Raw genomic sequence first — 230,686 nt, 5'->3', positions numbered from 1 at the left:
GACATGGAGAATTACACCTTCCTCAAAATGTGGGCAGGTCCGCCGAAATACGACGGCACGTATGACGTCGACGATTTTGTCACGGCCCTCGTCCGCACGGAAGGTCCGACCATTTCCCTGAACGGCGCATGGGCGCAAAATATCGGCGCCGAAGAAATGTTCATCGACTTCCTCGGCGATAAAGGCGGCATCCGGCTGAAATACGGCGCGGACTTCACCTTCTACACCACGGAGGACGGCGCATTGATCGAAACCACGCCGAAATTCAATCTCGGCAGCATGTTCCAGAATGAGATCGACGGGTTCATCCGCTGCATTCAAACCGGGGAGAAACAGCCTTCGCATATCGATACGGTCATCCTCTCCTCCCAGATCATCCAGGCGATTTACGACTCGTCCGACCAAGGCGCGGAGGTTTCGCTGCAGCCCGTTGCCCAGAACAGCCTATAACCTATAGTTCGAACGCCAGGGAGGCCCTTTACCATGAAAAAAATCGGATTCATCGACCTGCATTTGGACCAGTTCCACGCGAACAAATATCCCGGGTGGATTGAGCAGGCATCGGAACATGCCATGAAGGTCATGTACGCCTACGGCAAGAGAGACAAAGAGAACGGGCTCACGAACGCCGCCTGGAGCAAGGAGTTTGGAATTGAGCTGCTGCCCACGATCGAAGAGGTGGTGGAGCGCAGCGATTACCTGATCGTGCTGTCCCCGGACAATCCGGAATTCCATGAGGAGCTGTCCCAGCTGCCGCTGCAGTCCGGCAAGCCGACCTATATCGATAAAACGTTCGCGCCTGACCGCGAAACGGCCATCCGCCTGTTCGACCTGGCGGCAAAGCACGGAACGCCGATGTTTTCGACGTCCGCCCTGCGTTTTGCCAGCGAATACCACGAGCTGGACCGAAGCGATATACAAACGATCAGCAGCTGGGGACCGGGCGCCTTCGCCAATTATTCGATCCATCAAATCGAGCCGATCGTCAGCCTGATGGGGACCAGCCCGAAACGGGTGATGTATATCGGAACGCCTGACTCCCCTGCCCTGCTGATCGAATTCGGAGACGGGCGACAAGCCACCGTGAATCATCTTGGGGATAATTGTCCCTTTACCTTGGGGATAAAGAATGGCGACGGGGGCTTCAAGCAAGTCACCGCGAATTCGAATTTCTTTGCCTTGTTCATCGAGAATCTGGTGAATTTCTTCGAAACGGGCGAGCCTGCCGTCAACCCGGCAGAAACGGTCGCCGTCATCACGGTTATCGAGTATGGATTGAAGGCCGCTGACACCCCTTATGTGTGGGTGGATTTGCCTCAATAGCAAAAGGAAGGGTTCGTTACACATAGGAATATATAAAAAGAGCTGCTCCAATAGGCCGTAAGGGCCCGGGGCAGCTCTTTTTCATAAAACCAAGCTTTGAAATCCAGTTCTGAAGAGTTACACTTCTTTCCGCTGAAAATAGACGAAGCCCGCGAGAAAGAACAGTAGAAACCCTCCCACCACGACGGTCATGAGGCTTTCGAACGGCAGGTTGAATGCGCCGAAATCGGCTTGACCTGCCGGCATCATCGCAAGAAACGGCTGCGTCCACGGATAGTAAGGAGCATACGTCTGCGAGTTGGCTACCAGCATGTTCGGTATGGTAAATACGACGTTTAATGCCAGCGGAGCGGCAAAGCTGCTCCAGGCCGTTGAAACCCCAAGCTGCAGCGCGGCAAGCGGCAAGCAGGCAACCCAACCGCCAAGCAGGCAACGCAGCAGCATTTCCCACGGAATCGGAGCATCCACCTTGTGGATCAACCCGGCTCCCAGCACGGCGCCCATGAACAGTAACTGCACGACGGCCAGCAGCATGGCGACCACCGAGAATTTCGCAAAATAGACGGCGCCGCGTGAAACCGGCAGGACGAGCAGCTGCTTCCATCCCCCGCCCGAATGCTCATACCGGCATACCATGGCACTGAATATCCCCGTCAGAATCGGAAGCAGCAGCATGGCATGCAGAATGATCATAATGCTGATCAGATATTCCCATGGCGCCAGCTCCTCAGGCTTTCCGTTTAATATGCCGAGCAGCATGACCAGGACCGCGCACAGGAAGATTTGCGGCCACAGCTTCGATTTCGACAGCTTAAGCCACTCTGCGGATACCGCTCTTAGATAGGATGCCATCTTAGTCCACATCCTTTCGGTTAAAATGAATCAGGCCAGCGCATGCGATCACCGCGCCCAGCAGCAAACCCGCTCCGATGACGCGTGCTTCTCCCGGCCCCATGTAAGCCAGCAGCGGCCATTTTAGCGGCATCCAATCAGGAAACTGCAGGGCGAACATCGACACGACCGAGGCGGTAATCCCGATCCCGACCGCGATCCCCTGGTTCTTAAGCGTCAAAGACATCCACAGTTGAAAGGCCAGCATGGGAAGCGCCGCGAATAACTGCACAAACCCAATGCGCAGCAGATCGACATACGGCATTTGATCTGCCCCCATCCCCAGTACGATGCCGAGGACGGCGGTACTGATCGACAGAAGGAGACAGGATACGCAGAGAATCAGGAAAGCCTGCACGAACTTGGCACTGAATACCGCCGTTCTGGAGATAGGCAATGCCAGCAGCTGCTTCCACGAGCTCAGCTGATGCTCCACGTTGGCCATCAGCGAGCAGACCAGCGTGATCCCGAGGAACAGGGCAATCGGCACAAAGAAGAGCACGTTCTCCAGCAGTCCGCCCCAAGGATCCGCCGCGTAGGATTTCATCAGGTAATCGTATCGAAGTCCGAAGTTCAGCCCTTGCATCGCTGCCAGCCCGACGGGACCGAGCGCAGCGAGAAACCAGATGCCCTTGCCTCGGATTTTCAGCCAATCGGCGGAAAGCGCACGGAACATCATACCCGGCTTCCCTCCCCTACGATCTGCATGAAGATATCCTCCAGCGACCTCCGCTGCTCTTCCACCCGGTATACCGCATGCTGGTTCTCTACCAGGCGCTTCACGAGTTGCGCGATTTTGGCATCCTGCATGCTCTCCAGCTCCAGCATCTGGTTCCGCAGGACGCCTTCGCAGCCTAAGTCTAGGGCTAGTCCAAGCGCTGCCTCAGGCTCGGATACCGATAAGCGGAAACCGCTGGACGCCGTGGATACCAGATTGTCGATCGTATCCTGGAACACCATCCTTCCTTCGCGAATAATGCCGACTTTGTCCGCCATCTGCTCGACCTCGCCCAGCAGGTGACTGGATACCAGCACGGTAATGCCGTATTGGCGCGGCATATTCTTGATCAGCTCCCGGATTTCATGTATCCCGGACGGATCCAGGCCGTTGGTCGGCTCATCCAGAATGAGCAGCTCCGGATTGTTCAGCAGGGCGGCCGCGATGCCAAGACGCTGCTTCATCCCTAGCGAGTATCCCTTGACCGGGCGCTTGGCCTCCTTCGTCAAGGAGACGATCTCCAGCACTTCCGCGATGCGGGATTTCGGGCCGCCGGTAATCCGGCGGATCGCTTCCAGATTCTCTACGGCCGTCAAGTGGCCGTAATAGGATGGGTATTCCACAAGCGATCCGGTCCGGCGCAAAATGTCCATTTTTTCGCTCTTTAAATCCTTGCCGAACAAATGAATCGCGCCACGCGTCGGTTGAATGAGTCCGAGCAGCATGCGAATGGTCGTCGTTTTCCCGGCACCGTTCGGGCCGAGGAAGCCGTAAATGTCGCCGCGGGCGATCTCCAGATTCAAATCCACGACCGCTGCGCGCTTTTTGTATATTTTATATAAGCCTTTTGTTTGAATGACGAGTTCCGTCACGTTCATCACCTCAGGTATACATCCTACATGTCCAAGGTTAAATGCCGGTCGGCCCCAAGTTTAAATTTTCTTTAAAAAAGCTGGATGGCTATCCACCGTTTTAGCAAGTGTCCGAATATGATATAATATCTTTGCCGAAACGCTTATTGCGTCCGTACAGGGGGGCTACCTGACGCTGATGATGGCATGCCGATCACTCTTCTCTCACATGAATCGACTAAGCATTATGATTGGAGTGTGGTTAACGATGAATATGAATGTTCTTGTTCAATTGGATTTCAGAATGGATCTCTCTCTCAGTCTAACAGCTGTAGCCTGCCTTGCTTATGAACCCAGTTCACTGACGAGCTCGTGAATCTCGAGCGAAAAGCAATGGTACGAAGACGCCTGACAGGGCGTCTTTTTCTGTTATTGGCAGCTAAAAAAAGAGGAACCGATAATCGAGCCGGCTCCTCTTTTTATATATTCGACCTAGCCCTCACCATCCGGATAAAATGCTTGATAGCCCGGCGCTTGATTGCTCAACGCTTCCAGATGCGGATCCTCGTTCCCTCATCCGAGCTTTCCACATGGCTTTCCAGCCCCATCTCCCTTGTCAGGTGGTCCACGATGGCCAGGCCGATGCCCGTGCCTTTGTTGCCGGAATCGCTTGCGATCCCCGGCCCATGGTCCGAAATGACAAGGACGCCCTCAAGTCCTTCCCTCTCCTCGGTATGAATGCCGATGTACTGCCCGGATCGGGCGTGGCGAGCGACATTTTGGAACAGATTATCGAGGAGCCTCCGGAACCACAGCACGTCTACGTTCCAGTGGAGCGGCACGTCTCGCACCTGGATGTCAGGCTCGATTCCCGCCTTCTCCCATACCGGATACCAGGCAGCGGCGCTTTCCTTGACGATTCGCAGCACGTCTGCAGATTCCATGTTCAGCTGCACTCTGCCGCTGGTGAGCAAGTTGTAGGACAGCAGGTTGTCGATCAGGCCGCCCAAATCCGCGATTTTCGATTCGATGAGCGACAGCGATTCTTTTCCCTTCGGGCTCAGCGGCTCCCGTTCCATGGAGAAAATATGGCTTCGAATCACCGTCAGCGGGGTTCTGAGATCATGGGACAGATTGGCGATCAGGGATTTGCGCAGCTCTTCTTCCTCGCGCTGGCGGCGCTGTCCCTCTTCCAACTGGATAACCATATCGTTATAACCCTCTTCCAGCTGTCCAATCTCGTCATACTTGGTTAACGTAACCGGCTGCGGTATGCCCGTCGACGCATGGGACGACGTCATGGCCGAACGAAGCCGCAGCAGCCGCTTGCGGATGCGCACGAAGAACAGCCAGGAGACCAGAATGAACAGGCCGGACATCGAAGCCGTGAACAGCCCGTACAGCGCCGTTTCGCTCGCAATGGGCTGCTGGACATTAAGATATTTTCTCGGCAGCTGCATGACCATGAAGCCTTCTCCCGATCCCTCTCCTCCGATAAAAGCCACGGAGGTGAACGGATCGCTATCCAGGGAGTTTTTCATAAATTGCACGGTATAGGGCGCGCTCCATACCTCGGGCAGGTTAGGCTGCACCGGCAGCTGCAGCCTGGTCTTATTGCCGCCATCCACCCAGAACATGGAGATCTCCGGATACTCCTGCCGTATCGAATTCAGCTTCTGCTCAATGGCCTCCGGCGAAGCTCCGCTTAATCCGGCAGCTTCCTCGTGCCACATTCTCTCTAACGCGGCACCGCTGGTATATTTCCCGGCAGGGGCCGGCGGCCGATCCGAGAAAGTATCGTTCACGAACCAGTAAAAAATCGACGCTAACGGAAACATGATCGGCATGAAGATCATAGCCATCAAAATCAGCAGCAAATACCGATTGGTCAGCGAATTGCGGAACCTTCCCTTCTTCCTTTTCCATCTCATGCGCTCACCCGGTAGCCAAGCCCGCGAACGGTCTCAATAATCTCCGGGTTGGCGGGGTCCCGCTCGAGCTTCTCCCGGAGATACCGGATGTGGACCATCAGCGTTTTGTCCCCTTCGATATATGATTCTCCCCAGACCGACTCGTATATTTGCTCCTTGGTCATGACACGCCCCTGGTGCTGGAGCAGATACATAAAGATTTGATGCTGTTTGCCGGTCAGCAGCGTCTCCTCGCCGGTATCCTCGTTCACGATCCGATTCTCGTCTTCATATACCGATAAGTGCTTCACTCGGATGGGCTCCGCGGATTTCACGACAGACCGCCGCAGAAGCACCTCGAGACGGGCAGCCAGCTCGTCCGGATGAAAAGGCTTTGTCAGGTAATCGTCGGCGAACTCAAGCCCCTGCAGCTTATCGTCAATAGAGGTTCGAGCCGACAGCATCAGGATGGGCAGTCCGGGATAGGCCTTTTTGAGACGCTGCCCGACCGTAAAGCCGTCCAGCCCCGGAAGCATGACGTCCAGAACAACGACCGCACACGGAGCTGCTTCCTGTACGGCCTGTTCTCCGCTCAGCAGCCACCGTACCTCGTATCCCTTGTCCCTGAGGAATTCGCTGACCCATCCGCCGATCTCCCGATCATCCTCAATATATAGAATGCATGCGCTCATGGTAAAACTTCCTTTCCGTACGAACCTTCGTATCTCCCCAGAGGAGGCTATTTCATAACCTTTTGTGTCAAATAAAGGCTCTTCTAAGCTTTTATGTATACCGTAATTCATCTTTTGTCATTGTAACATGGGATCCCCGATGTTCATGCATCCGATTTGCTAACCTGCCGTGCTCCCTCACTGGGCCTTCACGAAGCCTGCCTCACCTTCATATCATGCCATCCGTCCTCCGGTCAGACTGCCGCCCAGGCAAGTCTATCCCTCCGACTCTCCGTAATGCAAGCTCAGCAGCCTTGCCTTCTCCCTCAGACTGTCAACGATCTCCGGCGGTTCGATCACCTTCGCCTCCAGCCCCAGACGCAGAAAAACCTGGGTCACATATTCAAGATCATTCCGATCGACGATCGTATCCACGATGCCGCGGTGCTCATCCTGCATGACCACCTCGTTCTCCAGCCAAGGAATGCTTTCGCACTGCCTTGCCCCTTCCCTGGTCAGCTCGGCATATAATCGAACCGGCTCCCGTACGGGATACGCGTCGAGCCATTCCTGCATGCGAATGTCCGGCTCATAGGTGCTGTCAGTCAGAGTCAGGGTTTCCATCCGGTCCATGCGGAATACACGCACTTCTCCCTTCCCGTTCTCCAGCGCAGGCATATACCATAAACCATCCTGGGCATAAACGCCGAGAGGCAGCACTTCCCGGTCGCCGGTACCCGATTTGGATCGATATCTGATCCGTACAGCCCGTCGGTGAAGCGCGGCTTCAATGACGTCTTTCAGGTAAGGGGACCCCGCGGTCCTGCTTGGGCTCCAGAACGTCAGCACCGATTCCAGGCGGTCGATCATCATCTTGGTGTCCTCCGGAAATCCGGCCAGCAGCTTACGGGAGGCGGAGTCGATATTGAGCTCGAACGGTAACGAGGTATAACGCTTCAAGGCCTGAAAGGCAAAAAATATGGCAAACACCTCGTCTTCATCGAACAGGATCGGCGGGAGAACGCGAGTCTTCAAGGTACGGTATCCCCCGTGCCGTCCCTGCTCGGTATATAAGGGTACGCCCATATCGCTGATTTCGGTCAGATACCGGTGAGCCGTGCGAACGGAAACGCCGAACTCATCGGCCACTTCCTGAGCCGTAAAGATCCTCTTGGCATTGACATACATCATGACATCCATGAGCTGCTTGGCTTTTGACATAATGTCCTCCTCACGCGTTATAACTAGACAATAATTGTCATGTTTATAAGATATGCTATTGCCGTGACAAGGTCAAAAACAACACAAGAGAGGAGTTCCCCTGATGAACCAAAGCTTAGAACAGTCCATCAAGGTCACCGGCGCACGAAACAAAAACCTGCGCAACATAAGCCTGACCATTCCCAAAAAACAAATCACGGTGTTCACCGGCGTGTCCGGTTCCGGCAAATCCGCCATGGTCTTCGATACGATTGCGGCAGAATCCCAGCGCCAGCTGAACGAAACCTATTCGAGCTTTATCCGCCATCGGCTTCCTCATTACGGACAGCCTGAAGTCGATTCGGTTGAGAACCTGTCGGTCGCCATTGTGGTCAATCAGAAAAGAATCGGCGGCAACGCCCGTTCAACCGTGGGAACCATCACCGATATCCATTCCCTGCTGCGCTTGTTATTCTCCCGGATCGGCCGGCCCTTCGTCGGATATTCGGACGTGTTTTCCTTTAACAACCCGCAAGGCATGTGCCCTCATTGCGAAGGACTGGGCAAAGTGAACACCTTTCGGATCGAAAGCTTGATCGACAAGGAGAAATCGCTGAATGAGGGACCCATCCGGTTTCCGACATTCCACCCGGGGGAAGTGCGCTGGAAGCGTTATGTGGCCACGGGCCTGTTTGACAACGATAAGAAACTGAAGGATTACAGCGAGGAGGAATGGGACACGCTGCTGTACAAAACCGGCTTTAAACCGCCGAACCCGACCAAGGAATGGCCCCCTACCTCGTATTACGAAGGCATTATCCCGCGAATCGAGCGGACCTTTCTGAGCAAGGATTCGCGGGACTCGAGGGCGTATAGGGAAGCCATCGAGCAGGTGGTGACCGAAACGGCCTGCCCGTTATGCCATGGCGGAAGACTGAATCAGGAGGCGCTCTCCTGCAAAATCAACGGAACCTCCATCGCCGACTGCGCTCGGATGCAGGTCAATGAGCTGATCGTTTTTTTGGAAAGCATCGAGGATCCCGCGGCGGCAACCATCGTGGACACCTGCATAACCCGGCTGCAGCAGCTGCTTCTGGTCGGGATCGGTTACCTTACGATGGACCGGGAAACCGCAACCCTGTCCGGCGGCGAATCCCAGCGCATCAAAATGGTGCGCCAGCTGGGGAGCAGCTTGACGGATCTAACGTATATTTTTGACGAGCCCAGCATCGGCCTCCATCCTCACGATGTGCATAACATGAACCGCCTGCTGCTTCAGCTTCGGGACAAGGGAAATACGGTCATCATCGTGGAGCACGACCTGGACGTCATCCGGATTGCAGACCATATCATAGATATGGGACCGCGAGCCGGACTAGCCGGCGGCACCATCGTATATGAGGGGAATTGGGAGGGTTTGCGGCACGCCGATACCCTGACGGGAAAATGCCTCCGCCAGCGCGCCCGGTTAAAGTCCGAGGTCCGCGAGCCGACCGGATGGCTGCATATTAGGGACGCCACCCTTCACAACCTGAAGCAGGTGTCCGTGAGCATTCCGACCGGGGTGCTGACGGCGGTAACAGGCGTCGCGGGGTCAGGCAAAAGCACGCTCATCAACCAGGTGCTGCCTGGCGTTTATCCGGAGGCCGTCATTATCAATCAGGACATGATTCAGGCGTCCAACCGTTCCAATCTCGCGACGTTTACCGGCATATTTGACGATATCCGCAAGTTATTCGCCGGGGAGAATCGGGTGAGCCCTTCCCTTTTCAGCTTTAATGCCAAGGGAGCCTGTCCGGAATGTAACGGCTCCGGCACGATCACGATGGATTTAGCCTTCATGGACAGCCTGGTTAGCGTTTGCGAGGCTTGCCAGGGTCGCCGCTTTCATGATGACGTCCTGCAATATCACCTTCGAGGCAGCAGCATCAGCGACGTGCTCGCCATGACGGCCGATGAAGCGCTGGATTTTTTCACGGAGCCCGGCATCCTGGCCGCGCTTCTGCGCATTCAGCAGGTCGGACTGGGTTACTTGACGCTCGGTCAGCCCTTAAGCACGCTGTCGGGAGGAGAGCGGCAGCGGGTGAAACTGGCGGCCGAGCTCGATCATTCAGGTGAGATTTACGTGCTCGACGAGCCCTCGACCGGACTCCATCTGTCCGATTGCGAGCGGCTGATGTCCATCATCAACCGGCTTGTCGCACAGGACAGCACGGTCATTGTGATCGAGCATAACCTGGATATCATCAGCCAGGCGGATTGGATTATCGACATGGGACCCGGCGCGGGACAAGACGGCGGGAACATCCTGTTCTGCGGCAAACCGGCCGAGCTGCTGGAGAGCCCGCGTTCCGTGACGGCCAATTATTTGCGGCAGTTTCGTGCTTAGTCCTCAAGTAGCTTTAGGGCTATAGCGGATGTCAAACAAGACCCCGAGCACGCCTCCTTCCAGGGGCTCGGGGTCTTGTTGTGTTTTGCTGTATAAGGCAGGATCGCAGCCTATTCCAAAATAACGGTCGTATACGGCGGCAGCGTTAAACTGCTGCCATCCAATGCCGCGCTGTCGTCGGTGGTTCTCGCCAATGACCGGAAATCCGCAGATCCGTTCTTCGATGCTAGGTCCACGATCTGCTCCGCGCCTGACAGGTTATGAACCACTAAGGCCCCGCTCTCGTTTGTCCGGCGGATATAAGCCATCACTTGCTGGTTCCCTGACGCATAAGATTCAATCGTGCCGCTGTTCAGGGCAGGCATCTCATTCCGCCACCGGATCAGCGTGCGATAGCGGGACAGCAGGGAATTCTCGTCTCCGGTCTGCTGCTCTACGCCTTGCACCTGATCGCCGCGGTTATGCGTAAGCGGCTCCCAGGTCGTCTGTCCCTTATCTCTGCCCGTATTGGACCAGATCATCGGCTCCCGGATTTGCTCGTCCGGCTTCGCTCCCTTCATCCCGATCTCTTCGCCGTAATAGATAAACGGATGGCCCGGCATCGTCAGCAGAATGCCGGCAGCCATCTTGGCGTGGTTTACGTCATCCTTCAGCTGGGACATGACACGGTTCATGTCATGATTCGTCAGGAAGGTAGCATCCGTAAACTTGCCGTCCGATACCTGGCTGAACAAGCCATATGTCCGCTCCAGGGTGAAGGCCAGGTTGTTATCCTTCTCGTTCATGGCGGCACCGAGGATGCTCTCGCCCAAGCCGAAATTGAATCCGGAATCAAATGCATTCTCCAAATACGGCGCGATGACCGCAGCGGAATTATCCCAAATCTCCCCGACGATATAAGCCTCCGGGTTCACTTCATTCATGCCGGCGCGGAATTCCTGCCACCAAGCCGTATTCTTGGCCGTGGTCGCCTCTCCCTTATCGGACATCAGATCCTCGTAAATATGCTTGGCTGCATCGATCCGGAAGCCGTCGACGCCCAGCTCCAGCCAGAACTTCCCGATATCCTTCATCTCCTCGCGGACCTTGGGATTATCGAAGTTCAGATCCGGCATTCCGCCCCAGAACGTGCCCATGTAATGCGCCCCGTTCATCTCATGCCAAGGGGAGCCGCTTCCCGCCGCGCTGGATCCGGAAGGCGTTTTCCCTTGATCCTCGGCCCAGATGTACCAATCCCGGGTGCCCGAGGCCTTGTCTTTCGCAGCCTGCTGAAACCAAGCATGCTCCGTGCTTGTGTGATTGACCACCAGATCCATAATGATCTTGATCCCGCGCTTATCCGCTTCGGCAAGCAGCGTCTTAAAGTCATCCAGCGTCCCGTAATCCGGGTGAATGGAACGGTAGTCGGTCACATCATAGCCGTGATAGCTCGGCGAAGGATGGATCGGCATCAGCCAAATCCCCGTCACGCCAAGATCCTCCGAGGATTCCGGATTTCCGTCATTCAAATAATCCAGCTTCTCAATGACCCCTTGCAAGTCACCGATCCCATCCCCATCGGAATCATAGAATGAACGCACGAAAATTTCATAATAGACGTCGGAAGGCTGCTCATCCACCTCCGTTTTCCCTTCTGGCGCAGGCGCTTTCGTATCCGGCTGTTTCGATTCCGAAGCCGCCGGCGGCTTCGCTTCCTCTTCAGGCGTAACCGCGGTGCCGCTGCAGCCTGCAAGCAGGCTTCCCGTAAGCGCAAAAGCCATAAGCCATATCGGCAGAGCCCTGCGTCTTCCCCATGTATTCCGTATCACGCTGTTTCCCCCTCTTCGCTTACGCAGCTGATATTCATCGAGTCATTCCGCTTATGTACTGTACAGTATTTTCATGTATAATCAGAAAGCGCAAACGTTTGAATTAAAAAGCACCAGAGATTTCCAATAAAACGGTTACATAATAGGGTCTGGCTTTAATTCCATCTTCGCCGGTTGATAACGGCCTGTTTTTGATCCCACTCTATCATAACCCACACTTTCGTTTTGTTAAATCGTTTGCACAATGCCGTTTTAAGTTGTTTTCCGGTTTTTTCGGGCCATAATACCGGCCTTTCTTCCGTTTTCTAATCCTTGCTTCTTTTTTGATGCATTTGTGAAATAATTGCGTTGGACTGACTTGGATACGTATTTACAAGCCTATCGATTAACGTTAATATAGCAGTGTGAAACCGTTTAACATACCGGATCAATATGCCTTTAGATCAATAGGTACCCACGTATACACAGGGCCTGACAGACCCACAATTTAATAAAGAGGAACGGTCGGCGAACAGCGGAAAGTTACTCTTGTGAAATAAGGGAGACTCCAGTAGTCGCTTTCTTATTTTCAAAAAAACGCAAACGGTTCCACTGGAGGTCCTATTATGTCAGTAACGATAAAAGATGTCGCAAAACGAGCGGGCGTATCCCCCTCCACCGTCTCTCGGGTGCTTTCCAATCATCCAAGAATCAGCCGCGAAACCTCGCGCAAGGTGAAAGAGATCATGGAGGAAATGGGCTACCATCCCAATATTATGGCCAAGAGCCTTGTTTCCAAAACGACAGAAAGCATATGCGTCATTCTGCCGAAACCCGCGGAGGAATTGTTCCTCAACTTATTCTTCATGGAGCTGATCCGCGGTATCGTCACCCAAGCGAACCGTTCCGGATACGATGTCGTCCTCAGTTCGGGCGGCAACGAGAAAGAGGAAGTCGAAGCGGTATCCCGCCTTCTTAACGGCCGCCGCGTCGACGGCGCCATCTTGCTTTACTCCAGGCAGGACGACCAGGTCGTTGATTTTCTGAAATCGAACAATTACCCGTTCGTGCTGGTCGGCCGGAGCGAGAAATATCCTGACCTGTTATCGGTCGATACCGATAATGTGCAGGCGGCCTATGATGCAACCAAGCATTTGATCTCGCTTGGGCATCAGCGGATAGGATTTGTCAGCGGGCCGCCAAACCTGATCGTATCCCAGGACCGGATGAAGGGCTACGGAAAGGCACTTGCCGATGCAGGCCTTGAAATGAGAAAAGAATGGATTGTGGAAGGCGAGTTCCTGCAGGAGAGCGGCTATCGCGCCATGTCCTTTTTCATGAACCTGCCCGAGCGACCGACGGCCCTTGTCATTGTCGACGACATTGTCTCTTTCGGCGTGGTTCGCGGACTGCACGAGCTGGGGTATAAAGTTCCCCAGGACGTATCGATCATCAGTTTCAACAACATCTCATTGACCGAACTATCGACACCGCCGCTGAGCAGCGTTGACATCGGCATCTATAACCTGGGTTATACCGCTTCGCAGGCATTGATCCAGACCATTCGCAACGATGACAACACGATCCTGCCGCACCGCTATATCATTCCGCATCGATTGATGATCCGCGAATCCTCGATGTTTTCGCCGCCGAAATCTTGAGTGTCGACGAATATGCGGAGCATAGCAAGAAGTACTTCAAAATAAAGAAGCATCCTGGTGCTTCCTTTATTTTTGCAGCTTGGTTCAAACGTTTGCACTAATTCATTAAGGAGGATGATCATGTCAACCCTATCCGCTTGTTTATTCGATCTAGACGGCGTGCTGGTGGATACCGCCAAGTATCACTACATTGCCTGGAAGCGTCTTGCCGGAGAGCTTGGCTTTGAATTCACGGAGCAGGACAACGAACGCCTGAAGGGTGTTAGCCGCATGGCTTCCCTCGATATTCTGCTTGAGGTTGGCGGAGTATCGCTGGATGAAGACGCGAAGCTGGCGCTGGCTGAGAAGAAGAATGCTTGGTATGTCGAGTATATTTCCAACATGGACGAATCCGAGATTTTGCCTGGAGCCCTTGAATTTATCCAAGCTTTGAAGGACCGCGGCATCAAGGTTGCGCTGGGCTCCGCCAGCAAGAACGCGATGCTGATCCTGAACAATACCGGCCTGACGCCTTACTTCGACGCTATCATCGATGGAACGAAGACCAGCCAAGCGAAGCCGGATCCCGAGGTATTTACGCTGGGAGCTCGCGAGCTTGGCGCCCAGCCTGACGCCTGCGTCGTCTTCGAGGATGCCGAGGCCGGAATCGAAGCCGCCATCCGCGCGGGAATGCGCAGCGTCGGCATCGGTTCGCCCGAAACCTTGGGGCGCGCCAACCTCGTCCTTCCTTCCCTGGAAGAGTTAACGGTGGACCGACTGCTGGAGTTATAAGCGTGTGAGCACATGCGTTTACAGCATTCAGCAGCATCATCCCATATAGATATGCAACCATTTTTCCTAAACCTAAAGGAGCCGATGATTGTGAAACAATATTTAAAACTTGATGAATGGTCAATTATTGAAGAGGGCTTTGATCCTCACACGCATGAAATTTCGGAGAGTATCTTCAGTATCGGTAACGGATTCATGGGCCAACGCGCCAACTTCGAGGAGTCCTACAGCGGTTCCTCCCTGCAGGGCAGTTACATGGCCGGGGTGTATTATCCGGATAAAACCCGCGTAGGCTGGTGGAAGAACGGTTATCCTGAATATTTCGCCAAAGTGCTGAACAGCACCAACTGGATCGGCATCGGCATTGATATCGACGGCACGCCGCTGGATTTGGCCAAATGCACGGTGAAGGATTTTGTGCGCGAGCTGAATATGAAGGAAGGCTTCCTCTCCCGCCGCTTCACCGCTGTCATGGAAGACGGCAAGGAGCTCCAGGTCGAGGCCGTTCGCTTTGTCAGCATTGTACGCCACGAGATCGGTGCCATCCGATATGCCGTAACGCCGCTTAATTTTGCTGGAGAGCTTACGGTCACGCCTTATCTCGATGGCGATGTGAAGAACAAAGACTCCAACTATGACGAGAAGTTCTGGCTGGAGGTATTCAAGGAAGCCGCGCAAGGCTCGGCCGCATTGACCGTAAAAACCAAAAAACTCGATTTCCATGTTACCTCCGTCATGTCTTATCACATCCTTAAGAACGGCGAGAAGCTGGATCTTCAGGCCGAGCTGATCGAAAAAGAGAAATATGCCGCGAACCGCGTAAGCATACCCGTATCCGAAGGCGAAGCCGTCACCATCTATAAATACGTGGCCAACGTCACTTCCCGCAATCATGGATTCGGCGAACTGGTGGAAGCAGCGCGTGCCGTGCTGGAACCGGCGGTGGAGACCGGATTTGAGCAGTTGCTGAAGGAGCAGGCGGATGCCTGGGGCGACAAATGGAAGGAAAGCGATATCGTCATCGAAGGCGATGTGGCGGCCCAGCAAGCGATCCGCTTCAACATTTTCCAGCTGAACCAAACTTACAGCGGCGAAGACGACCGCCTGAACATCGGGCCAAAGGGCTTTACCGGGGAAAAATATGGCGGCAGCACCTACTGGGATACCGAGGCTTATTGCCTGCCGTTCTATCTGAGCACCGCGGATGCCAGCATCTCGCGCAACCTGCTGATCTATCGTTATAAGCACCTGGAAAAAGCGAAGGAAAATGCCAGAAAGCTCGGCTTCACCAAAGGGGCCCTCTATCCTATGGTGACGATGAACGGCGAGGAATGCCATAACGAGTGGGAGATTACGTTTGAAGAAATCCACCGTAACGGCGCGATTGCCTATGCCATCTATAACTATGTCAACTATACCGGCGACTTCTCTTACCTCGGCCAATACGGTCTGGAAGTGCTCGTGGAAATCTCCCGTTTCTGGGAAGAACGCGTGAATTACGTGCCGGCGAAGGACCAGTATATGATGCTCGGCGTTACCGGCCCGAACGAGTACGAGAACAACGTCAACAACAACTGGTATACGAACCGAATTGCCAGCTGGACGATGGAATACACGCTCGACGTGCTCGAGTATTTGAAAGAGAATGAGAATTCCCGCTATGCCGAGCTTACGGCGAAGCTTGCCCTGCAGGATGCAGAAACGGCCAAATGGCAGGATATCATCAGCAAAATGTACTACCCGGTAGACGAGGAACTCGGCGTCTTCCTGCAGCAGGACGGTTTCCTTAACAAGGAGCTGGTTCCGGTGAAGGAATTGGACCCTGCCCACCTGCCGCTGAACCAGAACTGGTCCTGGGACCGCATTCTGCGTTCGGTGTACATTAAGCAGGCCGACGTGCTGCAAGGATTGTTCTTCCTTGGCGACCGGTACGATCTGGCTACGAAAAAACGCAACTTCGACTTCTATGAACCGTTCACGGTACACGAGTCCTCCCTCTCGCCATGCGTACATTCCATTCTCGCTTGCGAGCTCGGGTACCAGGAAAAGGCGTACGAGATGTACCTTCGTACAGCCCGCCTGGACCTGGACAACTACAACAACGATACCGAGGACGGCTGTCATACGACCAGCATGGCGGGAACCTGGATGTCGGTTGTGCATGGCTTCGGCGGCCTGCGCGTGAAGGACGGCGTATTGCATCTGAACCCGTTCATTCCGGGTCATTGGTCCTCCTTCTCCTTCAAGGTGATGTTCCGCGGATCCCGCCTGAAGGTTAACGTCAAGGGCCATGAAACCCTCATCGTAAACGAAACGGATACGCCTGCTGTCCTGAACGTGAACGGCAAGGAATACGCCATCAGCGGATATGGAGAGGTAACGGCTGCAAGATAAAAGGCACCGGAGCTTCAATGCGCCGGCCCATACAAAAACAAGAGCCCTGGAGAATCTTCCAGGGCTCTTGTTTTTACAGAAAACGGGCTCCTCTACTTCATGGCTCATCCTTGAAGAACCCGTCTTCATCCATGTCAGGCATCATCTGCAGGCTCGGCTTCAGCCATAAGCCGGGATCAAACCAATGCCATCGCTTCGCGCTTATCGTGCGGAGGGTATTGCCGATTATGTATGTTATGAATAGATCAGTTGAGTATGAGGATCACGCGGAGGGCGTTCGGCTGGCTTCCCAAACAAATACCCCTGCGAAAGCTCGATCCCGATATCTCGGCAAAAATGAAACTCCTCCCGTCTCTCGATGCCTTCTGCAAGCACCATGGCCCCAAAATCATGAGCCATGTTCGTGATCATTTCGAGCTGCTTCTGCTGGGCGGGATTTCGATCGCAATGGTCGATAAGACTCCGGTCGATCTTCACATAATCCGGCTTAAGCCTAATCATCTGCTCCAATGTGGAATAACCCGCGCCGACGTCATCCATGGCTACCGAGATGCCGTGGCTTCGATATACCTCGAATATCGACTGCAAATGCTTCACATCGTCGATTCTCTCTGTTTCCACCACCTCGAATACAAAATCCCTCGGATCCAGATGGAGCCTGTCGATCGTATTGAAGGTGTGGCTCAGACACATCTGCGCATCATATATCGAGGACGGCAGGAAATTCACGAACCGCTTCACGCCGATCGGAAGCCACTCGGCACTGGTCTCAATCGCACTGGTTCGTGCCGCCTGGTCCAGGAATGAATGCAGACCGGTTTTTCGGGCTGTCTCAAACAGCTCGTACGGCTGGAACCGGAGTCCCCACTCTACCGGTCGAAGGAGAAATTCATAGGCCACGATCTGCTCGGATGGATCCACGATAGGCTGCATGTAGCTCGTAAACTGCTTATGTAAAATGACATTCACCATATCATAATGCTCCATCTGCAGTTCGAACTTCTGCATAGGGATCCACGAATGCCGGATTTGCGGAGCTCCTCCACGGGTAACACAGAAGGACAGCTCTTGACGAATCTTCAGCGGAAGGGGTTGCAGACACTCGATGATGGAGATCAGGTCCGCTCGTACCTTGTAGTTCACAGCACAACCCTCATTGTTCTCTTGTACCGCGTAGCCGTTCACTGCCAGCAATTGAATAAGCTCACCACTTGCAGGCTTCATATGAATGGTCCCCTGGTCCTCAATCGGTTCAAAGGTGCTGCAATTGTCGCAAATCATGTTCGTCCTCCTTGGCAAGCTAGCTCTCACTATGCTTCTTATCGGCATTTTGAATATGATTTCTTTGCATTTTATGGATTTTATATCGAAGTTATGACCTATTTTGCGAGAAATGCGCAAGATTCGTGCAATGATTGCGCTAAATTCTACAATAATCGACTTATATTGCTCTTAACAACACATTGTCGATATCCGAATCTTTTATCTATTCGACTTTTTGATCCAACAGCTGCAGCAGCATCGTTCGTTCCACATCGAAATGCCAGCGGGCGTTTCGCTCTTTCGCCGCATACATCGCTGCATCCGCGCGACCGATCAGCTCCTGGTCGTTCCTGGCATGATCCGGATAGACCGCGATGCCGATGCTCGGCGTGGTTCGGACCTCATGCCCTTCCAGCTCATACGGCTCGCTCAGCATCGTCCAGATCTCTTCCGCCATCCAGATCAGTTCCTGATCCTCGCCGGCCGGATGAATCACTACCGTAAATTCGTCCCCTCCTAAACGGGAAACCAGAACGCCTTGGGATTCAAGGGTTTGAAGACGGGTCGCGACCTTGCGAATCAGCAAATCGCCGGCACGATGGCCGTAGCGGTCATTCACTCGTTTAAAACGGTTCATATCCATATATAGCAGCCCTACGCGGGAACCTGCGCGGTCCGCCTCCTGCAGCGAGCTCGACAGCCTCGCGTTAAAGTAGCGGCGGTTATAGAGTCCCGTAAGATCGTCGCGATGCGCCAAGGTCTCGCTCTGCATCAAGCTTTGATGCAGCCGGTCAAACAAGCGGTCATTCTCGAACTGGATCAGGATCTGCCTGATCAGAATCAGGATGACGCAGAGGGATAAGCCGGTAAAAAGCCCGTTCCATCCTCCAAACCGCTGCACCATAAGGGCAAACATCCCGCCAAGCACGCTGTAGGGAAGCAGGTATCTTACGATCAGATTTCCGAACGAACGGGGCTCCCTCTCATCCAACGATTGATTTCGGGCATCGGGAGCTGACCGCCCTCCTGCCAAACCAATGATGAATACCGAAAACGTATAAAGTGGGTACAGGTATGAACGAACTTCAACACCCTTATAATCGACGAGATACATATGCAGAACATCGGCGGCAATGTACATGCTCCCGCCAAGGCATATCAGGAAGACTGCCCGTTTCCTTAACTGCCCTGTGTTAAAATACAACACCAGGGTGAAGAAAATAAGCACCGTTGCGCACAGCGGATACAGCATGTCCACCCACAGCTTTCCCCACAAGGCTTCATTCGCCAAACCGTTAAGCTCGGGCTTGATGAAATATTCCCAGCCTACCGTCATGACCGTTATGCCAACGATCACGATGTCCAGCATAAACCGAACTCCCCGAAACGAACCTTGCACGTGCCGGAACAAATAAATGAGGGAACCTGCAAACAGGATGATTTCGAATCCCCAGAATAATTGAGTCAATATTGTCCGGGAAGCGCTCTCTTTCCCCAGCCAAAAATAACAAGCATCGATGATTCGAGCCGAGGCATCCGCCATCAGCCCGGCACTTGCGATAAGCCAAAACCTTCGAAGATGCGGCTCGTAATGCCGACTGATCCGTAGTAAATAGACGGAAGCGGCAGCGGAAGCCATAATGACTAGAACACGCTGAGGCAATAAAGCATCAGGCATCCACAGAACGGTCATTATCTGAATGAATGCATATATGATGGCGAGTCGAATCCACAGATGATCTGCTGGAGTTGGACTCATAAGCATTCCTCCTCGGCCAAAAGGCAAGCTTTCTTCAATGCTTGTTTGTTAGGTCTTTTGAATTAATAGTTATAGTTCTCATGATACTTTTTACCCACCTAAAAGTAAAGAAGAGGAAATGAAAGAAAGACCGTCGATTCTACTCTATTAAACCATCGCGTACCCAAAAATTGTCGTCCTCAAGACCCACTTGACGTATAGGAATTATGTGATAATATTTCAGTCATATCTCATATGAATCGGAAAGGGTGTTTGCCTTGTCACAGAAACGATTGGATCATGTCGGCATTGTCGTCCGGGACCTTGAAGCCACGATTGCTTTTTACACAAATGTCGTAGGACTTGAACTGAAGGATCGCCTTACCCATACCAATGGCGTCATCCAGCTGGCATTCCTCGGATTTAACGGCAGCGACGAAACGGAAGTCGAGCTTATTCAGGGTTACAGCGACACGCTTCCCGCAGAAGGCACCGTCCATCATTTTGCCGTCAGCACCGATAATATCGAAGCGGAATATGCGCGCGTTCAGGGACTGGACGTACCTCATCTTGACGAGGAAATCGTAACGCTTCCGAACGGGTACCGCTATTTCTTCGTGCACGGTCCCGAAGGAGAATGGATTGAGTTCTTCCAGCGCTAACCGCTGGCGAACAGGATCCTAGTAATTGCTTTATCCCGTGAATGGTTAACGGGGTTCGTTCTTCCAACTGCACAAGCCATGTCCAATACGAAGACCTGCCTCGTTCGCATCCCCTTCCGAACTAGACAGGTCTTTGCGTTAGGACTATAATAACGGTTGTAACGTCCGAAACTTCATAAATCCCGGGGGAGCTGGAATTTGGCCGGCTGAGAGTGTATCCGATGATACTGACCCTTACACCTGATCTGGGTAATGCCAGCGTAGGAAGTCCATGTTTGCGGCAGCTATGATTTGCCGTGGTATACACTTACGCCGTCATGCGTCCTGATATCATTCGGGGCGCTTTTTTTGTGGAGTTAACGAGGTCGTCATAGAAAGAGAAGAGAATTCAAAGGAGAGAAGACACGATGAAGAAGGGAAAATGGATGGCACTGCTTCTCGCTTGCGCCCTGCTGATGGTTGCGGCGGGATGCGGTACAGGCGGAAAGAACGAAAATACAGGTACCGAAGGCGCAGACGGCCAGGCGGCCGAAAAGCTCCGCGACGTACAGCTGATGCTCGATTGGTCGGCCAACACAAACCACACCGGACTGTATGCGGCCAAGGAGCTCGGGTATTACGAGGAAGAAGGGCTTAACGTCCAGATCGTCCAGCCGGGGGCCGGCGGAACGGATACGCTGGTCGCATCCGGCAAGGTGCCGTTTGGCATCAGCTACCAGGAAGGCGTCACGCTTGCCAGAACCCAAGGCCTGCCGCTCGTCTCCATTGCGGCGATTATTCAGCATAATACATCCGGCTTTGCCGCCCCCAAGGACAAGGGGATCGTCAAGGCTGGCGATTTTGAAGGAAAATCCTACGGCGGCTGGGGCTCGCCTGTTGAGGAAGCCGTCATGAAATCCATCATGGAGATCGACGGTGCCGATGTCAGCAAAGTAAATATGGTTAACATGGGCGATGCCGATTATTTTACGGCCGTCAAACGCGATATTGATTTTGCCTGGATCTTCTATGCCTGGACCGGTATCGAAGCCGAGCTCCGGAACGAGCCGCTTGACATGATCTATGTGAAGGACTACTCCGAGCAGCTTGACTATTACACGCCGGTGATCGTAACGAACGAGAAGCTGATCCAGGAGGACCCGGAGCTTGTCAAAGCATTCATGCGGGCGACCTCAAAAGGATACGACTACGCGATTCAACATCCTGAGGATGCGGCTGCCCTGCTGACGAAGGCCGTTCCCGAGCTGGATGCCGAGCTGGTTCTTGCCAGCCAGAAATGGCTGAGTCCCCGCTATCAGGATGATGCTGCCCGCTGGGGCGAGCAGAAAGCCGAAGTATGGTCGGGGTATGCAGACTGGATGTTTGAACGCAAGCTGCTCGAGAAGGAGCTCGATGCGGACAGCGCCTTCACCAATGAATTTTTACCTGAGAAACCATAGGATGCATTTAATTTGGAAGAGAGACGGCCTGTCCGGCAGGCTGCCTCTCTTCCATTACAATATAGCTTGCATGAAAGGATGAGTTTAGATGGCAAACACCCTCTTGAGCATACAAGTGATACCCAGAACGCCGGATGGAGGCGACAGCATTCCTTATGTGGATGAAGCGATCCGGGTCATACAGGAGTCGGGCGTGAAATACGAGGTCCATGCGCTCGAAACCACCTTGGAAGGAGAGCTTTCCGAGCTGTTGAAGATCGTTGAGCGCATGCATGAGGCGCTGGTGAAAGCGGGAAGTCCCAGCGTCATATCCCAGGTCAAAATCGCGCACCATCCGGGCGGCATCAGCATGGATAAGCTGACTGAGAAATACCGTCCATGAGAAAAGGCTGGTGGAGCTCCGTTTGGCCGCCCGTTGCGGCGGTCCTTTTCTTTTTGACGGTATGGCAGGCCGCGGTATCGGTATTCGATATAGAGCCGTATATTTTGCCGGCGCCGACGGCCATCGGGCATGAAGCCGCCACCGGCGCCTCCGGCCTTTTTCAGCATACGCTAGCCACGCTGCAATTAACCCTGGTCGGATTTATGATCGGTACGGCGATCGGCCTTGTCATCTCGTTGGCCCTGCATCTGGTGCCTTTTCTCAAAACTGCCCTTTATCCGCTTCTTATTCTTAGCCAGAACGTGCCGACGATCGCTCTCGCCCCGCTCCTCATGATTTGGTTCGGCTTCGGCATGCTGCCCAAGGTTATCGTGATTACCCTGGTCTGCTTCTTCCCCGTAGCCGTTGCCGCCCTGGACGGACTGGCGCGTACCGACCGCACCATGATGAATTACATGCAGATGGCGGGAGCCACTTCATGGCAGATCTTCACCAAGCTGGAGCTGCCGCATGCGCTCCCCTCCATCTTCTCCGGGATCCGCATCGCGGCCACCTATTCGGTCATGGGTGCGGTGATCGGGGAATGGATCGGCTCAGACCGGGGCATCGGCTACTATATGATGCTGCAAAAATCCGGCTACCGCACGGACCGGGTGTTTGTTGCCATTCTGATCATCGTCCTGCTCAGCCTGCTGATGGTGCTGCTCATCACCCTGCTGGAGAAGCGCCTGATCCGCTGGAATCGAAAAAGTTAAAACCATGATGAACGGACATTTTCTAACCTATATAAAAGGAGGCTGTTTAGCGATATGACACATCAAGTATCCCTTCCGGATCATGACGGGCAGCGCCATTCATCTATCGCGGTCCCGCCAGCGCCTGCCCTTGAGGCTCGCAGCCTTCATATCACCTTCCGCGAACGGCGCAGCGAAGTGCACGTGCTGGATGGCCTTTCGCTTCAGGTGCAGCCCGGGGAATTCGTCTCCTTGATCGGTCCTTCAGGCAGCGGAAAGAGCACGCTCTTCCATATCATCGGGGGATTAACGGCTCCGGATGAAGGCTCCGTACTCATGGACGGTCAGAATGTGACCGGGGAGAAAGGCCGCATCGCCTATATGCCTCAACAGCCGGCCCTCTTCCCTTGGCGTACGGTGGAGGACAACGTGCTCCTTCCCGAGGAGCTGAGAGGCACCTCGAAAACCGCCGCCAGGGAAAATGCCCGCAGCTGGATGGAACGGGCCGGACTTGCCGGCTTCGAGAAGGCGTACCCGCATACCCTTTCAGGGGGGATGCAGCAGCGGGCCGCTTTTCTGCGCGCGCTGATGAGTCCGCAGGAAGTCATGTGCCTGGACGAACCGTTCAGTGCGCTCGACGCGCTGACACGCAGCGATATGCAGCGCTGGCTGCTCGATATCTGGGAGGATACGCGCCGTTCGGTGCTGATGATTACCCATCATATCGAGGAGGCGCTGCTGCTCTCGGACAGCATCTATATCCTGTCGGCGCGGCCCGGCACGATCCTGAAACGGGTGAAGGTCCCTTTTCCCCGTCCGCGCAGGGAAGACATCCTGAACGACCCGTCCTTTATCGCGCTAAAAACCGAAATCTCCGCCATCATGCGCGAAGAACAGCACAAGCGTTGAGCCGCATAGGCAGGATACAAATGGCTAAGCTCCTGTATCCATCATTCAAAAGCGCTTCTTGTAGGCGTGCAAGCGAGGTGATATAACGATGAAATCATTCACGCAGACGGAAACAAATCTCCCTCTGCTGGACACCCATATTCATCTGGATCGTTATGCCTTCTCCGATCAGCAAACGATCCTTGCGGATATTCGCAAAAGCGAAGTTCAGTCCATCATCTCCGTCTCCATGAACCTGGCTTCCAGCAAGCGAAACCTGGAGCTGGCCAGGGAGTACGGACCGTTGGTGCGGCCGGCTTTTGGTTATCATCCGGAGCAGCCCGTCCCTTCCCCTGCAGAAACCGAAGAGCTGCTGGATTGGATGGTTAAGCATGTCGACGACATGCTTGCCGTCGGTGAGGTCGGCCTGCCCTATTATGCCAGGCTGGAAGCCGAAACGGAGGGCCGGCCGTGGGATAACCGCCCTTATGAATGCCTGCTTGAGCAATTCATAGCATTTGCTGGACGGCATCATAAACCGGTGATACTGCACGCTGTATATGAAGATGCGGATACCGCATGTGATTTGCTCGACAAATATGGCGTCACCCGCGCCCATTTCCATTGGTTCAAGGGCTCTCGTGACACCTTGCGGCGGATGGCGGATAAAGGCTGCTATATCTCCTTCACGCCCGACATTCTTTATGAGGATGAAATTCGCGATATTGCCCGCATGTATCCCGAGCATCTTGTCATGACCGAAACCGACGGCCCTTGGCCGTTCGAAGGCCCGTTCACCGGACAGATGACCCATCCCAAGATGACGGCTTCCGCAGCGGCGGCATGGGCCGAGCTTCGCGGGCTGACCGTTTCCGAGGCTCGCAGGATTTTTTACGAGAATGCGGTTAGACTTTACGATCTATAAAAAAAAGAATTCCCGTTCCATTCAAGCCGGTTGTTTACGCAATCGGTTTGTTTTCTTTAAGGAACCGGTTATATTGGTTAATCAGTTCATCGAGCACGATCGATTGCCTGAGGACTTTAGGATGGTTAAAATCACGATACCGCTGCTTCATTTTATGAAGCTTGTTTCTTTCCTGCTCGATATCAAACCTAATGCCTTCCTTCGTTTTCATGACTTAATGTCCTCCCCTCATGTAATATTTTATGCTTTAATGTAAAATTATAGGATGTTTGATGTTAGACATCAGGGGCCTAAAATCGAAAGGGACAGGTCCCATGAAACAAAAAAACCACAATGCGAGCGCACTCGCATTGTGGTTTGGATTTCGGTTATTTCACAAATTTGTCCTGATACGCCTTCGAGATCTCCTCTGTAATCTCCTTCATCTTCGGATCGCTCTTGATCGTTTCGATCAATTTATCGTACGATTCAACCGGTTCCTTGCCGGTGATGACCATGACCCGCATATCCTCTACTTTCTTGGAAATCTCGGGATAATATTTGTTATAGGCTTCCGAATATAGCTCGCCCGAAGGATTCGGCACCTTAACCGTCTTGCGCTCCGTAACGATCTCTACGTTCCGTTCATACACCTCGTCCGGCATCCCAACCGCATTGATGGCCATATCGTCGCTGACGAGGTGAATCATATTGTTCAGATTTCCATCTCCCGTCTTATCGGTGACGGCCTGCGGCGTTGCGACCTTCTTTCCGTTCTCCAGATTGTAATGGACGCCTTCGATTCCGTAGGTCAGCATCTCGTTTCCTTCTTGGCTGTAGCCATAGTCGAAGAACTCGAGGATCTTCTTGACTTTGGCCTCCGGCACTTTCTTCGGAATGAGGTACACGCCATAGTACGGGGAGCCTGAAGGCGTATACTTCACCCCGTTAGCATTCTCCAAGTAAGCAAGCGGCATCAAATCCGCCTTGGGATCAACGTCCTTCACGGCCTTGCCGGTTACCCAGGCATGGTTCATGGACATGCCGCCAACCCCTGCCTTGGCGCTTCGCATCGTATCCATCACCTGGGAGAACTTCATGATGGCAAAGTCTTTTGGTAACAAGCCCTCGTCATAAGCCTGCTTGATCCACAGCATGGCCTCCCTTGACGCGTCCGACGTAATAATCGGAGACAGGGTATTATCCGGCTGGAGCTTCCAGCCCCCTTGCGTTTCATTAAAGATATTATAAATATACGCGAGCGCGCTCGGATTAGCGGCATACGGGATCTCATCCGCCTGTCCGTTACCATTCGGATCCTGTTCCTTGAAAGCTTTTAACACGTTATGGAACTCATCCAGCGTTTTTGGCGTTTCCAGCTGAAGGGCATCCAGCCAATCCTTGCGGATCATCGGGAACACCCCGCCCCCATAGCTTGGGTAGTAACGCGGAATCACGATGTTCTTGCCATCCACCTTGGTGATTTCCCACATTTCCTTCAACTCTTCGCGATTTAAATTCGGGTAGTCTTTGAGAAAAGGGGTCAGATCCCAGAAGACTCCCTGCTTCAGCATCTTCTGCAGCTGCGGGTTCTGCATCGTTTCCACGAAAGTAACCTCCGGAAGGTCGCCGGACGCAAGCATGACATTGATTTTCTCTTCGGCCGTGGATGGGGACAGCCACGTAATATTCAGCTTGGTATTGGTGCGTTTCTCCAGCTCTTTCCAAAGCGGATTGGTGTTGTCTATGAATTCGGTGGCATAATTCAAGGTCTGTATCGTGATGCTTGTAGGTTCACTGCTGTCTGTCCCGCCCTCGCTGCCGCTCGAGGGACTCCCGCCGGGGCTGCCGCATGCGCTAAGCAAGAGCGAACTTGCTAAGAGCAGCACCCCCGACATTTTCAAAAACGACTTGCTCGGCTTTGCATCCATTTTTTTCATCATTAGACCTCCCTGTTTATGATACCTCTTTCCTGACTGACCATGTTGGAAAAGAAAAACCGTATATCGGATCATTCCTTGACGGAGCCCACCATCGCCCCTTTGGCGAAGTGCTTCTGCAGGAATGGATACACTAACATGATTGGAACGGTAGCAATGACGACCGCTGCCATTTTCAACGTTTCCGTCGGGACGGGACGGTTCACCTGGAAGGCAAATCCCCCGCCGCTTCCCGATCCCATTGTCGTGGGATCCACCAGCATATTTTGGAGCAGCACTTGCAGCGGCCACATCTTCTGGTCATTAATAAACATCAGCGCGTTGAAGTACGTATTCCAATAGCCGACCGCGAAGAACAATCCGAAAGCCACCAGGGCCGGCAGCGACAACGGCAGAATGATTCGCCAGAACACGCCGATATCATTGGAGCCGTCGATCATCGCGGCTTCCTCCAGACTGTCCGGAATGCTGTCGAAGAATCCCTTCATGAGCAGCACATACCACGCGCTCGTCAAGCTCGGCAGGATCAGCGACCAGACGCTGTCGATGAGTCCCACATTTCGGACGACCAGATACAGCGGAACCAGCCCCGGCGTAAAGAGAAAAGTGATTAACACCATAATCATGATTGCCTTGCGAAACCGAAGCCGTTTTCGGGACACCGCGTAAGCCATCCCCCCGGTAACGAGCAGACTGAGCATCGTGCCGACCGTGGCCAGGAACACGCTTATGGAGATCGAGGTGACAAACAACCCGTTGGACAGTAAATGCTTGTAAGCATCCAGCGTCCAATCCCGCGGCCATAATATCAAGCTTCGTTGATAATACTCCACCGGATCGGTAAATGACAGAATAACGGTATAGTAAATCGGAAATATCGTTGCCAAACCGATGATCAGCAGCAGGCCGTTGTTTACGAAGCCGAAGAGCCCGGTTTTCCATCCTTTCTCATGCATGCTTTACTCCTCCTTGTCTTCGCCCGTCCTCTAGTACAGGCTTTCTTGACCGTATCGCCTCGCCAATCGGTTGGCCGAGACCACCAGGATGACGCCGACGATCGATTTGAACAACCCGATGGCCGTACTGTAGCTGAATTCTCCCTGCCTTATCCCCACCCGGTATACATAGGTATCGAACACTTCGGCTACATTGGTGACGGGCGCATTCATCATCAGATAGATCTGTTCGAATCCGGTATCCATGATCGTTCCCAGGCGGAGGATCAACAGAATCAGGATCACGTTGCGCATCGCGGGCAGGGTAATATGCCATATCCGTCTCATACGGCCTGCGCCATCCATGACGGCTGCCTCGTATAATTGCGGATCCACTCCGGCGATGGCCGCGAGGAAGATGATGGTCCCCCATCCGACCTCCTTCCAGATGGATTGTGCCGTCAGCATGCCCCAGAAATAGTTCGGATTGGAGAGAATATCGACCGTTCCCCAATCCATGGTAACGAGCCACTTATTGAACAAGCCCTCCGATTGCGAGAACATGAGGTAGGTCAGCCCATAGATCAATACCCAGGATAAAAAATGGGGAATATACACCAGCGATTGAATGGTACGCTTATAGAAGGAGCTTCGTACTTCATTCAGCATCAAGGCTAGAATGATCGGCGCCGGGAAAAAGAAAATCAAGCTCAGGAAGCTAATCGCCAGCGTATTGCGCAGCAGCATCCAGAAGTCGTCGTTGGAGAAAAACCGGGCGAAATGCTCGAAGCCTACCCAAGGGCTTCCGAACACTCCGAAGTACGGCGAGTACTCCTGGAAAGCAATGACGAGATTCGTAATCGGAATATATTTGAAAATGATAAAGAAGATAAGACCCGGCAAGGCCAGCATGTATAAATACTTGTCGCGAGCTACATCCGACCGGATCCGCCCCCACTTCGTTTTGGATTTCGCGGGAATAGGGGGGCTCCCGCTTCCTTTTGCCGTCTGAACGGTTTCTTGTGCTTTCATCGATACTCCCTCACTTTCAGCCTTGTCGTCTCGTTCAAACCTGCCGTTCGCGGAACGTATCCCTAATGTAAACGGTTGCAGAATTGCCTGCAATTCTACTTTTTTTCCGACGCGGCCCCTTCCCCTCTCCCTTCGATGCACAATACGGAAAAGTGCCTGCCTGCCAAGCGTTTCGGATCATCCATTTCCTCGAATTGCACTTTTTTTCCTTGGTGCCGGAATGCCATGCTCATCGGCATCAATAGGAAAATGTGATCTTTTCAACTAAACCCCTCTTTCGCTATGATAGTATTTAATGATTTTCCCGGCTTTCTTCGATCAGGCCTTGGATTTGTCTATGCCAACAGGGGGTTAGTGTTATGAGGCAACAGAATCCTGAATCCGGTTTCAAAGGTGTTATGTATTGGAGAAGCATCGCGCTCGCCGTGTTGATGACGTGCCTCCCCATCTCGGCCATTACGGCCGTTTACCTATATGTGGGGAACCAGCATATGATCAACCAATATCAGCAGCGGAACGAGGAAGCCCTGGTGGATGCGGCGAGGCAAGTGGACGAGCAGTTCACCCAGCTGGTCCACTACGCGCTCAATATGGTGGTGAAGCCCCATTTCAAGCCTTCCTTGTCCGATATGGACTTTGTGTCGAATATCGAGGAGACGAACGAGCTGTTTAATACGCTGAACCTGGTGGAAAATGCCGATCCCCTTGTGGATCAGGTCTATCTCTACATCAAAAAGCAAAATAAAATCATGGAGCCCGATCTCGGGCTGCGGACCTTGGATCAGGAACAGGATGCGTTAGGCTTCGGCCGGCTCATGGACGGAGATTCGGATATGTTCTGGGTACATGACCTGGAGCGGCCTTTCAATAAGGGGAGATCTTCCCATGCGCTCGTCATGCGGCTTCCCTTCAACGGTCATACGCCCTACGGGGCGATCGTCATCTACATCGATCCGTCGAAGCTGCACGTGATTCGCAACAGCGAGAATCTATCGTTCCTGCTCGACGATCAAGGCCATGTCATCGGGGAATCGGGCATGAGCCGCAGCATGCCGAAGGCGATGAGCGCGATCCAGGAACAGCTGAAGCTTCCGGAGAATGCCAATCGCACGAATCGTCTGCGGATGAAGGTTCCGGTCGATCAGGATGTGTGGCTGGTGAATACCGTTCAATTTGAAAAAATGCAGCGGAATTGGACCTATGTATCCGGCACGCCGCAGTCCACGATCATCGCTCCGACGAAGCCGTATACCCATATCATCCTGATCTGCTTTGCTTTTGCGCTCGCGGCATCCTTGGGCGCAAGCTGGTTTGCCTCCAAGAGGATGTATCGCCCTATTCGAAAAATGCTGCATATGATTGGCGGCGATCAGGCCAAACAGACATCGCGGTACAACGAGCTCGAATATATTGAACACGAGTGGAAGCAGTACCGGTTCTCGCATGACACGCTTCAAAATCAATGGAAGCGATCCTTGCCCGCGATCAGGGAGGCTTATATCAATCAATTCTTGAGCGGGCAAGCCGCCCACCTGACGGAGTCCGAGTACGTGCTTAAGCTGCAAGAGATGGAGCTTGACATCACGAATAAACAGTTCTCGGCGATCGTTCTCCAGCAGCATACCCACGGGGAGGATCGGACGCCGCTAACGGAGAACGATCAGCATCTTCTCACCTATGCCGCTTTAAACGTGATTCAAGAGCTGGCAGAGGACGTTAGCGCCTATATGCACCCCATCAATTTCTTCGACGGCTCCTTTGGCGTCATCCTGATCGTTCCGGCCTCTCCTAAAGCCGACGAACAGACACGCATGATGAGGCTTCTGTGCGATCAGATCCTGCGGGCCCTGCGCGATACGCTGCGGATGTCGGCAACCATCGTGCTGGGGGGGCCAAGCTCGACCTGGACCGATGTTCCCCATATTCTGGAACAGGCCAAGCGGGCGCTGCATTACCGATCCTTCGATGCCGGCAGCCAGCTGCTGGAAGCGGACACGGTGCTGTCCCAGAAAAACGACTGGATCGACTTTCCGCTGGAATTGGAGCAGGATTTCATACACACCCTGAACCTCGGGCTGCAGGGGGACGCGCTTCGATCCCTGAGCCGCTTCGTCACGGCGCTTCAAGCCGGGGGCGGCTCGGAGTGGCATGTCCACCATGGGCTCATGCGTTTAATCACGAGCGTTCACCGCTCCATGCTGCAGGCTGGCTTAAATCCGTACCAGGTGTACAATTTCTCCAACCTGCAGGAGCAGCTGTCCCTGCTTCGCGATCCGAAGGCCTGCGTGGACTGGTTCCAGAAAGAAATCATCGAGCCCTATCTCGATCAGCTGACGAAGAACTTCAACAGCTCCATGAAATCGCTTGTCGAAAACGTACTGGAGCAAATCGAGCAGAACGGGATGCAGGACTTGTCCCTGGATGCCATGGCCATGGAGGCCGGCGTCAGCGTATCCCAGCTGAGCAAAGCGTTTAAACAGATGACGGGCACGAATTATATGGACTACCTGACGACCGTGCGCATGAACCGCTGCAAAGAATTGCTGCTGACCACGGATCTGCGCATTCATGAAATCGCGGAGGCCGCAGGATATCAGCCTCCCTACTTCAATCGCATGTTCAAGAAGCTGGAAGGGATCACCCCAGGTCAATACCGGCAGCAGGGAATCGGCAAATGAATCGGCATGTCATCCTGATCAGTTAATCTCGTATAAAAGGAGCCCTCTGAAAAAGGGGCTGTCCCTTGGTCTGTATTTCATGACCTTTTGGGACAGCCCCGTTTCTGTGTTATGACTTACGTTCAAGCGTCGTACAATACGGCGCGCTTCCCGTGTTGTGACTTACGTTCAGGCGTTGTACATTGGGCCACGCTTTCTGTGTTGTGACTTACGTTCAGGCGTCGCCCTATTACGGCACACTTCCTGTGGTGTGACTTACGTTCAGGCATTGTACATTGCGGCCACGCTTCCCGTTGTGACTTACGCTCAGGCGTTGTACATTGCGGCACGCTTAGCGCCGACCAGCCATACAAGCATGCACCGGGCCACGCACCGTCGGCACAGGGAGCAGTGCGCAGGATGCACAAAATAGCTGCACATTAGCGGACTCAGCGGACCTTATTTTGATCAAAAGCGCCATTTTTCGAATATTGGCGGACATGAGGTCCGCTATTCTCCGAATTAGGCTCTCATTTTTCGGATTATACGCTGCTTAACGGATCATGTGTCCGATAGATTGAGCAAAAACGAGCCCATAGCGAAAATAACGGATCTGAGGTCCGATACTGCCATGCCGGATGTGAGGTCCGATAGATACTGCTGCTGCCGTCCGTAACTCGTTCCGGCTTGCGGCTTCTGAAGCTACGGCAAACTTTCGGAGCACTGCCTCTCCCACTCCTCCGATCCCACGCCCAGCCAGGCTTGGCTTTATCGGCCAAGTGTAGTTCCTATAGCTGGAGCCGTACAAGCATGCCCCGGACCACGCATCGTCGGCACAGGGAACAGTGCGTACGATGCACAAAATAGCTGCACATTAGCGGACTCAGCGGACCTTATTTTGATCAAAAGCGCCATTTCTCGAATGCTGGCGGACATGAGGTCCGTTATTCTCCAAATTAGGCTCTCATTTTTCGGATTATACGCTGCTTAACGGATCATGTGTCCGATAGATTGAGCAAAAACGAGCCCATAGCGAAAATAACGGATCTGAGGTCCGATACTGCCATGCCGGATGTGAGGTCCGATAGATACTGCTGCTGCCGTCCGTAACTCGTTCCGGCTTGCAGCTTCTGAAGCTAAGGCAAACTTTCAGAGCACTGCGTCTCCCACTCCTCCGATCCCACGCCCAGCCAGGCTTGGCTTTCGCCGCCAAGCGTAGTTCCTATAGCCGGAGCCACACAGCATGCACCGGGCCACGCACCGTGCGCACAGGGAGCAGTGCGCGCGCGATGTACAGCGTGGCCCTCCGGAGTTTCGACGAGAGCAGCCGTACCAGCCCTCCCTATTGATTTACGAGAGCCACACCCACTCTCTCTACTCATCTCTAACGCCCCATAAACCCCTTCCCCTTCAGGAAGTCCTTCATGTGCAGCCTGACCGGCTCCGCCAGTCGCTTGGCCATAAGCTCCGACCAGGGAGCGCTGTTCTTGCCATGGGTGCGTTTGGACAAATAATCGGAAGAGATTCGGTCGTAGCTCTTTACTTCTTCCAGGGCCGCCGGATCGTAGCTGTCACGGTGCAGGACAGCCTCCACCGGAAGCCGGGGACGCAGCCCCGGCTCCTGATCCGGGTAGCCGAGGCACATGCCGAATACCGGATAGACCAAATCCGGGAGCTCCAATGCCTCGGAGAACTCCGCAATGGAGTTGCGGACTCCGCCGATATACACAATGCCAAGACCAAGCGATTCCGCCGCGATCGCGGCATTCTGCGCAGCCAAAGCGGCATCCACCGTGGCCACGATGAAATTCTCGGTCGAATCTTCGTACGTCTCTTGATCCGCAACATGCGCCTCTGCGCTTTTTTTCAAACGATACAGGTCTGCGCACCATACCAGAAATACCGGGCATTCCACGATATACGCCTGATTGCCCGCCAAAGCGGCCAACCGCTGCTTCTTCTCTTGCGAGGTAACCGCAATCACGCTGTATGCCTGGACGTTGCTTGAGGTTGATGCCATCTGGCCTGCTGCCACGACAGCCCTTAGCTGTTCCTCGGACACGGGCCGATCCGAATATTTACGTATCGATCGATGGTTCATCAGCAATGAAATCGTGTCATTCATCGGGTATCCACTCCTTAAGCTCTTCAGAATCGCTCCATTTATTATGTAACTTCGGCTTGGGCAGTGCAAGCTTGGTTGCCTGCGACCGCAGCGCAAAAAAGCCGGCATGCTGTCGATCGCCTTCAGCAGCCGGCTCTTATTTCAGCCAAAGTTCGCGGCTAGGGAATATGGCAGGAAATCTGTCGTTAAGACACGATATCGTAGCCCTGCTCTTCAATCGCTTCCTTCAATGCGTCAAGGCTGACTTTGGTTTCGTCGTATTCGACGGCCACCGTATTGGATGCAAGATCGACTTTGCCAGAAGCTCCCGCACTCTTCAGCGCGCCTTCCACCGAGTTCACGCAATGGTTGCAGGACATGCCTTCCACCGTCAATGTCACTTGTTTCATGCTGTCGCCCTCCTATCGTAAAATGTCGTACAGTATCACTTTACTATACCCCCCGTAGGTATGTAAAGTTGGCAAATTTGCTCCTTTCTGCAACAGAAACACGAAAAAAGTAGGAAGATTTATCCTTTTTTTCTGTTATAATGTACATGAAACATAAGATTTATACAGGATGGGACAAGCTTTTTAAGCCCCTCCGAAATTTTTCCATAAATTTTGATTATTGTTGAAGGAATTACCAATTCGCTGTCGAACTATCTTATTACAGAGATAATGAACTATGAAAGTAGGAACTCTATCATGGTATTTGACGGCATTATACTAGGGTTAATTGTCGGACTGATACGCGGCGGTTTCCGTCACGGACTGCAGCAATTCAGCAAGATTCGCCTGAAGGGCGGCCTCATCTTCCCAATTCTCCTGATCGTACAGCTGCTCATATTCCGTTTTCAAGCGAATTCCGACTGGCTGGCATCCGCAAGCAGCTACGTGTTTATGTTCATCTACGTCGCCGGCATGATCTTCCTTTGGATGAACCGGGACCAGAAGGGCTTTGGCAGCATTTTGGCCGGCGTCTTTCTCAATTTCCTCGTCATGGCGGTTAACGGCGGCAGAATGCCCGTATCGATGAGCGCCGCTTCCGTTCTGGATCCTTATTACGTGGACATGCTGAGCAACAGCACCGTCATCACCAAGCATTATCTGATGGACGCCTCTACCCGCCTGCCGTTTCTGGGTGACATTATACCGTTATCCCCGCCGTACCCAAGAACACAGGTGATCAGTATCGGAGATATCATCATGAACGTCGGCATCTTTCTCTACATTTTCAACCTGATGACCGTGGGGAAGAATACCGCCAACGTGCAAGCATTGGGACCGAAATCCGATACCAATGAACGTGTGGAACCACAAAATTGATCATACATCATACCACCTGGAAAGGAGGGAGAACTGTGAAGAAAACTGATAAAATCAAGTATTCCCGCATCGTATTGAATGCCATCATCGTTGCTTCTGTTGTTGTCGCTCTGACTTCCGGTTACAGATTCGGATAATCGACTTCCATAAGAAACAGGCTGGAAAATTCAGCCTGTTTTTTTACATCTTTTTCGTTGTTTTGCATCGCAATATACCTTAAAATGTGGAGAATACACCATTGATTTTATTGAGGAGAAATCATTTATGTCCATATTTAAGCGTCCTAGGTTCTCTCAAGGCTTTGCGGGACAGCTGTATTTTGTTTTTCTTTCTCTTCTGGGCTGTTCCACCTTCCTGCTGGTGCATCAAGGGGAAATCTTTCATTATACTCCTTCCCAGTGGGTATGGGTCTATGCGATGTTAGGCGCCGCCCTCATCTTAAATTACTTCACCTTCCAGCTGCCGCCAGAGGGTAATTTACAGTCCATGGATTCCTCTGTTTACCTGGCGTGCATCTTTATCTATGGAGCACCGTTTGCGCTGTCCGTCATCCTGTTTGTCTCCCTTGCCATGGCGCTTTACGACAGAAAAATCCCCTTCTGGAAGCATTTTGTTAATTTCTCCGTGTATACCGTGATGATTGTCGGGTCCTCCTTCATTTTCAAAATGGCGGGCGGACAAGCAGGCCCTATTCACAATGATCAATTTGGTGCGTATGTTGCAGCGTTGGTTGTTTATTTTGTTATCAACGTATTCCTTGTCGGCTTCTACTATTACCTGTTATACAAGGGATCGTTATATGATATTTTGAAAACCTTCATGAAAGATACACTGCTTGTTTACCTCAGCACGCTCATTCTTTCGCTGGTTCTCTCCATACTCATCGTACATAACGGCGTTTTCGGGCTGACCCTGTTTATAGGTCTCAGCGTGATGCTGTCCTATTCCTTCAAGCAGCTCTTCACGATGTATAAACAGGTACAAGAGAAAGCCATCAAGGATCAACGAACCGGATTATACAACCACAGCTATTTCGAAAATTTGCTGGAAGACGAAATCAAGAAGGCCAAAACCAATGAAACGCCGTTGTCGCTGGCCATGATCGATATCGATGATTTCAAAAAATATAATGATCAATTCGGACACCTAAAAGGCGACATGCTGCTCGGATTTCTCGGCAATTACCTCAAGGTGGAATCCGAAACGGCCGAGGTGGTGGCCTCCCGCTTCGGCGGCGAGGAATTCACGATCCTGATGCCGGGTTATGATGACCATAAGGCACGTTCCTTCATTAACAGGCTCCGCAAAAAGCTGAACGATACCTATTTTGACGGCGTGGAGATTTTTCCGTCCGGCTGTCTCTCCTTCTCTGCCGGCGTTGCCTCGTACCGGATTGATATTCATGACAAGTCGCAGCTTGTCGAGCTTGCCGACCAAGCGCTGTATTATGCCAAGAAGCAGGGCAAAAACAACGTGCATGTATATGGAAGCGGCGCCGAAAAGGAATCCGAGATCGACTTTGCGGAGGACGTCCGAGACATCGAGCAGCAGCTGAAGCTGTTCCTGTATAAAGACGTGGATACGTTCAAGCACTCCAAACGGGTCTTCCGCTACGCCATGGACATCAGCGAAGTGCTTGGGCTTGACAGCGTGGAGCGGCGCAATTTTGTGCTCGGGGCACTCATTCACGATATCGGCAAGCTGGAGATTCCTTGGGGAATCTTGAACAAACGGGACAAGCTGACAGCCGGCGAATGGGAAACCGTCAAACGGCATGTCAGCTGGGGCAAGCGCATCGCGGAAACGAACGAGAAGTTCAAGGAACTGGTTCCTTACATCGAACTGCATCATGAACGGTATGACGGCGGCGGCTATCCTCACGGCTTCAAAGGCAGCCAAATCCCCAAGCTGTGCCGGATGCTGACCATTATCGATTCCTTCGACGCGATGACAACCGAACGCCCTTACCAGAAAACGAAAACCTTCGAGGAAGGGATTGAAGAGCTGCTCCGCTGCTCGGGCACGCAGTTCGATCCGGAGCTCGTTGAGCTGTTTATCCGTTATTTAAGGCTCAAAGCCGAAGCGCAGCAACAGCCTGCAGCCGGCCTGGAGACCTCTTAAAGACCACCTCCCCTCTGCCTTTCTCATCTTTTGGGATGTTTGATACTTCCTCAAATAAGGTATAAAGGTAGTATCACAACGTTAAATGAGGTGAGATCGGTGGCTGATAAGAAAAAGGATCTTCCGCTTCACAATGGTCCCGGCAACATGGATCACCCTGAACAATATCCGACGGAACAAGAAAGCCTGTTCGACAAATTCGAGAGCGAGCAGCATGTGGACCCGATTCCGATGGAAGACGCCAGGCTGGAGCGCCAGGAAGAAAAGCAGCGGGATGGCACGTCGAAGAAGCGTTCATCCAGCGACGATAAGTATCACAGCGGCTTTTAAAAATGGGATTGGCCTTATCACTGCAGCGTAACTTGAACTTATGGGCTCCGTTTTGGCGGAGCCTTTTGATTTCCCCGTTTTTTCTTTAATATAGAAGGGTATGTATTCTGATCTAAACCCTAGAGATTATATAAAGAGTGGAGTGGACCCTTTGTTTTCCATATGGACTTTAAACCGTGTGCAGCGAAGGATGCTGCTGGTACTGATAGCGACGGTTCTGGTGTTGTCATGTCTGCTGGTGCTGACCGGTCTTCATGAACGTTCACCCAGCATAAGCAGCGTGATCGAAGAACGGTATATCCAAAGTGCGGCCATGATCAGCCACCCCGGTGGAGACCTGGAAGAGCATGCCTCCAGCGTCATGCCCGGTGTGCCGCTTATGATTGCCGGACTTTCCGCCATATTCGGAAGCATGGAGGCTGCCCTGATCGGCTATCAGCTGCTCCAATGCTTGTTTCATGCATTTTCCGTCTACTTGGTGTTTGTGCTGTCCCGCTACATGTTCAATACGAGGATCGCTTTTCTCTCTTGCATGATCTATGCGCTATTCTGGCCGGCTTATGGCGCCGTCCGCCTGATCCTGCCGGATACGACCATGCAAACTTTGATGCTTCTTCTTGTCTGCGCCGTCATCGGAGCGCTTGAATTGAAGCAGGCGGGATGGTACGCGGCTGCCGGCGCGCTTACGGCGCTTATGGCCTGCTACAACCTTCAGGCGCTGCTGTATCCTGTATTGTTCATTGCCTTCTGGATCAAATACCGCAGTCCGGTCAAGATCGTAACCGGGGGGATCCTTCTCATTAGCGCGGGATACCTGCTCATCTTGTCTCCATGGTGGCTGAACATCCCTCTGTTCAATAAATTGAGGTATATGTCCGGTCCGTGGAATCTCGCCGCGCTGTGGCTGGAATCCAGATACATCGAGGGCAATCCATTGGTTCATCTGTTCCGAAGCATATTTGCGGGCCGCACCTCCAAATATGCGGCTGCCATCGGAAACGAGGAAGCAAGAAAAATCGTGCAATCCGCATTGGATGCAGTCCGTCTGGTCATGCTGTTTGCCGGGGTCGCCGGCATCATCTGGTCCGTCTGGAAATACCGTCTGAAGCGGCAGCTGCCGGTGCTGCTGACGCTGCTGTATTTCATTGCCGCTGAATGGCTCGTTCCGAGCCTGGACGGCACCGGATTTCCCTATGCGGTCTTCCTGCTGCTCTACGCGGCATTTCTCGCGGACAAAGCGATCATTTACGCGCATAAGACTCGCCTGCTTCGCAAATAAGCATCGCTCCCGAAGCCGGTCCGATCACGGTGGCCGCCTGCGCCTGAAAGCACTTTGATGTTGTGCTTTCAGGCGTTTTTTTCATATTTTTGTAGAACCTTTCAGGTTGGTAAAACGTCTATATTAGTATCGAAGCTTCCATACATTCATGCCAGGAGGAATGACTGCATGAAATTAAACCGTAAATTCATCGCCATCCTTAGCATCGCCATAGCAAGCGTCCTGACGATAAGCACCATCCTGTACTTTACCGATGCTTCCGATCGCTCAGGCGGGAAGCACCGCATGAACGACAGCCTGAACGGTCAGGCGCTGATTCAAGTCGGCGCCACCTACATCACGCGTACACATTTAACCGCCTACAAGGATAACCTCACAAAGAGTGACACCCCCCTACCTGATGACTCCGCGCTCCTTAAAGACATGGCAGCAAAGGAATTGATGCTTCAGCTGGCTGATGAAGAGGGCGTTGCGGCAAGCCTGGAGGATGGGGCTCAGAGGGCAAGGCAGCTTCGGGAAGCGCTCGAGAGCCAGCCGCGACAAGTGCAAGAGCAGCACATGCGCATGCTGGATGCGATGGGCATCAGCGAAGATCAGTACTGGGAAGACTACTCCCCGCCGGAATATCGGGACATGCTATCGATCGAACGATTCATGAATAAACTGACGACGGAAATGAAGACAAACCAGCCTGACGTCATAACCAGCACGAAGCAGCTGAAGGAAGATCTGCTGAAAAAGGCTGTCGATGAGCAGAGAATCGTCGTATTGGATCCGGATATTCAATGGAGATAACGCCACATTGGTATATAATGGAGTAAAAGTCCATATGTGATCATGGGAGGATATTATGAAAAAACGCTTCTCTTCTGTTCCTGCTTTTGCACTCGGCGCGATCGTCGGCGTGGCGCTGACAGCCGGTACGGCCGTTGGTGCCGCCGTTTATCTGAAGGCATTTCCATCCCAATCCAAAATTGTGGTCAACGGATCGGAAGCCCGGCTGTCGGATTCTCCGGTAGTCATACAGAACAAGCTGTATGTCCCCGTGCGGGACTTCTCGGAAGCGCTTGGATATCGGGTCGGCTCTGTCGGTCCCGAGGGAATCGGAATTATTCCCCAATCCTCGAATGGAGAGGCGATCCCGGTCGGCCCGACTGCGCCTTCCGAGTCCGAAGGAGCGCCTGCTCACGAGCGTCATTTGGTGAAAAACCTCGGCAAGCTGATCGAAGTCAACGGCGAATTGAATATGCAAAAGATTTATATCGTTATCGCTGCCGGTGAAGCGAGGCTGTATTCGCAAGATGAAACCACCGGCAACGGGCTGCTGCATTATTTGATTCTAGACGGCGATTCTTCCCTTTACGACCCGTTTGTACAGATGGACGGACAAGCCGGAGAGCTGGATTACAACCTGCCGAATTTCGAAGGTCAGACTCCGCTTCATCTGGCGGTCATCCACAAGAATGACTTCTATATCGACAAGCTGCTGAACCAGCACAAGGCAGATGCCTCCCTTCAAGACGCTTCCGGAAAGACGGCGCTGGACTATGCCGAAAAAGACAGCAAGCAGTATAAATTGCTTACGGCCTACATCAACAATAAGTGATGTCCGAATGCTGCAGAGGCGCGTGAGCCCCACCGTTTACGGCACCCTGCAGCCCTTCATATGCTATCGGAAGCCCGCTCATTTGGCGGGCTTTTGCTTTTGCTTTTGCGATTTACGGGTTAAAGCCCCGTGTCATTTTTTCACAGCCTAGCTGTAACTTTATGCCCTGGTTATACGTGTGTTACATAGAGGGGAGGACATGAAACTGAACAGTCTGGAATCGATTTATCAATTTTACGTGAAAGACGTGTATCGTTACTTGTACTCCCTCTCTTACGATCACCATACGGCCGAAGACCTGGTGCAGGAAACCTTTTACCGGGCTTATTTGTATCTCGAGGATTGGAAGGAAGAACGAATCAAGCCATGGCTGTTTCGGGTTGCCCATAACGCTTACGTGGACTATCAGCGCAAGGCGAGCCGCAGCATCGTCCGGGACGCGGAATTTTTCGATCAGATGGTAGACCGGAATACGCCCGAGAACATCCTGCTCCAGCAAGAAGTCCACAGAGAACTCGGACGGATGCTGGCCGATATTCCGGAGAAGCAGCGGCAAGCGGTGCTCCTGGTCGATTTTCATCAATTCACCTACCAGGAGGCGGCGGATATTATGGGCATCACCTTATCCCATATCAAGATCACGTTATTTCGGGCCAGGCAGCGGCTGCGGGACATGAAACGAAAGGACGGGAATTTATGAGCGAAGAATTCAGGCAGCGGCTGAAGGACTATGCGGAGGGCAAGCTGAGTGACGAGGAAAAAAACGAAATCGAACGGGAAATGGAGAAGCTGGAGGAATACCAGGCTTACGTGAACGAGATCATGGATAACGAGCGTTCGAGCGATGCCGGCACCCCGCATGCCGCTGACGGCCAGACCGGCCTCTCGCCCAAGAAAGAAAAGCGAATCGTTCGCCGGGGCAAATGGCGGGCCCGAATCTCCAATACGTTGACGGTGATATCGGCGTTTCTGGCGATATTCGTCATCAGCTCGATCATTACGGCGCTGTTTTACGGGGTCGGCGATCCCAGCCGCAACGATAAATATCGGGATGCCATCGCTTCCGCCATCTCGATCTCGAAGCCTAATATCGACGTACGTTTAAATAGCCAGGTCAGAGCCTTCTTCCGGCAGGAAGTGTACGGAGATATAGACAAACAGGTAGGGAGCGAACGCGTGACCGTCGGCGAATACACCGTCAACTTCCTGTTCGGGCTGCCGTCCGTCGATGTGGATTGGAATAATGGCAGCTCGGGTTCATCGCAGATTTTCTACCGGCCGGATAGCTCTGCGGAGACTTCTTCCGCGAATCAAGAAGAACCCAACGAACAGTCAAATGAGCAGAACGCTGGCACCTCCTCTGCAAAGAGCGGCGATTGGTCCAGGCTTGAAAAGCTTCCCGAAGGCACCGTGGCCGAGGCTTATGTATCGTTTAACCGTTTCTTCACGACCGACGAGCTGCTGAAACAATTCGAAGACCGGAATGTGGAGGCCGTCTGGTTTGCCGTCGATACCGGGCCGGATGACCGATTTAGCGGCGGAGACGGCGTAATCTCCCATCCTGTCGGCTTTCCTTCTTATCCCGTCTGGCATCATGACGATTTGACAGTGACCTCTTATCAGGAGCAAAAAACGGGATGGTTTAGCAAGACCACCCTCAGCGGCGGACATTACCCTTCTGTAGACACCTACGGGGACGGGGAGCTGCGGAATGAGCACTTCATCAAATCGCTGCGGCTTCTGCAGGAGTATGACCTGATTGCCGAACGGGTGGCTCCCTTCATTGACGTGGACGCTTCTTTAGCTTACGTGGAACAGAACGGCGTTCGCCTCTATGGCGCCGTCATTACCGGCCCTGTCAAAGAGCTGCTGACCTTGCGCGAGGTATCCTGGGTCCACGATCTGCGGGTCGGGGAAGTGCGGCTGTGGAATTGGATCGAGTGATGGTCTTATGGCGAGTGCCATATACTGCAACTGGCTGACGAACATGAAATGAGGCCGCCGGCCCTCTGAGCATGCCCCGGCCACGCTCCGTGCGTCCAGGGATCGATGCGCACGATATGCACAATGACATAGGGCAGCAAAAAATCCCGGACTTCTTCCTTCATGGCAAGTCCGGGATTTTTCGTTAGTCATATAAAAGATTCAGGTCATGAATGATCCCTGCTGCCTGCGCTTGCCTCGTGTGACCATAACTCCATTTGCTGCTCTTCTCCCGCTCTTCCCGGATCCGGCGGTCCCTCTCCATCGCATCAGCAATATAATCGCGCGGCTTCAGCTTGCTGTTGATGTTCAGCAAAATGCCGATCATGATGAGCTGCAACAAAGCAATAACAACCAACATGACATCCCTCCTTCTACATGGATTATGGATACTCTTGAACATTCCTACTTAATATAACACCTTCTCCCTCTATCAAGTTGCGAGTGAAGCTTATGGTCATAACCCTCATGAACGATGATTCATGCCATGAATCATAAGAGCTTCGCCCATGCGCTTACCCATATCCTGCACTTTGCCAGACTTCCGAGAATCCGTTAAACTGGTAAGACGATAAACGAAATACGAAATGATTGGTGAATTTCATGACATCCATACCCTTTTATAAACGCCCGTACGGCGGTGAGCGTCAGGATATTCCGTTTGCGAAGCTGGCTTCCTTTGAGAACAGCCGGGACCTGATCCGCGATGACGCGCCGGATGCGGCTTTTTTTCGCGGCTTGGAATCCCAGGGACTGCTGCTGAACCGCGCCCAGATTCAGGCCGTACGACATACGCAAGGACCGCTGCTTACGCTTGCCGGCGCAGGCTCCGGCAAAACCTCCGTGCTGGTCAGCCGGACAGGCTACCTCATTGCCGCCAAGAGCGTCGACCCGTCTTCCATCCTGCTTGTCACCTTCTCCTCCAAGGCGGCGACCGAGATGAAGGAGCGCATCATGGCGCTTCCCGGCTTGAGATCCAGCGAAACCGCCAAAGTAACGGCCAGAACCTTCCATTCCTTCTTCCTGTACTTGCTGCGAACCCGCGGCTATAAGCAGGAAATCCTGAGCAACGCCAGGCATCAGCAATTTATCATGAAGCGCATCCTGCGGGACATGGGCTTGCAGGATAGCTACGAAGCCGAGACGCTGCTATCGCTGTGGTCCGCCCACCGGATGAGTATGACCGGACTTGACGAGATGCCTGTCAAAACGCCTGCCGAGGTTGAACAGCGGCAGATTTTTGCCCGGTATGAAGCATGGAAGGAAGAGCATGGCCAGATGGATTTCGACGACATTCTGGTCTTGTCCTATCGTCTGCTGTCCCATGATTCCGGACTGCTCGCCTCCCTTCAGAGGCGGTACCGTTATGTCATGGTCGACGAGTTCCAGGATACGGGACTGCTGCCTTATGAGCTGCTCAAAAAAATCGTCGCCCCGCACCGCAATTTAATGGTTGTGGGTGACGATGACCAGACCATATACGGCTTCAACGGGGCGCGCAACGAATTCATCCTGGAATTCGACCAGACGTTTCCCGGGGCCAAGGTCGTGACGCTCGATATCAATTACCGCTCCCTCTCCTCGATCGTCGGGCTGGGGAACGAAATTATCCGCGTCAATGAACGGCGGCGCCCCAAGCAGCTGCGGTCGACCCGCAAGAGCAGCAGCGTGCCGCTCTACCTTCGACCCGGCGATCCCGATCAAGAAGCGGAGCTGCTGCTGACCCATATCACCGAGCAGGTCCGGGAGCACGGGAAGCAGTACCGCGACCATGCTATTCTCTATCGCACCGCAAACAACAGCCGGGCGATCTTCGAGCAGCTCGTGATGCGGGAAATTCCGTTCATTCATTATGAGAACGGGGATCTGTTCTACGAGCAGTGGATCGTCAAGCCGCTCATGGATCATCTGCGGCTGTCGCTGGACCGGCGCAATTTTACGGCGATGGAGGGCATGCTTCATACGCTGTACATCAACCGCGACAAGGGCATGGCTTTCATCCGGCAACAGGATGCTCCGCGGCCCAAGAAAGGGCCTCTATCGCACCTCCTCTCCTTCCCCGGGCTGAAGGATTTTCAGATCGAGAATATAAGGGAACGCTCCAAGCTCATCAAGAGCCTGAAGGCGATGGAGCCCCTTCAGGCCGTGCAGGAAATGAGGCGGCAATTCTACGACAAATTCCTGGAGGCCGACGAGCGGCAGGAGATTACCCTCCATAAGGAATTCATTCAAGAGGGGCTGGATGAACTGGAGGCTTCCGCGAAGCGCTTTGGCGATATCGCTGAATTCGTCGGATTTGTCGACCGGCTGATCATCATCCATAAGGAAATGGCGGCCATGAAAAGGGACGAGCATGCCGATGCCGTCCGCTTAATGACCATCCATAAATCCAAGGGGCTGGAATTTCCCTCCGTGTGCCTGATCGGAGCGAGCGAAGGCATTCTGCCGCATACGTCCGCTCTGGACGCCGAGCGCAGGGACGATCAGCGCCCGCTGTCGGACAAAGAGGATAAGGCCTTGGATGCGCTGGAAGAGGAACGCAGATTGGCTTATGTTGCCATCACCCGAGCACGGGATGAACTGGTGATCAGTTCCCCGGGCTTTTATCGCGGACGGAAAGCGGAGGTTTCCCGCTTCTTCCGGGACGTGTTCCTCACGGATGAACAGAGCAAACAGGGCAACAGCATACCGAACAAAGGCGCAGGGTCAACGGCCCGCGCAGCCTTTACGGCGCAACGTACGATCCGCATAGAAACCTCGGCCAAGCCTTCATCGCCTTCCTCTTCTGCCGGGCGAAGGTTCGGGAGCGCCGCTAACCAGACGAGCCAACGTTTCGCTTCAGTTTCACGGACAGGGTCGAGTCCTACTCCCGAGCCGCAGTCTCCGTCTGCTCCCGCTGCGACGGAGATCGTCGACGTATGGCTGTGCACCAGCCCTAATTGCAAGGGCTGGCAGCGAGTCAACGCACGTATCCCTGCTAACAGGAGGGATCGGGAAAGCAAGGCTTGTCCATTATGCCAGGCACCTATGAAACAGGGTCGTAAAGAAGTTCCTGTGCATCACAGGCGCTAGGGGCAATTCTCAGACTAAAAAACTCGATTTACAAAGCTGTTAGGTGAAACATAGCGGTTTCTGGAATCATGAATACAACGAGTATCGCAGCTTTACCATGCTGTGCGCAGCATGATACCCGCCTGAATGAATTGTCGTGCCGCAAGCGCACGTCGATGTCCCCGAACCCGAAGCCTGTTATCACGGGCCTCGGGTTTTTGGCATCCCAAGACGGCATAACGATAGAAGGCTATACATTACATGACGGATCGGCTCAGCCAGGATCCCGGTTTTATTTCCCCGATGCCGCAAATATATATGGAAGCGTATACAGAATGCGTTACAATGGACATAAGAAATCATCTTATCTCTCATGCTTCGAATACATACCGAGGAGGAATGCCGTCATGATTAAAGGAATTGCCCATCTGGCGTTCGATGTTGCCGATATGGAGAAATCCCTTCATTTTTACTGTAATGTGCTTGGTTTTACCCGTGCTTTTGATATTCCCAATGACCAGGGCGAACCGTGGATCGAGTATATTAAGGTACGTGATGGACAGTTTATCGAGCTGTTTTACGGCGGACAAAACAAACCGGCCCGTGTAGAGCGGCCCGTCGGATTCTCACATCTCTGCCTTGAGGTGGAAGACATCGAGCGCATCGCGGAGCATCTTCGCAAGCAGGGCGTGAAGCTGGACGTCCAGCCGGTTCAAGGAAAAGACTTCAACTGGCAGTGCTGGGCCAGGGACCCGGACGGCAACCGGATCGAATTCATGCAGTTGGATCCGAAATCGCCCCAGATGAACTGTTAGACGCTACCATCGCCAGCCGAATCTCTGTCATGCCTTACCCGAGGCCCCTGTGGAAACAAGCATCCGCTTGATCGCCGTTTCATTATCCTGTGCGCCGTACCACACGAAACATGCAGAGCTGAAAAATATCCGAACCACGCAGCCGCTTCGAAACGAATCTGCCGACAAGGGTCTTGATTGCAACGACATTCCGGCGGCTGTCGCCCGATAATCTCAAGGTCATCCCGTATATAGGGTTGACCTTGTTTTTTCTTGTGCAAAATGTAGAGACAGGCCTTACATTCAACATCTTGCCAACTTCTGTTAATCCGGCTACAATATAACCACCGAATTATTCAAATTTGAATAATATGTACATAGTTGAATAAGGAAAAGGAGTATCCTTAACATGAATGCACAACAAAGCAACATCAAATTGGTCGTGGCTGGTCTGCTGCTCGGCATCTTCATGGCCGCCATCGATAACACGATTGTAGCGACCGCGTTATCGACGATTATCCGCGATCTTCAGGGCTTCGACCAAGTCGTCTGGGTAACCTCGATCTACATGGTTGCCGTTATGGCCGGCACGCCGATATTCGGAAAGCTGTCCGATATGTACGGACGGAAGCGGTTCTTTATATTCGGACTGGTTGTCTTCCTGATTGGTTCCGCCCTCTGCGGGATGGCGAACAATATGACAGAGCTTATTATTTACCGGGCGATTCAAGGAATCGGCGGCGGTGCTCTTATGCCGATTGCGTTTACCATCGTGTTTGACCTGTTCCCGCCGGAGAAGCGCGGTAAAATGACAGGTCTGCTCGGCGCCGTATTCGGCACCTCCAGCATCATGGGACCGCTGCTGGGTGCTTTTATCACCGACAGCATCGGCTGGGAATGGATATTCTATGTCAACGTTCCGATCGGGATCATATCCTTTATCTTCATCATGACTTCCTACAAGGAGTCCCGTTCCCATGCCAAGCAAAAGATTGACTGGACGGGGGCTGCAACGCTTGTAGGCGCGATCATCTGTCTGATGTTCGGTCTGGAGCTGGGCGGGCAAACCTATGCTTGGGATTCTCCGCAAATTCTGGGCTTGTTCGGGGGATTCATTGCTTTGTTTATCGTGTTTCTGTTCGCAGAGACCCGAGCAGCCGAACCCATTATTTCATTCCAAATGTTCCGTAAACGCCTGTTTGCTTCAAGCAATATCGTTGCCTTGTTCTATGGAGCAACGTTTATCGTGGCAACCATCTACATCCCGATCTTTGTGAGCGGAGTGTACGGTGGTTCGGCAACCAATTCGGGCCTCATTCTGATGCCGATGATGCTCGGCAGCGTATTCGGGAGCCAAGGCGGCGGTATGCTGACGACCCGGACTTCGTTTAGAAACATCATGATCCTGTCCGTCTTGTGCTTTATCACAGGCATTTTCTGCCTGAGCACGATAAGCCCGGACACGCCGCGCTACCTGTTAACGCTCTTCATGGTCCTGACCGGCTTTGGCGTCGGGTTCTCGTTCTCCACGCTCAGCATGGCCTCCATCCATAACTTTGATGCCAGACAGCGCGGCGCGGCAACATCGACGAACTCCTTCCTTCGCTCCTTCGGCATGACGGTGGGGATTACAATCTTCGGGATCATCCAGCGCAACGGCCTGAACAACCGGCTCGCGGAAGCCGGAGGAAACGCGCCGGCCGGTGCCGAGTTAAATGCGGACGCCGTCCTTTCACCTGAAGTGATGGGGCAGCTCCCACCGAACGTGCGCGAACAGATCACGGCTTCATTGGCTGATTCCATCGCGAACACGTTCATGTGGGCGCTTGTGCCGGCGGTGCTGGCGCTTGTGTTCGTCCTTATGATGGGCAACGAACGGGTGACCGTTCCCGCCAAGGCTAAGGGAGCCTGACGGCATGTCCATGAAGCTGGCCATCCTAGGCTTGCTGCTGGAAGGAGACCATCATCCGTACGAGATCCGGACCAAGATGAAGGATCGGGGCATGGATCAATATACCAAGCTCCAGATGGGCTCCCTCTATTACGCGGTAGACCGGCTCGCCGAGAAAGGATTCATCGAGGCCGTGGAAACCATCCAAAGCGACAGCCGTCCGGATAAAACCATCTACAGGATCACGGAATCCGGACGCAAGCTTTTTGAACAGCTGCTGCTCAAGAAATTCAGGGACATCGAGCCCGTGCACCACCCGCTGTATATGGCGCTGCCCTTCTCTCGCCACGCAGACCCCGCCGTTCTGGCCCCGATCCTGCAGACCCGGATCCGGGAAGCCGAACACCGGGTGAACCAGGCGTACCAACTATACGTGGAGCACCAGCATATCGTCCCCCGCAGCACGCAGCACCTGATGATCGGGATGTATGAGCACGCCAAGACCGACCTGAACTGGTTAAGAAGGCTGCATGAGGACCTGGTGCAAGGGAAGCTCGGCACGATGGGCGAGCCGTTGTTTCCGGAGGACGACCAGGAAAGACGATAATGCCAAAGGGGCTTTTCACCTGCTATTGAATACGCAAAAAAAAGCGAGCACTTCCCTCACTCAGGGCTGGTGCTCGCTTTTTTATATGAAAACGAAATTTAGAACAGGAACTCATCCGGGTTGGAGCCGAAACGTTTGTTTTGGTTCAAGCCGTCAATAGCAGCCATATCTTCTGCGGAAAGCTCGAAATCGAAGATGCCGGCGTTTTCACGGATCCGATGATCTTTAATCGATTTCGGAATGACGATGACGCCGTTCTGAATGTCCCACCGCAGAATGACTTGCGCCGTGGTTTTTCCGTATTTCTCCGCGATCTGCGCCAGCGCCGGTTGATCGAGGTTGCCCTGCATCAACGGGCTCCAAGCTTCCAGAACGATATGATTCTCGCGTGCATAGCCCAGCAGCTCCTTCTGGGAAAGCAGCGGATGCAATTCCACTTGGTTGACGACAGGTACCACGCCGGTATCCTCAATGATATGCTGCAGGTGGCGGATTTGGAAATTGCTGACGCCGATGGAACGAACGAGGCCTTCTTTTTGCAGATGAATCAATGCCTTCCACGTCTCGAGGTATTTATCTTTACCCGGCCAGTGCACGAGATATAAATCAACGATATCCAGCCCCAGCTTCTTGCGGCTCGTCTCAAAAGCTTGCAGCGTCTTCTCATAACCCTGGTCATCGTTCCATACCTTGGTGGTGATGAACAGCTCGTCCCGCGAAACTCCGGATTCGCGAATGGCTTGCCCTACGCCCTCTTCATTGCCGTAGATGGCAGCGGTATCGATGCTGCGGTACCCTGCAGCGATTGCTGATTTTACGGACTGAATAACCTCTTCGCCTTCTTTGGTCTTCCATACGCCAAGGCCCAGCCACGGCATTTTTACGCCGTCATTCAAAGTAGGTCCATCGGTAAAAGTTTGATTGGCCATTCTGAAATCCCTCCTGTATATGTAATGCAGCGGTTATTGGGCCGCTTTCTCCAGTATATCAAAATCCCAGTATCCCGCTCAACGTTACAGCCCTTGCGAGGGCTGCGGACATTTTTTAACTGCATTTAAACGGGGTTTAAACTTCGTCGGATACAATGGGAACAGATACAGGAAAAACAGGCTTTGCGGCCGTTTATCAGGAGGAATATGACCCCATGGAAAAAGCCATGCTTATCGTTGCCTTAATCGCACTTGCCATCACATTCGTTCTCTTCGTCGGAAATATCGTGAATAACGGACTGTCCGCCGCCTTCAAACTGAACAGCCGCGCCAAGAGGCTTGCCGTCGTACTGATCATCGTCTACGCCGTTTCGATCAGCAGATTCGCGCTTCTCCACCATAGCTGAACCCATCATTCATCGCCAAAAAGGGCCGTCCTATGAGCAGCATGCTGCTGTAGGCTCGGCCCTTTATTAATCGTTACGGCATATGCATGTAACCTATCGTTTTAATCCTTGCGTCTAAAAATACCGAAGGTCAGCAGCCCGCATGCCGCCAGAAACAGATACGGCCCAGCGGCCGCCCCTCTGATCGTCTCTCCAAAAAAATCAATGGTCTTGGACGACACGTACATCATGGTCAGGAAAATAGCGACCAGCGCTAAAGCGTAGGCAATCAGCTTGTTCATCTTCTTCTCGCGAACCACTTTCAAAAACGGATAGATGAAACATACGATGAACAACACGCCGCCCTGCATAAAGCCGTTCTCCGCAGCCACGCCGATATCCAGCCATTTAAAAAAGAAAGAGGCTATCGCCAAACAGGTGGCGATAAAAATAAATTTGCTCCCCAGATCCCACTGTTTAAACCGAAATTTCATCCATGTACACTCCCCTAGTGTCAATCCCCCGGATGCCCAGCACCCTTCGATAAACTTAGGGTCCATTATACCGGATTTTTGCGGCCGGGGATAGATCAACTACAGGTCTGCAGCACTATTCAGCCATACCGTCTTGTTCGCGGCCGGTTGACGTTTCCCCTGCTTCGGCTCCATGTCCGGATATCCGATGTACAGGAAACCCAGCATTTTATCGTCAGGCTTCAATCCGAACGCTTGGTTCATCAACGCGTGGAAACACGGCTCGCCGGTTCTCCACACAGCGCCAAGACCCAGCTCGTGAATTTGCAGCAGCATGTTCTGGATGCCGGCGAATACCGCTCCGTACTCTTCCAGCTCAATCACCTTCGGATCCGTCGACGGCTCAACCGCCACACCGATGACGACCGGAGCGCGGTACGCCTTCGTACGTCCCGATTCGCGCGCTGCGCTCACGGCCTCTTCGCTCGTATCGTCGCCGCCGGCCACCTGAATATCCCCCAGGGCATTGCCGAGCACGTCGCGGCCTTCCCCTTGCATGACAAAGAATTTCCACGGCTCCGTCAGCTTGTGGTTCGGCGCCCAGGTTCCTGCTTCGACGATCTGTTCGATCAACTCCTGCGGTACGGCGTCAGGCTTGACCTTGCCAAGGCTGCGGCGCGTGCGGATAGCTTCACTTACGTTCATATCTGATTTCCTCCCGAGCTATATATAGTTGGTCTTATTTGCATACTCCTAATTGAGAGTCTATCTCAATTATAACAAAAAGAGAAGGGGACACCTATCGAGATTCTCGGGTACGGTTCATGTCATAAATTGACCAGTTGAAGAATAACAAGCTCTTCTCTGTCTCCAAATCCTCGATTACAGCCCAAAATTATTGTAAATCCTCCTCTGTTTTACTAGCATTTGGATCGAAACGTTCACATCCTTCCCCTCTATTTTATCTAGATTTCCATGCCATTATCTGGGATAATGAGATTTAACTCACAAGAAGATTAGGAGGATGATTCATGACTGATAAGCGACTTATAACGCCCGAGGATTTGTACCGGATGCACTGGGTGAATGACCCTGTCGTATCCCCCGCAAGCGGGGCCATAGCCTATGTACATAAGTCCGTCAGCGAAAAGCACGACGGTTACCGTTCCCATATCCGCCTGCTTCCCGCAGGCGGCGATCAGGATATTCCCTTCACTTCCGGCGAAGCCGATGCAGCACCCGCTTGGTCCCCCGACGGGTCTGAGCTTGCCTTCTTGCGCAAAAAGGGCGATAAGCCACAGGTATGGATCATGCCTGCCAACGGAGGGGAAGCCCGCCCCGCTACCGACCTGAAGCACGGCGTCAGCGCATTTAAATGGTCGCCCGACAGCTCGCGTCTGCTGGTTCGGAGCGAAGCCGAAGCGGCTGAATCTACCGAAAGCGAAGAGAAAGACAAGGACGACAAGCACAAGCTGCCGGAAGAAAAAATCATTAACCGCATTAAATATAAAGCCGATGGCCCCGGATTATGGAATGAACGCCGACATCATCTATATATCGTGAATCCGGCTACGGAAGAATGCAAACCAATCACCGAAGGAGATTTTGACGTATATGCCTTTGCCTGGTCACCCGACGGCGGCAGCATCGCTTACAGCAGCACCCTCGCCACGGAGCATTTCACGAACCCGGATCTTCGCTTGACGAACGATGTGTTTGTCATGGACCTGTCCAGCGGATCGGTAACCGAAATCACGGACGGAACCCTCTCGATCGGCTCCATTGCGTTCACCCCGGACGGGCAGCATGTACTCATGCTTGCCAGCGATCTCAGCTGCGGGTTTGCCACGCTGACCAAAATCCACCTGGTTCCGCTCTCGGGCGGAGAAGCCCGCGTCCTCTTCACGGACATGGACGTTCAGCTCGGGCACGCCGCGGTCAGCGACATGAGAGCCGGAGCGGGAACGCCTCCCCTGTTCAGCAAGGACGGCCGATCGGTTTACGTCCAGCTCAGCCAGGATGGGGGCGTCCATATTGGACGTTTTGCCTTGGACGGCTCCTCCTTCGAGCTTGTGGTGGCAGGTGAACGCGAGGTGTACCAATTCGCACTGACACCGGAAGAGAACGTGATATTTGCCGCTGCCGACCCGCTGCAGCCTGGCGATCTGTTCAGCTTCACTACAGGCAGCAACAAGGAACGCCGTCTGACGAACTGCAATGAGGAGCTGTGGAACGAGCTTACGTTAAGCACGCCCGAGTCCTTTACATTCCGTACGTCGGACGGCTGGCCAATCCAGGGCTGGATCATGAAGCCTGCCGGCTTCGCGGAAGGCGCCAAGGTCCCGGCCGTGCTGGAGATTCATGGCGGTCCGCAAGCCATGTACGGACACACGTTTATGCATGAGTTCCAGCTGCTGGCAGCAGCCGGCTATGCCGTTTTCTATACCAACCCGCGGGGCGGCCATGGATACGGTCAAGTCCACGTCAATACCGTCAGAGGCGATTACGGCGGGCGGGATTACCAGGATCTGATGGAAGCCGTGGATTATGTTGTGAATACCTACACTTATATCGACGCTTCCCGTCTCGGCGTGACCGGCGGCAGTTACGGCGGCTTCATGACCAACTGGATCGTCGGTCATACCGACCGGTTCCAGGCTGCGGTAACCCAGCGCTCGATATCGAACTGGATTTCCTTCTACGGCGTCAGCGATATCGGGTATACCTTTACCCAGGATCAAATCTGGGGCAATCCTTGGGACGATCTCGACAAGCTGTGGAAGCACTCCCCGCTCGCTTACGTGAAGAATGTCAGCACACCGCTGCTCATCCTTCACGGCGAACAGGACCTCCGCTGCCCGATCGAGCAAGGGGAGCAGCTGTTTATCGCCTTGAAGCGACTGGGCCGTGAAACTCAGCTGATTCGCTTCCCCGGCGCGGATCATAACCTGTCCCGCAGCGGCCATCCGCATCTGCGGGTCAAACGCTTGAGTCATATCGTCCGCTGGTTCGTGAAGCATATCGAAAGATAACATCAAAGAAAAACCATCCCTGTGCGAGCTGGCGCAATGAACGCTCGACAGGGATGGTTTTTTTGTGTTGGTTCATCAAACAGGACCGTACATCGTCTCTCCTGCTACAACAGTCTCCCGGACCACCATGCCCGATCCGTCCGTATCGCAGTCGAACAGCGTCAGGTTCGCCGGGCTCCCGATCGCAAGCCCGCCCAACTGCGGCATATCCAGCACTATAGCCGGGCGGACCGTGACCGCGCTTACCGCTTCCGCCAGCGTCATATCCGTATAGCGGATCGCATTGGCAATGCCAACCTCCAGCGAAGAAGCCGATCCGGCCAGTATCGCCGGATTTGCTACCGTATGCAGACGCCCGTCCGCCGTCAGCTCGACTTCGCCTCCGATGAGGCTGCTGTACCTTCCGGGAGCCATGCCGCCGAACATGACGGCATCGCTGACAAGCACCGCTTTGTCCCGTTTCGCCCGCAGCATCGCTTTCAGCACAGGGGGCGCCAGATGGTGGCCGTCCGGTATAAAGGTGGCCCATAACCGGTCGTTCGCCAGCTGGTCCCAAATATAGTTGGGGTGGCGCGGCAAAACGGGCTGCGAGCCGTTCCCCAGATGCGTCGAAACCGTTGCCCCTGCCTGCACCGCTCGATCGATCTGCTCGCCGGTTGCCATCGTATGCCCGATCGCGACGATAACACCTGCCTTGACTACCTTCTCTATAAATGGAACCGAGCCTTCGCGCTCCGGCGCGAGGGTCACCATCCGGATAAGCCCGCCAGCCGCATCCTGAAGCCGTTGAAACTCATCCCAATCCGGATTCCGGATATACTCCCTCGGATGCGCCCCGCGACTGCCGTCTTCATCGGAAAGATAGGGGCCTTCCATATGAATGCCGACAATCGAGGCGCCCCCGAACTGCTTGGACCCGGCATACTTGAACAATGCCTGAAATGCTTGACGCATCCGGTCGTAGCTGCCCGTGATGACCGTCGGCAAGTATGCGGCGACCCCGCACCGATGCAGCGCCCTCGTCACGCCTTCAATGTCGCTTTTCGACGTCACGGTTCCATTCAAATCGTATCCGCCGAAGCCGTTGACCTGTACATCGATCCAGCCGCTGCTGATCCAGGGCAGCAACGCCGTCTTATCCCCTTGACCTAACCGTCGTATAGCCGCGATCCGTCCGTCTGACGACTCTACCTCAACCGGCTCGCCGGTGTGCGGGAGCTTTCCACGCCACATCATAGGTGCCCCCCTGCCTAAGCCCATTGATATATCGGCGCTGCCGATGCTTTATCCAGATACAGCATCCAGCTGGGATGCGTCTTCAGGATGGTAGCCGGCACCCGATTATCGACCCCGCCTTGAATCGTATTCTGGATGGCTGCCGCTTTCGCCTGATGAGGCACGACCGATACGATATGGCGGCTCTTCAAAATCTGCTTGACCGTCATCGTAATCGCCTGTTTGGGCACTTCCTCATTCGATGCAAACCAGCCTTCCCTTACCTGCTGGCTCTTGCATGTATCGCTGAGATTCACGATCGTATAAGGCGAATCGTTATCAAAATCGGCCGGCGGATCATTAAAGGCAATATGCGCATTTTCCCCGATCCCGATCAGGGCCAAATCCACGGGCGCTTTGACGATTTCCTCGTTCAGCCGCTTCACCGTTTCCTCGGGATCGCCCTCCCCGTTGATGAGCCAAGCTTGGCCGACGCTCGCATATTTCAGGAAGCGCTCCTTCAAGTACTTGCGAAAGCTCGCCGGATGGGATTCCGGCAGCGCGATATATTCGTCCAAATGAAACATTTCAATTCGTTCCCATTCCAGATTCAGCTTCACGAAGTGCGACAAAAACTCAAACTGCGACGCGCCCGTCGACAGGACGATTCGCGCTTTTCCTTTCTCCGCGATTGTATCGCGGAGAATGACCTCGCAAGCGCGGGCAGCCTCCAAGCCTGCCTGATCCGCATGTTCCAAGATGTTCAACTGCATAATGATAATTCCTCCTTGTTGTACAACATTGTAGAAATGTAAGCCATTAGGCCAGAACGCTGCTATTCATAAATTCCTCCAGCCTCACCATGCGTTTTTCTACGCGGGAACGCTCGGCTGCAAACGCCATCAGATGACTCTGGATCGACGCTTGGGCAGAGGTTGTGCTGTTATGCCGTCCCTTAGATTGAACCGACTTCACAAAATCGGCGATCAAACGCATATCCCCGCCGCCATGGCCTACATGGCCTTCCGGATCGACGAGCTGGATCACTTCCTGCTTGCCGCTGCCGAAACGGCGGATCTCGATCTCATTAGTCTCCATCGTGGCCCGTATTTCGCCTTCGGTGCCCATTAGCTTGATGGTACGGTTGCATTTCTCCGTGAACGCGCTCATCGTGAACACCGCCGTAATGTCATGCTCGAACTCCATGCTGACGACCTGATGATCGACGACGTCGTTATCGCAGTGGTACACGCACCGGCCAAAAGGACCCTCCAGCATCGCTTGGTAACGCGCTTCGTAGCTCGGGTCGTTGCTCGCGGCCTCGCCTTTCCAGCCCGAATTCTCGATCAAATACGTATTCGGCGCATAGTACTGGCATTCGTGCGATACCGGGCATCCATCCAGGCAGCGCTTCGGCGCGCCGGGCGGAGCCGACTCCGGACGGAAATGCGACAGGTGGCCATAGGAGGCCACGCTTAGGCATCGGCCTCCCGCCAGCCATTGCATGATGTCCAAGTCATGGCACGATTTGGCCAAAATCATCGGGCTGGATGACTCGCTGTTATTGAAATATCCCCGCACATACGAGTGGGCCTGGTGCCAATAGCCGACGTTCTCGTTGTGCTGGATCGACATCAGGCGGCCGATTCGTCCTTCATCGAGCAGTCGTTTAAGCTCTTGGAAAAAAGGCGCATACCGGAGAACATGGCAAATCGTTAACGTACGGTCGAAGGCTTCCGCCTGTCGGCCCATATCGATGCATTCCTGCCACTCCGGGGACATCGGCTTTTCCAGCAGTACATGATACCCGGCTGCCAGCGCCTTCATGGTCGGCTCATAGTGGTCACGGTCCCTCGTGCAGATGAAGACCGCATCCGATTGACGGGGGGCGGCAAACAGGTCATCCCAGCTTGCAAAGCATTGATCATCCGCTATCCCGAACTTCGCTTGGCAGCGGCTTCGCCGCACCTCATCCGGATCGGCAACGGCAACAATCTGCATCTCCTCCGGTCGCTGGAGCGCATAACCGCTGTAAATCATGCCGCGAAGGCCGGCTCCGACCAGCGTGACCGTTAGTGGTTTTGGTTTACTCATGTCCTTCCACATCCTTTCCCTCTAGTTGCCCGCGATATTCTACCCGTGGTTCGTTCAGCTCGGAGGGATCAAGCATCCTGAAAATGCCGGGAAACACGACGCTCATCGCTTCCTCCTCCTCGAACTGCCGCGCCCTGACCAGATCGGCTGCGCTGCTCACAGGATGAATGGCCGTAATCGTGCCGATTCTATGGTCAACCTCCGCGGCAAGCTGCACATACAACCCTTCCCGACCCACCGTATAGAACGGGATCGCTCCTGCCTGCCACTCATCAAAGTGGGAGATGGCCTCCATGCACCGGATGACATCGTGCGTGCGCAGCGCAACCAAACTGTCCCCGAGCCAGATCAAATCATCGGCAAGCTTATGCAGCACACCAAAGTAGGAATGCGCTGGTTTCCCGTATATCGGATAAGGCTCATGGGGACCGACGCCGGACGTATTCAGCACCAGTACCGCACGGCCGGATCGGCAGGTTTCCTGAATCCAGGCCCAATGCGCTTTCAGCTGGCGGGTCCCTCCCCGCCAAACGGCAACGGTCAGCGGCCGCCTTCGTTCGGCTGTATCCTCGGCCAGTCGGAATACATAACCGCTGTTCATGATGCCCTCCTGCGACCACCACAAGCGATAATCGGCCTCAAGGCCCTCCACTGCGCCCAGCCCAATGATGCGCGGGTTCAATTCGCAAGGCTTCCGGGAGGCGTAAATCTTCTCCTTCAGCCACCGCCTTGCTTGATCCCGCCTTTGCTGCTTCGGCAGCAGCGAACGGGCTGCTTCCAGCTGGTTGCAGCGATCGGTATTGAAGTCCCGGATCGTCCTTGCGTCGGCCTTATCCCGGTACACCTGACCGCTGGGACTGCACCACAATTGTTCCGGAGGCAGCGCCTCTATCTTCATGGCATCGGTGGGAACAGCCTTTACCTCGAGATGCCGGACGAAAAATGCCGCCGCTGCCGCAGCCATCCGGTCCGTATAGCGGTGCGTCGAGGCGTCGGTCACAAGCTGCAGGTCGCCCGTGTGACCGAGCAGCTCCCAGAAGCGCCTGCAACGATCAACGGTGCGCCGCGTGCCTTCAATCGGGAAAAAATCGTATTCCGCCGCCAACACGATCAGCGGCTTCGGTGCAAAAGCGATGAGCAGATCCTCATGGTCGTAACCCAGCCCTGACAGACCCGGCCATACCTGCTCGGCATCCTGCACGCCGCCGGCATGCATGTACAGCTGCCGGTTCATGATGAAGGTGGCGGGAGCCGCCGCCGCAATGCGTTCATCGCAGACCATCATCATGGCCGTCTGCGTTCCGCCGCCGGAATTTCCCGTTACGCCGATCCGCGACGGATCGACCTCGGGCCGCTCGCACAAGTAGTCGATGGCACGCATGGCATCGTGAACGAAATATCGGGCTACGCTGTCGCCGAGCATATGGCACTGAACGCCGTACTGCTGATGCTCCTTCGTTCCCCATATGACGCTCCCTGCCCGATCCTCGAAATCATGAAGGCTAAGGCGCTCGCCCTGCCCGATCGGATCGATGGCCAGCACGATGATGCCCGCCCGGACGAAGTGCTGGATGACGCGCTGATAATAGGCATCATGCTTCGCCCCCAGCTCGTGCCCGCTCAGAAACAGGACGGCCGCGGAGCGTTCTTCCCGGTGATCGGGCAGATACAGATTCGACGTGACATCATACCCCGGGAGGGACTCGAACATAACCTTCTCTACTTGAAATCCGGTTCCGCGAATGCTTCCCGTTGTGCGTCCGTTAAGTAGGGAATCGGTTCTGCCACCTGACATGTTGCAGGCGCCCCCCGCGGACCAGCGCGAACGTTCCTTAAGCGGAGAGCCGTCAGGCGATGTTTCCTCCCCGAAGGCCGCCCCTTCCTCCCTTTCCGGGTTCGCGAATGCATCGGGAAGACCGCCGATGGACTTCAGGAAGGCTGCCTTTATGTCCTCCTGCCGCTCTCTTGCCGCCTCGGCCGTGACGATGGAATCGCGGATAGCGTCCCCGGCGGCAAATGCGGCATCGGAACGCTCGAACACATGCGCTTTCAACTGATCCCGCGTGTCGTATAACGTGCAGACATACTGCTCCAGTTCCTGAACGCTGTTCATCTCGATGAACTCCCGTTGACGAGCGTCGGCGAAACGTCCGGAAGCTTCATCGCCCGGCCTTCGGCAATGGAGCGATTGGCCGTGGCGCCAATCAGAAGGGATTCGGCACCTACCGAGCTGTCGGCTTGTTGGCCTAGCGGATCTTCGATCCCGCCTTCGAACAGCGCCTTGCGCAGCTTCGCATCCCCACCGCCGTGACCGGCGGCCGATGTATTGACCTCGACCAGCTCCTCCGTGCCATCGGCTCTAAAAATATGAATCCGGCTCGCTTCCCCTTGCTTCATATCCGCGTTGCTGTATACATTCGAGACCTCAATCCGGCCTTTGCTGCCGTTGATCGCGGCGCGCCAACCCTCATACGGGCTATAGGCGACGAGGGAATAGGTCAGCATCGCATCATTGTCGTACCGGACATTGACCGACATCGTGTCATAAATGTCGATCCGGCCGTCAAACAGGCAGCGGTCCCGCAAATAGCCGTCGGCTTCTTCCGCCTGGCGATAGTATTTTTCAAGAAACGGATCCTTTTCGATATCCATATAGAACTCACACTCGTCTTTCCGGTGGCAAGTCAGGCATCGTTCTCCATGGTCCTGCCGATCGTCCCCGTACACCCGTCTCGTCCCAAACGCATGAACTTCCGCGGGACGGCTGTTCATCCACCAGTTCACGATGTCGAAGTGATGCGTGGACTTGTGAACCAGCAGCCCACCGCTGTTCTTCATCTCGGCATGCCATCTGCGGAAATAGTCCGCGCCATGCCGGCGGTCCAGAAACCACTCCAGATCAATATGGTAAACATCTCCGATGACTCCTTGCAGCAGCAGTTCCTTCACGGTCGCAAAATATGGCGCAAACCGAAGGTTGAACGTGACCGTCACCTTCTTGCCGCTCTCCGACTCCGCCTGCAGAATCTCTCGGCACTTGTCTTCGTCAATCGTCATCGGCTTCTCGCTAATGACGTCGCAGCCTGCCCTCAAGGCTTTCACGATATAGGTATGATGCGTGTAATCCGTACTCGCCACGATCACGACATCCGGCTTCGCGGCGGCGATCATTCCGTCAAAATCATCGTAGACGGGGATTCCCCCGCACTCCTCGCTCAGAAAGCGCGCCCGCAACGGATTGGCATCATACACGCCTTCAAAGGCAAGGACGCCTCTCCAGTCGGTAACCATCGGCTTAGCAAACATATACAGCGCTCTCGATCCAGCGCCGACCAGCACGTACTTCTTCATGTCGTAAGTTCCTCCTTCAGCCTTTCATCCCTGTCGAAGCGATGCCTTGAACAAATTGCTTCTGCGCGAACAGATAGACGATGACGACCGGCAGCGTCGTAATAACGGCCCCCGCCATCAGCAGCGCTTGATTGACGTTCTCCGATTTCAGGTAGAGCAAGCCGAGCGGCAATGTGTACAACTCCTTGTCTTGCAGGTAAATCAGCGGGCCCAGCGTGTTGTTCCACGCGCCCATGAAGGTGAATACGCCCAGCGCGGCCAGCGCCGGCTTGCACAGCGGCAGATAAATTTTGAAGAATATGCCCGGCGGGCTGCAGCCGTCGATCGTAGCCGATTCATACAGCTCTTTGGGCAAGGATTTAATGAATTGATGCATCAGGAAAATACCGAATGCCCCGCCCAGAAAGCTGGGCACGATCAAAGGGTAATACGAATTCAACGCCCCGAATTCCTTCCAGATGAAATAGGTCGGGATCATGGTCACTTGCGACGGAATCATCAGGGTAGCCAGCATGATCATATAGATGAGCCCCCGCAGCCGAAAGGTAAACATCGCGAGCCCGAAGGCCACGAAAGCGCTGGAGACCAAGGATCCCACCATCTCGATCGAAACGATGAAAAAGCTGTTCAAGGTATATCGGCCGAAGTCGACTTTATTCCATATCGTCACATAGTTATCCCAATTCAGCGGATTCGGGATGAGCTGCGGCGGCATCTGCGAGATGGCGCCAACCGTCTTCAACGACGTGGACAGCATCCATATGAACGGGAACACCATGAAAACCGCACCGGCAATCAGCAGCAGGTACATCAGCACCTTAAGCAAGGGGTGAGTCGTCTTAGTCATAGTGCACCCACTTTTTCTCGAAATACTTCTGGAACAACGTGAAGCCCAGGATGATGACAAACAGCAGCCAGGCCGTTGCCGATGCCGGTCCCATTTTGAAGAGCAGGAACGCGTCCCGGTACACCAGCAGATTCGGCACCATATTTCTCTCCGGTATGCCCGTGGTGATGGAGCCGAACAGACCGAGGAACACGTCGAATGCCTGGAATGCCGAGATGGTAGACAAAATCATGACGAGATACACCATCGGCGTCACCATCGGGAACACCACCTTCGTCAGCTGCTTCCAGCCATTGGCGCCATCAATCTGCGAGGCTTCCAGCACCTCTTTCGGAACGTTCTGCATGCCGGCCAGAATCATGATCATGGATTGGCCCACGCCCTTCCATACCTGAACGATCGCGATGCTGGAGATGACCATCAGCCAATGGCTGCTGTCAATCCATTTAACGGGGGCAAGGCCGACAGACTCCAGCACCCAGTTAATCACGCCGTATTGATAGTTGAACATCCACACCCAGACCACGCCGCCCGCGATCCACGGAGTCACGACGGGGAGGAAATAGAACAACCGGAACAAGCCCTTGGCCCGGATGGCCTGATTCAGCATGAATGCGATCACGAATGCCATTAACGTCTGAATCGGCACGAAGATGAGCGCAAAGACAAACACGTTCCGAATGGACACCCAGAACTCGTGCTTGTTCAGGACCCGCACCCAGTTGTCCAGCCCGATCCACCGCGGCGGGTTAAACAAATCCCACTCCGTGAAGGAAATATACGTGGAGAATAAGATCGGAAATAAGAGAAAAACCACGACATTGATGACAAACGGCAATGTGAAGATATAACCCCAGTATCCTTGTTTCTGCATGACACACCTGCCTTTCGTTAACGGAGCAAAGGATGCAATCCGACACGTCGCCAAAACTGCATCTCCCTGATCCCATGAAAGTTATTTACCGGAGTCCAGCACATCCTGAACCTTGGCATGAATATCCTTCACGCCGTCTTCCACCGAAACATTGCCCACCATGATTTCATTGACCACCTGCTGCACCAGAATCCGCCATTCGCTCCAGGTAGCATTCTCATCCAGGGTAACGCCGCCTTCGTTAATGCCGTCCGTGAAAGCCGCTTTGTTCAGAGGTTTGGTTGTGCTGTCCTTCAACTGATCCAGCGCCGACTTCTTCACGGGCAGCGTGGATCCCGTCTTGACGATGATATCCTGCACTTCATCGCCGAGGTAATATTTCAGGAACTCCCAGGCGGCATCCTTCGATTCCTGCTTCGCTCTGGAGGAGACCAGCCACGTGTTGGCTACCATCGGAACATAGCGCTTGCCGTCAACCCCTTTCGGAATTTTGACGACATCCCAGTTCGTATCGGCAAAGCTCTCGTTCATATTCACCTGCAGGCTGTATTGAAGGAAATACATCGCGGCCTTGCCGCTCGCGAATACTTCGAGCTCGCCGCCGTTCGCCTTCAAGTAATCGATATCGGCAAAATAGCCTTGATCCAAACCGTCATACAGCTGCTGTAATCCGGCCGCGGTTTTGGGATCGTCAAACCGAGATTTCGTCAGGGTGTCGTCCAAAGCCGAGCCGCCTGCCTGCTTGATCCAAGGAAACCAGCCGTTGGTTATGGAAAAGGAACCGATGAATCCGAATTGGCTGGTTTGGTCTCCTTCCTTGATCGTCAGCTGCTTGGAGGCTTCAATGAGGTCGTCAAAGGTCCAGTCGTCGGTCGGTACCGGCACGCCTGCCTTCTCGAAGACATCCTGGTTGTACGCTAGCGCAATCGGGTTAATGCCGTGGGGGACGCCCCAGATCTTCCCATCCGGCGTTTTGGCGGAGAAGAGTCCGTCGATGTATTCGTCCGCTTTCAGGTCGGATTCAATGTAGGAGGACAAGTCCTCTGCCACGCCTCGTTCCCCGTAGCTAAGTATGGTGGCGTTCTCTTGGAACCAGACGTCCGGCATCGTGTTGCCTGCAATCTGCGTGGCGATCTTGGACGTAAAGTCCCCCCAGGGCGCTTCTTGGATTTCAACGTTGATGTGGGGGTGGGACGCAATAAAACCGTCGATAATTTCTTTACTTGTCACCTCATAGCTGCCAGGGAGCCCAATCTTGAGCGTCACCTTCTCTTTGCTGCCTTCCGCTTCCCCCGGTGAGACCTCCCCATCGGTTGACCCGCCGGATGAGGAGCAAGCGGTGAACATCATCATAAACGCCAGCATCAAAGAGATTACCTTTACCTTTCTTGACATTGAAAACCCTCCTTTTTGAGTTACAAATAGAAATAACGTGTTTTCTGCTCCAGCTCATTCCAAAGGCATTCATTCTATAGTAATCGATTTCTGTAACGAGTATAGCATGGAAGCCCTTTCTTGAATAGAGTTTTCTATGCTCTCATCGATTATTTTTATGCTAGAAGTCTGAATTTGAGCGTTATATAAGGTATTCCGAGGTTTTACAGGAATTGTTTCCCACATGCTGAATCAAGAAACGGATAGGAAAAAAGTTAGTAATCGATATCTTTATTAACAACAAATAAAGCCCGAGCGTTTTTGAAATGCCCGGGCCTTATGCCATCCTTGTATTCACTTGTTCTCCCGAATATCCCGGACCGATTTTCGCTCCAGCAATTTAGGCTGCAGCATGACATCAAACATCGGGCTATCGTCGCCCTTCATCATATCCAGCAGCATTTTGCAGGCCATCTTCCCCATCTCGTAATCGGGCTGCTTAATCGTTGTGAGCGGCGGATGAATCATCTGCCCCACGTCAATGCCGTCAAAGCCCATTACCGAAATCTGCTCCGGCACCTGGATGTCGCGCTGTGACAATTCGTTGATCACCCCAAAGGCCATCATGTCATTGCACGCAAATATCGCCGTCGGCTGCGGCGAATGTTCCAGCAGTCCCTGCGTGAGCTGCTTGCCTGTATCGAATTCGGTTATCGCATTATACACTTCCTCGGTCGGGGACTCGACCACCAGCGGTTTGAGACCTGCGTCCTTCATCGCCGACATATAGCCCTGATGAATGCTTCGGCGGCTTGGGCGATCCAGCTTGGAAGTGACGTAACCGATGCGCGCATGCCCCTTCTCCTGCAGATGCTTGGTAGCGATGTAACCGGCCTTGTGGTAATCGAACTCGATCTGGTTAATGTTGTCCTCATCGATCTTCTGATCGATGGCGATGACGTTCAGGCCAAGGTTCATCAGCTGGGTCAACTGGCTCTTATCCTTGGAGATCGAAGAGATGATCAGGCCTTTGACCTGCTTCTCCATGATCGTCCTTAAATATTCGTCCTCCAGCGCCGGATCTTGCAGGGAATTGCATACGATAACCGTAAAATTATTCTGCCGCGCCACCTCTTCGATCCCGAATATGACGGAAGAATAGAATGGATTCACAATAGAAGGAATGATGATTCCGATCGTATTACTGCTATTCTTCTTCAGCTGTTTGCCAAACATATTTGGAATATAATTGGACTCCTTCGCGATTCGCTGGATACGTTCTTTAAGCTCTTTGCTGACAGGATAACTGCTGTTGCTTAACACGCGCGAAACCGTTGCCGAAGAAACGTTTGCCATCTTCGCTATATCATGTATCGTGGTCGGCTTCTTCATAGGATCCCTCACTTATAGTAATCGTTTACTATTGTAAAGTATACAAATAGCTGACATATAAAGCAATAAACCGATGAAAATATCCATAGCGCTCACGCCCCGTTACATCCGCAGATCCCAATTTCTCGGCTCTAGTCCCATTGCCCGGAACGCTAAGTTCAGCCGCTGGATGCGACGAACGCCAAAATCGATTAGTTCTCCGTGCTCGCAAACAAAAAAAAAGACCGCCGGGTCATCCCCGGCGGCAAATATATTGGTGGAAGGAATTTCATCGTTCAGTTGGAACAAGGAGCAGCTAAAAAATGACTGAGACTGGAATTACACCTCAGGCGTTCCGTAGGTTGCGAACCAACCCTTGATCGTATCGAAATCATCCGTAAAGGACAGGGAGAGCAGCAGCAGTACGCGGGCTTGTTGAGGACTCAAGTTGTCGCCTGAAATGATGCCCTCTCCGCCGCCGTATACGCTTCCGGAGCCTGTACGGGTCGTAGTTACGAAGACCACCCCCTTTTCAATGGCTTCTTTGCGGGCAGCGCTCATCTCTCTCGAGATGCCGCCTGCGCCGGTACCGGAGGTGACGATGCCTTTAGCTCCATCTGCCACAAAGCCTTTGATCGAGCCGCCGCCGGCCTCTTGATAAGAAACCGCAATTTCGACCTTCGCCAGATCCTCTTTCGTGATTTTGCTCAGATCAAACACCGGCTTGCCCTGACCTTCCTCTTTCATTGCACGGAGGGGAGCCCGGTAGATACGGATATTCTCGTCATCGATATATCCGATCGCGCCCAGCATAGGCGTTTCGAACGTGTCGGTGCGGTAGTCATTGGTCTTGGTTACGCCGCGCGCCAGATGAATCGTGTCATTCAGCATCAGCACCGTGCCGAAGGATTCCGTACGGCCGCTTCCGGCAAGCTTGATGGCATTGTACAGATTCGCTTGGGCATCGGAACCGATTACCGTCCAAGGTCTCATGGAACCCGTGATAACGACGGGTTTGTCGCTTTGCACCGTCAGATCGAGGAAGTACGCAATCTCTTCCATCGTATCCGTCCCCGTCGTTACAACGACGCTATCGTACACTTCCAACGCCTTGTCGACGGTCCGGGAAAGATCGTATAAATCGGCCATGGTATAAGCGCTCGACCCGGAGTTGCCGAACTGGAGCGTGCTGATATCCGCAACCTTGTCCGTATTCGGAAGCTCGCCTACCATATCTTCAATCTTCAGCGTACCTGCCCGATAGGATTGAAAGCTGGTTGCATCCGTCGATTGGCCCGCCAAAGTGCCGCCAGTCGCAACCACCAGCACGTTCGGCTTCGCCGATTGTTTAGAGGCCTCCGACAGGGGAGGAACCGTCGTATTCCTACCTGGCGCCGCAGGGGTTTGCACGGGTGAAACCGCACTTACCGTCCCTTTCACTTCCGTGACCGTCGCAGCATGTGCCCCATACGTTCCAACAGGCGATAAAGAAATCACAAAAGCAGTGAATGCAGCGGTACTCCATACTGCTAACGGGCGTTTCAACTTAGGTTTCATCATGGCACTCTCCTCTGATGTTTATGTAATATTACATAACACAAATCTATGTATTCGTTAGAATCATTCTATTTAATGTTATTTAATATAACAAACATTACATCAAGTAGGGAAAGCGATTACAATGATAGTTTATGGATGATAACTCCCCTTTAGTTGCCTTTTTTGATAGATTTAAATAAATAAAATCCAGAAATGAATAGAGCATATCATCAGAAGATAAGATTAATTAATGTTATATAAATTAACATACAAGTCCGTCCACAAACGATTTCTATCCGAGCAATAAACAACAACAAGGGATAGTCCATCACCCTCCGGTCGGACTATCCCTTGTACTTGTTATCATAGCGCCTGCTGGGGATTATCTTGTATAAACGCCTTCTGCTTAATCCGCCTGTCCCGGTTCCTCCACAGCCCCTGCTCCGGTGACACGGTACACCATAATTTCACCATCTACCACGTGATAGATGGAGTAAGATTCCACCACCCTGTTCTCGTTAAAGCTTATCATGAGCTGCGCCTTCATGCTTCTGCTCTCAAGGCCCTGAACATCCACCGAAACGGCGGTTTCGGGGTAATGGTAGCCTTCCTTGCCTGGATGATCATACTGCCACGAAGTGAATCCCCCGCCTTTAGCCGTCGTCTTCGCCTCCCCTAGCTGTTGCCGGACTTCTTCCATCGTCTTGCTTATCAGCGACAGCTCTTTCAGGGAAGAAACAACATCTTCTCCCTGCTCTTTCGAGGTTGGCTTTTCCGCGGAAGAGGCCGGAACAGACGGCGACAGATCGGCTGCCTTCGCTACCGATTGATCTTCTGAAGCCTCGTCACTCTCTCCGGCAGGAGTTGCCTCTTTCTTCTCCTCCGGCTGCGGCTGCTTGGATAATTCAAGCCCTTGCACGGATATGTTCACCGGCTCGTTCTCCACCAGGGGAATTTCGTTGCTGCAGCCTGCGATCACCAGCACGGCCACGACTGCAATCCATATCATTCTAATCTTGTTCATAGCTCACTACTCCTTCGTTGCCTCTCCATTATGATTGGAGGTAATATGGAATTCCTTCATCATGTTATGGAAGCGTGCACCGAAGCCTTCGGAGGCCTCCAGGAAATACTGCTGCTTCACGACAAAGCTGCCGCCCTGCCCGTTATCGAACACATAATACCGTATGACCGGATCATCCCACTCTTTGCCGCCGGTGCCGCCTACCGCACGTACCTCCCAGCCTTGAATCGGTTCATCCACGAGATTCGCCTCGACCTTCGGATAGGTTTGCAGCTCCTTCTGGAGCTGCTCCGCTGCGCTCTTTGGATCAATGCGCTCCTGCGAAATTTCCATGAACACCTCCGGATAGCGGTCATCCGTCGGCTTCTCCTTCAATTCAATGCGATCCACGCCCGATTCATGAACCATCATAAACCGGCTCTCATCAATATAAATCACGTAATCCGCCCCCTCATGCAGCTGATCCACGCTTGTTTCCGGCATGCCCTCCAGCTCCTGTTCAACCGTCTTCTGAGGAGCGAACCATTCCTTCACCTGATCAATGAACGCTTGGACAGGCGCCGTCTGAAAGCTGACGGTCAGCACGATGGCTGCCGCAGCGGCGGTGCCCGCAATCCATCCGGCCGCTCTTCGTCCCGAACGGCGGCGCCCTTTCGATTCCCTTGGCGCGAAGCGGGTCTCCGGCTCCGCCGGCTGCTGGGCTTGCTCGTTATGAATCCGCTCCTTGATCGCCATCCAAATCTCGTCTTTATGTCGCATCGCGTCATCCGTTCCCTTTTTCAGGCCGTCTGCAATCTCTTGATCCCATGGATCACGTCCCATGCTGATTCCCTCCCCTATTCTGCAGCATCCATTCCTTTAATTTCTTTCTCGCTTTGAACAGCCTGGACTTCACCGTGTTGACGTTCAGCTCCATCATGTCCGCGATATCCTTCTCGGCAACATCATTCAAATATTTCAAAATAACGGGAATCCGGTGCGGATCATCCAGCCGCTGCACCAGCTCATATACCTCGCCGTGCCGGTCAAATTCATAGGTGTCGCTCTCGGAGGGAAGATCCCTCTCCTCGGAAATTTCCGAAGGCACCATCCTCGCATGTTTCTTCAAATACCGGTTGCACTCGTTATAGAGAATCCGGTTGAACCACGGCTCAAAGGGTCTGCTCAAATCATAGGACCCCAGGTTGCGGTAAACCCGGATAAACGTTTCCTGCACCACGTCGGCGGCGCTTGCCGAACTTCCGGTGACTGCGGCTGCCGTTCGAATCGCCCGATCCGCATATAACCGATACAGCTGTTCAAACAGTTCATCGCTGTACTCCGTCTTTAATCGTTGTATAAGGTCGTGTACCAAACCGTGCTTGCCTCCTTTCACTTGGCCAATCACTTACAATACCCCGGCATGCAGGCAAAAAGTTTTCGAGTACGTTATTTTTTTATGAAAAAAAGGATACCCCGATGCCGCACGGCCGAAGTATCCTTTTTCTATATTATAACCAATCCTTAAGCTTGCGCCGGGATCGGTTCCATTGGTTGTGCCTGATGGCTCACCGGCTCGACTTGCTCTGCCTTGCGGAGGTGCTTCTGTCCGCGCCAGCGGAAGAAAGACAAAACGCCGCGCAAATACTCGTCGGCGATCATGCAGGAGTAGATGCCGATAAGCCCCCACCCCATATGAATGCCGAGCACATATGAGAGCGCGGTGGCGACAAGCCACATCGAGCCAAGGGAAATGTACATGGTGAACCTGGTATCTCCGACGGCATTGAGCGAGTTGCCGAGCGCCATGTTAAGCATTTTGCCGGGCTGGAGAATCAGGTTCATGCCAAGAAGCGATGCCCCGATCGCAACGATCGTTTTATCGTCCGTAAACAGCCCCAGCAGCTGTTTTCCGAAAACATACAGGAGGAATGCATTGACGACCACGTAAATAGCCCCGATACCCAGTGCGCGGTACGCGCTTCGGTAGGCCTCCCGGATCCGGCCTGCGCCGAACAGATGCGCGATCTGGATCTGGGCCGCCATCGCGATCGACGAGCCTAGCAGGAAGCAGAAGGATTCCAGCGTATTCATATACGTACGGGCTGCCAGCTCGGCGGCACCCAGCGTTGCAATGAAGGAGTAAATGATCAGCTGCGTAAAAACCCAGCAGGACATATTGATGCCGAGCGGCCATCCGATCTTCAGGATTTCGCCGAACAGCGGGCGGTCGAACACCCGGAATTCCCTCCATTTGATTCGGTATTCAAAGGAGCGCAGAAACATGTACAGCAGCAAGAGAACGGCAAGCAACCGGCTGACCACCGTCGAAATCGCAACGCCGGTAAGCCCCCACTGCGGGAAGCCGAAAGCTCCGAATATAAACCCATAGTTCATAATGACGTGGATGATATTCATCCCGATGGCCACGTACATCGGCCCGCGCGTGTTGCCGGTATTGCGGATGACCGTGCTCATCGTAGCCATCATGGCAATCAAGATCATTCCGCCGCCGACAATGGAGATATACGTTCCCGCAAGCGGAAGCAGATGCTCCGGCAACTGCAGCACCGAGGCGATAGCCTCCGGCATTGCAAACAAGATCACGCTGCACGCCAAGCCGATGATGGTGGTGGCGCTTACCGCCATGATGCCGATCGTTCGGGCATCCCCCGTCCGATGCGAGCCGATCTTCTGGGCAATGAGAATGCCGGCACCGCTGGCGACCGTCATGAACAGCGTCGTCATCGCCTGAAACAGCTGATTGGAGAAGCCGACCACGGCTACCGCATCGTCAGAAATCCGGCTGACCATCAATGTATCCACCGCTCCCAGCAGAAACTGCAGGAACAGCTCGATAAATATGGGCCATGCGAGAACCCATAATGTAAATTTGTTTGTGTTTTTATCCAACATTCCAACCTCCACCCATGATGTAAGGGTTAAACACAATTCATGATGAAACGGTCTTTAACCTTTTCAAATTATAGATGGTATACTGGAGTTATAATATCATTTTCCGAACGAAAACTTTCAAAATTCAAACCTCGCGAACCACGAAAGGGCTTTCTTATGACGATCCTGAATTTTACCGTTCCGCCACTGCCGGAATACATCAATAGCGGGCTTACCCGGGCTCCGATTCACAGTGGACACCCCAACCGCAAAAACATCGGCATCTTTGATTTGCTCGTCGTTAGGAAGGGGCAGCTGCATGTCACCGAGAACGGAAATCCTTATGAGATCAAACCCGGCATGTTCCTGATCCTGCGTCCCGATACGCATCATTTCGGTACGAAAGGATGCATCGAGGAGACCGATTATTACTGGCTCCATTTCCAGACCTCCGGGGATTGGCACCCGGATGAGGCCTGCCAAGCGCCTAGAAGAGAGGAAGTTTCGGAGCTGAAGGCGATGACGCCGAACTATTTTTCCGTCAACATTCCTCAGTTCGGCACCCTGCCTCAGCCGGAAAAGGCCTTGGAGCTCCTGGCTACCCTGTCTTCGCTGGTACAGTACGGTCACCAGGCCAAAATCCTGTGGCGGCAGCAGGTGGTGTTCCAAGAGCTCATCGAGCAGCTGGCCGCCGCACTGGATACGCCCCTCTCCTCGCCCTCCTCCGCTTGTGCCGAACGGGCCGCAGCTTATCTGCGGAAGCATTATCGCGAGGAGTTCAAGGTACAGGAGCTCGGCGACCGCATCAACTTCCACCCTGTCTATATCGCACGCTGCATGCAGAAGGAATTCGGCTGCTCGCCGGTTGAATATTTGCAGCGCTATCGGATCGAGCAGGCCAAGATGCTGCTGATGCAGACGGACTTCAGCATCAGCCGGGTCGCGGAGGAGGTCGGTTTCAATCATGCGGCCTACTTCACCTCCTGTTTCACGAAGCAGGAAGGGATCTCGCCGCGCAAATACAGGCAGCGGTTCTTCATGAATTAATTCATTTTTACGCAAAATCCAAGAAAGTGGCTTGCAACCTGCGTGAGAAGCCTATATAATGAGAATTAACCACATGATAATGATTATCATTACCGGACAAGTGAGAATGTGTTGAGAATGTATTTACACTCAGGTTTACACGCTTTTCGCTTGAAGAGTTTATATACAAAGGAGAGCCGATCGACTTATGAAAACGACTTCCCGCCGCTGTTCTCTGCAAATGGATGATTATTTGGACCTGCTGAACCTCGCGATCCAGCTTGGAGACGTGAAGTGGCAAAAAGAAATCACCCGCAAAATGGAAATGACGCTGTCCACATTAGAGACCGCTGCTCAATAAATAACACAGGGATTACATATCCTGCATATAGGAAAGACACCCGATCGCTTATCCCAGGCATCTCCTTGGAAAGCTGATCAGGTGTCTTTTTTCTGTCATCGCTATCGTTTCTTCTCCAGGTTCTGGCATTCTAAATTACTTCTTCGCAAAACCGTCCAAATCATGCTTCAACCGGTTGTTAAGCGCTACCAATTCGTCGTAATCGGAGATGTCCAGTTTGACTTCTCCCCCCTCAACCGAATCCGAAACGTAATACACCTTGTACATCAGGGAAATCAATGCTTCCGAATCCTTCATGATGATCGCATATTTCTGGGCGTCCTCCTCCGAGAACTCCCCGTTCTCCGCATAGCTTTCCCGTATACTGTCGGATAGAGCCAGGAGCTTTCCCGCGATGGGGTTAAGCAGCTGCGAACGGACGGCTTCATCTGCCGTCTTGGAATACGCTTCGATGGCCGCCAGCTTCAGCCGTACTTCCGCAAGGCGCGCTTCATGAAGGGGCATGGACTTCAACTCCAAAATGTCGGTGTAATGGCTCCATATTTGAAATAGAGATGTGCCCAATATGCTTTGCAAGGTCATTTTCGTTCCCTGTTCGATCTTCTTCTGATGTTCAATCAGAAACACGGTGCAGGCCAGCACCAATGCTACCATCCATACCCAGATCCACTTCGCTGAATTCGTCATAACGCACCTCCGACTCTTCTATTTTACCATATTAAGGATAAAATAGAATGGAATATATCATGGTCAGAGCGCAAAATAAACGACCCAGTCGCAGGACTGGATCGTACCGATTCTTTTAGCTGCCTCGATTTTGTCGCCACAAGTGAAAAGGGAATCGGATGTAAAATAACAGTCCCCGGTTCATATAAGAGGGAGAACCCTGCCGCTTGACGGCTAAGGTTCTCCCATCATAGACAATATCATTTTGGCGACTGGTCCTCCCAGCACTATTTTGAAATCATTCCTGCTGCAAGCCTGCATCCGTCTGCACCTTGATCCGGTATTCATGTGGCGAGATGCCTTCCAGCTCTTTGAAGACGCGCGAGAATTGCTTGGTGTTCTCAAACCCGACCGCTTTGCCGATATCGGCAAGCTTCATGTCACCGGCCTGGAGCAGGTCCTTGGCTTTCGTTATTCGCAGCTTTTTGAGATAAACCACGAAATTTTCGCCCGTATGGGCCTTAAACGCTTCGCTGAAATACGAATAATTCAACGATACATAATTGCTGACCATTGCCATGTTCAGCGGCCTGTGATAATTCTCCTCCATGTAGCTGACCGCTGCCTTGATCTCGGAATGCTCGCTGTGGGCGGAACGGATCCCTTTAACGTATTCATTCACGTGCAGCAGCAGATGCTCCAGATTCCTGAAATACGTATGGAAATGCCGGTAATTGTCCATCGTCCCTACCTTGCGGTACAGCTTCAACACTTCCACCATGGAGTCTCCGTACACGCGGAACACTTCGTCCAGCACCCGTTCATTAATCCGTTTGCTGACAAACTCCAAATAATCGATGGCCACATGGGGCATGTCATCGATATGGAAAATGTCCAGCAGCAGCGCCTTGATCTCCCGCTCCCGTTCCGTGCCGAGCATGTTGCCGAGCTTGCGGATATTCTCTTCCGGCACCGGATACGTGTTCAGCTCCCCTTGAATGTCATCATGGCTCATCAGTTTGACGTTGGGGTGAATGAACGTATAACTCAAAGCGGTCAGCGCCTGGTTATAACAGCTCCGAATATCCTCGAACCGGAAGCCTTTCCGGCTAATTCCGACGAAGAGCCCGTCCATCTCCCGCTCGGTAAACTGCCGTGCCAGCTTCTCGAATTGTCCGTCCGGACTGCCGATGAGCACGACCCTCCCCTTACCGTCCAGGAAACACGCATTGATCCGCCCTTCCACCGAAGCCGTCATGTTATCAATCAGCTGCTTCAGCTCATCCTTGTTCATGGAGTTGCCGTCTTCGTATTTGTATTTCATCACCGCTACCCGAAATGGCTTTACGAAGGAATCAAATCCGATTTTTGCCGCGGCAGCCTCCGGCTCCCCATCCACACTTTGGGGCCGCTCCAGGAGTTCCTTCAGCCGATGGGTCTGCAGCTGTTGAAGATATGCGTCACTGGCCGCCATGCGGTCATGCACGTCCGCTTGCCGGATCAAAACTTCTTCTGTCTTTCGGAGGGCAGCGAACAGTTCGTCCCGTCGAATCGGCTTAAGAAGGTACTCTTTCACCTGGTACCGGATCGCCGCCTTCGCATATTCAAAATCGTCATACCCGCTAAGAATCAGAAAGACGGGTTTAACTCCCAGCGGACCCTCCCGTTCGGCCAGCGCCTCGATCAGGCGTATTCCGTCCATGACCGGCATCCGGATGTCCGTAATGACGATATCGGCCGGTTGTTCGTTGTAGGCTTCCAGCGCTTCCTGCCCTTGGGCAGCCAAACGGATCTCGTATTGATCCGGGAACTCCCGTTCAATCATCGTTTTCAGGCCATACCGGATATTCTTCTCATCATCCACGATCATCAGACTTCTCATGTCCACTGCCTCCTCCTGTTAACAGCACTTTAGGGAATGTCATGGTCACCTGCGTAAACTTCCCCTCTTCGCTCTTCACTTCGATTCCATATTCATTCCCATAGAACAACCGGATTCGCTGGTGCACGTTTCGAAGCCCGATTCCACCGGCCTGCACGCCGCCGCGCCCATAATCTCCCGAAGGGAGCTCCTCGTCGTCCGCCGTTCGCAGAATCTCGCCCAGCCTGCCCAGCCGATAAGGCTCGATCCCGATTCCATTGTCCGTGACGTTAATCGTAATCTGGTCCTCTTCCCATGCGATGACATCGATCTTGATCTGCTTCTCCTGATCCGGGAACTCCGGCCAGGCATGCTTGACGGCATTTTCCACGATGGGCTGCAGCGACATTTTCAATACCTCGAGCTCCATGAATTCGGACGGAATGTTGAGTTCAAGCCGGATCGGCTCGTCGAACCGGATATTCATTACATCGATATAGTTGCGGATATGGCGAATCTCATCCCTCAGCTTGACGTACTCTCCCGACCATTTGAAGTTATAACGCATCATTCCGCCTAGGGAGGTCAGCGCGTCCGAAATCGTCCGCTGTCCCTCGATTTCGGCCAGCATTTTAATATTTTCGAGCGTGTTGTACAGGAAATGGGAATCGATCTGGCTGTGCAGCGTGCGCAGCTCCGCCTCCTTGGTCACCGCCTGCTTGCGAACCCCTTGGGCAATCAGTTCATTGATGGTGCGGATCAATTTGTTAAAATGATGCGCCAGTTCGCCCACCTCGCCGCCGCCTCGGATCGCAATGGCCGCGGTAACCTCTCCCTTGCGGACTCTCTTCATCGTCTCCGTTAAACGACGCAGGCTCTTCAGGATAATGGAATTCAAGTAATACGTAATAATCGACAGCAGAATGATCAGCACGACGTTCGCGGCTATAATCTGTCCCTGGGCCTTGGATACGTTATTCAGCGCCCCTTCCAGGGAAACGACATTCAGCACGTGGGCATGAAGCCGCTCCATCGGCGTCGCAATCAGCAGGAACGAGGAACCCTCCAGGCTGAACCTGGCATGCATGGTCTCCTCGGAGTCGCCCGTCTGCAGCTTCAGCTTAGCGAATTGAAGCTCCACCTCGTCCCGGAGTCCCTCGTGACTGGTCATGAACGATTGGCTTCGATCCATGAACAACTTCCCTTCCTGATCCACGATGACCATCTGCGAGCTGTCATCCACGATACCGGCAAAGGTCTTCGGAGCAAAATACTTGAGCAGCATATCCACCTGAATCACGCCGCTGTAATTCCCGTTATGGACTTGGCGGATCAAGGACACCTTCGGCTGCTCTTCGGACACGTCGGCGGCGTAGCGCTGCAGAATATCGGGATCGCGGTGGTTGAATACCCACATCTCCCCGCCGTCCAACTCCTTGACCTTGGGAAACCACGGCTCGCTTGCGATCCGTTTCTCATGGAAAATGATCGGCCACATCTCCGTCACGTTCGAGTTGTTGGTGTATAACCGAAGATGCGTAATATTCGGATTGTTCGTTTGGATCCGTTGTATATCCTTGAAAGGCCCCCATGCCAAATCGATCAGCCATGCCGGCTCGGGCTCTTCATTGATCCGAAGATAATCCTTGATTTTGTCATCCGAAATCGCCAGCTGTGCGGCCATTTCGATCGCCTCGATCTGGTTCAGCATGTTCATCTTCTCGATTTCCAGCAGGAACGAGTTCTGGTTAAGCGCATCGCTGATATAGGTATCCCGAATCTGCTTAAAAAAATAATTCGACACGATAATGCTCGGAATCAGCAAAATCAAAATATAGGCAGCAACCAAACGGCTCTGCATCGACCTGCGGCCAATCCAATAGGTAAACGATTGTATAAGCGATGCCATTCGTTTCATCATGACTGTCACATCCCGTTTCATGAAATAACCGTAACCGAGTCCTGGATGGAAAGGCAGCATCAGCCGATCGGATACCATCCTATATTAGCTCGTGATGCGACAAAAGGCACCCTATTTCGACAAAATCGATCATAGGGTACCTTGCGCCTGCATTCTGTTTTTTTTGCGTTCGAGCGAAAATCCTTATTTCAGGAATTCCTCAAGCTTCTTGACGTTCTCTTCGTATTCTTTCTGTCTGTATTCCTGAACTTTCGCGAATCCGAGCGATTCGCGTTTCGCTTGGTAATCGCTCCAGATTTGATCGAATTCGGCATCCGTTTTGGCAAAGATCAGCTTCGGCAGGATTTTGCCCCATTCGTTCAATACTTTGTCGTTAATGATACCTTCCTCGGAGCTGGCATCCGGATCCAGTTGATCGAATTGCGAGAAGCTCTGGGTCTTGCCGCGAGTCCAGTCTTCCATCTGCTTGAATGGCTCTACGGCCGGAGGCGCCCAAGCCGGCGTGATGTTGGTATCCATCATCATCCAGAAGGTATGGGATGCTCCGTACTTCTTGTCGAATGCGCCGCGGTCGCTGTTCAGCAGCTCTGCAACCTCAGGCAGGAATTGATCTTTACCGTCAATCGTATCCCATGTCACGCCTTTTTCGCCCAAGTAGGTGTCACGCTGGCCTTCTTCGGAGATCAGGTAATCCAGGAAGCGAATGGCACGTGCTTTGTCTTTTACGTTCTTGGAGATCAAGGTTACCGTCCAGCCGGAGATCGAAGGACCCGACAAGGTCGGCTGATCCAGATTGGAGTTAGCCGGTCCGTCCACCGCGATGTACACGGAGTTCGGATCGTTTGCATACAGCGCGTTCTGCTGGTTCGCCATATCGCTGCGTTGGTACAGCATCGCGAAATAGCGGCCCTGTGCGATTTTTTCTTCCATCTGCGGACGCTTATCCACGAAAATATCCTTGGACATCAGACCTTTTTCATTCGCCGTACGGAACGTCTTCAACCATCTTACATATTCCGGATCGGTGCTTCGGTCATACAGCTTTCCGTCTTTATCCTGCGGAATGGCGAGGAAGTTCTGCAGGTAGCCCTCGAGGGAGCTGTTGCCTTTCTCATGGAAATCATGCAATCCAAACGGAATGAGCGGCTGTCCGTTCACGTCCGGGAACATTTTCTTGGCGTCCTCAAGCGCTTTCAGGAAACCTTCCGGCGTGCGCATATCCGGGCTTCCGAGCGCCTCATACATGTCTTTGCGGACCAGGAACGTTTGGTTGGAGGTAATGTTATCGCCAAACTTCTCATAGTCCTTCGGTGAAGAGGAGGCATTCGGATAACCGTAAATGTTGCCGTCATCCTTGGTGTACCACGACACCTTCGCAGGGTCGGTTACTTTATAGAAATACGGATCGTATTGGTCCGCCAGTTCGTTCAGCGGCAGAACGAGGTCGCCTTCGATCATTTTTTTGACAGCGTCTTCATACCATCCCAGCGTAATAAAATCAGGCAGTGTGCCGGAAGCGATCATCGTATTCATCTTCTCGGCTTCGTTCCCGGCCGGTACGATGAAGTTGACGTTAACCCCCGTCTTCTTCGTTACGTATTGCGACGTAATGTCCTCGCCCCATTTGTTCGGGAACCAGGCGAAGTTGATGTACCAATCAAACGTAATCGGGGAGGTATCGACTTCCCATCCCGGCTGGTCCTGAGTCAGTTTTACTTCTTCTGCCGGTTTGTCTTCCTCTTTTTCCGACGCGTTATTGTCACCGCCGCCGGACGAGCATGCTGTTGTAAAGGCCATGACCAGTGCGAACATCAACAACAGAAGGCTCTTTGGCTTAAGCATCTTGCTCATGTGTTTACCCCTTTTCTTATTTAAAAATATGATTATATAGAACTCCCGCCGGATTAGGCAAGAGAAGCTACCTGTAAGATTTCCCCTCCCCCGGGTCTCCCCGGGAGATGGAAAGCAAGGCTAACAACGACTCCTGTGAATCAACCTTTAATGGAGCCGATCATCATCCCTTTGACGAAGTATCGCTGCAGGAACGGATAAACGAATACGATCGGTGCCGTCGTTACGACCATGGTCGCCATTTTGATCGATTGGGAAGTGACCGTCTTGGCCACGCCGCCCGGCACCTGGGCCATCATCTGATTGGAGCTCGATTGAGCGACGACCTTATACAGATACGTCTGGATCGGCTGCAGATCCGTATTGTTGATATAGATGACGCCGGTGAAATAGTCGTTCCACTGATAAACTCCGTGAAACAAGGCGATCGTTGCGATAACCGGCATGGATACCGGCAGCACGACCCGGAGGAAGATCGACCAGTCGTTGGCCCCGTCAATCTTCGCGGCCTCCTCCAGACCGTCCGGAATTTCCCGGAAGAAGGTCATGAAGATGATGAGGTCAAAGAAACTGAACATGGCCGGTATGATGTACACAAGGAAACTGTCTAGCATATTCAGATCCTTGATCAACAGATAGGTTGGAATCAGTCCGCCGCCGAAAAACATCGTTATCGTTCCGAGCAGAATATAGAATTTGCCGCCGATCAGACCCTTCCGCGAAAATGCATAAGCGACCATCGCGGTGAAGAGGACATGGATGAACACGCCGATCACGGTTTTGGCTACAGTGATGCCCATCGCCGTCATGATGCCGGAGCTCTGAAACACCGCGCTGAAATTCTCGAAACTGAACATTCTCGGCCACCAGTAGATCCCTCCGCGCATGGCGTCCTGCCCGTCGTTGAAGGCATTTACCAGGACATACCAGATCGGGTAGATCGTCAGGAAACATACGATCAGCATGCCGAAATTATTGAATATATCAAAGAAGGCTTCGCCTTTGGTTCTGCGTTTAAGCATGGAATATCATTCTCCCTTCTCGTTAGAACAGCGAGGTGTCGTTCAGTTTTTTGGTCACCCTGTTCGCAATCAACAGCAGGATGATCGCAATGACGGACTTGAACAATGCAACGGCTTGCGCGTAGGAATAACGTCCGTTCTGCATCCCGGTGTGGTATACGAAAATATCGATGACGTTGCTCGCGCTTTCGTTCAGCGAGTTCCGGAGCACCAAAATCTGATCGAAGTTGGAGTTCAGCACACCACCGACCGCAAGAATGAAGAGGATGGATATGGTCGACTTGATGCTGGGCAGCGTGATATACCACATTTTTTGAAACCGGCCGGCGCCGTCAATCGTGGAGGCCTCGTACATTTCCGGCGAAATACTGGCAATGGCCGCCAGATAGATGATCGCGGACCAACCGAGCTCCTTCCAAATATCCGAAGTGATAATGATTCCCCAGAAATATTTCGGTTCGGCCAGATACGTGATCGGCTCATCGATAATATGCAGGGCCAGCAGGATATTGTTGATGATCCCGATATCCGCAAGCCAGGTCATCAGAATGCCGCCCAGAATGACCCATGACAAGAAGTGGGGCAGATAGGAGATCGTCTGGATCGTTCGCTTGTAGCGAACGGACCGGATCTCGTTCAGAAAGAGCGCAAAAATGATCGGCAGCGGAAATCCGATGAACAGCTTCAGCAAGCTGATCCCGAGCGTATTTCGCATAACGTTGGTGAAGTCTTCGTCCGAGAAGAACTCCTTGAAGTGTTCCAGCCCGACCCACGGAGCTTCGCCGATGGATTTGACAATATTAAATTCTTTGAATGCAATGATGACACCGTACATGGGAATGTAGTTGAAGATGATCATCCACACAACGCCGAGCAGCGCCATAATTTGAAGATGTCGTTGGCCGTAGAGCTTTCTGAGCCATCTTTTTCTGTCGAGCTTCCTCTTATCCTGCACAGAAGGCTCCATCGAGGGACCGACACCGGTTTCGGAAGCGTCGGCATGAAGTTGATTTTGCATGGTTATGACCTCCAAGTTGATCCTATCATTTTGAAAACCCTTACATTCTCTATATTTCTATTGTAAATCGTACATGGTCTGCATGTAAGGTTTCAGATTTCGTATCAAGGTGCTCATTTTTCGGGTAACCATCAGCAAGAACGAAAATTGCGCCCCCCAAACGAAATATCGTTCCCCTTCCTGACCGGGACAAAAAAAAAGGCATGAACAGCAGCCTCAGTAGCTGCCATTCATGCCTTCCTTCTTGCCGATGATGTTCTGCCCCAAGCCGATTCCCTGATCGCCGCGGCTTTCATCATCCTTGTTACTAACGTATATCAAACGGTTTCCCCGTTATTCCTCTTTGTCTTCCTCGCGCTGTTCCTGTTTGCTTTCGTGTTCCTGCTGGTATTTCTCACGCATTAGCTTCTGCATGATGAATTTTTCCTGATCGTTCAAGCCGCCTTGGTTCTCCTGAATGATCATGTTGTCAATGTTTCGCTTCAGTACCTCGGTTTGCGTGTTCAATACATTTCACTCCTTTGAATTTTGCGTCCCTTATGCTGCGAAATCATTCTGACCCAGAATGTAAGGGTACACGTATTACTAACCATTCTCCTTCCAATGAAACAGAAATAGACGGATTTACCATAAAATCCGAAGGTAGCTTCAAGAAGAATTAGTGTTTGCCCAGCGCTTTCTCTAGGTATTAGCTGCTATTTGCGCTCGATCTGAATCCCCTTAGCAAGAGATTTCTGTTGTTTATTGGTATTAACTAGCTGCGGCAGGCTTCTCGTTTCCTTGACCATAGGGGAATGACACAAATGGCATACCGGTTCCGTGTCGAACGCAAAATCGTCCCGCATCCACCCTTTGCAGTCTTCCTTCGTGCATGCCCACACTTCCGTTATTTCCTCAGGAATACTCTCCATCGAGTTTTTACGCGAATACATGAACGCTCCTCCTTATTCTCGTCTTAGAAAATAGAAACGCCGTATAAAAGAAAACTGCCCTTAATGTCACACATTAAGGGCAGTTTTCAATTGTAATTACAATTTAACAACGTTCTCAGCTTGTGGTCCACGGTTTCCTTCAACGATGTTGAATTCAACGCGTTGGCCTTCGTCAAGCGTTTTGAAGCCGTCGCCTTGGATCGCGCTGAAGTGAACGAATACATCGTTTCCGCCTTCAACTTCGATGAAACCAAAGCCCTTTTCAGCATTAAACCATTTAACAGTTCCTGTTTGCATGGGGGAATCCTCCTTGATATATATTTACATGACCTTTTTTCTTCGCAGACGGAATAAAAAAATTCACATATTGCACAAGGTTACCAGAAATGACAACCCTCTACAATATGTGAATTCAGGTCGATTTCGATATTCATATCTTAACACATTTGAACGACGATAGCAAATACCTAAGCAAAAGATTCTGCGGAAAAATTAAAGTTGTCTTCTTCGGCATCATTCCGATTAAGCACGAGCAGGCATATATAACTCCTGGCATATACCGGGAGTTATATATGGAGCAGGAATTATACGAGTAACACCGTTACTTCCGCAATTCCTCAAGCGTTTCCTTCCACCGTTCCAATGCTTGATCCGGCTCGTGCAGCCGAAACCTGATAGCCGACGTAATATCCGCATACTTCGCGATATCCTCGCGAACGGCGACGACCTCGGCATCGAAACGCTGCCGCGGATGCCGGGCATCGGGCAGATCAGGAAGCGCCTGAAGTCGCAGCCGAACATAATGAGCCGCACCATCATGTATGGCCACCAAGGTTGCCTGTCCGGACCGAAGGAGATTGCCTGTCGTAACCGTTCCCTGCCATAATGCAATCCGAAGCCGGTTCCGGTCCAAGGCCAGAACCTCCCCTACGCTGAGCATGGCCGTATTCGGCCATCCATCTTCCGTTACGCTCAATAGCAGCATCGCTTCGTATTGTTTCGACTCCAGATCGGAGCCGTCCAGCCATTGGCACAATCCTTCTGATATTGCCGCCTGTTCCGTCACAACACCATCTCTCCTTCACCTTATCCATTTAACGCGCTTCGGTAAATTCCAGCCAATCCAGCTCGATGCGTCCCTTATTCACCATGAACACCAGATCCACGGGGCCTTCCTCAATCGGCATCCCCCCAGCCAGCCTATGAACGTGCCACTGTCCTTCGCCCGCGCCCGACAAGGAAATGGCTTCAGGCTCCCGATCCCCGACCTGCAGCATGATATCCACCGCACCCTCCGGAATCAGGGCCCGAACATCCAAATGAAAGATGCCTGCACCAGCGCAAAGCGCATCATAAGCAAGCCAATCGCCCTCCCGGAGCTGCACGCATACCAGGTTATCCTCCGCCCACGGCTTGCCGCCCTCCGGAGCGTAGCTCGGCTTCTCCGACTTGCCCGTCATCATCCGCATCGGAACGCCGTCAGAAATCCGGAAGCCGATATCCTGACTGGCCTTCTTCTCGACATGATACGAAACGCCCTCGCCCCGATACCCGTAAAACTCCGCCGGAATCTGAATGGGCAGCCGGCGCAGCAGCGACCGGGCTACGTTCGGATAGGCATCGCAGGCTTCCAGCGGAAGACGGTCCAGGTATTCGCCAAGAATCGCTTCCGCTTCGGCTGGAGACGGCTTCTCACCGCCTTCCAGGTAACCCGTCAGCTTATCCCACCCTTCCGGCATGCGGATCGAGAACGGCGAATTCCGGGTGTTCATCTTCTTCCAGGTCCAGAAGTTCCAGGATATGTTATGGTCCTCGAACATCCGGAAGGCCCCCGTATACCACTGCGGGTTGTTCTCCCCGCCTTCTCCCATGAAGATCGGCACGTTCCACTCCTCACGCAGATCGATATACTTCTGAATGCTCTCCGTGTCGGGATTGTTCCAATATTTATGGAACTGCAGCATCAGGTTATCATCGAATTTATCGTCAAAAACACTCCAGTCCGTAGACCAGTGCACACCTTCCAGAATGATCATATGACGCTTGTCCACTTCGCGTATGGCCGCGGTGATTTCCTTATACAGCGGCATCACCCGGTCATTGTACTCGCTGAACCAGTCGGGCAGCGGTTCGTTAAGCAGGTCGTAACCGGCAACGATCCACTCGTCTTTATATCGTTCCGCCAGCATACGCCACAGCGCCACGGTCCTCTCCGCGTTCAGCCGATCCGTGAACAGCTCCGGCAAATCCCGCTCGGAATCGTCGATATTGGCGCCGGTTTGTCCGCCGGGCGCGCCGTGCAAATCCAGAATAACATACAGCGAATACGTCCTGCACCAATCGATCACCCGATCGATGAGCCTCAGATGGCCTTCATGATAGGCAAACGGCGGATGCTGCCCTTCCTCCATGATAAACCTGGCATTGATCGGCACCCGGATGGAATTGAAGCCTTCCGCGGCGATCTGCCGGATATCGGCTTCTGCGATATACCGATCATAATAGGTCTCCCAGAACGCGGCCGCCTTCTCCTCGCCGATCAGCTCCCTGATCATGCCTTCGATGCGCCGCGGGCGGTCTCCCTGCTCCGGCATCTTCCACATGTAGCCTTCCGGCAGCAGCCAGCTGCCAAGCCCGACCCCCTGCAGCAGAATTTCCTGCCCGTCCCCGTTCACCACGCGTTTGCCGTCCGCCTTAACGAAACCGCTTACCAAAGGATTTCCGCTATCATTCATATTGGCATTCCCTCGCTTCCATGTCTGTAACGAATGTAATTGACCTGTACCTATCAACGACGACATTCCACCCATTAGGCCAAACATCAAACAAAATATAACATGTCATGCAGGGCAATAAGCCTCAATCCGAAAATCAGGGAATCATCCTGAAATATCGGCCGCCGGCCAACCGAAAAAGGCGCTCTCCTCCTATCGAGGATAACGCCTTTTCCATATTCCGAAATTAGGATGATACCTCCGTCGCTGGCTTCACCGGAACCGAAGGAATGGATGCTTTTCCCTTCGGCAAGCTGCCCGGCAGCTTACCGAAGAAGATCCAGGTCCAGCCTCCCAGGCGGCCAATGCCGTAGACCGCTATATACGAAACCGCCACCGCGCTGACAAGCCCGCCGGCATACCACGCGAGCAGCAGCCAGGAGTTCTCCGTCCGCGGAGGAAAGTCCCGGTAAAAGAGCAGCACCAGCGGATGCACCAGATAAACGCCGAAGGAATACACCCCGAGCCGTCTGAACCCGTCCAACCACCAAGCGCTCTTATTCCCGAACAGCAGCGCGACCTGGAGCATAACCAGGGCGGTGGTTAACGTATGCACATTCCAAAAGGCATCGTAGAGCAGCGGGTGATATTCCGTCCCCAGCAGCCGCTGATTGTATCGAAGGCCGATATGCACCAGCGCGGCGCCCAGCCATACCGCCCAGAGCAAGATCCAGCCCAGCTTGCGCAGCGCCGGTCTTGCTGCCTGCTGCGCTGATGTCAGCCAGTTCTTAACCCGGTCATAATAGATCCCTATCCATGCCCCGAGAAAATAGTACGACAGAAACGACAGCGACCAGCTGTTCCGGTTCGTTACGTCCCACCAGGCATCATTGCCGATGTAGAACAACCACTGCAGCACAATGCCGACCAGCACGCAGACCGCCGCGAAGCCACGGAATCGCTTGAGCAGCATCAATACGAGCGGGAACAGCACGTAGAACTGAATGTTAATGAAAATGAAATACAAGTGCGTGTAGGATTTTCCCGTCGCCAGCTTGGGCCAGAAGCTCTCCAGCATCGCCGCCAGATCGGACTCGCCCCCGCGATGATACCAGGCCACCGTAAAGAACAAAACCGAGAACAGCACATACGGCACCAGGATATACATCAGCCGGTTTTTGAAGAAGCGCCCAAGGTCACGGCCCTTGAACGGGCGGTGATAATAGTTATAGAACAGCACGAAGCTGCTCAGAAATATGAAGGTCGTCGTTCCAACCTTCGAAAATATGTTCAGGAAGTTATACAAGCCAAAAAAATCGTCCCCGCGCATCTGAACTGTGGCGAACGACGTCGCATGCACCATCAGCACGCCCATCATCGCAAAGCCCCGAACCAGGTCGATTTCGGTTAGTTTTGCACGTTTCTCCATGTTGCCTCCTTCATAAGATTACGCCCCCTATTATATCTCACTCCCCACCGCTTGGATACTAAATTTTCCTAAAAGTGGCATGGAACAAGCTCCCTTTGCCATACCAGTGTAAAAAGGGCCTGGCACCCAAACAGGACAATAGCTTACATGCATGCAGGCGTCCAATTCGAAGTGAATAGGAGGGGATTTCTACTGATTGAATTTAGCCGCGTCAACAAATTTTTCGGAACCTTCCATGTTCTGAAAGAAATCGACCTGACCATTTCCCAGGGGGAAGTCGTTGTCATCGTTGGACCTTCCGGCTCCGGCAAAAGCACGCTCCTGCGCTGCATCAATCGGCTTGAAAGCATTACGGATGGCGAGCTCGTCGTGAATGGCGTGAAGCTGCATGACAGAAAGATCGACATCAATACATTCAGGCGGGATATCGGGATGGTCTTCCAGCACTTTAACCTGTATCCGCACAAAAAGGTGATCGACAACATCATTCTGGCGCCCATGAAGGTGCTGGGAATGTCGAAAGCGGAGGCGACGGAAAAAGCGATGACGTACCTGCAGCGGGTCGGGATCGCGGACAAAGCGGACAGCTATCCTTCCCAGCTCTCGGGCGGCCAGCAACAGCGGGTCGCGATTGCCCGCGGATTGACCATGAATCCGAAGATCATGCTGTTTGACGAACCGACGTCCGCGCTTGACCCGGAGATGATCGGCGAGGTGCTCGATGTCATGCGCTCGCTCGCCCACCAAGGCATGACCATGGCCGTCGTTACGCATGAGATGGGCTTCGCACGCGAAGCCGCGGACCGGATCGTCTTTATGGACGAAGGCCGGATCATCGAGGACGCTCCGGCTGCCGAGTTCTTCAATCAGCCGAAGGAAGAAAGAGCGCGGGCGTTTCTGAGCCGCCTGCTGCATCACTAGCCAGTGAAGAAATCGGATACGGAACGTACGGACGAAGATGGAACTTCGCCAATGCTGCTCCTTGGGAGCTTAACGAGTGAAGAGAAAATAACTTTTTTAGGGGGAAGCGAAAGATATGAAGAGAAGATTTACGGGGACCTTCAGGTGGAGCGCGGCCCTGCTGGCGCTAGTCATCATGCTGATCGCATCCGGATGCGGGGGGTCAGGCAGCACGGACACCCTGGAGGCGATCAAAAAACGGGGCAAGCTGGTGGCCGGCGTGAAATATGATACGAAGCTGTTCGGACTGCAGGACCCGGCCACTGGCAATGTGGAGGGTTTCGATATCGACATCGCCAAAGCGCTGGCCAAAAAAATTCTCGGCGACGAGACCAAGGTCGAGCTGAAGGAGGTCACCTCCAAGACCCGGATCGACATGCTGAAGAACGGGGACATCGACATCATTATTGCCACGATGACCATTACGGAGGAACGCAAGGAACAGGTGGATTTCAGCGATGTCTATTTTGAGGCCGGCCAATCCCTGCTCGTGAAGAAGGGCAGCCCGATCACGGGTCTGGAAAGCCTGAACAAGGATACGAAGGTGCTCACGGTAAAAGGCTCCACATCCGCGCAAAATATCCGCGAGAAAGCGCCTGACGCGGTCATTCTCGAATTCGAGAATTATCAGGATGCCTTCACCGCGCTCAAAGCCGGACAGGGGGATGCCCTGACCACCGACAATTCCATCCTGCTCGGCATGCAGCAGCAGGACCCGAGCTTTGAGCTGGTCGGCGGCAACTTTACCGATGAGCCGTACGGCATGGCGATCAAGAAAGGAAACCCGGAATTCGTGAAGACCGTCAACGAGCTGTTGAAGGAGCTGAAGGACAGCGGCGAATACGACAAACTATATGAGCAATGGATGGGCGTAAAGCCGGAATAACCGCCGCAAGACTTGGCCTGGCCGGGCCGAAGGAGGCGTGCCCCCTGACCGGGAGCCATCCCGGTTTACTGCGGGAAAGGCCCGGCCTTCCTTCGACCGGCCGAAACGATCATCATCCCTATTGGAGGTGAAGCCTTGTGACCTTGTGGGATTTCAACATTCTGGTCGAGCATTGGGATCAATTCATGGCCGGCCTGGGCCAGACCATTCTCGCCAGCCTGCTGGGACTGATCGGCAGCTTGGTGCTGGGCACCTTCATCGCCATTATGCGGATTGCTCCATTCCGCGTCTTGAAGGCGATCGGCACCATTTATGTCGAGTTTATCCGCAACATCCCGCTGCTTGTGGTTGTCTTTTTCTTTTTCCTGGGCCTGCCCGCCCTCGGCATACCGGTCGATCCGTTCACCTCGGGCACGCTCGGGCTGATGGTGTATACGGCTGCCTTCATTGCCGAAGCCATTCGGGCAGGCATTCAGGCAGTACCGTCAGGGCAGTCGGAAGCGGCTCGCTCCTCCGGACTGAGTTATATCCAGAATATGCGCTACATCATTCTTCCGCAGGCGGTCAAAATCGTACTGCCGGCCATCGGCAACCAATTGATCAACCTGGTCAAAAACTCCTCGGTCCTGGGCGTTATCGCTGGACTCGACCTGATGTATTATGCCGATCTCATTAACCTGAGCACCTTCAAAGGCATACCCGTCTACACGTTTGTGGCCCTGTTCTACCTGCTCCTGACCGTTCCGCTCAGTCTCGCGGTCCACTATATGGAGCGCCGATTCGCGAGAAGCAATTGATGTTACGTTCGAAGTTTGCCTAATATACAGGAGGTGGCATGAGATGGATTTTATCGGTGCATACTCCTGGCCAAACCTGCGATATCTCCTTCAAGGCTTTTGGATCACGGTGCAGGTTGCCGGCTTATCCATTATATTCAGCTTCATCATCGGAACCGTGCTCGGGACCGTGAGGTATACGAAGACCCCCTTCCTGTCGAGGACCACGGCTTTTTTGGTGGATATTATCCGCAATCTGCCGCTGCTGCTGATCATATTCTTCATCGGCATGGTGCTGCCCCAGACCGGGATACGAATCCCGACCTTCTGGGCGGCTGTTGTCGGACTGAGCATTTTTGAAGGCGCCATGATCGCCGAGATCGTACGCAGCGGCCTCGTATCGGTGGATAAAGGGCAGATCGAAGCGGCCCGGGCCTCGGGCCTCTCTTATATGCAGACACTGCGGCACGTCATTCTTCCGCTGGCGCTGCGCCGGATGTCCCCGCCCATGGTGAGCCAGTTCATCTCGCTCATTAAAGACACATCGCTCGCCGTGATCATTTCGCTGCCTGAGCTGATGCGCAACGTGCAAATCCTTAGCGGTTCCAGCTATTCCTATGTCATCCCGGCCCTTGTCTTTGCATCCTTGCTGTACTTTACGCTGAATTATCTGCTGTCCATCATCGCCAAACGTCTGGAAGCAAGGCAGATATAGCCCCTGCTAAGCGTTCGCAGCTTTCTGCATGGACTGCCACCACCATGTTACAAAGGGCGCCTGCCCGCCATGCGCGTGTACGTCCAATCCTGCTCCGCAGCCATTTATGGCTTGCGGGGTATTTTCCGTTTCTTCAGCAGCCAGCCCCTGCGTTTCCTAAACCAGGCTCTACCCCCCAGCCATTCTTTGGCAAGCGCCTGCAACAATGGCGATACTCCCCTCGTCTAAATACATAATCATCCCGAAAGGAGACGCCGATATGAGAAAAGGCTTTCTCGCCATGATGGCTCTTTCCCTTACGGTTGGACTATGGCTTGGCGCTGATCACTCCACGGCATCCGCCTTGTCATGCGCGGAGCCTCGCAAGGTTACCGAGGAGTTAAAAACCTCGGATGCGGTATTCAGGGGTACGTTAGCCTCGTCCCACCCTAAAGCCGACATATCCAAAAGTAAATATACTTTCCAAGTTTCCGAGTGGTGGAAAGGAGAATCGGCTGCCCCTACCGTCACCCTATATTCCAATGGCTGGGAATCCTTTGAAACAGGCAAGGAATATATCGTGTTCGCCGACAATAGCGGGCAAAAGCTCAAACCCCACCTATGCGGGAATACGGGTCCTTCCTCATCCGTTGACGTAAATTCGCTTGGAGAAGGCATCCAGCCCGAGAAGCCCGCTCCATCAGCCGAAAGCCCAAGGCCGGGCGGCATCCTGGCAGGTTTGATTGAACTCATTCGTTTCCTGCAGGGCAAATATTAATCCTGCCGGCAACCGGCGTTCTGCTTAAGGCCTGCCTGAAAGTACCTGCCCGCTCACGCGAAAAAAATACAACCATTCTCCATGTCATCCGTATACAACGTAAAAGAACTGCGTTTTTAACGACAGGAGGATGAGAAATGATCAAACGATTATTGCTGATTTCACTTGTACTGGGAGTTCTCTCCGGATGTTCCTTGGTGGACAGCGTGAACAATTCCTTGGATTATACGAAGGAAGCAACGACCTTTATCAATGAAGCTTCCCAATTTGCCGAGTCCATCCCGGAGCTCGCCCAGCAGGCAGCCACCAATACGGATGCCAAGGAAACGCTGACCCAGCAGCTCGAAGCGATGAAAACCCGGATCTCGGAGTTTAACGGCATCGAAGCCCCTGCCTTTGCGCAGACGATCCATGAACAGCTGGTCGGATTAAACGACACGCTGCTGACCGACATCAACGGTTATATGGATCAAATCCAGAACGGAGTGACCGACTTCCAGAATTCCAACATCGTTCAAACCGTCAATAAAATCAACGAAACGATGGATATGCTCCAGAATCTCCAGCCATAATCATGCAATCCCTTGCCGACAGCACAGCAGCCCTTCTCTTCAGGAGCAGGGCTGCTGTGCTTGCTTCGTTATGTATGTGTTTCGTTCCTCACTTAAAAAAGGATTCCAGATTGGCGGTAAGCGTCTGCTTTACGACATATCGCGTCCCGTCTTCGCTTGGGGCCATGATCCAGGATGTCCCTTGGTAGCCTGCTTCATCCCGAGGGTCCCAGGCCACAATGAACTGCCAACCGTCGCCGAAGCGTTCATCGTATTCTTGGCTATAACCGTATGCGATATTCTCGCGCGAAACCGATTCGATGGACATATGCTGAACGCTTTCAAAAGATTTCATCCATTCCGTAAATTCCACCATGTCCCGGTCATACTGACCTGAGAAATATCCCTCGCCCCCGCCCGACATCGTGTGAAAGGTTTCTGCATCCTCCGCCTGCGCTGCCTGATACAGCAAGGAAACGGTCTGCATCGGGTTCCATACGGGCTGCTTCGCTTTCGCGGCAAAGAATGCCCTGTCTTCAGCGGTATGCTGGATTTCTACCGCGATAAGCTCTTCCATCGTCGCTTCCCTTCCAAGCTCGTAAGCCCCCGGATAAACCGTGGATTGCTCCACCACTTTAAGCCCATCCGCGAACGCCGTCACAAACCACAGATTCTGATCGCCCTGGCTCAGCTCCTCCAGTACGATCTCGGCCTGGCTCCCGTACGTAAGGGATAACAACCGGCTGCTTACCTCATCCAGCCCTTCTTTATCAAACAGCTTGAAGCGTTCCGCTCTCACTTCACGTTTGCCCGCCTCTTCGAACAGCACCTTCAGCATGGTTGGGGACATTCGGACGCTCGGAATGTCGGCATGACGGAAATACGAAGCGGAATCGTTAGCCTGGAGCGCTTCGTACATGTCGAGAACCGCTTCGACGGGATCGCGATTAGATTCTCCCTCCGGCTGCTCAGCCTCTTGCTTGACCTGGCGATGGCTCGGATCTTCCTGCGGGAATGCCGTACGCAAGCTCTCCTTAGCCGCCGACGGCATTTCCGCTGGTTTCGCGGTTTCCTCTGCACCCGGTGCAGCAGCAGTCGGTGGAGTTATCTGTTCGGCTATCGGCGCCTCCTTCGCGCAAGCTGCCAGCATCATCATGATGACGGCCAAAACCATGAGCTGTCCATTCCGCCGATATGGCCGCTTCCCCCTTTTCATTTCGTTCACCCCCGTTATATAACGAAAAACCGGTATAACGCCGATACCGACCTCTTTATATTCATCATCGTCATTATGGAGAGGAATGTTTATCATGGACATAAAAAAAGCTCCCGCCAGGTTTAAAAACCTGCTTGAGAGCTTCTTCTCCTATCTTGCATCCCTTAAAATCGGTTATAGCTTACAAATTCCAATACCGGCTTGCGGTAGCCGCGGGGACGCGGTTTGCGCGCATCCTCCTTGCCGATCGCGATCAGCATGGCGGGCACATAATCGTCCGGAATATTCAGTTCCTTCTGCAGGGCATCGGGATCAAATCCGATCATCGGGCAGGTATCCCATCCCCTGTCCTTGGCCACCATCATCAATAACATCGCGGATAGGCTGGCATTCCGAATGGCTTCATCCCTCATAAAGGTTTCTCCGCCCGCTTCATAAAAGTTCGTGACCGATTCAACCGTCATGTCATATTCAAGCTTATCGATCACGCCCAAATTCAGAAAACCCTCGTTCATTCTTCCGATATCCTCGTAGGCCCGCTTATTCCCCAGCACCACGAGGACGGCCGACGCGGTGAGTATCTTGTGCTGCTTGTTGGCGGCTTCGTAAACTGTGTGCTTGATATCGGGATCCTTAACCACCACATAGTGCGTGTGCTGTAAATTAAAAGCCGAAGGAGCATATTTAACCTCATTAAAGATATCATTCAAATCCTGATCCGGGATTTCAATCCCTTCCATAAACAGATTAGCCGATCTCCGGCTCTTAATTAATGTTGTCAGATCACTCATATCTGCACGCCCCCGTCATGATTAGTTAAAGATTACCGCATCCAGCGAATATGCGCCTGCACTCGTGAGTGCCAATGCAACGGCCACTGCGATCAACAGCAAATTATACTCGTATCCATTCGCTGTGGACCAATACCCGTTTTGGCCATGCACCTTCACGATGGCGCCCAGCATCGTCAGCGTGATCAGCGCTGCGCCGAGCACCGTGAGAAATCCGGCTGCCAGCAGCAGCCCGCCAACCAGCTCCATTAGACCTGACAACACCGCGATCGCGACGCCGGGTTTTATACCCACCGATTCCATCCAGCCGCCGGTCCCTTTCGGACCGTAACCGCCAAACCATCCAAACAGCTTCTGCGCTCCGTGCGCTATGAACGATAACCCGACCACCAAACGAAGTATCAACAATCCAATATCTATAGCCATTTTGTACGCCTCCATATTCATGTTCATTATTTATAGAAATTCATCGACACGATCCATCGATATCTTAATATAAAGATATATAGGTGTAGAATGATTAACCTGCTTTACTTCGCTAACGTTTATGCACTTTACACTTACTCCTTTCAATTGACTAACTTTTATATAGTCACTTAACTTAATATCAAGATATATGATGCGGGCTCTCCTGTCAACCGTTATTTTTAAAAAATATGCGCTGTGCAAAAACATCCCTGCCATTTTCCCGGCAAGGATGCTTCGTATGGCTATTATCTCACTGTCACAAAGCGGAATGCCTTATAACAGCAAAAGAGAGATCCCCTGCCAAAGAATCTTTGGGGACCCTCCTTTCGTTTCATCAAGTACGGGTGATTTATTCCTTCACCGCGCCGATCGAGATGCCCCTCGTGAAGTATTTCTGGAACATGATGAAGATGATGAGCATCGGTATGGCTGCCACCGTAGCCCCGGCCATTTTGTAGGCAAAGTTCGAATTGAGATCCTGCATCAGGGTGGCCACCCCGACCATCAGCGTCTTCACGGCTGCCGCGATGGAGCCTCATTCATGACGGCGGCCGATTACTCGGCCAGCTTCTTGATTTCACTTTCGGTCAGCGCCTTGTTATACATCCGCACCTCATCCAAACTTCCGTTAAAGTAAGGGTCTGCCGCGAACCGGCTTTTTCCTAAATAAGCCTCCGTGGTCAGCAGCCCGCTTGGGTTCAGCTTCATGTGATCGCCGGAGGAAACCATTTGTCCGTTCACGTATAATTTGCCCGTATCCCCCTGAAGGGTTACAGCGACATGGGTCCACGCATTCACCGGAAGCGGCGCGCTGCCAAGGAGGCTCTGGTCTCCGCCGTTGCCGTGAATCGTAAACTGAAGGACGCCGGCGTGCTGGGATGGCGTAAGGAACATATGCCTGGCGAGCCCGCTGCCGGCATCCAGCACCCGCTGCCACGGTGCTCCTCCCTTCCAATACACCCAGGCCGCAAAGGTAAAGTCCTCTGTATCGGTGACCCGATTCGGCAGTTCAATATAGCCGTCCGAGCCATTAAAATCCATTCCGCCTCCCTGCCGGCTCTTCTCATTCCACCGGACTCCGCCAAGGATCTTTCCATGAAATCCGTTATCCGAGACGTCGAACGCCGTGCCTTCTTTATTCTCGCTGAACGGATAGCCCAGCATAAGCGGCCCTGCGGACTGCTGCAGTACGGTCACGTCAAACGCTTTGGAAGCCTTCGCTTTACCGCTCGTAATCTGAGCGGTCAGCGTAACCTGCGCATCCCCCGCTCCGGCTGCAGGACGATTCAGCTTACCCTCCGCCGATATGACTTCGGGATGAGAGGAGGTCCATCGAATGATTGCACCGCCGGAAGCCTCGGACGGCAAAGCCAGATCGTAGAAAATTTCGCTCACATCCCCGAGGGACAGATCACTTTTCACGGCCTCCACGAGTTCCCGGTCGCTGCGATCAAGCTGACGCGCGCCCCACACCGCGGTACCGTCCGCCGAAAGAGCCGTAAAGGTCATCATCTGCCGCTTCGCTTCGGGGTCCCATTGCGGAGTCATTACGCCTTTATAACGCTTTCCATCCAGCGTAAGCGTCACATCCCGCTTTCCGCTGATCTTCCACGCGCCCTCGGCTGCACCCGTTACTTTGCCGTTCTTATGAAGCTCGATCGGCATCGATTCTTTGATGACGGACGAAATATCTTTCCCGTGTTGAATCAGCTTATAGTCTCCGGCCGCATCTTTCGGCGTGACTTTCTTAGGCTCCCTAGCCTCCTCGCCCGCGTAACGGTATGGAGCCGATACCGGCCAGCCGTCCTGATTCATATACAATTCATGCACACGGATCTCATGCTCTTCCCCCCGCTGCGGGAAGCGGCTGTGAAAGATAAGGAATGTTCGTCCACTCCGCTCATCGTAGTAGACGGAGTTATGGCCAGGGGACACGGCCCCGGTGCCGATCCCCGTTCCCGGATCGCCGACCAGGCGTTTGAACAAGTAGTTCCCCATCAGCTTCACGCCATACGGTTCAATCGAACGGTCGTCAAAAAGCGGAAGGGAAGGATCGGCCTTCACTTCTCTCATGTCGTTGCCCTCCGCATCGTAGAAAGGACCATCCGGATTTTTGGATCGGACCACCCGCATATTGTAGCCGCCAACCGCATCCAATCCCCCGTACGACAGGTACAGGTAGTAATAATCCGTGGCCGGGTTATAAACCATGTAAGGGCCTTCGATCCGGCTGTGATTGCCTCCCAGCAGCTTCTTCCCGTATCCTTGCCCAGGCAGCGGTTTTCCGGTCTTGGGGTCCATCTCCATAATGAAAATGCCGCCGGAATAGGAGCCGTATACCATCCACAGCTTGCCGTTCTTATCGAAGAACACATCCGGATCGACGACATTCGGGTGCTTTGTTGCATCATAGATGGTACCATCCTCACTGATTTCGTCCCACATGCCGGATTTCAGAATGATGCCGGTGTCCTTATACGGGCCTTCGATCTGATCGGCAACGGCGATCCCCATGGCGGATCGCGGAGAATCTCCTTTGCACGCGTTATAGTACATATAGAATTTGCCGTCTGCCAGCTGAATCACGTCGGCCGCCCACAACGTATCGCTTTGCGCCCATTCCAGCGTTTCCTTCAGCTCCTCCGTTACGTTCGGAATCAGCGGATTGCCGGTCGCAACCCCGGACGCGACCATGTCCCAGCTCATCAAGTCCTTCGATTTGGCCGCGGCCAGATGGGAACCGAACACATAGTAGGTATCCCCTGTTTTGATCACGGACGGATCGTGCACGGATGCCTCCCGGAATAACGGTGCCTTCTGTGCATTCTCACCCTTCTTCAGCGGAGCCGCCTCCGCGTATACGTCAGGAACGCCGGCCGCAGGGCCTTGGCCTGCCGTACTTAAGCCTCCAGCCATTAAAATTACGGCAATTCCTGCCGCAGCCGTCTTACGCAGCATGTTTTTCTTCATACGATTCTCCCTTCGCCTCATTTTTTGTAAACCCTTACATAAATAAAAAAACAAGATGCCCATTATGGTGATAGCTCTGGTTGTTTAATTTAGAATAACATAAAACATTTTATATTTTATAAGATATTAACACTGACCCTTATGAAATATCAATGCAATTTTTATTAATTTACTTCGAAAATCAATTAATGGTAGGAAAGACCCAAAAAAACCTGATCCGTAACGGATCAGGTTTCATTTTATATTTGTATAAAGTTAAAGGGCGTTATGCGTTAATATGTCCACCAATTTCCCGACATGACAATCATCGAGAACAGCTTGATGCTCTCCTCATAATATCCCTCTGCAGATGCGTTCGCTGTATAATTCCATACCGAATTCAGCCAGCTCTGGTGACTGGACGAAGTCATCGCGCTTACGCCGAACGGTGCATAGAACGCTCCGCTGTTATAAGTCACCAGCGCGGTCCCGTTCAGATTATACCCTGCCTTGATATTGGCAGGATTGCTGTTTGCAGCCGACTTAATGAACGTGTTCATTTTATTCAATTGATTCAGCGCGCGCGTATCGCCGGTCATCAGATAGTCGGTCGTTATCCGCCATGGAGTCCGTGCCGAGTTGTAGTAATATTTCCCGTCGTTCGCCCCCTCCAGGAATCCCGCTGCCGCTGGCTGATAATTGCCGCTCGACATCACAACGAAATCCGGAAGCAAACCGGTATTGGAGCTATAACCGTTATAGATGGAGTTGATGATCGTATAGGTTTTGTTGATGACGTTATCCCAACGGGCATCGCCGGTAGCCGCACGGAACGCCTTCATATGGTTCAGCATGAAATCCGATGGCCGCGTGGCGGTATTGTAGTTGCCGCTGGTAGCCCAATCGCCCAAACGCAGCGTCCATTGCGACTGATTGACGTCATTGCTCATGATGGCATTGATGATATCCTTCGCGGCCTGCAGGTAATTGATCGATCCGCTGCTTCCCCACTGCTTGTCCGCAAGCAGGAGTGCGTAAGCAATATCCATATCGCCGTCCGTTGCCGAGTTGGCCCCCTCTATATTCTGGAAGCTGCTGTTCTGTTTCCACGCCATCAGATACGGATTGTTATCACTCGGATGCGCCTTGTAATAGCGATATAACCCATCGAAATACGACTGCGCATTGCTGTCGTATCCCGCCATCAGAACGGTGAAAATCATCCCGTAACCATGAGCCTCGGATACCGTCTCGCCCGCGGAATTGTATTTGACGTAATATTGCCCGGTTGCAGCCGGCTTCAGAAAAGACCCTTTCCAGCTGTTCCATTTGCTCTTGACCGCATTATCCATCGCGGTCTGCGTTACGTTGTTCGGTTTAATCGAACCGCTCGTATAGGACGTATGCTGGGGAAAAGGCTTGTTGGCCGCCAGGGACAACCCCGCCGGCAAGATCAGCAGAACTGCGCAGACCAACGCCGCCGACTTACGGATAATCGAATTTCGGAATACTTTCATCAACGTTTCGCTCCTTTGGTTTTCGAATTGGAAAGCCATGACCGCTACAGCCTGGTAAACCGGTTTCGGTATAAACCACCACCCTTCCCATGATCGATGGAAACGAGGAGACTGCCCGTATGTATAAGTACCACGAAGTTTGATGATGTCCGATATGCAACTGCCTTCATATATAATGAGGTAGGATCCATATCTACTACAAGTATAATAGAATTGTATATTATTGTAAATTAATAGTTTGCCGGTCATAATTCGTCTACCAGCATGAATAACCGTCTTTCCGCAAGCAGTATCCCACTGTCCGGAAAGACGGCTATCGTTATTTCGGTTAGCATTCCCTTTATTTCCGGGCAGGACGTCAAACGGCATGAATGGACGGCCATGACCGTTCGATCCCCTGTTCCGTCAATCGCCGCTGAAAAGCCTCCAAGTGGTCAGGGGTATTCCGTACTTCCCGCGGCTTCAGTCCATGCTCTATGCAATAAGCGGCCAAATGGCCGGCTGCCTCGCCGATATTCCATTCCACGGGATGCAATCGATAACACCCGTTCGTGATATGCGTCGTGCCGATATTCTTGCAGGCTGCCAGCACGTTAGCTACCCGTACCGGAATCAGGCTCCCCATCGGAATTTGGAAGGGCAGGCTCGAAATATCGATATACGTCCGCAATCCCGTGCTTGGATGCAGATCGATCCGGTAGCAGCCGATGCCAACGGAATCGTGAAACGTCTCCGCCCGCCCGTCCGGACGGCATTCGGCGGCAATATGCTGCTCCTTCACGGTAAATTCGGCGCGGATCCGGCGGGATTCACGGATATAAGGGGCTTTTGCCAAGCCATCCTTCGTCCCCATCACGTCCGGCCGAAGCCGGAGTCCGGGATATCCCTTTCCGCCATCAGGCCGCGGGGCTTCCGTCTGCATCCAATAGAGCAGGGACAAACTCAGCTGCTTGGATTCCTCCAGATGCCGTTCCCGTTCTTCCGGGCCGACATCAATAATGGAGCCGAGCCAATAATCGTTCTGCGGCCAGTTCACGACCGTAACGCTGCTGTCAAACACCCCGCCTTCGAAATGCTCCCGATTCAGGATCTGCCGGTATTTCCACAGGGAAAACGATCGGCCATCCGGAAATAAGCTGTAGGTGACCGGCTCCAGCGTATGCGGTACTAGCCCCGTCCAGCTCAGCATGGCATCGGGCCAGAAATCCGCCCGGTAGCTCTTCCAGAAATCGTACCGATCCGGCTTCGGGATGGTATGATCCTCGCCCTCCCGGTAATCCATCGCGAAGCACCAAGTGAAAGCCTGCATGTCCGCCCGGTCCGCCGGACCGGATAAAGCATGCGGCTCACCGGTCTCTTCCGCCGACTCGGAACCCGTCACGTATTCGATGCCGGCCAGCGGGAGCAAGTCCCCCTCCTCGGTAGCATCGAGGAAAAATGCGCCGGTCAGCTTGACGATGTCGCCGGATCTGCTGTCCCGCAGCCGGACGGAAGTTACCTGATCCCCGCCGGACTCCGCTTCCATCAGCGTTTGCTCCGTAAGGATCGTTAACCTTCCGCTGTTCACGTAAGGTGCCAGCATCCCCTGCAGCACGGCCAGCGCCGCTCGGGGTTCATGGGCAATGCCGCTGACCAGGGCGCTGCCTGGATTCAGGTAACGCTCTTGCCGCGATTCGGCCCGGAGCGGAAATAACTCCTTATAATAATCGCGGACCCGATTCCGGAATTCACGGTAGCTGGCCGTGCAGCCAAACTGCTCGATCCAGGGATGCTCGTCGGGCGGTACGCCCTGACTTGTAATCTGGCCGCCGAGCCAATCGCTCTCTTCGGTCATAATCACGCGTTTTCCCGCCTTCGCCGCCGCATGCGCAGCGGCACAGCCGCCGAGTCCTCCGCCCAGAATGACGATATCCGCCTCTATATGATTCCCCATCTGCACCGCACCTCGATATCGCTGTATTCTAGTCGGCTTTGGCACCAACCGTCTCATGATCGTATTTAAATATCGTTCCGAGCGTCGTTGACCCGGGGCCGTAACGCTCATAAGCCTTGCCCGCCTCATCTACGGGGACCACATGCGAGATCAGCGGTTTGATCGAGATTCTCCCTTCGGCCAACAAACGAATATATTCCGCAATGTTGCGGCCTTCCGTCCATCGCACAAAGCCGATCGGATAATCCGTATTGTTGAGTTCATAACTTGCGTCGTACCGGCCCGGACCGCCGGCCCGCGATATGAGCACCTGCGCTTCCTTGCCAAACATCCGCTCCCTGGCGTAGGTCATGGATAAATCGCCGACAATGACGATTTTGCCCTTATCCCGAATCCACGTCATCGACGCGTTGATGAGCTCTTCACCGGGACCGCTCGCGCACAGGATGACGCTGTCGGCTCCATGTCCGCCCGTCATCCGCCCAACCTGCTCCTCAAGCTGCTCCTGGTTATCATAAGCATAGGCAATATGCCGTTTCATCCCCTGCACCCGCTCCGGGTTCAGGTCAAATCCTGCAACGGGGCAAGCCGCCGCATGCGCGATCTGGGCAATGATCTGCCCCAGGATGCCAAGCCCGACCACCACGGCCGATTCGCCGAAGCGCAGATCCGCAACCCGCAGGGCATGGATCGCAATCGCTCCCAGCCCCGCAAAAGCGGCCTCCTGCGGATCCACCCCGTCCGGGACGATCGCCGTCAGGTTCGAAGGCACGGTAAGCCACTGGGCATGGCGCACGTAGGGTGCTCCATAGCAGGCCACCCGTTGACCGACGGCAAGCCCCTTCACGCCTTCACCCAAGTCTTCGACGATCCCCACCGCGCTGTAACCCATAATGACTTTTTGATCCGAAGCCCTTCGTATAAAGATCATTTCTGTACCCGGACTGACCGCCGAGTATTCGGTGCGAATCCGCACATGACCTGCCGGCAATTCCGCCGGCCTCTCGATATGATCAACGATCACGTTTCCATGAATCGTGGCAACAGCCTTCATATGGACCCTCCTGCTCCACCTTATTTTCCTGATGCTTTCCGATATTCGCTCGGCGAGACGCCGCTGTATTTCTTAAAGGTCGTCGTAAATGTGGAAGAGTTCGAATACCCTGTTTTCTCTCCGATTTCGGCAATGCTGAGATCCGTGTTCCGCAGATATTCACGCGCATGCGATAATCGGACTTTGTTCAAGTACTCCACGTAATTGACGCCGAATGTTTTCTTGAAATAATTGGAGAAGTATTTCGAGCTGGTGTCCAGCACTTCGGCCATATGGTCCAAATAGAGGTTCTCCATGTAATGCAGTTCGATGTATTGGGAGATGAATGCGGGATTCAGCTTGCTTCGCGGATCGTGGTTCCGCGTATTGGCCACCACGCGCATCACTTCCATCAGCGCCTTCTGAATCTCTTCATAGGTGAAGGCTTGATCGACCTTGCGGATGAAATCACTCTCCAGCCGGAACAGCTCGTTGCGGTCAACGGACGGCGAATCCGCCTGCTTCATGACGAGGAAGAACATGCTCTTCGCAATATGCACCATCTGATGGTGATGGATGCGAAGATCCGCATTCTGCTGGAAAATATCGCTCACGATCTGCAGTCCCTCATCCACCTTGCCGCTTAGCATGCAATTGCTCAGCTTCTCGATCTTCTGAAGCGGATAATAAATATCCGGGACGTACCGAATCTGCTCCGCATCGACCATGTCCGTGTCCGCATTCACATTCCGGTACAACCGCCCATCCTTAATATTCCGGTATGCTTCGGAGCAATTGCTGATTTTGGATTCGTACGTGCGGCTAACGCAGCCCCACACCGTGAACGTATCATGATAATCCTCGTTGCACCGCCTAATATACTCCTCGAATTTCCTGACCAGCTGCTTGCGCTCGGACGGCTGATCCAGACCGATTAACGCTAGGAATTTCAGCTCTTCGACATGATAAACCACCACATGTCCATAGCGCTCCTCCAGGCCGCCCCGGATCTGAGACGTCAGCTCTTCCAGGACAAAATCCGACTTGGCCGCCCCCTTGCCGGCAGGCTGCAAATACACGGCGGCCATCATGAAATGCCGGCACTGGAAGAAATGCGTGTAGTGCTTCTGCATCTGCATTTCCTGCTCGCGCGAATGGTGATGGCCGTCCAGCGTTTGCAGGAACACGCTTCGGCGGATATCCTCATCCACCAGATCCATCTGCTTCTTGAGGGATTCGTTCTCCCGCTGCACCTTGACGATGCCGCTCTGGATTTTTACGAAATCGTTCCCTCGAAGAGAACTGCCCCCGAGCAGCTGGACGATGTTCTTCACCGGCCGGTACAGGTAAATGCTGAGCAGCACCGACAGAATGACGTTTAACACAATCGCGCCGTACATAATCCACGTATTGGCATCGGTGACGGAATCGATATTTTGAAACTTGTACGGCATTTTATTGATATATATAAAACCGTTATAGTCCGATTTGTAAAAATTGTACTCAAAATCGTCGTGCGTGAGGGAGGCTTCCTGCGACGGATTAAAGTACACGTCGTTCAGAATGCCTACCAGATCGAGATCCTTCTCGGTGCTCAAGATGACGTTCCGGTTCGCATCCAGCACGATGAGCGAGGCCCCGGGAATCATGGAATTCAAATCGATCCCCTTAAGCAGCCGGTTCACGTTAATCAGAATCATCAGGTTTTTGTTCGACATTCTGACCTTGTTGCCGTCTACGGCTATCATCAGGTTCCGGCCGTACCCGCTGCTCTGATCCGCATAAACCTCCGCTGGAAAAACCGTAAGCTCGTGCTCCGATCGGGTAAACGTCTTCCAGAACATCGAGTTGAACTTCTGGGATTTGTATCGCCTGTCAAACAATGCGTCCAGATTGCTGGTTCCGCGTGTCGTAATGGCCAAATCGTGATTGTCGAACGAAATGACCACATCTTCCACGATATCCACGTTGGATACGATGCTGGTGACGCTGTCCTGCAGAGAGATGACTTTCTCCATGTCAAGTTTGCCGTTATCCAACTGCATCCGGTCCGAAGGAAGCGCATGAATGTTAAAAATCAAATTGTTAATGGAGGAGAAACTGGTATCAAACGACTGAATAATATTTCTGATCACCATCCGGTTGTTCTCGCTCACCTTGTCGTAAATTCCGGTAATGGAATTCTTGTACACGATGTAATTGAATATGAACATGATGCCGATGACCAGTTGCAGAGCGAAGAAAATCTGGAGCAAGCCTCTGTTGGCGATCAATCGATTCATACGGATTCACCTCTCTTGGATGTCATCCCTTCATATTCAACATGATAGCCCCCGGCACCTTCCCATCACCCCTTTTCGGAACCGAGCATGACCCCTTTGGCAAAATACTTCTGGGCAAACGGATAGATCAGCAGCACCGGAATCATCGACAACACGATCGTTGCGTTCTTCATGGCCTGCGGAGCAAGCGCCGACGCATCCACCAGGCTCGGGTTGCTTCCGTTCTCGCTGAAAATCAGCATATCGCGAAGCACGACCTGAAGCGGGTACATATTCGCGTCGTTCAGGTAAATCAGCGGGATAAAAAAGCTGTTCCAATGGCCCATGAAATAAAACAATCCGATCGAGGCCAGCGCCGGTTTGGACAGCGGAAGCACAATCTGGAACAGGATGCGGTACTCGGAAGCGCCGTCGACGACGGCTGCCTCGCGCAGGGATTCCGACATGTTCTCGTAGAAGCTTTTGAGGATTAACAGCTCGAAGGTCCAGATCGCATTCGGAAGCACGAGTGCCCATACGCTGTCCAGCAGGCCAAGCTCGGATACGATCAGGTAGTTCGGAATGATCCCCGGATTCAGGAACATGGTCATGATGATTGCCAGCAGGAAAAACTTGCGCCCGAAGAAATTTTTGCGAGCGAGCGGATAAGCCGCTACCGCCGTAAGCAGCAGGTTAATGGCCGTACCGAGCGCTGTATAAAAAATCGTATTCAGATAGGCGCGCGGCACCCGGTCGTCGTTCAGCACCTGGGCATAGGCGTCGAGATTAAAACCCTTGGGAAACAAGGTGATATTCCCTTGCACCACTTCGGAGGTCGCGCTGAGGGAAACGGCGGTGATATAGACGACGGGGTACACGGTAATAATGGCAAGGCATGTCAGAATCAGCGTGTTGATAATGCCGAATAACGAGATGTTTCGAAGGCTGAATCGTTTGTTGTTTACCATAGTCCGCTACCTCCCAGTCGCTTGCTGAAGTAGTTGGAGGACAGCAGCAATATCATGGCGACAACGGCTTCGAACAAGCCCACGGCCGCGCCATAGCTATAGTTGCTCTCCAGAAGGCCTTTCCGGTAGACATAAGTCGAGAATACGTCCGCCACCTCGTAAGTCATCGGATTGTAAAGCAGCAATACCTTTTCGTATCCGATCCGAAGCATCGACCCGGTCTTCAAGACAAACATGATAATAATCGTTGGAAGAATGGCGGGAATCGTGATTTTAAAAATCATGTGGCGCCTTTTGGCACCATCCACCTTGGCCGCTTCGTAAAGCGACGGGCTGATCCCTGCAATCGCAGCCATATAGATGATAGCCTCATAACCGACGGTTGCCCAGATATCCGATGAAACATAGATGGTTCTAAACCAGCTCGGCTCAATGAGAAAATACGTCTTCTCGAAACCTAACGCCGCGATCAGCTGGTTAATGATCCCCTGATTGGGCGACAGGAAGTCGATAATCATGCTGCTTATAATGACCACGGACAGGAACGAAGGCAGATAGCTGAGCGTTTGAACCGACTTTTTGAACCATTTCACTCTGACCTCGTTAAGGAGTATCGCCAGAATGATGGGAAAAGGAAAGCCGAAAATCAAATTGTATACGCCAAGAAGGAGCGTATTCTTGAACAACAGCCAGAAATCCGGACTGCCGAAAAATTTCTCGAAATGCTTGAGCCCTACCCATTCGCTCTCCATGATGCCGGTAAATACGCTGTAGTCCTTGAAGGCAATGATCAAGCCGTACAGGGGCCCGTATCGGAAAATAACATAAAACAACAGGCACGGGATAAACAGAATCAACAGCTGTCTGTCCCGCTTCATATGCTGAAAGGCCGAAACCATTCTTCTCCCAAACCCGCCGCGGGGTTTGGCGAGATTTGTCTCTGTCCCTGCACTTGACATGGTGTTCCCTCCTTTAAGATGATGAGCAGCACCCGAGCGTTGTACCCGGATGCCGCCATCACTCCTATTTCTTCTGCGGATTATTTCGTGGCTTCATCCAATCTCTTCTGGGCTGCGTTGAAAATATCGACGATTTGCTTGGCTCCCTGCTTCTCAGCCTGTGCCTGCCATTGCTGCCACTGCGCATCGCCGTAGTTTTTGTTGAGAATGTATTTGGCGTTAAATTCATCCGCCAATTTCTTCAGCGAGGTTTGGATTTCCGCAATCGTTGCGGTTTCGTCATCCGTAAAGTTCACGACCGGATCCAGCGGCTCGAATTTATTGCCGTTCAGGAGCTTATCCTGAGCCTCCTGCTCCTTCTCCGTATAGTTGAAGTACACGCTGCGCTTGTCGGAATTGACATACACTCCTTGCAGCCACAGGCCATAGCGATCCTCCAGCACGCTGATATCCACCAGCGGCACGTCGGTCAGCTCCGGATAGACGGCTTTATCGCCTTCCATCTTGAACGTCTCGCCTTCCACGCCCATCGTCACCAGCGTGGCGCCGGACGGGCTCGTCAGGTAATCGAGCAGCTTCAGGGAAGCTTCCTTGTTGTCATTGTTGGCTACCGCGATGCTGAAGCCGTTCGTAATGCTCTCAATCGTCTTGCCGTTTCCGGTCGGCCCGACCGGATTGCCGTATCGCAGATCATAGTTCGGATTTTGGTCCTTGACCTGGTTGTAGAACAGGTCCAAACGTCCGATCCAGTCATAGGTGACAAAGGATTTATTGCCTGACGTCATTTTCGCCGTCCAGGAATCGTCGGTGTCCGTCATGAATTCCGGATCGAGGAGTCCCTCGTTGTACAGCTTCTTCATGAAATCGAGCATTTCTTTGTGCTCTGGCTGTATGGTAGCGTACTTCCATACCTTGGCCGTCTCGTCGTAATACGTCGGATAGTTGGCTCCGCCGATTCCCCAGCCGAAGGCCCAATCGCGGAAAATGTGCTCTTTCGTTTTGGAGGCGTAAGGATAGGAATCCGGATAGGCTTCCTTCAACTTTTTGAGGGCCTGATAAAATTCGTCGGTATTCGTCCATTCCTTGATGCCCAGCTCATCGAAGATGTCTTTGCGGTACAGGAAGCCGTGGTTCACGTCACGGTTGATGTTTGCAACCGGCCAGGTATAGATGTTGCCGGATTCGTCTCCGTAGGACGGAATGACCCAAGGATTCTCGTCCACATACATTTTTTTGAAGTTCGGCAGCATGTCGAGATATTCGTTAATAGCAACGACCGCTTTCTGTTTGCCGATCTTCTTCAGCTCCGGTGGCGTCAATCCGTGGATGATGTCCGGGAGCTTGCCGGATGCAACGGTTACTTTCAGCTTGTCTTGAAACGTAGCCGAAGAATAAGCTTGGAAATTCACTTTGATTCCGGTTCGCTTCTCGATCTCCTTGGCAAACAAGGAATCATTCAGGTTGGTTTTCTCGCTGACGACCATCCAATTGATCGTTGTCGGTTTATCGACCAGCGGAAGCGCGAGACCGCCAGTATCCCCATATTGATCCGGATCTGCCGGTGCCGTTGGAGGTGCTGTTTCTCCGTCCGTTTCGGGAGCTGCCTCTTTATTTCCTCCGCTGCATGCGGCCAGGATCGAAATGATTAATGTGAACACGAGTGCCATACGAAACCATTTTTTTGTCATTTGCGTTCCTCCTCTAAATCCATCATTTGAATGCGGCTGACTGAATCTGTGCGATCGCTACTCTACCCCCGTCATTTCTTCTCATCTGTGTGTCGGCTTACTCATCCGGTCTGCGCTTCGCATGCTTAATGTTTCCTACCATGCCTCCTTGTTGGCGAAGATCCCGGCCTGTCGCAGGAATATTCTAAAATGATCGGGCATCCGCTGCCGAGTGTCCGGCACGGAATTTTCTACCCATCCACATCATAAAAACGCTTCCAAGATTCGTAAAGAAGCGTATTTCTGCGAGATGGCGTTTTTTCTTCTTCAAGCGGGCGAAATGCCGAAAACCCGCATAGCATCAGGCTTTTTGAGCATGTGGAAAATGCTAAAGCGGTAGAAATAGATAAAAAAATAGAGGGATTTCATCACGAAATCCCTCACGGAAGATGTTAAATTTCTTCTCTTCCCCATCGTATATTCTTGAAGCAGAACGTCATCGGCGATCTATCAAAACGGGTGTGAATTCAATCACTCGTTTCCGTCCTTCTTCGCTTTGGCACCCTGCTCCCGCAATTTTTTGCCTTCCTTGCCGTATAGATCCTTCAGGATTTTCTTGCCGGTCGGCGTCTGCGCAAGTCCGCCCTTCGCTGTTTCCCTGTGCTTGGACGGCATGGCCGTGCCAACCTCCAGCATCACGTCGATCACTTCGTCGGATGGAATGACGCTGCGCACGCCGGCAAGCGCCATATCCGATGCCGCCAGCGCCGTCACCGCGCCGAAGCCGTTGCGCACGATGCAAGGAATCTCGACCAGCCCGCCCACCGGGTCGCAGATAAGTCCCAAGGAATTCTTGAGCGCAAGTCCGACGGCGTGAACGGCCTGCTCCGGCGTGCCGCCCCGCAGCTCCGTCAAAGCGCCTGCCGCCATACCGATAGCTGAGCCGACTTCAGCTTGGCAGCCGCCCTCCGCACCGGAAATAAACGAGTTATTGGCAATGACGTAGCCGATTGCGCCTGCGCTGAACAGCCCCATCACCAAATGCTCGTCTTCCCAGCCGAAGCGTTCCTGCGTGCTGACGAACACCCCGGGAATAATGCCGCATGAGCCCGCCGTCGGCGTCGCTACGATGCGCCCCATGGAGGCATTTACCTCGGACACGGACAGGGCGTAGGCCAGCGCCGTGCAAGCGTCGGTACCAAGCGCGGGCACCCCGCTGCTCATATATTGATGAACGCGCACGGCATCGCCGCCGGTCAGGCCGCTTTTGGAAGGGACGGGTTCATGGATTCCCCGGTGTACCGCTTCCTTCATGATGCCGTAGTAATCGGCCATTTGCTTGAACGTCTCGTCCCGGCTTTTCCCCGTTTCCTTGATCTGTTCATTCAGCATCAGCTGGCCGATCGTCACCTGATCCTCCCGACAGCATGCAATGATCTGCTCCAGCGTAGAAAACTTCATGACTGCGCCTCCTCTACTGTCAAATCCGCGATGACGACGCGATGCACGCTCGGCAGTCCTTCGATATGCTTCATCAATTCGGCCGGAACCGCTTCGTCCGACTCCACCACCGTCATGGCATCGCCGCCCCTTCCCTTGCGGTCCACGTCCATATAGGCAATGTTGACGCCGCCGGCCTCCAGGAGCCGGGTGATATGCGCGACCATGCCCGGCGTATCGTCATGAAAGACCAGCAGCACCGGATAATTCATCGTAAACTTGACGTCGAAACCGTTCACGCGCAGCATTTCCACGCTGCCTCCGCCAATGGAAGCGCCTGCAATGACATCGGTATGATCGCCGCCCATCAGCCTCAGCTCCACGGTATTCGGGTGAAAGGCCACATTCTGTGCCGTCTTGAAGGTAAGTTCAATGCCTGCCGCTTCGGCAAGCTCGATCGAATTCCGGATGCGCATATCGTCCGTGGCAAAATCAAGCAGCCCGCCTACGACAGCCAGATCGGTGCCGTGGCCGCGGTAGGTTTCGGCAAAAGATCCATAGAACACAATTTCCGCCTGATCGGGGAATGCTCCAAATATGCGCCGCGCGGCTCTTCCGATCCGCACGGCCCCAGCGGTATGGGAGCTTGACGGCCCCACCATGCTGGGCCCAATAATAGAAAACACATCTTTAAACCGCATGCGCGATTCCCCACTTTCGACTATTCTGCCCTCATTGTATCAGTCTGCCAGCCAACTTTCCAAGTGCTCCCGAATAAAATCGTCATCGTTTAAATGGGGATAATCCCGGTAGACCCGATCAATCTCTTCCGATTGTCCGGGAGACAGCGTTTCATGCGGATTCAGGCACCATGTGCCTTGCAGCAGTCCCTGTCTGCGGAGCACCTCATGAATGCCCGGGATACAGCCCGCAAACTGATGCGCGGGATCGAAGAAGGCCGCGTTGGAGTCGGTAATCTCGACGTTGCGCGTCAGCCATTCCTTCGCGAACTGCTCCTGCTTGCGCGCCTCTTTGATTTCCTCCAGCAGCTCCACCGCTTTCCTGGTCCAGACCGCCCAGTGACCGAGCAGACCGCCGACGATAGGCTTGGCGACCGGCGTTCCGTCCACCTGGAATCGATAGGTCGTCAGCAAATCGTTGACGATGTTATCGTCATTCCCCGTATAGAGCGCAATATCGTCTCTACGGCTCGAATAACAGACGGCACGAACGACGTCAATCGTCTGGTAGCGGTTGAAGGGGGCCATCTTGATCGCTACGATATTCGGAATTTCTGCGAAGGCACGCCAGAATTCGAAGGAGAAGATGTTGCCGCCAACCGATGGCTGAAGATAGAACCCGATCACCGGCATTCTCTGCGCGATCTCTTCCGTGCGCTTCAGAATATCCTCTTCACTCCAGCCGCTTAACCCGCCCATGCTGAGCAGGACGGCATCATAGCCGAGCCTGCGGGCAATCTCCGTTTCCTCCACGGCTTGCTCCGTGGGGCCGCACACGCCGGCCACCATCAAGAAGGGCCGGTCAAGCTCTGCCCTGCGGACCTCTTCCACCGCGAGCCGCAGCACCGGTTCGTACAAGTCAATGCCTTTATCGCGGATCTCGAATTGGGTAGAGTGAACGCCGACCGCCACACCGCCCGCACCGGATGCGGCGTAATAGCGGGTCAATGCCCGCTGGCGGCGTTCGTCCAGCTTCCGGTTCTCGTCCAAAGCCAGCGGATGCGCCGGTATGACGAGCCCTTCGTGAAGAGCTTTCAGCTTCTCGGGGGCCAACCTCTGCATTGCAGGAATCTGTCCGCTCATTAGAATTTCCCCCTTCTCTCTTGGAAGTGCGTCGGCTTGTTCCAGCTCTCGCCGCCGGATTGCACCCATGCTGCCGTCCAATCCAGCATCTGCAGCAGAGACACCTTCGGATATCCGAAGAGTTGGTGGGATTTCGAGGCGTTGTTCAGGAGTGCGGTCTCGGATTCCGTACCTGTAAAGGTCACTTCCTTGCCCATCCGTGCCGCCAATTCCTGTGCCGCCCAGCGGATCGACATCGTCTCCGGTCCGGTAATGTTGATGATTTCGGGAGGCGAGCTGCAATGCAGGAGCGAACGGAGCGCCATCTCGTTGGCATCCCCTTGCCATATGATATTCGCATGCCCCATCGCCAGGTGAATCGGCCGGTCCTCATGGATCGATCTGGCGAGCTCATGCAGAACGCCATACCGCATATCGATGGCGTAATTCAGACGGTAGATTGCCATCGGCGTACCGTTCTGGTGGGAGAAATATTCAAAGACGCGCTCTCTGCCGAGACAGGATTGCGCATATTCCCCGACCGGCTCCGGCGCAACGGATTCGTTGACTCCACCGCTGCCCACCGGAGAGAACGGATACACATTCCCCGATGAGAACACCACCATGCGGGATTGCTTGAATTTCTCGGCCACCCGGCCCGGCAAATACGAGTTCATCGCCCAAGTAAAATATTCGCGGCCGGTCGTGCCGAATTTGTTGCCGGCCATATAGATCACGTTTGGAGCCTCGGGCAGCTGCTGCAGCTCCCCGTCGTTCAGCAGGTCGCACGATATCGTCTGGATGCCCGCCTCTTCCAGCTCACGCCTGGCCTCCTGGTTCGAGAACCGGGATACGCCGATGATCCGTTTGCCGCCACCGCCTTCGCGCACGGCGTTAGCGGCCAGCCTTGCAAGGCTGGGACCCATTTTTCCGCCGACGCCAAGCACCAGGATATCCCCTTCCAAAGACGCCAAATCGGCAACAAGCTGTGCTGAAGGCTCCGCCAGCTTCGCTTCTAATGCTTCTACGGTTAACATGAACAATCTCCTCCTCCGAATGATGATTCTTCTTCATCATACGGCCCCGTTTGATATAAAGACAAATCTTTAAATCGTCTTTAAATAAACAGCACACAAAAAAACCAGCTAATACTTGTCAAGCATTACAACTTGGTTAAATAATAGAATACTGATATACTTTTCTAAACAGCACAAATAACCTTCATTGGCGTGAAGGTTATGGGAAAATATGGTTTTTAGGCTTTGTAGGGTTCGCTTTTACTTAGGATGGCATAAATGTGATGGAGAAGCTTGTTGGCGCAAGCGATCACGACCACCTTGTAGAGCTTGCCCTCTTTTCTTTTTTTGTCGTAGTAATCACTTATCCTGCGGTTTGCATGTCTGCGAATTCCGCACTGTACGGCAAGATAGAGTGCTCGCCGTAGTCTTTTTGAGCCTCGTTTCGTGATCCGGTTGCTTGTAGCCGTGAATTTTCCTGAGCTGTAGATCCCCGGATCTAATCCTGCGTAGGCTACAAGTTGCTTCGCATCCTTGAACTGACTTGCATCGCCAAGCTCTGCCACGATGGCTGCCGCAAGTTTGTTCCCTACACCCGGGATACTTTTGATCAATTCCACTTCAGGCAACTCCTTAGCCAGTTCTTCCATCTGCTTTTCCAAATAATTTAACTGCTTATCGAATTCCAACAGCAGGGAGACCATGCTAGTCAACGCTATGCTCTGAGATTGACTCCTCTCTTGTGTTTTCCAGCCCAACAAGAGTTCTTTCAACCGTTTTGTTTTCTCCGTAATCCATCCTTTGGAGTGGGATTTACCTACACATTCAAGGATGAGATCACCCACATCTTCGACCTTATTCTCCAAACATCGCTTTAGCACTTTTAATGATGTGGTCGCATACAAATTATGAAATAATCCGATGAAGTCCGGAAACACTTGCTCAAGCAAAGCTCTGCTGTTTAACTTGGCTTGTACGTACATCGCGGTTACAAACTCATGTTGCCTCGTTAAGTGTTGAAGTTCGGTGTAGGTTTCCTCCCACTCTCGATGCGCTTTAACGTCCCCTCGGTAGTACATCTCAGCCAAATGCCATGCATCTGCTGCATCTGTTTTCACCTTGCGAAGTTGCGTGCCTTTCGATCGTTTGGCTTGCAGAGGGTTGACGATGTAATGAGTCCATCCACTGCGTTTAAGATACCCTACCAGACTTCGATGGTAATGTCCGGTCGCCTCAAGGACAACAACGGGCTCGACGCCACTTTTATGTTTGAGTGTTCCTAACAGTTCCCCTAGCTGTTCAAAACCTTCCGGCCCATGATGAAGCTTCTCCATCCTCCCGAAGGGTTTTTCGCGACCGATAAAGGCTTGGATAACGCTAACCCCTTTGGCCACGTCTATTCCTACTACTGGCTGCATAATAACCTCCTTGATTCGATTTACCGGCCTTCCCACATGGTCTCCAACCCCATAGCTTCGCTTGTGATGCGAGGTCTAAAGCCTCTACCAGCTCAAACATAGTCGTTGGACGGTAGTGAGAGAACCGTTTTTTTGACGGGATCTGCGTCCCTAAGCCACCTTCGTTCTCCCGGCTACCACCATCGTATAATGCCTACAAAAATAGGCCAACCAGAAATCTCTGGCTGACCTAATAATACGAAAGCCCCCTGATGTCAGGGAGCAAACGAAACGTTCTGCACGATATATCGAAGCATGAAGAAGGCAGCGATAAAAAGGGAAGCCAGTCCGAGCAGCGTAAAGATGAAGATTTTCTCAAAGCGGGAAAACGGGGCACTCGTTCTCTTCAAGTCCATCACCTCATCCTCCATTATAGGACATAACGAATATTTTATTCCAAAAATGCAAATCGGAAGATTTGCCGCGGCCTTCCCCTCGGCACCTTCTCGAGCCCCGAAATCTCCACCAACCCGTTGTCGGTCCACAGCTGAAGCAGGCGATGCGCGCTGCGGACGGTAATGTCCAGCAGGTGGGCGAGCTCATGGACCTTGTATTCGTATTTACCCGAACGGGCGCGCTGGTTCAGCAGCTTGCTCAAATAGGCGCTCGTCATGCCCGCATCCTCTGCTCGCTTGATCAGCCCTGCATCCGTAAAGGATAGCACCTCCAGCACGGGATCGGCCATTTCCAGCGGCCCTATCAGCGTACCATCCTCACGCACGATAAAACAGGCGTTGCCGCCAACCTCCTTGGACTTCCGCATCGCGATGCGCGCATGGGTTCCGGCCATGCTGGCCGACCGGCCGAATCCCATGCCGATGCTGAGCGAAATGCCGTAGGTTTTGTTCACGTCTTTGGCCAAGGGAATCGTTTTGTAACCTCCGGTTTCCCGTTCGAAGATGCCGCGCGTCGTGAAAAACAGATACTCATCCCCGCCCAGATGGGTCAGATAACCATCCAGGGATTCCACGTAGTCGAGCACCATCCGGTGAATATCCAGCTTCAGCTTCTGCACCTCATGCTCACTGTTCCGTCTCAGCGCCTGCGTGCCGAAATCGTCTATATTTATCATCCCGACCACAATCTGGCCTTCCCAGCTGCGGCGGGATGCCGTGGACAGCAGGGCTCGCTCCAGCGATACCACGATATCCTGATCGGAAGGAAGCAGCCATTCATTGGGTATTCCGAGCCGCGTCAGTTCTTGGGCCACGGATTCCACGCCCGTGAATGCAACAGAGCACCCGCCGGATTCGTATTGATGGCGATGAAACGCGATCAGGCTGCTCTTCGGGGCGTAAGCCGGCCCATCGTAGACGACAGCCTGTACGGCAGGGATGCCCAGATCCTTCATGGTCCGAACCACCATTGTCTCGGTTAAGGTGTCCACCGATATGCCTCCATCCAGTCGTTCCTGCTGCCCGGCATGGAACAGCGCTTTATATAAACCCGCGTCTGTGACGGGAACGTAATGTACAGGGATCTTGACCTGACCGAGCTCCTTCACCTTGCGCTGGGACAACGGATCCGAGAGGAACAACACTTCGACCTCGCTCCCGATCCGCTCCGCCAGTGCAGGGGCTTCGTCTTCATCCTGGAAAACCAGCGGCGCAGGGTCAAAGGAAGGAAAGGTTTCAATAACCTTCATGATCTTGTCAACGATCGTCCGGGTTCCGATAATACCGATACGGATTTGCTGGACAGGGGGGCGGGTCCGCTCCGTCATGATGCCTTCACTCCCATCTTTCCCATTTCCGAGAAGCCGTGCATGAGCAGGCCGGTACGGATACCTAAATCATAACCGCTATCGAAAATTTGGCAAGCGAAACGCGGTCCTCCCTGCATAAACGAATGCACCCTGCGTGCTGCTTGAGAGTTGACTTGGTGTCTCATGCGATAACCATCATGACGCCGCGATCCAGAACAAGCACATACCCATAAGCAAGAAAAAAAAAGAGCCATTACGGCTCTTGAATCGATTTCTTTTCCGGATATATAACGGATTCATGAATCATGCGCATGGTGTGCGCGGCCCGAGGCATCCTTGGATCCTGCCTTTCATACGCCGATTTATTGCTATAAGGCTACCAGCCCAAATCCAGGGTCTCCCCCGTCTCCGCATAGGTCTTCAGAATGCTCATGACCATCCACCAGCTGTCCGCTGCCTTGGCGCGGGACGGATGATCCGGCGTGTATTGATCATTGACGAGCGTTAGCTTGGTACAATTGCCTATCGGCTCAAGGGTGAACGTAATGCGGGACTCCAGCTCCTCATGATTCGCGTAATACGACGGGCCCGGGTGCTCGGACAGGCTCAGTGTCTTCTGCCGCTCATAAGCCAGAACATTCCCATAGACATGAACCGTCTCCTCCCCGTCATTCCCCGGTCCCACATAAGCGTAAGGCTCCCCAACTTGAAAAGAAGATCTCAGTTCACTCCCGAAAAAGGTGGCCCGCGTTCCCTCCGGCGAAGTTAAGACATCCCATACCTTCTCCTGCGAAGCTCCGATATAAAACTCATAATGTAACGGCTCCATTTTAGTTTCCTCCCATCTTGAAATACGAAAAACCAGCTTGTCCTACTGTGATATGATGATGTTATCAAGCAGCCGCGATCCAAGTATTGTAAAAATGCGACAGGCTGCAACCTGCGGAAGCACTTCAAGCTCAAGTCCCGTGGAGGCCAGTGGTCCATCAATCCAGGCCTGCTACGGAGTTATGGGAGGTGTTTATATCCATGATTCAGCATTCTCATCAGCCCAGCCTCGGCATCTTGAACATGAAAAAAGCCGGAGAGAAATTCCAGCTCCTGCGCGTCCCCCGTCGGAGGACCTTTCCCATTTCATCAAGCATTATTGGATCATTCATTGGGATTTAACCGATCACGAATCTCATCTGCAGGATGTTGTTCCTAATCCTTGCGCCAATCTGGTCGTTCAACCCCGTCGGACCGCTTTTTACGGCGTAGCCAGCACGAGGCATTCGCACCATCTGGAGGGCAGGGGGCAAGTATTCGGCGTCAAGTTCAGACCCGGCGGATTCTATCCGTTCATGAACACGTCCATGGACCGCCTGACGGATTCCTCCATAGGAACCATGGAGATTCTCCAAGTTGAGCCCCATAAGCTGGAGCAGGAGCTATTGACCGCAGAGGAGCCGGAGCACAAGGTTAGGTACATGGAGGAGCTTATTCGCCGCATTCTTCCCGAAGAGGATGAACAGATCGAACGGATTCATGCCATGATCGACCAAATTCATCACAACCGGGACATCATTCGGGTCGAGCAGGTTAGCGAATGGTTCCAGATGAGCCCGAGATCACTTCAGCGCCTGTTCAAGCAATACGTTGGAGTAAGCCCTAAATGGGTGATTCGCTTGTACCGGCTGCAGAATGCCGCCGAAATGCTCGAAGGCCCCGATCATCAGGATGTGCTGGAGCTGGCCATGGATATGGGTTATTATGACCAGTCGCATTTTATCCGGGATTTTAAAGCGGTGATCGGTAGGACGCCCGAAGTTTATATGAAGGAACGATAAATCTAAGGGAGGTAACAGCATGTATACGCTCCAGGCGATCGGAACGATCCATAACGAAAGAAAGGCGATTCAGGATGATTACTGGGGGGATGTCATCTCGGAGATCAAGCTTGGCGAAGAATGGAATGAAAGCTCCCTGGATGGGGTTGAAACGTTCAGCCACCTTGAAATCATCTATGTCTTCCATCTCGTCCAGGACGACAGCATCCAATATGCGGCGAGACATCCGCGGAATAATCCGAGCTTTCCCAAGGTCGGTATCTTCGCCCAGCGCGGCAAGAACCGTCCCAACAAGCTGGGAGCCACCATAGTGGAGTTGATAAGCAGAGAGGGCAGGTCCGTTTTCGTTAAAGGGCTGGATGCCGTAGACGGGACTCCCGTCGTTGATATCAAGCCTGTCATGGAAGAATTTTTGCCGAAGACAAAGATCAAGCAGCCCGAATGGGCTGCGGACATCATGTCCCGTTACTGGGAATAATGATGAGAATACTTCATATTACAAAAAAACAGCGCTGCAGCCTGTCCTTCAAGGTTCAAGGACCGGCCTAAGCCAGCGCTGTTTCTGTTGATCCGCAACATGCTGCATAACCTTAATTGTTAATCAGATTAATTAGAGAGGCTCTGGCCCGAGATCGGCAGACGGATCTCGACCGATGTTCCGCGCTCTTCCTCGCTGCGGATGACGATCCGGCCATTGTGGCTCTCCATGATGCGCTGGACGATCATGATGCCCAGCCCATTGCCGTCCGGCTTGGTGGTATGGAAGGGTTCCCCAATCCGCCGAAGCACGTCCTCCGTCATGCCGGAGCCGTTATCGGTAAAGGTCACTCGTTGATATCCATCCTCCACATCCATCTGGATGTGAATGTTTCCGCCATACGGCAGGGCCTCCATCGCATTTTTCAGGATATTGAGAAAAACTTGCTTGATCTGGTTCCGGTCGCACAGAATCGTTGCATTCCGGCCGAAGCATTGAGTCATCTTTATGCCGCCAAGGCTCGCCTGAATGGCGAACAAATGAAGCACTTCCTCCAAAATCTCGCCGCAATTCTCAAGCTTAAACACAGCCGCCTGGGGTTTGCCCAGGATCATGAATTCCCCTACCATCAGATTGGCCCGTTCCAGCTCGGACATGATCAGGTCATAGTGCCGGAGAGCGGCATCCTTATTGGCCAGCTGAAGCATTCCTTTTACCGTCGTGAGGGGATTGCGGACTTCATGGGCGATGCTGACGGCAACCTGGCCGGCAAACACCAGCTTCTCCGTATTCCGCAGCACTTCCTCCGTACGCTTCATCTCCGTAATGTCGCGCAGGGAGCCCACGACCCGCATAAGCTGCCTTTCCCGGTCATACACCGGCTGAACATCCAGGATATAGTGGTGCATGCTTCCGGATATCTCAAGGGACAGCTCTTCTCCGATGCAAATCTCCTGTCCGTGTATCACCCGCTCATAATACTCGCCAATCGGCTCGATGCCGAACACCGGGCGGCCCACGTATTTCGTCCGGTCACGGTCGCCGGCATCCGGGCACAGCAGGCTTAAGCTGGTTTCGTTCATCTGCAGGATCTGGCCCTCCGCATCGGTGATGATCACGCCGTAATGCTTCGTTCCCAGCAGAACTTGGTTAAGGGTTTGCAGCTGCGTGTTCTGTTTGCGGGTCACCATCTCCCGCTCCAGGGAATCGGCCATCGTGCAGAGCAAGGCATATAAATGCGGGTGAACAAACTCCTCGTTCGTCATTAGGGAGATCGTCCCTATGATCGCCTTCCCATCTTCGCCGTGAAAGGGAGCCGAATAACACGCCATGCGGTGAAGAATGTGATGAAAATGATCTTCTCCTATCAACGTAAACGGCCGTTTGTACCGAAGGCACAGATCAATCGAGCTGGGGCCGTCTTCTTGGGAATACCCGCTGCCCTCCATGATGCCCAAATAACGGGCCGTTTCTATGATGGTCGGGTCCCCTTCCATGTCAAGAATGAAGCCCTCGTTATCCGTCATCGTAATCACGACAGGGTTCCCGGAACCGGAGGAAAGGAATTTATTCACGAAGACTTGGATCACTTCGATATATTCGTTATATTTGGCACGCCTTGCAGCCAATGCTTCAGCATTCAATCGATAAGTATGTGTTGGAAGAAGCTCCGGGTTCATCCCCTTGTCTATACACTGCTGCTTTGCTTGTTGAATGATCTCCTGATCGGTTATCACACCAAATCGATTGTTCAAAATCACATACCCCTTTTTTTCATACTGCCACTTTCATGTCACATATGTTTATTCTAACACTTTTATCGGCAAATGGAGCCCAACCGTAAACTTAATCAGCATGCGAATATGCAGCCTTCATCTTATCATGGGGTAGAGCTCCATATCTCCCTCCTTTTTATGTAACTATTTACAGGAAATATCCGTTTAGACTGTAAAGGAGATGAGAATCCATGTTCAAACGTCATGCAACTTATTACGGCTTCGTCCTTGCTCTTCTGATTCTTGTAACAGCCTGTTCGAGCCCCCCGTCCAAAGCGCCGGCTTCGTCGCCCTCCGAACCTGCGAGGAGTGCAGTGACGGACCATGAAAGTCCGGAGGAGCGCGTATTATCATTGTACGAAGGAGAGCACATGAGTGCCGAGGATAAAGCCACGAACATGCTGGCTCACTTGGAGGGCATGGACTGGACGGAATATAACCGCCTGAGCAACGGCAAAGCGCTGGAAACGCTGGAGCTGCTGTATACCCACCGCTCCCTCATCCAACCCGAGCATTATACGAGCCTGTTCCTCGCAACAGCGAATCTCGATGGTGCCTCTGCCGAGCAATATGCCGCCATCGTCGGTGAATTGTTTACGAAAGACAGGGAGGGCGTGGTGCAGGCACTTGCTGATATGGGTGACGAAGCAAGTAGGCAAAGCGTCATCTCAAGCATAGCGTACCATCTCGGTTACCAGGATGTTGCACAAGTGAAACAAGAGGTCCAGCGGTGGCAAACGAACAAGGTGCTAAATGATGCCGAGAAGGACGTCATCGCCTCCCTCATAGCGGCAATCGACAATCCATAAATGCAAACTAAAAGAGCTGACCCCGAATTGATCGGAGTCAGCTCTTTCACTCGTTATCGTTAAAGACATCCTGCATCTTATTGGTTCAACAGGAACTCTTCTCCCGCAATGCCCGGCGAAGTCATGTGGTAAGGATCCAGAATGACCAGAATCTGCTCCTCTGTCAAAAGTCCCTGCTCCAGGATGATCTCCTTGATGCTTTGGCCTGTCTTCTGCGCTTCCTTTACCAGCCTGGAGGCTACGTCATAGCCCAAATGCGGGTTCAATGCCGTAATGATGCCGTAGCTGTTATCTACGAAGTATTTGCAGCGTTCCTTATTGGCTGTAAGATCAACCATCAAATTCTTGTAGAACACGTCCATGCCGTTCTTCAGGATTTTCAGGGAGTGCATCAGGTTGTTAGCGGCGACCGGAACCATGACGTTAAGCTCGAATTGACCGGCTTCGCAAGCCAAACTGATCGTATGGTCATTGCCGATGACCTGGAACGACACCTGGTTCATGACCTCCGCCATCACGGGATTGACCTTGCCCGGCATGATCGACGAGCCCGGCTGTCTCGGAGGCACGTTCAGCTCGTTCAAGCCGGCTCTCGGTCCGGAAGCCATCAGGCGGATATCGTTGCACATTTTCGAGAAGTTCACCGCACACACTTTGAGCGCAGCAGACAATTCCATATAAGCATCCGTGTTCTGGGTGGCATCCACCAAATCCTCGGCTTGCTTCAGGGAGAAGCCTGTCTGCTCAATCAGATGCTGGACGACGCTCTGCATATAGTCCGGCGTTGCATTTAATCCCGTGCCTACAGCCGTCGCGCCCATATTGACAACCAATAACCCTTGCGCTGCCCGCTCGATGCGGTGGATGTCCCTTGTCAGCACGTTGGCATAAGCCCCGAACTCTTGCCCAAGCCGGATCGGTACCGCATCCTGCAGATGCGTGCGTCCCATCTTGATGACATCGTCGAATTCCTTGGCCTTGTCCTGAATGCCGGCGACCAAGGTCCGGAACACCCCAAGGAGATCCTGGGTCAGACGGTACGACGCAATGCGGATCGCCGTCGGAATGGCATCGTTCGTGGATTGCGACATATTGACATGATTATTAGGATTGCAGTAGAAATACTCGGCCTTCTGTTTTCCCAAAATCTCCAGCGCCCGGTTCGCCAATACCTCATTCATGTTCATATTGATCGAAGTGCCCGCCCCGCCCTGAATGGAATCGACAATGAATTCGGAACGGAGATTGCCTGCGATGATCTCGTCTGCCGCCTCTATAATGGCGCTGCCTATCTTTTTCGGCAGCAGGCCAAGTTCCATATTAGCCAGCGCGGCCGCTTTCTTTACTTCTCCGAGAGCAGAAATGAGCTCGGCATGAATGGGCACCCCGCTGATCGGAAAATTCTCTACCGCCCGGACCGTATTGATGCCGTAATAGGCATCTATAGGAAGCTGTTTTTCCCCCAGAAAATCTTTCTCCACTCGATACTGCATATCCATGGACAACATCACCATCGCCTTTTGATTATTTTGTATCTTGCTTGTCACCTGTTATCATCCAGCTTGCCCGGATATATACAGAATTCTGCCTTCTAACTTGAAATCCTCTATAGCTTACGCGTTTTGTTAGGGAATATTGAATAATATGTGTGATTGCGCAAAAAATGAGGCTTTCTCTAAGTATAATTACCCAGAAAAAGCCCCTCTTACCCCAAACGACTTGATTTCCATTGACGTCCGTCACGATGGATGGTTACAGACTCTAAGCCATGGAGGTCTTCCTGTGCACCGGGAAGCCTAACGAAATCACGGCGCCTCCCTCTTGGCGATTCCCCGCTGTGATCAGGCCTCCGCAGCGTTCCACGATGGCCCGGGCAATCGCCAAACCGAGTCCCGTCTCCCCGTTCTTGCCCTTCACAAACCGGTGGAACAGATAAGGCAGCAGCTCCTCGGAGATCCCTTCGCCGTCATCGGATACGGTGAGCACCACCCGACCTTTTTGGAGACCGGCTTGAATGTAAATATGCTTGCTTGCATGCCTCGCTCCATTCGAAACGATGTTCAACAGCGCCTGCAGCAGCTTATCCCGGTCGGCATACACCGTTAACGATTCGTTATCCCCATATGAAAGATGCACGAACAGCCCTTTTTTCACCAGAACCGGATTGATCCTCTCGATCGTTTCCTCTACAAGCTCTTTCATATTGACTTCTGCGGCCTTGAAAATATCATCTTCACTGTCCAGCTTGGCCAGCAGCGTCATCTCGGTCACGATATTTCTCATCCGGCCGCTCTCGCTCATAATGATATCGAGCCCTTTGCGAATATCCTCCCCTTCGAATATGCCGTCCCGGATTCCCTCCGCATATCCGGATATGGACATGAGCGGCGACTTCAGCTCGTGCGAAGCGTTCTGGAAAAATTGCTTCTGCACATGATTGTACCGCTCCAGCTCACCGGCCATTTCGTAGACGGACTCTGCCACGGCGCCGAGCTCCCCGCTTGCCGACACGCGCCGGACTTCGGAGAATTGACGCTCCTTCACCTTCTTCAATTCTTCCCGCAGATGCATGAGCGGCTTAATCAGCCGCTTGGTGATGAATAGACTTAAGATCACCATGACCACGGCCCCTGCGCCGAATACGAGCATCAAACGCCCCAGCAGCGCCTGCTCAATCGCCTTGATTTTGCTCACTGGCGTAATCAGCGTCATCGTTCCTTGGGGAACTGCCGTGACCTCGGTTAGGAATTGTCCGTCCACCGATGAGGAGTTATACGAAGCTATGCTATCGGGTCTTACTGCTGCTATGCCCATGTACTGGGCGGTAGGAACTACAGGAGTCGAGCGGACTATATTCCCTTGGCTGTCCTGAATAATAACGCCGACCTCGGCAACCTGTGCAGAGGCAAACCCGCTAACGGTCAAAGGCTCGCTCTCGATAGGGATGCTCTGTGCAGCCGCGGTTTCCAGCTTTGCCGTCAACGCCGCCCCAATGGACTGCATGTCCTTTCTTTGCGTGCCGATAAAATGGTCCAGCAGCACATAATGAATGACGACGGCCGTCACGGACAGCACGAGTATAAGCGACAAAGCGAAAGCAAGATTGATCTGATGGACCAGCTTCATATCGATGATTCCTCCCCATCCGTTCTCATTCGGTATCCATGTCCCCATATGGCCTCGATCGGCAGCTGCTCCACTTTCTTGCGCAGCCGTTTAATGAGATGGTCAACCGCCCGGTCGCTTCCGAAATAATCGTCACCCCATACGGAGGTCAGCAGTTCGTCCCTGGTAAACGCACGGTTCGGATGCTCGGCAAACACTCTCAGCATCTCGAATTCTTTGTTGGTCATATCCACTTCTTCCCCGTTCCAGAATACGCGCCTCTCCTCCAGCAGTAACTGAAGCCGCCCATTGCTAAGCTCCGGGGAAGCGGCGGCAAGCCGCGGGACATGCTCCGCGTGGTTGAATTTGTACCATCGGCTCAGCTGACGTTTGATTCGGGCAACCAGCTCGCGAGGGCTGAACGGCTTGACCATGTAGTCGTCGCTTCCCAGCTCAAGCCCCAATATTTTATCCACCTCGCTGTCCTTGGCCGAGATCATGATGATCGGGACCTCGGCTTCCGCGCGGATCCGCCGGCACAATTCGAAACCGTCCATGCCGGGCAGCATAATATCGAGCACCCACATATCCGGCGGATTCGTTCTCCACATGTCCCAGCCCTCCTCCGCCGTGCCAAGGCCCACCGTCCGGTAACCCTCCTTGCGCAAATAAGCCTCCACCAAATTTCGTATATGCAAATCGTCATCCACAACGGCGATGAGATAGGTTTGGTTCATATCATTACCTCCGAGCTTCATCTCTTCCCAGTATAGCAATCGGCACAAAGCGAATGGGGAATGCCATTGTTTTTCCACAAATACACCAATGTTCTGCCAATGCTGATTCGTACACTGGGTACTGTAAGACAAACCAACCCCGATAAGGAGTGTTAATACGATGAAACACAAACTATTTGGCAAGCTCGCCCTATCCGCTGCCCTTCTTGGAACAGCAGCTCTTCCCGTCCATGCCTCGGGTGCCGAAACCCCAGCCGATGCACCGAACCAAACAGGTAAAAGCGCGCCCGTTGCCACCACGGCAACCATTTCCGTTATGCCGAATCCGTTGGAGTTGGCTGAACAATACGCGCCGGAAACGGTTCAGGACTGGAAGGATACGCTGGCGAAATACGGCAAGCTTGCCGGAAGCGAGGGAACCTTCTTTTTCTCGGAGGCCGCGGCTGTCGTTGCAGACAACGGCGAGGTAAAGCCGGTCGCGGCAGAAGGCGAATTCGGAATATCCATTGCCGTGAAGGCTGTTCCGGCTGAAACCGTCAAGGGATTCGTGGACAGTGGCGATATCAAGGATATCAAGATTACCAAGATCAAGGAGCTTGCCCCTCTCGAAAGTACCGCCATCAAAGTAGCGGAAGCCGTGAAAACCGATGCAAGCGACGGGAAGCACGACGTGATCCGTTTCGAGACAGCCAGCGTGAAGGCAGTGAAAATCAGCGATGCAGAGAGTTTGGAAGTGAAGATCGACGATGAGGATCTGGCGTTCGTCCATGCAAGAATCGACCTCTTCAAAGCGGTGGATGCCAAGGACGCCGACTCTATTAAAAAAGCGCTGGCGAAACTGCTGGACCAATACAAGGCACAGATTGCCAAGCTGGAAGCTGAAGCGAAGTAACGTCGGTACGAGACCGTACATGACAGCGCGAGCCCAGCGTACTTAACCGAAAAACAAGCCCTGCCGGTGCCGCGGCAGGGCTTGTTTTAGCATAGGCTTACGTTTTTTTGGCCATTGCCTTCATCAGCTTCACGGCCGAGCGCACGCGGGGACGCTTCAGATGCTCCTCCACGTAGCGGTAATCCGTCAGGATCACCTTGGCATCCCGCAAACCGTAAGCAAAATCATCATCAAACAGCAGGCGGTACTCCCATACCCGCTTCTCCCAATTCGGAATATTCGCCAGCATCCATTCATCCTCCGCTCCCGGGTGAACGTACGTTTCGCTGACCCCTTCGGGGAGTCTGTACAGCTTATCGATCAGCGACTGCTTGAAGCTCTCATAGGTCTCTCCCTCGACGACGGGAAACGGATGCGAGAGCAGATAATCCGGGATCGGCACGCCGAAGGTATCGGCCAAGCTGGAGGCAAGCGCCACCGGCCGCTCGATATTCGGCAGCGTGCTGAGCAGCGGATCCTCCGGGTGAATATAGCGAAACAAGCGCGCGGGGAGGCGCCAGCGGGAAGTCTTCCACAGCATCTGCGGAATAAGGCTCCGCCCCGTTTCCATCCCGTAAAGGCTGCCCATGTGGTTATCCACATGGCTGATGCGGATGCCGGCCTTCTTCGCCAGCCGGTATTGCGCCTCCAGCTCTTTTAGCACGGCGCCCGTCTCTGCTCCCCGTTCAAACTCCTGAACCGTCCGGTATTGGTGACCGCTAGCGTCATGCAACGAAGAATGACCGGTCAAGCTCTTCCACCGCAAAGCTTCGAATTCGCTCGTCAAGGTCAGATGCAGCCCTACATTGGGTTGGCGCCGGCGTGCGGCCCAGGAGGCTGCCTCCTCAAAGCCGGGGGCCACGGTCATGATGGTCGCCGATGCTTTATTCTCCTCCAGCAGATGCCGGATCGCCTCATTCATGGCCTTGCTCTGTCCGAAATCGTCACAGTTGATGATCAGTCTTCGCTCCATGGTCATGCTCGCCTCCTATGGATTTTGAGAATTCGATTTTGGTTGCATACGATAGCAAGAAGGAAATGGCCAACAGGCATAAGGGGACGACACTGATTAAGTACCGAAAGGTCGATTCCGGATCGCTTCCCGGGTTGTCACCGCTTTCATATCCGAATATCATGCCTACGACAAAAAACGCCAGCGCGGAGATCAATCCGCTGGAACGCGTAATAAATCCGCTGACCGCCGTATAAATCCCCTCTCTGCGAAGCCCTGTCCGCTCCGCATCCTCATCGATGATGCTGCCGCTAACCATGGCCGGCGTAACCAGAAATCCCGCCAGACCGAACCCTACTCCGATCCCCGCCAAAATGCCGCTGATCAGATCATAGCCAAACCACAGAGGGATGACGGATAACGCATATATCCCCAGCGACAAACGCCATGCCTTCACGCCGTCCATCCGGCGGATCATCCAGTACCACACGAACACCAAGGGGATGACGGATACAAACACGGCTGCCAGCAGAATCGACACTTGATTGTCCGGGATGCGAAGCACGTATTTTGCGTAAAAAGGGATCGTGGAGCTTATCAGTCCATTCACCGTCTGGGCAAAGGAATTGGAGATGTTGAACACCCAGAACTTCTTGTTGCGCAGCGTTTCACGAAATGCGTGGACAAGCTTGAGCGGCTCGCTTGCGCTGTACGACTCTTCCTCGCGGACGCTCATCATGCACAGGAACATGAACACGCCGAACAGCAGCGCGTACAGGATCGCCATGTTCGAAAATCCCATGGCGTCATAGATGATCGGAGTCAGCGCAGTACCGATCAACAATGCCACCACTTGATAGCCCTGCTGGATGGCCGAGGCCTTCGCCCGGATGCGGTCTCCGCGGAAAAGTTCGGGGAACAGCGCCCCATAATTGACCCATAATACGGTTGCCACGGCTTCATACAGGATAAGCGCAACCAAAAACCACATAAACAGCCCGTTCTCAGACAGTCCTTCCGGCGGCGAGAACACGAGCACGAAGGTCAGCATGAAGAGCGGAATCGCCCCGAATACCCACGGCCTGCGTCGTCCCAGCCTGGTTCTGGTGCGATCGGACCAATACCCCATAAGCGGATTGTTTACCGCATCCCAGATCAGAAATACGGTTCTTGCCAGAGATGCCAGCCCTATGCCAAGACCCAAGGTATCGACGTAGAAAAAGATGTAAAAGGAGCTGAACGCCTGACTCGGAACCATCATGGCAAACATGCCCAGCGAAAATGAATACGGCGAATTCACCCAACTGCGCTTCATCCGTTTCCCTCCATCCGTCATTGACGATTTTGTTGTACAGTATTCGGCATGCGAAGGGAATATACCTGCGCAAACGAAGGCTCAGGTAATCTCGTCTATAGAGTGGAGAAAAAGCCATGGTGGAGACTTGGACTTGGAATTGGATGCATATACATATTTTTCATGACAACTGCCCACCCTTTTAATTAAGGACCACAAAATCTTCGGAAAGGGTCTGTGCCATGGAACTCCTAAAGGATCTTCTGCAAGTGCTTGGGAGAATTTATACCATTTACCCGCTGCTCTTGGGCGTTACTCTTTTCATGGGCCGCCGCTCCATCGCCGAGCTTCCCGTTTTCGACTACATCATTATCCTGTCCCTGGGCTCCGTGGTCGGAGCAGATATCGCGGATCCCAAAATCGAACATATCCATACCGCTTTTGCGATCATTGCCATCGGCTTGTTACAGAAGCTTGCCTCGATCCTGCTTGTGAAGAGCCGGCGCATCGGCAAGTGGATTACATTTGAACCGCTGATTGTCGTTAAAGACGGGCAGTTCGTTTATCCGAATATGAAAAAAGCACGTTACTCCATCGATAACATTTTGCAAATGCTGCGCAAGGAACAGATCTTCGATATGGCTGAAGTCGATATGGCCGTGCTGGAGCCGAGCGGTGCCTTATCCATCCTGAAAAAGATGGAGAAGACCGCCGTGACGCTGGAGGACCTGAAGTTAAAGCGGCAGAATGCCGGTCTGTCCTACGCCGTCGTCAAAGAAGGACGCATTCAAACGATTACCCTCCAAAAGTTAAACCTTACCGGAGAATGGCTGGAGACTCAGCTGGGTGAGCGGGGAATCCCCCTTGATCAAGTATTCTTCGCTTCACTCGATGAACAGAAGTATTTAAATATCACCATTTACGATAAGGAAATTCCGCTCCCCCCCTTGTATCATTAAGGATCCCAAAAAAAGCCTGGCGCTGCCGCCAGGCTTCTTCCCGTTTATGACTTATTGAAGAACGATTTTGATGGCATTGCCGATTGGCGGCAGACTCTTGGTTAGTACCGGGCCGTAGTAGCCGATAATTTCCGCATCGTCAGCCAAGTCGCTCGTTTTCAAGGCTTTGCCGTCTTTATTCACGACAACCGTCTCGGGCGTCAGATTTAGGACGACTTCATTGGGGGATTGTTCCGTCAACCCTTTGCCCTTGATCGTTACGCGCAGGTTGCCGCCATCCGCATTGATGTCGGTGATGGCGCCGGCCGTAGCCAGCTGCTCCGTCTCTTCCTTGTCGGACTTCACGCTGATTTCGTAAGCATACGTTTGAGGCGGCAGGCTCATCGTCATCGCCAGGCTGTGCACCGCTTCGATCTTCATGCCTTTTGCAAGATCCTTAAGCTCGATCTTCTTGCCCCCCGCATCGCGGATGACCGTGTTCTCATCCACGTTCAGCACGATTCCTTCGGTACCCGTACCGTTAATATGAACGGCTTTGCGTTCTTCGTTATGGATAACTTCCGTGATGGTTCCGACCACGGATTCCTTCTTAACCTCTTCTTCGGACGTGATGTTTACCTTCGTTCCATCAACCGCGACGTTAACCTGGAGCACTTCGCTGAAGAAGCTCGCAGGAACATACAGCGTGCCTTTTACGTTCACCGGAGCAGCGCCGAGGGACTTATACATTTTGTTAACCGCATACTGGTCTTTGCCCGTTTGCACGAGGGTCCAGATCGGCGATCCCGGTTTGGTCAGCTCCGCAGAGCGGTCCTGTAGATTCCACTCCAGTTCGAATCCGAGCGCCTCGGATACGCTGCGCAGCGGGATCATGACCTGTTTCGCGTCGGCATTCATAAATCCGGCTCCAGTTACTACCTTGCCGTTGACCAGAACTCCGTAATCGATGACCGCCGAGATCACCACCGGCTTCTGATCCTGGCTGTCTCCGGCTTGGGGTGCCGCATAAGCCGCTGCGCCGCCGGAAACGGCCATGGCCGCAACCATCAGCGTCGCTGCTTGCTTCTTCCATTGTTTGTTCATGTTCATCATCCTTTCTAGGTGTCTTAAGTTATCATGTACAACTATACTGACGGGCGTATTTGCCAAATGTTGCATTGATATTGAAAGTCCAAGGGCCGAGCATACATCAAAAAGCCGTTCCGGGCGAGTTTTCCAATCTCCCGAAACGGCTTTTGACCTGCAGCCGAATATATCATTTAGCGTTGTATAAATAGCGGGTCCACGAAGCTTCGGCAATATTCCTCCGCAATCTGTTCCGCGCTGTATCCCATATCGCGCATGTACAGAATAATATCGGCCCGCGGCAGGGATGCCAGCATCACGGAGGTGAACAGAGGATCCAGGGGCATCAGCTCTCCCCGCTCAGCCGCAAGCTCCAGCAGACGCTTGATCTGTAAGCGCAAATACGTGAAGGGCGGGTTCTCGCACATAATGTTCTTGGTGTCCTCCAACCGGTCAGAGGTCAGCATCACCCTGAGCCACTCCAGATCCTCGTTGAAATGCAGAATCACCTTCGTCATCACGGTCCGCAGCTGGTGTGCTACCGTTTCGCCTTCGCTACTGCGAAGATAAACGTCCAGCCCTTCCATAAACCGGTCGATCTTGGCCTCCATCAGCGTGAAGCAAATCTTGCTCTTGCTGGGATACCGGCGGTATAGGGTGCCTTGACCGATCCCCGCCGTTTTGGCCACTTGATGCATGGAGACGTCCTCGACTCCGTATTTGTTAAATAAGGCCTGAGCCGTATCCAAAATCTTTTGACCCAACTCGTCATTCTCTTTCGGCAATGCACGCATCCCTTTCTAATTAAACAAACGGGAACCTTATGCGGCAGACTGTTTTTCTTCAACGGGTGAAGACGTACGTTTAACAAATAAGCCCAGCACGAAAGCGATGATTGCAAGAACAAGTCCGATTACGAAAGCATTATGAAGACCGGCAACCATGCTTTGCACCGGATTGAGATCCCCGGTTGTTTCAACGTAATTTTTAGCACCTGCAGTCATGATGCTGATAAAGAGCGCCATACCGACAGCTCCCGCCACCTGCTGCAGAGTATTCATGATCGCCGTTCCATGCGGATACAGCAAGCGCGGCAGCTGATTCAAAGCCGTGGTTTGGGCCGGCATCATAACCATCGAAATCCCTATCATCATCATAACATGAAGGAAGATGACATAACCACCCGTCCATGAAGCGTCGATGCGCGAGAACAGGAAGATGGCGATGCTCAGCAGCGCCAAGCCGGGAATAATCAGAACGCGCGGTCCCAATTTATCGAACAGCTTCCCTGTAATCGGCGCCATCAATCCGTTGATGATCCCGCCCGGCATCATGACCAGACCCGCCGATAGCGCAGTCAAGCCCAGCGCGTTCTGCAGGAACAGCGGCAGCATGATCATGGTGGAGAACATGCTCATCATAAGTACCAGCATCAGCACGGTCACGAGGGAGAACATCGGAAATTTGAAGGTACGCAGATCCAGCATCGGTTCCTCCATCTTCAGCTGGCGCCATACGAAGAGCAGCAAGCTGATAGCCCCGGCGGTAATGCACCATATGACCTTCGGATCAGACCAGGTGCCTTCGCCGGCACTGCTGAATCCATATACGATTCCCCCGAAACCGATGGTAGACAGAATAATCGAAATGTAATCGACCTTCGGCTTGGTCAGTTCCGATACGTTCTTCAGGAACACCGCGGCAAACACGATGGAGAACGCAGCAAGCGGAATGACCAGGTAGAACAACCAGCGCCAGTTCAGAGCATCCACGATCAAACCGGAAAGCGTCGGTCCGATCGCCGGTGCCGTCATGATGACCAGACCGATCATCCCCATTGCGGCTCCGCGATTCTGAGGCGGATAAATGCTAAGTATGGTGTTCATCAGAACCGGCAGCATAAGCCCCGTTCCGACGGCTTGCAGGATACGGCCTACCAGCAGCACCCCGAATACCGGCGAGAAGCCGCATATAATCGTACCTATCAGGAATAGCGACATAGCGCCAATAAACATCTGTCTTGTCGTGAACCAAAGCTGCAGCAGCGCCGTGACCGGCACCAGAATACCGACAACCAGCATGTAAGATGTGGAAAGCCACTGCACCGTGGACTCCCCAATGCCAAACTGCTCCATCAAGCTTGGGAAAGCGATGTTCAGCAATGTCTCATTCAAGATGGACACGAACGCGCCGATAATCAGTGCGGCAACGATCGGCCCTCTCTTTATTTTGCTTAAATTAATCTTGGCCGAACTTGGCCCCACTCCCATATCCAAGACCTTATCCTCCCTGTCTTTTGTCTATACGGACAATTGTCCGGTAACGCGTTTTTTATTCTAACGGACAATTGTCCGCAGGTCAACTGAAAATTTTCATTAAATTTTCAAATTCGTCCACCCAGATGAAACCCGGATGAAGCCCGCGACGTTTCCCGCTGCCATAAGCACCGAAACAAGCAGGATATCCAACATTTCGGCCATTCATAATAAAAGGATCCGCCCCTAAATCGCGACTAGGGCGGATCCTTCTTCTATGCATATTTCGACTTTAGGTTCGCCTTGCCCCGAAAGACCCTTGGCATTCCCTAAATGCAAGCGTCCTAATAGGTCACTCCGCTGCGCGCAAGTGTCAGACCCTGATAACGCTAAGCATTCAGTGCAATCTTTTCTTTGTACACTTTGGCCCAGCCTTCCAAGTTGTTCGTTACGATCAAGAGTTCAGGATACTGGGCAAGGGATGCCAATACCGCCTCGTCATCCGGCGTCCAGACGATGAGCTGGATCCCCCGCTTGCGCGCTTCCTCCATAAACGAAGGGGTCACGTATACATATTTGACGGACACATAGCGAGCGCCGATCTGTTCCAGATAAGGAAAGACCGATGGCGTCGCCCCATAAATCACAAGCCCCAGCTCGATGTTAGGATCAAGGGAACGGGCACGTTCTATCGAATAATGATCGAAGGAGGTCAGGAATACCTGCTTATCCATGCCCGTATCCTTGATCACGTCAATGACCTTCTGTTCCAGCCCGGGATAGGTGTCCCCCATCTGCTTCAGCTCGATGTCAACGATCATCCGATCCTTGGCAAAAAGCAGCGCTTCCTCCAGCGTGGGGATGACTTCCCCCCGGCCTGCATCCAGCTTGCGTATTTCCTCCAGCGTGAAGGCATTGATCGCTCCGGTTCCGTTGGTCGTCCGGTTAACCGTAGGATCATGAATCACGACAGGCACGCCGTCCTTCGTCAGCTGGACATCCAGCTCCAGGTGCGAGAAACCAAGCTCCAGCGCTTTCCGAAAGCCCAGCATCGTGTTCTCCGGATATTTGAGCGGATACCCTCGATGGGCCAATCCCCGTACTTCCATGTGCCATTCCCTCCATATTTAAGTCGATTGACGGCCTCGATCACACTGCCGCCGCAAGAAGACGGACTTACGCAATCGAAATGGCCGTTTGCAGCTCTATAGGTTTGTTCGCCGCAGGCTTCCCGATCCCTGCTGCGCACAGCAGGAATTAGCTTTATGTCCTTCGCTCGAACAAAGAGACGGTATGGCGGTGTATCCTTGCCCACCGTCTCCACACCGTCCTGAATTCCGCAACATATGACATATGCGCTTATTTAAACGTCGAGTTCGCCATCGCGGCCACGATATGCTTTTGCATCACCGTAAAGACCAGCACGATCGGGATGATCGCCATGACGCTGGACGCCATTATGACGTTGAAGAACATCGCTTCATTCCCGGCGATGGAATCACGCAGCATTGCTATGCCCACCGTAAGCACACGCATGTCGTTGTTGTTGGTCATGATCAGCGGCCAGAAATACGAGTTCCAGGACGAAATGAAGATCAACACGCCCATGGTGACGATCGTCGGCATCGCCATCGGGAACAACAGCTTGTACAGAATGGAGAATCGTCCGGCTCCATCCACGCGCGCCGCTTCCAGCACGTCGTTGTTAATCGATTTGAACGCCTGCCGGAGCAGGAATATCGCATAGGCGGACGCCCCGTGTGGCACGATGAGCGCCCAGAAGGTATTCAGCCAATCGAGCTTGGACATCATGACGTACACGGGAACGAAAATCACCTGTTCCGGCACGATCAACGCGGCAAGCACCAACAGAAACAGCGCGTCCCGTCCCCAGAACTTCCCCTTCGCGAATGCATAAGCGGCCATGAGCGCCACGTTCAGCTGCAGAATTATGGTTCCGACCGCCATGAGCAAGGTATTGCCGAAGAACCGCGCGTAAGGGATAACCCGGAAGGCTTCGGCAAAGTTCTGCCAGGCAAAGGTTTCCGGCCAAAATGTAGGAACGGCCATCCGCATCTCAGACTGCGTCTTGAGCGCGCTGATCAGCAGCCAGTACACCGGAAAGAACATGACAAGGGTCACGATCACGGCTCCGATTACGCGGAGCGTCATTATGGTCTTTCGGTTCTTGGCGGATCCAGCCATATAATTATCCTTCATAGTGCACCTTCTTCCTGCTGACCACCCATTGTACCAATGTTAACAGCAATATGATCACGAACAGAATCATGACAAGCGCCGAGGCTCTTCCTGTTTTGAATTCATCAAAGGCCATCGTATAGATCCAGTACACGATCGCATTCGTTGCCTTGAGCGGACCGCCGCCCGTCATGACGTCGATCGACTGGAACACCTGCATGGAGGAAATAAAGCTGGTGATGACCAGAAACAAGGTCATCGGCGACAATAGCGGCAGCGTAATGTTGCGGAACTGCCGGAACTTGCTGGCTCCATCAATGGAGGCCGCCTCATAATACTCGGCCGGAATTCCGCGCATGCCTGCAATAAAGAGGATCATCGCAAACCCGACGCCCTTCCAGACCGAAACGGCAACCAGCGCCGGCAATGCCGTCGAAGGGTTGGTCAGCCATTCGACCGGCTCCATGCCGAACCAGGAAACAATGGAATTCAATAGCCCGTATTGTCCATTGTAAATCCATGTAAATACCATGGCCGCGACTACCATTGAGATGTAATAGGGCATAAAAACGACGCCGCGCAAGAAACCGAACAACCGTGACGATGACACGTTGAGCAGCAAGGCCAGCAGCAGCCCGATGACCAGCGTGAATACAACGTCCATGACGGTATACAAGAACGTGACCTTTAAGGAGTGATAGAAATCCGAGTTCGACAGCAAGCGCGTATAGTTATCGACGCCCACGAATTTCTTCACGGGACGGGTCATGTTCCAATTCGTGAAGCTGATGTAGATGGAATAACCCAGCGGATAATACAGGAACACGCCCATAAACAGCAAGGCCGGAACTGCGAACGAGAAGTCCTTCCACTTCTCGATCAACGTATGAGACATCCGTTTAGAGACCGAAGCGGTCGCCCGATCGGACGCCGCCTTTGTCATTGCTTTATTGGTCTCCATAGGCATCACTCATAGTCAGCCAGAATATCGTTGATCTTCTTGGCTGCATCCTGCATAAGTGGTATAGGATCTTTTTTGTTCAATACCATCTCCCCGATGACTTCTTTGTAGACTTCGCTGAATTCAGGATAAGCCGGATGCTGCAGACGCGGCGTTACTTCGTCGAAGTGCTCGTATACCGCTCTGTATTGCGGCCATCTTTCGAAATATTGATCGCCTTCTTCTGACTCGATTGCGGATTTTCTTGTCGGCAGGTATCCAACGGATTCAGCCCACTTAATGTTGTGCTCCGCCGAAGTCATGAACTCGATGAATTTCCAAGCCGCCTCTTTCTCCAGATCCTCGGCGCCGTCCATCATGACGATCCCCGCGCCGCCAATATTGGAGGTCCGCACTTTATCGCCAGGGATAAAGGATACGCCAACCTCAAAGTCCGCATTCTCGCGGTACATCTTGAGCAAAGCCGATGAATGCTGCACCATGGCGATTTCGCCGTTCAGGAACATCTGGCGCATATTGTCGGAAGCTCCTTTACCGAAGCCCATATGCATGCTGCCTTCATTTTGCCACTTGTAGAAGTTCTGGAGGTACCGGAGAGAATCCTCGGTCTCGACAGCGGAAGCACTCAGGTCCTCCGTCAGGATTTGTCCGCCGCCGTTAATGTTCCACGGATCGTAGTACCACGTATCCCAGCCTGGAACGGAGAAGGCATAACGGGTCGTTTTGTCGCCTTCTTTTTTCGTTACCTTTGCATTAAAATCATCGATCTCATCCCACTTCTGCGGCGGTTCTACACCCAGCTCGTCCAGCATCGTTTTGTTGTATACAAACACGCTGGTACTGACGATCAGAGGGAATCCATATTGCTTGCCATTGAATGCATATGCATTCAGCATCCCTTTGGCGAAATCGTCCATCTTCACTTCATCGCGCTTAATCCATGGGCCCAAATCAGAGAACACTCCGCTGTCCGCAAAGTTTGGCAAGGACGCAACCTCGACATTCGTAACAGCCGGCACGTCATTCGCAGCCACTGCAGCCGATAATTTTTTGTGAAGATCAGGATAACCGCCTTGGAACACCGGCTCTACCGTAATATGAGGGTACTTCTTCTGGAATTCGGCAATCATGTAGTTCAAGCCTTCAAGCTGTGCATCCGCGTGGGCATGCCAGTATTGGATTTTAACGGGTGTCGTGTCGTTCTTCATATCCATCGAAGCGGCTTCCACGTCATCCAGCGAAACCTCTCCTCCGGCACTTTCACTTCCACCGCCGCCTCCGCAAGCCGTGGTAATCACCATAAATATGGTCAGTAACATTAACAACCATGATTTCTTTTTCATAGATGATCTGTTGTCCCCTTTCGAATCTATTCATCATTCATCATCCAAAATTACCGTCGATCCACTTCACCAAATGCCGGTTGGAACGGCACGCGGATCCCATAGGAATGGGAGAATCCCCATCCAAACAGCCCGCCTATCCCTTAAAAAGCGCACAAAAAATAGAGACGTCAAAAAGAGCGCAACCTAAGAGCCACCACCTCCTATAAAAGCTAAAGTAGCTGCTACTCGGGTTATCTCATCGTCTCCACCCCTAGCAAATATGTAATTGTGGTTAATCCGTCATTGCTACGTAAGACCGTTACGTCCAAAAACGCGTGTCTCCCGTAGATACGAGGTCTGCGCCATTCGCCAGCGCCTCGTCGATTTCTTCTTCGCTTCGTAAAAAACCTCCCACTATGAGCGGACAGTGAATTTCCTTCTTCAGATCGCGGATGACGCGAGGCATAAGTCCCGGCATCAATTCCACTTCATCCGGACGTGCTTGTCCGATCATCTTCACTGCGGTTCCCAAAGCTGTCGTATCGATCGCAAACACGCGCTGTATCGAGCTGATGCCTGCTTGGCGCGAAGCCAATACCGTATTCGTCTTCGTCGTAATGATCCCGTCGATCTTGTACGAATCCGCCAAATACTGCACTGCCGAATTATCCCGGCCGATGCCGCTTACCATTTCCAGATGGACAAACACTTTTTTGCCTGAGGAGTGCAGTCGGTTTACGATATCCCTTAGTTTCATGATGTCGCCTGTCATCAGGTTCACCCGTTCCACCGCGCTGTTCACAGCCGCATCGATCTGTTCCAGCTTGGTAATCGAAGCAATAACGGGAAGACGGCGTCTCCCTTGATCTGTCATAAGTGCGTGTCCTCCTTATTATGAACACCTCTTATGATAGAGTAATAAGATCATGCGAGTATTAACGATATGTAAAATCTGTGTTAACGGCCCGCTTCTAGGCACCTGCATATCATGAATACGCTTTCTATTCAGTTAACAACAGATTCTGCTATATCCCTGGTTTGGTGGATTCCCTCCTAGATTCAGGATCATGCGGTTCTGCGAAGTATTGGATAGCGCTTTCAAAATGGCTTGTCGAGCTATTTAGTATCTATCATAGAGGAATTATTTAGCTAGAGTCTATAGCGAAATTTGTTTTATTTTGTCGAATTAAAAAGAATGTCAGCTCAATGTAATAAATATCATGGCGGGAAGCTCGTTTTTATGATCGTACAGCGATTGAAAGGCCCATGAAGGCAGTTTCAGGACAGCGGGCTGTGCGGAGGCTTGGATGCGGGGTAATCCGGACTCATTGACTCAGCAGGCGCACGAGCTTAATCAATAAGCCGGCCAAGAAAACTTCTTGGCCGGCCCCCCTTGATCCATCCCGTCGAGCACTAGCTATTCGAACAAAGGAACCTTCGGGTCCTTCCCGTTGCAGTGAACCAGCATCGCATGCAGCTGCCCCCTGTGGTGATACAGATGCGTCACGATTTCGAGCAGCCATTCGTACCTGGAATAGGTGACGCCCCAATAAGAGGTCATCTCCTGATGAAGCTCCTCTTCCGTCATTTCTCGGAACGCCTGCTCCAGATATGAATAGTTGCTCAATAACTCCGCCTGTATGTCCTTCAGGTTATTTAACGACACGCCTGCGTAATAGGCGCTCATCTCCTCTTGGGTGGCTCCTCCGGATATATGGAAATCGGCCCGGCAGATGACGGCGATATGCTTGAGCAGCTCTCCGACCGAATGTTTGCCTTCCGTCGGCTTTACGAGCAAATCCCCTTCATCCAGCTTATCGATGATGGCGACAACTGAGACGACACCCACCTCGATCTGATGTAGGGCATATGTACAATAGGAATTCATAGGTTCTCTCCAATCCGGTATGTATACAGTAATCTGTTCAAAATCACCTTATTATTATAGAACATACGTTCCTAATCTTTCAACAAAAAAACAACCTGACCCTTAAGCACTAAGAGTCAGGTTGTTCAAAAGCAAATCTTGTATAAGATCAGCTAACCAGGTCAAATCCGGTTGTATTCTCAAGCACTTCCACATGAAACGCGCTGCCGTCAGCCTTACGCGCAACGCTAACCGACAGGTGCCCGCTTCCGATCGCAATCCGTTCGGCCTTCAGTTCGTTCATCCCTTCCGGAAGGAACGGGGACAACGCGATTTCCTTCTTCGCCGCGTTCGGATACAATCCGAGCATCGCCTGCAGGAAGACGATCGAGGTTCCCGCCGCCCAAGCCTGCGGCGAACAGGTTGTCGGGTACGGAACCGGATGGCCCAGCTTCGCATCATGACCGCAGAACAGCTCAGGCAAACGCTGATATTCAAAATGCGCCGATGCCCGCAGCAGGCCGGAAATCACCTTCCCCGCCTCAGCTTTGAATCCTTGCTTGCCGAGACCCAGCAGGATCATGGCATTGTCATGCGGCCATACGCTTCCATTGTGATAGCTCACCGGATAGTAGCCGGTGGAGCCAGTACTCATCGTGCGGATGCCGTATCCGTTGAACATGTCGCTTCTAAGCATCCGCTCGGCTTGCGCCTTCGAGCGGCTCTCTTCCGGCAATCCGCTCATGAGCAGATGCCCGGGGTTCGAGGTCACGCTGCGTACCTGGCGTTGATCCTTATCAAGCGCAATGGCGTAACACTGCTCATCCTCCATCCAGAAGGCCGCTTCAAAACGGACGCGAAGCTCCTCGGCTTCCGTTTCCAGCTTGCGGGCCAGTTCCGGCTCGCCCAGCTCCGCGAAGACGGGTACCAGCGATTGCTTCGCTTGATACACGTAACCCTGAACCTCCGACAGCGCGATCGGCGATTCCGCATACTCGCCGTTCTCATGGATGATCGAGTTGGCGGAATCCTTCCAGCCCTGGTTCGGGAAGCCTTTCTCGGCTTCCTGCTTGTAGGCCATGAAGCCGGAGCCCGCTTCGAGCGCTGCATCGATATAATCCAGTGCCCGCAGCACGTTCGGTTTGAGCTCCTCCGCCAGGGAGAGATCGCCCGTCCAGCGGTAATACTCGCCGATCAGCGCCAGGAACAGCGGCGTGGAATCGATGGTGCCGTAATACGGCGAGAACGGGGACTGGTTCGTCGTGACCAGCTCTCCATAGCGGATCTCATGCATGATTTTGCCCGGCTGCTCATCCCGCCAAGGGTCCGTCTTCTCGCCTTGATAAGCCGCCAGCGTTCTCAAGGTTCCTTTGGCAAGCTGCGGGTTCGCCGGAAGCATGAACAACGCCGTGATCAAGCTGTCTCTGCCGAACGGAACCGCGAACCATGGCAGTCCGGCTACCGTTGTATCGCCGAAGCCTACATCCGTCGTCAGCATGCGCAGATCCTGCAATCCTCTCTGGTACAAGCCGCTGAACAGCGCGGAATCCGACTGGACCTGCGAGCTGTTCCCGTACCAAGCTTCGTACGAGGCTTCGAGTTTCTTCAGCCCCTCTTCATAAGTCAGCGTCTCTGCTGCGGGTTGCCGCTCCGTCATCGGCGTGACAAAGAACGTAATCACCTTCTGCTCTTTGGCTTTCAGGGACAAGGAGAATGAAACCGTGCCGGTATCATCCGCTTTACCGCCGTCCGCATCCCAGGCAATGCGCGTCTGCCTTCTCAGCTTGTCGGCGCCGACGTAGGCCAGCGTCATCTCTTGATCGCCTGTCCGAATCCCTTCCATTTTGCCGACTTCGCCCGTACGGTATTTACGGACCAGGAACATATCCTGAAAATCCGCATCAAAGGAAACCCCGAACTCGATATTCGAATCGGTCACAAAGTAATTGGTCAGCGTACAGCGCTCGTACAGGACGCCATCATAGATGAAGCGTTCCCGAAGTACTTCGATCGCCCCTTCATCCTTGGCATCCTTCATCAGGCGGAAGGAGGCCACATAGCTTTTATCCCCCGTGGAGGACAGAAGCGAAGGCTTCTCGCCATCGATGAACAGCTCCATGCGGCTCAGAAAACGCGTATCCTTCGTATACAAACCATGGCCCTGATCGTCCCCCTGGACGATATCTCCGTTAAGCCCGGTCAGAAAAAACACGTCTCCTTCTTTGATTACGCGGTAGTCCATGCATAAATCCCCCTTTATTCAACAACCTCAAGTTCAGCCTGCAGTCCTTCCTCCGAATGCGGTCCGACCCAGACATGGAACTTTCCGGGCTCTACCGTAAATTCAAGCCTTTCATCCAGCAGCCCCAATTCTTCACGTCCCAGCATAAAATGCACCTCACGGCTTTCACCAGGCTGCAGCCGCACCTTGGAAAACCCCTTTAGCTCTTTGACCGGCCGGGTCGAGCTTGCCACCAAGTCGCGGATGTAGAGCTGCGCGGTTTCCTCGCCGGCTCTGGATCCCGTATTCGTGATGCTCACGGATACACGCACGGATTCGTCCCGGCCGATCTGATGCCGATCCAGCTGCAGATCCGTATATTCGAACGTTGTATAACTAAGGCCGTACCCGAACGGATACAGCGGAGAATCATCGCAATCGATATAATCTTCGTATAGGTGGGGCCGCCCGGTATTCTTCCGGTTGTAATACATCGGAATTTGGCCCGTCGCGCGCGGAACGGTAACCGGCAGGCGACCGCTCGGATTGTACGCGCCCGTCAGCACGTCTACAAGCGCTAGGCCTGCGGCGGTTCCCAAATGCCAAGCTTCCACCACGGCATCGGCGTGCTCATGCAGCCATGGAGTCGCAAGCGGACGGCCGTTCATCAGCACGGCAATGACCGGCGTGCCGGTCTGCCGCTTCAGCTCCCGTATCAGGCGTTCCTGGCAGGGTGGAAGCGTAATGGACGTCACATTGTAGTGCTCGCCGGTCATCGCTTCGGATTCGCCGACAACGACCACGGCGACATCACACTGCTTGGCAAGCTGAACGGCACGATCGACTCCGCCGTCCAGCTCCTCCAGTATGCCGCTGCCCTGCTCATAGAACACCTCGGCCTTCGGCGCGATTTCCGATTGAAAAGCATCCCGCACCGTGACAACGTCCTCATCCCGGCCTTTCCAAGCCCAGCAGCCCATTGAATTATGGCGATCATCGGCCAGCGGCCCGATCAGGGCCAGCTTCTTGTGCTTGCCGGTATCCAGCGGCAACATCCCGCCGCGATTCTGCAGGAGCACAATCGATTTCCGGGCGCTGTCCCTGGCCTGGGCCAGATGCGCCGCTGGAATGGCTCGCCCTTTCAGCAGATCTCCGGCTTCTTCGCCTTCCTCGCTTACATACGGGTTCTCGAACAACCCGAGGCGGATTTTCACCCTCAAAATGCGAAGCACCGCGTCATCCAACAGCTGAAGCAGCTCGGGGTTATCCTGGACCAGCGCCTCCAGATGATCGAGATAGACGCCGGAATGCATGTCCATGTCGACGCCGGCGTTCAGTCCCTTCCGCGCGGAATCCTTCCGGTCCTCCGCATAGCCATGGTAGACCAGCTCTTCGATCGACTCCCAGTCGCTGACCACCATGCCCTCAAAGCCCCACTCCTGCTTCAATATATCCCGCAGCAGATAGCGGCTTCCGGAAGCGGGAACCCCATTGAGTTCGCTGAAAGCACTCATCACCGACAGAGCGCCTGCCCGAATCCCGTGCTCGAACGGCGGCAGCACGGTTTCCCGCAGCGTCCGCTCCGACATGTCCGTCGTATCATAGTCCCGGCCGCCTTCAATCCAGCCATAACCGGCAAAATGCTTCACGCATGCCGCTACGGTCGGGTTCCCGTCCCCGTTCGGACTTTGAAATCCTCTTACCTTCGCGGCAGCGGCCAGAGAGGACAGATAGGCATCCTCTCCCGTACTCTCCGCGATGCGGCCCCACCGGGGGTCGCGCGTCACGTCCACCATCGGGGCAAAAGTCCAACGGATGCCTTCCGCTGCCGCCTCTTCTGCCGCAATGCGGGCGTTCTTCTCCATCCCTTCGAGATCCCAGCTGGCGGCTTCGCCGAGCGGAATCGGAAAGATGGTGCGAAAACCGTGAATGACGTCATCCCCGATGAGAAGAGGAATCCCCAGCCGCGTTTCCTCCACGGCCAGCCGCTGGAGCTCGTTGATTTTTTTCGGACCATGCACATTCAGCAGCGACCCGATTTTGCCTTCGGCAACCAGCTTCAGCTCCCGCTCCTCGCACCGGCCGTACTGCACCGTTTGACCGATCTTCTCGGCCAAGGTCATCTGCGCGAGAAGGTCCTTCGCACGCTGTTCCACGTTATCCATGTCTAATCCCTCCCGATGCTTCGATATCAGCCTTTGACGCCTGCGTTCGAAATCCCCTCGATATATTGGCGCTGGAACAGGAAGAAGAACAGGATGATCGGCAGCGTGGACAGCACGACCCCTGCCATGATCATCGGCGTATTCTCGAAGAACATATCCTTCACGCTGTTCAGGCCGACCACCAGCACGTACATTTCCGGCGTATTCGCCAGCGTGCTCGGAACGAGGTAACTGTTCCAGGTTCCGGCAAATGCAAGAATCGACATCGTAATCAGCGATGAGCGGGCCAGGGGATATACGATCCGCCAGAAAGCGCCCATCTTCGTCAAGCCATCCATCCGCGCAGCCTCCAAGAACTCGTTCGGAACCGAGATGAAGAACTGGCGGAGCATGAAGATATACAAGCCTTGATAGAGGAAGGGCACCGTCAATCCCCAGAACGTGTTCAGCCATCCGAGCTGCGCCACGTTCACGTATACCGGGATCAGGATCATATGGTACGGCACCATCATGGTGGCCACAACGATCCAATATATCAGTCCTTTACCCTTGAAATTCAGCTTGGCCAGCGCAAAGCCGGCCATCGGGTTAATGATGAGGTTCCCGATGACAACGACGCCGGTCATGATCACGGTGTTCATGAACCATCTCGGCACGTTGTACGCATCGTTCGTGAAGAAGATTTTGAAGTTCTCGAACGTCCAGTTGGCCGGCGACGTCAGCGTATTGACATGGCGCATCGGGATGACGGACGTATAGATGGTATAGAGAAAAGGAAGGGCGAATAAGAGCCCCAGGATGATCGTGCCGATGTACAGAAACGGCCGACCTTTATTCGTTCGGGTCAACATTACTCTCACTCCTTCTCATCCAGGAATTTTTTTTGCAGGTACGTAATCAGCATGATGATCATGAAGAACAGCACCACCGCCGCGCTTCCGTATCCAATGTTCATGTAACGGATCCCGTGCTGGTAGAAATACGTCACCACCGTGCTGGTAGCGCCGGCCGGCGAGCCGAGCGCGCCATAACGGGAAATCGCGGCGATTTGGTCGTAGATCTGGAAGCCGGCGATCGTCGACACCGACACGATGAAGAACGTGATCGGCTTCAGGAACGGCACCGTAATGTAGCGGAATTTGTTCCACTTGGACGCCCCGTCGATCTCGCCCGCTTCATACAGATCCTTCGGAATTTCCTGCAGGCCCGACAAGTACACAATCATGGTGAATCCGGCTTGCTGGAAGATAAACAGAATACATACGAATAAGAGCGCATAGCTGGTATCCGCAAACCAAGTCACGTTCCCGAAGCCCAAAGCTCCGAAAAATTTCGTCAGGAAGGTGCCCTGCTTGAAAAGCATCATGAACACGGTCGTGATCGCGATCTGCGAGGTAATATACGGAATGAAGAACACGGTCCGGAAAATCCCCTTGCCCTTCAGCTTCTGGTTCACCAGGATCGCCAAAAGCAGACCGAGCAGGGTCTGAATCGGAATCGAGATGACGACGATTTCCAGGGAGTGAAGCAGCGCCCGGAAGAATTCTTTATCTTGCAGAATGGTGACATAGTTTTCGAGGCCGATGAATTTGGCCTGGTCCAAGGCAGCGAAGTTCGCATCCTGAAAACTTCTTACGAAAGACTGGATGAATGGATACAGAAACCACCATGCCCACAAAATCAAAAAGGGCAGCGTAAACAACCAGCCCAGCGTCTTATCGGAGTCTGCCAGCGAACGGAACCAGGATGGCCTGATCTTGTTCCCCTTCATATCAGCGTGCTTGCTGCTGTAATCGGACATAAGTTATCCCCCGCTTCCAAACTTAAATTGGTTGGTTCATGAAAAACCCACACAAAGTGGTGTGAACAAAGGCTCCCGCTCCCCTGATAACAAGGAGCGGGAGCGGGTGTTGCCTCTTTCTTATTTGAACTGGCTTTGAATGTCGTCGAGAATTTGCTGAGCCGTTTTACCGGAGCCGCCCAGAATCAGGCCTTCCAATTCTTTCACGAGCTCATCCGTAAAGCGCTTGGTATCCGTTGGATACCCATAGTCCGTGCTGTACTCCAGCGCAGGCTGCAGCGCCTTGAATTCAGGGTTCTTCTCGAAATACTGCTCGGACAGCGAGGATACGGCCGGATTGAAGCCGAGCTCCATGAATGCGGTTTGCGTATCGTCGTTGGTCATGTAATAAGCAGCCTTCAGCGCAGCTTCTTTGTTCTTCGCGTCTTTCAATACCATGTAAGCGTCAGAGCTCATGGTGCTGCCGTTCGTCGTTCCTTTCGGAACCGGAATGGCAACCATTTTCAGGTCCGGATTCGCATCCTTCAGATACCCTTTGTACCAGTAACCGCCTGTACTCATAGCGCCCTGCTCATTGCTGAATACTTCGCCGTCCCAGCCGAAGCCGAGCGATTTCGGCGTGACCGCCAGTCCTTGGTCGTACATATCGATGATCATTTCCAGCGCCTTGACGTTCTCAGGGGAGTTGATGGTCTTACCGTTACCCCAGCCTCCGCCGAAGCTCTTCACGTAGTTCGTGATATGGAAGGCATCCAGGTTCACGATAATGCCCTTCACATCGCCTTTGTTCAGCACTTTGGCCGCTTCGATCACTTCATCCCATGTGGTTGGATACTCGCCGAGGCCGGCATCCTTCCACATTTGCTCATTGATGAAGAACATCGCCGGCATATCGCTGTTCGGTACGCCGTATTGCTTGCCGTCCACGTTCCAAATCTTCTTCGATGTATCCGGGAAACGGTTCATGTCCACGCCCGTCGCTTGAACCAGGTCATCGATTGGCGAGAACAATCCTTTATTGATGTACTCGTAAGCACCTTCGTTGGACATTTTAATGAAGTCAGGCGCTACGCCCGCAGCAATTTCACCCGGAAGCGTGTTCCAGAACTGCTCGCTGCTCGGATATTGCTTAATTTTCAGTTCGATCTCCGGATACTGCTCGGAGATGGTGTCAGCCGCTTTCTGATAAATCTCCAAATCCTGCGCCGTACCCCAGAATCCGAAATTCACCGTTACTTTTTCAGCAGCGTCTCCGGCTCCATTATCTGTATTGTCAGCGCTTTTACTGCCGCCGCAAGCGGTTAAACCCACAACAAGAGCCAGGCACAAAACCAGCATGGCCGAAAACTTCTTGTTCCATTTACCCATGATGCTACCCCCCACGTTTCTTTTGATTTACCTTACATCTTCATGATAAAGAGCCGGGACAACAAAAAAAATTAATCAAATGATGATTAATTTTTTAAAATTGACTATTTTTTTATAAATAGATTGCACTGCACGAGCATTTTTATGAAAAATCACACTTTCTTCTCTAATATCACACTTCATCTTTCCTATATTGTTTAGGAGAAAAGCCTGTGTATTTCTGGAATACAATGGCAAAATGGGCCTGATTATTGAATCCCACCATCTCGGCAACGTCATAAATTTTGTAGCGATAGTCCTTGAGGAGCACCTTCGCCTTCTCGATCCGAAGCTCGTTAATATAATCGAACAGGCCCTGACCGACCTCTTGCTTAAACAATCGGCTGACATAATTCGGACTGACGTGGAACAAATCCCCGAACAATTTCAAGGAAAGGCTCTCCGGGTAGTGCTCCTCCGTATATTCCATAATATTTCGCGTGAGCTGGCTGTAGCCTCTCAGCTCCAGATGGCTGCGATTCTTGAGCCGCTCCTCGAACAAGGCACGGTATGCGGCCGATAGCTGCCCGAATTCATGGATCTCTTCAAAGGCCGATGTTTCTTCTTGAACGTCTCCCCGGCCCGGTACGCCTGTGCCCTCTCCGATCATAAACAGCAGACCTTCGTATACCTTGCGGACATCCTTCTCTTCCATGCATTCTTCTTGCGCCAGAAACTTCTCCCACTGGGACAGCAGCACCAGGAAGCGCTCGTTCGCCTCCTCCCTGAGGGCAGACTTCATCTGGCTTAAATAGGCATCGGCCTGTCTATAGACGTGCTCACCCTTCTGTTTCAGATGCTGATAATAAAAGATCGACGTATCCGGGTGATAAAATTGATGGGACAGCGCTTTGCCCGCCTGCTCGTAGCCCGTCCGAATGCCTTCGAAATCGGCAAACCAGTCGCTGATGCCCAGCACGATGTCGATATTGACAAACCGCTTGAGCGCCGAACTGATCATTTGCACCATTTTATTGACGCGCGTCAATGAGGCCAGCAGGCTTTTCAGCTCGCTGTTGCTGATGAATACGGCACTGCACTGTTCATCCAGCTGAAGATATTCGACTTCCTTCTCCGTGGACAGAATCTCGCTGACGACGTTCTGCACCGTATTCGGCAGGATCGACTCGGTTTCCTTGGCGTACCTTTTGATAACCGTGTGATAATCCTTGATTCTGAAAAGGACGACGTACATATTGCCCTCTTTGAGCTCCGTGTCATGCAGATCATGAACATGGCCACGGAGAGCGTCATATAATATCTGCTCCTTCCGGTTGCCCGCCGTACCCGGCCCGACTTGGGCCGGAATCCCCCGGCTCCCGAACTGCTCCCGGACGCTCTTCAGCATCGCAGTCAGCTCGCGTTCATTCATGTCGGGTTTGTGGAAATAATCAAAAGCCCCCAGCTTCAACGCTTCCTTCACGTAGGCAATATCATCGAAGCTGCTCAACACGACCGTTTGAACCGGGATCTGCCGGTCCTTGATCGTCCGGAGCACCTCGAGCCCGTCCATCTTCGGCATTTTGATATCCAGCAGCACCACGTCCGGCACGGTTTCCGTTATCAGACGCAGCGCTTCTTCGCCGTCCCCCGCTTCACCGACAATGTCCACGCCCTGAGCTTCCCAGTCAATCGCCGATTTGATCCCGATCCGAACGAGCGGCTCGTCATCTACTATAAGTATTCGCACTTGCTATCACCCTGCTTCTTCTGTGATGATCGGAACCCGAAGCCATGCGACCGTTCCGCCCTGTTCTCCCCTTTGGATCCACAGGCCGTACTCGGGCCCGAAATGAAGGGATATCCGGTTCCGTATATTGTTCAGTCCGATCGAGTTGAAGGTATCCTGCGGACCGTCCTGCTCCACCTTCGCCTGTCCGCCCTCCGGAAAACCGCGCCCGTTATCGCATACCTTCATGATCAGCGCCTCCGATTCCTCATAAATCGATATGACAAGGCTGCCCTTGTAATCGATGCCTTCAAAGCCATGGAAAACCGCGTTCTCCACAAGGGGCTGAAGCAGAAACTTCAGGGTCCTATGATTCATTACGGCCGGATCCACCTCGTACGTGACATCAAATTTATTAAAATAGCGGAAATCGAGAATTTTCGTATAGTTCTCCATGAATTCGACTTCCTCGGCAATGGTCACGTAGTCGCCTTCCTTCTTCACCGTAAACTTGATAACCGAAGAGAAAGCCTGCAGCGCTTCTTCAATGCCCGTTGCCCCCTGAATCTTGGCCATCCACTTGATCACGTTCAGCGTGTTGTAGATAAAATGCGGACGAATCTGCGATTGCAGCGCATTCATCTCCAGGTTCCGCTTCTCCTCTTCCTCTACGTAAATCCGCTCGATTAAATCGCGAATTTCGTGCAGCATCTGGTCCACGGTATGACTAATCACGCCGATTTCGCCGTGCTGCTTCGTATCAAAGCTTACGTCAAGCTGACCTTGGGAGACAAGCTTCATTTTGCTGTTCAGCACCGCCAGCGGCTTCATGATCGTGGTGGCAATCCGGGCCGAGATCAGGATGCACAGCACGAGTAACAGGATCAACGCACCGATCAGAATAGCCACCATCAGGTACACGATCGAGAACAGATCCTTCTTCGGAATGACCGTAACCGCCTTCCAATTCGCCATGGAGGAGGAAGAAGAAATCATGTAGGTATCCCGGCTGATCTGCGTGTTGACCTGGCCGTCCGCGTTATATTGAAAATCGCTTCCCAATACCTCGGACGCCGCCAGTCCGATTTCCTCGGGGTGAACGCTGTGCACGATATGATCGGTTTCGTCGATCAAATAAAAATTCGTATTCTCGGAAAATGCCGACTCGCTCCACAGCGTCTTGAGTTTATCCACCGAAATGTTAAACAGGATAAACCCGAGATCCTCCTTCGTGTACGGGTCCAAGATTGCCCTGCCCACCGACACGACCGGAATTCCCTTCGTTGACAGCAGTCGCTCCTGATGAATCCCTATCGGGACAAAGCCGCCATACGCTTCCCTGATCTTCCGGACAAAAGGCTCGCGGGTAAACTGCTCCTTGAAATAAGCGAAGTTCATATATTCCCGGTTGCTTCGGCCGATGATGGACCGGCTGTTCTCGTGGTAGATAACCACGGAGTCAATCAAGTCCGAATACAGCATGATCCCGCTCTGGATCAAGCCGTTCACTTTATCGAAATCCTGCCCCCGCTCCAGCAATGGATACGTCACCTTGCCGTAATCCTTCCGCATAATGGGATACACCGTGGAGTCCTGGATCGGGAACATGGACAGCCGGAGCAGCGGCTGCAGGGAGGTATCGATATTTTTAATGATTTGTTTGTTGTTTTCCACGGCGGCATCAATCATCGTGCTCCGATTATTCTCCACGTAGACCCAGGATACGATCCCGCCGATCAGAAGAAGGGGAACGATGATGAAGGCGGAGAACGCCGCAATCAGTTTCTTCTCCAGGCTTAAGTGAAGCATTTTCTGCTTTAGTTTCTTCATGGGCCGCGTCTCTCTTTTCTCGTTGTTCGATAGGATCGTCCTTTACCGCGCCGTGCCGCTTATCCGGAATTTTCTCGGCGTCATTCCCGTAAAATTCTTGAATAATTGCGTATAATAACTCTGGCTGCAGAACTTGAACGTAAACGCGATTTCGGATATCGACTGGTTCGTATTGGCCAGCAAATGCTTGGATTCCTCAATCTTCCGCCGATTAATAAAGGTGGTTATGGCTTCGCCCGTCTCCCGCTTGAAACGATCGGACAGGTAGCTCGGGTGGACCTTCAAATATTCCGCGACCCTCTGCAGGGTCAGCTCCTCGAAAATATGCTCCCGGATGTAATAGATCGCCAGGTTCACAATGTGAGAGAACGACACGTCTTCCTTCTCGGAGCGGATCATCGACACAAACTGCACCAGCATCTCATATTCAAAATGAACCAGCCGCTCCACATCGCTCATTCGCTCGATCTCGAGGATCAGCGTGTCGCTTAAATGAAAGGCGATCTCGGGATCCACGCCGCCTTTGATGATGGCCCGGGTAAATAAGGTGCAGGAGGCAATCAAGGCATTCTTCTTCGATCGAAGCGGATACGTCGCCAGCACGGCCGCTTCCAGCTCGTTAATTTTGCGCAGCATGTCCATGGCTCTATTCTCATCGCCGAAGCGGATCGCTTCCAGCAGCTCGTGTTCATAGTCGAACGGGGGATGGATAAAATTCTCGCGCAAATAAAACATGCGGGAAGAAAGGTAAAAGGGTTGGTTTCCAGAACGTGAAGGCTCTTTCATTATTTCCCCACCACCTAAAAATATTGATAAAAACCTTGATATTTTAGTATAACATAACTCCGATTGGCTCTAAAATTCAAGAATAACCATGCTAGGAAGGAAGTGTAGACCATGACCTGGAATATATCAAATCCTGATTTGTCGCAGCAAGCCCTGCTGAATATGGAAAGTATTTTTGCACTCGGAAACGGTTACCTGGGTGTGCGCGGCAACTTCGAAGAAGGCTACGGCGAGCGCCTGTCCACCATTCGCGGCACCTACCTGAACGCTTTCCACGACGTGATTGAAATCCCTTACGGCGAGAAGCTCTTCGCCTTTCCCGATACACAGCAAAAGCTCGTTAACAATATTGATGCCCAAACGGTCCTGATCTATTTAGGCGACGAGAAAGAACCCTTCCGCCTGGATCACGGAACGATCACTGCCCATGAACGCCGCTTGCATATGGACAAGGGGTACTCCGAACGAATCGTGCAGTGGAAATCGCCCGAGGGCAAAGAGATCAAGCTGACCTTCCGCCGTCTGGTGTCCTTTGCGCACCGGGAGCTGTTCGCCATCGACGTTCGGATGGAGCCGGTCAATTTCAACGGCCAGATTCGCATCGTTTCCACCGTGAACGGCAAAGTGAAGAACTACACCAATGCCAACGATCCCCGGGTAGGCGCAGGGCATGCGGAACGGATGACCGTCATCGATGCCGGCGTCAAGGGCAGCGATGCCTATGTCGTAGACGAGACGATGGCGTCCAAGCTGCGTGCCGCTTGCGTGACCCGTCATCGCTTGAATGCCGATGCGGACATTCAGCTCGAAGCCGGAACTGGAGAGGTTACCTTCACGGCTGTTCTTCCATTGACCGGACCGATCCACTTTACGAAATACAATCTGTATACCGACAGTCTTCGTCACGGGCAAGACATGCTCGAGCGCGGCATTCAGCTGCAGGAGGAGTTGAAGGATACTTCGTTCGAGGACTTGCTTGCCGAGCAGGGCGAGTATCTGAACGACTACTGGAAATCGGCAGACGTCGTGATTCAGAACGATGACCAGCTCCAGGAAGGCATCCGCTTCAATCTATTCCAGCTGCTGCAATCCGCCGGACGGGACAAGCACAGCAACATTTCCGCCAAAGGACTGAGCGGCGAAGGTTATGAAGGCCATTATTTCTGGGACACGGAGATTTACATGTTCCCGGTATTTCTGATGACGCAGCCGGACATTGCGCGCCAGCTGCTGCTGTATCGTTATTCCACGCTGGAGCAGGCGAGAGACAGAGCGCGGGAAATGGGACACCGGCAAGGGGCGCTGTTCCCGTGGCGCACGATCTCCGGAACGGAATGCTCCTCCTTCTTCCCTTCGGGAACGGCGCAATACCATATCAGCGCAGATATCGCCTACAGCTATATTCAGTATTATCTCGCCGAGCAGGACCGGGATTTCCTCTTGTCCTACGGGGCCGAGGTACTGATCGAAACCGCCCGCCTGTGGGCCGACATCGGCCACTATTATAACGGCGCTTTCCATATCGATGAGGTGACGGGGCCGGATGAGTATACCTGCTGCGTGAACAACAACTATTACACAAACGTCATGGCAAAGCATAACCTGAAATGGGCCGCCAAGAGCTGCGCCATTCTGGAATCCTACGATGCGCAAGGCTTCAAATCCCTGTGCGGCCGGCTTGGCGTAACCGCGGATGAAATTTCCGCTTGGGCGAAAGCGGCGGACGCCATGCTGCTCCCGTATGATGAAGCGCTCGGCATTAACCCGCAGGACGATACGTTCCTCCGCAAAGCGGTATGGGATTTCGAGAACACGCCGGAGGACAAATATCCGCTGCTGCTGAACTATCACCCGCTCACCATTTACCGTTATCAGGTATGCAAACAAGCGGATACGGTGCTCGCCCACTTCCTGCTGGAAGACGAGCAAAGCTTGGAAACGATCCAGCGTTCGTATGATTACTACGAAGGCATCACGACGCATGATTCGTCGCTGTCTTCCTGCATCTTCAGCATCATGGCCTCAAAGATCGGCAATATGGACAAAGCGTATGAGTACTTCATCGAGACGGCACGCCTCGATCTGGACAATACGCACGGCAACACGAAGGACGGCCTGCACATGGCCAACATGGGCGGTACCTGGATGTCGATCGTCTACGGCTTTGCCGGCATGCGCCTGAAGGAAAGCGGACTTTCCCTCTCCCCGGCCATTCCGAAGGACTGGGAGAAGTATGCGTTCCGCTTGAACTTCCGCGGCCGTCTCATCGGCGTAAACATCGAGAAGGACGGCGTGTCCTTGGAGATCGTCGAAGGCGAATCCATCGAGATCAAGCTGTACGACGAGGCCGTAACGCTTGAAGCCGGGAAACCTGTGAAACATGCGCTGCAGAGCAAATAACGCATTTTTCTTGCGATATCCGGAAGGTCCCTGTTTCGGGTTTATACTTTCCGTTTTCTCACAAAGGAGCTATAAGATATGAAAGAAACACGCAAGCTGAAGGCTGTCATCTTTGACTTGGACGGCGTCATTACCGATACCGCGGAGTATCATTATCAGGCATGGAAAGCCACGGCAACCGAGCTGGGCATTCCCTTCACGAGAGAATTCAACGAGAATCTCAAAGGGGTATCCCGAATGGATTCCCTAAAGCTCCTGTTAAGCCAGGCGGAGACGCCTGTAAACTATTCCGATGAAGAGCTGGTACAGCTGGCTGACCGCAAAAACAAGCTGTACGTCGAGCTGATCGAAACGATCACGCCAGCCGACCTGCTGCCGGGAATTACGGAATTTGTAGCAGACATCCGGTCGGCCGGCCTGAAGACCGGCATCGCGTCAGCCAGCAAAAACGCCATCGCCGTGCTTACACGGCTTGGGGTCATGGACCAGTTCGACGTGATTGTCGACGTAACCAAGCTGAAGAACAACAAGCCGGACCCGGAGATCTTCCTCACCGCTGCCGCAGAGCTTGGCGTAGAGCCTGCCGACTGCATCGGCGTGGAGGATGCCGCCTCCGGCGTTGACGCCATCAAGGGCGCCGGCATGTTCGCCGTCGCGATCGGCAACCCCGCGCATTTCCCGCATGCGGATGTCGTGCTGTCCAGCACGTCGGAGCTGAATTTCCGTGAGCTGGCGCAGAAATTCGAAGGCTGATAGAAAAATGTAAGGGTGCTCCTAAAGGAGCGCCCTTTTTCGTATAGCCCTCCCATTTTTTGCAACCACCCGCGATCTTCGTTAGACTGTAATTGGTAGTGAGTACAGTAACTTTCCGGTATGTAAGCATAAGCATCATATCGAGAATACGATAAAGGGGACTTTCCATGGAACAGGCTGTCTTGGATCAAGGGGCCGAACGATTCGGCCGAGGTTCTTATTCGCTGAAGTTACTTGGGGGATTCGATCAGAATGTATTTGAATACAACGGTGAAGACGGACGCCGCTTCATTATGAAATTCTTGGACGCGTCCAAATACCGCAAAGCCTCGATCATTCGCGAGCTGACGTGGATGGCCTATCTCGCCGAGCAGGGTCTGAACATGGCAGTGTCCATTCGATCCGCACAGGATCTTCTTATTGAAGAGGTAACCCACGATTCCAAGCGATACCATGTCATTGCCTTTACGAAGGCTCCCGGCAGCCCGTTAACGGATGTAACATCGGATTTTGCGATAATCAAGCAGTGGGGACGCGGGATGGGCCGTATGCATAAGCTCGGCAAAAAGGACGCCACCGCTTCGTCACTCGTGCACCGAATGGCGTTTCCCCAATGGAATGATCATGTGATTTTTACCGATGCGTTCCCGGAGGCTGCAGGTGAAAGAGTCCATACGCAGTGGAAGCTGTATCTTAAGGAATTGGAGTCCCTCCCGCAGAATGAGGAAGGCTACGGCATCGTCCACAATGACCTCCACCATCACAATTTTCACGTACATAACGGGGAGATTATCTTTTTCGATTTCGGGGATGTCTCGTACCATTGGTTCGCCTACGATATCGCCATCGCCATCTATCATGCGGTTCAGACGGTTTCGGAAAACCGGAAAGCCGAGTTTGTGGCCCGATTCTTCGACTCGTTCTTATCCGGCTATCTTCAAGAGAATACGCTGAGCGAGGAATGGATCCAGCGGATCCCGTTGTTCATCGACTTTCGTAATATCTACTCCTATGTCTACTTCGCCAAATTCGTAAATTGGAATGAGATGGATGAACGCACCCGGAAATATCTGTTAGCGATGAAAGCGGATATTGAGGCAGGCAAATCCGTTGTAAAGCTGTCTATTTAATAAGAGAAGGAAGATTGCTCTGCCATGAAACCTAAATCCAAACATCTCCGCCGGCTCGGGTATTTGGGCCTGGGGCTGCTCCTCTCGGCCATCCTTCTATACCTGCTGTTCCTTCGTCCCACGCCCATCAAGGTGGGTGGATTTACGTCCTCTGCGAATGAAAATACCATGATCTTCGAAGTCATAAATAAGGGATTCGCCGATGTGAAGCTGCTGGACGTGCGGGTGAACGATGGCATGAAGCCCGCCAAGGCCGAGCTGGGCGTCAGTTATTCCCTTCATCTGGTCGGAGGCGAAGGCCTTGATGAAGATCCCGATATCGAATTCGTCGATATTCGGGAGTTGCCGCTAAAGCCCGAGCTCATGCCGGACGAGAAGAGAGCCGCGCTTGATCAAGGTTCGCGGATTCCGCTTAATTACGGCATCCGTCTTTATAACAATCAGCCCATCACGCAGATTGAAGTGAAATATAAGTATGGATGGATCACTTTTACGAGAGAGATGCCGATGGGGCGATTTTTCCGGGATAACGTCTCCACAAAATAAGATTGGAAATATAGGCGATAAAAAACCGGGCTGCTGCAGCCCGGCTCATGCTCAAATTAAAATGACACAACATGATGATTCAAAAAATCCCGCAGCGCAGCTTCCATATCAGCCTCCCCCTCGTCTTCCATCCATGAATCCTGAAGAACAAGATAGCGGCAGGCGCTGCTCTGCAAATAGCTGTAGATGATTTGTGCAGCATCGATATCTTCCCGGGTAACCTCGGCAGCATCGCATTCCATATCCCTCGTGAAATAGCTGAGAATCAAGGCTTTGACCCTCCGCCTCAACGATTCAATGTCCGCTGTTGCAGCCACAGAGCACCTCTCGCTGTGCAGCACTACGTTCCCCTTTATCAAGAATAACTTGATCGTATCTTCGTTTAAATACTCGTAGACAACGATGCTGTGATTCTCTTCGGCGAACTCGATCACATGCCGCTTACTTAAGAGCAGGTTCACCGCCTCCATGCCGTCCCTGTATTTTGCAGCCTGCTCAAAATCGAAACGCTCGGCTGCGCCCAGCATGGTTCGCTCCATTTCATCATATAAACGTCGGTCGTCCCCTTGAAGCAGAGCAATGAATCGATCCATGATTTCATCAAATTGCCGAGCGGTTTCGCCGCCAAGACACTTGCCGAGACAGAGGCCAATCGAATAATTCAAGCAGGGGGTATTTGCCGAAGAAGCGGCAGGTGTATGATTGCAGGCGATTTTACAGCATTCCTTAACCTTCTGCACTGCATGTTCAAGACTATGTCTGCTGGCTGTATAGGGGCCGAAACAACGAGACCGGTCGGGGCCGCCTTCATCCAGTGTATCCGTAAATTCCAGCCATCGCCAATCTCGCTTTTGCCGCAATACGATATAACTATAACCTAGCGGATTTTTCATCTTGCGGTTATACATCGGCTTTATGTCCTGAATGAGCCTGCATTCCAGCATGAACGCCTCAAACTCCGTGTCGGTGACGATATGCTCGAGGTCTTTGACATGCTGAACCAGCCTCTTCACTTTGGGGGAGTGCGATTTATTGTTGTAAAAATACGATTGTACTCTCTTCTTGAGACTTTTGGATTTGCCAACGTAAATGACCGTTCCACGCGAATCTCTCATGAGATATACGCCCGGCGACAGCGGCAGCTCTTGTATTTTTGTTTTCATTATGACTGTCGATCCTCTCAACGAATCTATCAAACACGGCGTTTTCGTTCACTTCCAAGATACCATATGCACACCAAAAAGCACCACATTCACGGGCTGATTCAACTCGATGGACGTGGTGATTTTATTAGCGACTAGGGCTACGGCCTCTATTACCCCCGTCTCACATAGGGTGGATTGATTGTCGTGCTCCCGCATGCGACCGAAGGCCCCATAATAACTGATTCTCGAATATAATTGTTGGAACAGGATCAGGCAAGTAGAAAGTTGAAGGCAGGTTATTCAAGGTGTCTCAAGGTAGTACAAAAAAACAATAAGACGAACTCTGATAAGAAGCAGTCCGTCTTATTGTTAATCAGAATCAATTTAATTTATTGAAGTGTTCTTCACTTATTAGATCGAATAACTGTGGGGCATTGAAGGTAGCTTCATCAAATAGAACATCACTTCCAGAATCGCCACAATATAATTGTACATTCTTTTGTTCATCTAGAAATTCAAGATGGAAGAACGGTAGGATATAGCTTTCAGTTTCACTCATCTCATAATGATTGAAGAAATCCACAACTTCCTTATCAATAGGTACACGTAATTCAAGTAGGCCGTCATCACCAAAAGTCCTTTGAACCGTTTGTTTTTTCAGAAAGGGGGCGTCAGCATCATCTTGTGCCCAACATCTTATCTTAAGATACTTACATTCTTTGCAAAAAAACAAAATAATTTTTTTTACCAGATCTTTTCTTTGTTCTGTTTCAAGTTTGCTACTCAGTATATGTGTGTACAATTCTTTGAACTCACCTCATTTCTGACAACTAACATTCTATTTATCATTATATACTGTCATTCATTTTCAGGAATATCTTCGTTTGGTGGTATCCCTGGAACCGTTTCAGATTCAACCGGAACTCCTGGAGCTTTTTTAGATTCGTCTGGTTCTTGTGCCTTCTCATTAGGAGGAGCAGAAAGTTCATCTGATCCAGTATCGATAGGTGGTTGCTCACTATTTCCTTCCGGTTGATCTCCCGCTGATCTAGCAGCAGCAACCAAAGCTATAGCACTTGCAGGCCATGTAGCCCAAGCGATTACAACTATTGCTACAACTACACCAACAGTTACAGCAACTTCCCAATTTGTTGCTTTATTCAGTTGCGCCTTAACTTCTTCCTGCATAGCTTCTTTGGCTTCAGTTATGGCAAGTAGGGGGTGGCAGTTCGTCTTAGAGGTATTATTTACAGTGTCATGAACATACCAACAAATGCTTCCAGCTAGATTAGTTCTCGCTGAGATATGAAGATTGGCTTTATGTATTGAGTAGTTTCCACGAGAATCTTTTTCCCATACGTGAATGTTTGTATGAAGTATGTTCTGTGTTTCATTCCATGGACCTGCCCATCCATTGTGTAGTTGAATAACATCAATTTTATAATTACCTGGGTAAAATTGGGCGAATAACCCGGCAGATCCACTAGCTCCTACTTTAAGGGGAGCGGATACCAATAAAACTAGTGCTAAGATTGTTGCTAAGACAGCACTTCCCCTCTTAATGAAAAACTTTTTCACCAAAGACATTTGATCACTCCTTATTTTTATTGGATGGTAACAATAACTCATAAAATATGATATATTTTTTCTATAAAAGGGTAATAGTCCCATATAATTAAATATAATGCATATTTTTTGTGAAAGTATTGAATAAAAAGACGAAAAAAATGGCGGATACTGTAGAAAGTAATGAGGAACTGACTCGAAGGTTTACATTAATCTTACGACTTTGGAAAAGTGATCGTCTCTATACGTGAATTGCAATATGAGCGAATTGAATTAACAGAGTATATAAAACATTATCTTGATATTCTATTAGATTATTTATTACAAGAAGACCATCTAAACTCTCGATCAAGACGAACCTAAGCAGCAATCTCTTTTTCGTCTTTCCGAGTAAGCTTAATCCGTCATTAGTTATGTTAAGTCGATCCATTTTCTCTTCAAGTTCAATTACAAATCCCCTCACATCCTCGCTGAAATAAAATAGAGACTATCTATTTTATTTCAGCTTTTTCTAGCGAACCAGAAAGAAGACACAGCCATATTCCTCTAGCTTCGCATTCGATACTGCTGCCGGTATGCCCTCGGAGACAGCTGAACCGTCCGCTTGAACATCTTCCCGAAATGGGAGAAGTTGCTGAAGCCCGATCGCCAGGCGATATCCGTGATGGAATCATCGCTCTCCCGCAGGAGACGCTGCGCTTCCTTGACCCGAAGCAGGTTGAGATAATCGCTGAAGGTAAATCCCGTCGTCTGCTTGAACAGCCGGCTGAGATAGTGCGGGCTGATCCGGAACGCCTCCGCTACCTCGGGCAGCGTTAAGGCCTGCCGGTAGTTGTCGTTAAGATACCGGACGACCGCCTGGGTCTTCGGATGAAGAACCGGCTCCGTATCGGCGGAACGAACCGTGCCCAGATGCCGGCTGCGGTAGGCAAAGAGCAGCAATTCGACCGTTCGGTGCCGAAGCAGCCAGCTGCTTCCCGCTTGAGGATGGATCATCTCATTCACCATGTCGCCGACCATTCGCTCCACCGCTTCACTCGCTGGCGAAGGAAGTCTTAGAATCGGAACATCCCAACCGAACGGCTCCTTCAGCCCCTCGGCCAGTTCAAGCGGTACGGCCAAATCGGCGAACAATTCCGGGCTTAAATAGAGGACAAGGCGATCATGGTCGGGCCGGCCGCTGTCCAGCGTCTTATGAACGGCATTCCGGTCCACGAAGACAAGATCACCGGCCCGAACCCTGTAGGAGCGATCCTTGATGAAGTAGATCCGCTCGCCCGATAACAGGTAGTACAGCTCATAATGATCGTGTAGATGGTCGACCGTCATCGAGAAATAGCCAATGCGGCGATCATACTCCATGTTCAAATATCCGGCGGGATCGTGGTAATCTGCTCGAAACGGCTTGGTCATGCGGCTGCCCCCTTTCCTTGAATTATAGCAAAATATGCGGCATTTGAAAGCGATTACGCATGAAATGCGGCGAAAGCAGTGCTCCCTTGTTATAGGCTAGAGCTATATTCAAGGAGGCGATATAGATGAGTGACAAGAAACGTTATGTATTGGTCGGTACCGGCGGCCGCGCCGAATTTTTTTATGGCGCCCTGGCCCAAAACTTCCGCGACAAATCCGAGCTTGCTGCCTTTTGCGATATCAATCAAACCCGCATGAATTACGCGAATCAGCTGCTGCGGGAAAAATATAAATACGCCGAGGTGCCTACCTACCCGGCGGACCAATTCGACCGGATGATCGAGAACGAGAAGCCTGACTACGTGATCGTGACCAGCATCGACCGGACCCATCACAAGTATATTATCCGCGCGATGGAGCTTGGATGCGATGTCGTGACCGAGAAGCCGATGACGATCGACGAGGAAAAATGCCAGGCCATCCTGGATGCCGCCAAGCGGACCGGACAGAACATCAGGGTCACCTTCAACTACCGTTACGCCCCCCACCATACCAAGGTACGGGAATTGATCATGAACGATACCATCGGCCAGGTGACCTCGGTGCATTTCGAATGGCTGCTGAATACCCGCCACGGCGCGGACTACTTCCGGCGCTGGCACCGGGACAAGCGGAACAGCGGCGGATTGCTCGTTCATAAATCCACCCATCACTTCGACCTGGTCAACTTCTGGATCGGTTCCCATCCTGAAACCGTTTTCGCCTTCGGCGATCTCATGTATTATGGTAGAGAGAATGCCGAAGCGCGGGGCGTTACGCAATTCTATAATCGCGCGACCGGCAACAAGGTTGCGAAAGAGGACCCTTTTGCACTCCATCTGGATTCCGATGCGCATCTCAAAGCCATGTATCTGGATGCCGAACCGGAGGACGGCTACCAGCGGGACCAAAGCGTATTCGGAGACGGCATCAACATTGAAGATACGATGGGCGTCCTCGTGCGATATCAGAACAAGGCCATTTTAACGTATTCGCTGGTCGCCTATCAGCCGTGGGAAGGCTATCGCATCGCCATCAACGGCACCAAAGGCCGGATCGAGATGAACATCGTCGAACAATCCTACGTCAATTCACTGGGCGACAAGAGCCTGGAAGGCGCGTTAATCGGGAAAACGCTGCGGGTGCTTCCGATGTTCGATGCCCCGTACGAGGTTCACGTCGAGGAGCAGCAGGGCGGACATGGCGGAGGCGACCCGGTGCTGCTGAATGATCTGTTCGGGGAACCGGTGGAAGATCCTTATGCCCGCGCGGCCAACCATATCGATGGGGCGAGATCCATACTGACAGGAATTGCAGCCAACCGCGCCATCGCCACCGGCATGCCTGTGCGAATCGGTAATCTGGTTCGTTTCTAAGCCGTACACGGCTGCTCCAAGCATTTTTCCTTCAAAGGCTGCGTATTTGCGCAGCCTTTTTTCACATGTCGCAAACCGCCTAGAAATCCGCTTTTCGCAAAGGAGGAAATTGATGTTCTTCTCATTAAAAAGCCGTTTGATCGCCTTTATCGTCGCACTCTTCGTCCTCTCTTTCGGCACGCTCTCCTTCCTGCTGTTTACGGAATCGCGCACCGTGATCCGCTCCTACATCGAATCATCGGCCCTTGAAAAGATGGAGGAATACGGTTCTTACGTGGATATGGTCCAGATGCAGATTTATGACGTCGCTTCCCTGGTCTTCAACAGTGACACAGCCAAGAACTGGGACAACGCCATCGGCGATCCGCTGCTGCCCGAGGGGGAGAAAATGCTTGCCAATCTTGCGATGAGCCGATTTCTGACCCAAGCGACCAACAGCTACACCAGTATCTCCGATGTATCCATCTACCGGCGCAGCGGGCTTCGGGTCGGCGGCGAGAACCAAGTCGAAAGCGACCCTGCCTTTTTGCGGGAATCGTGGTACAGGAACTTCTTCGCGTCCGGAGACCGCTGGCTGCCAGCGCATACGGACCAGCATGAACGCGTCCGGGATCACGGCAATCCCGTTGTCAGCCTGCTGATGCCCATCGGGACCTTCCATCATGCCACGGCGCAAAACGTGATGAAGGTTAACGTCAGCGAGTCTTATTTTCTGGAGCCGCTCACCCGGATCCACTTGGCCAAGAACAGCACGATTTTTCTGTTGAACGAGCAAGGAAGCCCGATTCTATCCCAGCAGGCGCATGAACTCGGCGCCGGAGCCCTATCGGAAATCGATCGCATTCGAAACGGCCCGCTGAAATCGGGCGTCGTTTATCTGACCAACGATGAGGGGCAGCGGGACATTCTGGTTTACAAGAAGCTGGGGCGCACCGGTTGGATGCTGGCCGGCCTGGCGCCGGAGAAGGAACTGTACTCCTCTCTTCACAAGCTTCAGAGTACCATTCTGGTGGTCACGGTCGTTCTGATCCTGGTCTCCCTGTTTGCAGCCGCATGGCTCTCCTATGGCGTCACCAAGCCTTTAACGCGTCTGGTGCTGGCGATGAGGCAGGTGCAGCGCGGAGCCTTCGACCAGGCCGAGTCCGTTCTGCCTCCTGACAAAAACGTAAAGAGCGAGATCAGTTACGTCATCTCCACCTTCCGCTATATGATCAGCCGCCTGCGGCAGCATATCCAGAACGAATTCGAGCTGAAGCTGCTCCGCCAGCAGGCGGAATATAAAGCGCTGCTCATGCAGATCAATCCCCACTTCATGTTTAACACCCTGGAGCTGGTGAGCAGTCTTGCCATGCAGCGCCGGACGGACGATACCGTGCAGGTGATCGAGGACCTCGGCAAAATGATGCGCTTCTCCATGAATACCAGCGACGACCGGGTCCCCCTAACCGAGGAACTGGCCTATGTCCGCCACTATATCTCCATTCTGCAAACCCGCTTCGGGCCTAAACTCGACATCTCCGTTCACGAGGAAGGCCGGCTGGATTCGCTGGTGATGATCAAGTTCATACTGCAGCCGCTGATCGAGAATGCGGTCAAATACAGCTTTCAGCATCAAACCACGGCACAGGTGGACATCCAAATCAGCAGGCAGGGCAACCGCCTGTTTCTCCGCGTCGCGGATAACGGTCCCGGCATGCCCTCCGAGATTATCCGCAAGCTCCAGGACCCCGCGGCGGCCTCCCAGTTGGAGCCGATCCTCCGAAGCGAGAGCTGGCACATTGGACTCGGCAACGTGATTGCACGCTGCCGCTTGCATTACGGCGACTTATTTGCCGTTCATATTCGGAATGGGAGCGAAGCCGGCACATACATCGAACTGATTCTACCGGTACAGGAGGAATATCATGTACAACGTATTGATCGCAGATGACGAGATCGAGGTTCGCGAAGGGCTGAAGCTGAAAGTCGACTGGGAAAGCATGGGCTTTGCCATTTCGGGGGAGGCCGGGAACGGCCTGGAAGCTGAAGAGCTCTTGAAATCCCATTCGTATGACCTGCTCATTACCGACATGAACATGCCTGTCATGGACGGCGTCCAGCTGCTGGACGTTTGCCGGAGCCACAATCCGACTATCCAGATCATCATCATTACAGGATACGAGGATTTTCAATACGCCAGAGCAGGCGTCCGCAGCCACGCCATGGACTACTTGCTGAAGCCCGTTGCCCGGGACGACCTGAAATCCGCCTTAAGCAAAATCAAACACGAATTGGATAAGAACCGCAAGGTACGGGACGATTCGGAAATGATGCAATGGCGGCTATCCCAATATTACAAAGAAATGAAGGAACGCTTCCTGCTGGATCTCGTGCGCGGCAATCGCCTGCCCCCCGCCTCCCTGCCGGAACGGATTCGACTGTTTCACCTGGAGGATTGGCAGGACGGCCGCGTATGCTTCATCACCGCGGGCATGAGGGAATCCGGCATGCAGAAAGCACCCGAAGGCCGCGCGCCCGAGCAGCTCCGCCTTCCGTTTCAAATGGTCTGCCATGAAATCGCCGAGTCTTATCCGGGCGGCGTTCAAGTGTTTCATGATGCAGCTCATCCCGGTATCATGCATTTCATTGCGCTTGACGGCATTCAGCATGCATTCGCGGATAAACTCGCCGCGCAGGCATCCTCGTATTTAACCGTGGAGGTGCAGGTAGGATTTGGGCTGCCCGTGTCGGGACTTGAGCGCTGGAAAGAGGGTTATATCCACTCCCTGCTGGCCTGGAATCTGGCAGGACGCCAGAACGGACCGGATCAGGCACCCGTAACCGACCAAAGTCCGTTGCTGCCGGACGAAACAAGCCGCGCGCTTCATCGCTGCCTGATCCGGGGCGAATTGGAATCCTTCCGCAGCATCATCCGGAGGGAGCTGGGCGAGGCATTCCGGCTATCGCCTTCCCGCTTGGTACGGAGCCTTTTTCAAATCACGCTGATTATGGAATCCGCCGCTTTCGACAACATACGGCATTCACGGGGAGGGGGGCCTTTATGGATTTCACCCGAATGGGTTTTATGGCTGGAGACCCCGGAGCAGGCGGAACGCCTGCTGATGCAGTGGGCACAGGATTTTGTTGACCACCACCTGGAATCCGGAGACGGAGACGCTACCCTGATTGAATCCGCCAAGCGGTATATCGAGGAAAATTATATGCAGGAATTATCGCTGACCTCGCTGGCCGAGCAGTATAATTACCACCCTACCTACTTCTCGGAAATGTTCAAGGAAGGGGCTGGAGTCTCGTTCATCCAGTACGTTACGGAGGTTCGGATGAAACACGCCGTACGCCTGCTGCAGGAGACCCGATTGACGGTATGGGACATAGCCGAGCTGACGGGTTTCTCTTCACCCGGCTATTTCAGCTCCAAATTCAAAAAGATGTTCAATCAAAGCCCTTCCGAGTTCCGACTGTCGCAATCCGAAAAAATCGAACACGATGATCCGAAGAAAGGAGATTCCGCCCTCTCTCCTCCCCCGGTATGATGTGTTTACCGGGCGCACCGACATACCGATTGTAAGCGCTTCAGGCCGTCAGGTAACCGCCCATGCTCATCCATCCTGAAGGGAGGCACATTATGAGAAAGCTGTCCAAGCCCTTATACGGCCAGCAGAATAAGACAGCCTACTTGTTTCTTCTGCCTTGGCTCATCGGCTTCTTCTGTCTGACGCTGGGGCCGATGATCGCATCGCTGTACTTGTCCATGACCAAATTCAACCTGCTGTCATCGCCGACTTGGACGGGACTCAGCAACTATGTCCAGATTTTTACCGAAGACGATACGTTTCAACGATCCTTGTGGCTAACGTTCTATTATGTGTTCTTGTCCGTGCCGCTGAGACTTGCGTTCGCGCTGCTGATCGCCATGGCCTTGAACAAGGGCATCCGCGGACTCGGGATTTACCGGACCGTGTATTACATCCCCTCTCTATTGGGAGGCAGCGTTGCCATTGCCATCGTCTGGCGCCAAATCTTTGACGGCAGCGGGCTGGTCAATCAGTTCCTCGGCTGGTTCGGCATTACGGGCCCCTCGTGGATCGCCCACCCCGACTATGTGGTGTATACGATTATCACGCTGTCCGTCTGGCAGTTCGGATCGGCCATGGTCATCTTCCTTGCCGGTCTGAAACAGATTCCGACTGATTTATATGAAGCATCCGGCGTAGACGGTGCCGGAAAGATCCGTCAATTCTTCGGCATCACGCTGCCGATGCTGTCACCCGTTATCTTTTTCAATCTGATCATGAGCATGATCAATTCGTTCCAAGCCTTCACGCCGGCCTACGTCATCGGAGACGGGCGGGGAGGACCGCTCGACGCCACGATGTTCTACACCTTGTACCTGTATCTGAAAGGCTTCTCGTTCTTCGATATGGGTTATGCCTCGGCCCTGGCATGGATCATGCTGGTCATCATCGGGGTGTTCACCGGAATTGTTTTTCTTACATCAAAATTCTGGGTCTTCTACGGGGATAACCAGGAAGGGAGGTAATGGATATGCCGCTTAAGCGACAACTGGTTCAAGCCGGGAGGCATGCCGCCATTATCCTCCTCGGCCTGCTCATGCTGTATCCGGTGCTGTGGCTCGTCTTCAGCTCATTTAAACCGAATCATCTCATCTTTACCAACAGCAGCCTCATTCCGACTGCCTTCACGCTGGATCATTACGTGAACGGCTGGAGCGGACTTCAGGGCATTTCCTTCGGCCGATTCTTCGGCAACTCCGTGCTGATCTCGGTCATGAGCGTCTTCGGGAACATCGTCTCTTGTTCCCTTGCAGCCTATGCCTTCTCCAGATTGAAGTTTAAGTTCAAAGGCCTGTGGTTCAGCATCATGCTGGTGACGATTATGTTGCCTTACCACGTGACGCTCGTGCCCCAATACATTCTGTATAACGAACTTCATTGGATCAATACGTATTTTCCGCTCATTCTGCCCAAATGGCTGGCGCATGACTCCTTCTTCATTCTGCTGATGGTTCAGTTCATCCGCGGCATTCCACGGGAGCTGGACGAGAGCGCGACCATTGACGGCTGCGGACAATCGCAGATCTTCTTCCGCATCGTGGTGCCGCTTCTCGTTCCTGCACTGATTACGACGGCCATCTTCACCTTCATCTGGAGCTGGGACGACTTCTTCAGCCAGATGATCTATTTAAGCAAGATTGATTTATTCACCGTACAGCTGGGGATCCGATCCCTGTTCGATCCTTCGGGGCAATCGGATTGGGGGGCGCTGCTCGCCATGTCCACGCTGTCGCTGCTGCCTGTGACAATCATCTTTCTGGTGTTTCAACGGTATTTTCTCGAAGGCATTGCCACGACCGGCCTGAAATAGTCTCAGAAGCTCTGTCGTGCGAAGTCATGCTGCAAATGAACCAATTATGATTAGACTGGGGGATTATCCATGTTGAAGAAATGTTTCGTTGGAATGTTGGCTTCACTCCTGTTATTCGTCACCGCCTGTTCCGGAACGGATCACACGGGAGAAGCCGGGAGTACGAACGCAGGGGCTGAGCCGACCGGCCAGGTCGAGCTGCGTTTGATGTGGTGGGGCGACCAGAAACGGGCCGATATTACGAACGAAGCCCTGAAGGTGTTCCAGAACAAACACCCGAACATCAAAATCGTCGGCGAATTCTCGCCTTCCTCCGGATATTTCGATAAGCTGAACACCCAGCTCGCTTCCGGCACCGCCCCGGATATCTTCTTCCTGGGCGGAAACGTGGTGGACTATGCCAAAAAAGATGTGCTGCTGAACCTGGATCCGTATGTCGGCAGCGAACTGAAGCTGGACGGCATGGATGCCACCATGGTGGAATACGGCCGGCTGGACGGGAAGCTGCAGCATATTTCGGCCGGCGCAAACGCCCGGGGAATCGTCATCAACAAGGCGCTGTTTGAAAAGGCAGGCATTCCTCTGCCGGAGCAGGATTGGGATTGGGAGGAATTTGCCGCCATCAGCAAAGAACTGTCCGACAAGCTCGGCGACGGCGTATACGGCACCTATAATTTCACCGTCGACGGAATGGATATCTTCCTGAAGCAGCGCGGAAAACAGCTGTATGATATGGAGAACGGAAAGCTCGGCTTCGCGAAGGAAGACATTCAGGAATGGTTCGAGTATTGGGAGCAGGCCTCGAAGGCCGGCGGTGTCGTTACGCCTGAACTTCAGGTGTCCAATCCGCACGATGATACCAGCAAATCATTGTTGATTACGGGCAAAGCCGCCATGAGCCTCCTCCCTTCCAATCAGCTGGCTGCGTTCCAGAGCCTGACGGAAGATCCGCTCATTCTCCATCCGGTACCACGAGGTCCGAAGGGTACGGGCGTGGTATTCGAGTCCAGCCAAGGACTATCCGGATATGCCAACACCAAGCATCCGAAGGAAGTCGCTACGCTTATGGACTTCTGGATCAACGATCCCGAAGCGGCCAAAATCCTCGGCAACGACCGCGGCGTGCCGGTAACGGAAGCCAATCGCAACCTGCTCCAGGAGGAAGCGGGTCCTGTGGAGGAGATTGTGTACAATTATACGAGCCTCGTATCGGAAGCCACGAAGACCGAGCCTTTTGACGTGAGTTATAATCCGCCGGGATTCGCCGAGTTCTCCAAGCTGGCCCAGACGACGACCCAGGAGATCGGTTTCGGCCGGAAAAACGTCGAGCAGGCCGTTGCGGACTTCTACAACGGCACCGTGCGCATATTTGAATCGAATCAATAACAAGCTTTCAAGGAGGCGGACATGACAGAAGCTATGCTGGACCGGCTGCGCCGGATTTCGATAAGGGATCAGGTGCAGACGGGTAAACCGGAAGACCGGAAGCTGCTGCAGGAATGGCAGGCCACAGGCGTCCGATTCGCGGCAGCGGGCGGACAGCTGGAAGCAGCTTATTATACCGCACTGGAGAAGCTGCTGGCCTGCATCGTGCCGATGAACGGCAGCGATTCGATTCTGCAAGAAGGAGGAATCTACCTCGGTTGCTGGCTGGAGAGCACCGGCACCATCAACGCGGAACTGATATCGCGACTGATCCCCTCGGTATCGAAAACAACCTACCTGGCGTTTGCGGATCAGCAAAGAGAGGATGGGCTGCTCCCTTATAAACTGACGGAGAACGGACCGTCGTTCCGCCAGATCCAGCTCGTCACGCCGCTGGCACGCTGCGTCTGGAACCACTACGAGCTTCATGGAAGGGATCTCCCCTTCCTGAAGACCATGTACCAAGCCATGTCGCTTTACGACGACTGGATCGCGCGTTACCGCAACAGCCGGGGGACCGGCTGCGTGGAGGCTTTCAGCACCTTTGATACCGGGCATGATCTGTCGCCCAGGTTCTGGCATGTTCCGGATACGCCCTATAGGAATGATGCCGCTGCCTTCCACCCGGACTCCCCGGTGCTGCCCTTCCTGGCACCGGATTTGACCGCCAACATCTACTGCCAGCGCCTGTATTTGGCCCGCATGGCCGAAGAGCTCGGCGAATCCGGAGCCGATTGGAGGGCCAAAGCCGAAGCCAGCCTGGATAACCTCCTCCGCTACTGTTATGACGAGGAGGATCAATTCTTCTACGACCGGGATCGGAACGACGAGCTGGTCAGGGTTCAATCCGACGTGCTGCTGCGCGTGATGGCCTGCGAAGTGGGCGACCGCGGGCTGTTTGACGACATGCTGCGCCGGTATTTGCTGAATACGAGCAAATTCTTCGCCAAATATCCGTTTACGTCCCTGGCGATGGACGATCCGCGGTTCGATCCGTCCTCCTCTTATAACAGCTGGGGCGGTCCGTCCAATTTCTTGAGCTTGATCCGGGCGCCGCACGCCTTTGAACATCACCATCGCTATGTCGAGCTGACCTGGGTACTGCAGCCGATTCTGTCCGCCTTGTCCAAGGCGAAACGCTTCTCGCAAACCTTGAGCCCCTGGACCGGTGAAGAGGGCTTTACCGAGACGTATTCCCCTTCCATTCTGTGTCTGCTGGATTACGTGGAACGGCTCTGCGGCATCATGCCGATCGGATCGGATCGGCTGTGGTTTACGGGACTGCTCCCGGTCGATATGGACCATGGCGAAGAAGTTGCCGGAAACACGGCATATGGCCGAACCGTGAACGGGCTGCACTACGAACTGGTGAATACCCCGGACAACGTGACCGTATTCCGGGAAGGCCGCTTTCATATTCAAGGCCCAGCCGGGATTCGGCTGGTCACGGACCGCAGCGGACAATTGGAGGGCGTGATCGGCATGAGCGTGCGCACCATTGAAGGCGAGCTTCGCTATCAAGGCACGTCCATACCGATCCGGATCAAAGGCAATGAAATGCAGCTGTATTCAGACGGAGATTTGAAGACGGAGAGGGATATCGGCATCATCTATCCTTCCTATCGTTAATTTGAAGGAGGTGAACGCTTACGCATGAAAACTGGAGACATTCAGCTGCGGGACCCCTACGTACTGCCTGATCCGGAACAGCGAATATACTATATGTACGGCAGCACCGACAAAAATATATGGAGAGAAGGAACCGGCTTCGATGTCTATATAAGCCGGGATCTAAGCGATTGGGAAGGCCCTTATACGGTCTTTCGCAAACCGGACGATTTCTTCGCTGACGTGAACTTCTGGGCGCCGGAAGTCTACCCGTACCATGGGCGTTACATCATGTTTGCCACCTTCCGCCGAAAAGATAACGATCGGCTGGGCACCGCGGTCCTGTCGGCAGATGAGCCGACAGGACCTTTCTCCCTCCATAGCGAGGGGCCGGTGACCCCCGCCGACTGGAGTTCCCTGGACGGCACGCTGTATATGGACGAAGCGGATCAGCCGTGGATGGTGTTCTGCCACGAGTGGCAGCAGGTCGGCGACGGTGAGATCTGTGCCATGCGCCTGAGTCCCGATCTCACAGAGGCCGCCTCGGAGCCCGTGACCCTGTTTTGCGCCTCCGAGGCCGATTGGGCCACGCCGTTCCACTCGCCCCGCTTTCCCGGATCGGGCAACTATGTGACGGACGGCCCGTTTCTGTTCCGGACAACGTCGGGAAGTCTGCTCATGGTATGGGCCAGCTTTGTGGATGGCCGATACGCGCTCGGCGTTGCCAAGTCGCCAACCGGCAAGCTATGCGGGCCTTGGCTTCAAGAGCCCGAACCCTTATATTCCAGCGACGGCGGGCACGGCATGGTGTTCCGTACTTGGGAGGGGGAGCTGATGCTGACCGTGCATACCCCGAACCGGACGCCGGATGAACGGCCGATCTTTATCCCCGTCGTGGAGGATGGAGACAGCATCAAATTGGATGGGATGTATCGGGAAACACGAAGGGCCGAGTAAAATCTTTATACGAAAAAAGCCGCTCTCCATGAAGATGGCAGAGCGGCCCTTTTTTATAGGTTTTTGTTTCCCGAAATCATGCTTTACTATCCTGTATACACCAAAGGGAAGCCGTACGCGTACGGCCTCCCTCTACACTCATTTATTACAGCTTCACGATTTTACCGGTCTCTTGGGATTCGAATGCACCCAAGATCACGTTCAAGGAACGAAGTCCTTCCTCACCGGAAATGCTAGGCGGCGTGTTGGTGAGAATGGATTCGACAAAAGCGTCGATGACGCCGCTCGGAACCTGCTTCTCATTAGTTGCCATGGCGCCGACCTTGTAAGTTTCCACCGTACCGTCGGTCAGCTCCACAACCACCTCGTCACCGTTAACGGTACCGATCTTCATGGCACCTTTCTCGCACCACAATACCGTTCCGTTATCGCCGGATCTGTAATGCGTCCAGCTTGCCATCAGCGTGCCCACGGCCCCGCTCTTCATGCGAACGATGCAAGTCGCGTTGTCGTCCACATCAGTTCCTTCTTTATGGACCGTACCGATGAAACCGGCCACTTCCACGATTTCATCGTTCAGTAAATAACGGATAAAGTCGGATTTATGCACGCCGAGATCGCCCATCGCGCCCATAATCGCTTCTTCTTTGCGGAAGAACCAGCTGTCTCGTCCGTCCAGACTCCAGCTCTCCGGACCGCCGTGGCCGAAGGAAGTACGGAAGGTAAGCACCTTTCCGAGTTTGCCGGAATCCAGAATTTCCTTCGCTTTTACGTGCGGAGGCATGAGACGCTGATTGTGGCCGACCATCAGGTACACCCCGTTCTTGCGGGCTGCCTCGATCATTTGCTCTCCCTCTTCAGCCGTTGTTGCCATCGGCTTCTCCACCAGCACATGAAGGCCGGCATTCGCAGCCGCGATGCTCATTGGAGCATGCAGATAGTTCGGCGTACATACGCTAACGGCGTCGAGCTTCTCGTTCTTCAGCAGTTCTTGATAGTCTGTATAGGCTTTACCGCCATACTGGGCTGCCATCTCTTCAGCGCGTTCCTTTACCGGATCGGCAAAAGCAACCAGCTCCACGTTAGCATTGTTCGCATATTCAGGAATATGTCTGCGCTGGGCGATTGCGCCGCAGCCAAACACAGCCACTTTAATTTTACTCATTGAAAGTCTCCTTTGTGCTAATAGATTAAAATTGGTTCAGGTAGTTCTGCTTCAGCCAGTTCATGCTGTTCCCCACGCTTACCAGCGGCGGATTCTGACATACGTCCTGCTCGACGATCAGCCACTCCGTGCCTGCGTCGGATGCAGCCTGAATGACACCTGGCAGGTTAACCGAGCCTTGGCTCAGCTCCAGCGTCTTCATGTTGCCTTCCGCATCCTTGCTGAAGTCTTTCAGGTGAAGCAGCGGAAGACGTCCAGCGTATTTCGGAATGTAGGCAAGCGGATCTTGTCCGGCGAATTGTACCCAGCATACGTCCATCTCCACTTGCACGGCTTCCGGCGTCGTTGCGGAATACATCGCATCAAAGACGAACTGGCCATCGACCTCGGCTTCGAATTCAAATGCATGGTTATGATATCCAAAGATCAATCCCTGCTTGCGAGCTTCAGCCCCTACTTCCTCCAGGAAGGAGAAGAGGTTCTTCCAATCCTCGGCATCTTTACGATCTTCTTCGGCTACATATGGACACATCATATATTTAGCGCCAATGGTTTTCAGGTAATCAATTTCCTTCTGCAGATCTGCACGAAGCAGATGCAGGCCTACGTGACTGCCGATCGCTTTCAGGCCAAGCTCTTGAAGAAGCGTTTTCATTTCCTCGGCTGGAATGTCTCCATACCCTGCGAATTCCACGCCTTCATAACCCAATTCAGCCACTTTGCGGAGCGTACCGCGGAAATCCTGTGCCGTTTCATCGCGCAGCGTATACATTTGCAAACCAATGTTCATTCTTCTCATTATAGCGCACCTCGATTCCAAAAATGAGTTACTGCTCTATCTGCTACTATCATACATGCAAATAGGCTAAAATGAACATAAACAATATTGCTGCAACATGAACTATCTGCTTATATTTTTACTGGGGGTTGTTACCATTATGGAAGCAAGGCTGCTCATTTGCGACTATTCCTATCACTTTCAGCAATTCAGCAACAGCCATCGGGGCGGATTGACAACTTATCTGTTCCGCCTCCAAACCGAAGGCTCCTGCGAAATCTACTGCAACGGCATCGAGCACCACGTGCAGGCAGGCGACCTGCTGCTGCTGAAGCCCGGCGATGAATACGAGCTGCGTGTGAAGGAAGACGGCGAGGATGGCCGCGTGTCCAGCGGGGATTATTTTATATTCTGCGATGGCTCCTGGATTGATGATTGGTGGAATCGGATTTCCCGCCCTGTCGTCAGTCACGTCGGGCTCGACGATTATTTGCTGGGTCTGTGGAGACAGATGCTGCTGGAGAAGCGGCGCGGACTTGAAGGGGAAATCGGGGAGCTGACCGACTACCTGCTGCGCAGTCTCTGCCTCTGCCTGGACCGCGCCATTTCCGAGATCAAGCCGACCGATCGCCTTGCCTTCACCGCCCTGCGGCTGAAGCGATTCGTGGAGGAGCACGCCACCCTAACCTTCAAACTGGAGGAGGCTGCTTCCCATGTCGGGCTCAGCTTATCCCGGGCGGTTAAACTGTTCAAGGAGTATTACGGAAAAACCATGATTCAGTATGCCTTGGAGATCAGGCTGAACGCAGCCGTCGAGCGTATCAAATACAGCACGATGACGCTGGAGGAAATCGCGGAAACCTGCGGCTTCGCAAGCTACTCCTATTTTCACCGAGTATTCCGAGCCAACTATGGCATGTCCCCGGTCAAATTCAGGGAAACGGCAACGGTGCCGGCAAGGCCGGGCCAGGAGAAAAGCCCCCGATGATTTTTTTCTTCTATAATATAAAGAAGCAGCCCATGCTCATCCTTGAAGGCAGGAACTAGGCTGCTTTGCACTTTAGTAACTCGAAATATGCTCCAACTGCTTTTTCCGGCCACATCCATTCATAGCATCGCGGCCCCGGCGGCAGCGAAGACCAGCATGAAATAAACGCAGACCCATACCAGATGATTGCGATTCCACTCCCGCGGCTTGATCTCGACCGCGTACGGGAGCAGCCAGAGGAAGCTGGCGACAAACCATGCAGCGGAGACTATTCCGATAAGCAGCAGTTTCTTTCCTTGCTCGTATTGCAAGACAGGGTCCATCCCGTTAAAACGGATCAGCGAGCCGCTGGTCAAGGTACAGGAATAAGCCAACACCATGAACACGGCCACAATCAAAAGCGTGCCGATAACCTTGAGCCCGTCCGGAGCCAGGAAATTCGGCCGTCTCCCTTTTTTTCCGGAAAAGCCGATCAAAAAGAATACAAATCCGACCAAAATAGCCACACCTGCTCCTGAAGCGACAATGCCTCCGGAAATGGCAGCTGCCAAGGCTAGAATCGAAACCATCATCTCGTCTTTCCCTCTCTTTCGTACCTGCTGAACGGTACTGCGTGTGCTTGAAATTGAAATCGTGCGAAGGAGCACTAAATTTCCATAGGTAACGCACAATGACTGTGCAGATCGTATCGATCTAATTACTCACATCCGTCGTATCATCCATCCGGGCAGCCCGCATCGGTGAGAACACGAACCAAACTCCGACTACAGCCAGTCCGGTGATAACAACGCCTAATGCAGTGCGAAATCCATATACATCAGCGATTAAGCCACCCAGAGGTGCTCCAATAACGATCATACTGCGGTTGATAGACCTCATGGTGGCATTCATACGCCCATGCAAGTGTGCAGGTGTGATCGTCTGCCGGTAACCCATCTCAATCGGACCCTCAATGCCTAATGCAAATCCATAAAACAGTTGCCCAAATCCGATCAAGAGGAAGGTCTGAATCGACAGATTACCGTCGTCAGTGGATGGTGCCAGAACCATGAACAGGACCGCAGGTGCATACAAAAGTCTGGCATACGTGATGCTGCGTCCAATTCCAAATCGCTTGCTGACCCGGGTTGATAACGTCGTGCCTATAACAGCGCCAATCCCGGCTGATGTCATGACCAGTCCCAGGGTTGACGCATTAAACCCTAATTCGGTGAGAGCGTAAGTTACCAGCACCGTACCCAGCATACTGTTAAATAGAAACCACACATGGGTATTGAATGCCAGCGTGCTAAGAAACGGATGCCGGTAAACCCAGCGCAATCCTTCCTTTATCAATTCAACTATGCGTTCATTCGAGGCCTTTTCCTGCATGGGCTGATGTTTAATGAAAGCCATAACCAGCCCTGAAAACAGATACGAAGCTGCGTTAACCAAGATGGCAAACGGAGCGGTAATGACGGAGACTAATAAACCGGCAGCTGCGGGGCCGCTGGTTTCCGCAACGGCTGCGCTTTGCTCCAACCGTGCATAAGCGGGCAATAACAACCTTCTCGGCACGAGTTGGGGCACAATAGATTGAGATGCGGCATCATTGAATAACGACATCGTCCCGAAGAGTATCATGATGATCATCAGAATGCCCACATGGATTCCATCGAACAATGCCAGTAGGCAAATCGCTACGAGCAAGATCCCCCGTCCCAAATCGGTCAGTACCAGGATGTTCCGACGACTGACGCGATCAATAATCACTCCTGCCACCAATCCCAGCAGCACATAGGGCAGCCACCTCGAGGAATGGATCCAGCCCACATCAACGGTACTGCCTTCCAGGTTAACCACCACCAGCACTTGGAGAGCAAGTGTGGTTATATACGTGCCAAAATATGAAATGGTGGAGGCTAACCAAAAAAATACGTAACTCTTATTGTTGGTGAGATTCATCTCTAACCTCCATCTGAGCGCCGTATTTTTCGGGTTAATTGTATATTGGAGTCACCGCTGAATGAAGTCACGAGCGCTATAACTAGTTAGATTGTAGCATATCTGTAACAGATAGAGTCGTACTCATTCCAATCGTTCCACGATAAACCAGGGGCGACTTATCGACAGAATGATATGTATGTTTCTAACGATCTGCTCAAGGAAATTTGAACAGTAATCCAACATGCCCGGTATGCTCTTTATTTTAAAGATTCTATATATCATTACGTCATACCAATGACTGCACGATTTATACAAAAATGGTCTTACCTATAGGTAAGACCATTTTCTAAGACGAAAGTCTACTATTCATGTATGGTTCCAGCACTCATGGACTGCTCATGATGCAGCAGCCACTGCTTTCGTGATAGGCCGCCGCCATATCCGCCGAGTTCACCGCTTGTATTGATCACGCGGTGGCATGGAATGACGATCGCAAGCTGGTTGGCGCCATTCGCTTGGGCAACGGCACGATACGCGGTCGGTCTTTCCATCGCCGCTGCGATTTCGCCATACGAAGTCGTTTGGCCGGGGGGAATCCGCAGCAATCGGTCCCACACTTCTTGTTGAAACGGCGATCCCAGCAAGAACAAGGGCGTCTTGAATTGCGTTAACCTCCCGTCAAAATACGCTGCGAGCTCCTGCTCGATCGAACGGATCGGAGCCGTATGACCCGGAATAATCGCCGACTTGGTTCTCTGCCGGAGCCGTTCAACCTCACGCTCCAGGCCTCGGCGGTCCACGAATTCGAGCAGATACAAAGCCTCCTCGTCCGCGATGGCCATCATCGGCCCGAGACGCGTGTCGATCCATGAAGCTTTTAAGATGTTATGATGCCCCGATCGGCTAGGCGCCGCGCCCATGATGCGGGAAAAAGCATCCCTAAAGCCGCTGCTCGACTCGTAGCCGGTCGACAGCTGGGCATCGATGACGGCATGCCCCTCCCGGATTTGCTTCAAGGCAAGTCCCATCCGCCGCGCCCGTGCGTATTCAACGAAGGTCATCCCGAACCGCTTCTTGAACTGGCGCCTTGCCGTCGAAGCATCAACGGACAGCTTCTGGAAGTCCTGGTTGGTCCACCTTTTCTCCGGATTCTCCTCAACGGCTTCTACGAGCAGCCGGACCAGGTCCGATACCTGATTGGGGTGCGATAACGGACGGCAGCGTTTGCAAGGCCTGAAGGATGCAAGCAGCGCTTCTTGAGCCGTCTCGTAAAATTCGCAGTTTTCCATCTTCGGTTTCCGGGCCGGGCATGTCGGGCGGCAGAACACCCCTGTAGTCTTCACGCCTACATAAAACACGCCTTCGTACTCCGATTTCTTTTCCAGCAGCGCCTGGTAATACTCCTGCTGATTGGCAGCCGATATCACTTGGGTTCCTCCCCGCTTTGATGTACTTTCTAAAGGGCCATACGCTTGTTGGCCTTAATCATCATGCTCTCTTGTTCTCGTGTTTCTATTATATTTCTTTTGCCGGCATGACGTGGCCGAAAAACGTGCACGAATATTTTCGAGAGGAAAAAATGCATGAACCCCGATGACTCTGTTTGACCAATCATACGAAAAGCCCCTTCCGTTGACCGGAAGAGGCTTTTTCTTTCAAGAATATGAATTTCGCTTAAAGTTTAACCTTTGATGGATCCTGCCACCATGCCCTTCATGATCTGCTCCTGCAGGATCAGGTAGGCCACGATCGTCGGAATGACCGCGATCGCCATCGCTCCCATCGTCAGGCTGTAATCCGTGCCGAAGCCGTCCGAGAACAGGGACAAGCTGAGCGGCAGCGTCTTCAATGCCTGCGTATTGATAAATACGAGGGCGAAAGAGAAATCATTCCAGAATCGGAGGAATGCCAGAATCGATATCGTTGCCACAATCGGCGTACAGAGCGGCAGAATCATTCGGCCGAAGATTCCCCACCAGCCGCTGCCGTCGATCATGGCCGCTTCTTCAATCTCTCTTGGAATGGATGACATGTACGCCATCGCCAGAAAGATCGCGATGGGCAGCTCAAACGCCGTATATGGCAGGATGAGTGCGCCGTACGTGTCCAGCAGGCCGATATTTTTCATCATAATGAATAGGGGCACCAGCGTACTGTGGATCGGAATCAGCAGCCCGGTCGTGAACAATACGACCACCAGCTTTTTAAACCGAAACTGGAATCTGGACAGCACATACGCCGCTAGTAAACTAAGCAGGATGGTCAGCACGACGGCCGTAATCGTTACAACCGTTGAATTGATCATCGCTCGGCCCATATTTCCGAGCTCCCATGCCCGGAATAAATTCTCGGTCATCCATTCCTTCGGCAAGCCGTAAGGGTTGTTGAAGAAATCCTGGTTCGATTTAAACGCGCTCGTAAAAAGCCAGTACAAGGGATAGAGCGTAAGAATCGCATACACAATCAGCAGCAATTTTACGAATCCGGTTAACCCCTTCGTGATGACGCGTTTCCCTGAGTTACTTCCGGTCCCGGTCGTCTGTAAATTCACATCGCTCCCTCCTTCATGTTAACTTGACTTTCTGCGCGTTGCGAAATAATTAAGCGCGATAAGAATGGCGCTGACGATCATGATCATCGTGGAAACGGCGGAGCCGTAACCGTAACGGTACACGCTGAACGTGCTGTTGTACATATAGGTAGCAAGCAGCTCGGTCGATTGCGCCGGTCCGCCGCCTGTCATGACGATGACATGGTCAAAAGCTTTCAGGCTTCCCGAGATACAGAGCACAATGGTTACGACCACCGTGCTCCAGACCATCGGCAGCGTGATTTGCATCAGCTTGTTCCAGCCGGTGGAGCCATCGATTTTGGCCGCATCGTGAATCTCTGGCGAAATATTTTGCAGTGCCGCGATAAAGATGACCAGATAAGGGCCGATGTTCGCCCAGTTAATCGGAATCGATATCGCCAGCATGTTGACCTTCGGATCGGACAGCCAAGCACGGGTCCATGACTCCAGGCCGAGCATCTCCAGCACATAGTTGGCAATCCCGAACTGCGGGTGGTAAATGTAACCCCAGATGAGACCGACAACCACCGTGGAGAGAACCATCGGCATGAAGACGGCGGACCGGATGAACCTGGAGAAGAACGAATTCTTGAACAATACGATAGCCAGAATCAACGCGATCGGAACCTGGCCGATAATGGACGATACGACCAGAATCAGGTTGTTTCGAAGCGCCCGCCAGAAGATCGGATCCTTGAACATCTCTCTATAATTGTCAAGGCCGATGAACGTGGCGTCTCCGAACCCTTTCCAACTGAAAAATCCGTAGTATGCTGACCAAAAAACCGGAATGATGACAAATATCAGAAACAACAGAAGCGCAGGAAGAAGAGCTATGGCTATAAATCCTTTGCTTCTCATCGCTGTAGGCATGGCAGCCTCCTCCCTCCTAATCCTTATGCAGCGGTGAATCTATTCTTATGGAGTAGCGGATCGGGCTTGCGCATCCTGCAGCTTCTGGGCCACGCCTTCGACGGCACCGCCCATCATGATTTCCTGCAGGCCGTTGTTGATGACTTCAGCTGCTTCCGCAGACAGATAAGCATCGTATACCGGCGTAATGCCTGTGGATTTCACCAGGTTAAAGGCTTTGTAGTACAGGGAAGTAACTTTCGACTCATCGATTTCGGTATCGTACATGACCATGGAGTTGCTCTCGGCAATCGCTTTTTGCGCTTCCGGACCACTCACGGCATAAATCAGTTCGAGCGCCAATTCTTTCGCTTTCCCTTCCGTTCTGCTGCTAAGGGCCAGACCGCCGCCAGCTCCGCCGGAGATGGTGTTAGCTTCGCCTTTGCCTCCAGGGATCGCAGGCAGAGTCGTCACTTCAATATCCTTCATCTGCTCTTCGGAGGAAGAAGCCGCCAAGTTGGTGAGCGTCCACGCGCCGCTGATCATCATCGCTGCATTGCCTTGGATGAAATACTGCTCGGCTTGCGTGTTGTCGATGCTGTTGGCACCTTCTTGGAATGCTTTGTTGTCGACGAGCTCTTTGAAATAGCCGAGCGCTTCGATAAACTCAGGATCGGTGAATTTCGCGCCATCCTGTGCAGCCGCTTTTTTGAACCATTCGGTGCCGGTCACGCGGTCGGCAATCGATCCGATAATGGTGGATTGCGCGACCCACGGCGCTTTGTTTCCGAGGGCGATCGGCGTTATGCCGTTATCGTTGAACGTTTTAACCGCCGCCATCATTTCTTCCCAAGTCGTCGGAACTTTTACGTTATGTTTGTCAAATAACGCTTTGTTGTAGTAGAGAATCGAAGTTGCGGACATGCCCAGCGGGGCGGAGTAAATCTGACCGTCCTCGAACTCGTATGGATCAAATGCGCCCGGCAGGAATTTGTCCTTCCAATCGGAATGGGCGTCCAGCACTTCCGTGATCGGTTGAAGCAGCTTCGCTTGATGAAGCTCGGCCGACTGACTTCCCGCATAAACGAAGAACACGTCCGGCATTTCATTCGCAGCCGCAACGGTGCTCAGACGCTGACGGTAACCGTCCGGTGGAATCGCTTGCGCGTCGAGCGTAACTTCAGGATGGTCCTGAGCAAATTGATCGATAAAACTTCGGACTGATTTCGCGCGCAGGTCGTCACCGGCAAAGTTATGCCAGATGGTCAGCTTGACCTTTTCTTGGTCGCCTTCGTTTCCTCCGGCCTGCTCTTTGCTTTGCCCGCCTCCGCATGCTGCAAGAACCAGTGTCATCATCAGCAGTACAAGACCTATTTTACGTTTTGGTCTCATGGTCAATCCCCCTTTTAATATACGAAAATGATGAAGCTTCAAGATGATTAGCCCAAGTATAAAAGAGGATGTAACGCTTACATAGGGGATATAATTCAGTCCATAGAGGGACAAAATTCAGGATTCGGGATTTGCCCGATACTCCGAAGGGGTCAATCCGGTCCACTTTTTGAACAGGCGGTTAAAATATTTGATATCCTCGTAGCCGATTTCATTCGCGATTTCACTGATTTTGGCCGGCGTTTCCCGCAGCAGGTGCATCGCTTTCCGAAGCTTCGCCTGGGTTACGAATTCGATGTAATTCTGCCCGGTCTCCTTCTTGAACATTTCGCTGAAATAGTTGGGATTCATATGAACATGCTTGGCCACTTGTTGGAGAGACAAGCTCTGTCCCAGATGCTCATGAATGAAGGAGATCGCTCGCTGGACGGGACTTGTCGTCGACACCATATCACGGTACTCCTTCATGATGAGCCCGAGCGAATCGACCAGCACCTTCTCCGGATTCTTGGTCAACTCGCGGATATCGTACGTCTCTTCCACTTTCACCGGACTGGTATAGCCGATAGACGTCGCAGCCCGTATGAGCCAGCGCTGTGCCGAGACGATCAGGGAATGCAGGTAAGCCTGAACCGAGCCGGGCGTTGCCTGAACCTGGCTTTGGATGCGCCGCAGCAGATCCGCCACCCATGCCTGCAAGTCGGCGGATTCTCCCGAACGCAGCAGGGATGACAGCTTGGTTTCCTCTTCCATCGAACATACCGTGCGGATGCCTGTGCGTCCTTCGATATCTTCATAACGGATATGCCGTTCCGATTGCAGCAGCCACTCGTAGGAGCTGGCCACTACCGCGGTAGCCAGCGCAATGTGCAGCTCCCTGACGCTTGCGACCCGGCGGCCGCTGGCAGCCGTGATGCGGCAGGCATGCGTGGATTCCATCTTATGCAGAGCGGAATCTACCCGCCCCCAGCCATTATTCGGCTCTGCCCGTACCAACAGAAGCAGGGAGCCGTTCCACTCCAGCCACGCGCATTGCAGCACTTCGGCCAGCTCCGTGCCGATTAATCGATGCAGCTCGCTCACGTTCGATTGTTCCGCCTCTTCTGGATGCAGCGGATATACCGACAGCATCCAGATCTGCAGCACCGAGCCGTTCGATTCCAAACATAGCTCCGGGTATCGCTCACACAATTCGGCCTCGGCATGCTCATCCAACGGAGTGCCGGAAGCAAGCAGCCTTCGCAGAAAGCCCCGGTTGACCACCATTTCTTGGGCCTTCCCCTTCGCTTGTGTAAGCCTGCGCTGCAGCAGCCGTTCCCTGGCTTGGACAGCAGCCTCGATAATTTCCCCGGGCCTGCTCGTCTTCAGCAGGTAATCGCTCACGCCTTCCCGCATCGCCTGCTGCGCATACGCGAATTCATCGTATCCCGAGATGACGATGATCTCGATCTCGGGATGCTGCTGCTTGACTTGATGCGCCATATCCAATCCGCTCAGGCCTGTCATGCGTATGTCCGTAAATATGATTTCGGGCATTTCTACGGGAATCCGCTGAAGGGCTTCCTCCGCCGAGGCCGCGGGCGTCAGCACCGTAAAGCCGTTATCCGCCCAATTGATCACGGTACTCAAACCATTTCGAATGATCACTTCATCATCAACGATCATGACCTTCAATGTCGCCATCCCCTTTGCCGGATATTTCCGATTGTTGAATTTCAGGTAAATCAGGTATCGTAAACATCACCCGTGTCCCGGCACCCTCGGTGCTCTCCACACGCAGCCCCGCATCCTTCCCGTAATGAAGGAGCAGCCGCTTATGGACGTTCCGCAGCCCGTAGCTGCCGCGCGGGGTTTGTCCCTTCTCGTACTGCAGCGGATTTTCGACCAGCTGCTCCTGAAGCCATTTCAGGCGCTCCGCCGTCATCCCGATGCCGTCATCCTCCACCACGAAGCGAATCCCTTCGGGTTCGCGGTGTCCGCGAATCGTAATCGTCCCTATCCCGTCACGGCTCAGGATGCCATGCAGCATGGAATTCTCCACCAACGGCTGCAGCAGCAGCTTCAGCATGGCGTGCTGATACAGATCCTCTTCCACATGATCCTTAAACTCGAATTTTTCCGGATAGCGGATGGTTTGAATATTCACGTAATGGCGGACATGCATGATCTCCTGCTGTATCGTGCAGTATTCCTGCCCGTTGTTCAGGCTGAACCTCAGAAAATCGCTGAGCGACCCCACCATCTCGGCAATCTTCACATCCTGGTTCATCAGCGCCAGCCAATGGATCGATGACAGCGTATTGTAGAGGAAATGCGGATTGATCTGCACCTGCAGCGCATGCATATCCGCCTCCTTCTTCAGCGACTCGTTCAGCTTCACTTCATCGGTAAGCTTCACGATCCGGGAGCTGAGCCGGTTATAACTGATAATAAGCTGCCCGACCTCGTCGACCGTCTTGACCGGCAGCGCCGGCAGCGGCTCTTCCGGGCTTGAGCTCTTGAGGAATTTCGTTAAGACGGACAGAGGATTCGTAATCTTCTGGATCAGGAAAAGAACCAGAACAATGGCGAGCAGGATGGCCACCGTGACCGCAACCGCCGTCAATTTGATGAAATACTGGTTCTGGGAGCGGTATTCCTGCGAGGGAATGATGCCGACGAGCTTCCAGTTCACGCTGGACATTTTCTTATAGAGAATGGTCTTCTTGCTGCTTCCCTCGCCATAGTCAATATTGCCGCTGAGCCCCTCGAACTCTCCAATCGCAGGATAATAATCCGCCAGCGTCAAATTGGTCTCCATATCCGGCGGACCGGCGATAATCCGGTTATTCTCGTCAAGAAGAAGGACGAATCCGGTCTTCTCCAGGACGGCCTGCCGGAACTGATTGGCAATGACGCCCTGATCCAGATTGATCTGCAGATTTCCGATCGGCTTGTATTTATCCGTGCTCCGAATCGGCCTGGCCAGCGTGATGACCTTCCTGACGCCTTCAAAGGTCCACTGCCGGTGAACGAAGGACCACCATTTGGGATGGTGTTCGTAATAATCGGGAACCATTTCGGTAATATTCCGGAACTCGGAGCGTACCAAGGATTTATGCGAAATCGCATCTTTGCTGCCGAGCGGTTCAACGATGATGTTGGCGATATAATCTTTGGAAAAGGCCAGGTTCGTCAAAAAATTAATAACCGTCGTCTGCTGAACGTAGTTGCTCTGCTCGGTCTTCAGATAGGCTTGAACACCGGTATGCCCGATGAGAAACAGCGAGATATTCTCCACGTCCTTGACCATCGTATCCAGGTAAGCTTCCAGCTGTCGGAGCGTATTCATCCCCGTAATTTTGGCCTTCTCTTCGGTCAGGCTTTTGGCTATGTTAAAAGAGAAAATGCCCAGAAACAGCAGCGGCACCAGCGTAGCGATAATGATAAGCAACGACAATTTATGCTTTAGCGATTTCCCAAGCCATTGCTGCATATATACACCCCGTTCAAAGTCCCTATGGTATAGGCTTGTTATATTACTTAACATTGAATGCGTTTACTTCAAAATCAATCTCCATTCTTCGCTAAAATGTGTCAGGTTTATTAACTATCTTAGAGGAATCTTAAGACTCAAGTAAATGGTAATAAAGTCCTACAAGAAGGGATAAAATCTTCTTGAGGCAAATGGTGAACGCCCCATTTCGGCGATCGGCTACGGAGATGTAAACGGCGTTGAAATCCATAAAAGCACAGCACAAAAAGGGCGCCGCAGCGCCCATCACATTCGGTATTCACATCATCCGACCGAAACCTTCCGCTTCTAACCCATGTTGATCACATCCTGCCGGAATGCGTTTATGTGTAGTCCTAAAGTTTTATGATAAAAAACCGTTATTGCCCTCGCTCTTCCAAACGACGATATTCCATCTCATCCACCTCAAACCGGTTCAACTCTTCATTAAATCGGTATGTTATTCGGAGATCCCCGGCAAAACCGGCCGGGCTCATGCTTCCTGCCGCTTCCGTAAGAAGCCGTCCTTCCGCCAAACGATGTCTGACAACGGCTCCGAAGCCAAGCTTATCAAATAGATAGCTTTTATCTTTGGAATCGTCCTTGAACTTTTGGACGCTTTCTTTTCCGTTAACCGTAACCTTAACCGTAAAGTAATCCGCATACTTCTGGATGCTGGACTGCACATGGCTCGATACGGCCTGCTCCAGCGATTCGATCGGGATTTCCTCCAGAGACCCGGCGTCCACTACATGCATCTCCCCCACGTATAGACCGGTGCCCGTCCCGTCCACGTAGAACACAACAACATCCGGCTTGCCATCGCCTGTGACATCCTGGTAATGAATGACGGGTTTACGCGTAGCCTCTCCTCCATCCCAGTCCTTAAAGACCCGCTTCCTACCTTCTACCTCGACCACCATGCCCTCATATCTGCCATATTTCGATGCGCTGACCGGATACAGCTTCACATTGCTGTTCTCCTCCGCCGTCAACAGGTCAACCTCCGGCGTATAAATGTAAACCATGCCATCCTTCGTATCCAAGCGGACTTCCGCATTGTACAGCTCCGTCATGAATCGGGCGGGAACCATGACGCGACCATCCATAAGCTGCACGGGAACGGACAGGGCGTAGGTCTTCTCTTTTCCCTCGGCAACGTCGCTTCCCATTTTCAAGGTGACTTGGTCGGTGCCCGTGTTAACGGTTAGCGTCTTACTCTTGTTATTCCAGCGGAGCCCCATAGGCTTCAAGTATTCCTTGACCGTGTTCAGGGGGACCAGCACTGTGCCGTTCACGATGACGGGTTTGACATCCGGCGTCATTACATAATGATTGACGTTTAAAAATTCCAAGTCCTTCTTGTGCGCGGCCTGGGCCTGTACCGCCGTACTTAACAGCATCGCGGCCGCTATAGCGCCGCTTGCAGCCATTTTCGTCCATTTCCGGGTTATCATGTTCGCTAATCTCCTTGGCTTGTAATATTCAGTAATGCATCTATAACTAAGACGCAAGGTGAACGCAATTGGTTCGTGCATATCCATGAAAAATGACGAAAAACGTCTCCATTTCAATTTTTTCGATCATCGTCAGTAAAAATTGCCGCTTTTAAACTTAAATTCATGACCACATTCCAGATGATATGTTAGAATCAGAAATGATTGTTATAATATGGAATGCACTTAACTCAAGGTTAATGGCATTCATTCGGGATACCAACGATAAGTATGTCATGGATCGGGCACGAACTCACCTGTATCCGAGCTCCGAGCTTCAGCGGGGAGTTAAGCCATCGCCTAGTCTTAAGGATACGACAGCTAGAATCTTCGATACGATTCGTAAAACAGTACCTTGAAGGGAGGTGAGCTCCTTGAACCAGGGGATATCCTTTTTCGGCATGTTTTCCATGCTTAGCATTATCGTATACGGGCTATTCGCACTTCTCGGTTTATATGCTTTGTATCTCCTCATCAAATTGATGATCCGGGCCATAACCGCGCTTGAACTCTACATCGACGAGAAACGCAACCGACGGCTGTAAGGCAAACTTCGGATAAACCGAGGTTGAAACCACGGAACATCCTATGGTAAAGTCTAGGCAACCAGAAATGAAAGGGTGAACCCAAAGCCAATGATCTACTAATCCTGTCCCAAGCATTTGGAAAACACTTCGATTTCACGATACGAGGTTTTCGGGATAGGATTCGCGCGGCTTTTTTTATATGTGACGGGTGGATGTTTGAGACTTCTTCATGTAGAGTCCGCATCTTCTTTGTTCGTATTCGCCTCCTATTCCGAAATCTCGGAGTGGGAGGTTTTTTACTATTTTATCAACACCTATTGAGAGACTAGAGATTACCGATGACAGGAATTCATCCAAGCATCCACAGGAGAGCCTTCCCCAATCTGGGAAATCCGAACGCGAGATTTGAACACGCTCAATCAAATGAAGAATTCGCTTTAAGCATCCTAACAACTTCTACAAGGAGGCATGTTTGCATGCAGATCACGGTACAGGAGTACAAGATAGCGAACCGGGAGTCGGGACCTTATGGTATTGCGGCAGGACGAGACGGGGCCATCTGGTTCACGGAGCAAAAAGGAAACCGGATCGGACGAATCACCAAGGGAGGGGATATGCGTACTTTCGATGTCCCGACGCCGGATGCGGGGGTCATGTCCATCCTCTCTGCCCCTAACGGGGACCTCTGGTTCACGGAGTACAAAGCGAACAATATTGGAAGGATGACAACGGAAGGGATATTCACGGAATATGAGCTGCCGGAAGCAGGCTCGTCTCCTTACGGCTTGACGGAAGGCCCGGATGGAGCCATATGGTTCACCCAGCTAATCGGCAATCGGATTGGCCGGATTACGCCGGCAGGCGTTATCACGGAATACGATTTGCCGTGCGCAGGCTCGTACCCTTCCTATATTACGGCCGGTCCGGACGGCGCGCTGTGGTTTACGGAAAACCAAAACAACTGCATCGGCCGGATTACGGTAGACGGGGAGATCACCGAGTACCGGATTCCAACCGAACAATCAGGGCCTGTCGGCATCACGGCAGGTGGCGATGGCGCCCTGTGGTTCGTTCAAATCAACGGCAATCAAATCGGACGGATCACGACGACCGGGGAGATTACGGAATTCAAGCTCCCGACCGGGAATGCCAGACCCCATGCCATCGCGGCGGGAGCTCGCGAAGATTTATGGTTTACGGAGTGGGGAGCCAACCGGATCGGACGAATAACATGTACCGGGGACATTACCGAGTACCCGATCCCCACCCCATCAGCCGAGCCTCACGGCATTGCCGTGGATTCCGGCGGTGAGGTATGGTTCGCCGAGGAATGCGACCAAGTCGGCCGTTTCATCGTTCAATATGAGGATTCCTGATCGAACGCTCTACTCCGAAAAGCCCGTGCAGCCTGCTGCCGGGCTTTTCCAGCGCGAAGCTGCTCCGGCTGGTTTCTTCATCTAGGGGAATGTGATAGATTAAATGGATACTCAGAATTATTTCTCTTAGGAGACCGTCCGATGATGAACCCAAACTTAACTTTAGATGATCTGCAGTGGCAAACGCTCATTCAGCAAACTGCCGGTTATTTCAGCGATTTGACCATTAAACGGGGATTTCAATATTACAAGCAGGGCCGTGTCCACGCCAGCGAAAAGGCGGATGCGTCCGGTGTGATCGAGGCTTCCGTGGATGGAACGGAAACCTACCGCATCAGGCTTCAGCTGCATTCCCTGAGCGACAGCGAATGCAGCTGTCCCGTTAACGAGGGCTGCAAGCATATGGTGGCCGTTCTGCTTGACTATGCCCAGCTTCAGGGCCGATCCATCCATGCTTTGGTTAATGCGCATTCCACTACGTATGCCGCATCTTCTTCGTATGACCGAAGCGAGTCCGGTTTGAGCCAAGGCCATGAACGCCCGCCTGCCGGAGTTTCGAAATGGAGAGTCAAGGCCGACCATTTGCCCGAGCTGCCGATCTCCGCATGGCATGAGCTGTTCGAGGTTTGCACGGCTTCGCTGGGAGCTAATACGCAGAATTCGTTTTACGCCAAAAACGCGCTGGCTTCCCTCCATCACATTAAACCGCCGCTGCCGCTGGATATGGATCCGTTATACGAGCTCCATGCCCATCTCTTCATTCTCGAGAAGCTGGTCAAGCAGCCAGCCAGTGCCTGGAATGCCTCAGGCTCTTACATCGGCTATCATACGCAGGTAGCAGCGGATCATATCCTGGCCAGAATCGAGCGAATCCTTCATGAAGGGCTTGTGGACGGCGAACACGAAGAGGCATTCGGACAGCGGCTGACCGAGACGATCTCGTTTGTCCGGCGGAGCATGCTAAGCGAACCGCGGAACCGTAAATTTTACGCCCAGGTCTATATGCAGCTCTGGATGCACTGGATTCATCCGTTGGCAAAAAAAAACGACGGCTTGATCAAGGAGGAATTGGAGCAGCTGCAGGCAGCCGAATCGGAGCTCGGCAGCAGCCTTTCGCGCGCCTCATGGTATACGGCGCAGAGCTTAATGTCCTTCTATCTCGGGGAAGACGAATCGTCCTGGGACCTGATCAGGGCAGCGGACAAGGTCAGCAGCCTGCCCCCGGCTTCCGTCCTGGGCTTCTTCGACATGCTGCATTCGGGACGAGACTGGGGACGCTTGGCCCGCTGGCTCCCGGAGATCGGCCCGCTGCTTGGCAGTCACCGCAACGAGCATCTCAGCAGCTATCAATTCTACTGGGATGCCGTCATAGAGCACCTGCCCGGGGAAGCGGAACGGATGTGGAGCAGTCTTGCCGACATGCTCCCTTATTCGAAGGACATCTATCAGAATGCCTTGATCACGCACGGCAGATGGCGGGAATGGATCGACTATCAATTAAGCACAGGCCGGGAGCCGCTGGAGCTCCGGGTCAGCGAGCTCGCGCCCATCGAGAAGAATGCGCCCGAGCTGCTGCTGCCTTTTTACCATCAGGCCGTCGAACGATATATCCTTCACAAGAACCGAGCCGGCTACAAAGCAGCCGTCAAGCTGCTCAAACGGCTGGCTAAGTTATATAAAAAGCTCAAACAGCAGGAGCGCTGGGATTCGTTCATTATTTCCTTGTCCGTACGCAACAGCCGGCTTCGCGCATTCCAGGAAGAGCTTCGGAGAGGAAAGCTGATATCATGAGCAGATACACGGAAACCATCACGGTCCATATGGCATTAAGCGAATACGGAGATGCCGTGTTATACGGCTCTACCGTCATGCGGGGTTACGTATCCGGACAATACCTGAAGCACCGTTTATTCGCTTGGCATGAAGCCTCCTTCTACGGAACAGAGCTTACCGTCCAATCCGTTCAGGACATGGAAGTCATCATCTTGCCTTCCGAGCAAGTCATACCGTTCTTCGCGGACGGCCGGCTGCTCGAACACATCGAATGGGTTTGGGACGAGGATTGCCTTCCCTTCATTGAACTTGCGACTTCGCTGGCAGCCTGCATTCAGGATAAGCAGTACGCGCCCAGCTTGAGCGCCTTCAAGAATGGCAAGCTGCAATGGATCTGGGATACGGCGGCTTTCTCAGCCGAAGAGCAGGCCCGCCTCTCCGTCTTGATTGAAGACGAGATATGGAATGAAGGCTTGCGCGCCGCGTTCTCCGCCGCCGTTCAAGAACAGTGGTACGGCAGCGAAGAAGCCGCGGCTGACCTGCGCAGGGAGTATCCCCTGCTATTCTCGCCGAGCCGTACCGCGGCCGAAGGCATGGATGACAAGTCCTGGCTGATTGCCATCGGATGGCGGCCGGATACCGCTCCGTTCCGCCCCCTGCTGCAATTGCTGGAGCCGGACGAAGAAGAAGCCGAGTGGCGTCTTCGGCTCGTATTGCAGGACAAGCTGGACGCGGCGGCGCTTGCAGCCGTTCGTCTGGCCGAAGACGGGCAGGCATACGGATCGTGGCCGGAGACATGGACCGCCCATATCAAGGAGCGGGCCGCCGGCTGGCTCCAAGGTTTGCGGGCAGCCCTGCCGGCCCGGGTGCTTCACGCTCCGGCTGAAGACATGCTCGGCGCCCCGCTGTCCGACGAGGCCGCGTGGCAGTTCCTGACCGTCGACAGCCAGCGGCTGCTCCAGTCCGGCTGGCTGGTGCTGCTTCCGGCTTGGTGGGAAGCCGCCAGCAGGAAGAAGCCCAAGCTGCGGGCGAAGGTCCGCTCCGGCGAAGGCGAGAGCGCGGAACGAAGCAACGGCGGGTCCCTGTTCGGCTTGGATGCGCTGGTCAATTTCGATTGGCGCATCGCCATCGGCGAAGCTACCCTTTCCGAAGCGGAATTCGCCGAGCTTGTTGCCCGGAACGAACGACTGGTGCGGTTCCGGGGCCAGTGGATTCCGCTCGATCCCGCTCTGGTCGCCCAAATCCGCCAGATGATGGCGGGCGTAGACCGTGAGGAAGGCCTGTCGTTTCAGGATATTCTGCACTTGCATCTGCTCGGGAACAGCGATGAGACGGAGCAGGTTCATCAGGATGCGGAAGAAACGCGGGATCCGGAACGGATCAAACTGGAAGTGGAGCTGAACGAGCATCTCGTGAAGCTCATCGGCCAACTCGGCCGGCAAAGCGAATGGCCGAGCCTCCCTGTCCCCGCCGGTCTGAAAGCCGAGCTCCGGTCGTACCAGCATGACGGCTTTGCCTGGCTTGCTTTTTTGCGGCGTTACGGGCTCGGTGCATGCCTTGCCGACGACATGGGCCTTGGCAAAACGGTGCAATTTATCGCCTACCTGCTGCACGTGAAGGAGACGACGATGGAGCGGGAAGAGAGACGCCTCCCTTCCCTGCTGATCTGTCCGACCTCGGTGCTTGGGAATTGGCAGAAGGAGCTTGAACGGTTCGCCCCGTCGCTCCGGGTCATGCTGCACTACGGCGGGAAGCGCAGCAGCAGCGAGGATTTCTATCATGAGGCTTACCAAGCGGACATTATTCTTACTTCCTATGCGACGGCAACGCTCGATCAAGAGATGTTAAGAGACATGAGATGGGAAACGATCGGCATCGACGAGGCCCAGAACATCAAGAATGCCGACACCAAGCAATCCGCCGCCGTGCGAAGCTTCCCGGCAAGGCACCGCGTTGCGCTGACCGGTACACCGATTGAGAACCGGCTGTCCGAGCTGTGGTCCATCTATGACTTCATCAACCCCGGATATCTCGGCAGCCTGCGGGCATTCAATCTCCGGTTCATCCAGGCCATCGAAAAAGACAAGAACGAGCAGCGCACGGCCGATCTTCAGAAGCTGATCAAGCCCTTCATGCTCCGCCGCAAGAAAAAAGATCCGGCGATTCAGCTCGACCTGCCGGACAAGCACGAGATGAAGACCTATATCCATCTCACGGCCGAGCAAGGCGCGCTTTACGATCAGACCGTGAACAGCCTCCTGGAACGCATGCAAAAGCTCGAGGGCATCGAGCGCAAAGGCGCCATTCTGGCAGCTCTGACGCAGTTCAAGCAGCTCTGCGACCATCCGGCTCTGCTGACGAAGGAGCCGCTCCCGGAACTGCCGGGAGGCGGCGGCTTACTTGACACCGAGGCCGTGGTCAACCGGTCGGCCAAGCTGGAGCGGCTGCTGTCCATGGTGAAGGAGCTGCGGGACGAGGGCGAACGCTGCCTGATCTTCACCCAGTATATCGGCATGGGCGAGATGATGCGGCAGGTGCTGCATCAGGAGCTTGGTGAGCCGGTGCTGTACTTGAACGGCAGCACGCCGAAGGGGACGCGCGATCGCATGATCGAGCAGTTCCAATCCCGGACGCTCCCGCCCGAAGAGCAGCCGAACGTCATGATTCTCTCGATCAAGGCCGGCGGCGTCGGCCTGAATCTGACCGCGGCGAATCACGTGTTCCACTTCGACCGCTGGTGGAACCCCGCCGTGGAGAATCAGGCTACCGACCGGGCCTATCGGATGGGGCAGACCAAGGACGTCCAAGTGTACAAGTTCATCTCCATGGGAACGCTCGAAGAGCGGATCGATGAGATGCTGGAGAGCAAGCAGCAGCTGAGCGATCAGGTTATTGCAAGCAGCGAGGGCTGGATTACCGAGCTGTCTACCGATGAGCTGAAGGATCTGTTCACGCTGCGGCGCGATTGGGCATAATCGCTCTGTCAAGGAGTGAGCTATTAGGCGATTGTGAACCATCGGTCCCGTTGGAGCACAGCGCGGAATGCCTGTGGAACTCCTAGATGGCCCAGGTCTCGCTCTTAACGGCGATATCGTTGAATAGCAGAAAGCCCCGTGTGTGGACACGGGGCTTTTGTTATGCGGAGGAGTGGACGGTTGACGAGCTGCGAGAAGATTTACATTGCTACGCGTTTGAAGCTTGTACGACAGGGCGATGTTTTCTATTAACGGACACAGAATACGCTATTAAGCCAAAACCCACTATTCTGAAACACGAACCGGACTGTGAGTCCGTTATTTGCTCCAAAATATGATGGATATGCAGGATATGAGCCCCATAACGGATCTAGTGTCCGATAAAGTTGTAATTAGGGCATAATCTCGCCATATAACGGAACTGGAGTCCGATAGGTCGGAACAACAAGTAGTTAGGCTGCTTTAAGAACAGTAAGTGCCGGCGCGGAGTCTGTATTTACTGGTGCAGCAAGCGCAAAAGGCATGGGATCCATTACTTCTGGCCAATAAGTACCATCAGTATCGCAATCCGTCACATCGAGCACCAAGCGCAAACGGCACGGAGCCCAATTACTTTGGCACAACAAGTGTATCCCGCATCCGTTACCTCTGGCGCAACAAGTGCTCCCCCGCTACCTCCGATCACTCCTCCATCAGCTGCCGCAGCTTCGCTTCCGTAGTCGTGTCGGGAGCTGGCGTATAAATGCTGCATCGCAGGTCATCATTTCCGTACACTTTGAGCGACGTGAGCTCATATACCATTTTCCCGGCCTTCGCATGCCGGAATTCCAGATGCACCTCCGGGGCGTAGCTAACCTGGCTCTGCTCCCACATGCGGTTGAAATCCGGATGCCCGTTCTTCATTTCCTCCAAAAAATGGTCATACCATTCATCCTCGACATATTGACCGTAATAGCTTCGGAACATCGACAGGAAGCCGCTGGCAAACTGCTCCCAGTTCACCGCCAGCCGCTGGAATTCCCTGCGGGTAAAGAGCAGCCGGATCATGTTCCGCTCCTCGGGCGGGATCCGGTCAAAATCTAGAAACACGTACGCAGCCGCGCGGTTCCACCCCACGATATTGCACTTCCGATCGGATATCATGACGGGACAATATTTTAGCTCGGTGATGATTTTTTGCAGGGACGGGCTGATCTGCACCGCTTCGTGTTTGACCGTATACGGCTCCGCCCCGCTCTCCAGCGCAAGGGAGTACAGATATCTGCGCTCGTCCGCGTTCAACTGCAGCGCACTTGCGACGCAGTCCAGCACGGATGACGATACCTGGATGTCACGCCCCTGCTCGAGCCAGGTGTACCAAGTGGTACTGACGCCGGCCAGCTGGGCGACCTCCTCCCTGCGCAAGCCCGGTGTTCTCCTCCGGGTACCGGGCGGCAGCCCGACGGACTCGGGAGAGATTTTGGCACGCTGCCCTTTCAGAAAAGCGGACAACGCTTGCAGCCTAACTTGGGAATTCATCTATCATCCTCCTTCCTTCAACAAGGATAGCAGTATTTATACTAGGATAAACGGTATCTTGTAATAGGATACTACACGTGACATTATAACCTTAAGATTGACAAGTTATAAAGTCGTAAGGAGGCTGTTCATCCATGGAAAGAGTCGTTATCACCGGTATGGGCGTCATATCGCCGCTGGGCCATGATGTGGATACGTTCTGGTCCCGGCTTGTGCGGGGAGAGTCCGGTATTGCACATATAGAACATTTGGACACATCAAGACAAAAGGTACAAATAGCAGGCGCCGTGAAGGAGTTTGACGCAAACGCGCTGTTCGGCGCTAAGGAAGCCCGGCGGTTGGACCGTTTCTGCCAGTTTGCGCTGGCTGCGGCGGATCAAGCGATAAGCCAGTCGGGCCTTGATCTTGATCAGATCGATCATGAGCGCATGGGGGTCTACGTCGGCTCCGGCATCGGCGGCATCCAAACCCTGATGAATCAGAGCGGCACGCTGTCGTCGCGGGGTCCCGAGCGGGTCAGTCCTACCCTGGTTCCCATGATGATTCCCAATATGGCGGCCGCGCTCATCAGCATTAAATACAAGGCGCTGGGCTCCACGCTGGCACCGGTTACGGCATGTTCGATCGGCAATACGGCGATCGGCGAGGCTTTCTTTAACATCCAAGCCGGCCGGTCCGACATCATTATCGCGGGCGGATCCGAAGCCGCATTGACCGACATCTCGCTGGCCAGCTTTGCGAATGCTACCGCCCTGTCCTCCCGCAATGATGAACCGGGCCGCGCCAGCCGCCCATTCGATGCGGACCGCGATGGATTCGTCATGGCGGAAGGGGCCGGTATCCTCGTCCTGGAGTCGCTCTCCCATGCCCTAGGCAGAGGCGCCGTCATACTGGGCGAGGTTATCGGTTACGGTGCCAGCTCGGATGCCTATCATATGGTCGCCACGCCGGAAGACGGCAACGGCGCGGCACGTGCGATGAAGCTGGCGCTGGCCGAAGCGAACCTCTCCCCGGCCGACGTGGATGTCATCAGCGCCCATGCCACCAGCACGGTCATCGGTGACCGTTCGGAGACGGCGGCCATCAAGCAGGTATTTGGCGAGGAGGCGTACCGCATCCCGGTAACAGCCAACAAGTCGATGACCGGACACATGCTGGGCGCATCCGGCGGCGCGGAGGCCATTGCCCTCGTGAAATCCCTGCAAGAAGGCATCATACCGCCGACGATCAATCTCGATCATGCCGATCCAACCTGCGATTTGGACTATGTGCCCAACGAGGCGAGAAGCGCCAAGCTCCGCATCGGCATGTCGAATTCCTTCGGCTTCGGCGGACATAATTCGGCAATTATATTAAAGAGATATGAGAACGAATAACCATGAGTCTACAAGACCCCAGTTAAACTGGGGTCTTTTTCTTGTTGCGATAATGGGAGGATGGGCTGAATAATGGGACAGAAACAGAAACAACGGCTTTTTTAATTTTTTTTTAGCAGAATCAAACTTTTTGGAAGACTAGCACGTCTTGCTTCCGTAAGTCAATTGCAATTGATGGTTACCCGCGCGGGCCCAAAGGAGTGTCATATTTACATGAGAGGCGGCCGGAAGCTTGAGAAGCTTCTTATCCAATGCATAACCGAAAACCAGGACAGCGCCTACCGGCTGGCGTACAGTTACGTCAGAAATAAAGAGGATGCCCTCGATATCGTTCAGGACGCGATCCACAAAGCATTTTTATCCATGGAAAAGCTGAAGCAGACGGGTTCACTAAAAAGCTGGTTTTTCCGAATTATTGTCACAACCTCCCTGGATCTCATTCGAAAACAGAAAAAAGTCCGCGTCATGGACGACGAGAACCTGGAGTTCATATTACCCGGCAGTCATGACCACTATCCGAATCTGGATCTGGCCCAGTCCCTGGAGGATCTGCCTGACAAGTATCGGCTCGTCATTATTCTCCGGTTTTTCGAAGATATGAAGATTGACGAAATTGCCGAGGTGCTCCATGAGAATGTGAGCACGGTGAAAACGAGGCTATACCAAGGACTGCAGAGACTGCGGGTGAACCTAAGCGAGGAAGACCAAGAGGAGGCACAACGATAATGCATGACAAGCTGAATAGGATGAAGGAGCAGTACGAGAGCACTCCTATTCCCGACGAACTAAGCTCGGTGGTTAACAAGACCATCGCAGCCAGACGAACAAAAAATAGAGCGCTGCCCTGGCTCGCCGGCGTGGCTGCTGCATGCGCATTGCTGTTTGCCGGCGTGAACGCAAGTCCCGCATTCGCCAAGGCCATGTCCGATGTGCCCGTTCTGGGCGAGATCGTCAAGGTGATGACCATTCGCGAATATGCCGAGCAGGACGGCAGCACGGAGGTGCATATCGAAACGCCCGGCATTGCCAACCTGGGCAATCCGGAGCTTGAGCAAACGCTGAATAACAAATACCTGGAGGAGAACAAGAAGCTGTATGAGGATTTCAAAGACGAAGTCGCCCAGCTAAATCACGAAGGCGGCGGGCATCTCAGCCTCGATAGCGGTTATGAAGTCGTCACCGACAATGAACAGCTGCTGACGCTTTCCCGCTACGTCGTAGAATCCGCCGGTGGCTCCGCCGAGTCCAGGCAATACGATACGATCGACAAGATCAACCATTTGGTGATCACGCTGCCAAGCCTGTTCAGGGATGATTCCTACATCCAAGTCATCAGCGACAATATCAAGGAGCAAATGCGCAGGCAGATGCAGGATAATCCCGAAATCACCTACTGGGTAGAGCAGCCTGGCGTCGAATCCGATGTGCCGGAGGATCAATTCCAATCGATCGCCAAGGATCACAATTTCTATATTGATAACAATGGCAAACTGGTCATCAGCTTCAACGAATACGACGTGGCTCCCGGCTATATGGGCGTCGTGGAATTTACGATCCCTACGGAGGCCATTGCGGATCAGCTCGTCAGCAACGAATACATTCGATAGATCCGCCGTCCATCACCAACATACGAATGCAGATCGTTCTTCCGATCCCCGTTGCCCCGGATTTTTTGTTGAAACTTTATGAGTTCGTGGGAAACCGGAGGATAAGGAGACCGCTTCACTTCTCCAGAACTTCTGTCTTCTCACTTTAAAGATATCAAACCTAACCCTGGAGGTAATCACGATGAAAACAATCAAGCATACAAGCCCACTGGCCAAAACACTCGCGGCTGCCGGATTAGCGGGCGTCCTGATGATATCCGCTTCGGGGCTGCCGTCCGCTCATGTCCATGCCGAAACCAAAACTGCAGCGAGCACCGATCAGGTGAAGGCTCCGACCGCTGCCCCGCAACGGGTAACGTTCAAAACATTGCAATCTAATGAAAAATGGCTCGAAACGGATATCAAGATTCCTGTATTCCAGGGTCTGGCTGACACCAAGTACCAAGATCAGCTGAATGACATCATCGAATCCCATGCTTCCAAGGATATTGCCAAATGGGAGAAGGAGGCTTCCGAGGCTGCGGCAAATGCGGAACAGAACGGCTATACCATGCGCCCTTATCAGCTGACGATCACCTATGAGCTTACATCGGATGGCACGGACGACAGCCTGATCTCCCTCAAGGTCATCACGGAAGGCATGGGAATGAACAATGGCGATCCCCGCGTGGATACGTATAACTTCATGAACGAAGCCGAAGCCCGGCGCGTGACGCTGGAGGACCTGTTCGGGAAGAATTACAAATCGATCGTAGATACGGCGGTCAAAACCGCGATTGCCGCGGATCAGGACCATTACTTCGCGAACGAAGACGGATTCCAGGGCATTGATGCCGAACAATCCTTCTACGTCGCGGACGGAACAGCCTATATCGTATTCCAAAAATACAGCATCGCCCCAGGAGCCACGGGAACGCCGGAGTTTGCCGTGAAGCTGCCGGGTACAGCACCCGAAGAAAAGCCCGTTTTCGCTGTCTTGAAGCCAGGCGCTTACTACAAGGATAACAACGGCAAGATGATGGTTCCCGCGGCCCGCGTGCTGCGTCAGCTCCACTTCGATGTCAAGTGGAACGGCAAGAGCAAAACTGTGGAAATCTCCAAAGGTGCCATCTGGAGCGCGGTGAAGCTGAACAAGGATGCGTACGCTTTTGGCAAAATGGCTCCGCGCCCGCTAGGCGCGTCTCCTGCAATGAAAGACGGCCATGTTTATGTTCCGCTCGCTTTCCTCACGGACATTCTGCAGCTGCAGGCTCAAAGCCAACATGGCGAGATTACGGTGACAGCAGCACAATAGCTATTTTCCACGCAATCAGATCGTTTCTGCTTTCCATAAAGAGCTGGCAAAGTCGGGACAACGGCACATCAGCATGGCGGCAACAAAAGAGGCCTCTCCAACACGGAGACGGCCTCTTCTTATATCAATGATAGGGAGAATTGCCTTACGCGGCCTTCAGTACCCCGTTTTCTGCAATGTATGGGTCAACAATACCCCTCCGCCAAGGCTTCTCCAGCCCTGCCGCCCCATTCATCGTCCATCAAAAATCGGGCTTGGACATACTCTCCTTCACGCACGAAAGTCAGACGGTAATACACCTCTTCATCCTCGCAAATCTCAAAATACAAGGCATACCGCCCTGCTTGCAGCGGAAGCTCAATGACGGCGTCCGACATGACGGACAACAGCTCCAGCTTGCCGGGATCCAGAACGTCAAACGGTACGACCATTCGGCGCTGCGCGTTCGGGTCTTCCGTGAACGACTCTGTCAAGGCCAGCTTCACCCAAGCGCCGAAGGCATCGTCCGGAATCGGATCAAAGGTCAGATACCCGGGATGAATGACAGCGCCCTGCTTGATATTGATTTCCCCCCACTGGCACAGCTCCTCGTCAAAATCCCGCGAGCGGACTTGAATTTGATGGTGCGAGATGGTGAGATCCACCTCTTGGGTCATTTTTGTATGCTGCATTGTTCCGCACCTCGTTTTAAAAAATTTCTATTTAAGCTGCTCTATATGGATCGTGGCCAGCCTGCGCTCCTTATCCACCTGAACCCGCATGCTGATGCCCAGCTTCTCCTCGAACAATCGGGTGACATTCAGATACTTATCCTCCACCACACCAGACCCTCCTTGGCCGTTGGAGCGCGTCATGCCTGCGGTGATAATCTCCTTCACCATATCCCCGTCCGCTTTGGCTGCCGGGTCGTATGTAAATAGGGGCTCTTTACGGTCATTATAAAAGATGATGTCCTGCCGATATTCCTTTGCGTTCACATATTCTTTCCGGGTCTCGATATAGTCGTTCTCCAGATGGTCATACTGGACCCTCCCCGCCAAGAACGGATTGTCCTCCGAAGCCTCCACCTCGAACTGCCCATACGCCAATTGATACAGCATGTTGAGGTCCGACCCTTCCAGTCTGTAATACAGCGGGCGCAGCTCCCCCTTCTTATCGGTTGCGGCGAAGCCAGCCAGCAGCGGCCAAGCATCCACCTGTTCACCATCCACATCAACGGCGAGCTGGTATTTAGTCAAGACCACTTCATTCTGAAAAAGTCCATACGTGCGCGCAATAAAATAACCGGGTGTCAACAACACGGCCGCCACCAGGAGGATGATTCCCCAGAGGACCCGTCTGTTGTTCATGCTGTCACCTCCCCTCGCCGGTTCTTCATCCGACTCCTAACGTACCGCCTTTAGGCAAGGTTATGGGCATTAGGAGTGGTTCTATGTCTTCTGCTTCAATTAGTAGTCCACTTCTTCAATGTCGGTGCGCAGATTGCGGTTGGACGCCTGAAGCAGCTCCGTGAAGGAAGGCGCGATATAGTACACAAAATCAGGATCATGCACGTACATGATGATCTGCCCGGACGTTCCCGGCTCAGCCGGATCAAAATCCAGCATCAGATACAATGAGCCGCCCGCCATCGTGGCAAACGGATACCATGCCTTGTGGAACAGGTACGGTTTAATTTCCGGATCCAGCCGCTGTACCTCCTCTGGACCGTAGTACGCATCGAGCCGTTCGTCCCGTTCGCAGAAATATGATTTGACTTCCCTCATCTCATCCAGACTCATCAGATAGAACGGGGTGTATTCGCCATCTCCCTCGTTACCGGGATAGAGCACGTGAAATGCGTATCCGCTGCCGTCCTTCTTGCTGTAGAACGAACGGAAATCCTCCGGCAAAGCGATCCCGAACTCCTCTTCAAATTGCTTCAAGCGATCCGAGGGCGCTCCCTCCAATTGTTTATACTCGCCCAGCAGATCCCGAAGATCTTCAGCCACCTTCTCCTCCAGCAGCTGCTCCAGCTCGGTCATCAGACCATCGATGACAGCATTCATATAAGCATCCCCTCCGTTTACAGCATGTCCGCTCATTCCAAGCGGCACGCTTTCCCTTTACTAAAAAGTATATAGAACCCGCCCTAATGAAAACAACATGTCCAGCGGCATGCAAAAAAAGGGACAAAATCCCTGTTGAGATGTCCGATTTTGTTCTTTTATGAAAAAGCCCCGGGTATTTTATCTTCCGGCTGCTGCGCTTGTCATCCATACATAAAAGGCCGATAATGGAAGCAGATTTCGATCACGAAGATCACTTGGCGATGGGGAGGCTATACGATGGAATACGTCTACTTGGGAAGAACCGGACTTGAAGTATCCCGCTTCTGTCTGGGAACCATGACTTACGGAGATTGGGATTTGGATGAGAAGACCTCGCTCGGCATTATCGACAGGGTGCTGGATTCGGGGATTAATTTTATCGATACGGCAGATACCTATGGCAAGGGTACGAGCGAAGAAATTATAGGCAAAGCCCTTCAAGGACGAAGAGAACGGGTGATTGTCGCAACCAAATTCAAGGTACGGACCGCCGACGGACCGAACGGAGAAGGCGCCAGCCGTTACCGCATCATGAGACAGGTCGAGGACAGCCTGAAACGGTTGAATACGGATTACATCGACCTCTACCAAGTGCATAGACCGGATCCTCATACCCCGCTGGACGAGACGCTGCGCGCGCTCGATGATCTGGTTGCCCAAGGTAAGGTACGATATATCGGCTGCTCGAACTTTGAGGCTTGGCGTATCGTCGAATCCCTGTGGACCAGCGAAAAAATGAACCTGGAGCGCTTCGTTACCAATCAGCCTTCATACAGCATCTTCAACCGATATATCGAGCAGGAAATCCTGCCGGCTTCACAGCGCCACGGCCTGGCTACGCTGGCCTACTCCCCGCTGGACGGCGGCTGGCTGTCCGGCAAATACCGTGCCGGGCAGCCGCTGCCGGTTAATTCGCGGGGCGAGCGCATGGACATGGATGCTCCCGGCAACCGTGCCAAGCTGGACAAGGTTGAATGGCTCGCCCGGCGTGCAGCGGACAAAGGGATCACGCTGGGGCAGTTCGCGCTCGCATGGCTGCTGCAGCGCGGCATCATTCCCATCGTCGGCATCCGCAGCGAGCAGCAGCTAGCGGACAACCTGAATGCACTGAACGTGCAGCTGACCGAAGAAGACTTGAAGCTGGTGGACGAGGTGTCCCCAAGCCCATACCGGGACTTCTCCCAGGACGGCAGCTTCTGGTTCAATGAACCGCGTGCTTACCGGTTTAAGTGAGCTTGAACCGGACTCGTAAGGCATTAAGCCATCACCCAACCCAAAAAGCTATGTTCAACGTTGTACGCCCGGCATCGGTTCAATCGATTCCGGGCGTGCATGCTATGTGGCATCCACAAACTCCAGCCTTCCGAAACGCGAGGGCATATGGTAATTGACCTCTCCGGTGGGGCTCCAAGCCTGATATTCCCGGTTTCCTTGGTCGTCTTCGTCAATGCGGTAAAAGTTCACGTTCCAGCTTCGTCCCGCTTCCGGCGGATTCTGAAAGTTCTGCGCCGGAATGCGAAACTCGTAAACCAAATGTCCCTTCCCATCGTTCTCTACCGTGGTCAGAAGGCCGGTAAGGTCCCACTCGACATCGCTGTCCGTGATCGACTTTTGCCCATCGTTACGGATCCGCGCATCAAATACAACATTGTTCGGGCTCACCTCAAGCTCGATATATTCCAAGCCCTCTCCTGCTTCATCCATAAACAGCTCCACGACATCCTGCTCATACAGCGGGTCATCCCGATGCCGATACTCCGAGACGATATGGGAATCCCGGCAAACAAACTGCACGTAGAAGCATTCGGCGCTCCAGCAGGCGCGCACCTCCGTCGCTTCCTTCGCGGCAAGCCCGGTCACGGTGTCGCTCAGGGCCACAGCTTCATAGCGGCTCCAATCGACGCTTCCCCGATTCTCTCCCTGCTGAAGGTATATGGCGGGCTTGCATGGGTAAATAGCGGTATAACGCATGATCATCCCTCCGAAACATTTTCAATTGTAGTCATGATATCCTCTATGATAAGTCATACAGATTCGGTTCGCTATTCCGTGGTAAGAATAAAGAACATGAGGAAATCCCATCTTTTGTTCTATGCTCCCATAGTGAAAAGAAGCGCATGCTGTGCTACAATAATAAAATTGCAAACTCTAGGGAGGGTTATGGATTCGCCATGCTCATAATTGGTATCGCCGGCGGCACCGGATCGGGCAAAACAACGGTTGCCCGCTCTGTCATTGACCGTCTTGGTTCAGATAAAGTCACGTTTATTTCGCAGGATAACTATTACAAGGATCATAAAGAGCTCAGCTTCGAGGAACGCGAAGCGATTAACTATGATCATCCGTTCGCTTTTGACAACGAGCTGCTCGTCGAGCATCTCGGGATTTTAAAAAGCGGACAACCCGCTTTCGCACCGGTATATGATTTTACCGCCCATGCCCGCTTCACGGATCAGACCATCGAGCTGAAGCCGAACAACATCGTCATCATCGAAGGTCTGCATGTGCTGTCCGATGAGAATCTGCGCAAGCTGCTACACATTAAAGTGTTTGTGGATACCGATCCCGATGTGCGCCTGCTTCGCCGGGTCGTACGCGATATTGAGGACCGCGGCCGGACCATCCAGTCGATCCATAATCAATACCTGACAACCGTCAAGCCGATGCATGAGGCGTTCATCGAACCCTCCAAGAAATACGCCGACCTGATCATTCCCGAAGGCGGAGAGAATGAAGTCGGCATTCGCCTGCTTTCCATCTTGACCGAGAAATATTTGACCGGCGACCGCACGCTGTCGGGCGAATCATAAGACAAGCTTGTACGTCGGCCTTTAGGCATGTTGGCAGCATGAAAAAAGCCCGCGGATCTGTAATGACAGGTCAGCGGGCTTCTTGACGTGGTCCGTTCGCTTACGCGCTGGTAAGCCAGCCTGCGCGTATGCTTGCACTCTTCCGCTTCCGAGCGTGCTGCGGTCTGTGCGTTCTTGTTCTCTGGAATAAGCGTTCCCGGTGTTTTTGTTCTCCGGATTGTTGCGTTATCCGCGTTTTCTGCGATTCCTGCGTTCACTGCTTTTCCTGCACTTTCAGCATTTCCAAGTCTCTGCGTCACCGGTCCTCTCAAAATATTCAGCTCCCGGCGCTTCAGCCGTCAAACGTGCGGATCGTAATCCGCAACCACGAGCACGTCCATATGCCTTGAGGATCGCAGCAGGCTCCTGATCCATTTCCGCCTGGAAAATAGCTTCCATCCGGCCATCTGCGGCTGGCCGATAATGATTTGGGTCGCCTTAACCTCGTCTGCTGCCGCGACCAATCGGCCAGGACAGGCGCATGCCGGCCCCCTTCTTACCGGCAGCATTGTGAAGGTGCCCCCAAGACGCTCCGTTAACGTCTGAAGCGCCGTCAGGCGCTGCTCGTCGTCATGAGACAGGCTGTGATGACCTTTCAGAGGGAATGCCACATACCAGGCCGCCTTCAGCCGATGGGCGATCCGGAAGCCGCGGCGAATGAGCCGCTCCGCTTGCGGCCCCCTGGCAACCACGACGTAGATAACCTCCTCGCGCCGCCACGGCCCCCGAAGCGAGCCGCTGCGCTGCCAGGACTCCAGCCTCTCGTCCACATCATCCGCAATTTCCCTTAAGGCAAGCTCTCTTAGGGCGATCAGGTTTCCCGTCTTGAAAAAATGGCTGAGCGCCTGATGAACCTTCTCTTTCGCATAAATGTTCCCGTCCTTCATCCGCTGCCGCAGCGACTCCGGCGTCACGTCGACGAGCTGAACCTCATCGGCCGATAGCAGGATATGATCCGGTATCGTCTCGCGGACTCGAACGCCTGTAATCTGCTCGACGGCATCATTCAAGCTCTCCAGATGCTGCACGTTCACGGTCGTGATGACGGAGATGCCGGCCGACAGAATATCCAGCACATCTTCATACCGTTTCTTGCGCTTGCTTCCGGGCACGTTCGTATGCGCCAGCTCATCCACGAGGACCACGTCCGGCCTCCGGCGAATGATCTCATCGGTATCCATCTCCTCAAGGCGCGATCCGCGGTAATCCACCCTTATTCGCGGGAGGGTCTCCAGATTGCCCACCTGGGACAGCGTATCCTTCCGGCCGTGCGTCTCCAGCAGACCGACGAGAACCGTCAAGCCCTTCTTCAGCAGATCGTTGCCTTCCCGCAGCATCGCATAGGTCTTCCCTACGCCCGGGGCGGCGCCGATATATACCTTGAACCGTCCCCGCTTGACCTGCTCGATCTTCTGATCCAGCTCCTGTTCATTCAAGCGGTGAAACGATTCGGAAGAGAGCCGCTGCGGATGGAGCCGGGCCGGGATGATCCGCTCCCCGTCATGTTCCGCCCGATCCGCAACCATAAAAATATCAATTCCGCGCGTTTTCTTGAGCAGATCCTGAATAATCGACCCCTGCCAAAGCTCTTGCACGCGCGTCTGCTTCGAATGGCCGAGCACAATGCGCGTAACGTGGTGCTCCAGCGCATACTGAACCAGCATGTCAGCGAGCTTCCTCCGGGAACGGAGGGGCAGCTCCTCCATTTTGGCGCCTATCCGCACCGCGAGCTTCATCATGGAGCGCTTGAAGGCGGCCTGTTCTTTGGTAAGCTCTACTCCCGGCTTCACAAACGTGACGGCCAACAGCTCGCCGTTTAATCGCTTCGCGATCTGCTGCCCGCGCCGCATATAGATGGACCCATTCCAATGGTATTGGGTCGACACCAGTATTCGCTCATCGGCTCCCGATGGGCCGATGAGCCCCTGTTCCTTGCGGTACCGCTCCAGTGAATGGCTGACGCCTTCGGCAACGAGGCGGAGCGTCAACTCCCGAAGTACGGCTAGATTGCCCTGTTTCCATATGCTCCCGCCTCCAAGCAGGCCGCCTTGTGCCCGTTCCAGCATCGTTTCGGGCGTTACGTCAATAAGCACCACCTCGTCGGCGCTCTCCAGCGTATCAGCCGGTACGGTATGGCTGGTTTGAATGCCCGTCAGCTTGGAGGCAATGCCCTGCACGTCCTCCAGCTCATACACATTAACCGTCGTGATGACGCTGATTCCCCGGCTTAACAGGAATCGGATGTCACCCAGCCGTGTGGCATGCCGCGCTCCCTTCCGATTGCCATGGGCAAGCCCATCGACAAGCACCACCTCCGGGTTGCGCTGCATCAGCAGATCCAGATCAAGATCTTTCTTCTCCACGCCGTCCTCCATCCAATGAATGCTGGGCACCCGCTCCAGATCCCGGACCTGCTCCACCGTTTCCGGGCGCTGCATCGTGGATACCGCACATATGACGACATCGATGCCTTGCAGCCTCAAGGTCTGCCCTTCGCGAAGCATATGATAGGTTTTTCCCGATCCGCTCACGGCCCCGATATATACCTTGAGCCGTCCTTGATGGAGCTTGGAAATCGACCTTAAGAGCTCCTCCGGCGATTTTCTCCGAAAGGGATCCATGATCAGTTAAGAAGCTCTTGGAGACCCAGATTCAGCTTCAACACATTCACGCGAGGTTCACCGAATACGCCCAAATCCCGTCCCTCCGTATATTCCTTTACCAGCTGATCAAGCTCTGCTTCCGCAATTCCGGTCAGCTTGCTGATCCGCGGAATCTGAATGCTCGCAGCCTGCGGCGAAATGTGAGGATCCAATCCGGAGCCGGAATTCGTTACCAGATCGATCGGCACCTCACTCACCGGAACATCCGGGTTGTTCTTCGCCCATGCTTCAATCGAGGCCTTCGTTCGTTCAACTAAATCCGGATTGGAAGGGGCATAGTTATTGCTGCCTGAGCCGGCCCCGTTGTATTCAATGCTGGACACCCTGCCGTGAAAATATTGCGGCTCCGCAAAGTCCTGGCCGATCAATTCCGATCCGACCACCTTTCCGCCCCGATCCGTGACCAAACTGCCGCCGGCTTGCTTCGGCATGAGCAGCTGCGCCGCTCCCGTCGTGACCAGCGGATAAAGAATTCCGCATAACACGATAAATACAAGACTCGTTCTCAGGGCCATGCCCAGCGAGACACGGGCCGCGCCCACCCCGGCGCGAGGCGCCGGCGATGATTTCTGCAATGGCTTATTCATGGTTCATCGATCCCTTCTTCTATATCTTCCTTAAATAGCAGACCGGGATATCTCGATAGGCCAGCTGCGATGCTTCCGCCTAAATCCAGAGATGCACGATCATATCAATCAGCTTAATCCCGATGAACGGCACGATCACGCCGCCTAATCCGTAGACCAACACATTGCGCTGCAGCAGCTTCGACGAGCTCATCGGCTTATAGGCCACACCCTTCATCGCAAGCGGAATCAGCAGCGGAATGATGATGGCATTAAAGATCAGCGCCGACAGAATCGCCGACATGGGAGAACCCAGTCCCATGACATTGAGAACGTTCATGCTTGGAATAGCAGCCGCGAACATCGCCGGAATGATCGCAAAATATTTGGCGACATCGTTCGCGACGCTGAAGGTGGTCAGCGCGCCGCGCGTCATCAGCAGCTGTTTGCCGATAGAGACCACCTCGATAATCTTCGACGGATCCGAATCCAGATCCACCATATTGGCCGCTTCCTTGGCTGCGGTGGTGCCGCTGTTCATCGCCAGCCCCACATCGGCCTGGGCCAGCGCCGGGGCATCGTTCGTCCCGTCCCCGGTCATCGCCACCAGCTTGCCTTCGGCTTGTTCTCGGCGGATGACGGCAATCTTGTCTTCGGGCTTGCTCTCCGCAATGAAATCATCGACGCCCGCTTCACGGGCAATCGTCGCTGCGGTGAGCGCGTTGTCGCCCGTGCACATGATCGTCTTGATGCCCATCCGGCGCAGCTGGTCAAACCGTTCCTTCATGCCCGGCTTCACGGTATCCTTCAGGTAGATCAAACCATAGATGCGGTTATCCACGGCGACAGCAAGCGGGGTTCCTCCCTCTGTGGCGATGGCGTCGCTATTTGGCGTCAAATCCGAAGGGAGGGGGCCTCCTTGCGACTGCACCCACGCCTTGACGGCATCCACCGCGCCCTTCCGGACTTTCCGGCCATCCCTCAGGTCCATGCCGCTCATCCGAGTTTCCGCCTTAAATTCGATGAATTCCGCCCCATCCGCCATGCTCTCATCCACTGCGAAACCTTCCTTCCTCAGCAGCTCCAACACCGACCGTCCTTCCGGCGTCTCATCCTGCAGCGAGCTCACCGCGGCCCACCGGGACACCGATGCCTGCGACTCGCCGCCGACGGGAATCAATCGGCTGGCCATCCGGTTACCAAACGTAATGGTACCCGTCTTATCCAGAATCATCGTGTTGATGTCACCGGCGGCCTCAACCGCTTTGCCGGACATCGCCAGCACGTTGAACTGCGTTACCCGATCCATGCCGGCAATCCCGATCGCCGACAGCAGCCCCCCGATCGTGGTCGGGATCAGACATACCAGCAGCGAGATCAGCACCGGAACGGTCAACTCGATGCCAAGATACTTCGCGATCGGTGCCAGCGTCACAACCACGATCAGGAAGATCAGCGTTAAGACGATCAACAGCGTATTCAGCGCAATTTCGTTTGGCGTTTTCTGCCGGGAGGCCCCTTCGACCAACGAGATCATCCGGTCGATAAACGATTCCCCCGGATCGCTCGTAATCCGGATGCGGATCGTATCGCTGACAACCCGGGTGCCCCCCGTGACTGAGCTGAAATCTCCTCCGGCTTCTTTAATGACGGGGGCGGACTCCCCGGTAATCGCCGATTCGTCAACGGATGCAAGGCCCGCAATCACTTCCCCGTCCCCGGGAATCATCTCGCCCTGCGCGACAATCACGATATCCCCTTTGCGCAGATCCGTGGACGGCACGGATTGTACCCCGCCGTTCTCCATCACTTTGCGGGCCGTCATTTCCTGCTTCGACTGCTTAAGGGAATCGGCCTGCGCCTTGCCGCGCCCTTCGGCAAGCGCCTCTGCGAAGTTAGCGAACAGCAGCGTAAACAGCAGGATGACGAATACGGTCAGGTTAAATCTGCTACTGCCCTCGGTACCGAAATAGGACGGAAATATCGTCATAAGCAGCACGACCAGAGTCCCGGCTTCCACGACAAACATGACCGGATTTCTCATCATCAGGACGGGATTCAGCTTCGTGAAGCTGTCCTTCAGCGCCTGACGGACCATCTCTTGGGACATCGCTCTTTTTCTCGTATTATTCATGGTAATAGGCCACCTTTTCTATTTAACGAATCGTCAGATGCTCGGCAATCGGTCCCAGCACCAGCACAGGCAGGAAGGTCAAGGCACCGATGATCAGGACCACCGCGATGAGAATGCCGGCAAAGAGCTTATTATCTGTCCGGAACGTCCCGAGCGTCTCGGGAACCCACTGCTTCCGCATTAGCGAGCCGCCAACCGCCAGCAGGGCGATCATCGAAATGTAGCGCCCGATCAGCATGACCAGTCCAGTGCTGATGTTCCAGAACGGCGTGTTATCCGCAAGGCCCTCAAACCCGGAGCCGTTATTGGCCGCGGATGACGTGTATTCGTAAAGCACCTGCGAGATGCCGTGAAAGCCCGAATGGGCAATGCCCGCCTGTCCCGCATCCGTCATGAGCGCGAGCGCCGTAGGAGCAAGGATAATCAATGGGTGTACCAGAATGACAACCGCAACCAGCTTCATTTCCCGGGCCTCGATTTTTCTGCCGAGAAATTCGGGGGTACGGCCAACCATAAGACCGGCCAGGAACACCGCCAGGATCGCGTACATGAGCATATTCATCAGCCCGACGCCTTTTCCGCCAAAAACGGAATTCAGCATCATCAGGGACAGCGGCGTAATCCCGCCGAGCGGCGTGAGCGTATCATGCATGTTGTTGACCGACCCGGTCGTGGCTGCGGTTGTCACCGTCGTAAACAGGGAGGATTGGGCGATCCCGAACCGGAACTCTTTGCCCTCCATGCTGCCTTGCGAGGCGTCGATGCCCAGCTGGTTTAATGCCGGGTTGCCGTTGGTTTCGGCAGCGTAGTTCAGGGACAGGAAGCCGATAAACAAGGTCATCATTACCGAGAAAATAATCCAGCCCTGCTTGCGGCTCTTCCCGAACAAACCAAATGTGTAAGGAAGCGCCGCCCCGAGGCACCACATGGATAGAATCTCGATCACATTGGTCAGCGGGGACGGGTTCTCGAACGGATGCGACGAGTTGGCCCCCATAAACCCGCCCCCATTGGTGCCAAGATGCTTGATCGATTCGAGCGCGGCCACCGGACCCACCGCTATTTGCTGCTCGCTACCTTCCAGCGTCGTGACGCTGAGCGTAGGCTTCAGTGTCTGCGGCACCTGCAGCGCCACCAGCGCCATCGCAATGATGAAGGCAGCCGGAATGAATACCCGGGTATGCGCCTTAACGAAGTCCTCAAAAAAGTTGCCGACGGTCATGCCCTTGCTGGTCACCGCCCGGATAAAAGCAATCGCCACGCACAGCCCGGTCGCCGCGGACGTGAACATCATCATCGTAATGACGGCCATCTGGGCCAGATAAGACAATCCCGACTCGCCGCTGTAATGCTGAAGATTCGTATTGGTCATGAAGCTGATAATGGTGTTGAACGACAAGGTCGGTTCCATATGGCCGATGCCGTTCGGGTTCAGCGGCAGCACCTTCTGCAGCCGCAGAATCAAGTAGCCCGCCGCAACCAGCACGATATTCGTCAACACAAAGCTGACGGCATATCCTTTCCATGTCATCCCCTTGCGTTCTTTTAAGCCGATCAGAGCAAAGATCGGTTTCTCCGCCCAGGAGAACCATCTGTCCGTTCCATTGCTTTCATTGCGAAACACCTGATATAGATAAGTTCCCAGCGGCTTGACCAGCAGCACCAGAACGAGTATAACGATGGCAATTTGTAAAATGCCCATGACGAATGCCTTCCTCCTTCAGCCGATTCCCTAGAATTTTTCAGGGTGAATCAGCGCATAAATCAAATAGAGAAAAATAAAAATCGTGAATATCAACATGATCATCACGGCTGATCAGCCTCCGGTTCCGAAACCACGCGCCCGCACCAGGACATAAACAGCATGAGCAGTCCGTAGGTTCCTCCCAAAATGAGTACCATAACTAAATCCTGCATGAATGTAACCTCCCCTAACTCTTGTGGCGTCAGTCCAAACGCTTAGCTCATAACGGCTGCCATCAGAAAGGACACCTGATGATGATTCGTATGAAGCACCACATCGGCACCCAGCCCTTTGTATATCAAGCGCGGATTGCCGGAATGGGTGATCACATAAATCGACTCCGCGGTCCATGTCCGGCAGATCCGTAAATAGCGGCAGCACAGATTCAAGCTGCTTTCGAACAGAAACACCTTGCTGACGGGAAACTCGGGAATGATCCAGGTCTGCTCGTCTCTTGTATCAATCAAAATGATGGGTTTGCAGCCCAGTTCTCGCAGCCTCAGCTGCTCAGCCCGGTTGTTGGCTATGGCCGCAAACGGAACACGTTTGTGCATCAGCTGGCGGACGAATTCCTCCCCGGCCTTGTTCGGCGCGGATACCAGGATGTATTCCTGTGGTTTCTCCATCTTCGTTTCTCCTCCTAAGGTCAGAAAGAGAAGGCAACAACAAAGAAGCCTGCGGAAAGAGAAGAACTCTTCCCGCAGGCTTCTTAACAGGACACGGTGAAATACACCGTAGCCCAAGTCCACGACAATCGTTGCCTCTCTCGATACGCTTACGAGGTTAGCTGACGGATTCGGGCGTGAGAGTCGCCCTACCCATAGACCGTTATCTTGTCTATAGGATTCACCCCAGAGAGATCAGATTTATCTCCCGACTGGTTCCCCCGTTCCTTTTCCATTCAAGGACTCAGCGAAAATTGAATACGAGTAGCAGTAATTTTATTGCGATTTGACTTGTCGTCCGACTGGGCATAACAGCAGCGACAGGAGGTTTACGCGGTGAGAGTCGCCTCTACCTTCAAATCTCAGCAAGGCCCATGGTACCTTCTCCTAAGATTCGATCCATAATGAACCCGGCGCAGCTCTCACACTGCCTTTAGATCTTTATGGAACGACTGTCCGTAAGCCTTGGTCGTTGATGACCGTCAACTCATAGTTCGTATCATACGACCGGCCCTGCAGGATGTAAATGTGAGCAAAAACACATCTGGCGTTGTGTCGAACAGGAACCAAGCAGTATTTCGTTTTTATCTTCCGAATACTGCTCTATACTATGTATTTCTCTTGTTTTCTCGTATTTATCGCAATCCAACGAGATACCGAGATTTTGCCACGATAATAGATGACAGGATGGTTTGTACGCGTTTTCTTTTGCCGTTTTCATCTATTTTCAGAGTGTACGCGTCACAAACGGTCATTTACTTTTGCGTTCGTCCGGCGTATGATTCAGTGCATCTATTTAAGAAACACATGTTATTCGCTGAGCTCCCGACAGACCGGGAGACGGGGGAACCAAAATCGCCAAATTTTCGATTGGTGAATGGGGTGAATCCGCTGCGCCAAGGATCGAAAGGGCCCAGTGGTAGGGTGCTCTCAGCCCGAATCCGTCAGCTAACCTCGTAGGAGCGTTTTGAGAGAGAATACCGTCCAAGCTTTGGCATAGCGGCCGCCGGAATTGGGCCTCTAACCATAAATAGGCCTGGAGAGCGGGGTATCTCTGCTCACCAGGCCTATTTGCCGTGCATATAACATGTTTATAAAGGAGCGTAGATCATATCATGACGAAACTCATCGAGGCAGCACTTACACCCGTCATCGAAACCGCAGTGCCTGCATTAGGTGAAGAGACTATCCGCCATATGGAGATATTTCGTTTCGACCGGGGTTCGGCTGAACGTTTTATCCCCTGGAGCGATCACAGCAGGAACTGCGGCTTGTTCAAAATCAGCTGTAAAAACGCATCCGGGTATGCCGAATATGCGCTGCCCAGCACGAGAGAGTTTGCGGATCTGGTTCGCTGGGCATCCGTATTCTCAAGGCTGAGAGGCATGCACGTGATGGAAGCCATTCGCTATGTCCAAAAGCAGCAATGGGGATCCGTACGGATGCTGTTGGCGGTATCGGCCCTCGCCGATCTAGAGGCCAATCAGCATCAGCACATTAGCCGGAAGCGGTTAGGCAGTCTGCCGCTGGAGCGTTCCTTCCTGATGGATTGCTCGGAGGCGTATTATCATTTCTAGGGACAGCAGCTACAGAGAGCTACTGTCCCCGTTTCCCTTGGATTGGGCAGTTTTCCCGTTCTCAATTAATACTCCGGTTCCTTCGATGATCCGCTCCAACCCAAAAGCATAAGCATGCTCCGGATTGTATGCATTCTGGTGTGCCTGACCGGCAGCTTCTCCAACGCGGGATGCAACCGGAAACCTCTCCCACTCCACAATTCTTGCCAGAGCCGGCGAATAGCTAAGCCACCATTCATCGTCGTCCATTCCCGTGTTGATTTGCGTAGAGACCATGCTGTTTCTCAATCTGGCGCAGCTCTCCACATGCATAAGTATGAGTGATAAGGTAGAGTCCATCTCGATATCGGTCAAGCCGATACCCTCCATAGCACGTAGCTCCAGCTCGTACTTCAGAATCAAGTTAGGGCCTAGAACCGGTCTCCTGCCGGTTAAATCCACGATCCACGGGTGTCTCATGCAAAGATCCCAATTCGTCTTCGCGATAAAACGGACCGCTTCGCGCCAATCTCCCTTACAGTCCGATAAAATATTCTCTGAGGCGTATAGGTCAGCGTTCGCCGTATCCAGCATCAACTCCAGCAGCTCGGATTTCCCGGGAACATAGGTATACAAGGACATAGCCCCTACGCCTAGCCGCTCTGCCACTTTGCGCATCGACAACTGCTCGATGCCGTCAACATCCGCGATTTCCATCCCTGCCAACACGATTTTCCGAATCGTCAGCCCCGTGCGTCCCGGAACCGACTGAGGGCCCCACAGAAGATTCAAGCCTCGAGCAGGATCATTTCCTCGTTTGTTAACGCTCATATCCGCATTGACTCCTATCCGAAATTAATATATCGACATTTTAACATACAACGCCTTACGTAATGAAACATCCCGAATTTATACATGGGCTTCCAAATCAAGGATTGACAAAGCGCACACACAAATCGTACACTGTACGGTATGATGTACGAGATGGTGTTGGCATGCCAATGATATCTCATCTCTGCCACTCTCACTCGAGTTTCATTGAAGGAGGACTAAGCCATGGTATCAGGTGAGCTTGCGATAGCAGCCCATCATTTAACCAAGCATTACGGAGGCTTGAAGGAAGGACCCGGACTGAACGGACTCACCCTAGGAGTTCCGAAGGGAACGATTTACGGACTACTCGGCCCTAACGGGGCCGGTAAAACGACAGCCGTCAAAGTCTTCACGACGCTGCTCCAGCCCGACAGCGGGAGTGCGGCCGTTGCCGGATTTGATGTAAAAACCCAGGGTCACAGGGTACGTGAAAAGATCGGCTTGGTTGGTCAGTATGCCGCCATCGATGAACTTCTTACGGGAAGGAGGAATCTAGAAATGTTCGGACGTTTAAGCCGATTAACCTCAAGGCAAGCTCGATCGCGCGCAGAAGAATTGTTGAACCAATTTGAGCTTACCGATGCCGGAAATATGCAGGTCGCTAAATACTCCGGCGGCATGCGGCGGCGCCTTGATCTGGCTGCAAGCTTAATCGTGTCGCCGGAGGTTCTTTTTGTCGACGAGCCGACGACTGGCCTCGATCCCCTAGCCAGGCAGGAGGTATGGAAATCCATTCGATCTTTGAGAGATGCGGGGTCCACCGTGCTGCTGACAACCCAATATCTAGAGGAGGCCGATCAACTCGCCGACAGCATATCCATACTTAAATCCGGACGCATCATCGCCGAGGGAACGTCGGATGAACTGAAATCCTCCTTCGGCGGGGATCGGCTGGAAGTCGTCCTATACAATAGCCATGACTTCAACAACGCCATCCCCATGCTCCAGCAGATAGCCGGGCCGTCCATTATGATTGACGAAACCGGGAACCGGTTAAGCGTGCCGGTGACGGACCGCACAGGATCGCTGGTTAGAGCTGCTGCCGCCTTTTCCGATGCCGGAATTGAACCTAAAGATATTGTCCTGCGGAGGCCGACGCTCGATGAAGTATTCATCCACTTTACGGGCAGGCCAGAAGTCTTGCAGACACAGGAGGTGGCAGAATGATTCCCAATCCACAAGATATCGAACCTGCTGCAGTCTCCCACTCACTTGGAACGAGATTCCGTTATACGATCAGTGATGTATGGGTCCTTGCTCAACGCGAACTCTTGCACTGGCGGGGACAACCAGGCGTTATCATCATCAACTGGTTATTTCCCGTTTTGATGGTTCTCATGTTCGGTCTGCTCTTCGGTGGAGCGATCGTCGTCCCTGATGGGGGAGCATATTTTGAATTCCTGATGCCCGGCATGTATGCCATGACGATGCTCTTCGGGGTAGAAAGCACCGTAATGGCGGTCACCTCAGATGCTTCAAAAGGGGTAACAGACCGTTTTCGTTCGATGCCCATGAACGCTTCCGCCGTTGTAATCGGACGTTGTGCTGCTGATATGCTGAACTCTGTTATCGGGCTGGCGGTGCTCATCGCATCCGGTCTCCTGCTGGGCTGGCGTTGGCATGACGGCTTGGGCAATGCCTTATTAGCGGTATTGCTACTACTGCTTCTCCGGTTTGCGTTGCTTTGGGTCGGCATTTACATTGGCCTGATAGCCAAAAGCCCTCACATCGTATCCGCCGTACAATTGTTGGTCTGGCCAGTGGGATTTCTGTCGAACGTCTTCGTTGATCCTTCTACGATGCCGGCTTGGCTAGGGGCAATCGCCGAGTGGAATCCGTTATCGGCAACGTCTTCATCAGCCAGGGAACTGTTCTTAAATCCGGGTTGGCAAGGAAACTCGTGGATGTCAGAGCATTCGGTCATGCTGTCGATCGTATGGCCTATCGCGCTAATTGCGATATTCCTTCCAATGTCGGTTCGACGTTATCGACAGCTCAGCCGTTAATACACGAATGGCAGACTTCAAGGCAGTCTGATGCTGTTTTTTTGAAACCATAAAGAACCCCGTCAAAAAGCCACTTATTTCATCAGGCGGTTTTGACGGGGTTCTTTAATCGGATCGCGCTCACTTGAACATATTCTTAAGCACCATCATCAGGTTGGCCGGCTTCTCCGCCAGCCGCCGGGTGAAATACGGATACCACATCGTTCCGTAGGGCATATAACACCGGATACGGTAGCCGTCCTGCGCAAGCGCTGCTTGATCGTTCATCCGCAGTCCGTACAGCATCTGAAATTCATAGTCCTGTTTGTCGATGCGACTCTGTTCGGCAAATACCTTCACCCAGTCGATGATGTTGTCATCATGCGAGGCAATCGCGACGTAGGAACCTTGGTCGAAATGCATTTTAATCAATTTCTTGTAGTTGTCAATGACCTCCCGCTTCTGCTGAAAGGCGATGGTCCCCGGTTCTTTGTACGCCCCCTTCACCAGCCGCAGATTAACGCCGGCCCTGAGCAGGTTCTTCACGTCCTCCTCCGTACGGAACAAGTAGGCCTGCATCACGGTCCCCACATTCGTCAGCCCCTCCTTATGGAGGCGGAGCGTCATATCGATGGTCGCCTGGGTATACGGCGAATCCTCCATGTCCAGGCGAACGAAGTTCCGGTACTCTTTTGCCTTTCTTACCACTGACCTGATGTTTTCGTAAGCCTTCTCGGGGTCCAGGGCCATGCCCATCTGTGTCGGTTTCAAGGATACGTTCGATTGCACTTCGCGCTTCGCAATCCCTTCCACCAGCTTCAAATATTCCTCTCGGTACCCGGCCGCTTCGTCCAGCGTCGTAATGCCCTCCCCCAAATGATCCAGCGTAACGAGAATGCCCTTCGCGTTCAGCCTCTCGATTTCGTCCAGCGCCTCATCCAAGGTATCGCCGGCAATGAATCGGCCAGCCAATTTCCGGCCGTACTTGATCGACAGCCATTTCACGAGTTTATTGCCGGACACCGTCAGGATCACTTTACGGTACAGCTCGGTTCCGTCCATGCGCGCGCCCCCTTTGCAAGGTAAACCAAAATGCACTCTATCTAACTCATATGCAAAAATCATGACGGCATGCAGGAAGACATACATATTTAAATAGAGGTTTTCACCAGGAGATGCTAACCATGCCACCATGACGATCCGCAGCTGGACCATCGGCCTGAAGCTTCGATTCATATCATGTTAAGGAGGGGCCTCCCATGCGAGCACCTTTTCGGAACGAACCATTTATGGACTTCAACAACGAGTGGAACAACAGGTTATACGATGCGGCGTTATCCGGGGTCGAAGCCGAGCTTGGCCAATCGTACCCCTTGGTTATCGGCGGTGCCAAAATCCATACGGAACGTACCGCAAAATCGGTCAATCCGTCGCGCAAACGCCAGGTTATCGGCGTGGTGTCCCAAGCGGATACCGAGCTTGCCGAGCAAGCCATTCAGACGGCGGCGCGTACCTTCGAGACGTGGAAGCACACCGAGCCGAATGAGCGGGCACGCTACCTGTTCAAGGCCGCGGCGATCATGCGGCGGCGCAAGCTCGAGTTCTCCGCGCTGATGACCCTCGAAGCCGGCAAGACGCGTGCCGAAGCGGACGCGGATACGGCCGAAGCGATTGATTTCATGGAGTTCTATGCCCGCGAAATGCAGCGCCTGAGCGCGCCCCAGCCGCTGACGGTCCACGAGGAGGAAGAGAATCATCTCGATTACATCCCGCTTGGCGTCGGCATCGTCATTCCGCCGTGGAACTTCCCGCTCGCGATTATGGCCGGCATGACCACGGCGGCCATCGTCTCCGGCAACACCGTTGTGCTGAAGCCGGCGAGCACCACCCCGGTCATAGCCGCCAAATTCGTGCAGCTTCTGGAAGAAGTCAGCCTGCCTCCGGGTGTCGTTAACTTCCTGCCTGGTCCGGGTCAGGAAGTGGGCGATTATTTGGTGGATCACCCTTTGACCAGGTTTGTCAGCTTTACGGGATCCCGCGACGTTGGACTGCGAATTCAAGAGCGTGCGGCCAAAACGCAGCCGGGGCAGCGATGGATCAAGCGCGTCATCGCCGAAATGGGCGGGAAAGACGCCATCATCGTGGACAACGAAGCCGATTTGGACCTTGCTGCGGATGCGATTACCGCTTCGGCCTTCGGCTTCTCCGGCCAGAAATGCTCCGCCTGCTCCAGAGCCATCGTGCATGAGGACGTCTATGATACCGTGCTGCAGAAGGTCATCGAGCGCTCCAAGAAGCTGGTGATCGGAAGCCCCTCCCATGCCGAGGCTCAGGTGGGACCCGTCATCGACGATAAGGCGTACCGTAAAATTCTCGACTATATCGAAATCGGTAAAAGCGAGGGCAAGCTGGTACTCGGCGGATTTCCGGGCGATCCGGAGGGGTATTTCATTCAGCCTACGATTTTTGCGGACGTGGACAGCACTGCCCGTATTTCCCAGGAGGAAATCTTCGGCCCAGTGGTGGCCTTCACGAAGGCAGCCTCCTTCGACGAAGCGATTCAATTCGCCAATAATACCGATTATGGGCTGACCGGCGCGGTGATCTCGAACAACCGCGCGCATCTGGAGCAGGCACGGCGCGATTTCCATGTCGGCAACCTGTATTTGAACCGGAAATGCACCGGCGCCTTGGTGGGCACCCACCCGTTCGGCGGCTTCAATATGTCCGGCACGGATTCCAAAGCCGGCGGCCGCGACTACCTGCTCTTGTTCACGCAGCCGAAGGTGGTGTCGGAACGGTTCTGAATACGGCATGCCAAAAAAACCTCTCCATGATCATGGAGAGGTTTTTGATACCTTGTTTTATCGGCATTATGCCCTGGCTTTGCCCTTAATCTCCCGGACTACCTTGCCTTCAAACGATTGGTTCATCCAGTAGGCAAGATGAATGCCTTCCTCGCTGAAGGTGCATTCCGTCGTTAAGTAGAACGGCGTCTCGGTCAGCCTGACGATCAGCTGCAGCGTCCGGTCATCCTTCCAGGTCATGGAGGCAGCATACTCGTTATCCGCCATCATGATCAGCTTCGTGGTTCCCGACTTCCACTCGCTCCGGCCAAGGGCAATCGAGTTGACGCCATGTTCCCCCGTAAGCTCCATCACCCCGCCATCCTCTTCAAACCGGATGGAGAACGAATGAAGCTTCTCCTCGTTCTCTTCGAGATCATAGACGATCCCGGATACGTCCTTCTCAATCGGAGATAACGCCTCCTCGCTTGGCGGATCCAGCTTAAGCGCTTGCAGCGTTCCGGCAAGGGAGGCTTCCGCATCGGCATCGGCCGGCAGCGGATCTGCTCCCATCGCCGGCAGCAGATGCTCCCATACCTCATTCAGCACGGCCTGCATATCTCCAAGGCCGGAAGTAATCGCCAGGACTGCATCCTGCTCCGGGAACACGATGCAGAATTGTCCGAACGCGCCGTCGCCGCGGTATGCTCCATGGCGGCACATCCAGAATTGATAGCCGTATCCTTCGGTCCAGTCCGAAGTGGAATCCGCAGGTCCGTTGGATATCTGCTTGGAGGTCGCTTCTTCAATCCAAGCCTCCGGAATCAAGCGCTGGCCATCCCATTCTCCCTTCTGAAGATAGAGCTGGCCAAACTTGGCGATGTCCTCGGTCTTCAGCTTAAGACCCCAGCCGCCGGTGTTGATTCCCTGCGGGCAGCTTTCCCATGCAGCCCCCTGAATGCCGAGCGGTTCGAACAGACGGGGCTGCAAATAATCCAGCAGCGTAATGCCGGTGACCTTCTGCAGAATGGCCGAGAGCATGTACGTCGCTGCGCTGTTATATACAAAGTGGGTTCCAGGTTCATGCTCGACTGCTTGCTTGAAGAAATCATCCACCCAAGTATCGGACTGGATGGGAGGCTCCTGGGCATGTCCCGTTCCCATAATCAGCAAATCGCGTATCGTCATCGCGGACAGATTCGGGGACGGATCCTTCGGCGTATTTTCGGGGAAAAAGCCGATCACCCGATCCTCCAGCGTAATCCGGCCCTCCTGGACCAGGAGTCCAATCGCGGTGGAGGTAAAGCTCTTGCTTAGCGAGAACAGCATATGCGGTTTGTCCGCGTCGTACGGCTTCCACCAGCCCTCCGCGACGGAATGCCCGTGCCGAACCAGCATGAAGCTGTGGAGCTCAAGCTCCTTCTCCTGAATCGAGCCGATAAAACGTTTGATGGACTGAGATGAGATTCCTTGGTTTTCGGGGGTACTTCTTGGCAATAATCGAACCGTGTTCGTGTTCATCCTATTCCGCCTCTCCCTGTATAACAAGATAAATTCATCATGACCCTTCCATTATACACCAGATATCGGCGCCGCTTCATCATATCGCACGGCACGGAAGCCCCAACGTTGGCTAATCTCGTTCAAGTCCTCCCGAGCAAGGAAAGCGGCCTCCTGATCACGCCCTCGTGCCAGCTCCTCCCCATCCACTTGAGCATTGCCGCACTGCACCATTTCCTCCGAATACAGCGCCGGATGGGACAGGAAGAAGTACTGTTCGTCCGTCAGGCCGCCGAGCACCCTTTCAAACGACTCAGCCCCGTCCGGAACGCCGCCAGGGAAAAAGTTGTAGTAATATCGGTGGTGGTTTATAAGCCCCTTCGCTTCCATCCATCGGTCCAACTCCGCTTGCAGCCCGGGAATGAAGCGCTCGGGCAGCATATGGGAATCCGCGTAAGAAATGTTGAAGCCAGCCGCAGTCAGTTTATCCAGCTGCGCTTCGCACTCCATAAGGATCTCCTGCAGCGAAGGCGGATGATGTTGAAACAAGCTCGGGTCCTGATAGAAGTACCCGGCCCGATCGACAAGCGAAGGAACCTGTTCCTTCGCGGCAACAGGTCCCCAGCGTACGTTATCCCATTCGGCGTTCAGCGTCATATGGAAGCCGAAGCAGATGTCCTTGCGATGCGCCAGCAGCTGCGCGGCCTCGGCAAGATAAGGACCGGGCGCCATAATGGACACATTTTTGATGAATCCGGCCTCAACGGTCTTGGCAATCGCAGCATTGGCGGAACGGCTGGAAGCATAATCATCGGCTCTCGTAATGATCCGCCTCATTTCACAGCACCTGCGGCAATTCCTTTGATAATGTATTTCTGCGCGAAAACGTAGAAAATGACAACCGGGATGATCGTCAGCGTCAGACCGGCCATCGCCTGGTTCCACACGATCGTGAATTCTCCGAAGAAGTAGAAGGTCGAGAGCGGGATTGTCCGCAGCCCTTTGTCCGACAGCGTCAGCGATGGAAGCAGATAGTCGTTCCACAGCGCGATGACGTTCAGGATCGCGATGGTCACGCTGATGTTCTTCAGCAGCGGGAACACGATCCGCCAGAACACGCCCAGCTTGGAGCAGCCATCAAGTGTAGCCGCCTCCTCCAGCGCAACGGGCACGGATTTGATGAACCCGTGGTACAGGAAAACCGCCATACTGGACGTAAAGCCGACGTTCATATAGATCAAGCCCTCATGGGTGTTGAGCATCGGAATGTGCAGATTGGTGCGAATCCAGTCCATCACCTGCATCAGCGGCATCATCAGCGTCTGGAACGGAATCAGCATGGTTGCCACAAACGTGAAGAAAATGACCTTGCTCAGCTTATTGTCCGTCCGTACCAGCATCCATGCCGTCATGGAGGCGAGCACGATGACGATGATCACCGAGATGACGGTGACATACAGCGAGTTACCTAGCGCCGTGAAGAAATTCATCTTCTCCATCGCGGATTTATAATACTCAAAGCTGAAGGAAGAAGGTAGCGCAAGCGCATTCTCATACAGCTCGGCACGATCCTTAAAGGAGTTGATCAGCATGATGAAGACCGGAGACAAGAAGACCAGCGAGGCGAGGAACAGCAGGATATCGAGCAGCCATTTGCCTGATTTCTTCATTACATCTGCACCTCTCTTCTCTTCGTGATGATGACTTGCGTCAACGTGAGTCCGGCCACAATCAGGAAGAAGATAATCGCTTTCGCCTGACCTAATCCATAATTACCGTAAGCGAAAATTTCGTTGAAAATATTCATCGCAAACATCTCCGTCGCATTGCTCGGACCGCCCTTGGTCAACGACAGGTTCACGTCATAAATTTTGAACGCTCCGGACAGCGTCAGGAACAGACAGATTGTGAACGATGGCATTAACAGCGGGAACACGATGCTCTTCAGTCGCTGCCACAGGTTGGCGCCATCGACCTTCGCCGCTTCCATCAGCTCATCCGGAATCCCCTGGATGCCCGCGATGTAGATGATCATCGTATAACCCGCCAGCTGCCAGGTGAATACGGCAACGATGGCGTACAGGGCAAACTGCGGATGCAGCAGCCAGTTAAAGAACACGCTGTCGAGCCCGGTTTTCTCGCCCAGGAAGCTGAAGGCATCCGTAAAAATAAACTGCCAGATGTAACCCAGAATCAGGCCGCCGATCAGGTTCGGCATGAAAAACATCGTCCGCGCTGCATTTCTCGAGCGGAGCTTTGTCGTCACCAGCAGCGCGAAGCCCAGTCCCAGTACATTGACGCATACCAGCGCGAGCAGCGTGAATTGAACCGTATGCCAAGCCGATGACAGGAATCGGTCGTCCTGGAACAGCTGAACGTAATTGTCGAACCCTACGAATACTTTCGGATTCGCCGGAATGCCGTCCCAATTGACGAAAGAGTACACGATCCCGATAATGAACGGGATGATGACCACGGTCGTGAAAATAAACAGAAGCGGCACCGTAAACAGGGCAAACCAGGCTTTATCCTTTCTTTTGCTCATAATCCATACCTTCTTTCCGTTCCGGATGATTCCCGCAAGGCGGCATCAAACCTTGAAGTCGTGTTAGAAAAAAACAAAAGCCTAACGCTCATCATCAGAACGTCTGAGGCTAGGCTTTCGTTTTCATGGAATTGTGATATCAGATGATTGCCTTTCGGCTTCAATTAGATTATTTCGATGCTTTCGCCCATACTTCATCGAGTTTCTGCAGGAACTGCTCGCCTGTCATGCCCGGGTTCATGAAGTACTCCTGCGTAGCCGGAGCCAAATCGTTGGTAATGATACCCGATGGGAAGAAGTTCAGCGCCCAAGTGATCGTCTCGCCCTTCGTGGTTGCTTCGTGCACCGCTTGAGACAACGGATCCAGATCGCCTGCTTCAATGTTCGTTAAAGCCGGAATGAATTTGAAATCGTCCACGATGGCCTTCTTGCCCGTCTCGCTCGTGAAGAGCCAGTTCAGGAAAGCGTTTGCGGCTTTGACTTCCTCAGCGTCCGCTTGATTGTTGACGACCCAATAGCTGGCTACGCCTACGGCGATCTTATCGTTGCCGGCGAGCGGGAACGGCATCATGCCGACTTTGGAGCCGAAATCGCCGAAGTCCGCAAGCATGGAATAACTCCAGTTGCCCTGATGCACCATAGCCGTTTTTTCCGTTGCAAAGTCGCCCATCTGGCTATCGTATTTCACTTCCAGCGGATTCTTGGTGTTGGCCTTGATGACATCCATGAATTTCGCCCATTCCTGGAACTCCTTCGTGTCGGCCATCTTCACTTCGCCCTTGTTCAGCTGGTCGATGAAGGCAAGCGGATCGGATTGAAGCGCAAACGGCGTGTTGATGATGTGCCCGATCAGGAAGTAAGCCTCCTGGGACAGGCTCAAACCGTTCTTGCCGTCAGCCTTCAGCTGCTCCAGCGTCTTGGTGAAGGAATCCAGGTCCTTCATGTTAGCCGGATCCACCAGATCCTTGTTATATACGAGACCGAAGCCTTCTACGCCGTACGGAACGCCGACGGTCTTATCTTCTACCTTCAATTCCATGTCGGGCGCAATGTTCTTCACGTACTCCTCGCCGCTCAAATCGGAAAAATAGGATTTCAGCTTCTCGGACTCGGGTCCAGGAGCTACGCTGAATATCGTCGGTCCCTGGTTGCTGCTGAGCTTCGCCACCAGCTGCTGCGAATATGCGTCGCCCGCGGCACCCCATACTTCAACCTCGTTGCCGGTTTCTTCTTTATAGGTTTTAACCAAGGCTTCAAGAGGTTCCGTAATTTCGACTTTCGATTGGAAAAGGGTAATCTTCTTCAGCTTATCTCCCCCATCTCCTCCGGCTGCTGCTCCAGAATCTTTGTCAGATGTACCGCCGCAGGCCGCGAGTGTCGCAACCAAAGCCGTTGCCGTAAGTATGCTCAATACCTTTTTTACTTTTTTCAAGTGACACGCCTCCCCCTCAAGGACTCTATAAAGTAAAACGTTTACAAACCCATCATAGGGCGGTTTACCTAGAATGTCAATAAAAAATGTACACGTTTTCATAAAAATACTAAGTAAAAAAACTAGTAAAATCTATGATATTTTACTAGTCGCAAAAATAAAGTTTATCTCACCGTTTTTCTCCACTGGATCGTGGCATTCAGTTTAAAGGGCTCCCTGCCCGTCGTGCCCTTGATCATCTCGAGCAGCTCCTTCGCCGCTAAATAACCGCTTTCATAACGCGGGATCGCAATGGTCGTCAAGCCGGCCATCGCCGCCGCGTCCGAATTATCGAAGCCGGTGATCGATATGTCCTCCGGCACCCGTATGCCATTCTCTTCCAAAGCTTTGATCGCGCCCAGAGCCATATTGTCGTTAGCGCAGACCAGTACTTCCGGCAATGCGTTGCTCAGGATCAGGATCTTGGCCGCCTGATATCCGCTTTCCTCGCTGTAATCGCCATGGAAGTAATTCCGCCTGTCAAACGCGATGCCATTCTTCGAAAGCGTATCCATAAATCCGGCGAAGCGTTCCTTATGATCCAGGGTAAACTCCAGTCCGCCAATATATCCAAAGGTTCTGAACTGTTTATCCACCAGCGCCTGAACCATTTCGCACATCACGGGGTAATTGTCCACGATCACGCTTTTGGTATTGGCATACTCGTTATCGATAATCCGATCCATGAGAACGACGGGGAACTGCGGCGTGGCTACCGAGACTAAATATTCGTCTGTCATGTTCCGGTCGAGGCTTATGGTACCGCTTGCAAACTTGCTGCGCATAAAATTGGTGCTGGATTTATTCGTGCAGATGATGAGGTCATATCCATTCTCCGTGAGGCAATGGCTGATCCCCTTGATGATTTTTAAATAATAATCGCGATCAAAGTCGCTGAAAACGAATATAATCGTGTTGCTTTTATCGGATTTGGTTGACTTTTGCGGAAAATAGCCGTGCTCCGAGCATAACCTCAGCACCCGCTCCCTCGTCTCCCGCCCCACGTTCTTGCGCCCGTTCAGCACGTTGGACACCGTAGACACCGAGACCTCCGCGAGCTTTGCAATTTCCTTCAAACCACTCATGAATCCTATCCCCTCTCCAAAGGCGTTAGTAAATTTAATATAACATGGATTTATTTTTAATAAAATTTACTTATTTTGCTGGGACAAGATTTTGCTTGGATTTTCCCCTTGTCATTACTTATCGTGATACCTGCTCAGGCCAGAAAATCTTTGCTTGTCATGGCAAAAAGCAGGCCATGCGAATTCACCGCCGTCCACCGTAGGAAAGAGACTCTCCGTTGGTAACTTGTACCTTTTAGGAAAGGAGAGTTGGTTGTTTTAAGGCGCATTTGAGAGTAATATTCAGGAAACTGAACACAAAAGTATTCAGTTTTGTGTTCGACGTCAACACTTTTGTGGTATTATGATTACAGAGAGTGATTGTGTTATATATACATCGTATATGCACTATAAACAGGTATAACCCAAGGTAATACAAACTATAATAAAAAATAAAGCCTTCACCGCGCCAACGGTGAAGGCTTTAGGAACAAAGGCTGTGGGGAACCCCACGGCGTGCTCAGTTAACTTGATAGCTTAACGAAGAACCCACCGAAGGCCGCTAACCTTTATACGGTGGGTTTTCGCTTGTTTAGCTTTCGACGAATCCAGCGATACAGCTTCCGTACACTGAGCACAATGCTCAGAATGGTCGCAATACCTTTGAGAATATCGAGCAGCTCCACAAGGGCGATCATGGTATCACCCCCTTTACGAGAGGCTACGCCGTGATCGCTCCACCGCACTTTGTCCTTAATAAGAATTATAGCATCATCATATAGGTCTTGTCCTAAGATCTTCCAAATAACCGTTGACAATCCGTGCAAACAGGTGCATCTCAGGGTATTGATTGCTCGGTGGCGTTTTCAACTGCAGCTCCAAGGTCCATTTTGTATTACGGCGCGGCCCGTTTCGCACCAGCGCCTTTCATCATTGTATTGAGCCGTTTGAGAAGACCGAATAATACTTCGACGGGAACGGGAAACAAAGAAACCGTGGCCCTAAAAGGGGCACGGTTTCTTGATGAGCCAAGCACGCTTATCCCGGAATTTGATTTGCCGAAGGCAACAGAAAACCCGACACCTCGGGACCTAGCACTTCCGGCGCCATCACGACGGCAGAATGGTCCTGACCAGGCAGCATTCGGTGCTCGCACTGAGGGAGCAAGTCGACCAATGCGCTCGCGGCCCCATGGAACATAGCTCCGCTGTTCTCGCCCGTCATCACCATGACCGGGACATCGACATCCCAGCGATCCGTCGGCAGCGGTTGGCCGGATTGCGTGCTCCCCATAATCATGCCGTCATAGGCCAATGTATGCGCCATGCCCTCCATGACCTGCCAAGAAGGATCTGCCTTCATGAATTCTACATATTCCGCGGGGATGCCCAGCGCTGCTGTCATGAAATACTCTACGGCTTCGCTGCGCCTGCTCCCGGCCATCAGCGCATTCAAATGCTGCACGTATTCCGCCGGTACGGGTGCGCGGCTGTCGTCAATGATAAACGGCGGCTCGTATAGAAACAGTTTACTAACTTTACTGCCGCCAAGTCTGCTCGCCGCATCCAGTGCCAGAACAGCGCCCGAGGAACTTCCGAATAAATACGCGCTGCCGCCCGCCTCCTGAATAAGGGCATCGATATCTTCGATCTCACGTTCAACGGCATAGGGAGCCGTATCCGTACTGCTGCCCCGTCCCCGCCGGTCATAATTGTACACGGTGAAATGTTCAGACAGAAACCCTCCAAGACGCGTTGTATCGTTGTGATCGGAAGCTGCGGCAGCTACAAGAATGACAGCCGGACCAGTCCCTTTCTTTTCATAAAAAATACGGGTACCGTCATTAGACATAACGTAATTCATGTCATCTCTCCTTTTATTGTCCTTTTATGTAAAAACTTATTTCGTTCTCAAACCGTTCCAGCGTATCCGCATATCCTTCCACCATTCCCATGCCTTCAGCAGCCTCCAGCTGCTCTACGCTCGCAAAATGGGTGACGATGCTTAATCGGGTCCCATCCTTGACTGCTTCGAATGAAACCGAGGTCAACATGTCGCTGCCTGCAACGGGGTTCCAGTCCTGATCGGTAAATGTATCCGTATAAACGAGCTTCGATAACTCCGCCACTTCGGAGTAGGTCGCCTTGCAGAAGGCTTCTTCCCCTTCGCCCGCCGCATCGGGAGCCAGTCTGTAGCGCCATACGCCGCCCGGTCTGACATCCATCTCATATACCGTGGCATTCCAGTTCTTTGGTCCCCACCAGCGTTCGATGTGTTCCGGCTTCGTCCATCCCTGCCAGGACAGCTTCAGAGGTATCGATACGACACGCTCCACGGTCAGCCTCCGCTGCTCCCGGTCTTTCATGATGGTCGATTTCCTGCCCATGTGAATTCCTCCAATCTGTGAAATCGGCTCTGCGTGCAGAGCCGTATCTTCCTGTGGAGCTAGTAAAAGAATGGATTTAACTCTCCTTTCCGTTAAAGTCGCTCATATAGTCCTCGAACTTGTCGAGGCGCTCCTCCCACAATCGGCTGAACGAATCGAGCCAGACGTCCAGCTCCTGGAACGGCTGGGCTTCGAGACTATAAATGCGCTGCTGTGCGTTCTTGCGGACTTTCACGAGCCCGGCCTCGCTCAGTATCCGCAGATGGCGGGATACTTGAGGCTGGCCGATTCCCAAAGTCTCTACGATGTCGCTGACCGATCTCGACCCTTGCTTTAAGAGTTCAACAATGTTGAAGCGGTTCGGCTCCGAGATCGTGAAGAGGGTTAATTGCATAGCTGAAGTATTCATGGCTATAATATACACCAATGCATATATACGTGTCAACGTATATAATATTTTCAACATGCTTTTGACATCAAAAAACAAGACAGCATATCGACTCCTCTCCTCTCTCGCAAGCCGTATGATCTATCCGGATTCCCGACCAGGATGATCATGAACCATTGGCTGGTTAACCCTATCTCCTGTCCCAGCACCGAAAAAGAGGCCCCCGGATAGGAGCCTCTTGCTGTAAATCCTCTTTATATCATGACGCTTCAAAGCTATGAAGCTTTCAGGACATCCTTATGGCTGAATGGACACTTGATGCAGCTGCATGATGCCGTTCGGATGCCGCCAGAAGCCTTCAACCTTGCTGCTGACTCCGTTTAAATACTCCTGATGATGGATATACAGCATCGGCGCTAACTCAACCAGCTTCTCCTGCGCCTGCTTGTAAATGAGCTTGCGTTGTTCCGGATCGTTCTCTTTACGCCCGGCATCCAGCAGTTTATCCAGCTCCGGATCCTTCGTGAAGGTACGGTTGCCCGGCTCCCCTACATTCTTGGAATGGAACAACTCATACATGCCATAATCGGCATCGGCCGTAACCGTGGACCAGCCGAGAACAAACATGTCATGCTTGCCTTCTGCCGTTTGGGCCAAATATGCGCCCCACTCGACCACTTCGATTTTGACTTCGACGTTTAATTCCTTCAGCTTAGATTGTACGTACTCGGCGATCTTAATTCGTTCCGGATTGTCATTGGTCCAGATGGTCGTCGAGAAGCCACCCTCGTATCCGGCCTCTTTCAACAGCTCTTTCGCTTTGTCGATGTTATGTTCGATCGGCTTAACGGCAGCATCATAGCCGTTCACGTCCGGTGCCAGTGGACCGACGGCAGGAATGCCCGTGCCTTCGTAGATGCCCGAAATGATTTCATCCTTATTGATGGCCATCGACAGGGCTTGTCGCACCCGCACATCGTTAAACGGCTCCTTGTTGTTATTAAACCCGATATAAGACAGGCTTAGCGAAGCCTGACGGTTCAGGGACATGCCGTCCGTGCTCTCGATACGGCTGATGCTGCTCGGCGACACCGGGTCGATAATATGCGCATAACCGGTTTCCAGCTCCGCGATCCGCGTTCCCTCTTCGCTCACCACCTTGAACGTGACCCGTTCAACCTTCGCTTTATCTCCCCAATAATCGGCGTTCGCCACCAGCTTCACTTCTTGTCCCGGGTTCCAGCTCTCTAGTTTGAATACACCCGTGCCAACAGGGTTCTGCGCCAGATAAGCACCTGCCTTCTCGCCTGCCTTCAGCTTCTCGTAATCCAGCTTGATGGCTTCCGCACTAACCATGCTGACCGCAGAGTGGGCCAGATGGGCAAGCAGCGGCGAGAAAGCATACTCGGTCACGAGCTGCACCGTATATTCGTCAACGACTTTAACCTCTTTAATCATGCCCACAAGCGAAGCGCGCGGAGAAGCAACCTCCGGATCCTGCATACGGTCGATGTTGGCTTTGACCACCTCTGCATTGAATGGAGAGCCGTCCGTAAACTTCACGCCTTGTCTCAGCTTGAACTCCCAGGTCAATTCATCGATTGCCTTCCAGCTCTCGGCGAGCCCCGGTTGAATGTTCAGATCCTTATCATGAATCACCAACGTGTTATAAATATGCGTTGTCATTACGCTCGTTTGCTGGTCCGTCGACATATGAGGGTCCATGGATGGCGGATCAGAAAGCCAGGCAATCACAAGCTCATTCGCACCGGTGTCGGTTGTTCCTTCGGGAGGATCTTTAGCCCCCGGTTCAGGTGTCGGCGTATTGGTGCCGCTTAGCGGCGTTTCCGGGTTACTGCTCTTGCTTGGACTGCCGCACGCCGACATCAGTACGGTCAGCATGACCAGAATGCAGACAAGCCATTTGAATCTTCTATTACCTGTCATGTGAAACAAACTCCCCCTTCTCAATCAAAATAGGAAAATATTTTATACACAGTTAACATATATTTTACTATTTGATATTTATACCAGAAGAAGCCAGATTTACCTCACGTTTATACGACACCAATTCTGACATCCATACTTGGAGAAAGGATGATTTCACGTGCCTAACATGACCGCTGATGCCAGAACACCAGAATCGCTCCCTAGTGGAACCCGCCTTGCACAATGGAAATCTTTCTACCACCGTCTGAAGAAGAACAAAGCGGCCTTATTCGGGGGCTATTTTCTCCTGCTGATGATCCTTGTCGCGATTTTCGGCCCCCTGCTCACCCAGTATGATCCGACCAAAGTGGATTATTCTACGAAACTGCTGAAGCCGTCCGCCGACCATTGGTTTGGTACGGACCACAACGGTCGGGATATTTTCACGCGGATTATTCATGGCATGCGTCTCACGCTCTCGGTCGGTTTTATCTCGGTGATCATCGGTGCAGCCTTTGGTGTCGTGCTCGGAATCATCTCGGGCTATTACGGAGGTAAATGGGATGCGCTCATTATGAGAATGACCGATGTCATGCTGGCGTTTCCCGGCATTCTGCTGGCATTGGCGGTTGTCAGCGTCCTTGGAAAAAACCTGTTCAACGTGATCATTGCCGTCAGTATTTTTTCGATCCCTACCTTTGCCAGAGTCGTTCGGGGCTCCACGCTGGCCGTCCGCAAGCTCGAATATATTGATGCCATGCGTTCGCTGGGCGCGAGCGACGGGCGAATCATCTTCGGACATATTTTGCCGAATATCACATCCCCTATCATCGTGCAGGCGACGCTGCGGATTGCGGTAGCGATCCTGACCGCCAGCGGCCTGTCCTTCCTCGGTCTTGGCGCGCAGCCGCCCACGCCGGAGTGGGGAGCCATGCTGAATGATGGGCGCAACTATATCATGGACCACCCCCATGTGGCCCTGTTTCCCGGCTTGTCGATCGTGTTCGTTGTCATCGCATTTAATCTGCTGGGTGACGGCTTGCGGGATGTCCTTGACCCGAAAATGAAAAAATAATGAAGGGAGCTGCCGGGCCATGCTCATCTATTCCATTCGAAGGCTGATTCAAACGATACCTGTCGTCATTGGCGTGACCATCGTTGTCTTCCTGCTGATGCACCTCATTCCGGGAGATGCGGCGCAGGTCATTATCGGGGAAGGGGCGCCCAAGGAGCAGGTCGAGAAGATCCGCGAGAACCTGGGACTGAACGATCCGCTCCCGCTTCAGTATTGGAACTACGTCAGCGGCTTGCTTCAGGGGGATTTGGGAGATTCGATCCGCAGCAGCCGCCCCATCGCCGATGAAATATTCAAAAGCCGGTTCTGGATCACCGTTGAGCTTGCCGTGTACTCTACGATCCTGGCCGTATTCCTCGGCATTCTGGCCGGCATCATCTCCGCCGTCAAAAAAAGCTCCCCTGCCGATATAGGCGTCATGTTCATCGCCCTGTTCGGGCTGTCGATGCCAAATTTCTGGCTGGGGCTCATGCTGATCCAATATTTTGCCGTGGACCTAGGCTGGTTCCGTCCATCCGGCTGGGGCACGTGGTCGCAAACGATCCTGCCCGTGATCACGCTCGGGACCGGCGGCGCCGCAATTATTGCCCGAATGACCCGGTCCAGCATGCTGGAGGTCATCGGCCAGGACTACATCCGAACCGCCCAGGCGAAGGGCGTCCGGGAGCGTGTCATCATCTACCGGCATGCCTTGAAAAATGCCATGATTCCCGTCATTACCGTCATCGGCCTGGAATTTGGAGGCCTGCTGGGCGGGGCGGTGCTGACCGAGTCCGTTTTTGCCGTGAACGGCATGGGACGGTACGTCATCGACTCGATCCGGGCGCGGGATTTCCCGGTCGTACAGGCAACCGTGCTGGTGCTCTCGATCATGTTCGTGCTCGTGAACCTGCTCGTGGACATCTCCTACCGGTACTTCAACAAGCGTATTGATTTCGATTGATTGGCGATTTTTCGTCTATCGCGGTTAGAGTGTAGGCGGACACGGCGGGATTCACTATCTGCCGAAAATCGAGCTGCTTTGGGGGGCTCATTGCGGCTTATACCCACTGATTACTGTAATCGAGTCGTTTGGGGCCTATTCGGACATACGATCCGCTATTTGCCGATAATCAACCTATTTTCGAATCCACGCGGACACACGATCCGTTAATGCACCCGAAAACCTGGATTAATGCCGAAATATCTCGCAATAGCGGATCTGGTGTCCTCAACCTGCTGCTAAAAGGCGGAAAATCACGAAATAGCGGAACCAGAGTCCTCAACTACGCTAATGCGGCCAACTTAGCCGTTTTCAGTCCATACACACCCGAGATTTATTGAAGCTACGGGCCATTGCAGCTTAATAATCGATTATTTACTGTAATCGAGCCGCTTAGGGAGCCGATTCGGACACACGATCCGCTATTTGCCGATAATCCACCTATTTTTGAGGCTATCCGGACTCACGATCCGTTAATGTGCCCGAAACCACGGATTAATCCCGGAATATCACGCAATAACGAACCTGGTGTCCGCAACCTGCTGCTAAAAGGCGGAAAATCACGAAATAGCGGAACCAGAGTCCTCAACTACGCCAAGCGGCCAACTGAGCCGTTTTCAGTCCATGCACGCCCGAGATTTACTGAAGCTACGGACCATTGCAGCCTTATAATCGATTATTTACTGTAATCGAGCCGTTTAGAGGCCCGTCCGGACACACGATCCGCTATTTGCCGATAATCCACCTATTTTCGAATCCACGCGGACATTTAAACCACTAATTACTGTAATCTAGCCGTTTAGAGGCAGAGGCCCGTCCGGACACACGATCCGCTATTTGCCGATAATCGACCTATTTTCGAATCCACGCGGACACACGATCCGTTAATGCACCCGAAATCACGGATTAATCCCGGAATATCACGCAATAACGAACCTGGTGTCCTCAACCTGCTGCTAAAAGGCGGAATTTAATGAAATAGCGGAACCACGGTCCTCAACTAAGCTAAAGTGGCCAACTGAACTCATTTTCAGTCCATGCACACAAAAGCGGAAAATTAAAAACAGAAGATCCAAATAGTCCTCACAATCGCAAATACAGTCAGACCAATTGAAAGCGAAGGGAGCTACGACAAGATGGAAGAGCACGCAACAAACCTGCTGACGATCAAGAACCTGCGAACCTCTTTTTTTACCGAACTGGGCGAAGTGAAAGCCGTGGATGATATCAGCCTAACCGTACGCAAGGGGAGGACGCTCGGGATCGTGGGCGAATCAGGTTCAGGAAAAAGCATACTGTCCCTGTCCATCCTGCGGCTGATCTTTGATCCGGGGCGAATCGTTGGAGGCGAAATCCTGTATAACGGCGAGAATCTGCTCCAACAATCGGACCGGCAGATGCGGAAAATCCGGGGCAATCAAATCTCGATGATCTTCCAGGAGCCGATGACTTCGCTCAATCCGGTCTTCACCGTCGGCGACCAGATCGCGGAGGCTTATCAAATCCATGAAAATCTGAGCAAAAAACAAGCCATGGACAAAGCCGTCGAGATGTTGAGGCTGGTCGGCATCCCTTCCCCGGAAAAAAGAGTCCGTCAGTACCCTTTTCAGCTGTCCGGGGGTATGCGCCAACGTGTCATGATCGCCATGGCGCTGGCATGCAATCCGGATCTGCTCATTGCAGACGAGCCGACCACGGCGCTGGATGTGACCATCCAGGCTCAAATTTTGGAGCTGATGAAGGAGCTGCAGCGGAAGCTGCAGATGTCGATTATTTTTATCACCCATGACCTGGGCATCGTCGCGGAAACCTGCGATGACGTGGCGGTCATGTACTGCGGAAAGGTGGTGGAACATTCCGATGTGCGGACCCTGTTCAAGCATCCGAAGCACCCCTACACCATCGGCCTAATGAACTCGCTGCCGCGGCATGATATCGATAAGGAAACGCTGGAGCCGATTAAGGGCTCGGTTCCGAGCCCCTATGATCCGCAGGAAGGCTGCCGCTTCGCCCCCCGCTGCCCCCATGCAGCCAAGCTGTGTTACGACAAACTGCCGGAGCTTCAGGTGCTGGATGATAACCAGCAAGTCAGGTGCTGGAAATACACCGATCAGTGGGAACCGGAAAGCGAGGTGAACGTTCTGTCATGAGCAAAGAGTTGTTAACCGTCAAAAACCTCAAGCAGTATTTTCCGATCAAAGGCGGCATCCTGGGCCGTACCGTCAACGTCGTCAAAGCCGTGGATGACATTTCATTCTCTGTGCACGAGGGGGAAACCGTCAGTATCGTGGGTGAATCCGGCTGCGGTAAATCAACCACGGGCCGGGCTATTCTGAGACTGGACGAACCGACCTCCGGCGAGGTGCTGTTCGAAGGAACCGATCTGCTCACCCTGAACAAAGCGCAGATGACCCGAAGGCGTAAAGACCTGCAGATGATTTTTCAGGACCCCTACGCCTCGCTTAATCCCAGAAAAACAGCCCTCCAAGTACTCGAAGAAGCGATGGACATCCAAAATGTCGTGCCAAAGAAGGACCGTCGGTCCCGTGCCATCGAGCTTTTGGAAACGGTCGGCCTGGCCGCCTATCAAGCCAATCGGTACCCGCATGAATTCAGCGGCGGACAACGGCAGCGAATCGGGATCGCCCGAGCTTTGTCCGTGAATCCCAAGCTGATCATCAGTGATGAAGCGGTCTCCGCGCTCGACGTGTCCATCCAGGCACAGGTACTCAATCTGATGAAATCGCTGCAAACCGAATTCAAGCTGACCTATCTGTTCATCTCTCATGATCTCGGGGTCGTCCGGCATATTTCGGACCGAATTATCGTGATGTATCTGGGGACGATCGTGGAAATCGCGGAAAAACACTCCCTCTTCCGGCGCCCGCAGCATCCCTACACCCGCGCTCTGCTCTCGGCCATCCCCACAATGGATCCCGAGCGCAAGAAGGAACGCATCATTCTCAAGGGAGATGTTCCGTCCCCGATCAACCCGCCTTCTGGCTGCCGGTTTCATACCCGCTGCATGTATGCCACGGATCGCTGCCGATCCGAGGCGCCGATGCTTCGGGAAGTCGAAGAGCACAGAGGCCATCAGGCGGCCTGCCACTATATTGAAGAGATCGCGGCCGGTGCGTTGGAGAAGGTGTAGCTTATACGCCACCGAACGAATGACGACGCTTCTCTATAAACGAGAAAAAGCGAGATCCCAAGATCTCGCTTTTTCTTTTACACAATTTTAGCCTGTTAACCGAAATCGAAGGATGATCTTCAGAGACCTCCACTAAGCCACCTTCATAGGAGCCGCTTCTCCCGCCTCGCTTGGGACCATGTTTTTGCGTCTGTAAATGGAGAGGAGCAGGCCGACTATGGCAAAATCCAGCATGTTGTTGACGCCGCCATACGAGATAAAAGGAAAGTCCAGGCTCACAATGGGTACCACTCCCAGACCCATCAGGATCGGCATGAGCAGGCGCAGTCCCATGACCACGATGACACCGGTCACGATATTTTTCCCGTAGGTATCGTGAAGTACATGGGCTATGCTCCACATTCTGGCGAGGAACAAAAGAACGACCATGCCAACCACGATGCCAAACATCCAGCCGAAGCAATATATCAGATAGGGGTATATGGAGTCGCTATAAACGTACGGGATCCCCGGATTCGGCGCGGCAAATCCTTGACCGAACCAACCGGCGGAAGAAACGGCATCCGCGATGACCCGCATGAAATAACCGCCATCCCCCTCGCGGTCTGCGAGCCCCTCCAATCTCCACATGAGGTATACCCTATTTATAAACAAGATATAGGCTAATCCAATAAACGGCAGCAGCGTTAATACCGCAAATTGTTTAATATTCCTTTTCGTCGTCCAGGTCAGTATCAGGAATCCTAGCAAGTAAATGAACATATACAC

The 230,686-nt window shown here is 53.1% G+C and carries 202 protein-coding genes and 3 riboswitches (2 of these 205 only partly in view); of the genes, 72 read left to right on the top strand and 130 right to left on the bottom strand.

The genetic code is table 11. The features are described 5' to 3' along the window. Positions 1–450, top strand: partial view of a Gfo/Idh/MocA family protein gene (locus M1D70_RS03140; RefSeq protein ID WP_009591335.1) — the 3' end only. It extends 633 nt beyond the left edge of the window; 450 of the gene's 1,083 nt are visible here — the last part of the coding sequence; its start codon lies beyond the left edge, outside the window; the stop codon is at positions 448–450. A 33-nt stretch (positions 451–483) separates the two neighbouring features. Then, positions 484–1,323: a Gfo/Idh/MocA family protein gene (locus M1D70_RS03135; RefSeq protein WP_009591338.1), complete on the top strand. Its 840-nt coding sequence runs from the start codon at positions 484–486 to the stop codon at positions 1,321–1,323. A gap of 117 nt (positions 1,324–1,440) precedes the next feature. On the opposite strand, the gene M1D70_RS03130 is transcribed toward M1D70_RS03135, so the two are convergent. The 6 genes from M1D70_RS03130 to M1D70_RS03105 form a co-directional block, all read right to left on the bottom strand. Further along, on the bottom strand, positions 1,441–2,175 hold the full coding sequence (locus M1D70_RS03130; protein WP_009591339.1) for an ABC transporter permease: 735 nt from the start codon (positions 2,173–2,175) through the stop codon (positions 1,441–1,443). A gap of 1 nt (position 2,176) precedes the next feature. Beyond that, positions 2,177–2,893: an ABC transporter permease gene (locus M1D70_RS03125; RefSeq protein ID WP_012818810.1), complete on the bottom strand. Its 717-nt coding sequence runs from the start codon at positions 2,891–2,893 to the stop codon at positions 2,177–2,179. Further along, entirely contained in the window at positions 2,890–3,810 is a 921-nt protein-coding gene (locus M1D70_RS03120; RefSeq protein ID WP_433942049.1) for an ATP-binding cassette domain-containing protein, read from the bottom strand. The genes M1D70_RS03125 and M1D70_RS03120 overlap by 4 nt, the downstream gene beginning before the upstream one ends. Positions 3,811–4,325: 515 nt before the next feature. Beyond that, positions 4,326–5,714 carry a sensor histidine kinase gene (locus tag M1D70_RS03115; RefSeq protein WP_456289107.1) on the bottom strand — a complete coding sequence of 463 codons (1,389 nt, stop codon included), beginning with the start codon at positions 5,712–5,714 and terminating at the stop codon, positions 4,326–4,328. Then, complete coding sequence (locus M1D70_RS03110) at positions 5,711–6,385, bottom strand: response regulator transcription factor (RefSeq protein ID WP_456289106.1); 675 nt, start codon at positions 6,383–6,385, stop codon at positions 5,711–5,713. The genes M1D70_RS03115 and M1D70_RS03110 overlap by 4 nt, the downstream gene beginning before the upstream one ends. Before the next feature lie 255 nt (positions 6,386–6,640). Further along, on the bottom strand, positions 6,641–7,585 hold the full coding sequence (locus M1D70_RS03105; RefSeq protein ID WP_456289105.1) for a helix-turn-helix transcriptional regulator: 945 nt from the start codon (positions 7,583–7,585) through the stop codon (positions 6,641–6,643). A 103-nt stretch (positions 7,586–7,688) separates the two neighbouring features. Here M1D70_RS03105 and M1D70_RS03100 point away from each other — a divergent pair, with 103 nt between their 5' ends. Beyond that, positions 7,689–9,953: an ATP-binding cassette domain-containing protein gene (locus M1D70_RS03100; RefSeq protein WP_456289104.1), complete on the top strand. Its 2,265-nt coding sequence runs from the start codon at positions 7,689–7,691 to the stop codon at positions 9,951–9,953. A 110-nt stretch (positions 9,954–10,063) separates the two neighbouring features. Here the strand turns inward: M1D70_RS03100 and M1D70_RS03095 are convergent, their stop codons facing one another. After that, positions 10,064–11,761 carry an alpha-amylase family glycosyl hydrolase gene (locus M1D70_RS03095; protein ID WP_009593333.1) on the bottom strand — a complete coding sequence of 566 codons (1,698 nt, stop codon included), beginning with the start codon at positions 11,759–11,761 and terminating at the stop codon, positions 10,064–10,066. Between the two features lie 605 nt (positions 11,762–12,366). Here M1D70_RS03095 and M1D70_RS03090 point away from each other — a divergent pair. The 3 genes from M1D70_RS03090 (at position 12,367) to M1D70_RS03080 (ending at position 16,566) form a co-directional block, all read left to right on the top strand. Continuing rightward, positions 12,367–13,401, top strand: coding sequence for a LacI family DNA-binding transcriptional regulator (locus M1D70_RS03090; RefSeq protein ID WP_009593335.1), 1,035 nt, complete (start codon positions 12,367–12,369; stop codon positions 13,399–13,401). 120 nt (positions 13,402–13,521) lie between these two features. After that, a complete protein-coding gene (pgmB, locus tag M1D70_RS03085) occupies positions 13,522–14,172 on the top strand; it encodes a beta-phosphoglucomutase (protein ID WP_456289103.1) in 651 nt (216 codons plus the stop codon). A gap of 90 nt (positions 14,173–14,262) precedes the next feature. Then, the gene (locus M1D70_RS03080; RefSeq protein ID WP_456289102.1) at positions 14,263–16,566 is read left to right on the top strand and encodes a glycoside hydrolase family 65 protein; all 2,304 of its coding nucleotides are present in this window, start codon (positions 14,263–14,265) and stop codon (positions 16,564–16,566) included. Positions 16,567–16,800: 234 nt separating this feature from the next. Here the strand turns inward: M1D70_RS03080 and M1D70_RS03075 are convergent, their stop codons facing one another. Together M1D70_RS03075 and M1D70_RS03070 are read right to left on the bottom strand one after the other, a co-directional pair. Continuing rightward, the gene (locus M1D70_RS03075) at positions 16,801–17,847 is read right to left on the bottom strand and encodes an EAL domain-containing protein (RefSeq protein ID WP_009594166.1); all 1,047 of its coding nucleotides are present in this window, start codon (positions 17,845–17,847) and stop codon (positions 16,801–16,803) included. A 205-nt stretch (positions 17,848–18,052) separates the two neighbouring features. Then, positions 18,053–19,588: a diguanylate cyclase domain-containing protein gene (locus M1D70_RS03070; RefSeq protein WP_456289101.1), complete on the bottom strand. Its 1,536-nt coding sequence runs from the start codon at positions 19,586–19,588 to the stop codon at positions 18,053–18,055. 257 nt (positions 19,589–19,845) lie between these two features. Between M1D70_RS03070 and M1D70_RS03065 the strand changes: the two genes are divergently transcribed. The 6 genes from M1D70_RS03065 to M1D70_RS03040 all read left to right on the top strand — a co-directional run bounded on the left by M1D70_RS03065 (position 19,846) and on the right by M1D70_RS03040 (position 24,597). Continuing rightward, a complete protein-coding gene (locus M1D70_RS03065; protein ID WP_036673180.1) occupies positions 19,846–20,229 on the top strand; it encodes a VOC family protein in 384 nt (127 codons plus the stop codon). Between the two features lie 174 nt (positions 20,230–20,403). Then, a riboswitch (TPP riboswitch) is annotated at positions 20,404–20,513 on the top strand. Between the two features lie 123 nt (positions 20,514–20,636). Continuing rightward, positions 20,637–21,668 carry an ABC transporter substrate-binding protein gene (locus M1D70_RS03060; protein ID WP_456289100.1) on the top strand — a complete coding sequence of 344 codons (1,032 nt, stop codon included), beginning with the start codon at positions 20,637–20,639 and terminating at the stop codon, positions 21,666–21,668. A gap of 88 nt (positions 21,669–21,756) precedes the next feature. Beyond that, positions 21,757–22,050, top strand: a complete 294-nt coding sequence (locus tag M1D70_RS03055) for an MTH1187 family thiamine-binding protein (RefSeq protein WP_009594139.1) — start codon at positions 21,757–21,759, stop codon at positions 22,048–22,050. After that, complete coding sequence (locus M1D70_RS03050) at positions 22,047–22,805, top strand: ABC transporter permease (RefSeq protein ID WP_009594146.1); 759 nt, start codon at positions 22,047–22,049, stop codon at positions 22,803–22,805. The genes M1D70_RS03055 and M1D70_RS03050 overlap by 4 nt, the downstream gene beginning before the upstream one ends. 54 nt (positions 22,806–22,859) lie before the next feature. After that, positions 22,860–23,693, top strand: coding sequence for an ABC transporter ATP-binding protein (locus M1D70_RS03045; protein ID WP_456289099.1), 834 nt, complete (start codon positions 22,860–22,862; stop codon positions 23,691–23,693). Positions 23,694–23,781: 88 nt separating this feature from the next. Next, on the top strand, positions 23,782–24,597 hold the full coding sequence (locus M1D70_RS03040; RefSeq protein WP_456289098.1) for a TatD family hydrolase: 816 nt from the start codon (positions 23,782–23,784) through the stop codon (positions 24,595–24,597). Between the two features lie 34 nt (positions 24,598–24,631). On the opposite strand, the gene M1D70_RS03035 is transcribed toward M1D70_RS03040, so the two are convergent. The 5 genes from M1D70_RS03035 to M1D70_RS03015 all read right to left on the bottom strand — a co-directional run bounded on the left by M1D70_RS03035 (position 24,632) and on the right by M1D70_RS03015 (position 28,716). Beyond that, a complete protein-coding gene (locus tag M1D70_RS03035; RefSeq protein WP_009594144.1) occupies positions 24,632–24,808 on the bottom strand; it encodes an aspartyl-phosphate phosphatase Spo0E family protein in 177 nt (58 codons plus the stop codon). Positions 24,809–24,965: 157 nt separating this feature from the next. Continuing rightward, positions 24,966–26,516, bottom strand: coding sequence for an extracellular solute-binding protein (locus tag M1D70_RS03030; protein ID WP_456289097.1), 1,551 nt, complete (start codon positions 26,514–26,516; stop codon positions 24,966–24,968). Positions 26,517–26,587: 71 nt separating this feature from the next. Next, entirely contained in the window at positions 26,588–27,472 is an 885-nt protein-coding gene (locus M1D70_RS03025; protein WP_009594160.1) for a carbohydrate ABC transporter permease, read from the bottom strand. A 30-nt stretch (positions 27,473–27,502) separates the two neighbouring features. Beyond that, entirely contained in the window at positions 27,503–28,483 is a 981-nt protein-coding gene (locus M1D70_RS03020) for an ABC transporter permease (RefSeq protein WP_009594169.1), read from the bottom strand. Between the two features lie 95 nt (positions 28,484–28,578). After that, the gene (locus tag M1D70_RS03015; protein ID WP_456289096.1) at positions 28,579–28,716 is read right to left on the bottom strand and encodes a hypothetical protein; all 138 of its coding nucleotides are present in this window, start codon (positions 28,714–28,716) and stop codon (positions 28,579–28,581) included. Positions 28,717–28,842: 126 nt separating this feature from the next. Here M1D70_RS03015 and M1D70_RS03010 point away from each other — a divergent pair, with 126 nt between their 5' ends. Further along, a complete protein-coding gene (locus tag M1D70_RS03010) occupies positions 28,843–31,161 on the top strand; it encodes a helix-turn-helix domain-containing protein (RefSeq protein ID WP_009594172.1) in 2,319 nt (772 codons plus the stop codon). 1,363 nt (positions 31,162–32,524) lie between these two features. On the opposite strand, the gene nfsA is transcribed toward M1D70_RS03010, so the two are convergent. Together nfsA and M1D70_RS03000 are read right to left on the bottom strand one after the other, a co-directional pair. Beyond that, entirely contained in the window at positions 32,525–33,265 is a 741-nt protein-coding gene (nfsA, locus tag M1D70_RS03005) for an oxygen-insensitive NADPH nitroreductase (RefSeq protein WP_456289095.1), read from the bottom strand. Between the two features lie 185 nt (positions 33,266–33,450). Beyond that, a complete protein-coding gene (locus M1D70_RS03000; protein WP_009594149.1) occupies positions 33,451–33,654 on the bottom strand; it encodes a cation transporter in 204 nt (67 codons plus the stop codon). A 297-nt stretch (positions 33,655–33,951) separates the two neighbouring features. Here M1D70_RS03000 and M1D70_RS02995 point away from each other — a divergent pair, with 297 nt between their 5' ends. The 8 genes from M1D70_RS02995 (at position 33,952) to M1D70_RS02960 (ending at position 41,852) form a co-directional block, all read left to right on the top strand. Next, on the top strand, positions 33,952–34,572 hold the full coding sequence (locus M1D70_RS02995; protein ID WP_009594161.1) for a DUF5317 domain-containing protein: 621 nt from the start codon (positions 33,952–33,954) through the stop codon (positions 34,570–34,572). Between the two features lie 264 nt (positions 34,573–34,836). Beyond that, positions 34,837–36,693, top strand: a complete 1,857-nt coding sequence (locus M1D70_RS02990) for a bifunctional diguanylate cyclase/phosphohydrolase (RefSeq protein ID WP_009594141.1) — start codon at positions 34,837–34,839, stop codon at positions 36,691–36,693. Between the two features lie 99 nt (positions 36,694–36,792). Further along, positions 36,793–37,023 (top strand): hypothetical protein, encoded by a 231-nt coding sequence (locus M1D70_RS02985; protein ID WP_009594140.1) that lies wholly within the window; start codon positions 36,793–36,795, stop codon positions 37,021–37,023. 178 nt (positions 37,024–37,201) lie between these two features. Continuing rightward, on the top strand, positions 37,202–38,302 hold the full coding sequence (locus M1D70_RS02980) for an ArnT family glycosyltransferase (protein ID WP_341283222.1): 1,101 nt from the start codon (positions 37,202–37,204) through the stop codon (positions 38,300–38,302). Positions 38,303–38,470: 168 nt separating this feature from the next. Then, entirely contained in the window at positions 38,471–39,097 is a 627-nt protein-coding gene (locus M1D70_RS02975; protein ID WP_456289094.1) for a hypothetical protein, read from the top strand. 55 nt (positions 39,098–39,152) lie between these two features. Continuing rightward, positions 39,153–39,908 carry a stalk domain-containing protein gene (locus M1D70_RS02970; RefSeq protein WP_456289093.1) on the top strand — a complete coding sequence of 252 codons (756 nt, stop codon included), beginning with the start codon at positions 39,153–39,155 and terminating at the stop codon, positions 39,906–39,908. Between the two features lie 199 nt (positions 39,909–40,107). Next, positions 40,108–40,608 (top strand): sigma-70 family RNA polymerase sigma factor, encoded by a 501-nt coding sequence (locus M1D70_RS02965; protein WP_456289092.1) that lies wholly within the window; start codon positions 40,108–40,110, stop codon positions 40,606–40,608. Further along, a complete protein-coding gene (locus M1D70_RS02960; RefSeq protein WP_456289091.1) occupies positions 40,605–41,852 on the top strand; it encodes an anti sigma factor C-terminal domain-containing protein in 1,248 nt (415 codons plus the stop codon). Before M1D70_RS02965 ends, M1D70_RS02960 begins: the two co-directional genes overlap by 4 nt. A 184-nt stretch (positions 41,853–42,036) precedes the next feature. On the opposite strand, the gene M1D70_RS02955 is transcribed toward M1D70_RS02960, so the two are convergent. Further along, positions 42,037–42,252 (bottom strand): hypothetical protein, encoded by a 216-nt coding sequence (locus M1D70_RS02955; RefSeq protein WP_456289090.1) that lies wholly within the window; start codon positions 42,250–42,252, stop codon positions 42,037–42,039. A 242-nt stretch (positions 42,253–42,494) separates the two neighbouring features. Between M1D70_RS02955 and M1D70_RS02950 the strand changes: the two genes are divergently transcribed. From M1D70_RS02950 to M1D70_RS02930, 5 genes are all read left to right on the top strand, one after another. Beyond that, positions 42,495–44,963: a UvrD-helicase domain-containing protein gene (locus tag M1D70_RS02950; RefSeq protein ID WP_456289089.1), complete on the top strand. Its 2,469-nt coding sequence runs from the start codon at positions 42,495–42,497 to the stop codon at positions 44,961–44,963. A gap of 386 nt (positions 44,964–45,349) precedes the next feature. After that, a complete protein-coding gene (locus M1D70_RS02945; RefSeq protein ID WP_433938238.1) occupies positions 45,350–45,757 on the top strand; it encodes a VOC family protein in 408 nt (135 codons plus the stop codon). Between the two features lie 49 nt (positions 45,758–45,806). Further along, the gene (locus tag M1D70_RS02940; protein WP_456289088.1) at positions 45,807–45,968 is read left to right on the top strand and encodes a hypothetical protein; all 162 of its coding nucleotides are present in this window, start codon (positions 45,807–45,809) and stop codon (positions 45,966–45,968) included. Positions 45,969–46,145: 177 nt separating this feature from the next. After that, complete coding sequence (locus M1D70_RS02935) at positions 46,146–47,648, top strand: MDR family MFS transporter (RefSeq protein ID WP_009594142.1); 1,503 nt, start codon at positions 46,146–46,148, stop codon at positions 47,646–47,648. A 4-nt stretch (positions 47,649–47,652) separates the two neighbouring features. Next, positions 47,653–48,234, top strand: coding sequence for a PadR family transcriptional regulator (locus tag M1D70_RS02930; protein WP_456289087.1), 582 nt, complete (start codon positions 47,653–47,655; stop codon positions 48,232–48,234). 98 nt (positions 48,235–48,332) lie between these two features. On the opposite strand, the gene M1D70_RS02925 is transcribed toward M1D70_RS02930, so the two are convergent. Beyond that, the gene (locus tag M1D70_RS02925) at positions 48,333–49,163 is read right to left on the bottom strand and encodes an aldo/keto reductase (protein ID WP_009594154.1); all 831 of its coding nucleotides are present in this window, start codon (positions 49,161–49,163) and stop codon (positions 48,333–48,335) included. A gap of 215 nt (positions 49,164–49,378) precedes the next feature. Here M1D70_RS02925 and M1D70_RS02920 point away from each other — a divergent pair, with 215 nt between their 5' ends. Continuing rightward, entirely contained in the window at positions 49,379–49,570 is a 192-nt protein-coding gene (locus tag M1D70_RS02920; RefSeq protein ID WP_456289086.1) for a hypothetical protein, read from the top strand. Positions 49,571–49,671: 101 nt separating this feature from the next. Here M1D70_RS02920 and M1D70_RS02915 read toward each other — a convergent pair whose 3' ends face one another. Together M1D70_RS02915 and M1D70_RS02910 are read right to left on the bottom strand one after the other, a co-directional pair. Then, positions 49,672–50,043, bottom strand: a complete 372-nt coding sequence (locus M1D70_RS02915; RefSeq protein ID WP_009594162.1) for a hypothetical protein — start codon at positions 50,041–50,043, stop codon at positions 49,672–49,674. A gap of 99 nt (positions 50,044–50,142) precedes the next feature. After that, positions 50,143–50,727, bottom strand: coding sequence for a nitroreductase family protein (locus M1D70_RS02910; RefSeq protein ID WP_009594147.1), 585 nt, complete (start codon positions 50,725–50,727; stop codon positions 50,143–50,145). A gap of 326 nt (positions 50,728–51,053) precedes the next feature. On the opposite strand from M1D70_RS02910, the gene M1D70_RS02905 reads away from it, so the two are divergent. Beyond that, positions 51,054–53,054: a prolyl oligopeptidase family serine peptidase gene (locus tag M1D70_RS02905; protein WP_456289085.1), complete on the top strand. Its 2,001-nt coding sequence runs from the start codon at positions 51,054–51,056 to the stop codon at positions 53,052–53,054. A 75-nt stretch (positions 53,055–53,129) separates the two neighbouring features. Here M1D70_RS02905 and M1D70_RS02900 read toward each other — a convergent pair whose 3' ends face one another. From M1D70_RS02900 to M1D70_RS02830, 15 genes are all read right to left on the bottom strand, one after another. Beyond that, entirely contained in the window at positions 53,130–54,290 is a 1,161-nt protein-coding gene (locus tag M1D70_RS02900; protein WP_456289084.1) for an N-acetylglucosamine-6-phosphate deacetylase, read from the bottom strand. Positions 54,291–54,304: 14 nt separating this feature from the next. After that, positions 54,305–55,042 (bottom strand): glucosamine-6-phosphate deaminase, encoded by a 738-nt coding sequence (locus M1D70_RS02895; RefSeq protein WP_009591866.1) that lies wholly within the window; start codon positions 55,040–55,042, stop codon positions 54,305–54,307. A gap of 46 nt (positions 55,043–55,088) precedes the next feature. Continuing rightward, complete coding sequence (locus tag M1D70_RS02890; protein WP_456289083.1) at positions 55,089–56,363, bottom strand: Gfo/Idh/MocA family protein; 1,275 nt, start codon at positions 56,361–56,363, stop codon at positions 55,089–55,091. Next, positions 56,356–58,476, bottom strand: a complete 2,121-nt coding sequence (locus tag M1D70_RS02885; protein ID WP_456289082.1) for an alpha/beta hydrolase family protein — start codon at positions 58,474–58,476, stop codon at positions 56,356–56,358. Before M1D70_RS02885 ends, M1D70_RS02890 begins: the two co-directional genes overlap by 8 nt. Beyond that, positions 58,473–59,714 carry a Gfo/Idh/MocA family protein gene (locus M1D70_RS02880; RefSeq protein ID WP_009591871.1) on the bottom strand — a complete coding sequence of 414 codons (1,242 nt, stop codon included), beginning with the start codon at positions 59,712–59,714 and terminating at the stop codon, positions 58,473–58,475. Before M1D70_RS02880 ends, M1D70_RS02885 begins: the two co-directional genes overlap by 4 nt. Before the next feature lie 16 nt (positions 59,715–59,730). Then, complete coding sequence (locus M1D70_RS02875) at positions 59,731–60,561, bottom strand: carbohydrate ABC transporter permease (RefSeq protein WP_009591862.1); 831 nt, start codon at positions 60,559–60,561, stop codon at positions 59,731–59,733. Beyond that, entirely contained in the window at positions 60,554–61,435 is an 882-nt protein-coding gene (locus M1D70_RS02870) for a carbohydrate ABC transporter permease (protein ID WP_009591841.1), read from the bottom strand. The genes M1D70_RS02875 and M1D70_RS02870 overlap by 8 nt, the downstream gene beginning before the upstream one ends. A gap of 81 nt (positions 61,436–61,516) precedes the next feature. Then, positions 61,517–62,830 carry an ABC transporter substrate-binding protein gene (locus M1D70_RS02865; RefSeq protein WP_456289081.1) on the bottom strand — a complete coding sequence of 438 codons (1,314 nt, stop codon included), beginning with the start codon at positions 62,828–62,830 and terminating at the stop codon, positions 61,517–61,519. A 333-nt stretch (positions 62,831–63,163) separates the two neighbouring features. Further along, positions 63,164–64,201, bottom strand: coding sequence for a LacI family DNA-binding transcriptional regulator (locus M1D70_RS02860; RefSeq protein WP_456289080.1), 1,038 nt, complete (start codon positions 64,199–64,201; stop codon positions 63,164–63,166). Between the two features lie 102 nt (positions 64,202–64,303). Then, positions 64,304–64,489, bottom strand: a complete 186-nt coding sequence (locus M1D70_RS02855) for a hypothetical protein (RefSeq protein ID WP_456289079.1) — start codon at positions 64,487–64,489, stop codon at positions 64,304–64,306. A 30-nt stretch (positions 64,490–64,519) separates the two neighbouring features. After that, positions 64,520–65,740 carry an asparaginase gene (locus tag M1D70_RS02850; RefSeq protein ID WP_456289078.1) on the bottom strand — a complete coding sequence of 407 codons (1,221 nt, stop codon included), beginning with the start codon at positions 65,738–65,740 and terminating at the stop codon, positions 64,520–64,522. 385 nt (positions 65,741–66,125) lie between these two features. Beyond that, positions 66,126–66,743 carry a hypothetical protein gene (locus M1D70_RS02845; protein ID WP_456289077.1) on the bottom strand — a complete coding sequence of 206 codons (618 nt, stop codon included), beginning with the start codon at positions 66,741–66,743 and terminating at the stop codon, positions 66,126–66,128. Positions 66,744–66,749: 6 nt separating this feature from the next. Further along, positions 66,750–67,565, bottom strand: coding sequence for a hypothetical protein (locus M1D70_RS02840; protein WP_456289076.1), 816 nt, complete (start codon positions 67,563–67,565; stop codon positions 66,750–66,752). Further along, on the bottom strand, positions 67,555–68,097 hold the full coding sequence (locus M1D70_RS02835; RefSeq protein ID WP_456289075.1) for an RNA polymerase sigma factor: 543 nt from the start codon (positions 68,095–68,097) through the stop codon (positions 67,555–67,557). Before M1D70_RS02835 ends, M1D70_RS02840 begins: the two co-directional genes overlap by 11 nt. A gap of 149 nt (positions 68,098–68,246) precedes the next feature. Beyond that, positions 68,247–69,638, bottom strand: coding sequence for an MATE family efflux transporter (locus M1D70_RS02830; RefSeq protein WP_456289074.1), 1,392 nt, complete (start codon positions 69,636–69,638; stop codon positions 68,247–68,249). Positions 69,639–69,794: 156 nt separating this feature from the next. Here M1D70_RS02830 and M1D70_RS02825 point away from each other — a divergent pair, with 156 nt between their 5' ends. Together M1D70_RS02825 and M1D70_RS02820 are read left to right on the top strand one after the other, a co-directional pair. Beyond that, entirely contained in the window at positions 69,795–70,664 is an 870-nt protein-coding gene (locus M1D70_RS02825; RefSeq protein WP_456289073.1) for an AraC family transcriptional regulator, read from the top strand. Between the two features lie 187 nt (positions 70,665–70,851). Continuing rightward, on the top strand, positions 70,852–71,004 hold the full coding sequence (locus M1D70_RS02820) for a hypothetical protein (RefSeq protein WP_009591875.1): 153 nt from the start codon (positions 70,852–70,854) through the stop codon (positions 71,002–71,004). 135 nt (positions 71,005–71,139) lie between these two features. Here the strand turns inward: M1D70_RS02820 and M1D70_RS02815 are convergent, their stop codons facing one another. From M1D70_RS02815 to M1D70_RS02760, 12 genes are all read right to left on the bottom strand, one after another. Then, the gene (locus M1D70_RS02815) at positions 71,140–71,691 is read right to left on the bottom strand and encodes a hypothetical protein (RefSeq protein WP_456289072.1); all 552 of its coding nucleotides are present in this window, start codon (positions 71,689–71,691) and stop codon (positions 71,140–71,142) included. 277 nt (positions 71,692–71,968) lie between these two features. After that, complete coding sequence (locus M1D70_RS02810) at positions 71,969–73,552, bottom strand: response regulator (RefSeq protein ID WP_456289071.1); 1,584 nt, start codon at positions 73,550–73,552, stop codon at positions 71,969–71,971. Next, a complete protein-coding gene (locus M1D70_RS02805; RefSeq protein ID WP_456289070.1) occupies positions 73,527–75,530 on the bottom strand; it encodes a cache domain-containing sensor histidine kinase in 2,004 nt (667 codons plus the stop codon). The genes M1D70_RS02810 and M1D70_RS02805 overlap by 26 nt, the downstream gene beginning before the upstream one ends. A gap of 105 nt (positions 75,531–75,635) precedes the next feature. After that, positions 75,636–77,303: an extracellular solute-binding protein gene (locus M1D70_RS02800; protein ID WP_009591856.1), complete on the bottom strand. Its 1,668-nt coding sequence runs from the start codon at positions 77,301–77,303 to the stop codon at positions 75,636–75,638. Between the two features lie 140 nt (positions 77,304–77,443). After that, positions 77,444–78,325 (bottom strand): carbohydrate ABC transporter permease, encoded by an 882-nt coding sequence (locus M1D70_RS02795; protein WP_009591847.1) that lies wholly within the window; start codon positions 78,323–78,325, stop codon positions 77,444–77,446. 22 nt (positions 78,326–78,347) lie between these two features. Continuing rightward, positions 78,348–79,343, bottom strand: a complete 996-nt coding sequence (locus tag M1D70_RS02790) for an ABC transporter permease (RefSeq protein ID WP_009591873.1) — start codon at positions 79,341–79,343, stop codon at positions 78,348–78,350. A 333-nt stretch (positions 79,344–79,676) separates the two neighbouring features. After that, positions 79,677–79,850, bottom strand: a complete 174-nt coding sequence (locus tag M1D70_RS02785; RefSeq protein ID WP_009591843.1) for a hypothetical protein — start codon at positions 79,848–79,850, stop codon at positions 79,677–79,679. A gap of 188 nt (positions 79,851–80,038) precedes the next feature. Next, a complete protein-coding gene (locus M1D70_RS02780; RefSeq protein WP_012818739.1) occupies positions 80,039–80,275 on the bottom strand; it encodes a cold-shock protein in 237 nt (78 codons plus the stop codon). Between the two features lie 96 nt (positions 80,276–80,371). After that, positions 80,372–80,572, bottom strand: a complete 201-nt coding sequence (gene cspD, locus M1D70_RS02775) for a cold-shock protein CspD (RefSeq protein WP_006207896.1) — start codon at positions 80,570–80,572, stop codon at positions 80,372–80,374. Positions 80,573–80,876: 304 nt separating this feature from the next. Then, a complete protein-coding gene (locus M1D70_RS02770; protein ID WP_009595080.1) occupies positions 80,877–81,341 on the bottom strand; it encodes a pyridoxamine 5'-phosphate oxidase family protein in 465 nt (154 codons plus the stop codon). Positions 81,342–81,369: 28 nt separating this feature from the next. After that, positions 81,370–83,010 (bottom strand): glycoside hydrolase family 5 protein, encoded by a 1,641-nt coding sequence (locus M1D70_RS02765; protein ID WP_456289069.1) that lies wholly within the window; start codon positions 83,008–83,010, stop codon positions 81,370–81,372. Between the two features lie 226 nt (positions 83,011–83,236). Further along, positions 83,237–84,418 (bottom strand): acyltransferase, encoded by a 1,182-nt coding sequence (locus M1D70_RS02760; protein ID WP_456289068.1) that lies wholly within the window; start codon positions 84,416–84,418, stop codon positions 83,237–83,239. Positions 84,419–84,565: 147 nt separating this feature from the next. Between M1D70_RS02760 and M1D70_RS02755 the strand changes: the two genes are divergently transcribed. The 6 genes from M1D70_RS02755 (at position 84,566) to M1D70_RS02730 (ending at position 89,084) form a co-directional block, all read left to right on the top strand. Continuing rightward, positions 84,566–85,339, top strand: coding sequence for an amino acid ABC transporter ATP-binding protein (locus M1D70_RS02755; protein WP_009595081.1), 774 nt, complete (start codon positions 84,566–84,568; stop codon positions 85,337–85,339). Between the two features lie 115 nt (positions 85,340–85,454). Then, positions 85,455–86,264 carry an ABC transporter substrate-binding protein gene (locus tag M1D70_RS02750; protein WP_009595086.1) on the top strand — a complete coding sequence of 270 codons (810 nt, stop codon included), beginning with the start codon at positions 85,455–85,457 and terminating at the stop codon, positions 86,262–86,264. A gap of 143 nt (positions 86,265–86,407) precedes the next feature. After that, positions 86,408–87,061 (top strand): amino acid ABC transporter permease, encoded by a 654-nt coding sequence (locus M1D70_RS02745; RefSeq protein WP_036664979.1) that lies wholly within the window; start codon positions 86,408–86,410, stop codon positions 87,059–87,061. A gap of 43 nt (positions 87,062–87,104) precedes the next feature. Then, positions 87,105–87,755: an amino acid ABC transporter permease gene (locus M1D70_RS02740; RefSeq protein WP_009595092.1), complete on the top strand. Its 651-nt coding sequence runs from the start codon at positions 87,105–87,107 to the stop codon at positions 87,753–87,755. Between the two features lie 259 nt (positions 87,756–88,014). After that, positions 88,015–88,512, top strand: a complete 498-nt coding sequence (locus M1D70_RS02735; protein WP_456289067.1) for a hypothetical protein — start codon at positions 88,015–88,017, stop codon at positions 88,510–88,512. 137 nt (positions 88,513–88,649) lie between these two features. After that, positions 88,650–89,084 (top strand): DUF6376 family protein, encoded by a 435-nt coding sequence (locus M1D70_RS02730; RefSeq protein WP_009595075.1) that lies wholly within the window; start codon positions 88,650–88,652, stop codon positions 89,082–89,084. 88 nt (positions 89,085–89,172) lie between these two features. Here M1D70_RS02730 and M1D70_RS02725 read toward each other — a convergent pair whose 3' ends face one another. The 20 genes from M1D70_RS02725 to M1D70_RS02630 all read right to left on the bottom strand — a co-directional run bounded on the left by M1D70_RS02725 (position 89,173) and on the right by M1D70_RS02630 (position 113,074). After that, positions 89,173–90,381 (bottom strand): hypothetical protein, encoded by a 1,209-nt coding sequence (locus M1D70_RS02725; RefSeq protein ID WP_456289066.1) that lies wholly within the window; start codon positions 90,379–90,381, stop codon positions 89,173–89,175. Positions 90,382–90,443: 62 nt separating this feature from the next. Further along, positions 90,444–91,070 (bottom strand): nitroreductase family protein, encoded by a 627-nt coding sequence (locus M1D70_RS02720; RefSeq protein WP_456289065.1) that lies wholly within the window; start codon positions 91,068–91,070, stop codon positions 90,444–90,446. A gap of 21 nt (positions 91,071–91,091) precedes the next feature. Continuing rightward, positions 91,092–91,496 carry a DoxX family protein gene (locus M1D70_RS02715; protein ID WP_456289064.1) on the bottom strand — a complete coding sequence of 135 codons (405 nt, stop codon included), beginning with the start codon at positions 91,494–91,496 and terminating at the stop codon, positions 91,092–91,094. Positions 91,497–91,887: 391 nt separating this feature from the next. Further along, a complete protein-coding gene (locus M1D70_RS02710) occupies positions 91,888–92,055 on the bottom strand; it encodes a sugar ABC transporter permease (protein ID WP_456289063.1) in 168 nt (55 codons plus the stop codon). Between the two features lie 38 nt (positions 92,056–92,093). Next, the gene (locus M1D70_RS02705) at positions 92,094–94,508 is read right to left on the bottom strand and encodes a LamG-like jellyroll fold domain-containing protein (protein ID WP_456289062.1); all 2,415 of its coding nucleotides are present in this window, start codon (positions 94,506–94,508) and stop codon (positions 92,094–92,096) included. Positions 94,509–94,780: 272 nt separating this feature from the next. After that, a complete protein-coding gene (locus M1D70_RS02700) occupies positions 94,781–96,004 on the bottom strand; it encodes a glycosyl hydrolase family 8 (RefSeq protein WP_009595088.1) in 1,224 nt (407 codons plus the stop codon). Between the two features lie 358 nt (positions 96,005–96,362). Beyond that, the gene (locus M1D70_RS02695; protein ID WP_456289061.1) at positions 96,363–97,937 is read right to left on the bottom strand and encodes an FAD-dependent oxidoreductase; all 1,575 of its coding nucleotides are present in this window, start codon (positions 97,935–97,937) and stop codon (positions 96,363–96,365) included. 28 nt (positions 97,938–97,965) lie between these two features. Next, positions 97,966–98,991, bottom strand: coding sequence for a zinc-dependent alcohol dehydrogenase (locus M1D70_RS02690; RefSeq protein ID WP_456289060.1), 1,026 nt, complete (start codon positions 98,989–98,991; stop codon positions 97,966–97,968). A 20-nt stretch (positions 98,992–99,011) separates the two neighbouring features. After that, entirely contained in the window at positions 99,012–101,252 is a 2,241-nt protein-coding gene (locus M1D70_RS02685) for a helix-turn-helix domain-containing protein (protein WP_433938202.1), read from the bottom strand. 65 nt (positions 101,253–101,317) lie between these two features. Beyond that, complete coding sequence (locus M1D70_RS02680; RefSeq protein WP_009595681.1) at positions 101,318–102,199, bottom strand: carbohydrate ABC transporter permease; 882 nt, start codon at positions 102,197–102,199, stop codon at positions 101,318–101,320. After that, a complete protein-coding gene (locus M1D70_RS02675) occupies positions 102,193–103,158 on the bottom strand; it encodes an ABC transporter permease (RefSeq protein WP_009595687.1) in 966 nt (321 codons plus the stop codon). The genes M1D70_RS02680 and M1D70_RS02675 overlap by 7 nt, the downstream gene beginning before the upstream one ends. A gap of 80 nt (positions 103,159–103,238) precedes the next feature. Beyond that, positions 103,239–104,846, bottom strand: a complete 1,608-nt coding sequence (locus tag M1D70_RS02670) for an extracellular solute-binding protein (protein WP_009595683.1) — start codon at positions 104,844–104,846, stop codon at positions 103,239–103,241. Positions 104,847–105,356: 510 nt separating this feature from the next. After that, complete coding sequence (gene sdaAA, locus M1D70_RS02665) at positions 105,357–106,286, bottom strand: L-serine ammonia-lyase, iron-sulfur-dependent, subunit alpha (protein ID WP_009595682.1); 930 nt, start codon at positions 106,284–106,286, stop codon at positions 105,357–105,359. Further along, positions 106,283–106,966, bottom strand: coding sequence for an L-serine ammonia-lyase, iron-sulfur-dependent subunit beta (sdaAB, locus tag M1D70_RS02660; RefSeq protein ID WP_009595685.1), 684 nt, complete (start codon positions 106,964–106,966; stop codon positions 106,283–106,285). The genes sdaAA and sdaAB overlap by 4 nt, the downstream gene beginning before the upstream one ends. A 39-nt stretch (positions 106,967–107,005) precedes the next feature. Continuing rightward, a complete protein-coding gene (locus tag M1D70_RS02655; RefSeq protein WP_456289059.1) occupies positions 107,006–108,088 on the bottom strand; it encodes a dihydrodipicolinate synthase family protein in 1,083 nt (360 codons plus the stop codon). Next, a complete protein-coding gene (locus tag M1D70_RS02650; protein ID WP_456289058.1) occupies positions 108,088–109,104 on the bottom strand; it encodes an NAD-dependent epimerase/dehydratase family protein in 1,017 nt (338 codons plus the stop codon). The genes M1D70_RS02655 and M1D70_RS02650 overlap by 1 nt, the downstream gene beginning before the upstream one ends. A gap of 218 nt (positions 109,105–109,322) precedes the next feature. After that, positions 109,323–110,501 (bottom strand): IS110 family RNA-guided transposase, encoded by a 1,179-nt coding sequence (locus M1D70_RS02645; RefSeq protein WP_456289057.1) that lies wholly within the window; start codon positions 110,499–110,501, stop codon positions 109,323–109,325. Between the two features lie 254 nt (positions 110,502–110,755). Beyond that, a complete protein-coding gene (locus tag M1D70_RS02640) occupies positions 110,756–110,896 on the bottom strand; it encodes a hypothetical protein (protein ID WP_456289056.1) in 141 nt (46 codons plus the stop codon). A gap of 35 nt (positions 110,897–110,931) precedes the next feature. Continuing rightward, positions 110,932–112,263 carry a hypothetical protein gene (locus tag M1D70_RS02635; RefSeq protein ID WP_456289055.1) on the bottom strand — a complete coding sequence of 444 codons (1,332 nt, stop codon included), beginning with the start codon at positions 112,261–112,263 and terminating at the stop codon, positions 110,932–110,934. A 358-nt stretch (positions 112,264–112,621) separates the two neighbouring features. Then, positions 112,622–113,074, bottom strand: a complete 453-nt coding sequence (locus M1D70_RS02630) for an SRPBCC domain-containing protein (protein ID WP_009589496.1) — start codon at positions 113,072–113,074, stop codon at positions 112,622–112,624. 181 nt (positions 113,075–113,255) lie between these two features. Between M1D70_RS02630 and M1D70_RS02625 the strand changes: the two genes are divergently transcribed. Continuing rightward, complete coding sequence (locus M1D70_RS02625) at positions 113,256–114,074, top strand: AraC family transcriptional regulator (protein WP_456289054.1); 819 nt, start codon at positions 113,256–113,258, stop codon at positions 114,072–114,074. Between the two features lie 19 nt (positions 114,075–114,093). After that, a complete protein-coding gene (locus tag M1D70_RS02620) occupies positions 114,094–114,552 on the top strand; it encodes an SAM-dependent methyltransferase (RefSeq protein ID WP_456289053.1) in 459 nt (152 codons plus the stop codon). Between the two features lie 128 nt (positions 114,553–114,680). Here M1D70_RS02620 and M1D70_RS02615 read toward each other — a convergent pair whose 3' ends face one another. After that, positions 114,681–116,312 carry an ATP-binding protein gene (locus tag M1D70_RS02615; RefSeq protein WP_456289052.1) on the bottom strand — a complete coding sequence of 544 codons (1,632 nt, stop codon included), beginning with the start codon at positions 116,310–116,312 and terminating at the stop codon, positions 114,681–114,683. Positions 116,313–116,518: 206 nt separating this feature from the next. Between M1D70_RS02615 and M1D70_RS02610 the strand changes: the two genes are divergently transcribed. Next, positions 116,519–117,136: a hypothetical protein gene (locus tag M1D70_RS02610; RefSeq protein WP_456289051.1), complete on the top strand. Its 618-nt coding sequence runs from the start codon at positions 116,519–116,521 to the stop codon at positions 117,134–117,136. 77 nt (positions 117,137–117,213) lie between these two features. Here the strand turns inward: M1D70_RS02610 and M1D70_RS02605 are convergent, their stop codons facing one another. From M1D70_RS02605 to M1D70_RS02595, 3 genes are all read right to left on the bottom strand, one after another. After that, entirely contained in the window at positions 117,214–118,644 is a 1,431-nt protein-coding gene (locus M1D70_RS02605) for an aspartate ammonia-lyase (protein ID WP_175320790.1), read from the bottom strand. A gap of 253 nt (positions 118,645–118,897) precedes the next feature. Then, the gene (locus M1D70_RS02600) at positions 118,898–120,262 is read right to left on the bottom strand and encodes a sensor histidine kinase (protein WP_456289050.1); all 1,365 of its coding nucleotides are present in this window, start codon (positions 120,260–120,262) and stop codon (positions 118,898–118,900) included. Continuing rightward, complete coding sequence (locus M1D70_RS02595; protein ID WP_009593676.1) at positions 120,259–120,978, bottom strand: response regulator transcription factor; 720 nt, start codon at positions 120,976–120,978, stop codon at positions 120,259–120,261. The genes M1D70_RS02600 and M1D70_RS02595 overlap by 4 nt, the downstream gene beginning before the upstream one ends. Positions 120,979–121,138: 160 nt before the next feature. On the opposite strand from M1D70_RS02595, the gene M1D70_RS02590 reads away from it, so the two are divergent. After that, positions 121,139–121,870: a hypothetical protein gene (locus M1D70_RS02590; protein WP_456289049.1), complete on the top strand. Its 732-nt coding sequence runs from the start codon at positions 121,139–121,141 to the stop codon at positions 121,868–121,870. A 97-nt stretch (positions 121,871–121,967) separates the two neighbouring features. Here the strand turns inward: M1D70_RS02590 and M1D70_RS02585 are convergent, their stop codons facing one another. Together M1D70_RS02585 and M1D70_RS02580 are read right to left on the bottom strand one after the other, a co-directional pair. Further along, a complete protein-coding gene (locus tag M1D70_RS02585) occupies positions 121,968–122,888 on the bottom strand; it encodes a polysaccharide deacetylase family protein (RefSeq protein ID WP_456289048.1) in 921 nt (306 codons plus the stop codon). Continuing rightward, on the bottom strand, positions 122,854–124,176 hold the full coding sequence (locus M1D70_RS02580) for an MFS transporter (protein ID WP_456289047.1): 1,323 nt from the start codon (positions 124,174–124,176) through the stop codon (positions 122,854–122,856). The genes M1D70_RS02585 and M1D70_RS02580 overlap by 35 nt, the downstream gene beginning before the upstream one ends. Before the next feature lie 221 nt (positions 124,177–124,397). Between M1D70_RS02580 and M1D70_RS02575 the strand changes: the two genes are divergently transcribed. Then, on the top strand, positions 124,398–125,114 hold the full coding sequence (locus M1D70_RS02575; protein WP_456289046.1) for a DUF421 domain-containing protein: 717 nt from the start codon (positions 124,398–124,400) through the stop codon (positions 125,112–125,114). 51 nt (positions 125,115–125,165) lie between these two features. On the opposite strand, the gene M1D70_RS02570 is transcribed toward M1D70_RS02575, so the two are convergent. The 17 genes from M1D70_RS02570 to M1D70_RS02490 all read right to left on the bottom strand — a co-directional run bounded on the left by M1D70_RS02570 (position 125,166) and on the right by M1D70_RS02490 (position 146,665). Further along, positions 125,166–126,197 (bottom strand): copper amine oxidase N-terminal domain-containing protein, encoded by a 1,032-nt coding sequence (locus M1D70_RS02570; protein WP_456289045.1) that lies wholly within the window; start codon positions 126,195–126,197, stop codon positions 125,166–125,168. 176 nt (positions 126,198–126,373) lie between these two features. Next, the gene (locus M1D70_RS02565; RefSeq protein ID WP_456289044.1) at positions 126,374–126,973 is read right to left on the bottom strand and encodes a TetR/AcrR family transcriptional regulator; all 600 of its coding nucleotides are present in this window, start codon (positions 126,971–126,973) and stop codon (positions 126,374–126,376) included. A gap of 27 nt (positions 126,974–127,000) precedes the next feature. After that, positions 127,001–128,449, bottom strand: coding sequence for a DHA2 family efflux MFS transporter permease subunit (locus tag M1D70_RS02560; RefSeq protein WP_433942047.1), 1,449 nt, complete (start codon positions 128,447–128,449; stop codon positions 127,001–127,003). A 374-nt stretch (positions 128,450–128,823) separates the two neighbouring features. Beyond that, positions 128,824–129,543 (bottom strand): glycerophosphodiester phosphodiesterase, encoded by a 720-nt coding sequence (locus tag M1D70_RS02555; RefSeq protein WP_456289043.1) that lies wholly within the window; start codon positions 129,541–129,543, stop codon positions 128,824–128,826. Between the two features lie 250 nt (positions 129,544–129,793). Continuing rightward, positions 129,794–130,654 carry a carbohydrate ABC transporter permease gene (locus M1D70_RS02550; protein WP_009593684.1) on the bottom strand — a complete coding sequence of 287 codons (861 nt, stop codon included), beginning with the start codon at positions 130,652–130,654 and terminating at the stop codon, positions 129,794–129,796. Continuing rightward, positions 130,644–131,600 (bottom strand): carbohydrate ABC transporter permease, encoded by a 957-nt coding sequence (locus M1D70_RS02545; RefSeq protein ID WP_036672924.1) that lies wholly within the window; start codon positions 131,598–131,600, stop codon positions 130,644–130,646. The genes M1D70_RS02550 and M1D70_RS02545 overlap by 11 nt, the downstream gene beginning before the upstream one ends. Continuing rightward, positions 131,600–132,937 carry an ABC transporter substrate-binding protein gene (locus tag M1D70_RS02540; protein ID WP_096774740.1) on the bottom strand — a complete coding sequence of 446 codons (1,338 nt, stop codon included), beginning with the start codon at positions 132,935–132,937 and terminating at the stop codon, positions 131,600–131,602. Before M1D70_RS02540 ends, M1D70_RS02545 begins: the two co-directional genes overlap by 1 nt. A gap of 301 nt (positions 132,938–133,238) precedes the next feature. Continuing rightward, complete coding sequence (locus M1D70_RS02535) at positions 133,239–133,793, bottom strand: glycerol-3-phosphate responsive antiterminator (RefSeq protein WP_145040095.1); 555 nt, start codon at positions 133,791–133,793, stop codon at positions 133,239–133,241. Positions 133,794–134,336: 543 nt separating this feature from the next. Beyond that, positions 134,337–134,807, bottom strand: a complete 471-nt coding sequence (locus M1D70_RS02530; protein ID WP_009593680.1) for a DinB family protein — start codon at positions 134,805–134,807, stop codon at positions 134,337–134,339. A gap of 148 nt (positions 134,808–134,955) precedes the next feature. Continuing rightward, positions 134,956–137,028, bottom strand: coding sequence for an amylo-alpha-1,6-glucosidase (locus tag M1D70_RS02525; RefSeq protein WP_456289042.1), 2,073 nt, complete (start codon positions 137,026–137,028; stop codon positions 134,956–134,958). Positions 137,029–137,042: 14 nt separating this feature from the next. Beyond that, positions 137,043–139,172 carry a beta-glucosidase BglX gene (gene bglX, locus M1D70_RS02520; RefSeq protein ID WP_456289041.1) on the bottom strand — a complete coding sequence of 710 codons (2,130 nt, stop codon included), beginning with the start codon at positions 139,170–139,172 and terminating at the stop codon, positions 137,043–137,045. A gap of 26 nt (positions 139,173–139,198) precedes the next feature. Then, positions 139,199–140,023: a carbohydrate ABC transporter permease gene (locus tag M1D70_RS02515; RefSeq protein WP_009593690.1), complete on the bottom strand. Its 825-nt coding sequence runs from the start codon at positions 140,021–140,023 to the stop codon at positions 139,199–139,201. A 5-nt stretch (positions 140,024–140,028) separates the two neighbouring features. After that, positions 140,029–140,973 (bottom strand): carbohydrate ABC transporter permease, encoded by a 945-nt coding sequence (locus tag M1D70_RS02510; RefSeq protein WP_009593673.1) that lies wholly within the window; start codon positions 140,971–140,973, stop codon positions 140,029–140,031. 120 nt (positions 140,974–141,093) lie between these two features. Beyond that, entirely contained in the window at positions 141,094–142,341 is a 1,248-nt protein-coding gene (locus M1D70_RS02505) for an ABC transporter substrate-binding protein (RefSeq protein ID WP_456289040.1), read from the bottom strand. Positions 142,342–142,513: 172 nt separating this feature from the next. Beyond that, positions 142,514–144,070, bottom strand: coding sequence for a response regulator transcription factor (locus M1D70_RS02500; RefSeq protein ID WP_456289039.1), 1,557 nt, complete (start codon positions 144,068–144,070; stop codon positions 142,514–142,516). Positions 144,071–144,076: 6 nt separating this feature from the next. Then, the gene (locus M1D70_RS02495) at positions 144,077–145,879 is read right to left on the bottom strand and encodes a sensor histidine kinase (RefSeq protein WP_456289038.1); all 1,803 of its coding nucleotides are present in this window, start codon (positions 145,877–145,879) and stop codon (positions 144,077–144,079) included. A 42-nt stretch (positions 145,880–145,921) separates the two neighbouring features. Next, positions 145,922–146,665, bottom strand: a complete 744-nt coding sequence (locus M1D70_RS02490) for a helix-turn-helix domain-containing protein (RefSeq protein WP_036672928.1) — start codon at positions 146,663–146,665, stop codon at positions 145,922–145,924. A 111-nt stretch (positions 146,666–146,776) separates the two neighbouring features. On the opposite strand from M1D70_RS02490, the gene M1D70_RS02485 reads away from it, so the two are divergent. From M1D70_RS02485 to M1D70_RS02470, 4 genes are all read left to right on the top strand, one after another. Further along, on the top strand, positions 146,777–149,065 hold the full coding sequence (locus tag M1D70_RS02485; RefSeq protein ID WP_009593688.1) for a glycoside hydrolase family 65 protein: 2,289 nt from the start codon (positions 146,777–146,779) through the stop codon (positions 149,063–149,065). A 78-nt stretch (positions 149,066–149,143) separates the two neighbouring features. Further along, positions 149,144–149,818, top strand: coding sequence for a beta-phosphoglucomutase (pgmB, locus tag M1D70_RS02480; protein ID WP_009593687.1), 675 nt, complete (start codon positions 149,144–149,146; stop codon positions 149,816–149,818). Positions 149,819–149,985: 167 nt separating this feature from the next. Further along, on the top strand, positions 149,986–150,948 hold the full coding sequence (locus M1D70_RS02475; protein WP_009593697.1) for a phosphotransferase enzyme family protein: 963 nt from the start codon (positions 149,986–149,988) through the stop codon (positions 150,946–150,948). A gap of 24 nt (positions 150,949–150,972) precedes the next feature. Beyond that, positions 150,973–151,494, top strand: a complete 522-nt coding sequence (locus tag M1D70_RS02470) for a hypothetical protein (RefSeq protein WP_456289037.1) — start codon at positions 150,973–150,975, stop codon at positions 151,492–151,494. 56 nt (positions 151,495–151,550) lie between these two features. Here M1D70_RS02470 and M1D70_RS02465 read toward each other — a convergent pair whose 3' ends face one another. From M1D70_RS02465 to M1D70_RS02450, 4 genes are all read right to left on the bottom strand, one after another. Then, positions 151,551–152,657 (bottom strand): GIY-YIG nuclease family protein, encoded by a 1,107-nt coding sequence (locus M1D70_RS02465; protein ID WP_456289036.1) that lies wholly within the window; start codon positions 152,655–152,657, stop codon positions 151,551–151,553. A gap of 361 nt (positions 152,658–153,018) precedes the next feature. Then, on the bottom strand, positions 153,019–153,441 hold the full coding sequence (locus M1D70_RS02460; RefSeq protein WP_036664739.1) for a hypothetical protein: 423 nt from the start codon (positions 153,439–153,441) through the stop codon (positions 153,019–153,021). A 56-nt stretch (positions 153,442–153,497) separates the two neighbouring features. Beyond that, entirely contained in the window at positions 153,498–154,226 is a 729-nt protein-coding gene (locus M1D70_RS02455) for a hypothetical protein (protein ID WP_012818685.1), read from the bottom strand. 525 nt (positions 154,227–154,751) lie between these two features. Continuing rightward, positions 154,752–155,618, bottom strand: a complete 867-nt coding sequence (locus M1D70_RS02450; RefSeq protein WP_456289035.1) for a helix-turn-helix domain-containing protein — start codon at positions 155,616–155,618, stop codon at positions 154,752–154,754. Positions 155,619–155,743: 125 nt separating this feature from the next. Here M1D70_RS02450 and M1D70_RS02445 point away from each other — a divergent pair, with 125 nt between their 5' ends. The 8 genes from M1D70_RS02445 (at position 155,744) to M1D70_RS02410 (ending at position 166,408) form a co-directional block, all read left to right on the top strand. Next, positions 155,744–157,033, top strand: coding sequence for a Gfo/Idh/MocA family oxidoreductase (locus tag M1D70_RS02445; protein ID WP_009595488.1), 1,290 nt, complete (start codon positions 155,744–155,746; stop codon positions 157,031–157,033). 112 nt (positions 157,034–157,145) lie between these two features. Further along, positions 157,146–158,963, top strand: coding sequence for a cache domain-containing sensor histidine kinase (locus M1D70_RS02440; RefSeq protein WP_456289034.1), 1,818 nt, complete (start codon positions 157,146–157,148; stop codon positions 158,961–158,963). After that, positions 158,938–160,566 carry a response regulator transcription factor gene (locus tag M1D70_RS02435; protein ID WP_456289033.1) on the top strand — a complete coding sequence of 543 codons (1,629 nt, stop codon included), beginning with the start codon at positions 158,938–158,940 and terminating at the stop codon, positions 160,564–160,566. Before M1D70_RS02440 ends, M1D70_RS02435 begins: the two co-directional genes overlap by 26 nt. A 92-nt stretch (positions 160,567–160,658) precedes the next feature. Beyond that, entirely contained in the window at positions 160,659–161,573 is a 915-nt protein-coding gene (locus tag M1D70_RS02430; protein WP_009595490.1) for a carbohydrate ABC transporter permease, read from the top strand. 5 nt (positions 161,574–161,578) lie between these two features. Further along, positions 161,579–162,418: a carbohydrate ABC transporter permease gene (locus M1D70_RS02425; protein WP_456289032.1), complete on the top strand. Its 840-nt coding sequence runs from the start codon at positions 161,579–161,581 to the stop codon at positions 162,416–162,418. Positions 162,419–162,487: 69 nt separating this feature from the next. Further along, the gene (locus M1D70_RS02420) at positions 162,488–163,804 is read left to right on the top strand and encodes an ABC transporter substrate-binding protein (RefSeq protein ID WP_100539866.1); all 1,317 of its coding nucleotides are present in this window, start codon (positions 162,488–162,490) and stop codon (positions 163,802–163,804) included. A 21-nt stretch (positions 163,805–163,825) separates the two neighbouring features. Then, positions 163,826–165,472 (top strand): MGH1-like glycoside hydrolase domain-containing protein, encoded by a 1,647-nt coding sequence (locus M1D70_RS02415; protein WP_456289031.1) that lies wholly within the window; start codon positions 163,826–163,828, stop codon positions 165,470–165,472. Positions 165,473–165,496: 24 nt separating this feature from the next. Next, complete coding sequence (locus M1D70_RS02410) at positions 165,497–166,408, top strand: glycoside hydrolase family 43 protein (RefSeq protein ID WP_394057890.1); 912 nt, start codon at positions 165,497–165,499, stop codon at positions 166,406–166,408. Positions 166,409–166,553: 145 nt separating this feature from the next. Here the strand turns inward: M1D70_RS02410 and M1D70_RS02405 are convergent, their stop codons facing one another. Both M1D70_RS02405 and M1D70_RS02400 read right to left on the bottom strand, forming a co-directional pair. Beyond that, complete coding sequence (locus M1D70_RS02405; RefSeq protein ID WP_071222294.1) at positions 166,554–167,573, bottom strand: Gfo/Idh/MocA family protein; 1,020 nt, start codon at positions 167,571–167,573, stop codon at positions 166,554–166,556. A 25-nt stretch (positions 167,574–167,598) separates the two neighbouring features. Beyond that, entirely contained in the window at positions 167,599–168,372 is a 774-nt protein-coding gene (locus M1D70_RS02400) for a sugar phosphate isomerase/epimerase family protein (RefSeq protein ID WP_456289030.1), read from the bottom strand. Positions 168,373–168,511: 139 nt separating this feature from the next. Here M1D70_RS02400 and M1D70_RS02395 point away from each other — a divergent pair, with 139 nt between their 5' ends. After that, a complete protein-coding gene (locus M1D70_RS02395) occupies positions 168,512–169,339 on the top strand; it encodes a helix-turn-helix domain-containing protein (protein WP_100539862.1) in 828 nt (275 codons plus the stop codon). A gap of 119 nt (positions 169,340–169,458) precedes the next feature. Here the strand turns inward: M1D70_RS02395 and M1D70_RS02390 are convergent, their stop codons facing one another. From M1D70_RS02390 to M1D70_RS02350, 9 genes are all read right to left on the bottom strand, one after another. Beyond that, positions 169,459–169,911, bottom strand: coding sequence for a hypothetical protein (locus tag M1D70_RS02390; protein ID WP_326119625.1), 453 nt, complete (start codon positions 169,909–169,911; stop codon positions 169,459–169,461). 121 nt (positions 169,912–170,032) lie between these two features. Then, positions 170,033–171,283 (bottom strand): MFS transporter, encoded by a 1,251-nt coding sequence (locus tag M1D70_RS02385; RefSeq protein ID WP_456289029.1) that lies wholly within the window; start codon positions 171,281–171,283, stop codon positions 170,033–170,035. A gap of 344 nt (positions 171,284–171,627) precedes the next feature. After that, positions 171,628–172,692 (bottom strand): bifunctional transcriptional activator/DNA repair enzyme AdaA, encoded by a 1,065-nt coding sequence (locus tag M1D70_RS02380; RefSeq protein ID WP_456289028.1) that lies wholly within the window; start codon positions 172,690–172,692, stop codon positions 171,628–171,630. A 254-nt stretch (positions 172,693–172,946) separates the two neighbouring features. Continuing rightward, positions 172,947–173,816, bottom strand: coding sequence for a carbohydrate ABC transporter permease (locus tag M1D70_RS02375; protein WP_456289027.1), 870 nt, complete (start codon positions 173,814–173,816; stop codon positions 172,947–172,949). Positions 173,817–173,834: 18 nt separating this feature from the next. Next, positions 173,835–174,710, bottom strand: a complete 876-nt coding sequence (locus M1D70_RS02370; RefSeq protein ID WP_009595489.1) for a carbohydrate ABC transporter permease — start codon at positions 174,708–174,710, stop codon at positions 173,835–173,837. Between the two features lie 45 nt (positions 174,711–174,755). Next, positions 174,756–176,081 (bottom strand): extracellular solute-binding protein, encoded by a 1,326-nt coding sequence (locus M1D70_RS02365; protein WP_009595478.1) that lies wholly within the window; start codon positions 176,079–176,081, stop codon positions 174,756–174,758. A 117-nt stretch (positions 176,082–176,198) separates the two neighbouring features. After that, a complete protein-coding gene (locus M1D70_RS02360; RefSeq protein ID WP_456289026.1) occupies positions 176,199–177,746 on the bottom strand; it encodes a response regulator transcription factor in 1,548 nt (515 codons plus the stop codon). Beyond that, positions 177,736–179,556 carry a cache domain-containing sensor histidine kinase gene (locus M1D70_RS02355; RefSeq protein WP_456289025.1) on the bottom strand — a complete coding sequence of 607 codons (1,821 nt, stop codon included), beginning with the start codon at positions 179,554–179,556 and terminating at the stop codon, positions 177,736–177,738. The genes M1D70_RS02360 and M1D70_RS02355 overlap by 11 nt, the downstream gene beginning before the upstream one ends. Positions 179,557–179,954: 398 nt before the next feature. Next, the gene (locus tag M1D70_RS02350) at positions 179,955–181,031 is read right to left on the bottom strand and encodes a copper amine oxidase N-terminal domain-containing protein (RefSeq protein ID WP_456289024.1); all 1,077 of its coding nucleotides are present in this window, start codon (positions 181,029–181,031) and stop codon (positions 179,955–179,957) included. A 413-nt stretch (positions 181,032–181,444) separates the two neighbouring features. On the opposite strand from M1D70_RS02350, the gene M1D70_RS02345 reads away from it, so the two are divergent. From M1D70_RS02345 to M1D70_RS02330, 4 genes are all read left to right on the top strand, one after another. Continuing rightward, complete coding sequence (locus M1D70_RS02345; protein WP_012818667.1) at positions 181,445–181,615, top strand: hypothetical protein; 171 nt, start codon at positions 181,445–181,447, stop codon at positions 181,613–181,615. 458 nt (positions 181,616–182,073) lie between these two features. Further along, positions 182,074–182,973 (top strand): streptogramin B lyase Vgb(C), encoded by a 900-nt coding sequence (gene vgb(C), locus M1D70_RS02340; RefSeq protein ID WP_456289023.1) that lies wholly within the window; start codon positions 182,074–182,076, stop codon positions 182,971–182,973. A gap of 141 nt (positions 182,974–183,114) precedes the next feature. Further along, the gene (locus tag M1D70_RS02335; RefSeq protein WP_456289022.1) at positions 183,115–184,764 is read left to right on the top strand and encodes an SWIM zinc finger family protein; all 1,650 of its coding nucleotides are present in this window, start codon (positions 183,115–183,117) and stop codon (positions 184,762–184,764) included. Continuing rightward, positions 184,761–187,721, top strand: coding sequence for a DEAD/DEAH box helicase (locus tag M1D70_RS02330; RefSeq protein ID WP_456289021.1), 2,961 nt, complete (start codon positions 184,761–184,763; stop codon positions 187,719–187,721). Before M1D70_RS02335 ends, M1D70_RS02330 begins: the two co-directional genes overlap by 4 nt. Positions 187,722–188,402: 681 nt before the next feature. Here the strand turns inward: M1D70_RS02330 and M1D70_RS02325 are convergent. Then, complete coding sequence (locus M1D70_RS02325; protein ID WP_009595875.1) at positions 188,403–189,239, bottom strand: helix-turn-helix transcriptional regulator; 837 nt, start codon at positions 189,237–189,239, stop codon at positions 188,403–188,405. 134 nt (positions 189,240–189,373) lie between these two features. Here M1D70_RS02325 and fabF point away from each other — a divergent pair, with 134 nt between their 5' ends. The 4 genes from fabF to M1D70_RS02305 all read left to right on the top strand — a co-directional run bounded on the left by fabF (position 189,374) and on the right by M1D70_RS02305 (position 193,516). Beyond that, positions 189,374–190,615 (top strand): beta-ketoacyl-ACP synthase II, encoded by a 1,242-nt coding sequence (fabF, locus tag M1D70_RS02320; RefSeq protein ID WP_456289020.1) that lies wholly within the window; start codon positions 189,374–189,376, stop codon positions 190,613–190,615. A gap of 213 nt (positions 190,616–190,828) precedes the next feature. Continuing rightward, on the top strand, positions 190,829–191,341 hold the full coding sequence (locus M1D70_RS02315; RefSeq protein WP_456289019.1) for an RNA polymerase sigma factor: 513 nt from the start codon (positions 190,829–190,831) through the stop codon (positions 191,339–191,341). Further along, positions 191,341–192,222: a DUF3298 domain-containing protein gene (locus M1D70_RS02310; protein WP_456289018.1), complete on the top strand. Its 882-nt coding sequence runs from the start codon at positions 191,341–191,343 to the stop codon at positions 192,220–192,222. The genes M1D70_RS02315 and M1D70_RS02310 overlap by 1 nt, the downstream gene beginning before the upstream one ends. 181 nt (positions 192,223–192,403) lie before the next feature. Beyond that, a complete protein-coding gene (locus tag M1D70_RS02305; RefSeq protein ID WP_456289017.1) occupies positions 192,404–193,516 on the top strand; it encodes a stalk domain-containing protein in 1,113 nt (370 codons plus the stop codon). A gap of 185 nt (positions 193,517–193,701) precedes the next feature. On the opposite strand, the gene comJ is transcribed toward M1D70_RS02305, so the two are convergent. The 3 genes from comJ to M1D70_RS02290 form a co-directional block, all read right to left on the bottom strand. After that, positions 193,702–194,187, bottom strand: coding sequence for a competence protein ComJ (gene comJ, locus M1D70_RS02300; protein WP_456289016.1), 486 nt, complete (start codon positions 194,185–194,187; stop codon positions 193,702–193,704). Between the two features lie 27 nt (positions 194,188–194,214). Further along, positions 194,215–194,865 carry a hypothetical protein gene (locus tag M1D70_RS02295; RefSeq protein WP_456289015.1) on the bottom strand — a complete coding sequence of 217 codons (651 nt, stop codon included), beginning with the start codon at positions 194,863–194,865 and terminating at the stop codon, positions 194,215–194,217. 99 nt (positions 194,866–194,964) lie between these two features. Next, entirely contained in the window at positions 194,965–195,564 is a 600-nt protein-coding gene (locus M1D70_RS02290) for an SMI1/KNR4 family protein (RefSeq protein WP_009595862.1), read from the bottom strand. A gap of 279 nt (positions 195,565–195,843) precedes the next feature. On the opposite strand from M1D70_RS02290, the gene M1D70_RS02285 reads away from it, so the two are divergent. Beyond that, entirely contained in the window at positions 195,844–196,839 is a 996-nt protein-coding gene (locus M1D70_RS02285; RefSeq protein ID WP_456289014.1) for an aldo/keto reductase, read from the top strand. Between the two features lie 102 nt (positions 196,840–196,941). Here the strand turns inward: M1D70_RS02285 and M1D70_RS02280 are convergent, their stop codons facing one another. Further along, complete coding sequence (locus tag M1D70_RS02280) at positions 196,942–197,577, bottom strand: carbohydrate-binding family 9-like protein (protein WP_456289013.1); 636 nt, start codon at positions 197,575–197,577, stop codon at positions 196,942–196,944. Positions 197,578–197,777: 200 nt separating this feature from the next. Between M1D70_RS02280 and udk the strand changes: the two genes are divergently transcribed. After that, positions 197,778–198,416, top strand: coding sequence for a uridine kinase (udk, locus tag M1D70_RS02275; protein ID WP_009595891.1), 639 nt, complete (start codon positions 197,778–197,780; stop codon positions 198,414–198,416). Positions 198,417–198,754: 338 nt separating this feature from the next. Here udk and M1D70_RS02270 read toward each other — a convergent pair whose 3' ends face one another. From M1D70_RS02270 to M1D70_RS02245, 6 genes are all read right to left on the bottom strand, one after another. Then, the gene (locus M1D70_RS02270) at positions 198,755–201,076 is read right to left on the bottom strand and encodes a histidine kinase (protein WP_456289012.1); all 2,322 of its coding nucleotides are present in this window, start codon (positions 201,074–201,076) and stop codon (positions 198,755–198,757) included. Positions 201,077–201,078: 2 nt separating this feature from the next. Then, entirely contained in the window at positions 201,079–201,705 is a 627-nt protein-coding gene (kdpC, locus tag M1D70_RS02265; protein ID WP_009595870.1) for a potassium-transporting ATPase subunit KdpC, read from the bottom strand. A 79-nt stretch (positions 201,706–201,784) separates the two neighbouring features. After that, positions 201,785–203,818, bottom strand: a complete 2,034-nt coding sequence (gene kdpB / locus M1D70_RS02260; RefSeq protein ID WP_456289011.1) for a potassium-transporting ATPase subunit KdpB — start codon at positions 203,816–203,818, stop codon at positions 201,785–201,787. A gap of 22 nt (positions 203,819–203,840) precedes the next feature. Next, positions 203,841–205,520, bottom strand: a complete 1,680-nt coding sequence (gene kdpA / locus M1D70_RS02255) for a potassium-transporting ATPase subunit KdpA (protein ID WP_456289010.1) — start codon at positions 205,518–205,520, stop codon at positions 203,841–203,843. A 30-nt stretch (positions 205,521–205,550) separates the two neighbouring features. After that, complete coding sequence (locus M1D70_RS02250) at positions 205,551–205,619, bottom strand: potassium-transporting ATPase subunit F (protein ID WP_353057785.1); 69 nt, start codon at positions 205,617–205,619, stop codon at positions 205,551–205,553. Positions 205,620–205,777: 158 nt separating this feature from the next. Next, entirely contained in the window at positions 205,778–206,188 is a 411-nt protein-coding gene (locus M1D70_RS02245) for a hypothetical protein (protein ID WP_009595887.1), read from the bottom strand. A 130-nt stretch (positions 206,189–206,318) separates the two neighbouring features. Then, positions 206,319–206,487: riboswitch (cyclic di-AMP (ydaO/yuaA leader) on the bottom strand. Between the two features lie 545 nt (positions 206,488–207,032). Then, positions 207,033–207,208: riboswitch (cyclic di-AMP (ydaO/yuaA leader) on the top strand. Positions 207,209–207,342: 134 nt separating this feature from the next. On the opposite strand from M1D70_RS02245, the gene M1D70_RS02240 reads away from it, so the two are divergent. Next, a complete protein-coding gene (locus M1D70_RS02240) occupies positions 207,343–207,804 on the top strand; it encodes a hypothetical protein (RefSeq protein WP_012818647.1) in 462 nt (153 codons plus the stop codon). A 9-nt stretch (positions 207,805–207,813) separates the two neighbouring features. Here the strand turns inward: M1D70_RS02240 and M1D70_RS02235 are convergent, their stop codons facing one another. Continuing rightward, the gene (locus M1D70_RS02235; RefSeq protein WP_009595902.1) at positions 207,814–208,614 is read right to left on the bottom strand and encodes a TetR/AcrR family transcriptional regulator; all 801 of its coding nucleotides are present in this window, start codon (positions 208,612–208,614) and stop codon (positions 207,814–207,816) included. Positions 208,615–208,839: 225 nt separating this feature from the next. Here M1D70_RS02235 and M1D70_RS02230 point away from each other — a divergent pair, with 225 nt between their 5' ends. Beyond that, a complete protein-coding gene (locus tag M1D70_RS02230; RefSeq protein WP_009595903.1) occupies positions 208,840–209,823 on the top strand; it encodes a daunorubicin resistance protein DrrA family ABC transporter ATP-binding protein in 984 nt (327 codons plus the stop codon). Next, on the top strand, positions 209,820–210,662 hold the full coding sequence (locus M1D70_RS02225; RefSeq protein WP_009595877.1) for an ABC transporter permease: 843 nt from the start codon (positions 209,820–209,822) through the stop codon (positions 210,660–210,662). Before M1D70_RS02230 ends, M1D70_RS02225 begins: the two co-directional genes overlap by 4 nt. A gap of 120 nt (positions 210,663–210,782) precedes the next feature. Here the strand turns inward: M1D70_RS02225 and M1D70_RS02220 are convergent, their stop codons facing one another. Further along, a complete protein-coding gene (locus tag M1D70_RS02220; protein WP_456289009.1) occupies positions 210,783–211,703 on the bottom strand; it encodes a proline dehydrogenase family protein in 921 nt (306 codons plus the stop codon). A 197-nt stretch (positions 211,704–211,900) separates the two neighbouring features. Between M1D70_RS02220 and pruA the strand changes: the two genes are divergently transcribed. After that, positions 211,901–213,448 (top strand): L-glutamate gamma-semialdehyde dehydrogenase, encoded by a 1,548-nt coding sequence (gene pruA / locus M1D70_RS02215; RefSeq protein ID WP_009595873.1) that lies wholly within the window; start codon positions 211,901–211,903, stop codon positions 213,446–213,448. Between the two features lie 66 nt (positions 213,449–213,514). Here the strand turns inward: pruA and M1D70_RS02210 are convergent, their stop codons facing one another. From M1D70_RS02210 to M1D70_RS02160, 11 genes are all read right to left on the bottom strand, one after another. Continuing rightward, positions 213,515–214,948, bottom strand: coding sequence for a serine hydrolase domain-containing protein (locus M1D70_RS02210; protein WP_456289008.1), 1,434 nt, complete (start codon positions 214,946–214,948; stop codon positions 213,515–213,517). Positions 214,949–214,999: 51 nt separating this feature from the next. After that, positions 215,000–215,764 carry a polysaccharide deacetylase family protein gene (locus M1D70_RS02205; protein WP_009595861.1) on the bottom strand — a complete coding sequence of 255 codons (765 nt, stop codon included), beginning with the start codon at positions 215,762–215,764 and terminating at the stop codon, positions 215,000–215,002. Then, positions 215,761–216,597 (bottom strand): carbohydrate ABC transporter permease, encoded by an 837-nt coding sequence (locus tag M1D70_RS02200; protein WP_009595886.1) that lies wholly within the window; start codon positions 216,595–216,597, stop codon positions 215,761–215,763. Before M1D70_RS02200 ends, M1D70_RS02205 begins: the two co-directional genes overlap by 4 nt. Then, complete coding sequence (locus M1D70_RS02195) at positions 216,597–217,472, bottom strand: carbohydrate ABC transporter permease (protein WP_009595871.1); 876 nt, start codon at positions 217,470–217,472, stop codon at positions 216,597–216,599. Before M1D70_RS02195 ends, M1D70_RS02200 begins: the two co-directional genes overlap by 1 nt. A gap of 169 nt (positions 217,473–217,641) precedes the next feature. After that, positions 217,642–218,904 (bottom strand): ABC transporter substrate-binding protein, encoded by a 1,263-nt coding sequence (locus tag M1D70_RS02190; RefSeq protein WP_456289007.1) that lies wholly within the window; start codon positions 218,902–218,904, stop codon positions 217,642–217,644. A 164-nt stretch (positions 218,905–219,068) separates the two neighbouring features. Then, positions 219,069–220,028 (bottom strand): LacI family DNA-binding transcriptional regulator, encoded by a 960-nt coding sequence (locus M1D70_RS02185; protein WP_456289006.1) that lies wholly within the window; start codon positions 220,026–220,028, stop codon positions 219,069–219,071. Between the two features lie 548 nt (positions 220,029–220,576). Continuing rightward, entirely contained in the window at positions 220,577–220,705 is a 129-nt protein-coding gene (locus tag M1D70_RS02180) for a hypothetical protein (protein WP_009595889.1), read from the bottom strand. A 340-nt stretch (positions 220,706–221,045) separates the two neighbouring features. After that, positions 221,046–221,870, bottom strand: coding sequence for an alpha/beta fold hydrolase (locus M1D70_RS02175; RefSeq protein WP_456289005.1), 825 nt, complete (start codon positions 221,868–221,870; stop codon positions 221,046–221,048). A 13-nt stretch (positions 221,871–221,883) separates the two neighbouring features. Beyond that, complete coding sequence (locus M1D70_RS02170) at positions 221,884–222,393, bottom strand: SRPBCC family protein (protein WP_009595908.1); 510 nt, start codon at positions 222,391–222,393, stop codon at positions 221,884–221,886. A 76-nt stretch (positions 222,394–222,469) separates the two neighbouring features. Continuing rightward, entirely contained in the window at positions 222,470–222,802 is a 333-nt protein-coding gene (locus tag M1D70_RS02165) for an ArsR/SmtB family transcription factor (RefSeq protein WP_246059744.1), read from the bottom strand. A 276-nt stretch (positions 222,803–223,078) separates the two neighbouring features. Continuing rightward, positions 223,079–224,728, bottom strand: a complete 1,650-nt coding sequence (locus tag M1D70_RS02160) for a glutathione ABC transporter substrate-binding protein (RefSeq protein WP_456289004.1) — start codon at positions 224,726–224,728, stop codon at positions 223,079–223,081. 160 nt (positions 224,729–224,888) lie between these two features. Between M1D70_RS02160 and nikC the strand changes: the two genes are divergently transcribed. From nikC to M1D70_RS02140, 4 genes are all read left to right on the top strand, one after another. Continuing rightward, entirely contained in the window at positions 224,889–225,785 is an 897-nt protein-coding gene (gene nikC, locus M1D70_RS02155) for a nickel transporter permease (protein ID WP_009595904.1), read from the top strand. 19 nt (positions 225,786–225,804) lie between these two features. Continuing rightward, positions 225,805–226,728 (top strand): ABC transporter permease, encoded by a 924-nt coding sequence (locus tag M1D70_RS02150; RefSeq protein WP_009595864.1) that lies wholly within the window; start codon positions 225,805–225,807, stop codon positions 226,726–226,728. A 1,175-nt stretch (positions 226,729–227,903) separates the two neighbouring features. Continuing rightward, the gene (locus M1D70_RS02145) at positions 227,904–228,917 is read left to right on the top strand and encodes an ABC transporter ATP-binding protein (RefSeq protein WP_456289003.1); all 1,014 of its coding nucleotides are present in this window, start codon (positions 227,904–227,906) and stop codon (positions 228,915–228,917) included. Further along, entirely contained in the window at positions 228,914–229,918 is a 1,005-nt protein-coding gene (locus tag M1D70_RS02140) for an ABC transporter ATP-binding protein (protein WP_009595872.1), read from the top strand. The genes M1D70_RS02145 and M1D70_RS02140 overlap by 4 nt, the downstream gene beginning before the upstream one ends. Positions 229,919–230,050: 132 nt before the next feature. On the opposite strand, the gene M1D70_RS02135 is transcribed toward M1D70_RS02140, so the two are convergent. Continuing rightward, positions 230,051–230,686, bottom strand: partial view of an FtsW/RodA/SpoVE family cell cycle protein gene (locus tag M1D70_RS02135; protein ID WP_456289002.1) — the end only. It continues 687 nt past the right edge of the window; only the last 636 of its 1,323 coding nucleotides appear in the window; the start codon falls outside the window, past its right edge; it ends in the stop codon at positions 230,051–230,053.

The sequence above is a fragment of the Paenibacillus sp. AK002 genome (assembly GCF_053903045.1).
Note: the sequence above shows the minus strand (reverse complement) of the source record. Positions and strands in the feature narration are given on the sequence as shown.

Excerpts from the sequence above, each read along its gene's own strand:
- M1D70_RS03135 (WP_009591338.1), top strand. The coding sequence starts at position 484 with ATGAAAAAAATCGGATTCATCGACCTGCATTTGGACCAGTTCCACGCG.
- M1D70_RS03130 (WP_009591339.1), bottom strand. The coding sequence starts at position 2,175 with ATGGCATCCTATCTAAGAGCGGTATCCGCAGAGTGGCTTAAGCTGTCG.
- M1D70_RS03125 (WP_012818810.1), bottom strand. The coding sequence starts at position 2,893 with ATGATGTTCCGTGCGCTTTCCGCCGATTGGCTGAAAATCCGAGGCAAG.
- M1D70_RS03120 (WP_433942049.1), bottom strand. The coding sequence starts at position 3,810 with ATGAACGTGACGGAACTCGTCATTCAAACAAAAGGCTTATATAAAATA.
- M1D70_RS03115 (WP_456289107.1), bottom strand. The coding sequence starts at position 5,714 with ATGAGATGGAAAAGGAAGAAGGGAAGGTTCCGCAATTCGCTGACCAAT.
- M1D70_RS03110 (WP_456289106.1), bottom strand. The coding sequence starts at position 6,385 with ATGAGCGCATGCATTCTATATATTGAGGATGATCGGGAGATCGGCGGA.
- M1D70_RS03105 (WP_456289105.1), bottom strand. The coding sequence starts at position 7,585 with ATGTCAAAAGCCAAGCAGCTCATGGATGTCATGATGTATGTCAATGCC.
- M1D70_RS03100 (WP_456289104.1), top strand. The coding sequence starts at position 7,689 with ATGAACCAAAGCTTAGAACAGTCCATCAAGGTCACCGGCGCACGAAAC.
- M1D70_RS03090 (WP_009593335.1), top strand. The coding sequence starts at position 12,367 with ATGTCAGTAACGATAAAAGATGTCGCAAAACGAGCGGGCGTATCCCCC.
- pgmB (WP_456289103.1), top strand. The coding sequence starts at position 13,522 with ATGTCAACCCTATCCGCTTGTTTATTCGATCTAGACGGCGTGCTGGTG.
- M1D70_RS03075 (WP_009594166.1), bottom strand. The coding sequence starts at position 17,847 with ATGATTTGCGACAATTGCAGCACCTTTGAACCGATTGAGGACCAGGGG.
- M1D70_RS03070 (WP_456289101.1), bottom strand. The coding sequence starts at position 19,588 with ATGAGTCCAACTCCAGCAGATCATCTGTGGATTCGACTCGCCATCATA.
- M1D70_RS03060 (WP_456289100.1), top strand. The coding sequence starts at position 20,637 with ATGAAGAAGGGAAAATGGATGGCACTGCTTCTCGCTTGCGCCCTGCTG.
- M1D70_RS03055 (WP_009594139.1), top strand. The coding sequence starts at position 21,757 with ATGGCAAACACCCTCTTGAGCATACAAGTGATACCCAGAACGCCGGAT.
- M1D70_RS03050 (WP_009594146.1), top strand. The coding sequence starts at position 22,047 with ATGAGAAAAGGCTGGTGGAGCTCCGTTTGGCCGCCCGTTGCGGCGGTC.
- M1D70_RS03045 (WP_456289099.1), top strand. The coding sequence starts at position 22,860 with ATGACACATCAAGTATCCCTTCCGGATCATGACGGGCAGCGCCATTCA.
- M1D70_RS03040 (WP_456289098.1), top strand. The coding sequence starts at position 23,782 with ATGAAATCATTCACGCAGACGGAAACAAATCTCCCTCTGCTGGACACC.
- M1D70_RS03035 (WP_009594144.1), bottom strand. The coding sequence starts at position 24,808 with ATGAAAACGAAGGAAGGCATTAGGTTTGATATCGAGCAGGAAAGAAAC.
- M1D70_RS03030 (WP_456289097.1), bottom strand. The coding sequence starts at position 26,516 with ATGAAAAAAATGGATGCAAAGCCGAGCAAGTCGTTTTTGAAAATGTCG.
- M1D70_RS03025 (WP_009594160.1), bottom strand. The coding sequence starts at position 27,472 with ATGCATGAGAAAGGATGGAAAACCGGGCTCTTCGGCTTCGTAAACAAC.
- M1D70_RS03020 (WP_009594169.1), bottom strand. The coding sequence starts at position 28,483 with ATGAAAGCACAAGAAACCGTTCAGACGGCAAAAGGAAGCGGGAGCCCC.
- M1D70_RS03015 (WP_456289096.1), bottom strand. The coding sequence starts at position 28,716 with ATGAGCATGGCATTCCGGCACCAAGGAAAAAAAGTGCAATTCGAGGAA.
- M1D70_RS03010 (WP_009594172.1), top strand. The coding sequence starts at position 28,843 with ATGAGGCAACAGAATCCTGAATCCGGTTTCAAAGGTGTTATGTATTGG.
- nfsA (WP_456289095.1), bottom strand. The coding sequence starts at position 33,265 with ATGAATGACACGATTTCATTGCTGATGAACCATCGATCGATACGTAAA.
- M1D70_RS03000 (WP_009594149.1), bottom strand. The coding sequence starts at position 33,654 with ATGAAACAAGTGACATTGACGGTGGAAGGCATGTCCTGCAACCATTGC.
- M1D70_RS02995 (WP_009594161.1), top strand. The coding sequence starts at position 33,952 with ATGGTATTTGACGGCATTATACTAGGGTTAATTGTCGGACTGATACGC.
- M1D70_RS02990 (WP_009594141.1), top strand. The coding sequence starts at position 34,837 with ATGTCCATATTTAAGCGTCCTAGGTTCTCTCAAGGCTTTGCGGGACAG.
- M1D70_RS02975 (WP_456289094.1), top strand. The coding sequence starts at position 38,471 with ATGAAATTAAACCGTAAATTCATCGCCATCCTTAGCATCGCCATAGCA.
- M1D70_RS02970 (WP_456289093.1), top strand. The coding sequence starts at position 39,153 with ATGAAAAAACGCTTCTCTTCTGTTCCTGCTTTTGCACTCGGCGCGATC.
- M1D70_RS02965 (WP_456289092.1), top strand. The coding sequence starts at position 40,108 with ATGAAACTGAACAGTCTGGAATCGATTTATCAATTTTACGTGAAAGAC.
- M1D70_RS02960 (WP_456289091.1), top strand. The coding sequence starts at position 40,605 with ATGAGCGAAGAATTCAGGCAGCGGCTGAAGGACTATGCGGAGGGCAAG.
- M1D70_RS02955 (WP_456289090.1), bottom strand. The coding sequence starts at position 42,252 with ATGTTGGTTGTTATTGCTTTGTTGCAGCTCATCATGATCGGCATTTTG.
- M1D70_RS02950 (WP_456289089.1), top strand. The coding sequence starts at position 42,495 with ATGACATCCATACCCTTTTATAAACGCCCGTACGGCGGTGAGCGTCAG.
- M1D70_RS02945 (WP_433938238.1), top strand. The coding sequence starts at position 45,350 with ATGATTAAAGGAATTGCCCATCTGGCGTTCGATGTTGCCGATATGGAG.
- M1D70_RS02935 (WP_009594142.1), top strand. The coding sequence starts at position 46,146 with ATGAATGCACAACAAAGCAACATCAAATTGGTCGTGGCTGGTCTGCTG.
- M1D70_RS02930 (WP_456289087.1), top strand. The coding sequence starts at position 47,653 with ATGTCCATGAAGCTGGCCATCCTAGGCTTGCTGCTGGAAGGAGACCAT.
- M1D70_RS02925 (WP_009594154.1), bottom strand. The coding sequence starts at position 49,163 with ATGGCCAATCAAACTTTTACCGATGGACCTACTTTGAATGACGGCGTA.
- M1D70_RS02920 (WP_456289086.1), top strand. The coding sequence starts at position 49,379 with ATGGAAAAAGCCATGCTTATCGTTGCCTTAATCGCACTTGCCATCACA.
- M1D70_RS02915 (WP_009594162.1), bottom strand. The coding sequence starts at position 50,043 with ATGAAATTTCGGTTTAAACAGTGGGATCTGGGGAGCAAATTTATTTTT.
- M1D70_RS02910 (WP_009594147.1), bottom strand. The coding sequence starts at position 50,727 with ATGAACGTAAGTGAAGCTATCCGCACGCGCCGCAGCCTTGGCAAGGTC.
- M1D70_RS02905 (WP_456289085.1), top strand. The coding sequence starts at position 51,054 with ATGACTGATAAGCGACTTATAACGCCCGAGGATTTGTACCGGATGCAC.
- M1D70_RS02900 (WP_456289084.1), bottom strand. The coding sequence starts at position 54,290 with ATGATGTGGCGTGGAAAGCTCCCGCACACCGGCGAGCCGGTTGAGGTA.
- M1D70_RS02895 (WP_009591866.1), bottom strand. The coding sequence starts at position 55,042 with ATGCAGTTGAACATCTTGGAACATGCGGATCAGGCAGGCTTGGAGGCT.
- M1D70_RS02890 (WP_456289083.1), bottom strand. The coding sequence starts at position 56,363 with ATGAGTAAACCAAAACCACTAACGGTCACGCTGGTCGGAGCCGGCCTT.
- M1D70_RS02885 (WP_456289082.1), bottom strand. The coding sequence starts at position 58,476 with ATGAACAGCGTTCAGGAACTGGAGCAGTATGTCTGCACGTTATACGAC.
- M1D70_RS02880 (WP_009591871.1), bottom strand. The coding sequence starts at position 59,714 with ATGAAGAAGTACGTGCTGGTCGGCGCTGGATCGAGAGCGCTGTATATG.
- M1D70_RS02875 (WP_009591862.1), bottom strand. The coding sequence starts at position 60,561 with ATGACTAAGACGACTCACCCCTTGCTTAAGGTGCTGATGTACCTGCTG.
- M1D70_RS02870 (WP_009591841.1), bottom strand. The coding sequence starts at position 61,435 with ATGCAGAAACAAGGATACTGGGGTTATATCTTCACATTGCCGTTTGTC.
- M1D70_RS02865 (WP_456289081.1), bottom strand. The coding sequence starts at position 62,830 with ATGTCAAGAAAGGTAAAGGTAATCTCTTTGATGCTGGCGTTTATGATG.
- M1D70_RS02860 (WP_456289080.1), bottom strand. The coding sequence starts at position 64,201 with ATGAAGAAGCCGACCACGATACATGATATAGCGAAGATGGCAAACGTT.
- M1D70_RS02850 (WP_456289078.1), bottom strand. The coding sequence starts at position 65,740 with ATGATGAAACCTAAGTTGAAACGCCCGTTAGCAGTATGGAGTACCGCT.
- M1D70_RS02845 (WP_456289077.1), bottom strand. The coding sequence starts at position 66,743 with ATGAACAAGATTAGAATGATATGGATTGCAGTCGTGGCCGTGCTGGTG.
- M1D70_RS02840 (WP_456289076.1), bottom strand. The coding sequence starts at position 67,565 with ATGGGACGTGATCCATGGGATCAAGAGATTGCAGACGGCCTGAAAAAG.
- M1D70_RS02830 (WP_456289074.1), bottom strand. The coding sequence starts at position 69,638 with ATGTTGGATAAAAACACAAACAAATTTACATTATGGGTTCTCGCATGG.
- M1D70_RS02825 (WP_456289073.1), top strand. The coding sequence starts at position 69,795 with ATGACGATCCTGAATTTTACCGTTCCGCCACTGCCGGAATACATCAAT.
- M1D70_RS02820 (WP_009591875.1), top strand. The coding sequence starts at position 70,852 with ATGAAAACGACTTCCCGCCGCTGTTCTCTGCAAATGGATGATTATTTG.
- M1D70_RS02815 (WP_456289072.1), bottom strand. The coding sequence starts at position 71,691 with ATGACGAATTCAGCGAAGTGGATCTGGGTATGGATGGTAGCATTGGTG.
- M1D70_RS02810 (WP_456289071.1), bottom strand. The coding sequence starts at position 73,552 with ATGAGAAGTCTGATGATCGTGGATGATGAGAAGAATATCCGGTATGGC.
- M1D70_RS02805 (WP_456289070.1), bottom strand. The coding sequence starts at position 75,530 with ATGGTATCCGATCGGCTGATGCTGCCTTTCCATCCAGGACTCGGTTAC.
- M1D70_RS02800 (WP_009591856.1), bottom strand. The coding sequence starts at position 77,303 with ATGAGCAAGATGCTTAAGCCAAAGAGCCTTCTGTTGTTGATGTTCGCA.
- M1D70_RS02795 (WP_009591847.1), bottom strand. The coding sequence starts at position 78,325 with ATGCTTAAACGCAGAACCAAAGGCGAAGCCTTCTTTGATATATTCAAT.
- M1D70_RS02790 (WP_009591873.1), bottom strand. The coding sequence starts at position 79,343 with ATGCAAAATCAACTTCATGCCGACGCTTCCGAAACCGGTGTCGGTCCC.
- M1D70_RS02780 (WP_012818739.1), bottom strand. The coding sequence starts at position 80,275 with ATGTATTCGCGTAAAAACTCGATGGAGAGTATTCCTGAGGAAATAACG.
- cspD (WP_006207896.1), bottom strand. The coding sequence starts at position 80,572 with ATGCAAACAGGAACTGTTAAATGGTTTAATGCTGAAAAGGGCTTTGGT.
- M1D70_RS02765 (WP_456289069.1), bottom strand. The coding sequence starts at position 83,010 with ATGAATGATAGCGGAAATCCTTTGGTAAGCGGTTTCGTTAAGGCGGAC.
- M1D70_RS02760 (WP_456289068.1), bottom strand. The coding sequence starts at position 84,418 with ATGGAGAAACGTGCAAAACTAACCGAAATCGACCTGGTTCGGGGCTTT.
- M1D70_RS02755 (WP_009595081.1), top strand. The coding sequence starts at position 84,566 with ATGCATGCAGGCGTCCAATTCGAAGTGAATAGGAGGGGATTTCTACTG.
- M1D70_RS02750 (WP_009595086.1), top strand. The coding sequence starts at position 85,455 with ATGAAGAGAAGATTTACGGGGACCTTCAGGTGGAGCGCGGCCCTGCTG.
- M1D70_RS02740 (WP_009595092.1), top strand. The coding sequence starts at position 87,105 with ATGGATTTTATCGGTGCATACTCCTGGCCAAACCTGCGATATCTCCTT.
- M1D70_RS02735 (WP_456289067.1), top strand. The coding sequence starts at position 88,015 with ATGAGAAAAGGCTTTCTCGCCATGATGGCTCTTTCCCTTACGGTTGGA.
- M1D70_RS02730 (WP_009595075.1), top strand. The coding sequence starts at position 88,650 with ATGATCAAACGATTATTGCTGATTTCACTTGTACTGGGAGTTCTCTCC.
- M1D70_RS02725 (WP_456289066.1), bottom strand. The coding sequence starts at position 90,381 with ATGTCCATGATAAACATTCCTCTCCATAATGACGATGATGAATATAAA.
- M1D70_RS02720 (WP_456289065.1), bottom strand. The coding sequence starts at position 91,070 with ATGAGTGATCTGACAACATTAATTAAGAGCCGGAGATCGGCTAATCTG.
- M1D70_RS02715 (WP_456289064.1), bottom strand. The coding sequence starts at position 91,496 with ATGGCTATAGATATTGGATTGTTGATACTTCGTTTGGTGGTCGGGTTA.
- M1D70_RS02705 (WP_456289062.1), bottom strand. The coding sequence starts at position 94,508 with ATGAAGAAAAACATGCTGCGTAAGACGGCTGCGGCAGGAATTGCCGTA.
- M1D70_RS02700 (WP_009595088.1), bottom strand. The coding sequence starts at position 96,004 with ATGAAAGTATTCCGAAATTCGATTATCCGTAAGTCGGCGGCGTTGGTC.
- M1D70_RS02695 (WP_456289061.1), bottom strand. The coding sequence starts at position 97,937 with ATGGGGAATCATATAGAGGCGGATATCGTCATTCTGGGCGGAGGACTC.
- M1D70_RS02690 (WP_456289060.1), bottom strand. The coding sequence starts at position 98,991 with ATGAAGGCTGTTGCCACGATTCATGGAAACGTGATCGTTGATCATATC.
- M1D70_RS02685 (WP_433938202.1), bottom strand. The coding sequence starts at position 101,252 with ATGAATCGATTGATCGCCAACAGAGGCTTGCTCCAGATTTTCTTCGCT.
- M1D70_RS02680 (WP_009595681.1), bottom strand. The coding sequence starts at position 102,199 with ATGGTAAACAACAAACGATTCAGCCTTCGAAACATCTCGTTATTCGGC.
- M1D70_RS02675 (WP_009595687.1), bottom strand. The coding sequence starts at position 103,158 with ATGTCAAGTGCAGGGACAGAGACAAATCTCGCCAAACCCCGCGGCGGG.
- M1D70_RS02670 (WP_009595683.1), bottom strand. The coding sequence starts at position 104,846 with ATGACAAAAAAATGGTTTCGTATGGCACTCGTGTTCACATTAATCATT.
- sdaAA (WP_009595682.1), bottom strand. The coding sequence starts at position 106,286 with ATGAAGTTTTCTACGCTGGAGCAGATCATTGCATGCTGTCGGGAGGAT.
- sdaAB (WP_009595685.1), bottom strand. The coding sequence starts at position 106,966 with ATGCGGTTTAAAGATGTGTTTTCTATTATTGGGCCCAGCATGGTGGGG.
- M1D70_RS02655 (WP_456289059.1), bottom strand. The coding sequence starts at position 108,088 with ATGAGCGGACAGATTCCTGCAATGCAGAGGTTGGCCCCCGAGAAGCTG.
- M1D70_RS02650 (WP_456289058.1), bottom strand. The coding sequence starts at position 109,104 with ATGTTAACCGTAGAAGCATTAGAAGCGAAGCTGGCGGAGCCTTCAGCA.
- M1D70_RS02645 (WP_456289057.1), bottom strand. The coding sequence starts at position 110,501 with ATGCAGCCAGTAGTAGGAATAGACGTGGCCAAAGGGGTTAGCGTTATC.
- M1D70_RS02640 (WP_456289056.1), bottom strand. The coding sequence starts at position 110,896 with ATGGACTTGAAGAGAACGAGTGCCCCGTTTTCCCGCTTTGAGAAAATC.
- M1D70_RS02635 (WP_456289055.1), bottom strand. The coding sequence starts at position 112,263 with ATGACGGAGCGGACCCGCCCCCCTGTCCAGCAAATCCGTATCGGTATT.
- M1D70_RS02630 (WP_009589496.1), bottom strand. The coding sequence starts at position 113,074 with ATGGAGCCGTTACATTATGAGTTTTATATCGGAGCTTCGCAGGAGAAG.
- M1D70_RS02625 (WP_456289054.1), top strand. The coding sequence starts at position 113,256 with ATGGGAGGTGTTTATATCCATGATTCAGCATTCTCATCAGCCCAGCCT.
- M1D70_RS02620 (WP_456289053.1), top strand. The coding sequence starts at position 114,094 with ATGTATACGCTCCAGGCGATCGGAACGATCCATAACGAAAGAAAGGCG.
- M1D70_RS02610 (WP_456289051.1), top strand. The coding sequence starts at position 116,519 with ATGTTCAAACGTCATGCAACTTATTACGGCTTCGTCCTTGCTCTTCTG.
- M1D70_RS02605 (WP_175320790.1), bottom strand. The coding sequence starts at position 118,644 with ATGTTGTCCATGGATATGCAGTATCGAGTGGAGAAAGATTTTCTGGGG.
- M1D70_RS02600 (WP_456289050.1), bottom strand. The coding sequence starts at position 120,262 with ATGAAGCTGGTCCATCAGATCAATCTTGCTTTCGCTTTGTCGCTTATA.
- M1D70_RS02595 (WP_009593676.1), bottom strand. The coding sequence starts at position 120,978 with ATGAACCAAACCTATCTCATCGCCGTTGTGGATGACGATTTGCATATA.
- M1D70_RS02590 (WP_456289049.1), top strand. The coding sequence starts at position 121,139 with ATGAAACACAAACTATTTGGCAAGCTCGCCCTATCCGCTGCCCTTCTT.
- M1D70_RS02585 (WP_456289048.1), bottom strand. The coding sequence starts at position 122,888 with ATGACCATGGAGCGAAGACTGATCATCAACTGTGACGATTTCGGACAG.
- M1D70_RS02580 (WP_456289047.1), bottom strand. The coding sequence starts at position 124,176 with ATGAAGCGCAGTTGGGTGAATTCGCCGTATTCATTTTCGCTGGGCATG.
- M1D70_RS02575 (WP_456289046.1), top strand. The coding sequence starts at position 124,398 with ATGGAACTCCTAAAGGATCTTCTGCAAGTGCTTGGGAGAATTTATACC.
- M1D70_RS02570 (WP_456289045.1), bottom strand. The coding sequence starts at position 126,197 with ATGAACAAACAATGGAAGAAGCAAGCAGCGACGCTGATGGTTGCGGCC.
- M1D70_RS02565 (WP_456289044.1), bottom strand. The coding sequence starts at position 126,973 with ATGCGTGCATTGCCGAAAGAGAATGACGAGTTGGGTCAAAAGATTTTG.
- M1D70_RS02560 (WP_433942047.1), bottom strand. The coding sequence starts at position 128,449 with ATGGGAGTGGGGCCAAGTTCGGCCAAGATTAATTTAAGCAAAATAAAG.
- M1D70_RS02555 (WP_456289043.1), bottom strand. The coding sequence starts at position 129,543 with ATGGAAGTACGGGGATTGGCCCATCGAGGGTATCCGCTCAAATATCCG.
- M1D70_RS02550 (WP_009593684.1), bottom strand. The coding sequence starts at position 130,654 with ATGAAGGATAATTATATGGCTGGATCCGCCAAGAACCGAAAGACCATA.
- M1D70_RS02545 (WP_036672924.1), bottom strand. The coding sequence starts at position 131,600 with ATGCCTATGGAGACCAATAAAGCAATGACAAAGGCGGCGTCCGATCGG.
- M1D70_RS02540 (WP_096774740.1), bottom strand. The coding sequence starts at position 132,937 with ATGAAAAAGAAATCATGGTTGTTAATGTTACTGACCATATTTATGGTG.
- M1D70_RS02535 (WP_145040095.1), bottom strand. The coding sequence starts at position 133,793 with ATGACAGATCAAGGGAGACGCCGTCTTCCCGTTATTGCTTCGATTACC.
- M1D70_RS02530 (WP_009593680.1), bottom strand. The coding sequence starts at position 134,807 with ATGAATTCCTATTGTACATATGCCCTACATCAGATCGAGGTGGGTGTC.
- M1D70_RS02525 (WP_456289042.1), bottom strand. The coding sequence starts at position 137,028 with ATGGACTACCGCGTAATCAAAGAAGGAGACGTGTTTTTTCTGACCGGG.
- bglX (WP_456289041.1), bottom strand. The coding sequence starts at position 139,172 with ATGGATAACGTGGAACAGCGTGCGAAGGACCTTCTCGCGCAGATGACC.
- M1D70_RS02515 (WP_009593690.1), bottom strand. The coding sequence starts at position 140,023 with ATGTTGACCCGAACGAATAAAGGTCGGCCGTTTCTGTACATCGGCACG.
- M1D70_RS02510 (WP_009593673.1), bottom strand. The coding sequence starts at position 140,973 with ATGTCCGATTACAGCAGCAAGCACGCTGATATGAAGGGGAACAAGATC.
- M1D70_RS02505 (WP_456289040.1), bottom strand. The coding sequence starts at position 142,341 with ATGGGTAAATGGAACAAGAAGTTTTCGGCCATGCTGGTTTTGTGCCTG.
- M1D70_RS02495 (WP_456289038.1), bottom strand. The coding sequence starts at position 145,879 with ATGAAGAAACTAAAGCAGAAAATGCTTCACTTAAGCCTGGAGAAGAAA.
- M1D70_RS02490 (WP_036672928.1), bottom strand. The coding sequence starts at position 146,665 with ATGAAAGAGCCTTCACGTTCTGGAAACCAACCCTTTTACCTTTCTTCC.
- M1D70_RS02485 (WP_009593688.1), top strand. The coding sequence starts at position 146,777 with ATGACCTGGAATATATCAAATCCTGATTTGTCGCAGCAAGCCCTGCTG.
- pgmB (WP_009593687.1), top strand. The coding sequence starts at position 149,144 with ATGAAAGAAACACGCAAGCTGAAGGCTGTCATCTTTGACTTGGACGGC.
- M1D70_RS02475 (WP_009593697.1), top strand. The coding sequence starts at position 149,986 with ATGGAACAGGCTGTCTTGGATCAAGGGGCCGAACGATTCGGCCGAGGT.
- M1D70_RS02470 (WP_456289037.1), top strand. The coding sequence starts at position 150,973 with ATGAAACCTAAATCCAAACATCTCCGCCGGCTCGGGTATTTGGGCCTG.
- M1D70_RS02465 (WP_456289036.1), bottom strand. The coding sequence starts at position 152,657 with ATGAAAACAAAAATACAAGAGCTGCCGCTGTCGCCGGGCGTATATCTC.
- M1D70_RS02455 (WP_012818685.1), bottom strand. The coding sequence starts at position 154,226 with ATGTCTTTGGTGAAAAAGTTTTTCATTAAGAGGGGAAGTGCTGTCTTA.
- M1D70_RS02450 (WP_456289035.1), bottom strand. The coding sequence starts at position 155,618 with ATGACCAAGCCGTTTCGAGCAGATTACCACGATCCCGCCGGATATTTG.
- M1D70_RS02445 (WP_009595488.1), top strand. The coding sequence starts at position 155,744 with ATGAGTGACAAGAAACGTTATGTATTGGTCGGTACCGGCGGCCGCGCC.
- M1D70_RS02440 (WP_456289034.1), top strand. The coding sequence starts at position 157,146 with ATGTTCTTCTCATTAAAAAGCCGTTTGATCGCCTTTATCGTCGCACTC.
- M1D70_RS02435 (WP_456289033.1), top strand. The coding sequence starts at position 158,938 with ATGTACAACGTATTGATCGCAGATGACGAGATCGAGGTTCGCGAAGGG.
- M1D70_RS02430 (WP_009595490.1), top strand. The coding sequence starts at position 160,659 with ATGAGAAAGCTGTCCAAGCCCTTATACGGCCAGCAGAATAAGACAGCC.
- M1D70_RS02425 (WP_456289032.1), top strand. The coding sequence starts at position 161,579 with ATGCCGCTTAAGCGACAACTGGTTCAAGCCGGGAGGCATGCCGCCATT.
- M1D70_RS02420 (WP_100539866.1), top strand. The coding sequence starts at position 162,488 with ATGTTGAAGAAATGTTTCGTTGGAATGTTGGCTTCACTCCTGTTATTC.
- M1D70_RS02415 (WP_456289031.1), top strand. The coding sequence starts at position 163,826 with ATGACAGAAGCTATGCTGGACCGGCTGCGCCGGATTTCGATAAGGGAT.
- M1D70_RS02410 (WP_394057890.1), top strand. The coding sequence starts at position 165,497 with ATGAAAACTGGAGACATTCAGCTGCGGGACCCCTACGTACTGCCTGAT.
- M1D70_RS02405 (WP_071222294.1), bottom strand. The coding sequence starts at position 167,573 with ATGAGTAAAATTAAAGTGGCTGTGTTTGGCTGCGGCGCAATCGCCCAG.
- M1D70_RS02400 (WP_456289030.1), bottom strand. The coding sequence starts at position 168,372 with ATGAGAAGAATGAACATTGGTTTGCAAATGTATACGCTGCGCGATGAA.
- M1D70_RS02395 (WP_100539862.1), top strand. The coding sequence starts at position 168,512 with ATGGAAGCAAGGCTGCTCATTTGCGACTATTCCTATCACTTTCAGCAA.
- M1D70_RS02390 (WP_326119625.1), bottom strand. The coding sequence starts at position 169,911 with ATGATGGTTTCGATTCTAGCCTTGGCAGCTGCCATTTCCGGAGGCATT.
- M1D70_RS02385 (WP_456289029.1), bottom strand. The coding sequence starts at position 171,283 with ATGAATCTCACCAACAATAAGAGTTACGTATTTTTTTGGTTAGCCTCC.
- M1D70_RS02370 (WP_009595489.1), bottom strand. The coding sequence starts at position 174,710 with ATGCCTACAGCGATGAGAAGCAAAGGATTTATAGCCATAGCTCTTCTT.
- M1D70_RS02365 (WP_009595478.1), bottom strand. The coding sequence starts at position 176,081 with ATGAGACCAAAACGTAAAATAGGTCTTGTACTGCTGATGATGACACTG.
- M1D70_RS02360 (WP_456289026.1), bottom strand. The coding sequence starts at position 177,746 with ATGATCGTTGATGATGAAGTGATCATTCGAAATGGTTTGAGTACCGTG.
- M1D70_RS02355 (WP_456289025.1), bottom strand. The coding sequence starts at position 179,556 with ATGCAGCAATGGCTTGGGAAATCGCTAAAGCATAAATTGTCGTTGCTT.
- M1D70_RS02350 (WP_456289024.1), bottom strand. The coding sequence starts at position 181,031 with ATGATAACCCGGAAATGGACGAAAATGGCTGCAAGCGGCGCTATAGCG.
- M1D70_RS02335 (WP_456289022.1), top strand. The coding sequence starts at position 183,115 with ATGATGAACCCAAACTTAACTTTAGATGATCTGCAGTGGCAAACGCTC.
- M1D70_RS02330 (WP_456289021.1), top strand. The coding sequence starts at position 184,761 with ATGAGCAGATACACGGAAACCATCACGGTCCATATGGCATTAAGCGAA.
- M1D70_RS02325 (WP_009595875.1), bottom strand. The coding sequence starts at position 189,239 with ATGAATTCCCAAGTTAGGCTGCAAGCGTTGTCCGCTTTTCTGAAAGGG.
- fabF (WP_456289020.1), top strand. The coding sequence starts at position 189,374 with ATGGAAAGAGTCGTTATCACCGGTATGGGCGTCATATCGCCGCTGGGC.
- M1D70_RS02315 (WP_456289019.1), top strand. The coding sequence starts at position 190,829 with ATGAGAGGCGGCCGGAAGCTTGAGAAGCTTCTTATCCAATGCATAACC.
- M1D70_RS02310 (WP_456289018.1), top strand. The coding sequence starts at position 191,341 with ATGCATGACAAGCTGAATAGGATGAAGGAGCAGTACGAGAGCACTCCT.
- M1D70_RS02305 (WP_456289017.1), top strand. The coding sequence starts at position 192,404 with ATGAAAACAATCAAGCATACAAGCCCACTGGCCAAAACACTCGCGGCT.
- comJ (WP_456289016.1), bottom strand. The coding sequence starts at position 194,187 with ATGCAGCATACAAAAATGACCCAAGAGGTGGATCTCACCATCTCGCAC.
- M1D70_RS02295 (WP_456289015.1), bottom strand. The coding sequence starts at position 194,865 with ATGAACAACAGACGGGTCCTCTGGGGAATCATCCTCCTGGTGGCGGCC.
- M1D70_RS02290 (WP_009595862.1), bottom strand. The coding sequence starts at position 195,564 with ATGAATGCTGTCATCGATGGTCTGATGACCGAGCTGGAGCAGCTGCTG.
- M1D70_RS02285 (WP_456289014.1), top strand. The coding sequence starts at position 195,844 with ATGGAATACGTCTACTTGGGAAGAACCGGACTTGAAGTATCCCGCTTC.
- M1D70_RS02280 (WP_456289013.1), bottom strand. The coding sequence starts at position 197,577 with ATGCGTTATACCGCTATTTACCCATGCAAGCCCGCCATATACCTTCAG.
- udk (WP_009595891.1), top strand. The coding sequence starts at position 197,778 with ATGCTCATAATTGGTATCGCCGGCGGCACCGGATCGGGCAAAACAACG.
- M1D70_RS02270 (WP_456289012.1), bottom strand. The coding sequence starts at position 201,076 with ATGGATCCCTTTCGGAGAAAATCGCCGGAGGAGCTCTTAAGGTCGATT.
- kdpC (WP_009595870.1), bottom strand. The coding sequence starts at position 201,705 with ATGAATAAGCCATTGCAGAAATCATCGCCGGCGCCTCGCGCCGGGGTG.
- kdpB (WP_456289011.1), bottom strand. The coding sequence starts at position 203,818 with ATGAATAATACGAGAAAAAGAGCGATGTCCCAAGAGATGGTCCGTCAG.
- kdpA (WP_456289010.1), bottom strand. The coding sequence starts at position 205,520 with ATGGGCATTTTACAAATTGCCATCGTTATACTCGTTCTGGTGCTGCTG.
- M1D70_RS02245 (WP_009595887.1), bottom strand. The coding sequence starts at position 206,188 with ATGGAGAAACCACAGGAATACATCCTGGTATCCGCGCCGAACAAGGCC.
- M1D70_RS02240 (WP_012818647.1), top strand. The coding sequence starts at position 207,343 with ATGACGAAACTCATCGAGGCAGCACTTACACCCGTCATCGAAACCGCA.
- M1D70_RS02235 (WP_009595902.1), bottom strand. The coding sequence starts at position 208,614 with ATGAGCGTTAACAAACGAGGAAATGATCCTGCTCGAGGCTTGAATCTT.
- M1D70_RS02230 (WP_009595903.1), top strand. The coding sequence starts at position 208,840 with ATGGTATCAGGTGAGCTTGCGATAGCAGCCCATCATTTAACCAAGCAT.
- M1D70_RS02225 (WP_009595877.1), top strand. The coding sequence starts at position 209,820 with ATGATTCCCAATCCACAAGATATCGAACCTGCTGCAGTCTCCCACTCA.
- M1D70_RS02220 (WP_456289009.1), bottom strand. The coding sequence starts at position 211,703 with ATGGACGGAACCGAGCTGTACCGTAAAGTGATCCTGACGGTGTCCGGC.
- pruA (WP_009595873.1), top strand. The coding sequence starts at position 211,901 with ATGCGAGCACCTTTTCGGAACGAACCATTTATGGACTTCAACAACGAG.
- M1D70_RS02210 (WP_456289008.1), bottom strand. The coding sequence starts at position 214,948 with ATGAACACGAACACGGTTCGATTATTGCCAAGAAGTACCCCCGAAAAC.
- M1D70_RS02205 (WP_009595861.1), bottom strand. The coding sequence starts at position 215,764 with ATGAGGCGGATCATTACGAGAGCCGATGATTATGCTTCCAGCCGTTCC.
- M1D70_RS02200 (WP_009595886.1), bottom strand. The coding sequence starts at position 216,597 with ATGAAGAAATCAGGCAAATGGCTGCTCGATATCCTGCTGTTCCTCGCC.
- M1D70_RS02195 (WP_009595871.1), bottom strand. The coding sequence starts at position 217,472 with ATGAGCAAAAGAAAGGATAAAGCCTGGTTTGCCCTGTTTACGGTGCCG.
- M1D70_RS02185 (WP_456289006.1), bottom strand. The coding sequence starts at position 220,028 with ATGAGTGGTTTGAAGGAAATTGCAAAGCTCGCGGAGGTCTCGGTGTCT.
- M1D70_RS02180 (WP_009595889.1), bottom strand. The coding sequence starts at position 220,705 with ATGATCGCCCTTGTGGAGCTGCTCGATATTCTCAAAGGTATTGCGACC.
- M1D70_RS02175 (WP_456289005.1), bottom strand. The coding sequence starts at position 221,870 with ATGAATTACGTTATGTCTAATGACGGTACCCGTATTTTTTATGAAAAG.
- M1D70_RS02170 (WP_009595908.1), bottom strand. The coding sequence starts at position 222,393 with ATGGGCAGGAAATCGACCATCATGAAAGACCGGGAGCAGCGGAGGCTG.
- M1D70_RS02165 (WP_246059744.1), bottom strand. The coding sequence starts at position 222,802 with ATGAATACTTCAGCTATGCAATTAACCCTCTTCACGATCTCGGAGCCG.
- M1D70_RS02160 (WP_456289004.1), bottom strand. The coding sequence starts at position 224,728 with ATGACAGGTAATAGAAGATTCAAATGGCTTGTCTGCATTCTGGTCATG.
- M1D70_RS02150 (WP_009595864.1), top strand. The coding sequence starts at position 225,805 with ATGCTCATCTATTCCATTCGAAGGCTGATTCAAACGATACCTGTCGTC.
- M1D70_RS02145 (WP_456289003.1), top strand. The coding sequence starts at position 227,904 with ATGGAAGAGCACGCAACAAACCTGCTGACGATCAAGAACCTGCGAACC.
- M1D70_RS02140 (WP_009595872.1), top strand. The coding sequence starts at position 228,914 with ATGAGCAAAGAGTTGTTAACCGTCAAAAACCTCAAGCAGTATTTTCCG.